The sequence below is a fragment of the Psychrobacter sp. H29 genome, assembly GCF_059073055.1.
In genome coordinates, this window is the sequence record NZ_JCACRY010000001.1 from 1211102 (window position 1) to 1441787 (window position 230686).

Consider the following 230686-nt stretch of genomic DNA (forward strand, 5'->3'; position numbering starts at 1 on the left):
GAAGTTGAGACTATCGACTTTCACAAGTGGTAAGAAAATAGAATAACGTTCCGTTCTTAGGCAGCTATTCTAATTTAAAACTTACCCCTTGTCCAAAGAAACCGTGAATTGATAGTCGCAAATGTTTCAGCTCAGGAGAAATGAGCATGGAAAAATATCGTGATATCGGTGGTAACTCTGGTATAAGCGCATACGAGATCGGTGACGACTTTATAACTGTGCGCTTTACGAAGGGTGGTATGTATCTGTACAACTATTCCATAACTGGTTCTAATCATGTCAAAAAAATGATTGAGCTAGCTAGAATGGGGAATGGACTTAACAGATATATAAACTTAAATACTAAGTACGCTTATGCTAGGAAAATAGCATAGGTTATTAGTCTAACCTCAATGGTTTAGTGTTGGGGCGTTTTCGCGCCTTGACACTATTAAGTATAAGTTGGCGAGAGGAGTAAAAATTTGAATACTTCAGTTAGTAAAAAGCCTTTTGCAAGAATTACTACTTGGGATGATATTTTTAAAATGAGTGGATATACCGACTCATTAGATCCTAAGAAGGAAAAATTAAAGCAAGTTATTAATAAATATGAACTTCCAAATAAGGGAAGATGCGGTTTATCAAATTGTCGCACACCTCATTATATTGGATGTATTGTTGAAACTGAATCTGGTAGGTTGACTAATTTAGGGAATGACTGTGGCAAAAAGTATTTTGGAGAAAACTTTACGTCCTTGAGTAACAAACTTAGCAAAGAGATTGATTACTCAAACAAAATCGAGAATATAAAATTAGCTAAATTGAATATTGCTGAAAATCATAGAAAGTTAAATGAAATAGAAGCTGATTGGAAGAAGATTGAAAGCGTTTATAGAGCTATAAAATCTGAAGGTCTTGATGAGCTATACGACAAGCTAGAACAAATGCAACATAGTAAGAGTTCCATTATTGCAATACAGCGTAGAGCTACAAAATCTGAGATTGAGCTTGAAGAGGTTAGAACAGGAAAATACGTTCAAAATCCTTTCTATATTTCTGATAACTTAGGTGATTTGAAAGGTTTAAACTATCTTACTGATAGAATCAAAATTAAAGCCATCATTCTAAATAGCAAAATAACTCTTGATCGTTTAAATGATTTTGATGAGGACAAGACAACTCTCAAAGAACTTAGCAAAATGATCAAAGAGAATGAAAAATTAGATGATAGTGTTCGTGAAGCTCATAGTATTATTGCGGATGGCTTTAAGTTGTTTAGTGCAGATAATATGAGACAATTTACTCCTTTAATAAGTAGTAAAAGGCATAGGAAGTTAAGAAGGTTTTTAAATTGTTGTTTTGAAAGCTCATAAGCCTAGATCAAGCGAATCTTTCTTAGTTGTAGAGTGCGCCTAGCGCACCGATGATATGGAAATTTAGCACGTAGGTTGGGTTGACGAAGGAAACCCAACGGTTTGAGTTTTTGTTGGGTCTCGTGCCTCGGCACCAACCTACTCAAATGCATAGGAAGCGGATATTTTGTAGGGTGCACGAAGCACACCCTACAAATTACGCCCAAACGAAAAAGTCGTTAAGGGCAAAGAAAGACGCCCTAGCAAGGCTTTTTAGCCCCGACTATAGTGGTATCCTGCTGACGACGATGGTGATGCAGTCGGTGGCTGAACGTAGTATCGAGACAACAGGAATGCGGTCAGACACGATAGACTGCACGCCAGCGGCAAGGCAGATACAAGCGGTAGGCGGGATTGTCTACTGTTATAATTAAAAAATACAGATAGAACTAAAACGACGGAGGTCATGTGCAATATACCGCAATCATCAAAGACGGTGGTTTGTTTATCCCAAACGTATTTTCAGACCTAAACGATGGTAGCTCGCATATCGTACAAGTCGAGGTTGATATTGCAGCGGTGCGTCAGCAGTTAGGTGTGGATGAAGCACCAAAGGCAACTGTCACCAAAAAAACCGTGGCAAAAGCAGCCAAAAAGCCAGTATCGAGAGCGGCTAAAAAAGACTTAAAAACAGCAGCAGAAGAGTCGGATGTGAGCATCCTACGCAAAAGCGCGCTTGATGAATTAGAAGCACTCGATGATAGTGAACTGAGCGAGATATTCAAAGCCTATATGAACGATGGGCAAGAGTCGTCACAGATATCACTAGAGAACCTCTAAGCTAAGACGCTATAATCCAAAAACGTGTCATAACATCAGATCAAAACCAGTCAAACCCCTATAAATTAATAACCGTATCAATTATAAAGGCAGTCCCATGACTTACTCGATTTTTTCGCAAACGCCAAACAATGCGCTAACAGAGCCGATGTTCTTTGGTCAGCCCGTCAACGTAGCGCGCTATGACCAACAAAAGCACCCTATCTTTGAGCAATTGATTGAAAAGCAGCTATCGTTCTTTTGGCGTCCAGAAGAAGTCGATGTGTCACGCGATCGTATCGACTTTAGCAATCTATCCTCACATGAGCAGCACATATTTTTGAGTAACCTCAAATACCAGACCCTACTCGACTCTATCCAAGGCCGTAGTCCAAACGTGGTGCTACTGCCGCTGGTGTCTATCCCTGAGCTTGAGACGTGGATTGAGACATGGTCGTTCTCTGAGACCATTCACTCACGCAGCTATACGCATATCATTCGTAATATCGTCAATGATCCAAATATTATCTTTGATGACATCATGCAAAACGAGCACATCTTAGGCCGTGCCTCTGATATCGCCCAGTACTATGATGAGCTGTATCGCAACTCACAGCTATATAGCTTGTACGGTCCAGGTACGCACAATATCAATGGCGAGCAAGTCACGGTTGATTTAAGATCACTGAAGAAGCAGATGTACCTATGCATTATGGCGGTCAATGTGTTGGAGGCCATTCGTTTTTATGTATCATTTGCATGCTCGTTTGCCTTTGCTGAGCGCAAATTAATGGAAGGCAATGCCAAAATCATCAAGCTCATCGCTCGTGATGAAGCGCTGCATTTGACGGGTACGCAGCACATGCTGAACCTGATGCGCAATGGTCGTGACGATCCTGAGATGGTTGAGATTGCCGCAGAGTGTTATGAAGAAAGCATCGAGATCTTCCGCAAGGCTGCTGAGCAAGAAAAAGAATGGGCAGGCTATCTGTTCAAAGACGGCTCAATGATTGGTCTAAACAAAGACATCCTTTGCCAATATATCGAATACATCACCAACTTGCGTATGGAGACCGTCGGCTTGCCAGCGGCGTTCCCGAATTCAAAATCAAACCCAATCCCGTGGATCAATACGTGGTTGTCGTCTGACAATGTGCAAGTAGCGCCGCAAGAGACCGAGATTAGCTCGTACTTGGTTGGTCAGATCGACTCTGACTTATCAGACAGTGATTTTGATGACTTTGAGCTATAAAGGTTCCGAATTATAAGAGCTGAGTTGTGAGCGCTTTGAGCTATAAGGGTTTTAAATCATAAAGGCTTGGGCTGTAATCACTTTATCGATTAATAGTAGGGATAGTAATAGCACAGATATATCCCAATAGGATCAGCGATGACTTGGGTAATGACCAGTAAAAAGCAGTTCTATCTACATGATGACGAGAGTCTGCTAGATGGACTGCTACGCACCGGACATGAGGTTAACTATCAATGCCGCGAAGGCTACTGTGGTAGTTGCCGAGTCAAACGTATTACTAGCTCGCATACGGTCGATTATCCGTTTGACCCGCTTGCGATGATTGAGGACGATGAGATCCTGCCCTGCTGCTGCCGCGTGCAAGGGGTTATTCATATCAATCATGACCCCATTGAAAAGTCATAATACAATGGTAAACGCAAAACCCTAAGCTTACGACAGTCAGCGTTGCTAAAGGTTCAAACCTTCAAACAAAAAGCGCGCTCCTTATCTAAAGGAACGCGCTTTTTTATGCGACTAGCTAAATCAATACACCTTACTGTGCCGCCGTATCTTGTTCAAACAGTTTCATCAACTCTTCGCGCATACGATCACGCTCGGCTTTTGACATCATTGGCGTTTCTTCATCACTTTGGATACTTGGCTCTGCTTCCATACCGCCCATACTCTCTCCTTGCAGTACCACAGGACGCTCGATAGGCTCTTGGACAGGACGTTCCTCTAGCATAATTTTTACTTGTGCATTTTTGCCTTGGCGTAGTATCTGCGCATCCAGCTCAGTATTTGGCGGCTTACGAGCAACATACTGAATCAAGGTATTGGCATCGGTCATCTCTACACCATCGATAGTTAGGATGATATCACCAACACGCAGTCCGCTCTTGGCAGCAGGACCACCTTGAATGACATTTAGCACTTCCACACCAGTTGAGGTTTCGAGCTGCGTTGGGTCACGTAGTTGTGACTGAATCTCGATACCGAGCCAGCCACGGCTGACGCGGCCATCTTTGATGAGCGCATTCATCACTTGCTCAACGAGCGCCGTAGGAATCGCAAAACCAATCCCCATCGAGCCACCAGAGCGTGAGAATATTACGGTGTTAATACCGACCAGCTCACCGCGCGCATCGACTAGCGCACCACCTGAGTTACCTGGGTTGATTGCCGCATCGGTTTGGATAAAGTCTTCGAATTTATTGACACCCAGTCCCGTACGACCAGTTGCTGAGATAATCCCTTGTGTTACCGTCTGACCGACACCGAATGGATTGCCAATAGCTAGGGCCAAATCGCCAACACGAATAGGATCTTCACGGAAGCCAAGTGGCGTCAGTCCTGTCATATCGACTTTGATCACTGCCAAGTCACTGTCTGGATCAGTACCGATGACTCTAGCACGGCTCTTGCGACCATCGTTGAATGCGACTGTAATCTCATCGGCTTTTTCGATCACGTGAGCATTAGTCACGATATAGCCGTCTTCTGATACGATGACCCCTGAGCCTAGATTGGTCGACCCTTGATCTTGTGACGGTCCACTATAATTTTCAAAAAAACGACGTAGGACAGGATCATCCATATAAGGATGCTCCATCATCGCTTGGGTCGTATAGATATTGACCACCGACTGTGATGCGCGAGCCACTGCGTTATGATAAGAAGATATCGGCGCTGGCGTGTCTGCCACTGGTGCTGAGGCTTGCTGCTCAGCTGGCGTGGTTCTTGGTGGTTCCCATGTCGCCTCTGATGTCGACTTCATACTCATAAACAACCAGATAAACGCTGCTAACACTAGCAACAATAAAACCCAAGGCAACCATTTTAATAGGGATGCCTTGTTATGGGTGTTCTGGGATGACGACATATAGAACCTCTATAAATGTAATGCAAACAAACAGTGAAAAATAAAGTTATAAGAGATAAAGTAAGTTGGTTGCGACTGATCGCATCTCATTGCCTGGCTAAGCAATGAAACGGTCTGGCTAGGCAACGGATGCACAGATAGGCAGACTTACATGTATAAATTATAACCGCAATGCCGTGAAATAGTAACGTATCGTGTACCGTTTCAGTTATCCATCTTGTCTACTCTTTTGCAGCGTCATGTTAAAATAAAAACCATGTAAAATACTTGCCACAGAGACCGATACGATAAGAATAAGGAAACCCAATGACCCAAAACACGACTAAATCTTTGACCAGTAGTATCAGTGCACAAGAACTGACGCAGTTCTGTGATGAGTATCTATCTACCAGTGCATTTAAAGACTACGCGCCAAACGGGCTACAAGTAGATGGTGGACGACCGATACAACGCATCGTGACAGGGGTGACAGCATGTGAAGCCTTAATTGACGCTGCTATCGCTGATAATGCTGATGCCATTATGGTGCATCATGGTTACTTTTGGAAAGGCGAACCTGCCCCGCTCACAGGCATGAAGGGTCGACGTGTCCGTAAACTCATGCAGCACGGTATCTCTATGATTGGCTATCACTTGCCGCTTGACGCGCATCCTGTGGTTGGCAACAATGCCCAGTTGATCGATGTCTTAGGTATGACGATGACTGGTGCGCTCTACCCTTCCGAGTCGCACCCTGTTGGCAATATTGCCACTTGTACACCGCAAACTACTGATGATCTTATCACCACAATTACTCAAGTATTAGGGCGCGTACCGCTTCATATCTCAGCCAATTATGAAAATAACGCAGATGCTCACTCACAGAACAGATTGATCAGACGAGTGGGTATTTGTACCGGTGGTGCCCAAGATATGATTGACCAAGCGGCTGCTATGGGCTGTGATGCCTTTATATCAGGAGAGATATCTGAGCGTACCACGCATAGTGCGCGAGAGTTGGGTATCGACTATTTTGCCTGTGGTCATCATGCAACCGAGCGTGGCGGTATCCAAGCATTGGGCGATATCGTTGCCAAAAAATTCGAGTTACCAGTGACGTTTATTGATATCAATAACCCTGCCTAAGAAATCAGCATAGCGTGTATGGACAGTTACATGGTAGAAAAACAGATTGAAAATTGATAGTTTCAGGCTTTTTTAAATTCACTGTCTATTTGTTTTCAGCCATTATTAGTCTTTTTGTGAATAACAGAAAGTTAATATATGGAAATTTAACCGTTTATGTCTCTATTGTTAAGTTTTATCGCTTTTTTCTTAACTCTACTTGAATAATACAATCGGTAACCGCATATTACTACCTGTAAGAAAGAACGTTTTGTCATGAAACTTCCCATTATTACAGCTTCCGGTTATGGCACTAGAGTGATATTGGCAGTAATCTAAGATTTTATTACACATGATAAGTAATGATATTTTAGAATGCTGGCTACTGAGACACGATGTATGCACTATATTTTGGCAACATCGTGTTTTTAACTTTAGTGTCGCGATGACAATAAAACGTGGCTTATTTTTATTCGATAGCTACTGTACTTACTCTCATCGCTGGACAAGAAACTTTGTAGCAAGCCACCTTATTACTAATAACACAAGGTGTCGCCAGTTTTCAAAGTTGCATAGTAAAGGCAAATGAAGATATTTATTTTAATCTTAAAATATCTCAATGCTGCTTAGCGCTATGTCATTGTCCCAATGACTTACTCATGACCTTACCTATGTTTGATATATAGTTGTTTGACCATTAGCCACATCGAAACATTGATGAAGGAATCATCTGATCTATATCCTTCCTATAGTCGTGCGTCTAGATTTTGAGACGACTGTTGTGATGATATAGAGGATACCTGAATCGCCGGTTAATGATCGCTCACATTGCTAACTCTTAGAGAGAGTATGCTAGTGGCACTGTATTCAAGCAAGATGATATGTACTTGTTTTATTCAAAAGTACCTTATCGTCTGAGACGCTGTATCGATAAGTGCAAAATGACGTGCATTTGTCTTTATGTGTTTTTGTGGTAAGAAGGATGGCTAAAATCAGGAGACATCAATGCAACGTATTACTTATCGTGTAAAAGTATCTGCGCAAGGGGCCAAACGCCGTATTTCTTATTTACTGCGTCCATCTAAACGCCTGCTTAACACCAAAAGTAACATCGTTTCATCCGTTACCCCTACCGCGTCAGGGCGTTTTGCCAGAACCAAGAAGCTGGCACAAGTATCCAGCATAGCGCTACTCTCTCTGCCAGCAGAAAGTCTGACCACTATGAGCGCGCCTGTGCCAGCTTATGCCAACGTCATGCTAGAGAACACCTTAACCATTGCCGCAGTACCAGGCGATAGTACCTATTTTGCGACTGATGGCTTCCAACATGGCTTTGGATTTGATTTGGTGCGCACTTACGCTGATGAGCTGGGTGTTGATATCGACCTAAAAGCTTATGCTAATGAAGAAGCTGCGCTAAAAGCTATCAGATCAGGTGATGCTGATATGGCGCTGACTACTGCCAGCACCAAGCTAAAAAGCCAGCTTAATCTGTCCTCTATAAATGTCAGCTGTGGTTATGATGCCAGTTTGACTAAAAATGGCTTACATCCAAAAGTCAGCTGGACGTTCAGTTCACCTAATGACCCACTATCCAAAAAAGCCAGTTACTTCTTGTGCGATAGCATCAAGCTACAAAACACACAAAAGCTAGCAGCATTCTACAATCAGAACTTGCTAAAAGATGCATATAGTCAGGATCATTTCCAAAAAACACTGACAGAAAAACTGCCTGATTATCAATCATCGTTTGAAGAGCAAGCGCGCAATTATAATCATGATTGGGAATTGCTAGTGGCTATGGGTTATCAAGAATCTCATCTGGATGCTGATGCGGTGTCACCGACTGGCGTACGTGGTCTTATGATGCTGACCAATAACACCGCAAAAGCGATGGGCGTCTCAGACCGTGTTGATCCTTACCAAAGCATTGGTGGCGGTGCACGCTACCTAGAGCAAGTCAAAGACGACTTCTCTGATGTACCCAAAACAGACCGTATTTGGTTTGCCCTTGCAGGCTATAACATGGGTCCCAATGCAGTCAAAAGAATTCAGCGTGAACTACGTGCTCAAGGTATTGATGATAAGAGCTGGGCGAACGTCTATGCTTATTTAGCAGATAACAAAGCTTCCAACAGTCGCTACGGGCAAGCAATGCATTATGTCAGTAACATCAGAAGCTACCTTGAGACCATCAAAACTCAAACTGTCTAGTCGATAGATCTCTATTGGATAGAAACTTGTAAAACTAAATATCCAAAAAAAAGCTGCTCTTATTAAGAGCAGCTTTTTTGTTATACGGTCAATCAAAACGATATCTAGATACCGTATCTAAGGTCTCATTAACGGTTGGGTACTGTCAGACGCTGACCACGCTGCAACATAGTGTCAGCAGCGATATTATTCATGTCAGCCAGCTCTTGTGTCGATACGCCATACTTACGAGCTAGACCGATCAAGCTATCGCCTGAACCAACGGTATAGCTTACAGTTACTTTTGGTACTTTAAGGGTTTGACCACGCTGTAACTGTGCGTTAGTTGCCAGATTATTCGTCGCTGCTAAATCCTCAACAGAAACTCCAAACTGACGTGCCAAAGCAATTAAACCATCACCTGATTGGACTTTGTAGTTTTCAGTGTTACTCAGTTTTGTTCCGCTACTCGCAGAGCTGCTGCTGTTACCACTAGTAGAACTACTGCTTTGACTACTGCTAGAGGCACTTGCAACACTGCCACCAGCAGGAATCGTAATCGTACGACCCAGTATCAAATTAGAAGTGGTCGTTAAGTTATTCGCTGATGCCAAATCGCTCAAGCCGATGTTATAGCGTCTCGCCACACCAGTTAGCGTATCACCTGATTTTACTTTATAGCTAACCGCTTTATCATTGAGCTGACGATCAACCAATTCTTTAGACACAGGTACTTTGATCGTTTGACCACGTTGGAGACGTGCTCTTGCATCAAAGTTGCTGTTAACAGCAGCAATCTCTGCGGCACTAACACCCACACTATTGGCAATGCCAATCAAGGTGTCACCTGATTGTACCTTGTAACTGGTGGTCGCTACTGAGCTTGCGCTATTGGCACTACTAGAGCTTGACGTACTTGCTGTATCAAAATTAACACTAGCTGGTACTTTTAATATCTGACCAACGTATAGTGAGCTGTTGGTATTGATATCATTTAGGCTGGCTAATGTGTCTGTTGATACATTGAACTGACGCGCTAGAGCAATCAGACCGTCTCCTGATTTTACTTTATAACTCTTGGTTGCGGCGCTTGACTTGTTCGACCGAGTAGAAGGTGCCGCAGGTGTTGTCGCCGGTGCAGTCACTTTGCCCGGTATCAACCACAACTTTTGTCCTCTAAGCAGATCTGCACGACTACTAAGATTGTTGTAGCTGGCAAGCTGAGTAACTGACAAACCAAAGCGATTTGCCGTACCGATGAGCGTGTCTCCGCCTTGTACAATATAGCTATCAGGCTGACTGGCTGCAGTATTATTGGCAGCAGCCAATGGCTCGATAGACTTAGCATTGTATAAATATAACGTACTACCAGACAATAAGTTGGCACTGGCGTCTATCTGGTTCCACTCTGCGATATCACGCCAGTTCACCCCAGCACGGCTCGCAATATTCGATAGGGTGTCGCCACGCTTGACTGTATAAGTACTGCGCGTGCCTTGCGGTTTTGGCTTGCTGTCCGATGACTTTGCAAAGCTAAGTTTTTTCTCTGCACCACTTGCTTCTAGGATAGACTGCTGCGTTTGAACGGCTGATAGGTTAATATTACCATCAGCATTAATTACGTTAGTTTCAGAGGTGCTTCTACGAATTTGATTGGCAATGAAATCACGCTCTTCTTTGCTCAGTGGTGGCTCTTGGACAATCGTATTATTCTGAGTGATTTGAGCTGAAGTGGTCGGTAGACTGTTACTACTCTTAAGCTCAGCATTGATTTTTTTGGTCTCAGCGTTGGTCAATGGTGGCTCAGTACGAACTGAAGCACTACCGCTATAAACAGAGCTGCTCGTCGTTTGAGCCGATGGTGAGATATAGCTTGTCGTTTGCTGAGGGACGCTAGCGATAGCAGCATAATCGGCCAGAGCGCTGCTGCTAGATGGTAGTGATGATGAGGTATATGGCTTGTTATTATAGCTTGGTGTCGTTGACGCCGGTGTGCTTGTATTACCAGATGCCAATACGTTACCTGTACCATTGCCGCGCAATAGGCTCAGTTTGGCATCAGCATTTAGGCTAACATCGTTAGGAATAATGACACGCTGCGGACCTGAAGAATCAACACGACCTGAGGTCAATGCCGTGTTGAGTCGTTCGAGCTCATCATAAGTCACACCTGTGAGCTGTGATACCTCAGACAAGCTCACACCATAGTTGACTGGCACACTACGGAAATGCTGACGATTGGCAATAGCTGGTAGGTATACGCCATACTGCTCAGGTTTGGCAACGATCTCGGCAACTGCCAAAAAGCGTGGCACGTAGTTCATAGTCTCTGTAGGCAGCTGCAGTGACCAATAATCGGTTGGCAAGCCGCGTGCAGCGTTCGCATCAATGGCTTTTTGTACACGACCAGGACCTGCATTATAAGCCGCCAGCGCAAGCTCCCAACTACCAAATTGGTTGTGCAGTGCGGTCAAGAAGTCATAAGCGGCACGGGTCGACTCAATCACGTCACGGCGACCATCATAAGTACTGCTTTGGTTCAAACCATAAATACGGCCCGTACTTGGAATAAACTGCCATAGCCCTGCAGCGGCTGCACTACTGGTGCCGCTTGGATCATACGAGCTCTCAATAACGGGTAGCAAAGCCAGCTCTGTCGGGATATTACGTCGCTCAGCTTCTCGTACCGTATGATAAATATAACGGCTGGCACGCGCTGTTAAACGGTTTAGGTAGTCTTGTCTGCTAGTAAACCAGCTTTTTTGTCCTTCGATACGCTGATTATAAATCGGCTTACCACCGTTCATACGGTAACCGGCACGCAGGCGATTCCACAAATCACCATACTGTTGAATGGCAAGCTGGTTGCCCTCCACCATTGTCATGTCAGTTGCTTCTAACAAATCTGCCAACTCATCTAAACTCTCTGCATCTAAAAATGCAGTAGAATAGTCTGTACTATTCGTCGCCACTTGAGTAGCAGGACGTTTAGTAACAACAGATGAGCTATTAGTCGCACCTGTGTTTTTTACTGCTGAGGTGTTGCTACACGCACTGATGAGTAACGTTGATACTGCAAGCGTCAAGGGTAACGCGACAAACGAGCGAGATTTTGATAGCACAGTAGACATGGTATTGGAGGTTTCCTAACGACAGAAAGTGATAAGATAAAGTTGATAGATAGTATAGTATGCAACGTAAAGCAAAAACCAGCCTAATATAAAAGATAGTAATGATCGTTTAAAGAATCGTTTAAAGCTGGTACCTTTCAAAGACTTTTAATGTCAGACTTTTAATGTCAAAATCCTTAGTCATAGGTTTTGACATCGACAATCAGACTGACTACTTTTTCAAACAAATAACCGTTTTTTGCTTTGTCTGACGGACATGCTTGGCTACCCACTCTTTTTGTTAACAGGTAATAGGCAGCAGCTAACTACGCTTGTTCTGAGTCAGACTTAGTTAATAGCTACTTGCGATACTGCGCGCAGTAGTATGGCATTACCAGTAGATACCGTCAGCGTCACGCGAGAGGTAGTAACAAACGATACTGGCTGACCGTTTTTGATCCAGCTTTCGTTTGTTGTGACATTGGCTTTGGCCTGATCACCTGTGATGACCACATTATCTACTGATATGTCATAGCGATAATTCGACGTATCGTTCCAGCTATTCTGCAATAGTCTCAAGTAGGCGTCTTTATCTAGGCTAGTCGACTTACCCTTTCTAGATAAAGAAATCAGCGCATCATCAGATACAAGACGCGCCACTTGATTGATGCTTTGGTTATTTGCAGAGGACTTCATTGCTGATGCATAATTTTGCACCAAAGCTTCTGTCATCGTGGCAGCTTGTGCACTGATGCTAATGGTGCTGGCTACTGCTACTATCGCAGTGATGCTGGCGCCTTTTACCAAGAGAGCTAATAGCCCATTACCCAATAGTTTTTTCATGATAATCCTTAGCGATATTTTTCGTTAGCGTCATATAGTGACGATCAACGCTCTTTATCATTTATTTTGGCAGTACGTTTTTATAGATATATCTATATGATTATACTTATATAATATGCCGAGCCTATCATCGAATTCTCACAGCCATGTGACACCCTGTGTAATTATTGCGACTAACAAAACGCAGAAGTCTCACATTCGCGGCTATGACACCGCACGTCATTAAAACGGTTATTTTTATGACGTTTGGTACCATAACATTTGATCTCAAGGGCTCTTATAGTGGCTCTTAATACTACATCAGCTCTCAATACTAGAATTTGGCGTCGCTATTGCTATCGTCATCTTGCTCGTCGTCACTGAGCTTCATACCCAAACGTTCTACACGTCTGTCCATCATTTGTCGAGCTAAGGCCTGCATATCTTCTACGCGATCTATCTCATCAACAATCTCAAGCCCTAGCAGGGTCTCAAAGACATCTTCTAACGTGACCAAGCCTTTTACTTCGCCATATTCACCGACAGTAATCGCAATATGAATACGGTTTTTTAGCATAAGCTCTAGTAGATCGAATAGCTTCATTTTAGAGAATACGAAAGTAATGTCTCTTTTGAACTGGGTCAACGGTTTGTGCATAGCATGATTGACCTTAGCCAGTAGCATGTCAGTCTTTAAGACAAAACCCGTAATATTATCTAAGTCACCATCATAAATAGGCAGTCGAGAAAAAGTCAGTTTTGGGCGATCAACCAATAACTCAGCCACTGTTTTGTTTTCTTCAAATGCGAGCATCACTGAGCGCGGCGTCATGATGTCTTCGACCTTAATAGCACCAAACGCCAGTAGATTACGAATAATACGTGACTCTAATGGATCGATCTGACCTGACTCTTCACCAATGCTAGCAAGTGCGGCAAACTCGCGACGGCTAAACGTTTGCGTCTCTTTACCGCGTACTAGTAGCTTAGTCAAGCGTTCTGACACCCAAATAAGTGGGTACAAAATCATGATAATACCGCGGACAAAGTATGCCACCATGCCACTCAGCTGACGCCAGTAGACCGTACCCAGTGTTTTTGGAATAATTTCAGATAAAAACAAAATGGCAAGCGTCATAATGGCAGAGAATAAGCCGAACCAAGCGCTACCAAATACGATCGTCGCCTGCGCACCAGCCCCAATAGAGCCAAGCGTATGCGCGACCGTATTTAGGGTCAAGATAGCGGCCAATGACTGGTCGATATTGTCAACTTTAAGGCTCTTTAGCATGGCTGCTTTTTTGGGGCTTGTTTCTTGCACATCGGCAATAAACGATGGCGTCATGCTAAGCAGAACAGATTCTGCAAGCGAACAAACAAAAGAGACGCCAATAGCAAGCAAGACAAAAAATATCAAGAGAGAAACGCTAAGCGCAGTTGGTGCAGCAGCAGCGGTTGTTGTGGCTACAGCACCAGCTGCCCATACAGACTGCGGTAGCATCAATAACGCTAACGCAGAAAAAAATGTATAACCAATTTGAGAACTATGCTTCATTCTCGGGGGAGGTTCTGCAGATGCGTCTTCACGATGAGCGCGCGGACGACATAAACGAGGTACAAACATAAAAGTGGTGAACAAGTTAGGTAACCTAAAAAGAGAAAAGGGAATATGACATAAAGAGCAAAAGATGTCGGTTAGTAGCGTACTACAAGATACCTAGAGATCATTATAATGTTGATTATATATAGATCAGATACGATGTCAGGCTCGTTCAGTCTACTCTGTAGTACTTTTACTCACCATCTACGTCACTACACTGCTACGAACCGATACCACTGCTCAAAGCTGACTTAGCACTGCTCCAAAGCTATATTTCGCTTCAATAGACAGCAGACTAAATGCAGGCAATCATTGCCATTTGATAGTAGCATTGATAATAGCATTTCACAATAAGTCGCTATTTTTAAGTTTTTATTTTTTGGTCACTTTTATTGTTCATTATTGCCTCAATATTACTGAGCGAGTCACTGCTGTTTGTGGCTCCTTATAATGCTATTTGTGGCTTCGTATTTGCGTATCCTATACTTGGAATAGTAAAACGTTGTTGTGACACCTGTGTGCTGCTAGTATGCCGCTACGCTAACAAAAACACGCTCAGCCTATGATTAACAGTTACCAAGTCGGGTATTTTTTGTTACTATGCGTCTAATTTTATTGTTATCTATGACTTACTGAGAGATATTATGAGCCTATTTATCCAAGCTGCCCATGCTGCCCCAGAGACTGCAGGTGCTGCAGGTTTATTCGGTCAGATTTTACTACCTGTTGCCTTTTTTGCCATTTTTTACTTTTTGGTTATTCGCCCGCAGTCTAAGCGTACCAAAGAGCACCGTGCAATGGTTAACGCTTTGAGCGTTGGTAATGAAATCATTTTTGCTGGTGGCTTAATGGGCCGTATCAAAGCGATCGAAGGCGATTATGCCGTCGTAAGCCTAAACAACAATACTGACGTAAAAGTACAACGTGCTTCTGTTATTTCAGTATTGCCTACTGGCACGATCGAAGGCGTATAGTCTCTACTGTTTCTTACTAGTAATGATTTGATGGTCATCTCACCACTGGGTGTCATGACAAAACAATGACCGTATATCATTTACGGTCATTTTTCGCTATTAAGGCAGTAAAGTATAGTTGCCATATAGGCTGAGTTTTTGTCTATATATATTGGCTCTTGAGACACATTGGTTTTATCTATTTGCTTGGTGATATTTTTGGTGACTAGATAAAGATACCGCTGTATTATTTGCTTTATTGTTTTATGCTTTACTATCACCGCGGATGATCGCAATGAAGCCTGCCAAATAGACAGTCAATCATTGCTGTCGCTAACTTCCCATCTGCTAACTTGTGGCTCACATCGCCAGTCGTTTATCAACCTAAAGAAGTGATTATGCAATATCCCGCTTGGAAATACTTAATTATTGCCGTCGTGCTACTCGTGGCCGGTCTATATGCTGCCCCTAACCTCTACCCTGACGAGCCTGCAGTGCAGATCACCAGTGCTGCAGCTGGCACGCAATTGTCTGAAGGCATTTTGACCGAGTCTCAAAGCTTGCTCGAAGAGGCAGGATTAGACAATCATGATGGTACGTTTGAGGGAAACAGTGCGCTGGTACGCCTCAACAACCCAGTTGACCAGCTAAAAGCGCAGGAAGTACTCCGTCAAAACTTGGGTGAGGACTATGTAGTCGCTCTCAACCTAGCACAGACGACCCCGCAGTGGCTGCGCGATATCGGTGCAAAACCGATGAAGCTCGGTCTTGATTTGCGCGGTGGTGTTCGTTTTGTACTAGAAGTTGATATGGACAAGGCACTTGAGCAGCGTTTGACCAGTGCCAGTCGCGATATGCGACGCGAGCTACGTGCTGAGCGAGTGGCGATCAAAGGTATAAAAACTGAAGAGCGCGGTGTTGTGTTGCATTTTGCTGACACTGATACGCGTAATCGTGCACAGAATGTGTTGCAAGGCTCGATGAGCAATACGTTTAATCTGCAATCTTCTATTGATGATCAAGGGCCTGCGTTAGTGTTGTCGTATAATGATGCAACGCTTGATGAGATCAATAGCTACGCGGTCAATCAGAACTTAACTACCCTACGTAACCGTATTGCTGAGCTAGGTGTTACTGAAGCCTTGGTACAGTCTCAAGGTGCTAGCCGTATTGTGGTCGAGCTGCCAGGTGTACAGGATACCGCTGAAGCAAAACGTGTCCTTGGCCGTACCGCAAACCTTGAGTTTCGTATGGTGGCAGACGACGCCGATACCTATACAGGCGGCATACCTCCTGCAGGCACAGAGGCATTCCCGTTTGAGACACTAGATGGTCCACCAGTATTACTAGATCGCCAAGCAATCGTCACAGGTGATAAAGTAACCAACGCACAAACTGGCGTAGATGAAAGCGGCTTACCTGAAGTAAGTATTACTTTGGATAGTGCTGGCGGCAAGCTCATGCAGAACGCCACTCGTACCGCTGTTGGTCAACAAATGGCTGTATTGTTTATTGAAAATAAGCAAAGAATTACTTACGAAGAAGATCCAGAGACTGGTGAGACGACTGAAGTTCGTACGCCTTATGCTGAAACTAAAGTTATCAACCGCGCTAACATTCAAGCGGTACTGGGTTCATCATTCCGTATCACTGGTTTAGACAGCACTGCTGAAGCAGCTGAGCTTGCTCTATTGCTACGTTCAGGCGCACTTGCAGCTCCGATGTATTTTGTAGAAGAGCGCACCATTGGTCCATCATTGGGTCAAGAAAACATTGATAAAGGCTTGTTCTCTACGCAGGTTGGCTATCTTCTAGTCTTTGCGTTTATGATTGTCTTCTATCGTCTGTTTGGGGTGATTGCCAACGTAGCACTCGCCGTGAACGTTATTATTATCATTGCTATCATGTCAATTTTGGGATCGTCTCTTACTCTACCTGGTATTGCTGGTATCGTTTTGACCATTGGTATGGCCGTTGATGCCAACGTACTGATTTTTGAGCGGATACGAGAAGAGATCGCGAATGGCGTACGGCCAAAGTCCGCTATCGTGGCAGGTTTTGACCGCGCATTTAGTAGTATTTTTGATGCCAACATCACAACCTTATTGGTCGCGTTTATCCTATTTGCGATTGGTACAGGTCCGATTAAAGGCTTTGCGATTACGCTAGCTATTGGTATTGTCAGCTCACTATTCACCGCTATTTTGGTGACACGTGCACTGGTACAAATTGCTTACGGTAAGCGTAAATCCATCAAAAGTCTGAGCATCGGTTAGGAGAATACTATGGCGATCGATAATAACAACCCTTTAGAACAGCAGAACAACCCTGATCGAAATGGCTCGACTGGTGAGGCGACTAATGCAAATACGCGACGCCGCAAAAAACCGCGTCGTGATGGTAAAGGTAGCAACACTAAAACCAATAATCCAACTGCCACAAAATCTGGCAAAAGCAGTCGTAGCGGCGGCAAAGATAACAAAGACAGTCAGGCATTATCTACTGCGACTGATCCCAATCTAGTATCAGGTGACGCCGCTGATGATGCTGCAGCCGTAGCTGAAGGTGGTATCAAAGCGGTTGGTAATCAGCGTATTATTCCTTTTATGAAGATAGAAAAGCCAATGGCGCTATTGTCTTTATTTATGGTTATCGCTAGTATCATTGCTATCGCTGTCAATGGCTTGAATTTAGGTCTTGATTTTACTGGTGGTGTCTCAGCAGACGTGCGTTATGAGCAACCTGTCGAGCAGGTAGCCGTGGTACAGGCGCTGGCAGACAGTGGGTTTGATGATGCTGTCGTACAGTATCTAGGCACTCGCGAGGAGCTACTGGTACGTCTGCCGCCTCAGTCCGACAACGTCGATGGACTAAGTGCAGATCTCACTCAAGCATTGGCATTACCTAATAATACTGCTGATATTAGCAACGTCAATATCATTGGTAGCCAAGTGGGTAATGAGGTTTACTTAAACTCAGTTATGGCGCTAGCACTAGCACTGGCCTGTATGCTGGGCTATGTTGCCCTACGCTTTCAGTTCAAGCTCTCTTTGGGCGCTGTACTGTCTCTTTTTCATGATGCCGTCGTAACTATTGGTGTGTTTGCGTTATTTGGCTTTCCGTTCGATTTGACAGTATTGGCTGCTATCTTGGCTTTGATTGGTTATTCATTGAACGATACGATTGTTGTCTATGACCGTATCCGCGAGAACTTCCGCCGTGTTCGAGGTATATCGCCCAGTCAAACTGTCGATTTATCTTTGACTGAAACCTTACGCCGCACGATTATGACCATTTCGACCGTCTTGTTGGTCGTATTGGCCATGTTATTCTTGGGCGGCGATGGTCTATACTGGTTCTCAGTGGCGCTATTTATCGGCTTGCTTGCCGGTACATACTCGTCGACTTATATCGCAAGCTCGATTCCATTACGTATGGGTCTATCGCGCGATGACTTTATTGTGAAAGTAAAACCAGAGTTCGAAGAAGAGATTGTTACTTTTAATGATCCAAAGATGTTTGAACAGGACAATGTCTAATAAGCCATATTAGCTGTCTAGCAAATTGGTTGAGCTAAGACGCGAACATAGCGTATTATTGGTCTTTATATTATCGCTACTCAAATAGTCATAATAACAGTCACAATCTTTAAAAGCGTCTAAATAAGAGCACCTGACTCATGAATGATGAGTCTAGGTGCTTTTGTCTTTATAGCTATTTTGTCTCACTTCTCATAGGTATAGCACTGCTGTTTTGCTACAGATTAAATAACATATTACTCTCTTTATCACCTCAGTATAAACGAGCTACCAATGTCAGCCAACGCTTCAACATCTAATGCCATGCCGCCTATTGATACCAGCTATAAGCGTATCATCGCGATTGCCCTGCCTGTACTATTGGCCAATCTGGCTATGCCACTGCAAAGTGTTATCGATACAGCAATCGTAGGCAATATGAATGAGACTGCCAAACTGGCTGGTATGGGTCTGGCAATACAGCTGTTGTCCTTATTGCTGGTCAGTTTTAACTTTTTGCAATACGCCTCATCGGGACTTTCCGCACAGGCATTAGGACAGTTGGCTAATAGTACTGATCGTATTACAGCAACCTCTGCCACCCCTCTGCTGTCTATCTTACAACGTGCGCTGTTGTTAGCCTTTATTATTGGCACAATACTGCTACTCGCAAAACCATGGCTGATTGATTATGGTTTACAAGCACTGTCAGCCAACCCGGAGAGCGGTCGCGCGGCAAAAACCTATCTAGATGTACGCTTTTGGGGCGTGATAGCGGAACTCATGAACTTTGCATTTATTGGATGGTTTGCAGGACAAGGTAAGACACGATATATGCTCTACCAACAGGGTTTTATCGCCATAATCAATATCGTACTGACCTTATTTTTTGTGTTTGTAATGCAGATGGGTTTGGCTGGTGTTGCTCTAGGGACGACTATCGCATTTTGGTTAGGCGTCGTAATAGCATTGTGGTTAAGTCGTCATCACCTAACGATATCTTGGAGCGCTCTATTTAGGGCTGATAGCCAACATTTCATCAAAGAAAAGATGCTTAGGCTATTTTCTTTAAACAAAGATATTTTTGTACGTACACTTATTTTGACGCTAAGCTTTGCTTGGATCACTCGCTTATCTGCTCAAAGTGGCGACGTCATACTGGCAGCCAATGCTATTTTGTTACAAGTATTAAGTATCTCAGCCTTTGCGCTTGACGGCGTTGCTGTCTCTGCCGAAACCTTGAGTGGACAGGCCGCTGGTCGACGTGACTGGCCACGTTTTCGTCTGATCGTCAAACGCACAGGTGTGGTTAGCTATGCTCTCGCTATCATGTTGAGTGCCATTTGGTGGCTTGCAATGCCCACATACTTAGACTTTATGACCAATATTGAGCCAGTATTTACCCTCGCTTATGAGTACCATTGGTATGCTGTGCTATTACCTCTTGTCGGCGTGGGTGCCTACTGGTTGGATGGTATATTTTTTGGTTTGACCGCGGGTAATGTCATTCGAAATGCGGCCATGATACTGGCTGTTGTTTTCTTTCCATTGAGTTGGTTACTTTATCACCAATGGGATATGACTGGTATTTGGCTCAGCGTGTGGTGTTTGTTGCTATTGAGATTGATCATTTTAAGTGGGTTTTTATACCGTGCGCATCAGTCAGGTAGTTATGAGATGCTACAGCCTGAATCATAATGGTTATCGACTAAATGCCTGCTTGGTTAGCCATTTTATGCGATGAGTGGTTTATCCTTAGAACGTATAAATCTATAAAAAATTAGCGAGACAAATTTAGGATATCATGTGAGTACTCATTCAAATGAATTAAGCCAGCAACACAGCAGTCACTACGACTGGGCTGAGGGGTTCAAAAAGAGCTTACCCGTTGCTATGGGGTATCTGCCTGCAGGTATTGCCTTTGGTGTGCTGACACAAGTTGCTGATATTCCCATATGGGCAACTATCATGCTCAGCATTGTGTTGTATGCCGGTGCTGCACAATACGCTTGTCTACCCATGCTAAGCGCAGGCTTACCAATCGGTAATATCGCAACCAATATCGCAGCGATCAATTTACGTCACGTATTTTACGGTATGCCATTATTACAGTATTTACCTCAACACAAACTCGCCAAAACGTATTGTTTGTTCGCCCTAACTGATGAGACATTTTCGGTGATGACCAGTCTACCCCATGAGTCACGACGAGCATTGATACTGCCTATTAGCTTATTCAATCAAAGCTGGTGGGTACTCGCGAGTGCTATTGGCGTGGTCATTGGTAGCACCCTCAGTGATTTAGTACCGCATTTAGATTTCGCGTTGGTTTGTCTGTTTGCAATTTTGGCCTATGAGCAGTTTCAAAGTATCAAGCGTTACTTTCCAATTGGTATTGCAGTGATTGGCCTAATTATCGCCTCGCTATTTACGAGTGATTGGTTGCTATTAGTAGCCATTACTATCTGTATGATCATGATTTTAATACGTGGATTTTGGATACAACGTCAAGAAATAGGAGCGCCTCATGACCAGTAGTTATCTTATTTTTGCAACACTTGCCATGGCCGCTGTCACCTTCATCACTCGTGCATTGCCAGCGCTAATACCTAGAAAAATTTTAGACACGCCTTGGCTACATCGATTGAATGAGAGCTTGCCGCTGTCTGTCATGGTCTTACTTATATTAACCAGTCTGTCTTATCAGAATTTACCAGCAGATATCACGATCAACAACTCTGAGCTCCATTTATTGATGGCTCAAGTTGGTGCGCTTATTTTGGTACTATTTGTTTATCATATTAGCCGTCAACTTTTGGTAAGTATGATCGTTGGTATTGCTGCAATCAATGGTTTGTTTTGGATACTTAGTCGATTTTTTAGCTGACTATATGACGTACGCTTGTACTACTTTCAGTATTTCTGGTTGTGCTTTACATACAAAAAAGCTGAATTCTACTCAGAACCCAGCTTTTTTTACAACATCATTCTTCAGCGGTATACGACTTATAACTCTTCAACACCCATCATATCTACTGGGGTATCGGCCACTATTTGCACACCCTTTTTACCCGTTTTAGCGGTGTCATTACGCTGTTCTTGCAAGTGATCAAGATACGCTTCATTGATCTGACCTGTGATATAACAGCCATTGAATACCGCACAATCAAAACCTTCAACGCGGCTATGCTTGGTGTCTTTTACCGCATCGATCAAATCATCCAAATCTTGGAAAATCAAACGATCAGCACCGATGATATCACGCACCTCTTCGACACTATTACCTGAAGCGATCAGCTCGTTACGCACTGGCATATCAATACCATACACGTTTGGAAACTTAACAGGTGGCGCAGCACTCGCAAAAAACACCTTATTTGCACCGGCATCTCGTGCCATTTGAATGATTTCATGACAGGTCGTACCACGAACGATAGAGTCATCAACCAATAGTACGTTTTTACCTTTGAACTCTAATGGGACAGCGCTAAGCTTTTGACGCACTGATTTTTTGCGCTGCTGCTGACCTGGCATGATAAAAGTACGACCGATATAGCGGTTTTTCATAAACCCTTCACGATATTTGACGTTCATTTTGAGCGCCAACTCCATGGCTGACGTACGTGACGTGTCTGGAATGGGGATAACCACATCGATATCATGTCCGTCACCCCATTCAGCAAGAATCTTATCTGCCAGTTTTTCACCCATGCGTAAACGTGACTTGTAAACTGAGATATTGTCCATGATTGAATCTGGGCGAGCAAAGTACACATACTCAAAGATACAAGGCGTATATTCTTTTTGCTCTACGCACTGATGCGTATGCAATTTATGGTTCAAGTCGATAAAAATCGCTTCGCCTGGTTTTACATCACGAACGATAGTGAATCCTGACCCTGTTAGCGCTACTGACTCTGAGGCGACCATATACTCGGTACCGCCGTTCTGTGCCATGCGTTTACCAAAGATAAGCGGACGGATACCGTTTGGATCACGGAATGCCAGCAGACCATGACCAGTAATCAAAGCCACAACGCCATAAGCACCCTCACAGCGTTTATAAACCGCTTTTACTGCTTCAAAGATATCATCAGCCGTTGGATGAGTCTTGCCAAGATTTTGCATCTCGTGCGCCAGTACATTTAGTAGCACTTCTGAATCTGAGTCAGTATTTAGATGACGACGATCTTCGATATATAGCGATTTGGCCAAACTCTCAGCATTGGTCAAGTTGCCATTATGTGCAAGCGTAATACCATAGGGTGAGTTGACATAAAATGGTTGGGCTTCAGCGCTGCTAGAGGTGCCAGCGGTTGGGTAACGAACGTGACCAATACCAAATTTACCAACCAGTTTCATCATATGACGATTCATAAATACGTCACGTACCATGCCATTCTCTTTACGTAGATAGAGTCGCCCATCTTGCAAAGTGACAATACCTGCTGCATCTTGCCCGCGATGCTGTAGCATCGTCAAGCCGTCATAAAGTATCTGATTGACTGGCTCATGAGCTGCAACTCCAATGACTCCACACATAATAGCTATATCCTATTTTGACCCACACATTAGTATGACAATAACGGCAAATGCAACGACAGCATGTTGCTAAAATCACTCACTGTCGTCCACCGCTAACCTGATGATTTTGTAAGACACTTAACGATAGTTTCTGGTAACTTGTTTTTGATGATCCGCGACACGCACAAACATTTAGAAGTATAAAAAGAATGAAAACTTTAGAAAATTACGATTGATTGACTTGATCCCAAGCCATGCCCAACACATCTGAAACCAAAGCTTTGCCCATGGGTGCATAAGGCATGAGTTCAGGGGCAAGTACTGAGGTCTGCCATTGCGGCATCTGCACCAATAGTGGTGCACTGACACTCAAAATGACCAATACCATCAAGACGTTTTTGGCAGCACCAAGTACCCCACCAGCCATTTTATCAACCACACCTAAGCGTAGGGTTTTGAGTACGCCTGAGAACACAAAAGCCACCAAGTGCATGATAGCCAATATTGCAATCACTACCAACAAAAAAGCCAACGCCATTTGTAACACAGGGCTTTGTACGATACCAGACAGTTGAGGCGATACTACGCCTGCTAGGCGAGTTGCGGCAATAAGCGCAATGAACCAACCTACCAAGCCTACTGCTGTTTTGATCAGTCCGACTTGAAAGCCACGCCACAAGCCAATCAATACAACGATAGCAATCACAATATCTAGACCGCTCATACTTTGCGCCTCACTACCTGCTTCATGTGATTAGCCTTCCATGGCATCATAATACCCACCAATTGCTTGAATACACGACTGTACCAGTCCAGGACCTCTATAGATCAGTCCTGTATAGAGCTGCACCATGTCTGCACCCGCTTCGATTTTTTTGACGGCCTTGGCACCACTATCGATACCGCCGACACCGATCAAAGCCACTTTATCATCCAGCTGATCGGAGAACTGCTGCAAAATCTGAGTGCTAATATGGCTGACTGGTCGACCTGAAAGACCGCCCATTTGATCGCCATCACGCAAGTCTTCGACACCCACACGACTCAATGTTGTATTGGTCGCGATCAGACCATCGATTTCAAAATCTAACAACTGCTGTGAGATATAGTCGACTTGTAGAGGCTCTAGATCAGGGGCAACCTTTAATACTAACGGCACATAAAAACCATATTCAGTGGCTAACTGACTGTGACGGTTCTTAATCGTATCCATCAGCTGGGTCAACGCTTCTCCACTTTGCAAATCACGTAAGTTCTTGGTATTTGGCGATGAGATATTGACCGTAATATATGACGCATGAGGATAAACACGCTCTAGACAATAGACATAATCATCTGCTGCTTGCTCTACTGGCGTATCAGCATTCTTGCCGATATTGATACCGATATTGCCTTTATACTTGCAGCGTTTGACGTTATCAATCAGATAATCAACGCCTTCATTATTAAAACCCATACGGTTGATAATAGCGTCTGCTTGTTTGATTCGAAACAGTCTGGGTTTATCATTACCCACTTGTGGTCTTGGGGTGACGGTACCTACTTCTATAAAGCCAAATCCAAGCTCAGCTAAGGCATCAATATAGTCACCATTTTTGTCCAGACCTGCGGCAAGACCAACTGGATTAGAGAATTGCAATCCCATACAGTCTGTGGGCTGCATCGACTGACCATATGCCAGACCTAAGACGCGCGCCTTATGTGCCTTGTCCAATAAAGACAAAGTCATCTCATGGGCGTGTTCAGGATCCATATTAAACAAAAAAGGACGAAGTAAGGCATAAGACATAATGACGACAGACCCTGCTCAAAAGCAATAGTGAATAAAGAATATGAATAAAATCAAGCGCAGCGATTATATCAGCTTAACAGAAACAAGGGCAAAGTTTCATACGGTAAATTTCCACCCCAAAGTAACTCTTAGCACTCCTAAGCATTCAGTAAATGACGATAATAAGTCACTGCCTGTTCAGTGCATCAACATCAAAAAACACTCAAACCATATTAAAGCACTAAGGTACTGGGCGACCATCAGTTAGGGCAATCCAACCACGAACGATACGATATAGATGCCAGATAAAGGTAAAGGTCATAATCAATAGACCAAATCCAGCCAATAATATGGAACCAATGGCAATATTACCGCTATCGGCCAACACACTAACCCCAAATCCGCCCAGTGCAAAGGTGATGATAACAACGCCAATGACAAACCAGACAATACTGTACCAGAAGGTTTTGATTTGCCAATCAAAATGCGTGGCTAACCATGACCCATTTGTATCATGGCGCTTGGCATAGTTCATCACAATCGGCACAATCCATAATAAACCAGCAGTAAAGTAACTGATCACATATAAGAAATAAGTAATGTGGTTGTAAGTCACCAAAGAACGGTGCTTGTCTTTGCTCATACTGTCACTCATCGTAGGCAATCTTCCTTACTGAGTTGGCTATCTAGATATTTTTTTATGATACGTATTTGTAGGTAGCAGTGACTAATAAATAGTTAATGGTGCCAGTAAATGGCGTTTCAATGACATTCAAGCTAAAATAATACTCAAGCTAAAATGGCACCTAATCTAAGATGTTGGACCCAGCACGCCGTCTTAAGCACTGGCCATCGCTCATCTTAACTGATATATCACGTTTAGCACACCACACTATGAAGTGATAGTGGCTTGCACTTCAATGGATTTGTCCGTTAGGTTTTGCTGCATAGATAACTGCATGAACTGCCAACCTTGCTGCTCAAGCTTACCAAGTGCAGTACTGACAACAGCTTGACTAGGATGCACAAACCTCAACTGCACCGAATCGCCAGCAGAAACGACTTGAGCGTCCGTAATACCTGAATTATTGAGTAGCGCACTGATGCGATTGGCAGGTGGCATGTCAGCCACGCCGTTAGTAGTATTATTAATATTCAATGCATTATTATCAATATTACCTGCTTGCGCACGCAACCAAAAATAATCAGATACTTGCTCTTGATAGTTACTTTTGCTGGCTTTTGCGGCTTGATGAATACTATAACCGCCATAGCCACCGATAAATAACAGCAGAAACACGGACAATACAGCTAATGCCAGCTGGTCACGTGGTGGTAGAGCTTGCCAGCGCGTTGCCAGCATGTTTTGATAACTGCCAATCTGAGCTGAGAGTGCATGCGTTGTAGTATTGGATGCAGAGCCAGCTGCACTACGTTTGGTACGGCGCTGTAATCGTTTCATATTTTAACCTTTATTACCGATACCTAGATGAGTTATGACGCTGCCACATTGTCTGTTGCACCACTCCCTTCCACCACATTCACAGTGATCTGACCACTGAACTGACCTTGCTCATTACTATTCACTTGTGCAAGCTTAGCACTCAATCCCTGTGCAACCAGTGTGCTCGTAAACTGATCTAGACTGCCGCGATCAGGTGCAATGAGCGTAAAACTGAGTGTTGATGGTTGCATGACTAATGATTGCGCGCGTAGCGAGGACTGTTTGATCAAAGGTGATATCTTTGATAGTGCGGCTATATGCGACTCGGGTGCTTGGCTGTCGCTCATCAGCTTGGGTTGCAGTTGTACTTGGAGTTTGGTACGTGTACTGAGTGGCTCATCAGCGAACCAAGATTGATACTGCGCCGCGATTTCAGTCTTGGTTGCAGCAGTGGCCTCGTTGTATTTGTACCACTGTACGCCATCGGTTGCCATCTGTAGCACCAAGGCCGCTAGCGCAACCATCATTGCCACTCGCAGATAAGGTGATAGCTGCGAGTCAGTTGATTTAATAAAAAAGTTAAGAGCATGACGTTCAGGACCGTCAATGGGTTTCGGTATACTCGGTAGCGTCGTCAATAACAATTGAGAATCAGCGATAAGCGCTGTTGTTTGTGCGATGGCGCTGGTTATCGCTAGCGTCATCTGGGTATCTTTTGTACCCGCAACGTCAGCCTTGTTAGGTTCTATAGCCGCGTTTAGACCATCATCTATCAACTGACTGTCTACAAGACTCGAAGCCTCAATGGACGATAGCATCATCACTTCACTTAAGTGTGGCAGACGCTCCAATATCAGTGGCAAATAGCTGACAGCCATACCTTGGCGCACTGACTGACGCAATAGCATGGTCTGCTCATCTTGGTACAGTGTCACTTGCTGACCTGCTCCCTCCTCTGGTGGCGGCAACAATAAAAAATCAGGAAGTAAGGCAACGATATTCATGCCAATAAGCTGAGCACTTTGCTGCCAGGACTCAATATCGCTTTGCGCCAGTGCGTACAGCTGCGTAGTATCAGCATGACCTAACTGGCGAATAGCCAATTGCTCAACAGGTGTGAGCGAGGTCTCTTCAAACAGATACTGCTTACCGCTGTTGCCTAGCTGCTTGAGCTGAGTAGCACTAAGCTCGGTATCTACCTGCAGTGCATAGCTTGAGGGAAAATATAGGCAAAGTGACTTTTGGCTATTGGATTTATAATGGCTATAGACAGTTTGCAGCTGCTGCCAGCTGTCAACCATTTGCCACTGCTGTACCTCTTCATGCCAGACAGCTAACGGACTATGCTGCGCTCGTAACCAAACGTGTAACACTAAACGTGTCCTCAATTATTGATGCAATTGTAACCATACGTTCATGAGGCAGAACCCCAAAGGCATCTGCTGAATGTCCAAATTTTTTAGTATGGCTGATCAGGCACAAACCGATCCACTTCTGTTGCCATACCTGTCATCACAAACTCCATCTCAAACACTCTAGCTTCTGCCAAAGAGAATGACTCAGGAGACTCACCGGTAAGCAGCCCCGCTATATAAGCAACAATCGACATATGGCAAACCACTACCAGACACTCCGCGTCAATATTAGCGATATCTATTAGCGCCTGACGAGCATTATCAGAAGGCGTGATGTTGGGTTGGATAGATGATGGTGTTTTTGGCGCGCGCGACTGGAATGCAGACAGTGTCTGTTGCGCGCGTTCATAAGGACTGACTATGAAACGATCTGGGCTATAATGAGTGGTCACGTACTCCGCCGTTTGCACTGCTTGCTGCTGACCAAAATCAGTCAACTGGCGCGCACTATCTGGACGCGTCTCATCTTCTGCTTGACCATGACGTACTAATATAATTTTCATAACCTTCCTTGGTGCATGTGGCGGCAGTGTATTTTGCCTAATAGTACTTTGCCTAAATGATAGGCCTTACTTGCTATCAGCATCATTGGCATTGTCTGTAGCACTGTTTTTCATATGAGCGGTCAGCGCGGCATTGCTATGGTCATGAGCCATCACAAACTCAACATCACTACGGAATCCTGCTTCCATCAAATGTAGTGCCACGCCTAGTGCTGCCTTATCTTCATAAATCACGGCATAGAGTGCATGGGTAATGGGCATATAAATGCCCGCTTTAGTGGCTTTTTCGTGAACCTGCTGAATCGTATTGACCCCTTCAGCAGTTTGACCGAGCTTTTTGACAGCGGCGTCGATACTCATGCCACGACCGAGCATATTGCCGATACGGTAGTTGCGACTCAATTCTGAGCTGCAAGTAGCGTATAAATCCCCGACTCCCGACAGACCTAAGAAGGTGAGCGGATTTGCCCCTTCTTCTACACCGAAACGACTCATTTCTGCCAGCGCACGGGTCAGTATCATTGCCTTGGTATTCTCGCCCACTTCATAGGCAGCTGCCATACCCATAGCAATGGCGTAGATATTTTTGAGTGCGCCTCCAAGCTCAACGCCGCGTATATCATCGCTAGCAAACACTCTAAAAAACGCACTATGCAGCGCAGCTTGTACGGCATGGCGTAATGGTTCCGACTCACTTGCTATGACTGTAGCAGATGGCATGTTTTTCATAATTTCGATAGCCAGATTTGGCCCTGACATAACACCAAAGTTTACCTCAGGCAGCACTTCTTTGATGATGTCGCTCATCATCGCAAAAGTATCTTTCTCCATGCCTTTTGTCAATGAGACAATAGACTGTCCGCTGATAAATGGCGCGATACTCTTGAGGGTCTCGCGAAAGGCCAAGCCCGGTACAGCAATAAAGATGATATCTTTGTCTCTGACGCTTGCCGCCAAATCATGGCTGTATTTTAGACGATCATCAAGCTTGTAGCCCGGTAGATATTTTTTGTTGGTCTGGGTTTTTGCCATCGCTTTGACAGAACGTTTATTACGTACCCATAGCGTGGTATCACAGCCATTACGTGCGGCCAAATTTGCCATTGCCGTACCAAAGCTACCACCACCCAAAAATGCCAAACGCAGTTTGGTAGGATTACTATGAATATCTGCCATATCCTTTGCAACTGCAGACGCCACTGGACTCGGTATTGATTTCTTACGACCGATGCCTGACTTACTTGCACGCTCTAAGATACCTGCCAGCATACCGTTTTGTTTGTCAGACATATTGTTGCTCGTCTCATCACTAGCGCTGCTATTGTCTTTGTTGCTATTGTTAGGGCTTGTCATGTTCTTTTATCCGTGTTGACTGACTTATTATCAATAGAATCTATCTTACCCCTGATATCTTAGATACACAGGTTGACTGTCTATTTTGGCAATACTATTACCAAGAAATCCTATAGGGTCAAATCATGACTCGAAGCGTACTAACGGTTCGATATCGATAGGTTTGCGGGCAGACTCATCTTTGGGGCTTGTGCCAGTATAAACAAAAGCGGTCACATAATCATCTGGCCCTACGCCAAAATAGGCTTTTACTGCCGGCTCGTTACATAGTAGTCCAGTACGCCACACCGTACTAAACCCTTGGGCTTTTAGCGCCAATATAAGGTTTTGCACCGCAGCGCCAGCACTAAGCATTTGCTCAAATGGTGGGACTTTTTTATGCGCTTGCATTTGAGTAACCACAGTTATAATCACTGGTGCACGAAGTGGCATAGTGTGGGTTTTTTTGATGGTCTTCTCAGACACCTCTTCACCATCTTGTAATGCCTTTGCTTTGACGGCTTCAACCAGAGCACTGCCAAGCTCATGTCGCGCGTCACCTTGCGTCACAATAAATCGCCATGGGCGCAATTTTTTGTGATCTGGTGCTGTTGCTGCGCACTCAATAGCAGACTCAATCTGGTCACGCGTCGGTGCTGGTGTATCTAGATTACCCATACTGCGTCTTGAATTAATCCAACCTATTAACTCATCACTGGTAGATGACATATCGCTTCCTGATACATTTTTCACGGACAGCTTATTGTCTAGCGTTTCTTCATTTGTCGTAGTCATTTTTTTATCCTTATTTATTATTATCTATTTTTACTGATTGTTTGTAATATTTATCACTGACTGCCTAATTCTTATTACTCAGCAGTTCTAAAGAATAAATCTTTGACAGTACTTTTAGAAGCAATGAGCATAGAGCATCAGCAATACAGCTTTAAGGAGAACTACGCGGCATCCTCGACACGGTGCTCCATACGTAGGTAGTCTTCTGATTGCATCTCAAGCAAGCGCGAGCGAGTACGCTCAATCTCAAACGCCAGCTTTTCTCCCTGATATAAGTCCAAAATCGATTGTTCTGCTCGTACCAAGAGTTTTACACGGCGGTCGTAAAACTCGTCAACAAGGTAGATAAAGCGGCGCGTTGGATCACGCAGATCATCATCCAAGGCAGGAACTGAATCGACCAATACCGTACTGAACTGTTTGGCAAGCTCAATAAAATCAGATGCTGAGCGCGGTGCCATGCACAGATGGCGGAAATCACAAAATAGAATATCGTCAGTACGCGCATTGACTTTTACTTCGCGACCATTAATAGTAATAGGATCATTACTGATTTTTTGGTTATCAGACAGACTGGCAAAACGGTTGGCTAACCAGTGATGGTTGGCCTTGGTCATTGGCGACTCATATAGCTCCGCTTGCTGAAGCACTCGCAGACGGTAATCAATACCAGAGTCAATATTCATCACTTTTGTATGGCTTTCAACTTCTGCAATGGCTGGCAAGAAGCGGTCACGGTGCAGGCCATCTTTGTATAGTCCAGCGGGTTCAATGTTTGATGTGGCGACCAAGGTAATGCCGCGATTAAACAGCATAGTGAACAAATCACCTAAAATCATAGCATCGGAGACGTTAGACACAAAAAACTCATCGAAACAGATGATGACCGCTTCTTCATAAATAATATCGGCGACCTTTTCGAGTGGATTGCTTTCACCTTGGAGTTTGTTCAACTCTTGATGGACGCGCTGCATAAAATGATGAAAATGCAGGCGCATTTTGCGCTCAATGGTCAATGAATCATAGAACATGTCCATCATCCACGTTTTACCGCGTCCCACACCGCCCCACATATATAGCCCAGTTGGTGCGACCGGTTTAGACTTCAAAAACCCAAAAAAACCTTTCTTTTGCGGCGCACTATTGATGAGCTGATGGTATATCTCATCAAGGGAACTCATGGCCTGAAACTGCTGCTCATCACGGGTAAACTCATCTGTACTGACGGCTTTCTCGTAACGTTGCAATGGAGATAAACTCATAATACGACTCATCGTTGGATTCAATAAATATCAAAATTAAATAACAAAACAGTGGGATAGCCAAGTATCTGACAAGAAACACTACCCGTCAACACACTTCACACCAAGGTACTTTATTCAAAAACATGGGCTGTGAGATGTACTACAAAAAGCCTCTTCAAAGACAAAGCTGTGAAATAACGGCCTTTGAAGAACAATTATAAAGCCAAAGCTAGCCGTCATGCCCAAAGCTATGGGCTTCTAATAATTTTTTGAGCTCTGACAAGCGTCCATGGAAAAAGTGTCCAGCACCATCGACGACGCTAACCTCAAGCCCTAGACGATCTGCAAACGCTTGCATATTGTCAGGTTCAATCACTTCATCAGCATTGCCATAAATCTCAAAGGTTTTGTCAGCCGGTAGATCAATGTCACTACTGTCGTTTTTTTCGACTGATGGTGCAATAAGGGCAATTTTTGAAACTTCAAAATCACCCACTCCCCATATATGCGGGGCTTCAAGCACTTGTTCAGCCACGCGGGCTGTGACATATCCACCAAAAGAAAAACCACCAAGCCATAGTTTACGGGCATTGGTTTGTTCGGTGATCCATTGTAGCACGGTCATTGCATCGACGACTTCACCTTCCGCGTAATCGTGCTCACCTGTCGACTGTCCTACCCCGCGAAAATTAAAGCGCACCACATGCATGCCATTATCACGAGCAAAGCGATACATAGTCGTGACTACTTTGTTATTCATCGTACCGTCAAACAGGGGATTAGGATGACACAATAGCGCCACGGTATCGGTGTTTGGATCATTCGGATTGTCTTGTTGCCATAGTGCGTCGACCTCGAGCACACCAGCAGGAGCAGGAATCAATTGCATAGTATTACTTTTTAATAAAAAATGAATGGCTCAATTATGCTAGATATGATTTATATTTCAAGTAATTTGCTGTGTACGGCTGTGTCTTGTTTTGTTTTAAACGAATGAAAGTTATTTTTAGCCTTGGGATTTAGGCTTTATACCTCACTCATTTCACTAAACCCACTTATGGCAGTGTCTCGTCGCAATATCGCTGCAATACAACACACCATAAGCATCTAGACATTTAATATATCGTTAGGTTACATTCATAAAGCTTTACTTATAACCATGATGTTTTGTTCGTAACCTCAGGAATCATTTATGAATACTTTTAATAAAACCGCCAGTCTAGGTGCGTGTTTCGCGGCTATACTGACATTGAGTGCGTGTCAAAGCACACCATCATCGCCTGTGATTCAACGTGCCAATTCCATTTATGAGACTACTGGTATCAGCGATACTAAAGTAAAGGCGCAACAGAATGCCATAGATAGTGCGCAAAAAACCTGTCGTAGCAAGCAAGTGATTATCGTAGAAGACAGCGTGCAATATAACGGTATCTTGAATGAGCGTACTGGTCGCATGGTTGGACAAATGGGTGCAGTCGTTGGCTCTATCTTTGGTACAGGCACACCTAACTTGTCGCGTGATGATGACTATGAATATACTATTAGTTTTCGTTGCCAATAAGCCAACAACCTACTTTATACGATAGCCACCTTACGGATGGTAAATTTACGAGTCATCTGCTGATATCACAGACAATCTGATGCCAATCAAATAGCCAACAAGCTTCGATGTCGATAATATATCGCTCAAAGCGTGTTGGCTTCGCTTTTTGTACACGCCCTTTTGGGTTAAACTGTTCATATTCTACTTATCACTACCTCATCAGTCTTTGTATTTCAATCATCTTCGGTCTCATATCATGCGCAAACCCAATCTTTCAAATATCAAACCCGCCAAAGTATTAGCGCCTGCTAAAGATTTGGCAACATTGGAAGCAGAACTCGCTGAGCAAGAAGACCATTTAGAAGATACCGTCCTACGCCTGAGCGACTATTTATCGGCGGTTGAAATGGTCATCAAGCAAACCTTTGATCACCGTGTCTGGGTCAAGGCGGAAATCCGCAATTTATCAAGTAAGGGCGGTCACTATTACTTTGAGTTGGCAGAAAAAGACGACGATGGCAAAGTAGTTGCCAGTTGCCGCGGTAATCTTTGGCGTTTTAAAGCGTCTCGTGTGTTGGCTAAGTTTGAGCGCGCAACAGGCATGCCCCTTGAGCGTGACTTGACTGTCCTACTCAAAGTATCGGCAGGTTTCCATGCCCAATATGGTTTTTCTATCACTGTTGAAGATATTGATCCTAGCTATACACTAGGTGACTTAGCACGGCAATATGCGGAGATGGTCGATCGCTTGACAGGCGAAGGCCTACTGCATCTTAACCGACAGCTTTCGACTCCTTTTGATATCGAGCATGTACTGGTCATCGCACCCGAAAAGGCTGCTGGATTGGGTGACTTTCAAGCCGATGCAGATCGCTTAGCGAATACAGGCGCTTGTCAGTTCCACTATCATCATGCGACCTTTCAGGGCAATCACGCGCCTGCCGAGATACGACAAGCGATTGTTAGCGCCCAACAGGCGTTTTATGATACTTACCAGCACCTACCAGACCTGTTAGTCATTATTCGTGGCGGCGGTGCAGTTGGTGATTTGGCTTATCTGAATGATTATGAGTTGGCAGCGTTGGTTGCTGAGCTACCTATTCCTGTCTGGGTCGGTATCGGTCATGAGCGGGACCGCGTGATTTTAGATGAAGTTGCGCACACAAGCTTCGATACGCCTTCCAAAGTCATTGCTGCTATCCATAACCATTTAGCGCAGCTCGTCTCTCAGACGCTACAATATCAAGCGCAAATTAAGCAAGCCGCTCAGCGCCAATTGAATACTGCCGAGCAACAAACCACGCGCCAGTTGAGCCAAATACAGTCGCAAACTATCGGACAGCTCACCGCTCTACAAAAAGACAGTGATTATGCGTGGCGTAGTATTCAACAAAGTGCGCAGCGCCAAGTAAAGCAAGCCGCCAGATTAACGACTGAGCGGTATGTACAGACGCAAAACTTAGCGCATCAGCAGCTCATAAAGGCCACTACTCGTAGTAAAAATTACCAAGAGTCCATTATGCAAAACGCCCAACAACAAGTGATACAAGCGAAGCGCGATAGTGAACATCTGCGAGACATTGTACTATTACATCGACCCTCTCGCGTGCTCAAGCAAGGCTATACCATGCTTATGGATAAAAAAGGCAAACAAACACTCACCAGCAGCACCCAACTGCATCCTGAGCAAACGGTCAATATTATTCTAAAAGATGGTAGCGCAACAGCACAGATTATAGATATCACTATGGATAAAGAAGTAACAGAAACCTCAGGCACTTTGACTTAACAAAATAATAATATCTAAAGAACACTCGTCTACTTACCTTTAAACATTAGGAAATTTTATGACCACCCCTACTCGCAGACGCAAAAAAGCCGCCCCAAAAACTTTTAAGGCGGCCTACGATATTTTGAAAACCAATGCAGCCGAACTACAGCAACAAGACGAGCCTGACATTGACAACCTGATGACCACCGTTGAAGAGTCTATCGCCGCTTATCGCGTGTGCGAGACTCGCATCAATGCGGTTCAACAAGCATTGGATGCCGCCTTTGCTGAAGAAAATCCTACTAGCGACTCCAAGCATAATCAGGCTGATAGTTAGACAACAGAGTGTTTTTCTGGCTTACTCTGGTTCATCTACCTCAAACACTTGACGAAGATAGGCAAGATACGTGTCATTATTGATCATGGTCTTGCCTGGGCTATCAGATAGCTTGGCTACTGGCTGACCATTGCACTCTACCAGTTTTAGTACGATATTGATTGGTGTAATACCCATGTCATTGGTCAGGTTGGTGCCAATACCAAAGCTGGTTCTGATACGATGTTTAAAGTATTGATGCAGCTCCCACGCCTTCTCTAAGTTCAAGCCATCACTGAAAGTCAGAATCTTGGTCTTTGGGTCTATTTTTAGCTTTTCATAATGGGTAACTGCTTTATCACCCCAAATATAAGGGTCGCCACTATCGTGGCGTAGCCCATCAAAGAGCTTGGCAAAATATAAGTCAAAATCACGCAGGAACGCATCCATTCCGACTACGTCGGTTAAGGCAATACCTAAGTCGCCACGGTATTCATGTACCCATGCTTCAAGTGCGGCCTTTTGTGAGTCACGCAGACGCACATCCAATGCCTGAAATGCCTGCATGAACTCATGTGCCATCGTCCCTATTGGCGTCATTCCAAGCTGCTTTGCCAAATATACATTAGAGGTACCGCTCACGATCTTTGGTTCAGCGTTGTATAACGTCTCCACCACATGCGCTTGCCAGTGTTTACTAAAACGTCGACGCGTGCCAAAATCAGCAACGATAAACGGCGGTGTATCGACACCATTGTTTGCTTGCTCTACCGCATATTGGTGCAGTAGCGTGACCTTTTCATCGAGTCGGCGCTGTCCTTCTTCAATCACGCTATCATTCGATAGTGCATTAAAATATAGCTCATTGACGATAGCCAGCACAAATACTTCAAAGAACATCGCTTGAATCATCGGTCCTTCGATATCGATAGATAAGCGCCCTTTTGCATCGGTACTGACAGTAATAAAACGGCGCTTTAGCTTAAATAACTCAAGATAATCGACGAAGTCTGAACGCATAAAGCGCAAACTGCGCAGGTAATCCAACTCATCTGGTAAAAAACGCAGCTCACACAAGCTGTCTAGTTGCTGCTCTAAGTCTTTTTGGATGTCAGCCAATGGATAGGCCGTGTCTTTGTTATTGCGGCAGCGAAAACGATAAACACCATGTGTCTGAGGGAACTGATGCAGCATGGCTTGTAGCATGGTAAATTTGTACAAGTCATTATCAAGCAGTGAGGTAATGATCGGGGTATAGGTAGCAGTCATGCTATGGCCTTAGAAGTGCAAAATGAGAAACAAGCGTCACTGAATAGACCAAGCGACATTGCAACATTGTATTTGAGATATAAACTGTACTTAAAATATAGGCTGTATTTGAACTATAAATAGTATCTAAATATTAAACGACAAACCTTTATCAAGCGCGGGTTATCAAAAAGCCATTAAGTATAACGAAGTTTGGTGTTTATTTCAGAGTTCACTATAGATTGCAGCAAAATTAGTACAACCTTCAAATTAGTGAGCTGGCATGTTGAGCATATGACACAGAAAACGCTAAGGCTTAGCTTAGCGTTTTTTATTTATTTTAGATCAGAGTTTTCTTAGTATTTATCAAGTCTTATTAAGTATTAAGATCTATCAAGCTTTTGCACTCATGAACTGCTCGACATAGTCATCAACAGGATTATGCCGTAACTCACTTGAGGTGCCAGTCTGTATCAATCGTCCACCATTTAAAATACTGATGCGCTGACCGACTTTGATAGCTTCATCAATATCATGAGTGATAAAAACAATGGTTTTGTTGAGTCTGTCTTGCAGTGCAAGCAGCTGATCTTGCAGCTGGGCGCGAATAAGTGGATCAAGCGCAGAGAATGCCTCATCCATCAACAAAATCGGATTGTCGGTTGCTAATGCTCGAGCCAGCCCGACACGCTGCTGCATACCGCCTGACAGCTCGTCTGGGTAACTGTGCTCTACATTGGTAAGTCCCACTTCATTTAGCCAGTGCCGTGCACTCTCATTGCGTTCATTCACACTCATTTTGCGGACACGTAGCCCGTAAGCGACATTTTGCATCACTGTCATGTGCGGCACCAAACCAAAATGCTGAAATACCATACTAACCGTCTGCTGCCGATAGTGCTGCAATTGCTTATCATTAAGCGACAAAATATTGGTGGCGGTTTCTGAGAGTTCCTCTGCTGCTGGGTCGAGCGTTTCTATTCTTCCTGCACGGCTTTTAGTATTTGTCACTGCCTGAGTAATACGATCTGCATTAAGCGCAGTATCCACCCATATCTCACCACTAGTAGGATCGATCAAGCGATTAAGATGACGTATCAACGTAGACTTACCAGAACCTGATAGTCCCATGATGCAATGTAGCTCGCCTGCTTTGATATTCAAATTAATATCGTAAAGACCCACCGAGTAGCCAGTTTGTTCTTTGACAGCAGTACTGTCCATACCCTCAGCCAGTAATGCCAATGCAGATTGTGCTTGTGTGCTATTGGCATTATAAATTTTGCTGATATTTTTTAGTTGGATATGATTCATCATTGCTCTCACTATTGCCTGATTTTTTATTATTGCTTTAGTCACTAACGATTGGATAAACAACTATCCAATGGAACGCCTACCTGCCTTAATCGTTTTTTGGCGTGCACGCTTGCCTTGACCAAACGCTTGAGTAATACGGTCAATGATAATGGCAACGATAACGATAGCCGTCCCTGCTTGTAGTCCTTGCCCGATATTGAGGGTTTGGATAGATTGCAATACATCCTCACCAAGCCCTGGGGCACCAATCATCGACGCCAGTACTACCATCGCAAGCGACATCATCACCGCTTGGTTGATACCTGCCATGATACTAGGCAACGCCTGTGGCAGTTTGATCCAAATAAGTAGCTGCAAATGCGTACTACCAAAAGAGCGTCCTGCTTCGACCATTTCGTGATTAACTTGCGTAATCCCTAGTATCGTCAGACGAATCAGTGGTGGCAGTGCATAGATAACCGTTGCAAACAATGCAGGCACTTTACCAATGCCAAATAGCATCAGCACTGGAATCAAGTACACAAAGCTTGGCATGGTCTGCATCACATCGAGTACTGGCGTCACAATCTTACGCAGTAGCTTACTGCCTGACATCGCAATGCCGATAGGAATGCCAATCACTACGGTGACCAATACTGATACGATAAGTAACGCCAAGGTATCAATTAATGCGCCCCATAATCCAAAGGCACCAATCAAAAACAGCCCCGCGCCGCATGCCAACGCAAACCAAATCTTGCGAACACCAAACCATGCCAGCACAGCCACCAAAGCGATAATCAGCCAAGGCGGAATGATGGTCAGCAATCGCTCGATAGGTAAAAGTAAATACGTAAGCGCGGCTGTGCTAAGAGTGCGAAATACGTCTCCATAATTTTGAACCACACTGGCCAAAGCGTTATTGAGCGGCGTCTCAAGTGACCATGAAGGGAATATTGATGCTTGGGCTGACCTATCGATGCTAGTGGTAGCAGTACTCTCAGTAATAGCACCATCTAAGCCGATACCTAAGTTTGAGGCGAGGTTGTTACTGGCCTCTTCAGACAACCACTCACGCCAAACGTCTGGGTTCTCACGCAAAAACACCAGCGCCTGCTCCTCTCCACTACGCTTCGTTTCGCTCATCTCTAAGATCGCACCATTGAGTTCATCAGGCGTAAACTGTACCTGCTCGAACACCTCTGCCAGCTCAGGATTAGATTTAATAAATGGCGTAGATACTGCGATGCCTAAAGGCGATACAGGAAAGCCTGATACACAGTCAGACGTACCGTCAGCAAGCAATAGATCTTGCCAGCAGGCATCTTTATGAGCAGGAAATTCCAACGCGGCAAAATCATACTTTGCCATGAGACCCGTGGGCTGCCAGTAATAGAATAATAGCGGCTTATGCTGCTCAAAAGCGGAGGCGATTTCGGCATCGAGCGCCGCGCCAGTACCAGGATGAGCATTATTAAAAATACTGTCTAGACCGGTGTTTTTTAGCAACCGTGTATTGAATATCTCGCATGTCCAACCGGAGGGACAGTTCATAAAGCGCGATTTATTTGGGTCTTCGGGATCTATAAATAGGTCAGCATATTTAGGCAAATCTTGATAACTGCGCAGTCCTGGGTTTTCTTCTAAGACGTATTTTGGGACGTACCAGCCTTGGGTCGCACCGCCTTTTAGCGTATCACCAATGACAGCGACTTTGTTTTGTGCAATAGCGTCCTCCATAATTGGTGAACGACCAATCCATTGCTCACCAATGATTTGGATATCGTTCTGCGACAGTGCCGTCTCTAGCGCAGGGCCTGCGCCTGGCACTTCCTCAACTGTACAATCATAGCCATCTTCTGCGATGTACTTGAGTACACCAGAGATAAATTGACCGCTCTCCCAAGTAAGTGCTCCAAACTTGATGGGTGATTCACAAGCTGCAGATGCTGATACGGGTAGCAACAGCGCGCTCATACACAGTAAACTTAACGCGATCCATTGACGCATGCTTTGTCCTATTTTTTTTGTATTAGCATGAAGTAAGCATCGAATCAGCAAAGCCTTATGATGGCATTTTGTGGTGACATATCGATCAATGACATTTATGAATCATGCAAATATTATCTACTGTTGTTTAGACTTACTACAAAGTGTATCGATTTATGTGAGTGATGACAAATGCTTATTTATCGATAGATGTCGTGGTTGCGATGATTAAATTTGATATCACAGAGGCAGATATCTTGGTACTAAACACTCTTTTTCTGATTGCGTTGATTAATTTTTGAACAAAAAAAACAGCACCTATCTAAATAGGTACTGTAAGTTGTAAAATATGAATTATAAAATCGTCTAACTAAGATATTTTTGAACCGTCTATTTTAGAACAAATATTTCAAAGGTATTTCTTTTAAAAAACAACCCTCTAGAAAAGATTATTTCAAAATTTGTCATTTTAGAAACTATCATTTTAGAAACAGCGCCATCGCCTTTTTAAACAGTCCACCATAAGGCGGCAGCAAGAAATTTAGACCATTAAGCTTGGTTTGTACAAAGACAGGCTTCATATGGCTTAAACGCTCAAAACCTGCTTTGCCGTGATATGCGCCTGTACCAGAGTCACCAACCCCGCCAAATGGCAAGTCGTGCTGGGCAACATGAATAATCACCTCATTAATACATAGACCACCAGAGACTGTATTATTACGCACATTCTCCACACTACTGTAGTTATCACTAAAGACATACAACGCCAATGGCCGTGGACGTGAGTTGACAAAATAAATCGCATCATCAAGGGTTTCGTAATGCACCAATGGTAAAATTGGGGCAAATATTTCGTTCTGCATGATATCGCTATCAGGTGCAGGCTCACTCACGATGACTGGCGGCATCAGACGTGTTTCTATATTAGGCTCCGCAGTGGTAAGGGCATGTATCTCATCACCAGTTAGTGCATCTAAATAGCCTTTGACCCGTTTGAACTGCTCACCATTGATGATACGCGAATAGTCCGGATTTTCTTCGATATTAGGATAGTGTTTTGCCATCCACTCTTTTGCTAAATGGATGAACTGGTCATGATGTTGACGCGGAATCAACACGTAATCTGGAGCAATACAGGTTTGACCGGCATTTAATGTTTTGCCCATCATCACGCGATTGACCACAGACTCTAAGTTGGCATCATCCAATACAATCACTGGTGATTTGCCACCGAGCTCAAGCGTCACTGGCGTTAAATTAGGTGCAGCAGCAGCCATTACCTTTTTGCCTACAGCAGTCGATCCTGTATAGAGCAGATGATCAAATGGCAACTCGCTGAAGGCTGCAGCAATATCAACCTCACCCAGTACCACACAGATCATATCTGGTGAAAAATAACGAGCAATAGCATCCGCGAACGCCTGAGCAAACTGCGGCGCCGCTTCGCTCATCTTGACCATGATTCTGTTGCCCGCAGTGAGCGCATCGATCATTGGGCCAATGGCTAGGTATAGTGGATAGTTCCAAGGCACCATAATACCAATCACACCCAACGGCTGCGGCTGGATCTCATTGTGTGCTGGCATATATAGGGCTGAGATAGGCGCGCGATGCGTCTTCATCCATTTTTTGCCGTGTTTTTTGGCATGACTAATACCCGTAAAGCTAGGGAACAGCTCAGCAAACTGGGTCTCTGATTGGCTGCGATAACCAAAGTCAGCACTGATCGCCTTTGCAAAGCTCTCTTGATTATCACTCAGCATCACTTCTAAATTATCCAGATGAGTCTCACGCTCTCTCCAGTCATTGATTGGCTGCGTACGACTCAACATCTGCAAGCGTGAAAACTGTGCTTTCATCTCATCGATAGTAGTAGCAGTGCTCAGTGCTTCGGGCATACGCTGTAGCACAGTTCGGGCATCAGCTGATGTCTGCTCAGGGGTGTGTTGATTGTTATCTGTCATTTTTCTTCCTTGTCGTAGTCGTTTATGCTCATATCATTTATGTTCATATATTATAATGCAGTCACGGTGCTATATTGGGTTATAGGTACGGTCTTACTAGGCAGACCTTTTTATTTTGTATTCAGGTCTATTTTATGATCAGCTCTATATAGTCCTATGTACTTTTGACTGTCTTACTTTTGAATGTCCTGCTGTTTACTATACTGCTTTGACTGTAGATTCTATCAAGTTCCATTTGTGCTACTTTAATGTAGCGCATCGACTGCGCAATGAACAGCATCTTTGATTGACTACAGGGTTTGTATCAATACTGTTTTTTGACCTTTAACGCAATGATATACAAATATTTTTAGCGCCTTCTCGCACTGCTTTTTTATGAGCGTCGACCACCTTTGTAGGCAGCGTGATAGCATATAATTTTGAGCGATAGTCGCCAAAACTGCTACACTGCCTATCTATACACTATACCTTTACGCCAAACCGTTATGCGCCTTTACACCAGACAATAATAAGACACTCTCATGCCAAACGACACGCAACAACTCAATGACACACTGATCAGTAAATCTCTATCAGCAGCCGACTACGTCTCTACGCTTAATGCGATGCTATCACGCACACTTGCTCGTATCGATTTAAAAAAACAACAAGAACAGCGTACCCCTGATGAGTTGTGGATCGTGGATCATAACGACGTCTATACACTCGGACAAGCTGGTAAAGAAGAGCACATATTACAGCGTACCGATACGCCCATTATAAAGACCGATCGCGGTGGTCAGGTGACATGGCACGGTCATGGACAATTAGTAATTTACTGGTTGTTTGACTTGGATAGCCTCAAATGGAGCGTACGTCATCTGGTCTCTCACGCAGAGCAGGCGATCGAAGATGTCGTCAACGACTGTTTGCATAGCTCAGCATCATCTAGTGATGACCACATCAGCGCTCATGCCCGACGTGATGCCCCTGGTGTTTATCTTTACGCTGACCCTACCGATACATCAACCAACAGCACCTCGTTTGATGACACACCTCTTGATCATAAAATTATGCTGGGCAAAATAGCCTCATTAGGTTTCAAGATTAAGCATGGCTTTAGCTATCACGGTATTGCGATTAACATCAATTGCGATTTATCAGCATTTAATGCGATCAACCCATGCGGGTATGCAGGTATGCAAATGCTACGCCTATCGGATTTTGTAGATATGCAAAAAGAGACACAAAACCGAACGGCTCAACAAGCAAGTGAGGCACTGAGCTATGACGTCGTTACTCAAAAACTCATCGACAATATTGCAAAACGCCATGCTGGTTTGATTAAATTACGAGCGATTGCACCTAAATAAACGCTTTGAGTCCATTTTTGCATAATCTTTTTTTGCATAATGTCTTGCACGCTTAGACTTACGCATTGTGAGAAAACTTGATTCAAACTTGCTATAATCGCATGCAGCATAAATCGGATGCCCCAATATGACGTTGTGGCACTCCAAGCTCAACCCCTTATTCAAACTTCTAAAACAAAAGCAAATTGGAGTATTTTATGGCAGATTTTAACAAAATCTTGGACGCAGGCGATGTAGACGGCGGCATTATTAACGCCGTTGTCGAGATTCCAACTGGTAGCAACCACAAAATCGAATGGAACCGCGAATTGGCGGTATTTGAGCTTGATCGTGTTGATCCACGAATTTTTGCAAAGCCTTGCAACTATGGTTTTATCCCGCAAACTCTTGACGAAGATGGCGATGAACTGGACTTGTTGATTCTAACCGAAGAGCCATTGACCACAGGTGTTTTCTTAAAAGCCAAAGTAATTGGTGTGATGAAATTTGTTGATGATGGCGAAGTTGATGACAAGATTGTTGTTGTTCCTGCCGATGACCGCAACAACAGCAACGCCTACAACAGCTTGGATGACCTACCAAAGCAAATCATCAATCAGCTAGAGTATCATTTCAACCACTACAAAGACCTGAAAAAACCAGGAACCACTGTGGTCGAATCATGGGGCGATGTCAGCGAGGCCAAAAAAGTCATCCATGAAGCCATTCAACGCTGGAAAGATCTATAATTTATCAAAAATTGGCATCAATGCTGACACAAGATAAATAATGAAATACCGCAATCATAATGTGATCGCGGTATTTTTTTGCTTGAATATTGTTTGTGTAACATGGTTATAATAAACCGACGATACTCTCCTACTCTATGTGGCATCTATTTGACACTAAGGACAACCATGTTTAATCCCGACCCTATCACAAAGCCCGTCAATACAAAGCTGCCCAAAGCAATCATTACAATGATCGAAAAAAACAACTTGGTCATGGCGATCAAAACATTGGCAGCTGATGAAAACATCAGTATGGACGAGGCCAAGGTACGGATTGATGCTTATGAGACCAAGCTAAAAATAGAGCAGCAGCAAAAGCTAAGTACCATTGCCAATAAACAAGGCATCCCCAATCAAGCCATCAGCTTCGATAGAGAACAAGACGTCGAAGAGGACTCTGGACCGCTAGTAAAAAATCGGGTCAAATCGACTAAATCAGAGCAAGGATTTAAAAGTCTACAAGCGGGTGTAGACAGTCAATTGAATGATTTGGGTTACAAAAAACCGTTACTCCCCTACTGGCTAAAACGCGTGCTCGTTATCGCTATCATAATGCTGGGTGTGTTTTGGATATTATGGCGGGTTTTTGGTTAAAAATTATATTGAATAAGCGCTTAACTTAACGGGCTTCATGTTTTCTATATCGTTCTTTGAACTAGAGCCTGTACCACTCTTCAATCGCTTGGTGCCCAGCATCCAGCCCGACATCATAGCTATAGCGAATTTTAGCTTTGTTCTTAGACAACCGGCTCGCCATATTTTTTAAGTCAGGTGGACAAATCTCTAAAAGCTTCTGTGTTGGCGATGTGTGCAAAAATTGCACAGCATTATTATAGCGTTGGGTTCGCGTCAATAAGCTTTGAGCAAAACCTTGGCGCTGCTTAGCATAGTATTTTGCCAGCAGCTTATCGCCTTTGAGACTCGCTTTATAGTAGTTTTTGGGGCGAGTACGTACAACCATCATCTTAGCGACGCGATCCTGATTGGCAGCCCAATGTACGGGTAAAGCGTCAGCCACACCACCATCAAAATAAGGCTCACCAAATATCTCAACGGCTTGTCTGGTCAGCACCGGGATAGAGCTTGATGCTCTTAATCCCTCCAGAATATTTTTTCTGCAAGCTTTGATGTAGGTTGCCTCTCCTGAAATAGCATGCGTCAATACCATATAAAATTCAGCATGATTGGCAAATAATTGTTCCTGATTTAGCGGGTATTCCTGTTCGACAACGTCCCACATCCACTTCAAATCTAATAAGTCACCGCCTCTAAAAAAACGACCATAACGAATAAATTCAGATCGAAGAGAGTGATCTAAGTAAATATGCAAGGTACGACCTTCTTGTGCAGCCAAATAGTTAGCGACGTTGGTTGAACCTGAGGAAACGCCCACACAAAGGTCAAAAGGATTGAACTGTTGCTGTAAAAAAGCATCTAAAACGCCACTGGTAAATGCGCCGCGCATTCCGCCACCTTCAACGACTAATGCCTGTCGATGTTGTTTGATCATTAAAAACCTCTGATAACTCACGCAGCGCACACTTACCAGCACACTAGATGAGAAAATATATACAAATAATTTTGAGTTTAGGGTCGGGCTCTCAAGTCATTATTATCGCCATAAGATACTTTGTAGTAAATAGTCATGGGTACATTCTGACTGATATGAATAACTGAACGTTATAGGTATCTAGGTACAGGAACCTACTATCACCTATTTATATTATCTGAGCATAAATAACAAAGCCAAACAGATAGATATTAGTTTGCTCAATCAATACTTTTGGTAACAAATACCAACTTTACAAAAATAATCCTAATACAAACAAACAGTCATAAAATGGACTTTTTTTTACCGTTTATCGGATAATCAACGATATAAGCCAGAAATACAAAAAAATACCGTCTTTATAATTGGCATTTGTTTATAAATAATATATATTCTATGTTGTTTTGGTTTTGGGGAGATACACTTGTGATAGTTTCTGGTGACAAACTTATATGCATCATTGGCAATCCTTTTTTTGAAGAAGGATCTATATATACGGTTGGCGATGTCGTGACCAAGGATTTATTTGAAATAAAAATAGGGCTCGACGAATACTGGTATGCCAAAAAATGCAACGAAAGGATATGTGTCCATTTTAACTCGAACGAAACGGCGATCAACGATGCATGGTTCCAGCAAGTCAAATAGGCGTTAAGTAGACTGACTGTAGACACCATTTTATAGCTCATAACCTAAAAACCGTCTGTAAATTACGGACTCCTTTGCTGACCCTCGAAGTTTTTATAGATAGCCATCGATAGTCTCCGATCACTCTCAAATAAATATTCTTAAAATCAAAAACAAATCGAAATATCATCTAAATATCTCTCTCACGGCAACCGAATAATCAAATAAGCTAATCATTAGATCACTCAAAAAGTCAGAAGCATAAAAAAGGATAACATCGTATCCTTTTTTTGTTTGCTTAAAAACTCAAAAAGTTTCTACTCTAGTGATATTCACCAGGCAAAATCTTAGCAAAAGCGCGTTGAGCAAGGTTTGGCTTGCTGTCTTTGGTCTGTGCTGCAGTAGAGCTTGGGAAGATACGATAACCAATCGACTGAATGCCGACGTTGAATGCTGGTACTAACGAATAGGTCGCTGATGCAAATTTACCCATATTACTAGCGATACTATTTGGCTTATCAACGATGGCTCTCGCGACCATCAATGCAGCTTCGTCTGGCATAAGCGCAGGCATATAACGATATAGCTTAGTTGGGGCAATCATAGGCGTACGTACCAATGGCATAAAGATATTGGTGACTTTAATGTTATCCCCTTTCACTTCTGCTGCTAGGCAACGACTAAAGGCATCCAATGCGGATTTTGATGCCACATATGCAGAGAAGCGAGGACTATTTGCCAATACACCAATTGACGATATATTGACAATCTGTCCAGTACGGCGGCCAATCATCGTGGGCAAAAACCCAAGAATAATCTTGACGGCACCGAAATAGTTAATTTCCATCGTACGTTCAAAGTCATGAAAACGGTTGACAGACTCATGCACCGAACGACGAATCGAGCGACCAGCATTGTTTATGAGGACATCGACATGTTTAAAATCAGTCAGAATTTTATCACTGGTTTTTTCGATCTCATCCATGTTGGTGAGGTCACATGGATAATAACTGGCTCTACCACCAAGTATTTCAATATTTTCTTTTACTGTTCTAAGCTTGTCTTCAGTACGTGCAAGCAAAATAACGTGGGCACCGCACTCACTTAATAAAAAAGCGGTACGCTCGCCAATACCACTTGACGCGCCTGTAATGATAATATTTTTACCTTTCACTGCTTTGGTTATTGCTTTTTTCGAGGGATTAGCCATAAAAAGTCCTTTTTGTCTGTCCTATGCCAATAAATATTCGTTTATAGCATAGCAAAAAAATATCGTATAAAGTGAACAAAACACCAGTAACTGACCGTTAGTACGATGATTATGCAAGTATGCAGTGGTATATAGTCATACAATAGCGGTAAGACTTAGCATTCTGCTATGTACTAATTGAGTTTGAGGAGGATATATTTTGATAGAAACGTTAACCCACTATATCGATCTAATTGCCAAAATAGTCGAAGTCATTGGAGTTCTTATAATGTTTTTTGGCATATTTTTTGCGTTTTATAGAGCATTTCGACTGCCAGGAGGCTTCAACCATAATACGTATGTCGATATCAGGCAGACTGTTGGTAAATCTATCCTATTAGGCCTAGAGGTACTGATCGCTGCTGATATCGTCGCTACTGTGGTCACAGAGCCATCGTTACGTAGCGTAATAGTATTGGGTATTATCGTACTTATTAGAACATTTTTGAGCTTATCACTACAGGTAGAGCTAGAAGGTCGGTTCCCTTGGCAAAAAGAAAAACCGTTGCCGAAAGAAAACCTCGCCACTACCCCTGCTGAGAATACGACACCTATCGATAAAGCATAGGAAACGATAAAGATACGCGTATGCAGTATCTGCTATACAAGTGTGATGATAGATACTAGATGAGCATAATAGCATCATTGTCTTCTACTACTCATGCGCCTGCAAAAAAGTCTCAACCACTCGAAATTGTCCAGCGGTGCTCTCTTCGCCATACATTGCTTGCCGAAAGGCGTTAGAGTTCGGAATACCTGTCGTATACCAAGCGATGTGCTTACGGGCTATACGGCAGCCAGAGTACTCACCATAAAATTCATAGAGCTCTTGTAGATGCGCCAGTACAATCTCTTTTATCTCACTGATACTTGGGGCATCCAGACGTTCGCCCGTACGCAAGAAATGCTCAATATCACGAAATATCCATGGCTGCCCTTGCGCCGCACGACCAATCATCACCGCATCACAGCCCGTCATCTCATAGACATGCTGGGCTTTTTGCGCGCTATCGATATCGCCATTAGCGATAACCGGAATACTGATGCTGTCTTTGACTTCTCGTATGAGCTCATAACGCGCTTCACCCGTATACATATCCTCACGCGTGCGCCCATGAATGGCAATCGCCGCAATACCAGCTTGTTCAGCACGCTTCGCTACTCGCAAAATATTCTCGCGACCATTCTCAAATCCCAATCTTGTCTTTAGCGTGACAGGGGCATCCACCGCATTGACTGCGGCATCTAATAGACGCGCGACCAAATCCTCATCTTGTAGCAGCGCTGAACCTGCCAGCCTACGGCAGACTTTTTTGGCAGGACAGCCCATATTAATATCAATGATCTGTGCACCGTTATCGATTTGATAACGAGCCGCTTCAGCCAATTTGTCAGGCTCCGCACCTGCTATCTGTGCAGAGATAGGGGCAATCTCATTATTAAAATTGGCACGATATAGCGATTTTTTGCGTGCATAGAGTGCCGTATCTGCGATAATCATCTCACTGACCGCATGACCTGCACCGAATGATTTGCACAGACGGCGAAAAGGGTTATCCGTCACCCCTGCCATCGGGGCAACCATCAGACGGTTTTCGATAGTCAGACCACCGATGACTAATGGCTGCAATAACGGATGGTCAGACACTGGGGCGGACGAGGATAAAACTGAAGAATCAATAGACATAAAAAAACGGCTTGATTTGTAAGGAAAACAAGCCGTTATTCTAAGGAATCTTATATTTATTGCAAGCTATTACGGTAAATAGCTTGCCTGATTTATAATTACTATTGACGCATTCATTCTGTTATTTATCGAGCACACTGCCCTGCTCTAGGGTGATATCCTCATCATGCACTTGCATACGCCATGGGAGACTATCAGGCGATACATTGAGGAAATGCAGGTACTTTTCGAACTGATCGATGATGTCGTTAATCACTGACTCAGACTGGTAGCCGTATAGATCATACGTTTGACCACCGCGGCGTAGATAGACCTCAGCACGGTGATGATACTCTTGCGGCAAGGTGTCTGCGGTGCCCTCAGTATAATAATCAGGCGCATCATGTTCAGATAAGCGCACTTCATACCAAAACTCAACATCATCGCCACGCTGCAACTCAAGTACCGCACGGTTATTGACTGCATCGTAATTGACTTCAGTCGTCCAACCTGTCTCTGCAAACTTAGATGACACTTCCATCATGGATGGCATAATCACTTCTTTGATATAACTCAAGACCTTATCGCGCGTTGGCTTGTCGGTCATGTAGTCAATACGCTCGCGCCATGCTGATGGTTTGAGTAGATGCGGTGGCAGTTTATTATTTTGACCGAGGCTTTGATTACGGTGACCTTCGATACGTAGGGCACGCCACATACCAAACATTGAGATTAGAATAATAATGGCAAACGGTAGCGCACTGACGATAGCTGCTGTTTGCAGTGCTGTTAGACCACCTGCGATCAAGAGTACCGCTGCTACGGCCCCTTCAGTCACTACCCAAAAGCTGCGCTGCCACCACGGCGTATCACTACGACCACCAGCCGCTAGTGAATCAATCACTAATGAACCTGAATCTGACGACGTCACAAAAAAGGTAATAATTAATAGAATAGTCAATGACGATACAAACTCAGTGAATGGTAGGTTTTCTAATAGTTTAAATAAAGCAATCGCTTGGTTGTCCTGTACATCACCAATGAGCGAGTTATAGCCATCGACCATAATCATATGTAGTGCGGTATCACCGAACACAGCAAACCAAAAGAACGTAAAGAACGTAGGTACCAGCATCACGCCCAATACAAACTCGCGAATGGTACGACCACGGCTAATCTTGGCTATAAATAGACCCACAAAAGGCGCCCATGCGATTGTCCACGCAAAAATAAACAGCGTCCAGCTACCGATCCAGTCGCTGTTCTCATAGGCCTGTAAGCTAAAAGTACGCTCAACGATATTGCCCAAGTAGCTTCCTGTATTTTCCATAAAGGCATTCAAGATAAAAATGGTCGGACCGACAATAAACACAAAAATCATCAGTGCTGTCGCTAGCACCATATTTAAAATAGACAAGCGTTTGACACCCTTGTCCATGCCTGCAAGCACAGACAACAGAGCCGCTGACGTCACTAATGCAATAGCAATCACCTGCACAGTGGTGTTCACTGGAATGAGATCTGGCAACAGGTAGTTGAGTCCCGCGTTGATCTGCGATACTGACAAACCGAGACTGGTCGCAATACCAAACATCGTGCCCAATATCGCAAATACATCGACCGTGTGACCGATAGGACCATGAATCTTGTCACCGATGATTGGATACAACGTTGAGCGTATCGATAATGGTAGACCGTGGCGAAATGCAAAATACGCCAGTGACAACCCCACTACCCCATAAATCGCCCAAATATGAAATCCCCAGTGAAAATAGGCAATTTGCATCGCTTCTTTTGCCGCCGCAATCGTTTGTGGCTCCGAGAGTGGCGGACTGGCAAAATGCATCACTGGTTCTGCTACCCCAAAGAACAGGAGCGCGATACCATAGCCTGCCGAAAAGAGCATAGCAAACCATTCAAGAAACTTGTATTCCGCTTCAGCATGGTCAGGCCCCAGCTTGATACTGCCATAGGACGAAAATGCTAATACGATAATAAACATCAAGAACAACGCCACTGCCAACATATAAAACCAACCGAACGTCTCAGTCGTAAAGGCAAGTACATCGTTGAATAAAGCACCTGCTGCTTCAGGATTGATCGCTGTACCAATGACCAGTAGCAGCATAATGATGGCAGCGGGTACAAAGACTGGTAATAAAATAGTAGAACGAGGTAATTTACTCATGAAAAGCGATTTCCCAAAAGTTGATTTTGCCTTTTTTATAGTTATTCATTGGTAAGGACAAAGGTGAATGTAAGATAGCTAATAGATAGTTTATGGTTGTGCGTTAAATCTAAATTAGTTAGTAATAAGTCGATTAACGATAAGTTAGTAAACACGCATCATATCTATCACATTCTTTTCAAAAACCCTAGACGACCAGCTGACTCGTAACATGACCTTAACGCTCGTTACATGACTATTACTAAGCAACAAAAAAGACAGCTTGCGAGCTGTCTTCTTATCTTGTACACCACTTATGTTAATGCGCTATGACTTAGACCTACCTATCGCTATAGATATTAAGGTCATAAAGCATGGTATTTATATCACAAAACATGGTACTGCGATTAAGCATCATTGATTGCTGCAGCAAGTTGCTTTGCAATATTGGCAAGTTCACTTTGATCCGCCTGTGTCACTGCATGGCGACCCAGCTCATGAATACTCGAGGGGATCAGATGTATGTGATAATGAAAAACCGTTTGACCTGATTGCGCACCATTCAACTGCATTTGGATGATACCTTCACGCTCGAACACTTGGCGCTGGGCTTGCATGACTTTCTTAGACGTCATCAAAACAGCCGAGGCATACTCTGGCTCAAGATTAGCCAAATCAGCTGTTTTTTGCTTAGGTATGACCAATACATGACCTTTTGCTTGCGGCATAATATCCATAAAGGCAAGGGTTTTATCGTCTTCATAAACCTTGTGGTATGGAATATCCCCGTCCAGCATTTTGGCAAAAATATTATTGTCGTCATAAGCAGTCTTTTGATTTACTTCAGTCATTATTTTTTCCTTTAAAAGTTTTATTATTAGTTAATTAATAGCTTAATAGCTATCAAAAATAGATAAAAGCGTCTGTCATATAGTGGACGAAATATGACTTTAGTACAAGTCAGCAATGTGAGTTCAAAGCGAACGAACCTCTAATAACTGAATTTTTTTACACACTTAAAAAAAATATTTTTCCAAAAAACGAACCAGCCATAAAAAAATCGGATACCAAAAACGATAAACAGATATAAACCGTTGATATATAAATTCTCGAACCATGCTTCTTGATCTATCAGACCTAATGTGAACCAGTTTGCATTGGTTAAAAAACCTAACATACCAATGGTCATAAAAAATCCAAAGATAAGTGACCAAGCGCAGCTACGTAAAAAAGACATGACGCTATGAATATTTCTGGGGTCAATTTGCTGCATTCCCATAAACTTTAGCGGCTTCCACAATACAATCGACAATGCCGCTAAGATAGGAACAAACATGACCACTCGAATAAAGTGGTAAAACATTGCCGCATCTCCAAATGGGGAAGCCAAAAACGCCCATTCGTCGCCAAACTGTTGCTTCAGTTTGGTATCTGCACTATTACCACTAAAATACAGATTAAAGAATTTTCTATTCTCACTAGTCGGAGGCAGCGCCAAATTATTATGTATCCAACCAATGCACATATTGACCCAGTCAGGCTGCCACACTAGGCTCAGATCTCTTATCCAGCAGCGGGTATACAATATATCGAAGAGTATGAATACAAATAAAAATGCCAGTGATAGTGTTTCTAATCGGTTAGGTGGCAACTTGCCATTGCTAGTAATCTGCTTATGTACCTGCTCTCTTTGCTCAATATCCTCTATGCTGTCTAGCGTTTCATACACTTTGGCAGTGGCTTGAAACAGGTACGCATTTTTGCCTTTTATCAGCCGATACCAAAATTTAGGAACGCTTAATGCGACACACAGGATTAAAAACCATACCGTATTAAATGCTAAATTCTGCAAATCATTGAATACAGGTATGCGTATACCGATAGAAAACAAACCAACGAAAAACCAAAATAGGCAGATGAGTAAGTAGTAGAAGAGGTATTCTTCATAGAGACGATTTGATGTTATCCACTCTTGAATAGATTCGTTATCGGAAGGGGTTTTCATTAATTACTCTATCTATATACTTATCTAAAAATTCGGTTATATTCTACATTCTTTTAACAAACAAAATACGACTAGTTCATAATTGACTATTTACCCAATGATATTCTTTTATTAGCATAAATCACTTCCTCAGATCACCAATTTATTGGCTAGTCATGCCTTTTAAATGTTATATTAACCCTCTATTTTAACAACGCTATGTTTATGGATTTGCCTACTTTGCCGACCAATACATCAGACAACTCAGATAGCCTAGATAACGGCGACCCTTCTTCAATACTCAATGATAATGCCCAAACGTCTGGGGCAAATATCCCTATATCTGACAGCATTGCTTCAGAACAACCCAATGCTGAATCTGAAAATATGACTCAGACCATCGACCCAAACGCCATCATCTTGGCAGAAGCGTTGACAGACAAAGCCATCAGCTGGCAAATACATAACTGTAAAATCATAAAAAAGACGGTCACTCAAGACTTACCACTACCTTTTCTATATCACTATGATAGCTTAGACGATACCATCAAACAGGCGCACCCCCTTACGCCTGAACTTCTGACTCAATTCAATACGCCTATGTCAGCTCAAGAGGCTGCTAACTTAATTGGTATTAATCAAGAGTTATTGACCAGTCCTTGGCATGTAAAGGTAATTGGCTCATTAGTCGTGTTTAGTGAAGCATTGCAGTTAGCCGTACGGCTACATTGGACCAATACGGGCAAAGAGACGCAGCAGGTATATACCAAAGATGCCACAGATGCGATTACCGCAGCTTTTAAAGACTGGCAATTTTTTGGTCGCGTAGATGTCCTTTATAAGAATAACAAGCAGACATTGATCAGTATTGATGAGCAAAATCCCAGTACCCCAGCATTACCTACCGAATCACTGCTAACGATTGGCGCAAGTAGCGACTATCAAAAGCTTTTAGCCACTCATGCACTGGCAGCTATTGTCAAACTAGAAGCTGACAAAGCTGATTTACCTTGGTTTGACACAGCCATATTGGCGCGTCTTGAATAATCTTTTTTACTCACCTTTAGCGGTTCTGGAACCATTATTATTAGCATATTATTTTAAGTTATTCATATCTAATGGTATGGTAACGACTTAGTATTATTCACTAGTCCTCACTCTCTATAAAAAGCACACTATCCCTATTAAAACTGAGGGTGCAAATTTTAACAACTCCGCCTATTTGTAAGGAATATCACATGGATTATCGTTCAAAAACCTCTACCGGCGGTCGTAATATGGCAGGTGCGCGTGCATTATGGCGTGCAACTGGTATGACTGACGGCGACTTTGGCAAACCAATCATTGCGATTGCTAACTCTTTCACCCAGTTTGTACCTGGTCATGTGCATCTAAAAGATTTGGGACAACTGGTCGCACGTGAGATTGAACAAGCAGGCGGCGTGGCAAAAGAATTCAACACCATTGCCGTTGATGATGGCATTGCGATGGGTCATAGCGGCATGTTGTATTCACTGCCAAGTCGTGATTTGATTGCTGATTCGGTCGAGTATATGGTCAATGCTCACTGTGCTGACGCGCTCGTTTGTATCTCAAACTGCGATAAGATCACTCCAGGTATGCTGATGGCTGCCATGCGCCTGAATATTCCAGTAGTATTCATTTCAGGTGGACCAATGGAAGCAGGCAAAATCCTAGCCAGCACCGTCGGTAAGAGCCACAATACTGATAGTAATGACAGCAGTGCTGTTCGTAAACTCGATCTGGTCGATGCTATGATGGACGCTGCTGATGACAGCATTAGTGATGAAGATGTGGCCGCTATCGAAGCCTCAGCCTGTCCGACATGTGGTTCGTGCTCTGGGATGTTCACTGCCAACTCTATGAACTGTCTTACGGAAGCCTTAGGATTGGCACTACCAGGTAATGGCTCACTGCTAGCGACCCACTCACTGCGCCGTGAGCTGTTCTTAGAAGCAGGACGTACTATTGTCTCACTTGCCAAACGTCGCTACGAGCAAGATGATGACTCAGTCTTACCTCGCTCAATCGCTAGCAAAGCCGCCTTTGAAAACGCGATGACATTAGATATCGCGATGGGCGGCTCGACCAATACTATCTTGCACTTATTAGCCGCAGCGAACGAAGCAGAAGTTGACTTTAAGATGTCAGATATTGACCGCCTAAGCCGCGGTGTGCCCTGTCTGGCAAAAGTCGCCCCTGCCTCACAAAAGTACCATATGGAAGATGTGCATCGTGCTGGCGGCGTGTTTGCGCTATTGGCCGAGCTTGACCGTGCAGGATTAATGAATACGGACGTTCCGACCATTCATAGCCCAACGATGAAAGCGGCGATTGATAAATGGGATATCATGAATACGGACAACCAAGAGGCACGCGCACGCTATCTAGCCGCGCCTGGTGGCGTACGTACTACTGAGGCGTTTTCACAATCAAAAGAATGGTCAAACCTCGATGTCAATCGTGAGTCTGGCTGTATCCGCAGTGCCAAACATGCTTACTCGCAAGATGGTGGCCTAGCTGTACTGTATGGCAACATTGCCGAGCGTGGCTGCGTGGTCAAAACCGCAGGGGTTGATGAAAGCATCTTAGTATTTACTGGGCGTGCACGTTTATTTGAGTCTCAAGATGATGCGGTTGCCGCGGTATTGGATGACAAAATCGTTGCCGGTGATGTGGTCATTATCCGCTATGAAGGCCCTAAAGGCGGTCCTGGTATGCAAGAGATGCTTTATCCAACCACGTACTTGAAGTCAAAAGGACTGGGTAAAGAATGCGCCCTACTCACCGATGGTCGTTTCTCTGGTGGTACATCAGGTCTCTCAATCGGTCATGCCAGCCCAGAAGCTGCTGAAGGCGGGGCGATTGGTCTGGTTGAAGAAGGCGATACTATCCATATTGACATCCCTAATCGTACTATCAACATGCAGGTTAGCGATGCTGATTTGGCAACTCGCCGTGAAGCCATGGAAGCTCGTGGACGCGATGCGTGGAAGCCTGTCAGTCGTGAACGATACGTGACCCCTGCACTACGTGCTTATGCCGCCATGACTACGAGTGCCGATACTGGTGCCATACGCGACGTGAGCCAAGTTGAGCGCTAAGCCCTGCTTGTGCCGTTAACATTAAAAAGCTACTTGTATCATTTATTAAGCCTGCGCTATGCAGGCTTTTTTTTCACCAAAAAACAACGCAGTAATCGTTTTGATAACTATTTCTTTCGGTAATAATCGTTTTTTATCGGCATGATAAGTCTTACCGTTAGACAAAGTTTTTATTGATATAGACTTTCATCAGCTTCAAAAAGCTGTATTCAAAACAACACCCTAGAACTGGCATTTAAAACCTAACAACGTGCGCAAACCTTATGATTGAAAAATATAACTTATTCTTATTGATTTGCGGTATCGCCTTTTTATTAGGGGCATTATTTCCTGTCATCTTTAAGCGTAACTTTATCTCCTTACCCATGCTACAAGTTAGCTTTGGTTTGATGATGGGCTATTGGTGGACCTCTCTTTCCTTTTTGGACCCTATAGACAATGGCATGCTCATCGAAAAGCTAACTGAGATCGTGGTATTGGTTTCGTTGGTTGGTGCGGGTATCAAGATTGATACCGAGCTCTCTTGGCAGTTATGGCGACCTACTGTCAGGCTACTGCTGATCACCATGCCCATTGGTATCTTTGCAATGGCAGTGTTAGGTTACTACGCGTTTGGTTTAAGCCTAGGCGCTGCTATATTGTTAGGGGCAGTATTGGCACCTACCGACCCTGTCTTGGCATCGAGCATTCAGGTTGGACCGCCTAATACTGGTGGAGAAGACACACCGCGCTTTACGTTAACGTCAGAGGCAGGATTAAACGATGGGCTTGCTTTTCCCTTCGTCTATTTGGCCATCAAAATTGCAGAAGCCTTTAGTGAAGGACAGGCCTTTACCTACGATATGCTATGGTCGTGGTTCACTCATGATGTCTTGTGGAAGATTGGCGCAGGCGTCGTTGTTGGTGTCTTGGTCGGCAAAGCGATGGCCAAAGTCGTGTTTTCTAAACATACTCGTGACACGACTATCTCACAGGGGTATGTTGTTATTGCACTCACCTTAGTCGCCTATGGTGTCGCAGAATACGTACACAGTTATGGGTTTATCGCAGTTTTCGTTGCAGCTTTCGCCTTTCGTCGTTCAGAGTGTGAGCATAGCTATCATCAAAAACTTCACGACTTTGCTGAGCAGTCAGAAGGCTTGCTGATGTCGCTGGTGCTGGTGATTTTCGGTATGTTCTTGGGCCAAGGGTTACAGTCTGGGATTGAGCTGACATGGCGTGTCTATATCGTCAGCTTTACTTTTCTATTACTCATACGTCCGATTGGGGGGTTCATCGCCTTATCGGGACTTAACTTACCGCATACCGAAAAATACGCAATCTCAGCACTGGGCATTCGTGGTATTGGTACGCTGTACTATCTGTCTTATGCACTCAATCAAGATTTTTTTGCTGATGAAGATGCACTCAAACTATGGATTGTCTGCTCAATTGTGATTTTGGCCTCTATCTTTATCCATGGTTTAAGTGCTGCTAGGCTCCTAAAACTAACCCCTCAAAAGTCCAGTTGATTATTCATACTGGATTTATTTTTAATAAAGCTGTTTGGGCAAAATCAGTTTGACTACAGCAACTGTTTAAGAGCACGTTAATTTGAGAGCGCACTAACTAATGTAGCTCATTGATCCAGTCTAAAACCGCCTCTGTAAGCGCAAACTGACGGATGTCGTTGAGCATCGTGGTGTCAAAATTATGAATAAAGGTAAATGACAATTGCTGCGCAGGATCACACCACGCCACTGAGCCATTGTACCCCATATGCCCAAACCCTGATGTGACAGGCGTTACGCTACTATCGGTGGCTCTCTCGTTGTTGCCTATACTAAATAGCTTATGGTACCCCAAGCGCCATTGCATGGCCGCTGGCATTACTGCATCTAGACCGGTGACTTGCGGCGTAGACAGTTGCTCAAAAGTAGCACTATCGATCAGCGTCTGCCCTTGCCATACGCCGCCATTGGCTAGCATGGCGTAGATAGTGGCTAATGCATCAGCTGAGGCGACACCGTTCGCAGCGGGAATGATGGCCTCTAACGTTTTGCGATTATGGTAGTCAAGTGCGTGTTTACCAGCAGGAATGAGCGCCGCTTTATAGTTCTTTAGATTGAGCTGACTGGTATCAAAGTACAAACGGCTAATATAAGCTGTATCCATGAGTGGCAAATCATTTTGCTCATTACCTTTATCTTGCTCATTAGCTATAGCTGGATTGGGTGTCTGGTCATTGATTAAGCCCTGCTGCTGCCAGTATGTATAGCTGGGTAAACTGGCATAGGTACGCAATGTGTCTTGTGAGTCGGATTTCAACGTTGGTTTATTGCGTTTGTTACGTAGCAGTACGCTATCTTCGCCTGAAGCTTCAAAGTCTTTTACCAGTTTTGCTACTTGATCAACCTTATCTTTTGGCACACCAAAATAACAACTGCCCGAAATACCTAAAGGGTCAGTGAGATACTGGCGTAGTGCTTCAGCTAGTGATATCTGCGTCACTGCTTCTATCACACCGCCCAGCACCCAGCCATATATCAACGCACTGTACGCGCTATCATATTTTGCTGCATCTTCAGGTGCGGTGACAGGCATACCCTCAACATGTCTCAGCATCGCGTCCCAATCGAGCACAGTGTCGCTATCAACATCGATACTGGTGATCGAAAACAGATCAGCCTGATGTGACATGACTTGTCTCAAGGTGATGTTGTCTTTACCGTTTGCAGCAAACTTTGGCCAATACTTAGCGATAGGCACGTCATAAGTGAGCAGCTGCTCAGAGACCAGCACATGTACGAGCGTCGCTAAAATGCCTTTACCCGTAGAAAAGTTAATCGCTAGCGTGCTAGGCTGCCACGGCTCATCAGGACGCGCCATTCCTATACTTGCTTGCGCGATGCACTCACCTGCCTGATATACCACTACCGCACCACCTGCTGGTGCATCATCAAGCTGTAATACAGTTAGTAGCTGCTGCAAACGTTGCTGCAAGTCCATTCTTGTTAGAACATGAGAGTGTTCTTTATTATGTTCCGTCATTATTGTCTGGCTCCAGTGCTATAAATTATTGTCATTTTGGAATTACATAAACACGCTATCATAAGGTCTGAACTAGTATAAATGAATGTGCAATCAATAAAAAAGGCCACCTACTGGTCGCCTTTGATTATTCAATAATAATATTTTAGGGTGTTACTAAGACTATGTGTCACGCTAGTATTTATTGAGTCATTTCACCCAGCTTAATTATCTAGTCTAGCGAGGCACTAACAAACGATTATGAACTTCTTGTTCAAGCTTGGTTAGACCATGACTACGGCCGCGTTCCATGGCAGTATCCATTTTGCGTCCACGGAGCCAACCTGCTCGTAGTGCAATCGCTGCACCAACTCTATTACCGGATCCACAATGCATGGCAATTTTTTTGCCATGATGCTGGCGAAGTATGTTATCGAATGCCAGTATTTTGAGCTGCTTTAGCTCGGCAGCCCCATTGATAGGCAGATGCTCATAGCTCATTCCTGCCTGCTCAACCGCTACTGCTTCATCAAAAGTAAGCTCATCATCTGGCTGTAAATTGATGACCAATTCTACACCAGATTTTGCCAAAACAGTGACTTTTTCGTCATCCAATGCCCCGCACACAATAGTCTTGTCATCCGGACGGAAGTAAGGCTCAAAGACAGCAGCTAAGTCGATACCGTTGTCACTATCTAAGTCAGTATCTAAAGCCTCAGTGATTGATTTGTCATTAGCAGCGACTGTGTCAGTAGCTGCTAAACTATCAGCGTGGTTGGTGCTTGTCGCATTGCTTTGTGGGTTTGTATTTTGTGACGTCATAATGATAAATATATTCGTTAAATATGGCTATTAAAATAAAAGCTACGCTATACAATATGTGCTATTTGCTGTCGCTATTTAAGGTCATAACACCAGCCAAATGCGGCTTGCTGTTTTTAGAGCTATATAGGCCAAACTCACAAGTATCACCTGTGTTTTCTAGCTGTGCTACTGGCTCAGCGATGAGCTCTACTTCAGCTGGCAAAAAGATAGGCAGCTTGAATGAAACCTCGATAGTATAAGCGTCAGGTAGCTCATCCATTAAAGCAAGACACTTGGCTTTTGACCACATACCATGTGCAATCGCTTTTGGAAAACCAAAGGCACGAGCTGATAACGGATGCAAGTGAATCAAATTGAAGTCACCTGAAACGAATGCATAACGGCGACCGATATCTTCTGGCACTTCAAAAATACTATGGACATCTTTCTCACCGACTTCTGGTTTGACGGCAACTGGACGCGGTGCGCTTTTCTTGTCTTTACTACTGCTAGATTTTTTGCTGCGTGACAGATAAGTTGACGTCCCTTCCCAAATAACTTCGTCTTCTGATTTGACTGTTGTTACAAAGTCAAACTGCTGACCTTGGGCATGATCGCGCAAGTTACTAAATGTGACGGCCATTGCGACCGTTTCGCGCTCACCGATAGGGCGATACTGTGTGACGCTGTTGTCGATATGCACCAGACCTAACATAGCAAATGGGAATGGCTCTTTTACCATCATGTTCATCTGCAACGTTTGCGACAATACTGAAAAATAAGTCGCTGGAACTTTTCCATCATCAGCGAATCCGCAAATTTTACGATAGTCATTTAGATTATCTTGATCGATATGCAAGTCATCGACGTAATAAGTCGCTTGTGGTAATTGATCTTTGCTGATTTTTTCGCTGCTGCCAATAGGCAATAAACTTTTGACGATATTGGCGTAGGTAGTGTGCGCTTTTGGCAACGCATCATAATGTGTGTCTGACATAAGTAAATCCTAAATGTGGCTTGAACAAGTTTTAACGTATCTAAAGACATTCTGCAGTCGTTGATTAGAACCTATTATTAAATCATTTAATAAGCGCCATATTCAATCAATCTTATGAGTATCTCTAATAGCAAAAAATAGTTTGGCTAATGGGTCTTGTGTTTTTATCATAAAAAAGCCACCCGTGGGCAGCTTTATTACAATTTATCAGCAATTATTCGTAAGCATATGTGAAACCAATCAAAATTGAGAGGAAGTGCTATGCAGCTTCCCGCCTATTCATTACCACAAATACTCTCAAATAAATTCGTATTATGCACCAAGTAAGCTTTGACCACAGACACGGACAGTGTTGCCGTTCAGACCGCCAGAAGCCGGTGAAGCAAACCATGCAATAGTCTCAGCCACATCTACTGGCAAACCACCTTGGCTCATTGAGTTCATACGGCGACCCGCTTCACGAATAGCAAAAGGAATGGCTTCAGTCATTTGCGTTTCGATGAATCCTGGTGCCACTGCATTGATGGTCATGCCTTTAGCATTGTCTTCTAGCTGCTTGGCAGTTGCGTTGACCAAACCGATCACACCCGCTTTAGAAGTCGCGTAGTTAGTCTGACCCATGTTACCAGCGATACCTGAGATTGATGACACACAGACGATACGAGCGTTTGCTTTTAGTACGTCATTATCAAGTAGATAGCGGTTCAATTTAGCAATGCTGCCTAGGTTAATATCGATAACCATATCCCACTTTTTCTCATCCATTCTAGCTAGCGTCTTATCACGTGTTACGCCAGCATTATGAATGATTGAGTCTAAACCCCCACGCTTTTGCGCCGCATCTGCAATTTCTGCACCAGCATCATCACTTGTGATGTCTACCGTCAATGCAGAGCCACTGATTTCACTTGCCACTTTTTGTAAGTCTGCTTGCTGCTGTGGTACATCTAAACAGATCACATGCGCGCCTTCGCGAGCCAAGACACGAGCAATTGCTTCACCGATACCGCGGCTGGCACCAGTCACTAGCATGGTTTTGCCACCTAAAGGTTGATTCCAATCGACATCGACCGACTCGCCTTTGCTCACACGTACCACTTGTCCTGAAACGTACGCTGAACGTGCTGAAGTGAAAAAGCGCAAGGTTGAATCTAGGTTCTGCTCGGCACCTGCTTCTACATAAATAAGCTGCGCCGTAACGCCGCGCTTGAATTCCTTACCGACTGATTTTACAAAACCTTCGAGTGCGCGCTGTGCCATTGCCGTTTCGATATCAGTGATACTCTCTGGCGTACGACCCACAATGATGACTCGGCCTGATTTTTCTACGCGGCGGGCAACGGTATGAAAAAAGTCATACACTTCTTTTAGTTGATCGGCGTTGCTGATGTTGCTGGCATCAAAAAGTAAAACCTTGAATTGATCATCGCCACCTGTGTTTGCTTTTGCCTCAATACCTGCATCAGCCAATGCGTCTTTGATATCATCGCTGCTGTTTACATAAACCTCAGCATGAACATCTGACAAAATACGCGCAACTGATTCGCCAACGCTCTTGTCGTCCCCATTCGCACGGCCAACCAACACACTACCGCGAACCAAACGCTCACCGCTCTCAAAACGATCAAGCGTGGTTGGCATCGGCAAACCTAAGTTTTTTGCTACTTTTTTGCCAAGAGAAGATTGAACAAAATCACCATAACGGTCTGACATAATATATTCCCTATAAATAATAAATGGTTAGAAGAATAGTAAACACAAGAGGTAATGCACCTATTATATAGGCTCATCGACATTGTAATTATTGATATTTGGTAAATCATTTTAAAACCAGCCTAACTATACACTGCCCTTGTAAACAAGTCCAAAAACAGACAATGTCTACAACAATCTGTAAACAACTCAGTATACAAGCCAGCAACTTTTTGTCGCCTTAATCGCCACCATATCATGCTAGAATCCGACCTATAAGTTATGGCAAGTTTAATTATCGATAACAATATATTATCAAACGAACCATTATGCAATGCTAATATCTAATGTTGGTTGGGCGATTAACGTCTTACCCATTATTACTAAGACTGATGATAACGCTTGTATAAGCGTCACATCGTTTGCTAAAGATATACATTAAACGAGTAAAAACGCCTTATCATACACAGCTATACGATGTAATAAATGATAATATTTGCTTCTTGCTTAAAATAACATTACCTATTCTTTACCCTCCATTTCTTCTACCCATACTTTTTAAGGATAATATTATGAGTAACAAAAATAACCACCCTGATAGCCCAGTTGTCGAAAGTACTGTCGTTAAAGCAAATGATGCAAAACCACAAGAAACAGCAGCAAGCAGTGAGCCTACTGCAGATGTCAAAGACGTGGCAAAAAAAGCGGTCGATACTAGCAGTACAAAAGATACCAACAATACAAAAACAGATAGCTCAAAAAAAGACGTGTCTGCAAAAGACACCAAAACTGAAGCACCTAAAAAGCCTGACACTAAAGATGCGGCTACTGATACAGCTACTAAAGAAACCGCTACTAAAGATACTGCAAAAAAAGCAGATGACGAAAAGGCAGCAACCCCTGCTGCTAAAAAGCCAGCGGCCACTGCCAAAAAGACGAGCAAAGCCAAGCCTGCCTCAAACCAAAACCGTGTCGCTATCCTAGGTGGCAACCGTATCCCATTCGCACGTTCGAACGGCTCATATGCTGACGTTAGCAATACAGATATGCTGACTGCTGCCCTAGACGGTTTGGTTGAGCGTTACAACCTACAAGGTGAGGTACTAGGCGAAGTGGTATCTGGCGCTGTCATGAAGCTAAGCCGTGACATCAACTTAACTCGTGAAGCGACGCTAAACACAGCGCTAAACCCGCACACACCAACTTATGATATCTCACAAGCGTGTGGTACTGGCTTGCAAGCGACGTTTGCATCTGCCAACAAAATCGCCTTGGGTCTAATCGACTCTGCCATCACTGGCGGCGTAGACACAACCTCAGATGCGCCTATCGCTATTGGTGATGGCTTGCGCAAGGTACTTATCAAGCTGGGTGCAGCAAGAGACAACAAACAACGTCTAAAAGCATTGATGGGTCTAAATCCAAAAGATCTAATCGACTCTCCACAAAACGGTGAGCCACGCACAGGTCTATCAATGGGCGAGCATCAAGCAATCACCACACTTGAGTGGAATATCAGCCGCGAAGCTCAGGATGAGTTGGCATTTAACAGCCATCAAAACCTAGCGCGTGCTTATGACGAAGGTTTCTTTGATGATTTAATCACACCATACAAAGGTCTGACTCGTGACAATAACTTGCGTCCAGATACCACACTAGAAAAACTGGGCAAGCTAAAGCCAGTCTTTGGTAAAAAGAGTGCTAACCCAACGATGACTGCTGCTAACTCTACGCCACTGACTGATGGTGCGTCTTGTGTGTTACTAGGTACTGATGAATGGGCAAAAGAGCATGGTCTAAAGCCACTGGCTTATATCGCTCATCAAGAAACCGCAGCGGTAGATTTCATTGGTAAATCTGGTACCACAGAAGGTCTACTAATGGCACCAGCATACGCGGTACCGCGTATGCTCGAGCGTGCTGGTCTAACCTTGCAAGATTTTGATTTCTATGAGATTCATGAAGCCTTTGCCTCGCAAGTGCTATCAACCCTTGCCTCTTGGGAAGATGAGAAGTTCTGTGAAGAGCGCTTAGGTCTTGATGCGCCTCTAGGATCTATCGATCGTAGCAAGCTAAACGTAAACGGCTCGTCATTGGCAGCAGGTCATCCATTTGCTGCAACTGGTGCTCGTATCCTAGCGACTGCCGCAAAACTACTGGATCAAAAAGGTTCAGGTCGTGCGCTTATCTCTATCTGTGCGGCTGGTGGTCAAGGTGTGACTTGCATCTTAGAAAAATAAGACTTAACGCCAATATAGTTTGCTAGTTAAGCGTCATTAATACAGATGACGCTGTCAAAAAATAAATGCCCTCTAATTCAATTAGAGGGCATTTTATTTGCCTTTATTTTGTTATCATAAATTTGCTCTATGACGATAGCCTTTTACAAACGCAAGCTTATCAAACAAAGGTAATATTTATGAGTACGATGAAATACTTGTTAAAAAAGCTCAGGCAAGTGATTTTTGATGAGCATCAAACTGTCCAACATGATAAAAAAAAGCCCTCAACGGTGACCGAATTTAAACCTATCTCATCTCATACCTACGACAATGCCAATAAGAGCCGATACGAGCGTGAGCAGACCACTTTGTCAAAGCGCATCGAAAAAGAAGTCGACTATGATGAGTTACGTCGAAAAATGCACCAAGACCTGATCGATAGCCATGACGAAGAGTTAGAGAACGAAATAGACGATTATATGCGTAACTTTTATTTTGACGGATGTCAGTTAACTACCCAAGAGAAGCTCGACCGCCGCACTTATTTTCAAGAGTTGGTTCGTTTACAACGTGAACTCATCAAATTACAAGACTGGGTCGTTGAGAATGGCGAACGTATCGTTGTGATATTTGAAGGGCGTGATTCTGCAGGTAAAGGTGGGGCTATCAAGCGCATCACCCAGCGGTTGAACCCCCGAGTCTGTAGGGTTGCCGCATTGCCTGCGCCGACTGAGCGTGAGCAAACGCAGTGGTATTTTCAGCGCTACGTTGCACATCTACCAGCAGCAGGCGAGATTGTATTGTTTGATCGCAGCTGGTACAACCGCGGCGGTGTTGAGCGGGTGATGGGGTTTTGTACTGATGAGCAGTACGAGGAGTTTTTTCAGTCCGTACCAGATTTTGAGCGTATGTTGGTCCGTTCGGGCATACGCTTGGTAAAATACTGGTTTTCTATTACCGATGATGAGCAACATTCGCGCTTTATGAGCCGTATCCATGACCCCTTAAAACAGTGGAAGCTCTCGCCAATGGACTTAGAGTCACGTAGACGTTGGGAAGACTATACCAAAGCAAAAGAGACCATGTTTGAGCGTACTCATATCCCTGAAGCGCCATGGTGGGTGGTTGAAGGCAATAGCAAAAAGCGCGCAAGGCTCAATTGTATTGCTCACCTGCTCGAACAAATCCCTTATAAAGAAGTCCCTCGTGATGAGATCGAACTGCCTGATCGTAAGCGCGACGATGAGTACTACCGCGAACCCATACCTGATGACATGTATGTACCGCCCCGCTACTAGCCTGTATTTATATACAATCAAAGAGACTTTAATTGCTATAAGCAGCCTTTAGTTAATAGGCTGCTTTTTCGTATACGCCTTTAAAAACATTACATCGTATATGTGGATTGTAAGCTATCGATTTTACCAGCCAGCAGGCGCTCAACTTCGTTTTTGATACGCTGTCCAGAAATATCACTACCAATTTGCACTGCAAAACCTGCCGGACGACCACCTTGGGTTTTAGAATTAATCCAAACGACCTTACCGTTCATCGGTAAGCGTTCGCTAGAGTTTGGTAAGGTGATAGCAATAAACACTTCATTACCTAACTGCTGCGGCTGATCAGAGGGCACAAACAGTGCGCCATTACTCACAAAGGATAAATAGCTGGCATACAATGTCTCGATACTTTCAATGTGGCAGGTTAAGATCCCGCCGCGGCCTGGCATTGCCATAGTCAGCTTCCTTTATCGAATGAGTTAAATATATTTTATGAGCGTATTGTACATATATAAATAAAAGCAATTGTGAGTTAGCAATCCCTTATAAGACGCTACAGCACTGCCTTACAAGTATGCCAATTCTTGCATTAGCTTATCATAGGCAAATTTTTCTTGCACATTTTGTTGTAGAGCAACTTTGGTCTGCTGCAAGCTCATAGCTACGGTTTCTAGTCCGCTACCAGTGGGTTGGTACGATGCCAATGCTGATGAGAGATTAATGTCTTTTTGTAGTTCGCTAAGTCCCAAACAAACACGGCGTATATCAAGAAGCATCAACTCAGACAACTGAATAAATTCTTTAATACTCAGCTGACTTTGCCAATAATCACTTGCTGCCACACTACTACGCTTGCCGCTACGCAGTGCCTGCCATGTGGTCAACCACAGCGCGCGCTTGCTGTACCACGTTGCCTGCGCTAAGTCTATAGCAGCGAGCGGAGCACCATTTGCCAGCTGTATGAGCTGCTCGATGGCTGTTTGACCCACTGCCTCACGGTTGATCGTATGGCCTAGCACTTGGGTCACATAGTCGATGGCAACGGCAGGCTCTATCGTCTGTAGCGCTAACTGCTGTACTCGGCTCTTGATGGTTGGAAGTAGCTGAGCGGGTGTATCACTAATCAAAAACAAATGAACCTGCGCTTGCGGCTCTTCTAAAGTTTTAAGTAAAGCATTGGCAGCAGCAACGGTCATTTGCTCAGCATGATCTAACACGCAAATACGCATTCCCTGTCCGCCTTGATATATAAAAGGCTGGAGCGCTCGAATGTCATCAACTTTAATTTTAAGAGTGCTATTACTTGTGCTCTTGGTATTTTTCTTGTCTTTTTTATTGCTTGATTTTTCTTTTGTAGGCTCATTGTCTGCCTCGACGGGCATACTGACTAGCGGTAAGACGTGCAAGCTTGGGTGAGTGCCCGACTTTAACCATTGACAGCTTTCACATACGCCGCAGGCTCCTGATGGATGTGTACTACGCTTGCGGCACAATAACCAAGCAGCCAATCGCCACACAAAGGCCCGTTTACCCATACCCTGCATGCCAGCAGCAAGTAGTGCATGCGGCAATGACTGCTGCATCAATACTCGCTGCGTCAATTGCGTCCACAGCGTCTGCTGCCATGGCAACAATGGTGCAAAATAGATACTGCCTGACGCCTCCAGTGTACCTACATTCCCTGTCATATCATTCATAGTTATAGCTCTATTGGCTCTATCACGTTTTTGGGTACTTGGGCTTGAGAGGCAGCATGCGACCACTGCTCTAAAAATATGTGGTTAGATTACTGCGCAATGGGGCTTTGAGTAATGCCATTTTGGGTAGCAAGGTTTTGAGCAGCAGGACTCTGAAAGTCAGCTAAGCTCATCGCATTTAAACGCTCTAGATCTTCCTGTGTATCCACACCAGCAGGTAATTGGCAGGCAGCTTCGGCAATGGCAATATGCTCACCGTTTTCTAGCACACGTAGCTGCTCTAGACTTTCGAGTAACTCGAGCGGCGTCTGTGGCCAATGTACAAACTGCTGTAATAGACTGACGCGATACGCGTATAAACCCAAATGGCGATACGCATTTTTTGGTGGTTGACTTTGATTGTCATCTGCCAGAGCAACGTCGCGATCACAAGGGATCGGCGCGCGACTAAAATAAAGGGCGCGCTGTAGATTGTTCGCCTGTTGACTGACGACTTTTACCACAGATGGTCGCTGAAACGTATCGTAATCATCGATAGGTTCACAGAGTGTCGCCATGACGCTAGCCTCATCCGCGACCAAAAGCGCTTGTACCTGCTCGAGCAGCAATGGCGGTACAAGTGGCTCATCCCCTTGCATATTGACCACGATGTCATGGTCAGCCCAGCCTTTGATAGCAGCCACTTCTGCCAAGCGATCAGTCCCCGAAGCATGTTCGCTGCTGGTCATAACGACATCGAAACCTGCATCGGTGCAAACCTTTGCAATACTCTCATCATCAGTCGCGATACACATATCATCTGCAAAGGTAGCTGCCTGTGCTTTTTCAGCCACCCACAGTATCATCGGCTTGCCATGAATGCTTAGCAATGGCTTACCAGGTAGCCGAGTGCTCTTAAAGCGAGCAGGAATTACGATATGGGTTTTAGTAGAGGGAGCGACAAGCGACATGGTTGATTCCTATAAAATTATGGTGCAGTTTGGTGTCTTAACCAGTGTCTATGATGAGACGCTTATACTAGCATCTTGATTAGCGTTAACACCTAAAGCTTTTAATTGCTGATTGAGATTATCGTAGCAGTTATCGGATAAAACCGCTGTCACAGGCAATACCCATAATCTACTGATGAGCTCTGTGTACTCATCATTCAGCACTTGATCCGTTCTATAGTCTGACAATAACGCGCTTATTTTTACCGCATCTTTACTGGTCACCACGATTGGATAATCACTATATTGCAATAACTCAGCCAAACTAAAGTCATAATGATCAGGATAAGGGTGTCCTACGACATCAAAACCAAGAGATTTTAAGGTATTAAAAAAACGTTGTGGATAGCCGATGCCACTGACTGCATGTACTCTACTATTACTAACCGGTATTGCGTTATCGGCCTGAGGCGTATCCGACTGTGGATTCCATAGCCTTTGCAATGTATCCGCTTGCAAATGCATGGTTAAGCGCTCAGCACGTCGCGCTTTCTCACCACTTTTATTATCATAAGCCGAATCTATGACAGGCTTCTCGTGATAGATGACGTCAGCCCCTTGCAGTCGTGACATCGGCTCACGCAAAAACCCAGTCGGGAGCAACTGCTCATTGCCAAACCCTCGCGCGGCATCTACCACAATCCACTCTATATCGCGCTTGAGCGCATAATGCTGCAAACCATCATCAGCGATGATCAATTGTAGATCAGGCTGAGCATCCAGCAAAGCAGCAATCGCCTGCTGACGGTTGGGACATACTGCCATAGCAACGCCTGTCGTATGAACAATTAAACAAGGCTCATCACCTACCACGCTCGGCAAACTGGTAGCACTTACTACGGCTGGCATTTGACTGGTATCACCACCATAACCGCGGCTGATAACCCCGACCTTTATGCCTTGTCTTTGCAAATAACTAACTAAAGCAATGATAAGCGGCGTCTTACCACTACCCCCTACCGTAATATTGCCAATGACCATGACGGGTACAGATGCACGGTAACTCGATAGCAACCCAGATTTATAAGCATTGCGGCGAAGCATGGTAATCAACCCATAAAGCCAGCTAACAGGCAACAATAGCCAAAGCCAAAGGGCGCGGCGTTGCCATGCACGGGTGATTGTCGTCTCGATGCTCATTGATAATTGCCATTCATTCTATTGATGCATTGCATAGGTGCTAACGGTCGTTCCAGTTTTAAAGACTACCAGACTTACCATAAATCAAAGTACAGATATGTGATGCTACTCAAAATCTCGAGCATACATTTGCGCATAGTGACCCTGCAGCTGCATCAACTCGTCATGCGTTCCTAGCTCAACGATTTGTCCGCCATCCATCACAGCAATACGATCAGCGGACTCGATCGTCGTCAAACGATGCGCGATTACTAGTGTTGTGCGGTCTTTCATGACATTATCGAGCGCTTGTTGAATGTAGTATTCTGACTCATTATCAAGCGCACTAGTGGCCTCATCCAAAATTAAAATCGGCGCATCTTTTAACAGGGCACGAGCAATAGACAGTCGTTGACGCTGTCCACCCGACAGCTGTAGTCCTTCAGCACCGATTTCACTTTGGTAGCCGTTTGGCATCTTCATGATAAAGTCATGGGCAAACGCCGCTTTTGCGGCCTGCTCAACCTCAGCTTGGGTTTTATCAGCCAAGCCGCCATAAGCAATATTGTTCAATACTGTCGTGTTGAACAACACCACTTGCTGATTTACCATGGCGATTTGTGCACGCAAGCTTTCTAATTTTATATCTTCAATGGATATGTTATCCAGAGTAATCTGCCCTGAGGACGTCTCTAAAGTACGTGTTAGAAGATTCACTAAGGATGATTTACCCGCCCCGCTTCTTCCGACTAGTGCAACTGTCTCGCCTGCTTTTATATCTAAGGTAAAGTCGCGCAGAGCAACCGTTGAGTCTGGATATACCAAGCTGACATTGTCCAAAGACATTTGACCGGATAACGCCTTACTAATGGTACCTGTGTCTTCCTCTTCTGGTTCATCAAGTAACGCAAAAATCGACTCACCAGCGGCAATACCTTTTTGCAACTTTTGATTGATATCGGTCAGTGATCGGACAGGCTTACTGAGCAGACCAGCCGCCGCAATATAAGAGATAAACTCACCCGCTGAAATATTACTGATGACTGAAGGTCTAAGTGCAAGCCATACCACCACTGACATGGCTATCGCCATTAATAACTGTACCGCTGGGGTATTGATACTGTTTGTGACGACCACCTTCATGCCTTGGCGTAAATTCTTTTTTGAAGTCTTATCGAAACGCTCGGCTTCGTACGCTTGTCCACCGTAGTTCTTTACCACCTGATAGCCACCGATGACTTCATTGGTGATATGACTGACACTACCCATCGTTTTTTGGATACCTTTAGACAGCTTAAGGTAACGCTTAGAAGCGATACGGATAAGCCATAAAATAGGTGGTAATACGACAAACAAAATGAGCGTCAAGCGCCAGTTGCTATACAACAAAAAGCCTATCAATGCCACAACCGTCAAACCATCACGTAGCAAAGTCTTCATTGAGTCGGTACTGGCAGCAGTGACTTGCTCTACATCAAATATCAGTTTTGATGAAATTGTACCAGCAGGGTTGGCCAAATAGAATGAACTTGGTAGACGTAGTAGTTTATTAAATACCTCTACACGCAGCTCATAGACCAGATTACGTGACACCAAAGCCGAATAATAATTACCCAAAAAGCTACCCACACCGCGTACAAAAAACAAGGCAATGATCAATAAAGGGAATAAAGCTTGTTTGCTTCGGTCACTTTGATTGATGGCATCAGTGATGTATTGCAATAGCTTGGCAATCCAAATCTCGGTTCCTGCATTGATAGCAAAACCCACAACCGTTAGGAGCAAGGCCCACCAATACGGCTTTAGATATCTCAGTAGGCGCAATAAGGTCTTACTTTTGGGCGGACTAGAAGGTGCTGCTGAAGGTTTTTTAGCAGAAGGTTTTGTAGAGTCAGATGTATAAGCTTGGCTCATAAAAGCCTCAATGTAGGTGTCATAACATGAATGGGCTGTGCTTGATACACAGTTTATAGTAATGATGCGGCAAATGTTATTGCGGCAAAGTTTGACCAAGTGGGACAACGGTGCTGATATTCAGGTTCAAAAAGCCAAGTTTGCCAGCGACATCCATTACTCGTACGACAGACTGATGGGTAGCGTTGGCATCCGCTGCAATCACAAAGAGCATATCGCGATTGCTTCCTGCTTCTTGCTGCAACATGCTGGTCAGTTCGGCTTCGTTGCTACTGGCGAGCGTAATACCATTGACCAAGTAACTGCCGTCTTCTTGCACAGCCACTTCAATGCTATTTTGTGGTTCTGTCTGTGCCACACCTTCTGCTTCAGGAAGGATAATGTTCAAGCGACTAAAGTGGTTAAAGGAGGTAGCCAGTAGCAAAAAGACAATCAAAAATAATAAGCAGTCGATCATCGGTGTGAGATTAATCTCAAGCGGCTCAACCGTCGGTTTTCTAAAGCGCATATGAATCTCTTCAAATTATCTAGTGCGCATGGGCATACTTTTCGTATGAAAACCATCGCTATTATATAGAATCAAAACTATGACCGTTATGGTGTCGCCATGTTGACCTTGTCTGTATCTAAGCCTGCATCTAACTGACTTCTAGCATGCTCATCCATAGCTACTGTACTATTGGCAGATGCCGACGTGCGAGTGTTTTCGAGCAATTGGTAGTCATATAGCTCTTGAATCATAAGCCCTGCTTGCGTCTCGAACTGCGCATTGATATCAATGATACGGCGTTGAAAGTATCGATACGCCACCAGTGCTGGGATAGCCACGATCATGCCAGCAGCCGTCGTGATTAGTGCTTGTGACACACCAGCAGCAAGCATAGTTGGATCTTGCATCGCACCATCAGTGATGGCTAAGAATGAAGAGATAATACCCAGCACTGTACCCAATAGCCCAAGCAATGGCGCAATAGCACCAATCGTACCCAGCATATTGATATTTTTTTCTAATTGATGAACTTGTACGCTGGCACGGTTTTGCATGTGCATGGTCATAGACTCTAAGCCATACTGACGATAGAACAGACCTGTTGCCAAAATATCACCAAGCGCGGTCTTTTCTTTGACATTCATCAGCTGCGTACGACCAATATCACCATTTTCACGTAAGCGAGTGATGAGCTGCTCTCGTAGTCTAGTGGGCACAATTTTGTTAAATTGTAGCGTATGGCTACGCTCAATGATGATAACCAGTGCTAATATAGAACAGACGACGATAGGTGTCATTAGCCAGCCACCTGCCTTTACTAACTCCCACATACTTACTTTCTTCCATGTTCTCAAAACAGTTATGACGTAGACAGATTCATGCGTAAACAATTGCTACTAATAAATCAGTCCTACTAATTCGCGTGTTGTCCTAAGCCTGCGCTTCTATATGCTTAATCAAAGCGGCCAGTTGATCTTGATTATGGAAGAATATCTCAACGCTACCCTGTCCATCTTTTTTATGCTTGAGTTTAACTTCGGCGCCTAGCATATCCGTCAGTCTTTGAGTGAGACGCTCAGCGTCACGAGATTGCGCTTGTTCGATACGATTGGCTTTGGGAGCCGGCTGCAAGATAGATTTGACCAGTTTTTCCGCTTCTCGCACCGTCATGCCGCCATCGATGATTTTTTGCGCGATAATAGGCTGCTGCTCAGAAGACAATGCCAATAGCGTACGGGCATGACCCATATCTAGCGCGCTGGTTGCCAAATGGTCTTTTACCGTATCATGTAATTGATTCAACCGCAGTAGATTCGATACCGTTGTACGTGCCTTGCCAACGACTTCAGCAATCATGGCATGACTCATACCGAACTCAGTATGAAAGCGCTGCAATGCTGCTGCTTGCTCAATGACGGATAAGTCTTCACGCTGGATGTTTTCGATCAATGCGAGTGCAATGGCGAGCTCGTCAGATAGCGCACGTTCAATAGCTGGAATAACCGACTTTCCTGCCATTTTTGCCGCGCGCCAGCGACGTTCACCGGCGATAATTTCGTGAGTAACGAAATCTTCACTTTTATCTTCATTGGCTAGCAAAGGACGAATCACAATAGGCTGCATCACGCCATGCTGCTCAATAGAAGACGCCAACTCTGCAAGCGCCGTTTCACTCATATCACGACGTGGCTGATATTTGCCCGCTTGTAAAAGGGTGACATCGATTTGTACGAGGCTGATTTGATCTTCTTGCGTACTTGCCTCTGTGCTGCTATTGCGTGATTTAGCAGCAGTGGACTTACTCGCAGCTCGAGGGCCACGCGGTGCGCGAGTACCGTTGTCGCTATCAGTATCAGTCGATTTTTTGCTGGTTTTAATCGAAGTAGTATCAGCAGTCGCAGCTGCCGCGTTGGTATCGGCAGGCACTTTGGGATTCGGTGTTTCAGCTGGCGACGTGTTGTCACGTGCAGCCATATCGTCTTGCAAGGCAGAGGCGGTGATTTGCTTTTCTTTTTTGATTGATCCCAATAAGGCATCTAAGCCTCGATTGGCAGCCAACCCTCTTTTCTTCGCCATGATTACCTATCCTCTAACGCTAAAATAAAAGCCTATTGATTACTATTACGGCTTACTAGATACAATTTTCAGTGCTTTGTTGTCCAACTGATTGCTTACTGTCTTTACCAGTGACACTCGCTTATATAAACAACGCTTATATAAAAATCAACTGCTCTGCTTTATGACTTCAGCAGCCAGCTTTTGGTACGCGCGTGCGCCTTTTGACCATCTCTCATAAGCAATGACGGGCAAACCATGTGCAGGCGCTTCTGCTAGGCGAATATTTCTTGGAATATGTGTCTTGTACATGATATCGCCGAAGTGTGCTTCTAATTCAGCAGACACATCACGAGCAAGCGTATTACGTGCATCAAACAGCGTTCTCACGACTCCGCGTATGTATAGCTTAGGATTTAACTCTGTTAGACGCTCAATCGTTTGGGATAAATCAGCCAACCCTTCTAATGCATAATACTCACACTGCATCGGAATAATGACGCTATCAGTTGCGACCAGAGCATTAATGGTCAATAGATTCAAACTAGGCGCACAATCTATAATCACATAATCATATGACTGCTTTTTATTAGCGACTTGATCATTAACCAAATCTGCCATGGCAGTTTTGAACAATTCATGGCTATCAGTCTTACTCATTAACGTGATATCCATACCTGCCAAATCGCGGTTGGCACCGATAACATCGAATCCAGCAGGGCTAGTGACAATAGTTTCAGTCAGTGATACCCCATCAAGCAAAACATCTGCTATGGTAAGCGTTAGCTCATTTTTATCAACACCAGTCCCGCTGGTTGCATTACCCTGTGGGTCTAAGTCAATCAGCAGTACATGCTTGCGCTTAGCAGCTAAACTGGCGGTCAAATTTACCGCCGTTGTGGTTTTGCCCACACCGCCCTTTTGATTCGCAATTGCTATGATTTCCATACACTCACTCAATATTATTAAAATCTATTACTTGATTTTTCTTTTACTGTATTTGATGCAGTTGGTAACGCTCATACTGGTAAATTCGCACTACACCAGCACTCTTAATCCGCAGCCGTTTTAGATATCAACTGCTCAATTTCCGCTTACGTAGTTTTAGTGCTTTTAAATACTATGTCATTTGAGTACAAACGTAAACTATGTTTCACAAAAAATGATAGCTGTTTCATGACTGAGAAGTGTTTGTCATTTTGATGTTTTATTAGACATCTCAATCAAATGACGGCTGTCATGCAGACGTGGTACTGATAACTTGATCGTTTTGATGTACCACTCACTATCGAGCGCTTGCAGCTCTTCATCGCTCGGTGCTTTGCCTTTCATGGCACAAAGATAGCCACCCTCTACTAGTCTTGGCTGCGCTACCTCAACAAAATCTATCAAACTGGCAAATGCTCTAGAAGTCACTACGTCGTAACTGGCTTCGTGTGCTTCGATACGTGAAGCGATTGGCTGCATATTACCCAAGCCAAGCTCGCTGCTGATTTGCTTTATAAAGCGAATTTTTTTCTGATTGCTATCAAGTGCTGTACATTGACGCTCAGGCTGACAAATCGCAATAATCACTGCAGGCAATCCTGCTCCTGTGCCAATATCAAGCAATGAACCCGCTGGTAAATGCGTGATAATAGACAAACAATCAATCACATGTTTGATCAACGCTTCTTCTGGATCAGTGATAGCGGTCAGATTATACGCTTTATTCCATAACAAAAGCTGGTCTAAGTACAATAATAACGTGCGCTGCTGTTTCTCACTTAGAGATAAACCGAGCTCGGCTATTGCTTGTGCTAAGATATTAGCAAGCGTTGGCAGCTGTGCCCCAAGTTTGACAAAGCCAGTCGGATCAATACGGATGTTACCCGTGTTAGCAGACAATGAAGAGGTTTTAGCGGAAGCTGACATACAACGAGTTATCCAGTTTTGACATGTGAACCGCCTATTTTATCATGTGACCCGCTCATTGAATAGTTGCAGATTGCGCCAATGTGGGACATCTTATACTATCTACGCTTGTTGTGAGGCGTTATTGTGCTGTAATAGCATGCCATGAGCCATTTATTGTTTTTTTATTCATTATTCTATATAAGTTATCTGCATATGATACAAAACTGCGCTCAATGACTTCGCTAACATGCGGCTACATCTTGTAAGATGTCTTTATTGAAAGTGATAGTTTTAGAACAAACAAGCCTCGTATAAAATACCGTACCCCAATCTATACCTTTAAGATGATGTTTTAATATCCTATGACTGAGCAACTCCGCACCCCTATATCTCAAATATCAAAAGACGCTAACAATATGGTACTACCTACCGCTGACTCAAAAAATAATCAGCAAGACACACCTAATACGCCCAATCCTATTTTTATAGAGGTTCAGCAAAATTGCCGCATATCAGCTGAGCAACTAAAGCGCTATAGTGACCCTGATGAGCTGCCTACAGACACCCGCACGGCACCGGACTTGGATGTTGGTTTTGGTCAGCAGCGCGCACTCAAAGCATTGCATACGGCTCTAGATATCAAGGCTAGTGGCTACCATGTATTTGCTGCTGGTGAGAACGGCTTGGGCAAACGCACGGTTATTAGTCGCCTGCTTACCCGCATCGCCGCTGATGCACCGACGCCTGACGATTGGGTCTATGTGCATAATTTTACTGATCCCCGTACGCCGCTCGCGCTGCGTCTACCTGCAGGTCAAGCATTACAACTACAGCAGCACGTCAATAGCTTGTGGCAACAAGCCAAAAAGCGACTGAGCCAACGGTTTCGTAGTGACCAATACCAAAGTAAAATCGAAGCAATAAAGAACAATACACATCAAAAAGAAAGTTATGCCTATGATGCGCTAAACGCTGAAGGCAAACAATATGACTTAGCTTTGACGTTTCGCTCGTTTGATAATAAAGCAGTTTTTGTTCATCCCAGTCAACTGACGACAGACAATAGCAGCGACCACTCAAAGGATTCAAAATCACCTAGCAATGATGAATACTCATCGCCGATAAATGATAACCAAAAAGCCAATATACCGGGTAACGATAAAGCCAATACTGATAAAGATCAAAATAATACCCAAAATTCTGAGTATGGCAATAGTGAGTACGAAGCGGAGTTAAATAACTTTGTACAGAAGAACCATATGCAAAAACGGCTCAGCCAACTGACCATCGCTTTAGAGCAGTTAGAAGATGAAGCCAACGATGCAATCGAGTCATTGCATCGCAGTATCGCGTACCGTGCGCTACAACCTTTGTTTGCCCCTATTTATGAGCAGTTTGCCACGCACCCGCTTGTTGTTGATTACCTCAAAACTGTGTTTGCTGATATGGTTGCTCATGTAGAGCGCATCGTTAACGGTGATGATGAAGAATTTGTGTCGGCAGTATTAACCACGACACCCAGCCGTTATGCGGTCAATATTATTGTGAGCCATCTGCCAGACAGTGGTGCACCTGTTGTCTTTGAAGACTTGCCGACTCACCTTAATCTGTTGGGTCACGTTGAGCAAATCACTCAATTGGGTACCGTAACGACTGACGTCAGTATGATTCGTGCGGGCGCCCTGCACCGTGCCAATGGTGGTTACTTGCTCCTAGAAGCCAGCCATTTACTTGAGCACCCTTATGCATGGCAAGGTCTAAAGCGCGCATTACAGTCTCGCAAAATTAAACTCTCAAGTCTTGAGCAGATGCTGACCCTAACAGGTAGCTTGTCCTTATCACCTGCGCCCATTGATCTTGATATCAAAGTGATCTTATTAGGCGAAGCAGACTTATATTATGAGCTGTTAGAGCTTGAGCCTGAGTTCGATGCGGTGTTTAAAGTTCGTGCGGACTTTCATGATGATGTGACTCGCACCAGTGAGCATGAACTGGCACTGGTAGCAAAAATGGCAGACATCATTGACTATGCCGATCTGTATCCGTTCGATAGTAGCGCCCAAGCCACCTTACTTGAGCATTTAAGCTTGCAAGCTGAAGAACAAGACCGCCTAAGCTTACATAGTGACTTGCTCATCAAACTGCTACATGAATCAAACCGTCACGCTCGTTTAAATGATGAGATTATGGTTACTGCTGACCATGTCGTTCAAGCCATCGACGATATGGATGAGCGCTCAGGATATTTGCGTGACCTATATTGGGATGAGCTCAAAAACGGGCAGCAACTGATTCAAACCCAAGGCAGTGCGGTTGGACAGGTCAATGCCCTAACTGTCGTCAGTTACGCTGATAGTGAGTTTGGTATGCCTGCGCGTCTCACTGCGGTTATTCAACCCAATATTGGCGCAGGCGAAATACTTGATATTGAGCGTGATGTAGATTTGGGTGGTAGCTTGCATGCTAAGGGCATGCTGATTATGACCAGCTATTTACGAGCGCTGTTTAGCCAGCACCATGCCCTAAATTTTAGTGCCTCGCTCGCATTTGAACAAAGCTACGCTCATATCGATGGCGATAGCGCCACTGTCAGCGAAGGCTGCGCCCTACTATCCGCCTTAGCCAATGTCCCCATTGATCAATCATTTGCCATCACCGGTTCCATGAATCAGCTGGGTGAAGTACAAGCTGTTGGCGGCATTAATGCCAAAATCGCTGGATTTTTTGATGCCTGCCGCGAGCAAGAACTGACAGGTCAGCAAGGCGTGGTTATTCCGATGGCCAATGTCAAACAATTGATGTTACGTGACGATATTATTTCTGCCGTAAGAGACGGCAACTTTCATATCTATGGTGTTTATACGTTGAGTGAAGCTTTGACCCTGATGACAGGTCTACCCATCGACACCATGAACAAGAAAGGTCGATATCGCAAAAATACGCTATTCGGTAAAGTTCTGGATCGTCTAATGCTGTGGGATGAAAACCAAGATGGTGATGATGAGGTCGATGATAAAAAGTCAAAAAAGAAAGAGAAAAAAAAGCGTAAAGCAAAACGTCAGAAAAAAGAGGATAAGAAAAAGGAAGAAAATCGTAAAGACGAAAATGGTGAGACTGAAGTCATTTATGATGAATCGCTTTAGTACCTACTAGCTTTAGTACCTACTAGCTTTAGTATCTACCATATTGGTCTTCATTATTAAATACAGAGCGTTCGATATGGCGTTGACATGTACGAACGTCCCTAGACGCCACGATGCTTTTCTGCGATGATAAACGGCTGCTAACTGGTTAAAACCTATAAAATATTAACCTTTAAAGCATTAATCTTGAAAATATTGACCTATGACTTCATAAAGGGTATCTCTTAATGACTGTACGTCCTACCACTGCCAATGACATCCACGCTCAAGCCAACGCTACTGAGCAAGAGAATATGCTGGTGGCTACAGACAGCAACGCGCTAAAAGAGAGCAATGACAACCGTCATGGGGCGGCGACGACTGCTCGTCAATGGCAGGTGTTGTCACAGCTACAGCGCAATCGCTGGGTAGGCACCACCCATATTTACGAACAGCTCATGATGGCCGGTTTTGACATCAGCCTACGTACTGTACAGCGTGATTTGAATGCGCTGGCCAAACGCTTTCCTATCGAAAAAAACAATGCCAATCCTCAAGGCTGGCGCTGGAAAGAAGATGCCCCGCTACAAAGCTTACCGCATATGAACTTATCGCAAGCCGTTGCCTTCAATATGGTTGAGGCCAATCTGACTCAGCTATTGCCACCTGTCATTTTAGATGAGCTGTTCCCTTGGTTTGACTTGGCAAGGCGACAACTCAAAAATAGCAAAGTGACACATTCCTGGATAGACCGTGTCCGTATTGAACCTGCGACTCAGCCACTCATTGCGCCACACATAGACTTAGACAGCAAAGACAACATCTATCATGCTCTATTTTATCAGTTACAAATCAATGCCTGCTATACTCGCAGCAATAAGTCAAAAGCCAGCGAGTATACGCTAAACCCTATTGCTATCATTCAGCGCGGTGTGATTATCTATCTACTGGCCACTCGTACCGATGATCCTGACGTCATCATTCGTACCTTTGCACTACACCGATTTGATAGTGTGGAGATTTTAGAAAGTACTGCGCAAACACCAGAAAACTTTCAACTTGATACGTATTTGGACGAAGGCAGTATGGGATTTAGTCACCCGTTTTTCGGTGAACTGGCTGAGCGTGGTAAAAACACCACCATTGAGCTACAATTTACGCAGCAAGCAGGTAGAAGCCTCACCGAGAGTAAATTGAGTGACGATCAGGTTGTCATAGCAAATGATGACGGAACCTTAACGATAAAAGCGACGGTTAATCTGACCTCACAACTGGTTTGGTGGCTACGTGGTTTTGGCAATGGGTTGTTAGGTGCTAAGCCTGAGTTGTTATACCAAGCGGTATTAGACAAACCTCGAGCGACAACGAATACTGATAGTGATGTCTAAGCTGAGTAATACTTAGACCACAATATGCGCTAATAACCAAGAACCAAGAACCAAGAACCAAGAACCAAGAACCAAGAACCAAGAATTAACCACTAAGAATTGAAAAAAGGAATGTTATGCCGACCACTGCCCCATCACCACTGCTTTCCGACAGTTTAAGAGGACTGGGCTTGGATACGGGAACCTTATTTTTTGCGCTCAATTATGAATTTACCAAGATTGAGCCAAAAGGCTTATTTAAGCGTTTTAAAAAGAACAAAAGCGCGGTCGATATCGACTTAGCGTGCGTCTTATATGATGACAACTGCATCATTAGTGACATTGTCTGGTTCAAACAATTGCGTGATAGAGCCGAATCAGTCAAGCATCAAGGAGACAGTCTAAACGGCAAGGATCGCGGTGAGCAAGCCATGTATCTTGCGCCACTTGACCAAGAGCAAATTAGATTGGAGTTAGAAGAAGTTCCAGAACATATCACCCATATTGCGTTGCTTGCCAACTCATACCATGGTCACGCGTTTTCAAGAGTTAAGAAAGGCGAGATTCATCTGAGCGATGACGAGGGCAACCGCTGTTTTGAAGTCAACCTAAAACAGCTGCCACGTGATTGTAAAACCCTTTGGGTTGCTCATTTGCGTCGTTCTGTCGATGACTGGCATCTGACGCTGCAAAACCTACCACTAGATGCAGAAGATCTATCAAGTGCAGCACAGCAAGTGGCCCATGAGTTGGCACGTGCGATGCCTATTCCTCAGGGTGTATAGTCCTAGATATATATTATCAACAAATAGTAAAATATAAAAATGGTCCTGTGTTTTGATCACACAGCACCATTTTTTTATCGCCCACACCGTTATCTGGTGACTGTTTAGATTACTATTTGAATGGCTACTTCGATAGCTCCTTCAATAGTTACCTTAGTAGCTCCTTTAAAAAACACCTACTCCTATCTAATTTTTATCTATAAGACCTCACCACAATGTGGACAAAAATTCTTTTGACGGTTCTCTACTTCTTTTTCGCGGCGCTCCAACTCTTGTTCACGCAGCACTTGTAATACGATATTTTGTGCCTGCTCTTTGTCCAGTCCTAGCTCGCGGCGAATCTTATCAATCATCATCTGATTTTGTACCAAATCAAAGTCACTATCGATCAGCTGCTCTCGGAAATGCTGCTCCAGCTCTTCACGCCGCTGCGCAAGCTCATTTGCAAGACCCGTCGCCAGAATACCTGCAGGCAGGGCCGCAAGACCCACACCCAATATGGTAATGATTGCCCCCAATATCTTGCCAGCATTGGTGATTGGGGTTACATCGCCGTAGCCCACAGTAGTAAGCGTAACTACAGCCCACCACATCGCTTTGGGTATCGACTCAAACTCTTCTGGTTGGGCATGGTTTTCAACCAAATAAATACCGCTCGATGCCGTCACAATCATGATAATTAATATAAAGATAACAGCTTGAAACGAGCCTCGCTCTTTACTGATAACCACTAGTAGAATACGCATGGACGCAAAATAGCGAGTCAGCTTTAGGATACGGAACAGACGCAAAATCCGTAGGAAACGCAAATCAATCGTGACAAAGAAGTTTAGGAACGCTGGGACAATCGCTACCAAATCAATGAGTGCTGACGGGCTTCTGATCCAATCCCAACGCTGCTTCCACGTTGTATTGTCAGGTTTGGCTTCAGCGACGCTCCATAATCGCAACAAATACTCGATAGAAAATATCACAATAGAGAAGTTCTCAAACCACGTAAAATATTCCTGATACGGGTAATACCAACTATCTACTGACTCCGCTATCACGGCTGCCACATTGGTCATAATCAAGAATATAAGAAAATAATCGAGATAACGACTAAATAACGTGTCGTGCGCTTCGTTTTGCAAAACATCATAAACAAAATGACGCAAGCGCCGTATAGATTGGAATAGCATGCCGTCCCTATGCGGTGAAACACCGGTATTATATTAGTAGAATAAAACAGTGATCATAGAATATGACTACCTATATGTTCAAAAAGACAGATGGTCAAAAAAATAGCTCATTTGATGGAGCGCCTGACAGCTTATGACAGCTCCTGACTTGAAGCCACCCGTATTACTCATGGTTTTATCATACTTGACCATAAAGGGTTACGTAAATTTTGAATAATAGATATAGACAGATATGAGCAGCATCAGTGCGGTTGATAAAATAGAGAGTCTCAAAAACTGCTCATCAGCAATGAGCTGTTGGCTTATATCTTGAGCAGGCACCAAAAACAAATTGCATTCAGGGCAACAAGAGTCTACCTGATTCAATATCTTTGTAGAGCGTGCATTCTCACAGCGTAGAGGAGAATTACTACAATAACCGAGCATAATATATTACGCCTCTTGTCATATCATCAATATCAATTCCATAAGCCATTATCAATCGTTAATAATTTGACGCTCATCAACTCTTCGATTCAGATAACCATTATTATCTCAGTTTTTTGAACCAGTTATATCAGAGTATCACAATGCGGTTATACCCTATCCCACAATAATTAGTTTTTTAACAGTCAAAAGCTGTCAAACAATTCCTTCTATCGTTAGTGACTAAATAAAAGCACTTAAATCTCAAATTAAAACCTTACAATAAATGTGGTTTTAAACTATAATGATGCCATGATGTTACAGATTAATTATCTATTATAACATTATGTATCAGTGTACAATGCCATCCCTCATTTCACTGACCCTTTTCACATTTTAGGAACCAACCAATGAAACTACAATCCCTAGTTTTGGTAGCTGCTGCACTTACGATGACCACTGCTTTCGCTGTCCCTGCTGGCACATGGTCCGTTGCCGCTGGCGCCCATATGGTCGACCCAAAAAGCGACAACGGTACATTAGTCGACGGTACACTAGCAGTAAAAGTGGATGATGATATCCGTCCAACTATCAGCGGCGAATACTTTATCGCTAATAATGTTGGTGTCGAATTACTTGCAGCCATCCCATTTCATCATGACTTTGACCTGAACAACGCTGATGGCAATGAATTTTTGACAGGTAGTACCCAACATTTACCACCTACGCTTTCTGTACAGTATCACTTCGATAATGACAGTATGCCAATGAATATCAAGCCTTTTATCGGTGTTGGTGTGAACTACACGACATTTTTTAAAGAAAGAATCTCTAGTGGTGGTGATTTAGATCTTGATGATAGCGTTGGCGTAGCTGGTCACGTAGGTCTTGATATTCCTTTTGCCCCTACTGAGGCATTCCGAATTGATGCACGCTACATGGACATCAAAACCGATGCCACTTTAGACGGTAGCGATATCGGTGAAATTGATATCAGCCCTTGGGTATATGGCGTTGCCTTTGTCAAACAGTTCTAAGCCAGTCAAGTATCATGACTCAAAAGAGCCAGCTTATTAGCTGGCTTTTTTATACTTACTAATTACTGTTTATCACTTGCTACTCACTATGACTACCATCTACATCTAGCCTAATCATTAAATAGCTGTTTTTAGAATAGCTGTTTTTAGAATAGTGGTTTCTAGAAACGAAAAGCAAGCCATAAAAAAGACCATCCGTAGACAGTCTTTTTTTGTTTATCAGTGAGTGTTAGATCAAGATACGACGTGGATCTGCAAGCAAGGTCGCAACATAGCGGGTAAACACTGCGGCATCGGCACCATTGATAACACGGTGATCATAAGATAATGATAATGGCAGCATCAGGCGCGGCTCGAAAGTCTGCTTAGCATCATTCCAGACAGGCTGCATAGTGGCTTCTGAAGCTCCCAAGATACCTACTTGTGGCCAGTTAACCAGTGGCGTAAATGCTGTACCACCTAGGATGCCTTGGCTTGAGATAGTAAAGCTTGCACCTTGTAGATCTTTGGTACTGAGCTTCTTATCGCGAGCCTTGACAGCAAGCTCACCAATCTCAATTGCGATTTGCTTGATACCTTTATCTTGCGCATCCTTAATAACAGGTACAATCAGACCATCATCAGTTGCTACTGCGATACCCATATTGACACTCTTACGCAAAATGATTTGCGTATTGTCATCGCTTAAATGACTATTAAAGCGTGGATGCTGCGTGAGCGCGTATGCGGTCGCTTTAACGATAAAGGCCAAGATAGTCAGTCCAATTCCTTCAGCTTTCATACCGCCTTTTAACTCACCACGTAGTTTTTCAGTCTCGGTAATATCAGACAAATCAAACTGTGTCACTTGTGGCAGCAAGGTATTGTAGTTCAGCTGCGGTATTGATACTTTTTGCAGACGGCTGAGGTCTTGGGTTTCTGTCTCACCCCAAACCTCTGTATTACTCATGTCAGGCAGTTTCGGTAGACCTGAGCTTACGGCACTGCTGCTCGCAGGCGCTGCTTTTTGCTTGGTTAGGCTGTCTTTAACATGAGCAAACAGATCTTCTTTTAGGATACGATCATTTAATGCTGAGCCAGACACTTGCGTGATATCAACACCTAACTGACGCGCAAGCTTACGCACAGCAGGACCTGCATACACATCAACTAGTTTTTCATTGACCTGTGCTTCAGTGAGTTTACCCTTTGGTTTGCTAGCAGCTGTGTCAGTACTGCTCGGTTTGGCAGTTTGTTTTGGCTCACCAGTGGTTTTAGGATCTGTTTTATCTTCTGCTTTAGCGGGTGCAGACTCTTGTGGTTTAGAAGCTTCAGGCTCACTATCACTCGCATTGTCTGTACCGCTTTCTATAATAACGATAAAGTCCTGACCGTTGGCAACCATATCACCTGCTTCGACCAAGATTTTTTCGATCTTACCGGCAACGGGTGCTGGCACTTCAACTGAAGCTTTATCAGATTCGATCAATAAAATCGACTGTTCAGCGCTCACCGTATCACCGACGCTTACCATGATTTCAGAAACCTGTGCTTCATCAACACCTAGGTCAGGCAACGCATGAGTCGTTGCTTGACCAGCACCAGTGGCTGGCTTAGCAGTAGACTCTGATCGCTCTGGTTCAGTAGTGTCAGGCTCAGATTTTTCTTCTGTTTCAGCAGATGTGTCCTTTGCAGTGTTCTCATCTTGTTTGTCATCAGCAGCGCTATCGCTGTCATTGCTATCATCTACACTTTCAAGCTCAATCAGCACCATACCTTCACTGACTTGATCACCAATAGTAATGCTAATTTTAGTAACTTTACCAGCAGCGGAGCTTGGTACTTCGACTGATGCTTTGTCAGACTCTAATAGCACAATGTTGTCATCCTTTGCGATGACATCACCAATTTCTACCATAATCTCGCTGACTTCGGCGCTATCCACACCTAAATCGGGGGCTTTAATGTCCATGATTTATTTCCTCGTCTTATGGTTATTATTCTTTGACATCACTATCATCGAGTACATTTGCATCTGCTTGGTCTTCAGCGCGTCCCTCATCACTGATTTCATCATCATCTTCTTCAACAAACTCAGGAACAGGTTTTGGATTGACATTACCTGGTGCTGGTGCATCTGGAGACTGATCATAATAAGACTGCTGTTGCCATGCAGGCGGGTGATCCACATCGATACCTAAGCTTGAAATCGCGTCTTTGACCAAACGCATTTCAACTTCACCCTCATCGGCTAGGCGCTTCAGCGTTGCCACAACGATATGGGCGGCATCAACGTTAAAGAAACTGCGTAGGTTTTCACGCGTGTCAGAGCGGCCATAACCATCCGTACCCAAAGTCGTATAAGGACGGTTGTCTGGCAACCAAGCACGAATCTGCTCTGAGTAGTTACGCATATAATCTGTCGCAGCAACCACGATACCTTCGTGCGGTGCCAACTGTTCAGTAACCCAAGGCACTTTTTCTTCATCCATTGGGTGCAAGCGGTTGTAGTCGTCGCAATCCATACCATCACGAGTCAGTTCATTAAAGCTGGTAACGCTCCAGACGTTAGATGTGATATTGAACTCATCTTTTAGTATCTGTGATGCTTTTTGTACTTCGCGTAAGATCACACCAGACCCTAACAGCTGTACTTGTGCTGAGCCATTGTCTTCTAATAAGTACATACCGCGCTTGATACCTTCTTCGCTTCCTTCTGGCATTTCAGGTTGTTCGTAGTTTTCATTCATCAGCGTCAAGTAATAATAGACGCGCTCGCCTTCACCATACATACGGCGCAGGCCATCATGCATCACTACCGCCAGCTCATAACCGAAACAAGGGTCATAGGTGACGCAGTTCGGTACGGTATTGAATAGTATCTGTGAATGACCATCCTGATGCTGCAAGCCTTCGCCGTTGAGCGTTGTACGACCAGCTGTTGCACCTAGTAAGAAACCTTGTGCCTGACAATCGCCTGCAGCCCAAGCCAAATCACCCACACGCTGGAAACCAAACATTGAGTAATAGATATACATCGGAATCATTGGCAGGGCGTTCACAGAGTAGCTGGTTGCCAAGGCAATCCACGTACTCATTGCGCCCGCTTCGTTGATACCTTCTTCTAGCATGTGACCATCGATGGCTTCTTTATAACCCATCAACGCTTCACTATCTTCTGGCGTATACTTTTGACCGACCGCTGAATAGATACCCAATTGACGGAACATGCCCTCTAGACCAAATGTGCGTGCTTCATCAGGTACGATTGGTACAACGCGATCTTGGATGTCTTTGTTTTTGAGCATCGCAGATAGCAAACGTACAAAGACCATCGTGGTAGATTGCTCTTTGCCATTGCTACCTTTTAATACGCGATCAAACATCGATAGCTCAGGAATATTAAGCGGGATGTGACCACTACGGCGGTTGGGCAGATGACCCCCTAACGACTCGCGGCGCCCTTTGAGATATTTCATCTCCGCCGAACCTTCTTCAGGGCGATAGAATGGTAGGGTCTCTAGTTGCTCATCAGTAAACGGTAAATCAAAACGATCACGGAAATACATTAAGGCTTCTTGATCTAGTTTTTTGATCTGATGTGACTTGTTAACGGCTTGCGTTTGAGTAGATAAGCCGTAGCCTTTGACAGTTTTGACCAAAATAACGGTTGGCTGACCTTTTGTCTTCATTGCTTCACTAAAAGCAGCATAAACTTTCACTGGATCGTGGCCACCACGGTTCAGACGTGCAATCTCTTCGTCTGTCAGCGCATCTGCCATCTCTTCTAACTCTGGGTATTTACCAAAAAACTCTTTTCGGGTAAATTCAGGCGTACGTGCTTCATATAATTGGTACTCACCATCGACCACTTCTTCCATACGATGTTTAAGCACGCCGGTATGATCTTTACTAAGTAGTGAATCCCAGTTGCCACCCCAGATAACTTTGATGACGCGCCAGCCTGCACCGCGGAACACAGACTCTAGCTCTTGAATGATCTTGCCATTACCACGTACAGGACCATCAAGGCGCTGTAAGTTACAATTGACTACCCATATCAAGTTATCTAGCTTCTCACGACCAGCAAGAGAGATTGCACCTAAGCTTTCTGGCTCATCTGTTTCACCATCACCCAAGAACGTCCAGATTTTACGACCTTCTTTTTCTAGTAATTCGCGGTTTTCCATATAGCGATGTACATGGGCATGGTAAATCGACATGATTGGCCCAAGTCCCATTGATACCGTTGGGAACTGCCAATAATCAGGCATCAGGTATGGATGTGGATAGCTTGATAGACCTTTACCACCCACTTCACGGCGGAAGTTATCAAGCTGATCTTCGGTCAAACGACCTTCTAAATAAGAGCGAGCATAGATACCTGGTGCTGAGTGACCTTGGTAATAAATCATATCGCCACCGAAATGATCGCTGGCTGCTCGGAAGAAATGGTTAAAACCAGTCTCATAAAGCGTTGCACTAGAGGCGAATGTCGCTAAGTGACCACCCAAGTCATCATCGTTTTTGTTGGCACGCATAACCATAGCAAGTGCGTTATAGCGAATCAAAGCACGTATTTTACGCTCCATGCCTAGATCGCCTGGGTACATTGGCTCATCTTCTGCAGCGATACTATTGACGTAAGCGGTATCTAGTCTATTAAAAGGCAGGCCTTCTTGAACTGCCATGTTGTACAACGCCTTTAGTAGAAACTGGGCACGGTCCTTATCTGCGTGTTTAACCACAGATTCAAAGGCTGCCAGCCACTCTTGGGTTTCGGTGCTATCAGCATCCTTATAATAATTCATTGGTGTTAATCCTTTTATATCAGTCGTACCTGCCTATATGGCAGGGCTTTGTTAAATACTGGTGAGTGATGGGATATCGACTTACTGATGGCTTCCTTGCTATCTTCAATCATTCCATTGTTTTGTGCGGTGGTATAGAACATGATGGTAAAAAATACTACTACGGTGAGCTGACTTGTACATCAAATAGATGCCATGACAAAACAGCTCATACTGTTATCCCTGTATATCCTGTCATAGATGATTTTGACAGTCCATTATAGGCGTTTGCGAGGGAATTGTTTATGGCTGTAAAGAAATGGATAAATAACAAGTATTTTTTAAATAAATAACGATTAGTTTTTTTAAAAATGATTACTGATGATTCATTGAGAGAGATATAATTTTGTTGAATGTGCAAAAACAAGTATAGCCTTTGCAGTAGGGGTTCAGCTCTCTAAATATATTATCTGGAAAAGCTTTCTGCTATTCATACCCTATAAATAGACTTTCGTCTCATTTTTGTATATTAATTGTCACTTAAATATTATTCTTATAACAAAATTATATCTACATTCCATCCTTGCTCTCGGAGCTATTATGAATTCGTCTGTTGAACTATCAGCTCTTAAGTCGAGAGTAACGCGTTGGATAGCTTTGCCATCTTTGTTGATACTATTGCCCAACTATCTGGCTTTAGCGGCAATTACAACTTGCCCTGCTAACTTTGTGTCTGATGAGTTTGCAAGCACTGATTACAGTAACTTAGGATCGACAGCATCGCCACCTATCCTTGGTGTAAACCAACTTTTAAACGGTCTCAGAAGTGAAAGTTACACTATTGCTTCTAACAGTTTAGTGACTACTGGCAGTTTAGATGCTGGCGGCTCAAATTTTTATAGACCTAAGACGCTAGCAGGCAACCTTCAATCGTTTGAATTTTTTCAGGATTTTACTAATAAGGGATCGTCTCGTGCGGTCTCATACACTTTTAAAAACAGTTTCACCAACGAATCTCAAGCCCTTACCAATGTCAGCTTAAGTATTTATGATATAGATGTGAACTATTTAGGTACAGGGACAGGAAACGGAGGAACAACAGCAGGTACTAGGTATTTCGAGTTTTCCGACCAAGTAACAATCACTGGTTTTACTAGTGCGGGTGCTAGTGTGACGCCAACTTTGACATATAGAGGCACCGGAATAACGACTACTGCACCCTATCGTCAAACAACTACTACCGGTAGCGTTTTATGTAGTACAGATTCTGTAGACGAGAGATGTAAAGTATCCGTTGCTTTTAATCAACCTATCGTTAGAGTAGATGTGTCTTATGGCAATAACCCTAACCTAGAATACTACGATAATACTACTGGCACTGTGGGTAACCCTGGCGATCAGCTGATCAACATTGTATTTGATGGTTACTGCTACCTACCACAGCCGCGCCTAACATATACTAAAGTTCTCTCTTCTTCTCGTAAAACAAATACCGATCAATTCACTGTTCAAATAAAGGACAATGCAGATAACTCAGTTGTTACCAACGGCATCAGCTCGGTCACTACGTCGGGTTCAGGTAATACTGTCACTACGGGCACAGGCACTACAGGAACCTTTAAGGTGAACCCTACCAAGACCTATACACTGACAGAAGCCGTCTCAGGAACGACCAACCTAGTAGATTATACTGCGTTATATGCATGTAGAAGATCGGATAGTACAACCGTTACCACTTTAGATCCAAAAAATCTAAAGCTTACGTACGGAGATAATTGGGCATGTACAATCACAAATGACAGATCCAATTATGTCTTTTCAGGTATTGTATTTAACGATAACGGTCAAATTACATCTCCAGCCAAAGATGATGTCTCTACTAAATATCTAAATAATAGTCTTTATTTTAATGGTAGATATGACTCACCAACTGAATCTGGAATCCCTTTTACCACTGGTCACACCATTACTTTGAATAAATGTGCTGGTGATAGTGGGACGTTTTCGCCTCAAACAGTGAATATCAATAGTGACGGTACCTACAGCTTCAATTTGACATCTGCACAAGTTGGCAGTTACACAAGACTCTGTGTCACTCAGAATGAACCTAGCAATTATGCATATTCTGTAGACACGACAAGCGATATGCGACAAATAAACATTATTAATAGTCAGTACAACTATCCTAGCAATGATTTCGGTGATGTTATCCAAGAAAATGCTGCATTAGTATTAATCAAAAGTCAGTATGTTCATGACTGTAGTCTAAATAACCTTGCTACAATTGGTGTCAATTATGAAGGTAGTGCTAACAGCGCGTATAGTATAAAACCAATATCTGGCATTGTGCCAGGACAATGTATCGCTTATAGAATTGAAGCCATCAACCGGGGCAACGTTTCTCTGACAGATATTGTTATCAAGGATACGCTACAGAGTAAAAATGACTCTAATAATTCGCTGATTACCTCTACCTTAGTTAATCCAACACCTATTGGTGAAAATAGCGGCACTCCATCATTTGCAACAAACTCGGTATCTATTGGTAACAACGGTACAGTGACTACCAATACTTTTTCTTTAGGTGCTACTACAGCCACTCGCCGTCAGGCCATTCGTTTTAATACTAAATATGGTACTACCATTAGTAACTAAACACCTGTGTATCAAATTACTGAATACTCAATCAAGCCCTATCTTCCTAGATAGGGCTTTTACCGTTTGGTCATCTCGAAATACCATTTGTCGTCTTTATAATGAAAGTTTGTATTGGTTACGTGACAATAGCTTAAAGGGAGATGTGTGCTTTTTACAGACGAGCCTGATATCGAGTTATAGACAGCCTCACTGGAGCCCAAAGCATCAATATCCCAATGATAGCAACGGTATAAGAAAGGATTTTATATGAAACGTTTCAAGATTCTACGCAATGTTCTATTAGCAACGGTTGCTTCTACTTGCATGTTAGGCCTCGCGCATGCTGAAGATGCTCTAAAGATGGAACTGACTGCCAATCAAGTCATCAAAAATGCTGACGGTAAGACAGTCTATACGGCAGTACGTACCGCACCAGCAGGTACTGTCATCCAATACAAGGCAACTTATACCAATACCATTAATAAAGATATTAATGATCTAATGGTGACTCTACCTATTCCTGCCAACATGACCTTTACTGGTGATGCGATGCCTGCAAGCGCACAAGCTAGCACTGATGGCAAGAACTATGCTGATATGCCGCTAATGCGGAAAGTCGATGGCAAAATGGTTAAAGTGCCCTACTCTGAATACCGTACGCTACGCTGGAACATCAAATTACTACCCGCAAAAAAGGCAGCATCTGTTGCCCTCAATACTGTCGTTAACAAATAACCCTTCATCCTTACTGATTTAATCTTTCGGAGATTTACTGCATGAAACCAAATTCTTTTAAATATTCAGTATTAGCCGTAGGTGTTGTGGCTGCAATGGGTATCTCTACTGCCGCTAATGCAGCTACTCCTAATACTACTGGTGGTATTAGTGCAGGAGCAGCACCGATTACCAACGTCGCAACCGCAAACTATAGCGTTGCTGGCATTGCTCAGCCAAACGTTACTTCTAACACAGTGACTGTGAGCGTTAGCGAAACAGCTAACTTTGCACTCGTATCGACTATTGATGATGGTAGCATCGGTGACGATATTGCTATCAATCAGACTGCTACGCCAGGTGGTACGACTACCTTTACTCATGCTTTAACCAATACGGGTAACGTAACGGATACTTATACCGTTAATACCACAGGTAATGACTCAGCACTAGTAACAGCTACGCCAGACTATGCTTTAGGTACTGCGCCTGTCACGTTTACGATTGTACAAGCAGATGGCACTGCTTTAACTCCTGCTCAAGTCACCGCTTTGAATGGTCAGGCACAGACAGGTACCCTAGCCAACGGTGGTACTATTAGACTACAACCAGGTACCAGAGCTAACTTAAGCTACGAAGCAGCTACACCAGCCGCTCGTAACGGTAATGACAAAGGTGTAGGCACATTAACAGCAACCAGTAGTTTCTTTACTGCTAATCTTCCAGCAAATGCGACATTGGTGAACGAAAACCAAACTATCGTGAGACTGCCTACCTTCAAAATAGCAAAAACAGCAACCAGTACTGTCGATTTGACAGTCGCTAACCCACAGATCGCTTATAGTATCGTAGTCACTAACGTGGATACTGACTATAGTACTGCTGCGACTGATATTGTCATCCGAGATGTCCTTCCTGCAGGTTTGAGTTTGCCTAATGGCACAGCCTCAGACGTGACCGTAACTGGTGCTGGCACTGCTACGATTTCTACTGTTGGTACTCGACAAGCTATTAATGTTGCTGTAGCGAACTTAGCCGTTGGCGCAAGTCGCACAATTACTTTCACAGTTAATGTCGATAGAGATCAGTATACAGCTGCTAATAGTTCAGTAACTAACAATGCAGAAGTCTACGATAAGTTCGTCGGTGCGGTTAGTCCGTTAATTGCTGCTCCTGTACTTGGTACTGACTATGACATTTTGGATAGTACAAATAACAATTTAGATATGACTAGAGTACCTGCTGCTGCGGATCAAGCTAACGGCGCTGGTATAGATACTGCTGGTGTGACTAACTTTACCAGACGAGCGGTTGTAGTGAGCAATCCAACAACTAGAGAAGTTCCCCCTGCCTCAGGTACTGCTAGTCAAGCGACTCATTCAACTCTCATTACTAACAGTGGTCAAGATGCTGAAGGTACTAATACTAACCCATTGACCTTTACTATTGCTGATGGTGGCAATAATGGGGCTGTTAGACCTGTTACTGGTCCTGTTAGTGTTACTTACACGCCGCCTGGTAATGGCGCCCCGGTTACTATATCGCTGCAACCTACCGTTGCTGGTGGTAATACGTACACCCTTAATAGCACTACACTACCAACCGCTCAATTTCCAAATGGTATTGCACCTGGTGGCACACTAGCAATCAACTACAATGTGTCGTCGGGCAATGTGGATGCTCCTGCAACTGTTGCTGATGCTGCAGCTGTTGGTAGCACTGAAACTTCTGTCGTAACGCTAACGCCTGCCGGTATTAATCCACCTGCTGTTACTTCAGTGACTGATACGACTAACGTTAGAGGCTTAACGTTGGTGAAGTCTCAATCACTAGATGCTGCTTGTGAAGCTACCGTTGCTACAAGTACCTTTGTTCAGACTACACTCAATGCGGCACCTGATCAATGTGTTATCTATCGTATTCAGGCAACTAACACTTCTTCAACAGCATTAGGTTTTAATCTTAACGCATTAACTATCTCAGATTTGTTGTCTAACTTCTCAGCTGGTGCGGATTTAGTAGCTGGTTCACCTGCTACTTCGGCGACTGCTTCATCTACTGCAGGCACGCCTAGTGCGACTAGTACTGCAGTTCTTGGTACTAACTTTACTATAGTTCCTCAGGGCGTTGGCACCTTGACTTTCAAAATCAAAATCAAAAACGATCGTTAATTTATATTTAATATTTCAAAGTCTATAAGCGTCACAAGACGTTTATAGACTAACGCTCCAGTTTGACCTGATCGTTTTTGGTTAGCCAAGCTGGAGGGTTACTACCCTACTCTTCTATGTTTTATTGGATAAGCGACATATGACTACATACTCAACGTCTAATCGTATTACGTTGCATACAGCGAAGATCTCTGCGCTGACAGCTGCAATGTTGCTTATGCAATCAAATGTGGCGCTTGCTGCGCCTAGCACGCTCGTACAGACTATCAACAACATTGCTAATGCGACTTATGATGTCGATTCTATTGAACAAAGCGGCATTTCAAACCAAGTTCAAGTCAAAACCTCTGCCCTACCTGAATATGGTATTAATTTAACTCAGCAACCTCTGCGTACTGTCGCACCCAACACATTAGTGAATTGGGTCAATGTTCTTAGTAATACTGGCTATAGTAGTCAGACTGTTGAGCTGACGCTTGATGTATCGCCAACTCTATCTAATTTAAAAGTTTATCAAGACCTGAATAACAATGGTATTGTCGACAGTGGCGATAGACAACTTATTCTTGATAACATGAGTGCTCAAATCAAGCTTGGTCAGAGTGAAAACATTCAGCTTATTGTACAAGCGCTATCAGATGTTGATGGTCAGGATGGGGATGCTGCTGATATTAAGATTGGTGCAGTTGTGTTAGCAGATTCGTCAGTAGCCAGCGTGAGTGCGACCGATAGCTTGGTCATTATCGAATCTGGTATCAAATTCACCACTCCTAAATTTGATGAAAGTAAAACTGTTTCACAAATTAATGATGATGTTTATGTCAGTGCCAGCTATGCGCAATGTAACGTACAAACTGACAAGCCTGATCAAGTATGGGTAACCATCAAGTCGCCGATAACTGGAGATAGCTATTCACTTAAAGCTATAGAAACTGGTAATAACACGGGTAAATATCAGCTATCAGCGGCCACTCAAAATAACGCCAACGCTATTAATGATAAGCTCATCCAGACGTTGAACAATGACACATTGACTGTCAGCTTAGACGCCTGTATCGCCCCTTCGGTTGGCATTGGTGCTGATGAATTGCCGAACGCGTCTGACTTCACCGTGCGTATCAGTGATCTGAGCTCACAAATTAATATCGTCGATGACAACCCAGCTTTAGTTGTCACAAAGGAAAGTGACGTAAAAAGTGCTGAGCTCGGTGATTACGTCAGCTACACCATCAATATCACGAACAATGGTAACGCTACTGCTTACGATGTGCAGCTAAAAGACGCATTACCACGCGGTTTTGATTATGTCGATAGCAGTGTGCGTGTGAGCCCAGCGACTGATATCGATATCAATCAGACACAAACTACTGAGTTTAAGTCTGACGGTAAATACCAGGTATTGAACTTAGGCAATATGGCAAATGGCGAAAGTAAAAAAATTACTTATCGTGTGCTTGTTGGTGCTTCATCACTAGGTGGTGATGGTATCAACCGCGCAATCGCAGTTGCTAACAACGAGCAAGGCCAAAGCTTAGTATCAAGAGAAGCACAGTGGAAAATCGACGTAGAACGTGGCGTCATGAACACTGACGGCATCATCATCGGTAAGGTCTATCACGACATCAACCGCGATGGTATTCAGCAAAAAGAAGACGGTGAGATTGGTGTTGCTGGTGTACGTATCTACATGGAGAACGGTAACTTCATCGTTACTGATCCTGAAGGTAAATACAACTTTTATGGCATCAGTGCCAAAACGCATGTACTGAAAGTAGACCGCACGACGATCCCTAGAGAAACAGAACTGGTCACCCAAAGCAACCGTAATGCTGGTGATGCTGGCAGCCGTTTTGTTGACTTAAAATACGGCGAGTTACATCGTGCAGATTTTGCAATAGTCGCTGGTATGGCGGATAGCACTGAGCGTCTGAACGCTGAGCTAATCGCTCGTAGTAAATCAGTGAGCGCTAAAAACGATACGCTAGAACAAGCGGTAAAAACAGCGCTAACACTAGAGCCAGACTACGATACCGACACGACTGATAATATCGATGCAAGTGGCTGTAATATCAATGGTGACTTAGACCTTGGTAACAACTGTGATTCTGCTATTGTCAACGATATGGTTGGGCAAGCGACCAATCGTGTCGATATGGCCGTGACAACGATTGCCCCTCCAGTAGAAAAAGAGCTCGAAGAATACTTAAAAGAAGTGGCTAACAACAATGTCGCCTTTATTAATCTAGGTGAAGGTCAACAGCTTAGCACTTACAAGCAGATGGTACAGGTGCAAGCCCCTCTTGGCTCAATATTTACTTTATACGCCAATGGCAAAGCGGTATCAGAGCAAAATATCGGTAAAACTGCTAAGCAAGAAAAGCAAAATGTGACGGCTTTTGACTATTATGCGGTTGACCTACAACGTGGAAGTAATACCCTGCGCGGTGTGGCCACTGATATCAACGGCAAAATCATCTCTGAGCAGACGATTAAAGTATTGACACCTGATAGCTTACAATCTATCGATTATCGCACTCAGACTCAGCTAGTAGCTGCAGATGGCATTAGCGAATACCAGATAGTCGTTAGTCTAAAAGATCGTGACAATCGCCCCTATATTGGTACTACTTCTCTTACACTTGATACTAATATCGGTCGTATCAATTTGGAAGACAGCAGCAAAGATCAAGCCGGCACCCAAGTTACTGTGTCAGGTGGTGAGCTACTCATACCAGTCATCGCGTCAAGCGTACCCGGTAAGGGCGAGCTCGTCATTGACACGGGTAGCAGTAAACAAGTCATTCCATTACAGTTCACTGCTCAATTGCGTCCGCTGATTGCCGTTGGTATCGTAGAAGGGGCTATTTCGCTCAAAGATTTCGACGGTGGCAGCATTACTGATGCTCAAGGTGCATTTGAACAAGAGCTCAATGATTTTGCGGGTAACGACGATTACACAGCCTCTGGTCGTGCAGCGATGTTCCTCAAAGGTAAAGTGCGCGGCGATTATCTACTTACGCTCGCTTATGATAGTGATAAAAAAGGTGAGCGACTCTTCCGTGATATCGAGCCAGGCGAATACTACCCTGTGTATGGCGACTCATCAGCTAAAGGCTTTGATGCGCAGTCTACAAGCAAGCTCTATGTGCGCTTGGATAAAGGTCGCTCGTTCGCGATGTATGGTGACCTAAAGACCCAGATTGATAATGATGAAGGTATCAAGCTGGGTCAATATAACCGTACCCTAACTGGTCTAAAAGCTCAGTTTGAGGACAGCAATACTCGTGTCACGGCATTTTTGGCAGAGACCAGTACCAGCCAGCGTGTTAATGAGACTCGTGGCCTAGGTATTTCAGGTCCGTATCCATTGGCTGAGAACTTTGATGCGGTATTAGAAAACTCTGAAACGATCGAAGTGATCACTCGTGATGCCAATAATCCTGGTCTTATCATCAGCCGTGAAACGCTGACGCGTTTTGCTGATTACGAGATAGACCCGATTAGCCGCAGCTTATTCTTGAAATCACCGATTGCCAGTCAAGACATCGAAGGCAATCCTGTCTATATTCGTGTCACGGTAGAAGTAGATGAAGGTGGTGAAGATTATCTGGTTGGTGGTATCGCTGCTAAGCAACAACTAACAAACAAAGTATCTATCGGTGGTAGCTATATCAATAGCGACGATCCATTGAACAAAGAAGAGCTTGCAAGTCTCAACAGCGTTATCAAATTCAACGACAAGTTAAAGCTAGTCGCTGAATACGCCATGAATAAAGCTGAGAATCCAAATTTTCAAGCCAGCAATCAAATCAATACCACAGAACTCGATGATAGTGATGTCGAGGGCAATGCGCTTCGTCTTGAGATCGACTTTGATAATAAGAAAAACACCCGTGCCAAAGCGTACTACAATGATGCTGATGAAGGTTTTGTCACTGGTGCCTCACCGCTTACGGCGGGACGTACCGAGTCTGGTGTAGAAGTCGTTCACACGATAAACAACAAAAAAACAGCATTAAAGCTAGAAGGTGTACGTACCGAAGACCATACTACCGAGGCGAGCGTCGAAGGTATCCAGGCTAGCATAGAGCAGCGTTTGAGTGAGAATGTGGTCGGTGAGATTGGCGTACGCTACTATAAGCAAGATGCCACTGCTGCTTCACGCAATACCCAAGCGGCGACAGACGTTTTGGATATTACAGACGATACGCTATTTAATGATGACATCATCAATCAATCAGCGTTAAGTAGCGTTAGTAATGCTGATGAAGACATCGAAGGTACAACCGTTCGTGCTCGTATTACCTCTCGCCTGCCTAAATTGAATAATAGCTTGGTATTTGCAGAGTATGAGCAAGATATCGACAATAGCTCACGTAATGCCACTTCTATTGGCGGCGAGACCCCTCTTGGTAGCTTGGGACGACTGTACGCGCGTCACGATTTGATCAACAGCTTATCGGGTACTTATGGTCTTGATGATACTGATGAGCGTCAACGTACTGTTTTTGGTTTCGATGCCACTTATATGAAAGATGGTAAAGTGTATAGCGAATACCGTATGAGTGACGCTATTAGTGCACGCGAGGCCGAAGCCGCTATCGGTCTAAAAAACAAATGGTATGTCCAAGAAGGTCTAACTCTAAATACCTTGTTTGAGCGTGTTGAGTCGCTTGAAGGTGAAGAAGACAACACGGCAACCGCAGCAGGTATTGGTGTTGAGTATCTTGCCAAACAAAACTACAAAGCATCGGGGCGTTTTGAAAAACGCTGGGGCGAAACAAGTGATACATTACTAGGTAGTGCTGGTATTGCCTATCGCTATACTGATGAGATCACCCTACTTGCCAAAGATATCTACTCACGCACTGATTACACTGATGGCGACCGTACTATTAATCGCTTTCAGCTAGGCGCAGCTTATCGTGATTATGATAGCAACCAGTTAGATATGCTGGCAAAGCTTGAGTATCGCTTGGATGATAACAACACTGGTGATGACACTTATCGAAAAGACACGACCATCTGGTCATGGAATGGTAACTACCATCCGACGCGTCCACTAACCTTATCTGGACGTTATGCTGGTAAATACACAGAGTACAAAGCAGATGCATTGACCAGTGACAATACGGCACATGCTGTCTATGGTCGCGGGCTTTATGACCTCAGTGAGCGCTGGGATATTGGCTTACAAGCAGGCACTTACTGGAACGATCAAGCAAACGACTTGGCTTATATGCTTGGTGCAGAGGTTGGCTATAGTCCAATGACCAATCTGTGGTTGTCACTTGGATACAACTTTATGGGCTTTGAAGATGAAGACATCGCCTATGATGACAGTACCCAAGAAGGGGCTTATTTCAGACTGCGCTTCAAATTCGACGAAGATCTATTCAAACGTGAAGATCCACGAAAAAACCAGCGTTTAATGAGCAGCTCTACTACCATCAGCGATGATACGTTGTAATCCGATAACATAATCTAATGGTATTGCTTCAGTACCGCCTTACGACAATGCCGTAATGACTATATTACGATTTACTAAGCTATGAGTAGCACTAGCCCTAATAATGGTAAATAACACCCCTTATTACCTTCATACAAGGTTTGCATTATGTTCAAAGCTGTCATGAAAACCATACCTGATAAGCAACCGATATCTACTGCCTTATCGGCAATACTGCTGCTGACGGTAGTCTCACCTGCTTTAGCTAACAGTGACATCACTAGTGCCTCAGCCCAAATCACTAACACGAACAATATTACTGACTGCCGTGATGATTTGCAAAACCGTTTGCAGAATCAAGCGCCTTCTTATAAGTATCAAAGCCAACAACAGCGTGTATTGAACTGTATGGTAGCGCAATTAGAGCCCTATCAGAAAAAAAACAAAACCGCTCATGAGCAGTATCTCGCCTATAAAGCACAAGCATGGCTTACTTATGCTATCAACAAAGACAGTATGAACAGCCGCTCATCTACAGGCTCAGTTGCGGTAGAAATGGCAGAGACTATTCTGCAAGCACTAAAAAACAATACTGCACAAGACATAAGTATATATCAGGACATTCCTACTACCTCTGCGCTAATGCGACCTAACCTATGGGCAACGCTGAGTGCACTCAAAGATGGTAATGGTATAGCGTCAGCACCTCGTGAGATGGCATTTGGTGAAGTGGCTCTAATATGGGCCGCCACCAACCAATGCGAACGAGGCTGGCGAGAGTCCGGTATACATTTTCGTATGGCAGATCGATGGCTTGAGCAAGCACGTGAAGCTTATATCAACGCTCATGACTCACAGACTAATGTAGCGTTAGAAACATCAATAGGCAGCTACTATCAGCAATATGCCCCTTTAGATGCTGTCGATGATGTCTGCCGTGGACAAGACTTAACGCCCAATAGTTGAGAGACAGCTCCTTATTGACAAATACTATTGATCATTATTGCTATTGCCATATGACATCCTGATGAACGATAACGATGTTTGTGATGGTCATGTGTGTTTAAGAAATTGTAGTAAATACAAAACATAAAAAAGCCGACAGAGATGTCGGCTTTTTATATGTGGTATGGAAAATTAAACGCTTTTGCGTCTTAGCTTCTCTGGCAGATAGCAGCGTAGATACGCGATAAATGCTGTATTTGCTTCTTGGATATAGTCCTCAGTGATGCTCTGATGACGACGATAAGACAAGGTGAAGATAGCATTGACAATACTATAAGCAATCAACAGGGTATTTTGGATGTCATCAAAGTTTGGCATCTCATAACGCTCTGATAAGCGCTTATATACCAAGTCAACGATTTGATGGTCCATATCTTCACCAAAGCTGTCGCCTTCAAAGTCAGGCGTATTGGTATCGTAAATTAGCTTGGCTTTGGTCTCATCACTATGGAAGATCATCACGCACTGATCAATAAGTGCCGTCAAATATCCTTGCCATCTATCGTAATTACCGATATCAACTGTTTCTACCATCTCCAGTATTTCGATTGCGTTCAAGAAACGCAATGCTAAAAATATTGCTTCAATATTAGGAAAGAAGTGATAAGCAGAGGCTCTTGGTATGCCTGCTTCTTCGCATACGGCAGCCAAGGTAATATCATTAATTGCTTGTGTTTCACTCAGTTTTTTGGCACCAGCCAAAAGTTTTTGGCGGCGTACACGGCCTTGTTGGCTGGTAAATTTAAACTTGTTTGGTACAAGCTTTTTTGCCAATTCTGAGTCTACCAACACATCTTCAATTTTGTCGTCTTTGTTATCACTCATTATAAATCTCTTTATGTTACGCCCTATTGTATAGATATAATCTTCATCAGACAGTATTCATCCAAAATTAACGGATTACTGACTATCGGCTAAAATATAGCGCCAATATTATCGTTACCACACTCGATGAGGAGGCATCATAAACGCTTGTACACTATCAAGCAAGGGACATGAATGGGTTAGAAGTTCATGTATCGATTAATACTCTACTAGAGTTAACTGTTTAATTTTAAAAAGTTAATCATTAAGTTTGATTTTCGCTCTTATAATACCATGATCAGTGACTCTGTCTGCATAATCCCATTTAAGGTGATCATTGAAATAATCAACGCGTTCAACCTGACCAAGCGAAAACTTACTATCAGGTAAAAACTCCTCTGAGACAAACAGCTGATCGATTACTTCTGGCATGCCTTGGTGTATATGGGTGTAGGCAACATCTTTCATCCAGCCATAACGAGCCTGGATACGAGCGGCATCAAAAAGTGCGACGTCGCGCATACTTTTATCGTAATTGACCTCACCAGTTTCGGTCATCAACTGAGTGGTGACACTACCTGTCACATCATTCATGTCACCCAGCAGTATCAATGGCTCACGTGTGTGGTGCAAACGCTCCATAATCGCCATTCGAATTGATGCAGCTTCTGCAGCACGCATGCACAAACTGCGTAGCTTGGCACGAATACGAATATTGGGATCATCCATATCTTCTAGTAGATTGCCGTTCTTATCACGTAAGAAAAAAGCACGTTTACTTTTTAAATGCGCAGTAATAATCGTTATCGGTTGACCATATGCATCGACACGCAATACGAGCGGTGGACGATTAAAGCGCTCATAAGGTCCTATATCTGGAATATCGATAACAGCCTTTGGTGCAATATCTTCTAATAGACTGGTTTCTAACTGCTCAAATCGACTGATAATACCAACAGCTGGTGTGCCTTGTGCCCCCATACCTTGAGTATATGGACTGGCACTATCATTACTTGCTAATGGAATCACAGCATGCTCTGGTCTGAACCCTAACGAGACAGATAGCGCCTCTAGTGCCTCACTGTCCCATACTTCCTGCACGGCAATAATATCAGCATTCGCCTTAGACAATAGATCTGTAAGACCGCGTAGCTTATGCTCATAGGATTGCTTATCATAAGCCGGTGCATTGTCGTAATAAATCCGATCAGGGTTGGCGAAATTCAATAAATTGGCTGTGGCAACATAAAACTGCTTATTATTATCAGCGTGATTACTCATATATTCCCTATTGTTTTCATCATTATAATACATAATATTCATTTATGTGTATAAACAGCAAATTTTATGCCTAAAAAAACCTCCAAGGTCAACCTTGGAAGTTTTAAAATAGCATAAATTTGATAGTTAAAGCCACTCGTAGAGCTAGTTATACAATTAGTCTATTTTTAGCAATGAATCAACAATATTTCAGATTATCCGTTTACTTGATAATTTTATGAATCAATGCTGCTTCAAGATGTAACCTGACAAACCCTGACTAATTCAGTAGCTAAAAGGCAGCTACATGGCTTTTTGTATTGTATGTGTTACGAAACGCGGTGCCATGCATCACGTGACGCTAGACGTGCCTCATCCCATGCCAGACGAGACTCACCTTTTACTTCGTGCCATGAACGCTCTAAATCTGCTTCGTGATCTTCAAAACGAGCATCTGCTGGATAACGAGCACGGTTTGCATATCCTACTGCATAGGCTGGATGCAGATCGCGATCAAAATCATGTCCTTCTTTATAATAGTCAGCGTTTGCATATTCTGCACGCCAGTACGCTTCTTCGTGTGTTGGATTTATCGCTTCACCTGCTGCATGACCTGCACCGCCACCAACAACTGCACCAATAGCACCACCGATCAATGTACCTAGTGGACCTGCCATCGAACCGATTGCTGCGCCTGCTGCTGCACCGCCCACACCGCCGATACCAGTACCCACTGGATGTGAACCTGGTTCACCTGTGATCATATCAGCGTTCAAATCGTCTTTTGTCTCATCAGACATATGTTTCACTTCGCTACGGTCGATGGCATCATGGTCACGGTTGTAGTCGTCTGTTACATTTGTACGTGTAGTACCATCTGCATTAATTTTTGTTTTATTTAGTTCGTCATGGTTATTCATAATAAATATATCCTTAATTAGTTATTGATTTCCGTTTGTTCTTCTAGGTCTTGTCAAAATCATTGTTTGACTAGCATTCGAAGTATAGGAATAATCGCTACCCTACGATATACAGGTTATGTAAGCTATGTCGATATCTTTGTAGGCTTGCGTTACAGCCTGTATCTTTATCACGTTTGTGTACGATTGATCTATACTTTGAGTAATTATAAAAACGCGTTGACACTCAATTTGCCAAGTAGAACAAGCTCATAGCTGCATCAACGATCTCTCGATAGCACGCTGCCATTTGTCAAGATGTTGTTCGCGAGCATCAGTAGACATACTTGGCTCAAAGATACGATCTACCTGCCATGATGCTTTCATTGTTGACTCATCGTATAGCCCAGTTTTTAGACCTGCGAGTAACGCCGCGCCTTTTGCGGTAATTTCTGTGTCTCTTGGACGCAGTACAGGAACATCTAACAAATCCGCCTGAAACTGCATCAGCAAATCGTTGTTTGCTGCGCCGCCATCTACTCTCAGCTCGGTCAATGGATGGGGACTGTCTTTTTGCATAGCGATAAGTACATCGTATGTCTGATAGGCTACCGCCTCTAATGCTGCACGAGCAATGTGCGCTTTAGTTGTACCGCGGCTCATCCCTGTGATACTAGCACTGATATCAGAACGCCAATAAGGTGCCCCAAGCCCAGTAAACGCTGGTAGTAGCACCACATCTTCACTACTATCCACTTGGCGCGCTAGGTCCTCAACATCACTACTTTGTTGAATCATACCTAAGTTGTCACGCAACCACTGGACGATAGCGCCCGCCATAAAGACACTCCCTTCTAACGCATAAGTGACTTCCTTTTTGGGCGGTTGTAGCATACGCTTTCCTGACTGTACAATCTGATCAAACGATAAATTGTCTGGACGGGTTGGCGATGTTTTTCGTTGCCACGCGATAGTTGTCAGTAGCTTATGGTCGCTCAACTTTGGTTGCTGACCGATATTCATCAGCATAAAACACCCTGTACCATAGGTGTTCTTTGCCATACCTGCATCAAGACAGCCTTGCCCAAAGAGCGCTGCTTGCTGATCACCAAGTACTGCTTGAATGGGTATTTGTTTGGCAAACAAGCCTTTTTTAGTTTTACCAAAATCACCGTCTGAGGTCAGCACTTTGGGTAATATGTTCATAGGAATGGCAAAGCGATCACAAAGTGTCTCTGACCACGCCAGTTTATGGATGTCAAATAACAAAGTGCGAGAGGCGTTAGTCACATCGATAACGTGCTCTCCACCTGTTAGCTTGTATATCAGCCAACTGTCGATAGTACCGACAGCTATCTCACCTTTACTGGCTCGCACGCTAAGCTTTGGATTATTTTCGAGCAACCACGCAATCTTGCTGGCACTAAAATAAGGGTCTAACCGCAGGCCTGTAATACGCTGTACCTCATGCGCCATATTATTTTGATGATTTTCAGACGTGTTCGTATGAGAGCTGTTTTTATAGCCGCTATCATCCATACTATTGGTAGCGCTTTCAGCAGCAAGCGTCTTACAGTAGTTTGCCGTCCGTCTGTCCTGCCAGATGATAGCAGGTGCCAATGGTTTACCCGTTTGTTTGTCCCACATCACGATAGATTCGCGCTGATTGGTAATGGCAATGCTGGTGACGTCCGTTGCAAGCAAACCTGCCCGATTGATAACATCGTGCGCACAGCTGATCTGGGTTTGCCAAATCTGCTGTGCATCTTGCTCTACAAATCCAGCACTTGGCGTTTGGAGGGTCGTTGGTTGTTGTACCATTTTTATAGGGCGTGCATGATCGTCATAGAGGATCGCTCGACTCGATGTTGTTCCCTGATCCAGCGCCAAAATATATCCTGCCATTACGCACATCCTCTACTAAGGTTATTTATTTTATTTGACAAAAATTCGTAATAAGTGACTACTTACTCTTCATTGATTAACGCTCATTGATTGCTGTTTTTTTATGAATGACTGATTAATTATTTTAATAGTAAAACTAAAAACAAAGTTTATTTGAAGACAAATAGAATCATCTCAAAATACCTCCTAAGCTATGTTGTTAGTTATAAAGAGATATTTAAATATAGAGTTGAGCTTCTATCATACCGCTACTGCCCATACAATAGAAAACCAAAAAATACTGAGCATTGACCCGTCACCATTGTGGCTCTACAGTGTACGCCTTAATTCAAATGATGTTTTAAATGATAGACTGTCAGCGACGCTATGATAAGACCCTTTTTATTTAAAAGCCCTGACCTATTTGACAATAAATGTTTTGTATCGGCATCATTTACTCGATGACTGGTAGACGCGGTCACTCATAGATAGTCTATAATAATTTGATCAGTTAATATCTGAGCAATACGGTCTATCAATGATAACCGTTGTCTTATAATACCTTACCTCTCAATTAATGGTTTATGTGACTTATGAAATTCGCTTTATCAGCGCTACCGTCCGCTATGATGACTGTTACACTCATAAGTGTTGCGCCTGTGACTTACGCAAGTACTGATGCCGATCGTATCGAATCAACTGGTATGGCATCTGGCCCTGTAACACAAATCGTGGAGGCTAACGATCCGAGCAATCATAAGACCACTGAAACACCTAATAACACATCGATAAATACTTATGATGGGCAACCTTCACTGGCTACCCTTGTCGATCCCATCTCACACAAAACGATTGATAATAGCTATCCGTTAGAGGTCTCCAGCTTTTTGAGCTTAGCGCAAGCACAAAAACTTTTAGTCCAAGTATCGCCCAAGATAGCGGCCAATCAAGCAGCCATTGCTGCCAGCGAATACCAAACTGATGCTCTAAGAACCATCGATAACCCGCTCGTATTTGCTCGCGTATCTGCCAGTGCTTACCATCTAGACCAAGATATAGATTTATCCACTCTTAAAAACGGCATCATAGATGGGGTGAATAATCGTGTCGATAGTGTCATTCCTCCTATTGCAAGCTTGCCAGACTTACCCAACTTTGGCGAATTGGTTGGTGAGCGGATTCCAGACTCGTATGACCTCAAACGCTCAGGCTCCACAACTGGAGCAGGTGTTGGTGTGGTCTGGCCTATTTATACTGCTGGACGTACAGATGCCTTGACTGGCGCCTCCGATGCACGCACCCAAGAAGCGCTAGCAGATAGTATTCTTGATAAAAACGAGCTGTATAATACGTTGATTGAGCGCTACTTTAAGGCGCAGCTAGCGATCATTGCCGCTTACTTACGTGAAGACGCTTACGATACACTGCAACAAACTGACCATATGGCAGAGCGTCTATTTGAAGAAGGCTTTATCTCACGGGTCGAGAGATTAGAGGCGCAATCTGCGCTTGCCGACGCCAAAAGCGAGTCTGTTAATGCCAATAACGATGCACGCTTGGCTATGATTGCATTACAGCGGTTACTACGTACCAACTACCGTATTAAGCCAACGACGCCTTTATTCGTATCTAGTCGCCCGCTACCAGATGTCAGTTATTTTCAAGATCTGGCTCTGAGTCATCACCCAGGATTACAGAAAGTTGCCGCCAAACGTGCGCAGGCACAGCAGCTGCATGCGTTATCTGATACTGGTTATAAACCGACCGTTTTGCTGTATGGCTATGGTCAGGTAGAGAAGGATCCAAGCTGGGTTGCTGGTATATCTGCCAGTTGGAAACTCTGGGGTGGACTTGATAAAACAGCCTCATTGGCATCAAGTAGCGCGCAAATCCGTCAAGCCGATCTCTCTGAAATTGAAGTCAGTGACAACCTGCTGCTGCTCGTAGAAAAAAACTGGCATGATGTCAATAATGCCCAGTCACGCTATCAGGCACTTCAGAGTAATGTTGATTTGGCGGCAGAAGTGTTGCGACTGCGCCGCCTGGGCTTACAAGAAGGCGTGAATACCACCGTCGATGTGGTACAAGCGCAAACTCAGTCACTCAAAGCCCGCACCGAGCAAGCACAAGCTGCCAATAGCTATGTACAATCATTGGCTGCACTCATGCAAAGCTGTGGCACCCCGCTTGCTTTCAATGCTTATCTGAATGCCGCTGACATTCGACTACCAACTTTGTATACTGAACAATAATGAACATAAAAAACCATAAGTCGTATGGATCAGCGCTTGTACAGTCGATCTAGCCTTTCGTTATAACGATGTCCTTAATAACGATGTCTTTGAGCGGTACGGTATATCGAGCGGTACGATACATCGACTTCCTCAAGTGAGTGAGGTGCAATCATACCTTTGTAATGCACTGAATACGAGGCTATCACAACACTGACAACATCCATACTGTTACTCATTCTATTGTGAATAATTGTTTTATGAAAAAATCTACTTCTAAATCGATAAGTCATTGGCTACAGCCTTTACTCAAAACATGGCAGCTTGCAAACACTTCTAACGTTTGGGCACACTGTGCAAGCGTGGGTTTTTTTGGTTTTTTGTCAATATTCCCCGTGATGGCTGTGTTTGTACTCATTTATGGCCTCGTGTTTTCACCCGTCCAGATGCAAGAACAGATCTCAATTTTGAGTCCATACATACCCGATACCGTATATGAAGTCCTCAACTCACGCCTGAACGACCTAGTCTCTACTACCACGTCTAAGTTAACTTTTAGCCTTATTTTATCGTCACTACTCGCCCTCTATGCTGGCTCTAAAGGCATTAAGTCTTTAATTATCCTTATCAACCTCGCCTTTCATATCACTCATGAGCGTGGGTTCATTCAAGGTACTATTCGAGCCGTTGGACTGACCTTTGGCGCAGTAGTTGTCTTGATTATAGCAGTCTCCTCTATCGCCATTATTCCTGTGGGAGCGGCTTTTTTCCCGTTTCCTCAGATAGCTGAAACGATTGCGCTTTGGAGCAGATGGCCAATATTGGCTGGTATTATATTTCTGAGCTTTTTGGGGCTCTACCGCTTAGCACCCAATCGCGATGCTGTCGCGCTAAAAAGGCTAGTGCCAGGTGCCGCACTAGCAACCATTATGTGGATTGTATTGTCTGTGCTGTTCTCCATCTATGTGCAAAATTTCAATAACTATAGTGCTGAGTTTGGTGCGCTTTCAGCTGCTGTGGTAATTATGCTGTGGCTGTATTATTCGGCATTTATTGTCGCTTTTGGTGCTATTTTCAACTCTGAAGCGTTAGACAGTGCTAAGCCTTACGCTGTTCGAATGTATTAATCATAACCCCTTACTCTCAACTTTGCTGCTTTAGGAATCCCGCTGTCATGTCTGAATTGCCAAATGAATCAAACAACTCAAATCAATCTGATGATTCAACCGAGTCAATGACCTCTCAAGACAGTCAATACTCAACTAAACCAGCAGAAAACACGCCTGACGCTGAGCCGGTGCAGCCTACGCCACCGTACAATCGCGGTAATGCTAACCCTGATAAATCTGCTCGTACAAAAAAAGCGCTCCTTGTAGGGCTTATATTGATTGTTTTTGCTGTGATTGCCTATGGTCTATATAAGAGCAATCAACAGAGCAAACCTGAAATCATTACGCTTCAGGGGCAAATGCAAATGCAGCAAACCTCTATCGCTGCAAAAGTACCTGGCCGCATTGCACGTATTATGGTGACAGAAGGTGATGCTGTCACAGCAGGTCAACAGCTGGTTGAAATGGATTCACCCGAAATTAATGCCAAAATCGATCAAGCGCGGGCTGGCAAGCAAATCGCACAGAGCCAGTTGGACAAAGCCGAAAATGGCGCACGCCCACAAGAAATCGCTCAGGCCAAAGCGGCTTGGCAAGCCAATAAAGCAGCCTCTGATCTGGCAAAGAACACTTACCAGCGCGTTAATCGTCTCTATGAAGAAGGGTTGATGGCGCGGCAAAAGCGCGATGAGGCGTATGCACAGTACCTTGCTACCGAAGATCAGACTGAAGCGGCACGCCTGCAATATGATTTGGCGTTAGAGGGCGCGCGTAGTGAAGATAAGTCAGCCGCTACCGCCCAAGTCGCACAGGTCGATGCCCAACTGGACGAGGCACTGGTCGCAAAGGAAGAAGCCAATCTAAAAAGCCCTATCGCAGGTATCGTTGATAATGTCATTGTCAGTGCTGGCGAAGTCATCGGTCAAGGCGTTCCGTTGCTCACTTTGGTAGATACCAATGACCAATGGGTGGTACTCAACGTCACTGAATCTTATCTGAATCAATTTGCTATCGGTCAAACGTTTACAGGGACTATCCCAGCTCTATCATCAGCAGACAAACCTTATAGCAAACAGTTCACTGTTTATGCGACGTCGACCCTATCTGATTTTGCAACTTGGCGACCGACTAACAACGACGATGGGTTTGATGTGCGTACCTTTGAGGTAAAAGCTCGACCATCAACGCCAGATACTCGTATTCGCTCGGGTATGAGCGTGGTTGTGCGTATCAATCCTGCGCCTATTAACCAGAACCAAGAGTAAACCATGCGCTTAATTGAGGCGTTTTTGCGCAGTGCCGCCTATGAGCGGCGATTTTTGACCAAAAACCAGTGGGACCTTAGCATGGTGTTATGGATACCGCTGGCAACCGTCCTACTTATTTGGTGGATATTTTCACAGACTCAGATTACTGATTTGCCTATAGGCGTTATCGATCAAGACAATAGTGCGATGGCCAATACTGCCGTACGCTACTTAGAAGCCAGTCCTACGCTCACAGTCAGGCAGTTGTATTATTCTCAAGCAGAGGCCGAGGCTGCGATATTGCAACGCGATATTTACGCAGTCGTGACGATTCCTGAAGACTTCTCTCGCCATATTCTATCGAATATACCTGCGCCACTCACACTACAAGTAAACGCACAGTATGGTACTCACTCTGGTATTATTCAAACGAGTGTTCAAGCAGTTGCAAGTACACTGTCCGCAGGCGTCGAAATACAGCGATTGGTCAAGCAAGGCGTAGCACCATCACAAACCGCGACTGCTTACGCGCCTATCAGTATTCAGCGTATCAGTCTGTTCAATGCAGCGACCAATTATCAGCAATTTTTGGCCTCAACCGTGATACCTGCCCTACTACATATACTGGCAATGGTTGTTGGCGCAACGACCATCGGACGTGAGCTACGTGATAAAAATATTGGTCGCTGGTACCGTTTTATTGTTACCAAAAATCCTGAACGAACTTCACCTCAATATTCGAAACCACCAACCGCGCCTCTCACCAAGCAAGATAGTGTCAATAATAGCAGCGATAATGCTACGGTAGCATCAACCTTACAAACGCCACAGGCAGTCAGCATGTCAGTATTGTTGTTTGGTTTATTAGGTAAATATTTTTGGCCAATGCTGGCCTACAGTGTATGGTCGGCTATGATCCTGTGGTTGGCAACTTCGAACCAAGCTATAAGCATAGCTTCTCTTGCTGTGGTCTATGCAGGTTTGTTATGCCTAATGACACTCTCGTTTTGGCTGGGTGCGATCTTTACGTTGAATGCCTTTTCTCTACGTATGGGGCTGTCCGCTACTGGTTTTATCTCAGCGCCTTCTTATGCCTTTGCTGGTGTGACCTTTCCTTATATTGCAATTAGTGATAGCGCGCAGTATTGGTCAAACATCCTACCACTGACGCATTATCTGAAACTTCATGTTGCACAATTGCAGATGCAAGCGCCCATTGCTATATCTCTGCCTGGTGTCTACGGTCTCACTATCGCTATGATCATAGCATTGCTATTAGCCGCATTATTAACCAAACGTGCATTGGCACATCCTGAACGTTGGGGAGCACGCTAATGTCAATACGATCAAACCCCAATCACAAAAAATCTGAATCAACGAAGTCGTTGTCATCACCGTCGTTCTGGAAAAGCTTCGTCCAAACGCTTAAAGATATTTTTGGGGATAAAGGCATCTTGCTGATGTTGATCATCGCCCCTATTATTTATGGCTTCTTTTATCCGTGGCCTTATTCTACTGAGGTGGTCAATCATGTACCGGTAGGTATCATCGATTATGACAATAGCAACTTATCGCGTACGCTCGCTCGTTACTCAAGCTCGAGCCCTTATTTAGATACCGAGCGTTTTGTCAATGAGCAAGCCGCCAAAGAAGCCATGTGGTCCAATAAAATTGCAGGTTATATGGTGATTCCTAGTGGGCTTGAAGCGCAAGTACTATCAGGTCAACAAGCCCATGTCAGTGTTTTGGGTAATGGTGGCTATTTTATCCTCAATAAAAATGTTCAATTGGGCTTCTCTCAAGCAGTGGGTACGGTATCAGCAGGCATAAAGGTAAAGAAGGCCGTTGCAAAAGGGGCTTATGCACCCACTGCCGCACAGAGCACACAGGCCGTACCACTACGGATCATACCGCTGTATAATCAAACTGAAGGCTATGGTGCTTATGTCGTGCCGGCGGTCTCTGTCATTATCTTGCAACAAACACTACTGATGGCGACAGCGATGCTGATTGGCACATGGTATGAGCAACGCCGCCATGCGACGAGTATACGTGGCTGGCTAGGACGCATCGGCGCGCTAAGCTCGCTGAGCTTTATCGTCGGCTGTTTTTATTATGGCTGGGCGTTTGAGCTTCATCATTATCCACGTGGTCAAAACATGCTTGGTACGTTGTTGTTTTTGGCGTTATTCTGCCCGACGGTCGCCACGCTCGGCTGCGTGCTTGGGCTATGGTTCCGGCAGCGAGAACGCAGCATGCAAATCTTAATCTTTGTCTCGCTACCGATATTTTTCTTGAGTGGCTACCCATGGCCAGCAGACCAGTTGCCTCAAGTATTGCAAGTCATACGCTGGATCGTGCCCACAACCCCTGCCATCAATACCTCTGTACAGTTGAACCAAATGGGTGCCAGCGTGTCGCAAGTCGCTATTGGATTTTATGCACTGGCAAGCTTATGGCTATTTTACTTTGCTTTGCTACTGTTTTTACGCAAACGTATACCGCAAAGACAATCCGCTTATAGCGCTTGATAGTAACTGAGCTCAACACCCTGACAAAGAAGCGCCTGCTATTATTAGCAGGCGCTTTTTATGGAAAGGACTTTATACTTCCAAGCTTGTTACTTCTAAACGTTGTAATTCCGAACCTTGTACTTCCAAACGTTGAAGCATTCTCAGTAGCTAAAGGTAATCGTTAAAACACTCGGTTCAAACCATTGAGCGCTGCAACACGATACGCCTCTGCCATTGTTGGATAGTTAAAGGTGGTATTAACGAAGTACTCAAGCGTATTGTTACACTTCATAACCGCTTGTCCGATATGGATAATCTCTGATGCATGGTTACCGTAGCAATGAATACCCAGAATCTCTAGCGTCTCACGATGGAATAGTATCTTTAGTACGCCTGTACGCTCACCAATGATTTGTGCGCGAGCCAGATGCTTAAAGAAAGCTTGACCGACTTCGTAAGGTACTTTCTCATCTGTCAGCTCTTGCTCGGTTTTGCCAATACAAGAAATCTCAGGGATCGTATAGATACCCGTTGGTACGCTAGATACAGGTTCAGCATCACTATCACCTACGATAAATGCAGCCGCACAGCGTCCTTGGTCATATGCCGCTGACGCTAACGATGGCCAACCGATCACATCGCCTGCTGCATAGATATTATCAACATCAGTGCGATAAGTATCATCAACTTTTAGCTGACCACGGCTGTTCGCTTTTAGCCCGATAGCTTCTAGGTTTAGACCTTCAGTGTTACCTGAGCGTCCATTTGACCACAGAATGGCATCTGATTTGATTTTCTTACCGCTTTTGAGATGTAGGATTACGCAGTCATCATGGGTCTCAAGATGATCAATCTCTTCGTTACTGCGAATGAGCACACCGAACTGTCTAAAATCGTGCGCGATGGCATCGCTAATCTCGCTATCGAGGTAGTTGAGCAACTGATCTTGGTTATTAATCAGATCAACTTTATAGCCAAGACCAGTAAAGATGGAAGCGTATTCACAGCCAATCACGCCAGCACCATAAATGATGATTTTCTTGACGATATAATCCATCTGTAGGATCTTGTCAGAATCAAAAACGCGCGGATGGTTGAAGTCTAAGATATCAGGACGATATGGACGACTACCGACCGTTACGATGGCTTTGTTAAAAGTAATGGTTTCAAACACATTGTCATCAGTTTCAACACGCAGAGTATGTTTGTCAACAAAGCTGCCCCACCCTTGGATGACTTCAATACGGTTGCGCTCATAAAAACCCGTATGCGTGTTCACTTGACGGCGTATCACTTGACGAGCGTTGGCAAGCACTTTATTCAGCGGAACTTGCTTATACTCCATCGCTTTGGTGAACATTGGATCACGGCGAAAGTTAATCAAGTTAAATACCGATTGGCGCAGTGCTTTACTCGGGATCGTACCTACATGAGTCGAGTTACCACCCACCTGATCACGCGGATCGACCACCACCACTCTCTTACCAGATTTGGTAAGCTTCATGGCAGCAGCCTCTCCAGCTGGTCCTGCACCCAATACCACAACATCGTATTCATAGTCGTGATTGTCGCTTTTTAGGCGACGAGAGTCTTTGGCAAAACCCGATTGAATATCGATACGGGTGTCATCGAGCGGGTTGATAAGGTCTGGATGGTGCATGACATCATCAGTAACTTGCTCGTGGGTTTGTTCAATTTTTTGTTTTTTGTCTTTACCTTCGGTATGTTCAGGGTTGGGCGTGCGACCGTTCTCTTTATTAGATACTTCGGTATGAATATCTTTACCAGTATCATTGGTCGCGTCGCTTGCACTTTTACTTACCATGATGTCCTCTTTATTTATTGATTATATGAATAGGTTTGTATGGGAGTGAGTTTTTACGATCTACATAGGTTGATAAAATTAGGTTAGTAAAATCATGCCACCATAAAGTATGGATTTCGTTTTTGCAATCTTGATACGTATTGCGCACTACAAAGTAATAATTTATCAGCCAATACGGCGCTTAAGACCAGTCATTTGCAAGATACGGGTGGCAATCTCTTCAACAGACATCTCCGATACGTCCAAGCTTGGAATACCATGAGTGATATAGATACCTTGTATCGCACGCTGCTCTTGCTGACATTGTTGGTAGCTGGAATAACGACTGCCCGCACGGCGCTCTTGGCGGATTTTTACTAAGCGATCGGTATCAATGAGCAAGCCAAACAATTTGTCTTTGTGCTCACGTAATGCTTTTGGCAACTGATTGTCGTACAAGTCATCTTCGGTCAAAGGATAGTTTGCCGCTCGAATACCAAACTGTAATGCCAAGTATAGCGATGTCGGTGTCTTACCAGAACGCGACACCCCCACTAAGATAATATCTGCTGCATTATAGTGGCGAGTACGCGCTCCATCGTCATTGTCCAAAGCAAAATGAACCGCATCGATACGCTCTTTGTAGGTTTCAGAGTCAACGTCGTCGTGCGCATGACCAGAGTGACCATCTGGCTCAACGCCGGTTTCTTCTGCAACGCGTCCTATTAATCCCTCATACATATCCAAGTTACAGCTGTGGGCTGAGTTAATCTTTTCGCGGATCTCTGAATTAACGATAGTATCGAACACCAGCGGCAGTGAGCCATCGCGCTGATAGGCCATATTGATTTGCTCGACTGCGTCTTCAGCACGCTCTAGGCTGTCAACGTATGGCAAAACACGCGTCTCAAAAGGCACTGAAGCAAACTGACTTAAAATAGCGCGACCCAATGTCTCAGCAGTAATCGCTGTGCCATCTGAGATAAAAAATGCCGTTCTGATGGCTTGTGAGCTGTCCAAGTTGAGTGCGTGATGGTTTTGGATAGTGGACTTAACTTGTTCAGATGGATTGCTTGAGTACATGACGTTGGCACCTTGGTTGAAAACTCAATAATGATCTTCATTTAGCTTCTAGTGATGATTTGATAGCGTTTATCTAAATTTGGCGGCTTAATTGAGTTACCTGATTAGCTATTTAAGTACTCAATGAGTGCTCTCAAACAAGATACACAGCGGCATCTGTATCGTACATTGATAGAACCATGCACATCACCTATCTATGCGCTACATTATACGCATATTAAGCCCTTAATAGAAATCAATGTTACAGGCGCACACTTAGAACCAACACGGTTTTTCACGCAATCATTACCTTCAACTGACTACTCATTAAATGTTTTTATTACTGAACCTTTTATGTAGAAATAGAAGTTGTGAGAATACTTGAATACCGTCGCTCGAATGCACTCATCTTCAAATTTCTTGACAATTATAAGCACTCAACAAGCACATACCATTACTAATACTGTTGATATTTTTTGTGCTTTCAGACAAAAAAATCTCAGCCACTTACCAAACTTTATGTGGCAATTCCTACAATTTGTGTATTTTTAACAAGTTTTTTGGTCAAACCCCTCGAAATCCTCATAATATGGCGGTATAATTCACCGTTATAATCTTTACTAAATAACCTTATTTTCTGGAGTTATCATGGCAGCGCAATCTACAGCACTTGTAATCAATCTTGATCAGCTAGGAAAAGACGATATCGAAATGGTTGGCGGCAAGAATGCCTCTCTTGGTGAAATGATCAGCCATCTTTCTGATTTAGGCGTTAGTGTTCCAGGCGGTTTTGCCACCACTTCAAATGCGTTCAATCGCTTTTTGACAGAAACGGGCTTGCTGGACAAAATCAACAATGAGCTAAAAACACTAGATGTTGATGATGTCAAAAAACTTGCAGAAACAGGTAAAAAGATCCGTACTTGGATCATTGAACAAGAGCTGCCAAAAGATCTTGAGCAAGAAGTACGTCAATCATTTGAAACCATGAGTGGCGGCGAAGACATCGCGGTTGCTGTCCGTTCTTCTGCGACTGCTGAAGATTTGCCAGATGCCTCATTTGCCGGTCAGCAAGAAACCTTCTTGAACATTCGTGGTATTGATAACGTTCTAATCGCTATTAAAGAAGTATTTGCCTCTTTATATAACGACCGTGCCATCTCTTATCGTGTACACAAAGGTTTTGAGCATGAAGGCGTTGCCTTGTCTGCGGCTGTACAGCGTATGGTGCGTTCAGAAACTGGCGCTGCTGGTGTTATGTTTACGCTAGATACCGAAAGTGGTTTTGATCAAGTGGTATTCATCACCTCAAGCTACGGTCTAGGTGAGATGGTTGTACAGGGCGCGGTTAACCCAGATGAGTTCTATATCTCAAAACGTCTGCTAGCTGATGGTAAGCCGTCAGTGATTCGCCGTAATCTAGGTAGCAAGCATAAGAAAATGGTTTATGGTGATGAAGGCAGCACGGCTAAATCAGTGAAAACTGTCGATGTTGAAAAGCAAGAGCGTATGCAGTTCTCTTTATCTACTGAAGAGCTGACCTCACTTGCCAAGCAAGCGGTAACCATTGAACAGCATTATGGTCATGCAATGGACATCGAATGGGCAAAAGACGGCGATAGTGGTGAGATCTTTATCGTTCAAGCACGTCCTGAGACTGTTAAGAGCCGTCAAGACAGTAACGTTATGGAGCGTTATGTCATCGATACGACTGGCGCAAAAGTATTGTGTGAAGGTCGTTCAATCGGTCAACGTATCGGTTCAGGTAAAGTGCGTATCGTTAGCAACTTAAACGAGATGGACAAAGTAGAAGAAGGCGACGTACTCGTATCAGACATGACTGATCCGGATTGGGAGCCAGTTATGAAGCGCGCTTCTGCTATCATCACTAACCGTGGTGGTCGTACGTGTCACGCTGCTATTATCGCGCGTGAGCTAGGTGTGCCAGCTATCGTTGGTTGTGGTAACGCCACTGAGCTATTGGTTGATGGTCAAGACGTGACTGCGTCTTGTGCTGAAGGTGACACTGGTTTCATTTATGAGAGCCAAATCGACTTTGAAGTACAGACCAACTCTGTTGAGTCTATGCCAGAGCTAGCATTTAAAGTGATGATGAACGTTGGTAACCCAGATCGCGCGTTCTCATTCACCCAAATGCCAAACGAAGGTATTGGTCTTGCGCGTCTAGAGTTCATCATCAACCGTATGATTGGTGTGCATCCAAAAGCACTACTAAACATGAACAGCTTGCCACGTGAAATTTCACAAGCAATCCAAGAGCGTATTGCAGGCTATGCCTCACCTGTTGATTTCTACGTTGATAAATTGGTTGAAGGTATCTCAACCCTAGCCGTTGCCTTTATGGATCAGCCAGTTATCGTTCGTATGTCAGATTTCAAATCAAACGAATACGCTAACCTACTAGGTGGTAAGTTATACGAGCCATCAGAAGAAAACCCAATGCTTGGTTTCCGCGGTGCTAGCCGTTATGTCTCTGACAACTTCCGTGATTGCTTTGAGCTTGAGTGTAAAGCACTGAAACGTGTTCGTGATGAGATGGGTCTGACCAATGTTGAGATCATGATCCCATTTGTGCGTACCACTGACGAAGCAGCCCAAGTCATTGAGCTACTTGAAAAGAATGGTCTAAAACGCGGCGAAAACGGTCTACGCGTCATCATGATGTGTGAGCTACCAACCAACGCTCTGTTGGCTGAAGAGTTCCTAGAGCACTTCGATGGTTTCTCAATCGGTTCTAACGATTTGACTCAGCTAACGCTTGGTCTTGATCGTGACTCAGGCATCGTCTCACATCTATTTGATGAGCGTGACCCTGCAGTTAAGAAACTATTGACGATGGCTATTGACGCTTGCCGTAAACAGAACAAATATGTTGGTATCTGTGGTCAAGGTCCATCAGATCATCCAGATCTAGCATTCTGGCTTATGGAGCAAGGCATCAGCTCAGTATCATTGAACCCAGATTCGGTACTAGATACTTGGTTCTTCTTAGCTGGTGAAGAAGCACAGTAAGTCACTGTGTTGAGTGACTATTGTGTTAAGTAACTATATTGACTCACTATGCTAAGTCACAGTATTAAGTTACTGGGGTAATTCACACAGTCATAAAAGATACTACTATTAGGGTCTATTTGATTTTTTCAAATAGACCCTAATATAATGTGTTAAGACATGACTAACTATGCAGGCAATTATGCAGATTTTCCTTGCTCGAAATAACGTACAAGCTGGCCCATATGATTTGGAGCAGCTGAATATCATGCTCGCCTCTGGTGAAGTACTGCTAGATGATTTGATGTGGCATGAAGGCTTGAGCCAATGGCAACGTGTAGGCAATCTCACCAATAACCAAGCGGCTTATAGACCTACTACTAGTGGTCGTTCTGAAAGCAACGATTCCATTATCAACAATGTGACTGTGTTTCCTGAAGACAATGCTAACAGCGCTAGTGGTCAAGAAGACAAATCTGTCTCACTAGATAGGTTGTACGGCAAGCCTGAACGTCCCAAAAGCGTCAAGGCAGACATGACGACCAATCGTCATCAAACGCCGCATAACAATGTATCGTTGAACAAGTCCAATCTCAAAAAGACGGCCACAGACAAAACCGTGGGCAACGTCGTGCTCGCGCCTATTATGTCGCGTGTATTGGCAACGGCGCTCAATGGTTTACTTTATGTCTTAGCCATTTTGCCATTGGTCATGGCATTGACTAAATTAGATGTAGATTATACCAAGTTTCAAAATATCCAAGATATGGACGCCGCTTATCAGTATTCAATGTCGCTAATGGAGAGCCTTCCTAGTAGCACGCTCATGATGTCACAAGTGATGGTGTTTGGACTATTTGCTTTGCAATTGTTATTTATTGCCATGCGCGGCCAATCACTAGGCAAACTGATTACTGGTATTCGAGTGGTGGATCAGACCACGCATCGACTGCCTTCATTCATAAAGCTTATCGGTACGCGTACATTATTACTGTTCATCATTTACAACTTGCTGTTTTCATTTACCAGCTTTTTAGGTTTTGTGATCATTGCCATTCATTACTATATGGCATCAAGAAACCCTCAAAATATCGGCTGGCATGACAAACTTGCCAAAACCTTAGTCGTCAAAGCTGACAGTAGCCAGTTAGAAAAGAAGTCTAAAACGAAGTAAATCTTTTTATACTCGATTATCAATACTGTCTCTACTTTTTCTTGTGGTTACTATAAAAAAGCTGCGTATCATCGCGGCTTTTTTATTTGGCAGAGATTATTTATCTTCTTTTTATATCTTATTGGCAGTACTCGGTGATTAACCTTTGTGTTAATCACCGAGTACTGTTATAATACGGCGCTTTATAAACTAAGCTTTTTTCTTATTATATTTTTAGGAATTAGGGCTTACCTTATAAATCTCCTTGCTATTAACATAGGGTTAATAGCTACTAATCCGTAAGGAGTCATAATGCGACATTACGAACTGGTGTTACTTGTACACCCAGACCAAAGCGACCAAGTGGTCGGCATGGTTGAGCGCTACATCAAGTTAGTTCAAGACAACAACGGTGTTATCCACCGTCTAGAAGATTGGGGCCGTCGTCAACTGGCTTACCCAATCAACAAGATTCACAAAGCTCATTACGTTCTTTTCAACATTGAAACTGACGGCGAGACTTTAGCTGAACTTGAAGAATTATTCCGCTATAACGACGCGATCATTCGTAGTCTAGTTATGCGCCGTGACGAAGCTGTCACTGAAGAGTCGCAGTTAGCCAAGAATGCCGATGAAAAACGCGCACGCAAAGCAACTACTCGTCGTCCAGACAATCGTGAAAACGATAATGACGACAACGACAACAGTGAAGACTAATTAAAGGAGAATACTCATGGCACGTTTCTATCGCCGTCGCAAATTCTGCCGTTTCACTGCTGAAGGCATCACTCACATCGACTATAAAGATGTTGAATTGCTAAAACAGTATATTAGTGATAATGGTAAAATCGTACCTAGCCGTATTACTGGTACATCTACTAAATATCAGCGTCAACTAGCGACTGCTATCAAGCAAGCTCGTTATTTATCGCTACTTCCATACACTGATAACCATCAAGGTTAACCGCTAACTAGGAATGACTCATGCAAATTATTTTGTTACAGCGTATCGTCAACCTTGGTAAACTCGGTGAAACTGTCGATGTAAAACCAGGTTACGGACGTAACTTTCTTATCCCTCAGGGCCGCGCTCTACCTGCTACTAAAGCTAACATTGAAAAGTTCGAAGCACGTCGTGCTGAGCTTGAAGCTGAAGAAGCAAAAGAGATCGCTGTTGCTCAAGAGCGTGCTGATGCACTAACCGACGTTAATGTTATCATGCGTGCTAAATCAGGTGACGAAGGCAAGCTATTTGGCTCTATCGGTACTCGCGATATCGCTGAAGCATTGACTAACTCAGGTCTAGAAGTTGACCGTGCTGAAATCAAGCTACCTGAAGGCACTCTACGTCAAATTGGCGAATACAATGTTGATATTCAGCTACACCATGACGTTACTGCTAGCATCTTAGTTACTATTCTTTCTGAAGATGGTAACAACGAAGATTCAGCTGATGAAGAAGCATCTGAAGAAGACTACTCTGAAGAGTAATTCTTTAGACAGTTAGATTTATTCAAAAAAACCAGCAGCCTTGTGTTGCTGGTTTTTTTATTGTGTACGGTTCTTGATTAATTGTAGACTAGTTTACTGTCGTCTTGCGCAGCGCTATTCTGATAGCTTAAAATTCAATTCAATATTAGTCGGCTAAATATTAGTCGTTTATAAGTTACTTAAAAAAATACTGTCCTAACGGCGATGTTACCTATGTAATGATATAGCAACTATTTGCTACAACTACCTTAAAAATGGTATACCAAACAATAAGATAGTGCCTATATAATCGTCTTTATTATCAACAGCAGGATTGATATTCTGCTGTTTTATTTACAACAGGGCGCACAAGTATGAAAGACAATGAAATATACACTGATGATAAGCTTCTATGTATTCAAGGCAATGATATTTACCTAGAAGGTGAAATTTATACAGTAGGCAGAATCGTCAATGACAAGTACTTCCAACTATTGACGAGTGATAATGACGATCATTGGTATGCCACTCACGACGAACAAGGTATTCATGTGAGTTTTGATACAACGATATCAACCACGCCAAACAAAGCGTTTTTCGATAAAATCGCGTAGTCATGTATAGTTGTTCATTGGCTCAATACCATATCGTATAAATACCGCTTACTCATACCTTGTTTTGGGCTAAAACTTTGATATGAGCATTGCGTTAGACATTATCTCTTATCAGTACAAACTGGTCACTACATGTGGCCAGTTTTTTTGTGCCCTATCCATATAACCTATTCTAATAAAATAGACCTCAATAGTTTCGATGCAATGAAACACTTTGAACAAACGTTGATTTTCTTTTAGAATGGCTTTAATAAACAGTAGTCCGATACAGCCATATTATTTTTCAATATGGCATGGATAGAAATAGCACTATATTTCTGCTGAATATATTTCCTAGTAGCAGCCATTTGCTATAGAATATGCCCCTTCAAAATTTCGTATCGTTATTCATGTTTATAATCAGTTCAAGATGACTCATATAAAAACCTGTGCAAATAAGATTCCTGCCACTATGACATATAGTCTGAGCAGCGCTGATGCCGTATATGATTTATATAAAATTGACTGTATTTGTATTAATAATCCATTAAGTTCTAAACCATATTGAGACAGTGATGATTGTATTTTGGCTTGTACTGACCATTCTTTTTATTATTTTCGCTACTGCAAAACTGAAGTGGCATCCTTTTTTAGTATTGATTCTATCTGCTTTTTTGGTCGCGCTATTTTATCAAGTACCGCTCAATACAGTCGCAAAAACAATCTCTGATGGTTTCGGTGGGATTTTAGGATACATCGGTCTAGTTATTGTGTTTGGTACGATTATTGGTTTAATCCTTGAAAAGACAGGCGCTGCTATCGTAATGGCAGAGTCAGTGATCAAAGTATTGGGACCGCGCTTCCCTACTTTGACCATGTCTATTGTTGGTGCGGTGGTATCAATACCTGTGTTTTGTGACTCCGGCTATATCATCTTGAACTCTCTAAAAGAATCTCTAGCTGAGCGCTTGAACGTCTCAAGTGTGGCGATGAGTATTGCTTTAGCCACTGGTCTATATGCTACCCACACCTTTGTACCACCTACTCCAGGTCCAATCGCGGCGGCGGGCAATTTAGGACTAGAGTCTAACTTGGGTTTGGTCATCATGGTCGGTGTGGTCGTGACTGCCGTGGCGGTACTGGCTGGCTGGTGGTGGTCTAACCGTTTTCTCAATACAGCACCTGACAACATAAACGAGGCTGACGCGCCGGCAGCAGCAATGCCTGAAGGCATGAAAACTCGTGATGATTATAGTCACCTACCGTCAGCGACAATGGCGTTTTTACCTATTATTGTTCCTATTATCCTGATTTGCTTATCTTCTGTTGCTAATTTCCCAAGCGCACCATTTGGCAGTAGCATGGTAGCTGAGATTTTAATATTTATTGGTAACCCATTGACTGCGTTACTTATCGGTTTGTTCTTATCATTCTTCTTAATCAAATCAAGCCAAAAAACGCAAGAAATTAGCGATAGCATCTCACAAGGTTTAGTTGTTGCTGCCCCTATTCTATTGATCACTGGTGCTGGTGGCGCATTTGGTGCCATGTTAAAAGTGACACCAATTGGCGATTATTTGGGTTCAACGCTATCTGCTTTGGGTTTAGGTATCTTCATGCCATTTATCGTTTCTGCTGCGCTAAAAACCGCACAAGGCTCAACCACAGTCGCATTGGTTACGACTTCTGCAATGGTCGCACCTCTTCTAAACCAAATCGGTCTAGACAGTGAGCTTGGTCGGGTATTCTGTGTGATGGCAATTGGTGCCGGTGCCATGACCATCTCACATGCCAATGACAGCTTCTTTTGGATTGTGAGCCAGTTCAGTCGAATGAGCGTGGCACAAGCGTACAAAGCTCATTCAATGGCTACTGGTATCCAAGGTGTGACTAGCATCGTATTTATCTGGTTATTGACGCTAGTATTTATCTAATTCTAAGATTAGCTGTTTTTACAGACGTTTATTTGGCTGTTACTAAGTAAACGTTTTAAAACATGACACCATCGCAATGATCGTGTCATTAAGATATTCAAAGAGAGCCGTATGAAAATTTTGATCGCCCCTGACTCGTTTAAAGAAAGTCTAGAAGCCCTCGATGTCTGCCGTGCCATTCAGTCTGGCTTTAGCCAAGTGTTTCCAGATGCTGATTACAAGCTACTGCCAATGGCAGATGGCGGCGAAGGCACATCAGCAGTGTTGTCTTATGTATTAGGAGGTCACTGGAAAGAAGTCAAAGTACATGATCCATTGATGAGACCTATTACGGCAAAGTACTTACTGTTGCCTGACGCGACTGCGGTAATCGAAGTGGCTCAAGCGTGCGGATTGCATCTACTGACAGCTGATGAGCGTAATCCTGTGATTGCGAGTAGTTATGGTGTGGGTGAGCTGATCGAAGATGCGTTAGCAGAAGGGGCCAAGCGCATCATTATCGGTCTCGGTGGTAGCGCAACCAACGATGCAGGCCTTGGCATACTAATGGCATTAGGTGTGACATTTCATGACATCAATGATAGCTTGCTCACTCATGGTGGCGGTGCACTTGCCAGCCTACATCATATAGACAGCACCAACCTCAATGCCAAGATATTGAATACTGTATTTGAGGTCGCTTGTGATGTGACCAATCCACTCTGTGGTCTGCTGGGTGCAAGCGCAGTATTTGGCCCGCAAAAAGGCGCTAACCCAGAGCAAGTCAATACATTAGATAAAGCACTGAATCACTTTGCAACAATGTGCAACCAGCATGGCTATGAAGACTGTCAACACGTTGAAGGTGCTGGGGCTGCTGGCGGTCTTGGCTATGCGATGATGACATTCTTTGACGCTCAGTTGAAGTCAGGCTTTGATACGGTTTCCGAAGTGGCTCATCTGTCAGAGCATATCGCAGAGGCTGATCTTGTCATCACTGGCGAAGGTAAGCTCGATGCGCAAACCGCCATGGGTAAAGTGGCAGGCGGTATCAGCCAAATCGCTAAGGCTAGCCGTACACCTGTTATCGCTATCTGCGGCAGCGTAGACGGATTAAAGCCTGCGCAGACCAGTCAGTTCGATGTGGTCATGCCGAGTATCCAAAAAGTAGATACGATCGATAATGTGTTAGGCTCTGCTTACAACAATATTGAGACTACTGCTGCTAATATTGCTGCAAGTATTAAGCTGGGCCAAAGCCTAAAGTAGCGCAACGCCCACAAATTCATAGTCTTCTCTAAATATAAAAACGTTAAATGCACCGCTCCTATATACCTGCTAGCGGTGCATTTATTGTTTTCAAAATATCTATAGCCATTTTTTGATATCATCAATGACCGTATGCATTCTATTAGAGAGTACCTGCTGTCGTCTGACTGCCAGATATAGCGTTTCGCTAACGGCAACTGGTAAAGCATGGCTGTTGATGAGCTCAGGCTTTGAGTAAGCAGCTACTGCATGTGCAGGTAAAACCGTAAAGCCTATTCCTCTGCTGACAGGCTCTAAAATCAGACCAATCTGATTCGAAAAGCCCTTTTTCTTAAAATCATTGATATGCTGAAATTGTTCATAGTTGGCAGTCAGTAGCATGCCTGCATGATGGGCACCATCCGGATGATCAATAAATCCAAGCTGGGTAAGCTGCTCCCAGCTCGGCTCGATTGTCGTGGCAGGTGTCACCAGTATCAATGCTTCTTGCGCCATAGGCTTACAGCTAACCGTTTCATTCTCTGAGATATTCGTCATAAAACCAATATCAATCTCATGGTTGGCAAGTGCTTGCTCGATATTTGAGTTGGGTGCAAAACGATAATCAATCACCAGCTGTGGGTGTCGCTGCTGTAGATTTAGAAGCTTTGGATATAGCTTAAGCCCTACACTACCCGGTGACATTAGCCGTACCAACCCTTCATAAGGCGGGTCTTCACCGATACGTTGCTCTAAATTTGATAGACGCTGCAATATCTCGCCTGCTTCTTTATAAAGCTGTTCACCTGCATTGGTCAGTGAGAACTGCTTACCTTGTCGAATCAACAAGTCCGTATCCAACTGCTCTTCTAACTTACGTATGTGCTGACTCACGCCCGACTGCGTCATGTATAAGCGCTCAGCAGTACGCGTAAAATGCCCGACCTCAGCAAGCGTGCAAAAAGTACGTAGCCATGTGATGTTTATCATTACGTTTTATACTTATTTATATAATATTTGATAATTTTACATAATTAACCTGTATTTGTATACTGGCTCCACGTTAAAGAAAACGCACATTAAACAGGAGCACAAACTATGAATAACGTCTATCCAAGAAGCTTTTCGCACATTGGTCTATCAGTCCCAGACCTAGATGCTGCCGTAAAATTTTATACCGAAGTGATGGGTTGGTACACCATCATGGAACCCACTGAGATTGTCGAAGATGACAGTCCAATTGGTGAGATGTGCACTGAAGTATTTGGGGCCGGTTGGGGCAGCTTTCGTATCGCTCACTTGTCTACTGGTGACCGTATCGGTGTTGAGATTTTTGAATTCAAAAATCAAGAGAACCCTGAAAATAACTTTGAATACTGGAAAACAGGCATTTTTCACTTCTGCGTTCAAGATCCAAATGTTGAAGAGTTGGCTGAGCGTATGGTTGCCGCAGGTGGTAAAAAGCGTATGGAAAAACCGCGCTACTACTACCCTAGTGAAAAACCGTATCGCATGATCTATATGGAAGATCCGTTTGGCAACATCGTCGAGATATATAGCCATAGCTACGAGCTTATCTATAGCGAAGGCGCATACTAAATTCAATATGGCTTAATCCTAGTATAAATTTAGCTTATATCTGACTGAAAAACCAATAGCGTACTCATTATCTGAGTGCGTTATTTTTTTGTGGGCTTTCTATGTGCTCCATCTATTATATAGAATATAAGCCATGCTACTATTTGGTTAGCTATATATAAAATTATCAAACCAACCCATTATCAAGGATGATATATGACTCAATTAGGCACCACTCTAGACACGGATAACCTTTTGGTTGTTAGAGAAGACCATAAAGAAACCGATGTGGTCACTCTCACCTTAAACCAACCCAAACAATTCAATACCCTATCCGTAGAAGTGCTGTCTACCATGCAAATAGAGCTAGACAGTATCGCATCAGATGACACGATTAGAATTGTCGTCATTCAAGCGACAGGTAAGGCATTCTGTGCGGGTCATAATCTAAAACAAATGCGAGCACACGACGATGAAGCATTCCATCGTGCCCTATTTCAACAATGCAGCCAGATGATGCTTACCATCAACCGTATGCCGCAAGTCGTTATCGCAAAAGTACAAGGTATTGCCACTGCGGCAGGATGTCAGCTGGTTGCAGCTTGTGACTTGGCCGTTGCCGCTGATGATGCGAAGTTTGCTACATCTGGCATCAACGTAGGGCTTTTCTGCTCTACGCCTGCCGTTGCCGTCAGTCGCAACCTACCTCGCAAGCAAGCGTTTGAGATGCTCATCACGGGAGAATTTATCGATGCGCATACCGCCCTACAATATGGATTGATCAATCGAGTCGCACCAGTAGAGCAACTCGATCAAGCGCTACAGTCATTAATATCAGCGATTACTACAAAATCTTCAGTCGCAGTAAGAACGGGCAAAGATATGTTTTATAAGCAGCTGGGCATGACCCTCAAAGACGCTTATGATTATGCCAGTGACGTGATGACTTGTAATATGATGGCGGGCGATGTGGGCGAAGGCATTGATGCTTTTATTGAAAAGCGCCGAGCGGTATGGAAAGGGTGCTAATAGTCATATAAATAATTAAACTAATTTATTATAAAGCATAAAAAAGCCACGATATTGCTATCATGGCTTTTTTTACTGCTTGGCTAAAGGTGCTGCAAGCAGTCTTTACTCAGCAGCGATGGCAATCATCTCAACCAATAACTCAGGACGTGCCAGTGCTGATTCGCCGCAAGCGCGCGCTGGTGGCTCGATACCTTCAAACCACTCGTCATAAACTTCATTCATAGCTGCAAAATCAGCCATGTCTTTGATCCAAACCGTCACTGAAAGCAGTTTTGATTTGTCGCTGCCCACTTCTTCTAATAACGTTTGGATTTTTTCTAGACATGTCAATGTTTGCGCTTTGATATCGTCTTCTGCATTACCGACCTGACCACATAAGTAAACGGTCTGGTTGTGGACGACGATTCTGCTCATGCGCGGGGTGCTATGTAATTTCTTTATCATGTGATCTACCTTTAATTTATTAATTTAAAATGGTGCTAAATTTGCTAGACGCGCTTTTAATTAGAAAAACGCTGTGCACTAAATGGTGCCAAATCTACCAATGCCGGCTTGTCATGAATCATCTCTTCGACGAGACGCCCTGTCATTGGCCCTAAGGTAAAGCCTTGATGACTGTGACCAAACGCAAACCATAGTTTGTCATGCTTGTCAGCAGGTCCGATGACGGGCTTCATATCTGGCATACAAGGACGTGATCCAGCCCATGCTTCACTTTCAACGGCATCTTCTAATGGCAAGATTTTCTTAGCAAGTTTCAATACGGTTTTTAACTGACCAAAGTTCTTTGGCGCATTCATGGTCGTCATCTCAGCACCAGTCGTGATACGGATACCCTGCTGCATTGGACCCATGACAAAGCCTTTGTCCATATCAAACATACTATGATTGATGGTGTTCTTGTCTGTTACTTTGAAATGCTGATGGTAGCCGCGCATTGGGAATAACGGTAGGTTATATCCCAGTGGTCTGATCAAATCATTGGACCATGGACCTGCTGCAATGACCAATTTATCACTGTAGTAGGTGTCTTTATCAGTAATGACTTTCCAGCCGTCTGCGTCTTTGACGATTTCTTTTACGTCATTCTCTTTGATCGTACCCTGCATGTCTTGGAAGTTTTTTGCATAGGCTTTTACGAGCGAGCTTGGGTTTGACACTTGCCAAGAGTTTTTCCAATGAATCGCACCAACGAACCCTTCAAAATTAGCACTAGGCTCCATGGCTTTGAGTTCTTCAAGGTTCAGTACGTTATGCTCAACACCTTGGTTGCGCGCATCGATGGCTGATACTTGGGCTTCTTTGAACGTCTCTTCCGAGCGATGTAATTGCAACCAACCATCACGAGTAATGAGCTCATCAGCACCAGAGGCGCTGATCATGGTTTGGTGCTCACTGGTACAATGCTCGATCAACGTCTGCCATTCAGATTCAATTTTTTTGACGGATGCTGGCGTAGAGTATTTCCAGTACTGTAATAGCGCTTGGTGATAACGCAAAATAGCTGGTATACGGTAGCGAATATCAGTACCTTGGTTCGGCAACACCCTGATCATCTCTGTCAGCTGACGCGGAAAAGGATGCGTATGAATCGCTTCGCGCTGAATCAATCCTGCATTGCCATACGAGGTCTCTGAACCTGGCAATTTCTTATCTAAGAGTAATACATTTGAGTTATTTTTTTGTAGATGCCACGCGATTGACGTGCCAACCATACCTGCACCGATAACGATCACTTCGTAGCGCATAACCTATCCTTTTCTTAGGGTGTTAATACAGAGTATCAAATATAAGGGTCGAACCGAATTAGGTGCTAATAGTAACGCATTGGGCTAAATATGAAACCCTTATCTGAAAAATATTTTCGCCATTAAATACTTTTGGTTATGCCTTTATTGGTAGAGTATTTTCAAAAGGAATAACTGAGGTATGGTATGGTTATCTGGTTATAAAAATGGGAGGAAATAAGCTAAAAATCAGCACGAATTTCTACTGTAGATCTCATGTGATATAAAAATACGCTCTCCTCCTTTGTCTTATAAAAATAACTTAATTACGCAGTCTCATCAACAGTTACCACCACATTGGATCATCATTATCCATGATAGGCGGTTTTACCGTTTCTACTGTTACCTCGTCGGCAGATAACTCCGCGATGAAGCGTGATGCCATATCAAAGTATCCAGAGTAGCTAGAAAAATAATTCGGCGCGGTCAGATATAACTGTGTCTTTGCACGACTACAGGCCACATAAAACAGTTTACGCTCTTCTTCTAATGCTTCAAAGTCATCCAGCGAGCGGTGATGCGGCGTGATGCCATCTACCAATGAGTTAACAAATACCACTGGCCACTCTAGCCCTTTGGCACTATGAATGGTTGAGATAGTAACTTTGTCATTACTCTGCTCACCATCAGATCGCCCCATGACCGCGACCGAATCATTCGGTGGGTCGAGCGCAAGATTTTCTAAAAAACTATCGAGGCTGGTATGCTCTGTCGCTAAGTTCTTTAACACCCGAAAGTCCTCAGTACGCTCACGCCAGTTGTCTTCAATCAGCTTTAACACAGGAATATAAAAATCAAGAATACGCTCAATGGCTATTTCAACCGATTCCGCTTTCTGGGCGCTGACAAGTGTATGGTACAGCGGTTGTAGCTGTTCACTTTTCTTGGCAAACGGCGCTGCCAATAACGGCTCAAACGCATTGTTGTCAGCAGTGATGGCTTGTGTGAGACGAGTTGCGGTAACTGCGCCTACCCCTTTAAACAAGGTCAATATACGGTGCCACGCAATCGTATCATTCGGGTTGTAAAGTATTTTAACGAACGCCAGCACATCTTTGATATGGCGCCTTTCGATGAATTTGATACCGCCCACCACGATAAAGGGAATATTGCGCGCCATAAACTCCAACTGTACATAATTGGACTGAAAAGACGTACGGCACAACACAGCAAAATCGTTATAGTCAAACTCTGGCTTGAGCGCGATAATTTTATTAGTAATATAACTCGCTTCTTTCGTCTCATCGCTGAGTCGTCGAAATATTGGCTTGTCGCCTGCTACGGGTGCGTCAGAGTGCAACTGCTTTTGATAGCCCAAGGTAATTTGCGCTGACAATGCATTGATGTAGTTTAAAACTGATGGCGTGCTGCGATAATTTTGTTCAAGCTTGATAAGTTTGGCGGCAGGATATGTCTCACCGAACAGCAAAATGTTTTCATAATTGGCACCGCGAAAGGCGTAGATGCTTTGATTGTCATCACCAACGACCATTAGTGACACCGAGTCAGGCTCACAGATCAAATCGATCAGCTGCTTTTGCGGGATATTGGTGTCTTGGTATTCATCAACCATGACATAACCGTACGTGCTTTGGAGACGCTTTCGAAAAGTGTCGTTGGTTTTTAGATGACGCACCACTTGACTAATGATGTCGTCAAAATCATATAAGTGATTGGCGCGTTTATACTCATGGAAGTCGACTGCCAACTGCTCGATGATAGGAATGTGTACCGCGATATCAGGGTAATTACTTTCTATTAAGTCGCGAATATGAATACGCCTGTTTCTAGACGTTGATATGATATTTTGCAGTGTTTTTTTGCGCGGAAAGGCTTGGGTTTTGGTTTGCGCGGGATATTTTTTTTCTTTATGCACCAAATCAATCGCATCTTCGCTATCACTGGTATCCAAAATAGTAAATCGTGGATTGATACCAAGCAGCCCAGAATACTGACGTAGCAGCATATTGCAAAACGAATGGAACGTGCCACTCGTGATGCTGTTTAATGCCTTGTCTGTTGGTAATTTATCTTCAGCTAGCTCTTCGTTTGTTAGCCTACTTGCCAGCAAAGACTTAGCGCGATCTTTGATTTCATTCGCGGCTTTACGAGTGAATGTCAGTAGTAATATCTCTTTGGGCGATACCCCGTTTTCGAGCAAGTAACTGGTACGATAGGTCAAGGTTTTGGTTTTGCCAGAGCCTGCGCCCGCAATGACCAACACTTTACCTTCGGTGGTAGTGGCTGCCATAAGCTGATCGGGATTTAACTCGCTGGCATAGTCAACCGTTAATCCTAAATGACTATCTAACCGTTGAGCGAGAAGCTTGGTATTTTTGACATCACTGGTATGAATTAAATTTGCCTCTAGCTTTTTTATGGCCTGCTCAAGTCGAGCAAGCTTAGACTTCATCTCAAGGAAGTTTTGCGGATATTTATAGCGCTGTGTATCAAAGATCGAGATTGTCATCGTCAGATATTGCCTTACGTCTTATTTTGGTGCGAACTGATTGTTTTTTGGTCAGCTTTTTATCGCTGTGATATCAGGCTATAGAATCAGTATTAGTTGTTAAGTCAAACACCACACAAGTGCTTCATCGTCTTGTGCTTTAGGGTAATGTTTGTATCAGATAGCTTACCATACTAAAAAGTCTTGAATAACCGCGCAAAAGTAATGCTTACCACTCATATAAGCTGCCCGACTCGTTTATGGACGCTCTATGTATACGAACCTAGCCATCGAGCAAGCTGTCATTGGCAGGCAAAAACCTTAGCATATAAAGTAACAACCTCACCCCTATTCAGGTAAATTTGCTACAATGTGCCCAATTTTGATTGACTATCTGACTGCTGTTCTAAATGCCTATTTTAAACGCGCTTCGTTTCGTACAGGTGAGGTTTTAGGCTTACGCCATAATCAGTCTGATAGTCACTACATACCAACTATTTTTATTAATACATTGAGAGAATGTTATGGGTTTTAATTGCGGCATCGTCGGCCTACCAAACGTGGGTAAATCCACCTTATTTAATGCATTAACCAAAGCGGGTATTGCCGCGGAAAACTTTCCATTTTGTACCAAAGATCCCAATACTGGTATCGTACCAGTACCTGACCCACGCCTAAAGCAACTGGCTGATATCGTCAATCCTGAGCGCGTGATGCCTACGACGATGGAGTTTGTCGATATTGCAGGGCTGGTCGCAGGCGCCTCAAAAGGTGAAGGTATGGGCAACCAGTTCCTAGCCAATATCCGTGAGACTGATGCGATTGCTCACGTCGTTCGCTGTTTTGACGATGACAACGTGGTACACGTTGATGGTCGCGTCAGCCCGATTGATGATATTGAAACCATCAATACTGAGCTGGCTTTAGCCGACTTAGAAGCCGTTGAACGCGCTATCCTTAACTTGACCAAGAAAGCCAAGGGCGGTGACAAAGACGCCAGTGCCATGCTTGATGTGTTCAAAAAGATTGAGCCATTATTAGCAGAAGGTAAAGCGGCACGTGCGGCTACTCTAGATGCTGATGAGAAAAAACTGATCAGAAGCTACGGTTTAATCACCCTAAAGCCTACCATGTATATCGCGAACGTTGCTGAAGATGGTTTTGAAAACAACCCATACCTCGATGCGGTGCGCGACTATGCCACTGGTGAAGACTCTATCGTCATTGCCCTATGCAACCAAATCGAAGCTGAAATTGCTCAGCTGGACGAAGAAGATAAGAAAGACTTCTTAGCTGAGATGGATATGGAAGAGGCCGGTCTTGACCAAGTCATCCGCGGTGGTTACGACTTACTTGATATGCAGACCTACTTCACAGCTGGCGTAAAAGAAGTGCGCGCATGGACAGTAGCCATTGGCGCAACCGCACCGCAAGCAGCAGGCGTGATCCACACTGATTTTGAGCGTGGTTTTATTCGTGCCGAAGTCATTGCCTATGATGATTTCATCGAACATAATGGTGAGAAAGGCGCTGCCGCTGCTGGTAAATCACGTCTAGAAGGCAAAACTTATATCGTGCAAGATGGCGATGTCATGCACTTTAGATTTAACGTGTAGCTGTAGATAGTCACTACTGTTTAGTCGCTAACAAGCCGATGCTGGATATTTTCCAGCATCGGCTTTATTTTATTACTTAATTGTTATAATATAACATATCTTTTTTGTCTTACTCTAGGATTATATTGTGATCAATTCTTTTACTTTTTCCAAATTCGCAAGCGCTGCTCTAGTAAGCAGTGTTATGACAGTTTCACTGTTAGGTTGCCAGCCCAAAACAGACAGTGAACCAGTAGCATCTGAAGATGTAACAACCACAGACAGTCATGCAGGACACGATGAACATGCTCATGAAGAGCATGACCACGAAGCACATGATGATATGGAACACGATCATGAAGGACATGACCATGAAAGCCATAGTGACATGGATGTTCACGAAGGACATGAGCATGCAGGTCACGACCATTCTGAGCACGCCAGCAACAGCATAACGTTCACCTGTGAGCCAGCTGCTACTATCGGTGTCTCTTATCATAATGATGTTACGCCGCAGACAGCACATCTGCTTATCGATGGTATTGAGTACGATTTGTCAGCGGCTTCTGATAGCAATGTGAATACGGATAAAGCTACCTACACCAGTGATATTGGCTTAGATAACGATCATGGTATTATCTGGCAAGTAAATGGTGACAGTGCGACATTGCTAAACAAAACATTAGACAGTAACGTGGCTATCGAAGAGGAAGACGTACTTTTTGACTGTCAGAAGTTTTAATATAGTCCGTTCAATATCTATTAGTTATAAAGGCGGCGAGTGACAGTGCTATTATGAGTCAGTTAAAATAAGTCAGCTAGGCGAAACTGAGACTCTATCCACTGTATAAATAATGGACTATAGCTGTACCAAGAGCGCTATTTTGCTATGCTAGAGGCTCCCTTGGTTTCGGATGTTTTAGTATGCTAAGTACCTCTCCCTCTTTGCTGTCTTCTACCACGCAATGGTCTCATCTTCTCAACTCGCAACGTCTTGGCGCTGCCAAAAAGCCTAACGCAAATACCAGTACACGCTCTCAGTTCCATAAAGACTACGATAGGTTGGTATTTTCTCACTCATTTCGTCAGTTAAACCAAAAAACCCAAGTCCATCCTTTGACCAATCAACTGGGCATTCATACCCGCCTCACCCATTCACTTGAGGTCTCCTCTATTGGGCGCTCCTTGGGCATGATGGCAGCAGAAAAACTCCATGATAAGTTGGGCAGTGGTCTACCAGCAGGCGTCTCACCATATGATGTTGGGGTGATAGTACAGGCCGCCTGTCTCGCTCATGATATTGGCAACCCGCCCTTTGGCCATGCTGGAGAGTACGCCATTCGTGATTGGTTTAGGCAGCCTGAACCGCAAGCGATTTTGCAAAATTTAAGCAGCAACGAGCGATTGGACTTACTGGCCTACGAAGGCAATGCTCAAGGGTTTCGACTTTTAGTACGTAATGAGCATCATCCTGATAAAGGCGGTATGCGTCTCACCTGCGCAACGCTAGGCGCTTTTATGAAGTATCCTTGGCTCGCCACTCACAGCAATGAAACTAATGATAAAAACCACAATATACAGAAGTTCGGCTGCTTTTATAGTGAGGCTGCTCAGTTAGAGGAGCTGGCAGCATGTTTACAGCTGCCGCGTGCCACACAACACGATGGGTTTACTCGTCATCCTTTAGCCTACTTATTAGAAGCGGCAGACGACATCTGCTATGCCCTAATTGATTTAGAAGATGGCATTAATCTCAATATGCTCACGTATCATGAGGTTGCCACGATATTTTATGAATTGATTGGTGAGCGTCCTGATAGCGTCAGCCTGCCCGCGCACATGTCTGTTAGGCAGAGCCTCGCATCATTGCGATCACGCGCTATGATGCGTTTGGTTAATACAGTCACCGATGCTTTTGTCGCCAACAGTGCAGCGTTGCTGGCTGGTACACTGCAAGGCAGCTTGTTTGCTCACTGTGATACTAGCGTACAAAACGGTATCTTGCAGGCCAAGCAATTAGCGCGTGAAAAGATATTCAATCACCCAAGCAAAGTCAGAATGGAGCTGATGGCCAATCAATGTCTGCATCGCCTGATGGATGCTTTTGTGCCATTGGCTTGGACAGGCTCTCAAGTAGACAGCTTATCATCGATGTCTTTTGAGCAGCAGCGTCTACTGAGCTTGCTACGGCCACATTTTGACGAACATCGCCGCGTGTTATCAGACGATATTTATGACAATATATTGAATATTTTAGATTTTATTACAGGTATGAATGACCACGAGGCTTATCGATTGGCGCAAGAACTGCAGGGCCATTGGGGTACCGTGGTTTAAAAAACTAGGTACAGGTCTAGTAAATTCACACGAATTGCGCATTTTGGTCGTATTTATGCGTTGAAATGAGTATGATAAACACTTATCGGACAATTTTGAAATATTATGAGCAGTCGCGAACAAAAGAAACTTCAAACTCGGCACGCTTTTTTTAACGCCGTACTCGATCTATGTATGACAGGGCAATCTTTTAGCTCTATTAGCCTCAGGCAAGTCACCCGCGAGGTTGGCGTAGTGCCGACTGCGTTTTATCGTCATTTTGATGATATGGAGTCACTAGGGCGCGCCTTAGTCATCGAGGAGCTGGGCGGTACACTAGCCGCGCTTAGCGATAGTCTACAAATCGGACGCAAACGTAGTTTTGATCGTCAAATAGCCAAGAGCATTCAGCTGTTTTTGTATATGGTCAGCGACCAGCCTTATTACTGGCAGTTTTTGGTCAGTGAGCGTTATGGCGGTTCAGAAGCGGTACGCAAAGCTATTAATGAGTTAGTAAAAAAGCATGCCCAAAGCTTAGCAGATGATTTGGCGTTACAGCCAGCGTTTACGCATATCAATGCTTATGACCGCCGTTTGCTGGCTGAGGCTGGCGTAAATATGTTCTTTTCTTGGATTATCGACTGGTTGGAGTTGACCTATACTGAAGACCACGATGACGAGATCGATCTAAATGAAATCGAAGAGAATAAGCAGTTGATGCTCCATAATTGTACTCGTCAAGCACAGATGTTGTTTTATGGTGCTTATAATTGGAAATCGAGTGAAGAGACTCGCCTGCGAGATTGATGAGTCACTCACGATGATTCACTAAAAACTCGGACGAAAAGCCCATAGTCGCTGTCCAACCACTTTGATTTCTTTGGGCGTGTCGCTATTGGTATTACTACCATCAGTACCGTTTGGGGTTTGGTTATTATTTGACCGCTGGCTGTCGTTCACTGCGGTCTTACTGATTAAAACGGTAGCAAAGCGCTGTCTACCCCGTCCATTATCAGTAACAACATTGTCACTTGCTGTGATAAGCGCCATAAAAGCCTGACTGTCAACTGCTAGCAACGGGGCTATCGCTTGACGCTGTGTATCATCTACGTCGCTCAGATTTGTCAGCTGCCATATCTCATCGATAGAGGTCAATGCTTGTCTTGCGCGCGCGTCGACCAATCCTTGCATCTGCTGGCTGGTTGCACCATCAATCAGTGCTGCTAACAATACTGGGCTGGCAGCATTGATGTTGATAGGCACGTAATAAGGAACCGCAGTCAGATAAGGTCGCATGGTCGCTAATGCCTCAGCACTTACCCCTTGCACTTCTTGTAACTGATCAATACTGACAAAAGGTTGATTAGGTAAAGCGCCATTTGCAGTGCCGCTTGGCTGCTGGGCGTATACTGTGCTTTCATCACCACCATCTTGATAGACATCGCTGTCCGCGTCTTGCCAATCAAGTACCGCAATAGCAATATCTGTCTCTAGGTTTAGTTCAGTCAATAATCGTTGAAAGACTGCCAGTGCAGCCGTATTAACCGCACCGCCTTGATACAAATTATTGATATTAAAACGACCCGCCTCATCGCGTAACTCAATGCTGACACTATGGTTCGCCAATGTGTAAGGCGGAATTGGCTGTGCCCAAATGTCTCGCTCACTATCGGTATCGTTAAGCTGACTATCCGCGCGAATCATCGTCACTGCCAACTGTTGACCAGCATCGATATCTTGCAATAGCTGATTTTGATCAAACAATAAGCCGCTACGCCTAATAGCGACCTTTTGACTGGCCAGCATCGCTCCTGCAACCACGGTAATACTCACGACCAATAGCAAGATCGTGAGCAGCGCCACACCGCGCTGAGCGTTCACTGTTATTGACATATATAGCCTTTATTGCTCGGCAAGTGATGCCTATTATATACCACCCTCTCAATTACCATTTTCTATACTGCCATTATCTGTATTGCTGCTACCATTACTATCACTACCACTATCGTTATTATTACCCTCAGGATTGTTAGTCACGCTTGGCGTACTTTGTGGTATCGGCTGCGGAGTAAGCGCCCACTGCCACGTGATTGGCATATCTTGATACGTAAAATTAATAGAAACACCTTTTGGGAGCAGAATAGCATCGGGCTCACTACTCTCGGTATTTGCTGTCTGTCCCAAGGCGGTATTGATAGTAGTGCTACTACTATTGATATCATCACTTGGAAATTTAGGGCTTAGCTCTGGTAGATAGGCTTGCCAACGTCCTGCGCTAATATCCTCTAATAGCACGCTGTCTAAGCTAACGCTATTGCTTCCATTTTCTAGACTAGTGTACTGCCGACGTATTAAGCGCCCATCTGCAAATACATACTCGATATGCTGGATACTCGTGCTGCTTTGATAGCGTGGGTCAGGATCAGCAAAACGTACAAAGCTGATGTGCTCACTATCTACCTTCATAAAAGGCTCAGGTACTGTTTCGCTGGTTTGCTCGCCTGCTGGACTGGTACTATCTGTACGGTTATTTGTAGGCACAGCAACACTGACGTTTGGATCGCTAAGCGCTTGATAAGGGACTACTTGTGCCATATCTTGTTGCAGCTGTAAATAAGCATACTGTAGTACAGCCAAGTTATCCGCATGGGTTTGGGCGCGTTCACGAGCGCGGTTGACACTATCAAATACTTGCCAGCCTGCGACTGCTAGCATCGCGAATATCGCCATAGCAACCATCAGCTCGAGCAGTGTAAATCCACGCTGTCGCTTCACAGGCCATCTCCTGCTTGCCGGGTATTATCACCACCCACGTTATTAAAGTCTAAGCTTGCCGTATTTTGCTCAGCATTACTTAGCATGACACTAATATCAGTGACCGAGGTACGCGTTTGTCCATCTATGATAGGTGCCACCGATATATTAACTTCTTTTAGAGCAGGTGTGATGGCATCGCCAACTGTCATCACTATTTGCCAGTCACGACCTTGAGCATTCACGGTTTGAGTACGATTGGCGGTCAGCCATGTCTCTTGGATTCGTAAGTCAGCAGCGGCATTTTGCGCCACAAAATGAGCAAGCGTACGGGTACGCAATATATCAACCGATCTTAAATACGCACTGCTGGCACGGCTGGCTGCTACTGCTACTACTGCCAAGATAGCTAAAGCAACCATAACTTCGATTAACGTAAAGCCACTCTCACGTTTAGCATTAATTGCTCTCGGCTTATTCATCGTTTTGGGACTGTTAGATCGTTTGCTCACTATAGCCCCTGCCCTATCATCATACTACCATCAGGCATAATGGTAATCACCTCCCCTACTAGTCGCGAGTCATGGATGACTTCAATGGTAACTGGTGTCGCCTGTCCCGTACCAAACCATAATATCTGCGGTACGGTTTGATCACTAAACCAAGGTTGTAGCGACTGCGTCTGTCCTGTATTTGCCAGATTGATAGCGTCCAAACTTTGGACTCTGATACTGACACCAGCAGGCAGTTCAGGCAAGCTCACTTCTGACTCAAGATCCCAGCTCGGTGTTGGCTGCTGCTCTCCAATGAAGCCTGACATACCGCCCAGATCTGCAGACAGCTCCATCGAATTTTTGGACTGGCTGTCGAAATTACCTGATAGGTTGCCTGATACGCTATCAGCAGTTTGATAAGCGATATAGGGATTTGACAAGGTAACGATGACGGGCTCTATTTGACCTTGATTATCTGCTTGTAGACGTAAACCCATTGGCTGCATACGCTCAGCTGATAGTAGACGAACGTAGCTCAAGGAGTCGGTAAGGTGCTCATAAAAGGCGCGGTTTTTTCGGGATTCGCTACTCCCAACAGACAGACTCATCATGCCAGCAAATATAGACAAAATAACCACCACTACTACGATTTCAACCAGCGTAAAGCCAGTCTGCGTGGTCTTATATATCGATAAAGGAGATAATGAGTCACAAACAGCTGTAGGAGCACCGCTGTAGTTAGGGTTGGTAGCTATCGTACCGAAGTGGGTTAAACGTGAGGTTTGACTGATTAAGGCTAAAGGGCGAGTGGCCACTGAGCTGGACTGAGTCTTGACAGTGACCGGCATATCGCACCTATAGAGCCTATAATTCATTTATATATGTAGGGTAATAGATTTTGCTTTTATAAACGCTAAAAAGAGACATTTTAATGTGTTGCCATATCGGGTATGGCAACACAGAAATGACGTCATTAATGGTAGCCAAAATAATAAATCATAGACCGTTTAATAATTGGTATTGCGATGCTCTTCTGACTCAGTGTCGATCTGCTCTACTAGCTCTTGCATGTCTTCATCCATCACCTCATCATCCTCAGCGGGATAATGACTAGGCAACTCTAGCATTTGTTGAACAAAAGCGTAACGCAAGGTATCACGGCGACCTAAATAACGCTGATAAAAACTTGAATTTAGCAGCCCTGCACCGCCTTGACCCATTGCCCAAATAGACGACAAATAGTCACGTGTGCTCAAACTACTGTGTTCGTCTTTTAAGTAAGCACTAATAATATCAATCAAGCGCTTCATACGTTGGCGGCGAATATCATATAACTCACCAAACAAGCGATTGAGACCAGTAACTGATGCAGCAAGACGCTCTTCGATTTGATTCAGTAGCATGGCTTTTTGTGGATTAAATAACTGCTGAAAAATCATGCGGGCAACACCTGCTGATGGGCAGTCATCGATACGGTTGATATCGAACAGCTGCTCTTCATAACGAATAATAATACGTAGGTAGAGCTCATCTTTACTAGAAAAATGCTTATATAGCGTGCCTTTGGCCAAGTCTAGCTGATCTGCCAAACTGTCCAACGTAATATCACCATCGCCTGACTCAAGTAGCAATTGCTCTGCCATCGCTAAGATATTCTCTTCTCGTGCCTTGAACTGATGCTGACGACTCATAATCTCTCCTAAAACATGACAAGATTAAGCATACAACCATCATTCACAGCAGTATAGGTAGTAAGCGTTTAATGCTATACCAAAACTGCTAAAGCTCTACAACGGGGAATATGCTTATGTTTGCTGACATAGTTATCGGTAGTCATGTGATTATATTTATTGTGATAAATACTTAGGGGGATTGAACCACAAGACTATCGAATAAATGACTGATTGGTCATAGCATAACCATTTTAGTGGTACTGTGCCAGTAAATTTTCAAAGTTTTTTGCCGTCAATGCACCTACTTCTTCTGCACTACAACCATACATGTCTGCGATGCAGCTCGCCACGTAGGGCACATACGCAGGCTCATTGGGTCTACCGCGTTTGGGGACTGGCGCCAAGTACGGACTATCAGTTTCGATTAATATTCTATCTCTTGGCATTTGTTTAGCAGCATCCTTGATATCTTGCGCGCTCTTAAAACTCACGATACCTGAGAATGAGATATAAAAACCCAGATCCAACGCACGCTTTGCGGTCTCCCAGTCTTCAGTAAAACAATGAATGATGCCATGCTCAGCGCCCTCACTTTTTAGGATATCTATCGTATCCTCTTTTGCATCGCGCATATGGATCACAAGCGGTTTTTTTAACTGTTGACTGGCATGAACATGGCGCGCAAGGCTGGCTTGCTGCTCTTTTTTATTTTCTGTTGACCAATAGTAGTCAAGACCCGTTTCTCCTATTGCCCATACGTGATCAGCCTTTGCAGTTTCTATTAGACGCTCGACTGTCGCTGATTGCAAGACACCAATATCTTCACAGGGATGAATACCCACACTCATCCCTAAATTGAGTGTCTCATCGCCATAGGTACTAACAATATTTGCAATCTCATCATATTCCGCAAAATCACACATAATTGCCATCGCACGCGTCACATTGGCAGCTTTCATGGCATCAATTGCGCCTGTCAGTTGACCATCATACTTGGTTAGATCTAAGCGGTTTAGGTGGCAATGTGTATCTGTAAACATAAATAATCTCGTTATTGGAAGCGTATCGGTGAAAACTATGCAATAAAAACTATGCAAATTAAAAATTCGTTAGTATCTTAATTGTTCTATCAATGATGGTTTTCAAGTAGTGGATGATTTTCGAGCGGCGTAAGTTCAAGCCAAGCAGCGTAAGTGCAGCTACGTGCAACGGAAAATAGACTTACGCGCGGCTGGGTATTTAATGAGCGTATTTTCAATTAACGTATGGTGCCTACCGTTAATGCAGCGGCACCACCCGCATGACTTCTTCTATCGTTGTCACCCCTTCGCTAATGCGTTTAGCACCTGAGAGACGCAGTGGCTGCACACCTTCACGGTACGCTTGCTGTTTGAGCACATCCAAGTTTGCATCAGCGGCGACCAATTTTTTCAATTCATTAGATAATGGCATAATCTCGTAGAGGCCAACTCGGCCCTGATAGCCTGTATGGCGGCAGTGCTCACAGCCCTGCGCCATATAAATCTGCGCAGGTACTGCTGCACGCCATGGTTGGACCAACTCTTGCCATTGAATGGCGATTTCGCTATCTGGTGTCACGTCTACTGCTTGCTTGCAATGCGAGCATAGCGTACGTAGCAATCGCTGTGCCATAACCCCTAGTATCGTCGCTGACGTCAAAAACGGCTGGATACCGAGATCATGCAGACGAGTGAGTGAGCTTGGTGCATCGTTGGTGTGAAGCGTCGAGAGTACCAAATGCCCTGTTAGTGAAGCCTGCACGGCCATATTTGCCGTTTCGGCATCCCGAATCTCTCCCACCATAATAATGTCAGGATCCTGACGCATCAACGAGCGAATACCATCAGCAAAGTACAGATCAACTCCTGGATTGACCTGCATTTGGTTAAATGCAGGCTCTATCATCTCAATCGGATCTTCAATCGTACAGACATTGACTTGCTCAGTGGCCAGTTGCTTGAGCGTGCTATAAAGAGTCGTGGTCTTACCTGAGCCTGTCGGGCCCGTGACTAGAATAATACCATTAGGGTTCGCAGTCAGCTGATGCCAAGTCTCAAGCTGCTTGCCTGAGAGACCGAGCTGAGCAAATGAGCGTACGAGTACTTCAGGATCAAATACCCGCATGACCAGCTTTTCACCAAAAGCAGTGGGCATGGTTGAGAGACGTAACTCAGTCTCCAATCCTTTTGGTGTACGGGTTTTTAAGCGACCATCTTGGGGTTTGCGTTTTTCTGCGACGTTGAGACGCCCCAAAATTTTGATACGTGCTGTCACTGCCACGATGATCGCAAGCGGCATCTCATACACAGTATGCAGCACGCCATCGATACGGAACCGCACTTTTCCCGTTTCACGGCGTGGCTCTAAATGGATGTCACTGGCGCGCTGCTCAAAGGCATATTGCAACAGCCAATCAACGACTCTGACAATATGCTGATCATTGGCATCAGGATTGGTATTGTCACCCAACTGCAATAACGCTTCGACGTTAGTGACATCAGCCGCGGCGCGTTTGTGAACACTGTTTGCCCCAGCGATCGCTTGCGTGACTTGATAGAACTCCTGACGGTAGCGATTGATTTGGTCAGGACTAATATAAACCGTGCGATAGTTCTTTAATTTAATCAGCTTTTCAATACTGGAGTGCCAATCGGTATAAAAAGGCTGGTCGGTACCGATGACTACCTCATCTAGAGTAACCTCTATCGGCAAAATATGCTGTGAGCGCGCGTACTCAAATGACATCAGCTGCGTGACGGCAGGCACATCAATCTTGAGCGGGTCGATACGGACCAGTGGCACGCCCGCTTTTGATGCTAGCCACTGATTTAACCATGCCAGCGTCAGTTTACTTTCAGCGCTAGTGTCTGCTGCATGACCATTCGGCAACCCAAACTCACTAATCGTCAGCAGTGGATGCTGCGTTTTATCACGGCGACTGGTAATCACTAGATTGTAGCTGCGCTGATCAATGACTTTATCTGCCAATAATTCATCTAGGCACCAACGCAAATCAATCACTATCGAATAATTTTGAGCAGACATATTTTTCTTCTTCTATTATGGTTAAATGGTCTCTTATCAGACAAGGCATCAACTCATACGAGCGCTATTGCCACCACTGATGTTATTTGTAGCTGCCCTGACGCTATTAGCCTAAAGCCCACATCAACAGACTTATAACGCATCACAAATGATGCATCCACCTCTTGACGACGATAAGCTGGACGCGGGTCTTGAGCGATTAGCGCTTTGATAGCATCGATATCAGAGACTACCAGCTGGCTTTGTATCTGACGAAGTGTTGCAGCTACTGTAGCATTTCTGGATGCACTTTTTATATGGCTACTTATGTGGTTACTTATATGAGTACTGCCCTCGTCACTATCGTTGATACCAGCTGGCTCTTTAGTGCTCACTAGCAGCATAAATTGCTCGTAAGCATGCTCGGTCATAATCACGTCTAGCAGCGTTGGCGCAGCGGGTGCAAATCCGCTTTGTGCCTGTATGAGTGCATCGCTATAGGACACATACGGCTTTATATCAATAATTGGGGTACCGTCTATCATATCAGCACCTTTAATGATAAGTAGTATACGACCTTGTATCACCTCTACACGCTCAAATTTAACGACAGATAACCCCAATGTTGATGGTCGATACATACTACGACTGGCAAACACCCCTATCTTTTGGTTACCACCCAATCTTGGAGGGCGCACTTGTGCTCGAAAGTTACTATCCGCTTGATGGTTGTCATTATATCCAAAATTTTTGTATCGATAATTATGATGAAACTGCCAACTGATCCATATATGACTAAAAGCATCTAAACCCTCAAACGCGGCTGGCGTATCATAAGGCGCGACCATTTCAATAGCGCTGGTCAGCGCGACCAAATTTGGCTGGCGCGGTGCCCCAAACTTTTGTGAAAGCGGTGCGCGGTGGTAGCCAATGATAGGCGATTGATGATAACCAACTAAAGGCATATTGCCATCAGACATAAGCCTGCTCCATAATAGCTGACTGTCTTTTTAGACAGTTCTATCAAATGATACAAAATTACTCACTAACGATATTCCATTTTATCATGCTAGAAGGTAACGGCTAGACGGATTTTTATTTTAAAGTTTGGTATTATGAGCAATCATTTTGATGAGAGTCTTTTTCATTTGTACTCTCTGATACTTATTTGTAAAGGCTATTGGCATTAATTGTGAATGGGTATACGAAATACAATATAGGCTACCTTCTCTTTTATAGAGACTGATAGGCCAGATTTATTATTAAACCTTCGTTACTTACGTTTTAATAATCAGTATTTTCGATAACTATTAGAATACTGGTAGGTTTTTATATTTTTTAATCTATCATTGAAAATTTTGATTTAATACGTATTTAAACGTGACGACACCGACAGCAACTTATTAATTAACGAGGACTTTATGTCAAAACTTCGCACCGAAACGGTCACAGAGGTTCATCACTGGAATGACTCTCTATTTAGCATCAAAACCACTCGTGACGATGGCTTACGCTTTCGTAATGGCGAATTTGCGATGATTGGACTTGTTGTCGATGGTAAACCATTGCTACGTGCTTACTCGATTGCCAGTCCTAACTACGAAGACCAACTAGAGTTCTTTTCTATCAAAGTTCAAGACGGTCCATTGACGTCACGCTTACAGCATATCAAAGTGGGCGATGAGTTATTGGTCAGCAAAAAACCCACCGGCACATTGGTACTAGATGACCTATTGCCTGGCAAGCATCTATATATGCTATCGACAGGTACTGGGCTTGCACCATTCTTAGCGTTAGCACGTGATCCTGAAGTTTATGAACGCTTTGATAAAATCATCTTAGTACATGGCGTCCGTCATGCTCATGACTTGGCTTATCGTGATATGTTCGAAAACGAGCTGCCTAATGATGAGATATTTGGTGAATGGTACCGCGAAAAATTCATCTACTACCCGACTGTTACTCGTGAAGAGTTTAAGAATCAGGGACGTGTCACAGACTTAATGAAGTCAGGTAAACTGTTTGAAGATATTGGCTTGCCACCGATGAATAAAGACGATGACCGTGTCATGTTATGTGGTAGCATGCCGTTCAATGCTGAGGTTTCAGAGATTCTAGATGGCTTTGGTCTTACTGTTTCACCACGTATGGGTGTACAGGCTGACTATGCCGTTGAGCGTGCCTTTGTCGGTTAGATTGAGAGTAATTCAGGGAATAGAAAATTATCTAAAATAATTCTTGACGCCTGCAAATAGGCTGCTATAATACGCAGCCTATACAGTCAACACTGTAGCCAAATTCGATAATAGTTGTAATAAACATTATCTCCTAACATGCCAGTGTGATGGAATTGGTAGACATGACGGATTCAAAATCCGTTGCCTTTAAAAGCGTGTCGGTTCGAGTCCGACCACTGGTACCAATATATAGTTCTATAGCTACTTATAGAGCCGTCAAAGCCCCTGATATCAGGGGCTTTGTTGTATCTGGCGTTCCATACCGTCCCATGAATCTATCCTAATCCATGCATCTGATGTACACTACTATGTACACTGGTTTTTTAAATGTACATTGGGGTGTTAGTCATGGAAGCACGCAAGCCAATCAGCTCTGATCGAAGCATAAGTAGTCATAAAGCCGATGACAAGGAATACCTAGTCTCTGTAAAAAATCATCCTATGCTTTATCTCATGGTCAGACCTAATGGCACTAAGTCTTGGGTTTACCGCTATCTGTCCCCTACTCATTCAAAAAACAAACGTATATCGCTTGGTGTATATCCAAACGTATCGTTTTCACGTGCCTGTGAAATTTGGCGTGACTATGAAGAGCTACTAAGCCGTAGCATTGACCCCAAAAGCCATCGTGAAGAATTAAAGAAAAGTCTTATTAGTAAAACTAAAAACTCCTTTAATCATTTTGCTTGGGAGTATTTTGAAGGACTAGAGCAGACTCAAAAAGGTAATACGTTAATTCGTAAGAAAGGTCGTTTAAAGCTTATATGCTCCTATATTGGTAATGAACCTATTAGTGACATTGGTTCACCTAGAATGCTCGAAGTATTACTAGACATCCAAGCTAACTCATTAAATAAAGCTGGCAAGCCCACAGATAAGGCTGAACGCTGTGCAAGCATCGCTAGCGATGTATTCATCTATGCGGGAGCTCGTGGATTCTGTAGCAGCAATCCTGCGGCACTTATTAAAAGTCAATTAGCTAAGTCTAGCTATGGTCATCGTCCTGCCATTACTAAGCCTAAAGATTTGGCTAAACTGTTGCGAGCTGTTGAAACAATAGAAGGCGATCCAAACACAATTAACTCCCTTAGGCTATTGGCATTACTATTCGTACGTAACGGTGATCTACGCCGTATGAGGTGGGTCGATATTGATCTAGAGGCTGGTAGATGGCAATTAAAGCCATTAAAAGGCCAAGGCAAAGTTAACATGGTTAAAGATATGGTGGTTCCCCTACCTGATCAAGCCTTATCTATATTGCGTGAGCAGCATAAGATAAATGGACATACTGAATATGTCTTCTTTAGTCAGACGGCAAAAAAGCACCAGATCATCTCTGAAAATACAGCAAACAAACGCCTCAAGGATTTAGGCTATCAAAACATACATTGTGCTCATGGCTTTAGAGCGACAGCAAAGACACTCTTACAAGAGCAGCTAAAATACCCTCTTGTGCTTGTAGAGATGGCATTGGGTCATACCACTAAAGATCCTAATGGAAGCGCTTACGGTCGATTTGAGTACATTGATGATCGTAGCGATATGATGCAGAAGTGGGCTGACTATTTAGATGCTTTACGAGAAGGTAGAGATACAGCAGAGTTTAGAGCGGATGCGCAAACCAAAGCTGACCACGCTACTCAGTTGCAGGCTTTGATTGATCAGTTAGGAGAAGATAAGGTTTTAGAGCTTCTCAAAAATAAAGCTTAAATCGATACTTACTACAATACTAAATTAAAGTGAAAAATATACTATGTTAGAAAAAGGCCTTTTTAGGCCTTTTTTCTTTTTTGCATCATTGACATGACTCAAATTAAAGATTATAGTTGCTTCATATCTTTTATTGCATCATTCTCATGCACTAAATTTTTAGCTATATTTTTTTAGTGTGTATAGCAAGTTTGCTATACACACTCTTAACTACTGGATACTGTCTAATGATTAAAACTATCAAAAAAATGCTCAAACGTAATAAGCTTGATCAGGACCATTGGCGCTCTATCACTAGATATGAAGTAAATGTAAATATCAGTATCTTAGACGATATCAAATTTCCTGAAGATATTTACGATATCGCTTTATTGCAGAAAGGTAATGACGTGCCTAATGAAGTATTAAATTACCTCTTAACAAACAATGAGCAGTATAAGCATTTTTTTAATCGTACAAGCAACAAGAAGGCTATTGTAATAGACGCCTACCCAGAAGAGCTAGAAAACAAAAACGTTGTCTACTTCAAGATGAGCTTAACACATGAAGTTAACTTGAAAGCAGACAACAAAGATAACGCTCGATTGCAGGCATTTAATGACTATAAAGACCATGATATATATCAAAGCATACAGTTAGTCAAAAGGCCAGGTACCAATGTAGATATAAGCATCGAATTTGAAAGTGAAAAAGCTGACAAGATATTCTGTGGTGAAGTGGGTTATTAACCACCACTTTTCAGCTTGCAAGAGAACCTAACTAACTGGACTAACATAATGAAAATAAAAAAATTGAGCGACTTTGTGGAGCTTCACCGAGGATTTCCTTTTAGAGGTAAAATTGAATCAAATGAAGATGGTGATACGCACGTAGTTCAACTGCGCGATGCTCATCCTAGTGGCTACATTATTTCCGACGAGATTATAAAGACTACTCTTTCAGGCAGAAAAAAACCTGATTGGTTACAGGCAGGTGATGTTTTATTCGCGGCAAAAGGAGCTAATTTCTTCGCTGTCCTGGTTGAAGATCTACCTGAAGAAACAGTATGTGCACCCCAGTTCTATCTACTAAAGATAAAAGATGAATTTAAGAATAAAGTCATACCAGCTTTTATAGGCTGGCAATTGAATCAAGCACCAGCACAACGGCATTTTGAGAAGACGGCTGAAGGGTCTATGTATTTAAGTATTCGAAAAGAAGTTCTAGAAAGCACACCAATCACTTTATTATCATTAGAAGAACAGCAAGAAATAGCATCTTTATATCAAGCTTCTTTAAAAGAAGAAAGAGTTTTGCAACAGATGATAGATAACAGGAAGCAACAACTCAAAGCACTTGCTTTCAAGTTCTTAGATCAAGAAACCACATTACAAAATATTTAAGTAAATATCATTTCTTAAAAGGCGAATCAAAATGTCAACTCATCAAAACGATCAGCTTAAGCAAAGTGCAGTTAATAATATTTTATTACATACTTGTGATCTACTTCGTGGAACTGTTCGACCAGATAGGTATAAAGACTATATTTTGCCAATGCTATTCTTAAAGTCCTTGTCTGATACATATAAAGATGAAAATGATAAATTATTGCTAGGTAAATATTCAAATAACCCTAAAAACATGAGCTTTTGGAGTTTATACAAACTTCGTAACACTCCTGGTAATGGTAAGCGTATTGATCAAGCTCTAAGTGCTATCGAGGAAGATAGTTATTTTAAATTCGGAAGTATCTTTCAAAACATATCTTTTGATACTGATCAGCTAGGATCAGAGAAAAAGAGAGATAAGCTGTTGTGTAATTTATTGGAAATTTTTGGTAGCAATGCTTTAGATCTAAGCATTTCGGAAAATAGTGAGACAAACCTAGCTGGCAATGCTTTTGAGTACTTGTTAAATTTTTTCTCTACCACTGATAGTAAGATGAATGGAGAGTATTATACGCCGAGTGAAATATCAACTTTACTAGCTGCTCTATTAGAACCTGTAGAAGGCAATAACATATATGATCCTTCATGTGGTTCAGGCTCTCTATTAATAGAATGTGGGGCACTGGTACATAAAAAATCATCTTCCAAAACTTATACTCTCTACGGACAAGAAATTAATAGCTCAATATTATCATTGGCTAAAATGAATATGTTTCTACATGGAGAGGATAACCACATTCTAAAATGGGGTGACACATTACGTAATCCAATGCTGACAGATAATAACGAAAACCTACTGCGCTTCGATGTAGTTGTGTCTAACCCTCCATTTTCGCTAAAAAATTGGGGATATGAAGAGTTATATCATGATCCTTACAATCGTTTTCACCGAGGTATGCCACCTAAAGCTTCAAGTGATTATGCATTTATTAGTCATATGGTTGAAGCTTTAGAACCAAATACAGGTCGTATGGCAGTAATAGTACCACATGGCGTTCTATTTCGAGGCGCTAGTGAGGGTGAAATTCGTCGACACTTGATAGAGGAAAACCTACTTGATGCAGTTATTGGTTTACCTAATAATCTGCTCTTTAACACAAGTATTGCTATAGCTATTTTAATATTCAAAAAGAACAAAACTGATGAAAAAATACTGTTTATTGACGCCAGTAATGATTATCAATCTAGCCGAAACCAAAACGTATTGCTCAAAGAGAGTATCGATAAAATCGTACAGACATATAAAAATCGACAATCAGATGATAAATACGCTTACTTAGCAACTTTTGATGAAGTCAAAGATAATAATTTTAATCTAAATATTCCACGTTATGTAGATACCACTGAACAGGAAGAAAGAATTGATTTACTTACCGTGCGTACTGAACATTTGATGTTAAAATCCAAGCTCGATCAGTTAGGTGCTGAAATAGATAGCCACTTTGAAAACTTAGGCTTTAATATCTAACGATATGTACTAGATCGTTATTAGGATACTTAATGACGATCAACTGTCGCACACCATATCAAACCATTAAAAAATAATATTCATTCTCAATAAAGGCCATCTACTACATGTCCCTAATTAAACTCAAAGATCTTGAAACTCATCTTTGGCACGCAGCACACATTATCACTGGGCCTATCGATGCATCCGACTACAAAACATACATTTTCCCGATCCTATTCTTCAAACGCATTTGCGATGTATACGATGAAGAGTTCCAGGAGGCAATGGAGCAGGTCAATGATGAAGAACTAGCAAAGTCTGATATGTTTCACCGCATTCAAATACCTGAGGGTTGTCACTGGCAGGATGTATTTGCTGAAACTAAAAATGTAGGACAAGCTCTAAAGGACGCTTTCCGAGGTATCGAGTTAGCTAATCCTTTATTACATGGCATTTTTGGCGATGCTAGTTGGACCAATAAAGAGCGCTTACCTGATGAGCTCCTGACTACTCTGTTAAATCACTTTAACAAGGTAAACCTAGGTGTATCTAATGTCCGTGATGACGATATGGGCCGAGCTTACGAATACTTGATTAAGCGCTTTGCCGATAAAGCTAATAAAAAAGCTGGGGAATTCTACACACCTCGAACGATAGTGCGTTTACTAGTAAATATTCTTGACCCTAAAGCGGGAGAAAGTGTTTACGATCCAGCCTGTGGTACAGGTGGCATGCTACTAGAAACTATTCACCATGTTAAAGAAAACGGTGGAGATCCGCGTTTACTGAAAATTAAAGGCCAAGAAAAGAATCTAACTACTGAAGCTATTGCTCGTATGAACCTGTTCCTACATGGTCAGGAAGATTTCAGCATCGTACGTGGTGATACGCTACGTGATCCTAAGTTTATCGTTGACGATAAGCTAGAGACCTTTGATTGCGTGATAGCCAACCCACCATTTAGCCTTAAGGAATGGGGTCACGAATTATGGTCAGCTGATCCTTATGGCCGTATGCAATATGGACTAGCACCTAAGACTAACGGTGATTTTGCCTGGGTACAGCATATGCTTATCTCATTAAATAATACAGGACGTATGGCCGTGGTTTTGCCACATGGTATTCTTTTTAGAGATGGAGTAGAGAGTAATATTCGCGCTAAATTACTTAAAGATAATTTAATTGAAGCAATTATAGGCTTTGCAGATAACCTTTTCTATGGGACAAATATTCCTGCGTGTATTTTAGTTATTAGAAAAAAACGTCCAGACAGTCATCTAAATCATGTACTGTTTATCAATGCTGAGGACATTTACAATAAAGGTCGTAACCAAAATATACTTACTTCAGAACAGTCTGATAGAATCTTCGAGATCTATAAAACTATGATTAAAAAAGGTTTGTCTGCTAATGAAATAGAAGGTGTAGCTCGTTGGGTGTCGTTAGAAAAATTAAAGAGCAATAAATTTAACCTTAATATTGCTCGCTATGTACAAAGGATATTAGACGAAGACACTATAACAGTGGAAGAAGCGTTAAAAGATTTTCAACAAAGGTTAACTGAACTAAATCAAGCTGAACAAGAGTTAGAAGAATTGCTTATGAAAGAGGGTTTTGAGCTATGAGTACATTAAGCAAAAAAAAGCTAGAAGATTTACTTTGGGGCGCTGCTGAACTTTTACGTGGACAGATTGATGCTTCTGACTATAAACAATATATTTTTCCACTTTTGTTCTATAAACGTCTTTCCGATGTGTATTTAGAAGAGTATCAAGAAGCGTTAGAGCTACAGCAAAATGAACTTGGATTTGAGACGATGACCATGTTTCATCGATTTATGATTCCGGAAGAAGCCCAATGGGATAATGTACGTAACACTAATAAAAATATTGGTGAAGCCATACAAAACGCACTTCGTATTATTGAAAAAAACAATGAACGTTTACACGGGGTATTTGGTGATGCGCAATGGACCAATAAAGAGCGGCTACCAGATAATTTGCTTAGCGATTTGATTGAACATTTTAGCACTATTCCATTAGGTATCAAGTCAGTGGATCAGGATGATCTAGGCGAAGCCTACGAGTATCTAATTAAGAAATTCGCTGATGATTCAGGCCATACCGCTGCTGAATTTTATACTAATCGTACAGTAGTACATCTAATGACGCGTATTATGGATCTCAAACCTGGTGAAAGTGCATATGACCCAACTTGCGGGACTGGTGGTATGTTGCTTAATGCCGTTATGGATTTACGTACTGACGGACAAGAATGGCGTAGCGTAAAGCTCTACGGACAAGAAGTTAACCTATTAACTTCTGCTATCGCCCGTATGAATATGTTCTTACATGATATCGAGGAATTCAAAGTACTACGTGGCGATACGTTAAGCGATCCAAAATTCATTGAACAAGATCAGCTTAAACAATTTGACGTTATTTTGGCAAACCCACCCTACTCTATCAAGAAATGGAATCGAAAGTTATTTGCTGCTGATCCTTATGGGCGCAACCTTTATGGCATCCCCCCACAAGGTTGTGCTGACTATGCTTTTTACACGCATATTATTAAAAGCTTAAAACCTGATACTGGACGTGCTGCAATGCTTTGGCCCCATGGCATACTGTTTCGAGACTCAGAGCAAAGCATTCGCAAGCAGATCATTGAGTCAGATATTATTGAAGCAATTATCGGTCTTGGGCCAAATTTATTTTACAACTCTATAATGGAATCTTGTATCGTAATACTAAATAAAAATAAGCCAAAATCAAAGACAAATAAAATTCAGTTTATTAATGCCTTCGATTTTGTAACTAAGGAAAGAGCTTTTAGTAAACTAGATGATTCAGATATCGATAATATTTTAAATTTATTCAAGAATTTTCATATTCAAACAGATAAATCTAAAGTTGTTACTATTGAAAATATAGAAAAAAATGAATTCAATCTATCTATTCCACTGTATTTAGAAGTAAAACACTCTAACTATAGATTTGATACGGTTGGCGCCTTTAGTGATTGGCAATCAAATATAGAAGACATTAATTCAAGTTATAAAAAATTATCAATAATGTTGGGAAATAAATGAAAACAGCAAACGAATTTTCGATTTTTTCTTTTGGAAGTCTATGTAGTGAGAGAAAAGAGTCAACTCAGGATCCTCTTAAAGAAGGTCTTTCAAGATATATTGGGTTAGAGCATATAGATTCTGATGAAATAATAATTAGCCGCTGGGGTTCAATAGCTGAAGACTCTCCTAGTTTCACAAAAATATTTAGAGATGGCGATATACTACTTTGTAAACGACGCCCTTACTTAAGGAAAGCTTCAGTTGTTAATTTTGAAGGGATTTGTTCCAGTGACATTATTGTTTTAACTACAAAGGAATCACAAATATTACCAGAAATTTTTCCACATTTAATACATACAGCAAATTTCTGGAACCATGCTGTAAAAACATCTTCAGGTTCTCTTTCTCCTAGGACAAAGTTCGCATTATTAAAAGATTTTAACTTCGCAATTCCAAACAGAGAAAACCAATTAAAGATACTGCATAGTTTAGAAAAATCAATGTATATCGAGGAAAAGTCTAAGATAGCTTTAAAGCAACTAGATATACTAATGAGAGCATACAAAACTGCTGAAATGCCTTTACGTCCCAAGGGATCAGTAACACGCTTGAAATGTTTTGCTAAGGAGAGTCGTGTTGAAGGTTCAAATGGAAAACTTGCAAAAAAGATAACAGTTAAACTATATGGTAAAGGTATTTTTGCTAAAAATGATATAGTTGGTAGTGAGAATACTAACTACTTTATTCGCTCAGCTGGACAGTTTATTTATTCAAAACTAGATTTCCTTAATGGAGCATTTGCAGTAGTCCCTAACGAATTAGATGGCTATGAATCTACTCTAGATTTACCTGCTTTTGATATAAGCGAGGGATTAAGTGCTCAATGGCTTTTCCATTATGTTAGTCGTCCTGAATTCTATGAGCTATTTTCTCATAGTGCTAGAGGTGGTAGAAAGGCAAAACGTATTTCTCCCAAAGATTTTCTTAATACAGAAATTCCACTTTTCACTGAAGAAAAACAGATTGAGCAAGTTAAAATACTAGAAGAGCTGGAAACACAAAAATCATTGTTGCATGATAAAATTTTATGTATGCGTAAAATACGAGAAAAAATAATATTTGGAGCTTAGATGTTTAATGAACTAAGTGTCACGGAAAATGGAATAGTCGACTGCTTAAAAACTTTAAGCAGAGATAAATGGATTTATTGCCATGGTAATAACTTACCAAAAAAAGCGTCGGATATTTTGATAGATGAATGGCTTAAGGACGCACTATGTTCGTTAAACCCAGATATTGCCAAGCAGCCTGACTATGCTGATGAAGTAATTTATAAACTACGTGGTATATTTTTAGATGCTAGACACACAGGCTTAGTTAAAGCTAACGAAGATTTTTATGCATGGTTAATGGCGGAGAAGTCCTTGCCGTTTGGTGAAGACGGTGACCATATCACTATCAATCTAATAGACTTCGACAATATTAGTAATAATCACTTTGTCGTGTCGCAGCAAGTGAACTACATTGCGACGACTAAAGCATATTTTGATATCGTCCTTTATGTAAATGGTATTCCCTTAGTGGTGGGTGAAGTCAAAACTGCTACGCGACCTAGCATAAGCTGGCAAGACGGCGCTGCTGATTTTATGGGTGGCAAGAAACATTACTGGAAAAACGTAGCGCCTTTCTTCGTACCTAACCTACTCTGCTTTGCTAGTGAAGGTAAAACCTTTGCTTATGGTGCTGTTAACGCACGTGTGAAAGACTGGGGGCCATGGCATAAAACCACGCAGGATGAAGAGATTATCCCTAGTCTAGCTACCGTGCTAGATAGCGTCGAAAACTTACTGAATCCTAAAATATTATTACAGTTACTGGAAGCGTTCTCGCTTTTCTCTACAGTTACGACTGGACAAGGTATTCCTTCTAAACGTATTAAAATCTTACCTCGATATCCACAATTTGAAGCAGCTCAACAGATAGTTGATCGTGTCAGAAATGGCTATCCCAAAAAAGGGCTGATTTGGCACTTTCAAGGCTCAGGTAAATCACTATTAATGCTTTATGCGGCTAAGCTATTACGTATTGACCGCGATTTAAAGAATCCAACCGTTTTGGTTGTGGTAGACAGACGCGATCTTGATAGTCAGATTAGTGAGACTTTTGGTGGAGCCGATGTTAAAAACTTGATCCAAGTTGAAAGCTGTAAAAACTTGAGCAAATATATCGAACAAGATAGTCGCGGAATTTTGATCACCACTATTTTTAAGTTTCAAGAAATTGTCATAGATGACAATAATACTAATGGTCTAAACAGTCGCGACAATATTATCGTATTAGTTGATGAAGCACACCGTACTCAAGAAGGCGGCTTAGGCGATAAGATGCGTTGGGCTCTACCCAATGCACATTTTTATGGCTTAACAGGTACTCCGATCTCTGGTATTGATCGCAACACATTTAAACTATTCGGTGCTGAAGAAGACACTGGTCGCTACATGAACCGCTATAGCTATAAACAGTCTATACGCGATGGTGCCACCAACCCGGTTAAATTCGAGCCCCGCTTAGTTGAACTGCGCGTAGATAGAAACGCTATCAATGAAGAGTTTGAAAAGATTGCCAAAGACAATGATTTAGATCCTGAAGAAAAAGCAGCACTATCCCAACGTGCTGGCAAGTTATCCATCATGCTTAAGGCGCCAAACCGAATGCGGGCCGTTAGTGCTGATATCGCTGAACACTTCACCACTCATGTCAAGCCTAAAAAAATGAAGGGTATGGTCGTCGTCTATGATCGTGATGCCTGTGTACAGATGTATTACTTACTTGGTGAAAAGCTTGGATTTGATGCCATAGATATCGTAATGAACGTTAATCAAGCTTCGATTGAGGACAGTAACGGCAAGCTAAATAGTGACTGGCGTAAATGGAAAGAGGATTTAGATCTACCTATTAAAGAAGCAGATTTTGAGCATTGGCAGACTACTGATAGCAATGATCAAAAGCAGAAAGAACTCATTGAAAATTATAAAGATCCCAATCATCCATTACAGCTTATTATCGTCACTGCAAAATTACTGACTGGGTTTGATGCACCTATTTGTTACTGCATGTACTTAGATAAGCCTCTACGTGATCATACCCTATTACAGGCTATGTGTCGGACCAACCGTCTGTATGAGACTGAAGACGTACGTAAAGACATGGGTTTAATCATCGACTATCTGGGTGTTTTTGAAAACTTACGTACTGCTCTAGCATTTGATTCTGAAGAGATTGAGGGTGTCGTTGAAGGCATCGAAGCTTTTAAAGAATTGCTACCTACTCAGCTAGATAGATGCCTGAACTTCTTTCCAAATATAGATCGAACCGTAGAAGGTTTCGATGGAATTTTAGCGGCTCAAGAATGCATTCCTACCAATAAAAAGCGTGATGATTTTGCTGCGGCTTTCGGTGTACTGGCAAAGCTTTGGTCAGCAATCAATCCTGATTCTTTTCTAACTCCTTATCGTCAAGATTACAAATGGTTAGCGCAGATATATGAGAGTGTAAGACCAGTCGGTCAGACAGGGTCTTTAGTTTGGGCAGCTCTTGGTCCAGAAACTATCAAGATGATTCATGAGCATACTGACATCAATAATATTCGTGACGATATTGATGAACTTGTTATGGATGAACACGCCCTCTTTACTTTGACTGAAAAAGAACAGGAGAAGCGCGCTCTTCAATTAGAGATAGATCTAATGGGTCGTCTGCGCGGCCATGGCGATCCTAACTTTGTAGCTCTAGGCGAACGCTTAGAAAAACTACGTGAGCAATATGAGGCTGGTGTCATCAAGGCTATCGAGTGGCTTAAAGGCTTGCTTGAAGAGGCAAAGAATACAGTACATACGGAACGAGAGACAGGTGAGCAAGTAGTCACAGAACAAGATAATAAACAGGCGTTAACCAAGCTTTTCTTGGCCACTAGACCTGATAGCACACCAAAGATGATTGGTGATGTCGTTGAGCAAATTGATAAAATTGTGAGAGCAACCCGGTTTGAAGGCTGGCAGAACTCTAACAGTGGTCCTAGAGAGATTCAGAAGGCACTGTTATTAACGCTTGCACAGTTTGGTCTAGGTAGAGATAAAGATTTGTTTGATAAAGCTTATGGTTATATAGAAGAGCATTATTAATCACTGAATCGACTTTAGAAATCTATATAAAATTAAGGAAAGTATTAATGTCAGATTTTGTTTTATGTTCGGCTACTGAATTTATTGCTAAAAGCAACCAAATCATCAATGCTCCGTTTGAGTATGGATATTCTTCTATATCTGCAACGTACTACAAGCAAGCAAATCTAGAACGAGAACAAGGTAACGAGCCTTTAGCTAACGCGTTACAACTTGCCTCAACAGTCTGTTCAATGAAGCTTAATCCGGGTAGTCTCAACAATCCTTTTGTGGCTGGGGCATCTTATAGTGACTTAACAGAAAGTTGGCGCTCAACAATCCCAGACGACCTAACTGATGAGCAGCTAAACTTTGTAGCAGATGTTTATACTGAAATAGCAGATCCCATGGTTAGAGCTCGTTTTGCTGATTTACTTTGGTTATGCGTTAACCCAAAGAAAATTGCTTATGCACAAACTGCTATTCAAAGCTATATGCTTCTTCAGATTGATCCTATCACTTGGCATCATGATGTAGGCTATTGTTGGGAGAGATGCATTAAGTTAGCTAGGCAAACTAATAATACCCATTCCATTCAAGCAATAGAGGAATTACTGGAAAATGCTTTTAAAAAAAATTATCCAGACAGTGCTTTTATGAACCTTTGGCTTGCTGAGATGATTCAACGTCATCATTTGCTTGATAGTCAGTTGCTACAAATCGCAGAGGAATTACTAGGACATGCCATACTCTTCTACTCTTCATGTGACTACTACCAAGCTAGACAATACTTATCTTTGGCTGAGCAAATTTTTAAAAAAGGGAATCAAAGTAACGGGTGGCTGAATTGCTTAGTTCTTATCGCTGAGTGTTTTGAATTAGAGGGTAATTCTTTACTTGAAGGAATCTCTCAAAGTAGTATATCTGCTAATTCTAATTATGAAAGTGCTTTACATGCATATAGACAAATACCCAACTCTCATAGAGAAGAACTCGGTATTGCAGAGAAAATATCTCAAATAAAAGAAAAAATTACTGACACTGGTCATCAAGTACTAAGTGAGATGAGATTTTTCGAACTACCTGGTATTGATATTTCTGAAGTAAGAAAGGCATCTATAAATCACGTTAAAGGTAAGCAAGATCTGAATCATTCCATTTTGTATTTTACTGGCTTTCCTTCTCCCATATATAAAGACTTACGTTCTGCAACTATGTACAACCTACAAGAACATCCTTTAGCAAGCATGTTTGGCAGTGTTCACTACTCCGAAGGTGGCCGAGTGGTTGCTAAAATTCCAGCAGTAGGTCTTGGTAGCGAACTAGAAAATGAGCTAGTTATATATAATAAAACTATTCAAAGCTTCAACCAGATAGGTTTACAGTTAATCGTGGAAGCAAATATAGTTCCAGCACTAAATCAAATACTGTCAGAGTTTAGAGTAACCAAAGAACATCTAATGCAAATATGCTACAGCTCACCTATAGTTCCTGAAGGCAGAGAATACTTAATGGCCAGTGCTTTATGGAGCGGTTTTGAACATGACTTTAGAAATAGTATCCACTTACTTGCTCCTCAAGTTGAACACTTAATTAGAACACGCTTTAAAGATAATGGTGTTAATACATCTACTATTGGCATAGACGGCATTGACAATGAAAATGGTTTATCAACATTACTGAGACATGAGCGGTCTGAAGATATATTAGGTGAGGACCTACTATTCGAGCTGAAAGCTGTCTTTACCGAATCAATTGGTGCTAACTTACGTAACGGAGTTGCTCATGGATTGCTGAATGACCAAAGTTCTGGATCTCATGCATCGGTTTATGCATGGTGGATGATTTTGAGATTGATTGTTAGGTCACTTTATGAATTTGAGACTACAGAGAGTAAAGAGTAGTTGAAACACTAATTGTTATCATAATTCAAAAATATAATATCTCACCAACGCTAGTTATTTTTAGCTACAACCATATAAAAAAGTAATCATACCCATCTTAGACTAAATGTTAACAATATAAAAATAGAGAGCGCTCATGCAATATTTTTTCGTAAATCATAGTCAGACTCATAAAGAAGAACTAGGTGATGGCTATCTATGGTCACCAAAAACTAAAAGTGATGGAAAGCCTAACTGGTCTTACAATAATATGAAAAAAGTGAAGCCTGGTGATATTGTTTTCTCATTTGCCGAGACCGAAGTAAAAGCTATAGGATGTGCTACCTCGGAAGCCTACACTGCTCCAAAGCCTATTGGCTTTTCAGAAACCTGGAATCAATCTGGATGGAAAATTGACATCGATTTCGAGAAAATAAAAGATCCATTTCGTCTTAAAGAACGCTTAAATGAGTTTGAACACATGCTGCCTGATAAGTACTCACCTATTAATCCTAACAATGGTAATGGCAATCAAGGTTGCTACTTAGCTCATATACCTTCTAGCTTTGCAGACTACTTAATAGAAGCTTCCAACATCATTTTTGAGCTCGAATCTGTTAAGACTAATAATTTTCCGATTGGAAATAAGGTTACAGAAAGATTAGGTACAGTGAGGCAAAGAATCGGCCAGTCAGAATTTAGAAAACGCTTATTGGATATGCATGATGGCCACTGTCAACTTACCGGCATTCAAATACCAGAGCTTCTACGAGCGAGCCATATAAAACCTTGGGGAGAATCTAATAATCATGAGCGACTAGACCCTCATAACGGTTTACTCCTTGCAAGTCATATCGATGTGCTTTTCGATAGAGGGCTGATCACATTTACGAAAGAGGGAACTATATTATTTTTCAGATCTGACATTGAAGGATTTTTTGACTCTAATCAAATACCCAAAAAGCTAAACAATTTTTCTGTTCAATCACAAAAATATATGGAGTATCATATTGAACATATATTTCAAAAATTTGTAGCAAACAAAAAAACTGGTATTTTCAAACTAAATTAGCCATCATCGGCATAGCATCTGGCATTTTATAGAATCTTGTAAAACCTTCTACCTTATTCAAGTTAACATTATTTGGCAGCGTAGTCCCTACTTTTTAGTCTGTATATATAAGAACACAGGAGACCATCCCAAGTTCTGTGTAACTGCTTAACGACATAACTTCTCAGCGGTTTTTTTGCCTGAGTCACCTTCGGAATTCAGCACATCTGTAATCTTACAACTATCACTACTGCATTTTAGCGAAAAGTCTTTTAGGCCAGTATATTCGCTAGTGTACTTAACACTAGCTCTAACTCGCCCATTACTTAACACTTTATAATCTACATTTTGAGCTTCATCGATAGAGAAGCCATTACTTGGATTAATAATGAGTGTTTCGTAAGCACTATGGCACTCAGTCAGCTCCATACCGTCATCACTCATGCGGCTGATCCTAGATAACGCTACAGCGTTTTGTAGACCTTTATCTGAATACTTAAAGAGGCTATCTAACGTATCAATATCCTGACCAGTACGGCTTGCTTTGGCTGCGGTATTGTACATATTTTTTACAGTTTTTATCTTCAAAGCATTATTGTCCGCGAAGGCAGGCATCATACCGATAATTATTAAAGGTAATATGTAGATAAATCTTTTCATTCGTAGAGTCCTTATAAGCTTACCGTTAGGAGTAGGTCACACTATTCATGCAAATAAGTTTAGGCTTGCTTCAGATAAATACCATGAGTCTCTAAATCATTTAGTACATGGTTAATCGCTTTAACTTGTCCATTTGTTGGATTATTTCTAGATCTACCTTGTAGTAGATTTGGAATAATAGACACGATATCTTCATCTTTAGCACTTAGTAAATCTTGTTCTTTCGCTTTTTTTATTAACGTTGTCCAGTTACTCACTGGCATAGCGCACAGCTCGTTTAATGAATTAACAGTTTGTACTGCCTTTTTTGCCACATCTTTCTGTTTTTCCTTGATAACGCTATCTGGTACCAGCTGACTTTTGAAGTATATATCGAGCTCAAAGTACTTTTTACTATCCATGATTTTTTGAAACACTGTTAAAGTATCTTTAGCCTTTGCCATGGATAGCACGGCTTTCCCAGACTCTTCACTAAGCTGATTAAGTAACGCATTCACTTTAGTAGACGTTTGGATAAATTGATTATGATAATGGGCATTGACTGACTGGTTGTTCCATATTTTAGGATAGTTAAAATCAAGCGACTCTCTATCCATTAAAGATTTAATCACATAGATGCTATAAGCGGTGATTGTCGCCTTGGTATTACCCACAAATTTTTCTTGACTATAAACAGACTTCTTACAAGCATTCCAAATAATAAATTTAGCAACGACTTCTTGAAAAAAATAATCATTGATTTGCTCGGGTGAGTGCTCCCATATTTTCTCTATAGATTGAGCAAACCCTCTAAATGCCATCTGCGCCCCTTTGATCGAATCATGCGGCTTTTTATCAAAAATCAGATATATCTTAGCCAAATCTGTTTTAACAATAAGCTGTGATTTTGGATGCTCGGATTTAAATGCTTTTTTGCCTGCGATGGTCAGTTTACTTTGAGCATTGAGATACGAACCACGCGCGCGCTCATAGTACCAGCGTGTCTGCTTGATATTATCATCCGATGGCGGTGCCCATACTCGGCGTGAGATCTCCTCAAGGCGTCGATGAAACGGATGGTTAGAGAAAAAGTCAGAGTCTTTAACCGCGTTTTGAGAGTTGGCATATCTTGAAATATTGCTAATTAGCTCATCAGACTTCGAAGCACTGACGACGTTTAGTTTCACTTGTACGTGAATATCCTTTAAATTGGCTCTGTCTTTTTTACGTGTTAATAGTAAGGATGCTGTGGTTTGACCACCGTTCACAATCTGTAAGTTATTCAGCTTAGTAATAGCACGCTTATCAGCGTCATACTCTACCTCTGACGCTGTCGCTGTTATGCCGTTGTTATAACTGAAAAATAGTGATGGCTCTGTATTGATTGTTTTTCTGATCCCTTTATTAATCTTGCCACGAAACTCTAAGAAACTACGTACGTTTGCTTCTAATAATCTAGCGCCATATTCATCATATAAGTTTGCTAAAGTTTCGCCATTGATGACGCATAAATAGCTTGTCAGCTCTTCAGACTCAGTTGCGACTAGCGTAGGAATAGCACCACCCCACTCCATCAAATCAATCTCGATTGCTTCAGATTGAGATTGACTGCTCTCTAAATCATACAGACGCTTCACATCCCAAATATCAACGCGCAAAGGCAAATTGATATCATCCTCAGTATCCCTCTGATTGGCAACACGTTTACTTAACTGAGCATTGGTTAAAATAATCAGCTTTATCGACTCAATACGTGTATATTTTTGGAATATTTCTTTGGCAGCGATGTAGCCAGAAGAGCTTTCTTCTAAGCTTTCGATAAAACTGCTGTCTAAAGCATTATTAAAAAATCGAGTTGCAGACTTTTTCAACTGATCAATACGGCTGTTCGTTAGGGTCTGTAAACTATCTTCGTGATTAAAATCATTAATCAGAATAACCAGCTCAAGCGGATCTGAATCAGGGCTATCATAATCTCCATTAAATCCTAATCCATCAATTCGGCCATAACGTGGACGGTGAAAATGATGTAAGTCCATATCGTTAACAACGCCCTGCTCTTGCAGATAAGGCAAGGTTCGCTCTATATATAGTATCTCCTTATATTCACCTTGAGATGATGAGTTGTGATCTAGCTCATTCATCAAGTCATCATAATAACTTTCTAGATCCGTTTGATTGTTCATCATCACTCTCCTAATTCATCATCAGCTTCTTCCATACTGCCGATATAGCCCTCTACATATACTTTGTTGACAATGTAGCTTACGGGCTGATGATTTTCAGATTTCGGAAAGCTAATGGCAAATGCAGGTACATGACTTAAATTAGATTCATCCTTATTCGCATCCTCATGACTCTTTTGCTTTTTCTTTAAGTCTAATGATTTGAGTACTAATAAAGGTTTATCTCTATTTTTCCGATAAAATTGAGCTGTTTGGTCGATATCTGCAATGATTCTTTGTTGCTCTGCTTTGTTATATTGATCTTCAGTTAGACCAAAAGCCTCTTCCCAAGGGCGTAAGATACGACCACCACCATCAGCGGTTTTAACATGATCTTGGTGGTAGCAAGACTTAGCAAAGGTACGCAGCTGTGATGGTGCTTGTATACCTAAAAAGCTTTTGTGAATGACGACATCCCATGCTGCCATCTCCTCTTTTCTTTCTAAAATATAAGTATATAGCGCCTCTTTACGATCAAGATCATCTACTGAATACTCATAATTAGAAAGCAATGCGATAATATCATTCACAGTGACATCATTTGCTGAGAGAAATAACTCATGGTCTTTTTCTTTATCATGACTGTAAGCGCCATGGAGTCCGTACTGATCATTAATAACAGATCCAAAAGTAGTAAACTTACGTCGCTGCTGGTCTAAGTCATTCAGCACAATACCTCTGAGGGTAAAGCTACTTTCAGAAAAGCTTTCGGATAACGTCACTGACTCTGCATGGCGCATTTTATTTTTTGCTGTAATAAGTAAGCCAGTGTTGCTATTTCTAACCTTTAAGCCATATTCAGATGGCGTTAAGTTATTCTGCTCCATAATGATAAATTCTTTGCGTAGCTCTTCGATAGATTGGGCAATAAAGGCATACCACTCAAATGAAGCGTCAGGAATATAGAGTTTGCAAAGGTCACGATAACGATCACGATAGCCAAACCAACGTCCCATCTGTAACAAAGTATCAGCCATAGCAGTATTACGAATTAAATAGCTAATAGTGAGACCTTCTAAAGTAAAGCCCCTAGACAGACTATACCCACCAATAGCGATGACGTTTAAGCCATCTGCATAATTGTCATAATCTAGCTTGTCATCACTTGCACTATTAATAATTTTGACTTTAATAGTCTCAATAACATTTTGTAGCTTCTCAAAAAATTCATCCACATGACATTCATCGCTATATGCCAAATACTTACGATAAAGGGCGGCTAAGTGATGGTTTTCTATACGTTCATTTTGATCTTTAGCACCCGAGTATTTTACAGCTCGTCTAATCTCTTCATACTCTTGGCTTACCAGTCCAAACACATCTTTTTGTTCTTGTGTCTTGTGGGACACGTTGATAAGCATAGATGTATGTCGATTTCCAACCGATCGCACATCTTTAATAACAATGCTCACTAGGTATTCATAGAGGGCATCTATCAGGCTCTTTGGTAGTTCTGTAATCTCAAAGTCTTTTGGTTTTTTTAATGGGATTGTATCTTCATTATCATCGATAAATTCGATATAAGGAGAATCATAATTAGGGTCGCCATTATCATTCAAGAAAAACTCTTTTGCACCCAGATAGTTAGAAGGCGCTTCAAGGGTGAAAATAAAGTCTTTTGGGAAAAGGTCATCTGCTAGCGCTTGATCGTAATCGTTGGGATCAATAAAAATGTTGGCAAACGGTGTCGCTGTATAACCGATGTAGGAGCCTTGACTAAATAAGTTAAACATCTCTCTTATCTGACCATTAATGCGAGTGGTCTCATTTGGGTTTTTGCTGGTATTGATTGAGGCATTATCTGCCTCATCATCAATGATAAGCGCAGGCGTATTAATAAAGCGCTGGCCATCATCTTTATTACGTAACCATTCAATGATATTGCCTAAAGTATGGTAGTTTTTCTTGACGACCATGATGACAGGGTTTTTGGCATTTTCTGGTCTAACAGCAGTTGATGCACGTGTTCTGCCACTAAAGTCATCAGTTACTGTGGTAAAACAATGTGGCTGATTCGCTTTAATCAAAGCTATAGTATCTGGGTCGTTGCTTTTTCCTACACCAACATACTCTTGCTTCTCACTGTCATAACCAATAAAACCATCATTTACTCGTTTTTGAGTTTGCGATCTTAGATTGTTATGAATGCCTGTGATCAAAATGATTAGCTTGTAACCATAATCTGCGGCAAGGTTGATCAAAGACAAATAGTTAGCCGTTTTTCCAGACTGAACATTACCGACTACCAAGCCTTGACGTTTAAACGGAGTGTCAGTATTTGGATTCCCTAAACGCTCTAACGTCTCTCTATTAGTAGATTTCATAACACTGATTACTTTACTAGGCAGCTGGCCCTCAGTACGCAGATGCTCATAGTAACGATCACTATAATACTCATTACTTGATACAGATTGTAGCCACGGTATCTTTTCTTGATCATCTAAAATATGTGCTTGTTGCTGCTCAGTACTAAAGTAAGTTTCTATCTTATGCTTGAGCAATTCAAAGGCATCTTGTTGATCCTCTACCTTTAGACCATGCATTATCATCATTCCTGTAATTGCCTCAGAAGATGATAAATTACTGTTACTGGACATAGCAGCTATGCATGCTTCATAAATTCTGCTAATGGTTTGATCACTCATACTTTAATATCCTTTATTATTCAAAAATAACTGCCAATCTCCTTGGTAGTTACAATAAGGTTCACTCGTTTCTAAAAAACTCTTTATGAGACTGATGTCCAAATTCATATCAGCAAAATTTTTTAAATAATTTATAGCCAGTGTCTCTATTTCTTGGTCTGTTAATTTAGTCTTAAAATCTTTTGGTGCAGCGGCATATTCTGAATAAAACTGATCCACAGGAAAACTTTTCTCAATAAGTGCTATCACATCTTTTAACTGACTAGATTGAGATGGTTTTAACTCAGTAATTAGCCTTTGGATTAGTGGATGCTCTTTATTAACCTGATAAGACTTCAAACCCTTGTTGGTATATTGATGCCAGACTGGATTGGTGACAGATTTTTTGCGATAGCCTTTAGAGTTATAAACGCGCTTAGAGCCAGAAACATAGGTATCTATGTAATGCTTTAACTGATCACGAATCTGGTCAGGTGGTTTGGCATGGGATTTTTTGATATCGATGTGCCATTCACTATCGAAATTATTAGGCAAATCAATCTCGATACGTGTTAGCGCTGTCAAATCAGATTTACTAGTCAATCGAAACCAGTCCCCTAAGATCAATAACCGATTGGCTCGATAAACATAAAACCCTTGATTATCTCGGTAGCTGCCTAGTGCGTATTTCTCATACTCTGTTTGGGTACATTTTGAATGATGCGGTAGCGTATAGCCTTGAATACTAATATAGGTACTCTTATATCTAATGCTTTCTTTATTATGAAACTGAGTGGCAAGAGAAGAGCGAAAAAATGGATCTACAAAACCAATAGCTCTACCATTGATCCTAATCTGTAAGTTGTCGGCATGTCGATAAGATGTGTCCAAGAATCGATGGAAAATCAGTCTCAAATGTGATTCTGCTTCTTCAAATTTTTGCAGTAAGTGCGTTTCACTGCCTAGCTTGTGATCGTTATTTAAACGATCGCACTGCTCCCATACAACCAATGTACCTGTATCTATTTCTTTTAAGCGCCGTACTTGATAAGTGGTATCAATAGCATCTGTACTTAGCTGAATTAATTTCCAGCTATTACTCTGTGATACCTGATCAAGATCCCAACACATACCGTAAATTTTATCGAACTGCTTCGTTATCACAGTTAAACGTTTGCACTGAGAAAATGACGCTGTTTTCAAACCTAGACCAAACCTTCCTAGATCTTTATTATCACGCTCAATTAAAGGGTTTTTTGAGCCAATGGTCATCGCCTTAATAAGCTCATCACGACTCATTCCATCACCATTATCGATAATTGCAACTTTGGTTTCTGGTTTTATATCAAACACGATATCAACAAGACTTGCACTCGCTGTAATACTGTTATCAATCAAGTCAGCTAGTGCTGTGTCTAACTCATATCCAATATCTCTCAGAGATTGCATCAATGCAGCAGCATTTGGCGGGCTGTCTATCATGTTTAATATTGTCATATCTGCTATTACTTACATCCGTTTATACTAGTTTAATTAGCAACCGATTTACTGGCGCCTCATCCTTTACGAAACTATTTTTTTCGATTTTTTAGCAAACTATATTTCATATACTTATAACCCCTTACCACAGGCTGGAGCACTTATACTGCATAATTCAATTGAATATATGTTTGCCCTTTAGTTACTCTTTTTTGTAATACTTCAGTTCCATCACAAACTAAATAGTTTACTTAATTCGAATGCTTAAAACTATCATAGTTATGACTATCAAGGTCTAGAAATAATACATTTCTCTTGCAATATTTTGTATTATGCTATATCCATATACAATCCACTTCGTTTAATCATCCACAAATTTTTATTATTATTATTATTGAGTGTTACTGCTAGCTACAAGCTAAACTATTTATCATTAGCTATATAAAGGTCATAAAAGCTAACAGCTGTTCTAAAAATTATAATACCCTTTAATCATTATCAACAGATAACTCAATCTATTCAAAAGGCATTTTTATGACTATAAAATCTTCAATGCTAGTTGCTTCGCTCTTTAGTACGACATTGATATTGATAGGCTGCGCTCAAACCAATGCGATTACGCAAGCTGTGAGCACCGCTGCTACCGAAACTGTCGGAGGCTTTAAAACTGCTTTTGAAGATTATGATAAAGCCAATAAGCTAAATAAACAGGGAGATGTAGCAAATGCATATTACTTATTCGGTTGGATGGAAGATGCTTGTATTGGGAATAGCTCTGCTGAATATCAGAAAATTGCTCTGCTTAACTCACAATTTATTGAAAACATTAAAGCAGTTCGAGATGTTCCAATCGTGGATCCTGTTATAGATAATGGTTATGAGTATTATGTAAGACCGAAGTCACAATGGCATCCTGGTTTTGCTCGTATAATTGATAATGTCAATATAGATGTTAATTATGAATATACTGAGTATCATTTTAAGTTCAAAGATAATGTTTTCTACCGCGGTCAACCTTTGGCAGAATATCATTATAAATTTAGACCTGAGTCTGAAGGTGGTCAGGAAGTTCTAAAATTTGCAAGAAATGCTGATGTAAATAGTATTTGGCCTAATTTCAAAGGTCGTCAAGTTGAAGATCCGATGGATGGTAGCTCGTATGAGTCTAAGGCTGAGTACGACAGACAGAACAAGACACTCACTTGTCATTTTGATTAGATAAAGAATCCGTTAACTACCTATAGATAAGCCAAGGGAACATAATGAATTACAAAACCATTGCTATGGCTTTTGCTGCTTTAAGCCTACCTCTGCTCTCGTATGCTCACTCGTCTCCTGATCAAGTTAAAGTTTGTTATAGCTTCGCTGGCGATACTTTAGAACAGACACAGTCATGTATCGTCTCATCAGGTGGTGGTGCTGGCGGAGTTTATAAAAATATAAAAATTGGTAATAAGTATCATTTATTTGAAGGGGCATGCGGTATGGATGGCGAATGCGATTACTCTTATTACCCAGGTGGTTCAGATAGCAATATAAAACCTAAGCAAACTATTTCTTACCTAAGAGATGGCACATTCCATACGAAGGTAAAGCCATCAGAAGCTGCCAATGCCAACCACCTACTTTACTGTTACAAAACTAAGAACGGCTCTTTAGATATTTGTACTAATTAATTCATAAGGATTTGTAATGAAAAAAACATTCATTGGACTAGCGGTAATGTTTATCAGTGTTTCTAGCTTTGCTGGTCTACCTGAAATGATGAAAATATATAAGAATCCTAAATCAGCACCGAAAATATCAGCTTGTAAAGGCGATACTTATTGCAATGGGTTTATAGCTCTATCAAAACAGTGGAAAGATATTCCTAATTCTTATCGCTATAAAGGCGAGTACGACATTAAAGCTTATGCTAAAAATGGTGTGACTTACGATAGTCAAGGTCGAAACCGAGGTTTACAAAGTGGCTTTTACTGGTCTACCGATAAATCGCATAGCTTTATAAACAGTCTTGATAAGTACATTGAAATAACAGGAGGCATGCCTGATAGTTATGAAGGTGGCTTAGCAGTTCTTTTATATATTGAGGACAAAAATGGCTGGGTAGAAAATTTCTGATAGCTATTATCGAAGTCTAAAAATATTAACTTTCAAGACTTTTTTAAAATGCGAATAGTTTTATTTTACTTATTTATCTCTAGAAACATGTTCCAGTGAAACTGTTTGTATTAAAACACTGCTCCGACTACGTTTACTCAAGCTTATAAATGGTTTTTAATAAAAAATAAACCGCCCTACTCTTAGTGGTAAGGCGGTTCAGTAAACCTAGGCTAATCGCTCAGCTATCTTAGTTTCAATCCATTCTGCAATCTCACTAGCTACCCACACTACCCTAACCTGTGTAAGCTGTATTTTTTTAGGAAATGTTGAGTCATAGCGCTTGGATTTTTTATTGTTAAGCTCGTATATTGTGGAACGACTAAGACCTGTGTAATGACTAACATCCTTGATGCTTAGTAGCTGTGGGATGTGATTACATTGTTTGATTACAGGCTGTGTTGCATTAAAATTTTCCATGAATATCTCCTTTGTAAGTTAATGAGAATCTTTCTTCTCATACAGTTACGGAGTCCCATATTTTTTTACGGCATCCCATGTAGTCCAATGATTGGCCAGATATACAACATAAAAAGGAGCTGAATAATCAACTCCTTTCTTATGCCGTCTATCCTTACCACTGTTTTAACTTATAGCTGTCACACTCTCCCTTAGACTTCTTTCAATATTACCGACATTGTAGGGAGCAACAATATTTTTCGACCCTCCTTGATGATTACTATCAGCCTCATCTATCTCTACTGGATAAAACTCTTCAGCTACATCTATCAGACCATCGCTATCAATCTCAAAGCAGGAATTTACATAACCTTGTTTAGCAGCTTCCTCTAATGCCGCTTGATCAAAGCCGTGTTCGCTAAGCTCTTGATCAATTGCCTGTGCATCTTGCACCGCTTGCTTTAGTGTCACGTCATCACGTAACGTCAAATCCACGAAGTAGATTGGCGTACGATAGCTTTGGGTTGTGCTTTTGCCTCGTAAGGTGAGTTGCAGGGGCAAACATGAAAGCTTGTTGCCGGATACCGCCGCAAAGTAGCTAAGCCTTGCTGCAAGCGTTCGAATACTATTAAAGCCAGTCGTCCGAAAGATAAACGTACCCAGCTCATCGTCTTCACTAAGATTCACATAGAGCCTGCCATATGGCTTACAAGCACCGCCTTGTGCTAGTGGACAGCGATCAGGTGATGGGCAAGGAAGCTGCTCGACACCATTATTGGTTCTGCGCTGACATTGCTCACCGTCACCCACACATAATGGACGACCTGTCTGTCTATCGAACAGCGTGTACTCAGCACGAAGGTTTAGCTCAGGATCGTTAAACAACATACGTACGGGAATCTGTCTGAGCTTACCGTCGTTATTTGCACGCAGCTTTGCATCGAGTGGATGATTGATCCAGCCATCCTTGTTTTGAACTTGACTGGTAATGGTGAATTGATCGTCTTTGGCAGGCAGACTTTTGCCATCTTTTTCAATGACACGGCCAATGCTGATGCGACCGAGTACGGGTGGGGTAATCGTGAGACCTTTAATCATGGTGATATTCCTTATGTGTTTTGATGAGCCATAAAAAAGCCCACCTATCTCAGGTGGGCTTTATGCGCTTGCTTGATTCGCTTTAACTGGTTGATTGCTGCGTTGATGATTAAGTGACTGATGGCTTAGTCATTAAGAATGACAAAGCGTCTGTTACCTTGCTTGGTTTTACCAAACTGCGCGAGCAATTCAGGATGCGCCTTGATGACAGCCTTGCTATCAAGACCGACACTGTCTTTCGAGCGCTTCCATGAGATCGCACCTTTATCAAAGACAGCGACTTCATTATCGGCAATTAGCGTTTGTAGCTGATGCTTGACTTGATCATGATGCTGCTCGATGTCTTCTATAGATGCGCGGTAGCTTAAGAGTTGCTCAAACAACTTGTTAGCCCCGTCATCGCCTCGTAGATCAACCTTGCTTAATGGCTTAGGCTTTGGATAAAGCAGTTTTAGTGCTCGTGCTGCGGATTCAGAATGATCCGGAGTGGGCGGTGTATCGTTTTCTACGTATTGCCAGAACAAACGTTCATGTTCGATGATCGATTCAATCAAACGTTCGTCACGCTCAACCTTATAAATCTTCGCTTCGTGTCCGCATAGCAACACACAGATATGTGCAGCAGTTTTACCCGTGACCGCTAACTGATGCTGCACTTGGCAAGTCACATACAAAGGCACGCCATGTTTCCAGAGCTTGGCACCATGTTCACCAGCGGTTTTACACTCTAGAATCTGTACTTCATCATTGCCAGTAATGGCATAGTCTAAATTTGCCAGCATAAAGGCTTTGTCAGGATCAGGATGCTGTAAGACAGCATTGACACGCCTAACCTTATTGCCTGTATGCTCTTGGTAGTATTTCGCCACCATGGGCTCTAAGGTATTGCCCCAGTACAGCGGCGAATACCCATCAATACCGTTATTACTACTGGCATCCATGTCTGAGCTTATGCGTCCTGTTTTAATCATCCATAGCTCAAGCATCGATAAATATGGATGGATACCACAAGCGGCAGCAGCATCGGAGCTGCCAATACCCTGTCTGCGTACTTGTAGCCAATCTTCACGGCTTAAGTCTTTGGTATTGACCAAACGCTTAGCGGTGGTTGATGTCTTTGCTTGAACCGGTTTATCAACCGTTTTATTTTGCTTTAGCATGACTTCTACTGAATTGTCCTTGGTTTTAGACTTAGCAGTTCGAGACGCTTTAGCTGTCATGACTGAACGTTTGAGTTTTAACTGAGTCGTGGTTATGTTATTTAATGCGATCAGGTTCATGGTGAACTCCTTTAATAGATTTATTCTTAGTGAGATGCGCATATGCCTTGCTTAATTAATGGCATAAAAAAACCACGCGCAAAGGCGTGGTTGATTTAAGAGATAAGTAGAGTGGCTAAGCGATTAGGCAATCAAGCGTAGTGCTTCGTCGAGGCTTCTATCTTTAAGTTTAGCCCCAGCCCCAAACCATGCTGAGTCAAGGCGATGGTCTTGCGACATCGCACGGCGTTCATGATCAACAAATTCTGTCATCGCATTTAACAACCCATAAGCCGTATCTTTTGCTGATGCCAGATCCGCACCGCGACCTTGACCGTTAAACATACTCATCACCTGATTCATGGCTTTTGCATTTGGAACCGCATCTTTTTCTTTCTTAGCCGTATTAAACAGAATCAGGCCATCATCTTTAACATCATTAAACACACGATTTAGGTAGTTGGCTGCTTCTGCTTGAGTGACGCGTCTATTAGTTAATTGCTTCATCTCATAGTTAAACGCATCCCATTGGCTGACGGAGACGCCCAATTGCTGCTTGACCTTTTCGGCATCAAAGGTCGTGCTATGCGGTACTTTCACCACGCCGCCATTGTCGTTCGCAAGGCTGATCGCTAAGGTGTTATTACACACAACGCGAATATTGGTGAACTGTGCTGTAGTAGCAAGCGTGCCATCACAAGCGGTTGCTAGCAGCAGATAGCCATGACTGACATCACCGCCACGTAGCGTTGCTGATTGACCTGTACGTGCGAGTGCCCAGAACTTACGTCCTTCTTTAAGTACCCCTGCGGTCTCTAGCTCAAAGTCAGCTTGCTCTGTCAGATCCCGATAAAACTCTAAAATCTCACTTGGTTGTACTTCTTGGTAGCGCTGACTCACCACTGATAAGGGCTCAAGCGTGTCTGAGCGATACAGCACCTTGTTATTGTCATAAGGCATGATCAAGTTTTGCCCTTTATCATTGGTTGCCATGTAGCTCACGTCTGAGGATTCGATACGCCAATCCATCCCAGCCTCACGTGCCCAGACCTCAATCGGCTGTTTGGGGGATAGCTCGTTGCCAAGACCATGCCATGGCGTTTCGCCAACGTATGCCATGCTTTCGATTAAATGTGCCATGATTAATTTCCTTTTACTGTTGAATAAATAAGTGGTTTGACTGATTCAATGCTTTGATGCATGAATCATTGAGTGGTTAAACAAATGAGAATGTTAGAGGCTAAAGCTATGCTGACAGGTACTGCATAGATAACGCGGCATAATAGCTGCTCTGAGTAATGGCGGCTGCATCAGCCGTTGTTGTGCCAGATTAATTACGGTGGCAATGGCACTGCCTGCAACCATCCCGATCATGGGGTTGATCTTGTAGTACTTGCAGACGCTAGTACCAAGACTGACTAAGAGCTTGGCTGAACACAGATGCTCTAACAGGCTTTGCATACTGGTATCCGTATTTTCTATAACGTGTGCTGAATGGCAGTTGGGACAGATAGGTTTCATAGTAACTCCTTGATAGTGGCGCATAAAAAAGGCCTGCTATAAAGCAGACCTTGATTAGACGTTGAGGGATAGATGGATAAGACAGCGATGGCTACTTATCTCATCTCATGGTGATACTGTATATCTGAAATTATTTTGCTATTAAGGGATATCTATGCTGGGGCTTTGTTAAACACCCCTCTTACCGAGCTAGTGAGTCATGCTTTGTCCAAACGTATTCATGTTAGGTAAAGCCACCTTAAGACGTTGATAACTTTTATTACGCTTATCAGGACGAGTTAAATACAAGGCGGCATCAACCGCATTCTCGACTTCTTGTAAATCATTGCGATGAATCATGCCAATACCAAGTCTACCGCCAGCTGCTAGCGCATCTTTATGCTCTTTGTTATTTACGATAAAGCAGTATCCAACGCCTTCAGTTATCTCTCGCCATTTTTGTCCAACTTGATCAGCTAAGTAGCTGTCCTTGTAATGCTTTGAGCCATCAAAAATCAATAGCAAATGACAGTGAAAGCCACCATTTTCCTCACCCTGTTCTAACGACCAAGCATGGCTAAGTAAATGCTTAAAACAAGTATCGCCATTATGAATGAAATCTCTTAACTTTTTCATATGGAAGTCAAAATCACGAATGGTAATATGATGACTGAGGTCTGGTATGTATTTTAAATCCACTCGGACAAACAATAATCTTGGGTAATTTGAGATTAGGGTTCGAATATTATTCTCTAAACGCTTACCGTTTTGATGACTCTGATAACGCCAGGCACTATAGTCTTTTTTTATTGCCATCTCATAACCTGATAGCAGCTTAATAAAATGCATCGTCTTTTCATCATCCCAAAATACGTTATAAGCATAAGCGTCACCAATAATCGCATTGGTACTTTCTATAAATGCCTGAATTGGTTTTGAGTATCTGTCTTCAGAATTAAGGCTAATCATGAACGAGTAATAGAACTCGTTCAGTTGACTTTTGATTTGTTGAAAACTGATCGTACCGAACAGTACATCTCTAACCAGTCTGTCGACTTTAGAGATAAGTTGTGAGTGATTAACAGGTGAGTAGATCATGGCTTGATTTCCTATAAATATAAAGTTGAAGAGGTGTTACATATATTTATAGGGTTATGTATTTTTTTACGGTGAAGTGCGGATAGGATCCGCCTTAGTCATGCAGTACTTAATGTAAGTTATATTATCGTACCGTCTCTTCATGAGTATCCAAAGGCAGGATTTTTGTAAGCCAGCATTGGGTTTATGAAAATCACAACACAGTAATTCGCTGTGTTTTAGGGAAGAAGGTGAAGATAGAGTTAGCTGATCGTCATTGATGTTACTTTATAATAATCTATTAGCTAAAGCATATATAATTCCTACAACATGCTAAAGTTATACCGACGTTTTAATGACGTTTTAATGACGTTTTTCTGACGAAAAAATTGATAATCTGACTATGAGCAATCAGCAAAAAATGATTTATCTTTAGTTATTATATGGAGACAAATAATGAGAAATACGCGTAGAAATAGTAGCGAGATTTTGATAAAGGAAGAAGAGTATATTGAAAAAAAGGTAAATACTCTTAGCATCTACAATGTGTATTGGTGCCTTTATGAATTGAGAAGGCGAGGTAAATTACTCGAAGGTAAAGTGTTGAAAAACGACTCATTTTGTAAATTACAGTTAATAAGTCTTTTAAAAAAGCATAAATACAATGTCATAACACTAAATAATTTTTTGGAAGCCAGTGCAGAAAACAGCATTCCGTTATCATCTATCAAGTGGTTTTACGACGATACAAGAGCCGCACTATGGTTAAAGATGGTTTTAAAAAACACTATCAACTCAAGTGAATCAATCATCACTGAATCTGATATATCGATTTTTATTCATGATGTTATTTTTAATAAAAAACTGTTAGTCTTGAATAGAAAAATTGTTGAGATAAATAGCGATTCACAAGTTGAATTCAAAAAGATAACTTTAGAATTACTAAAAGACGCTTACCTTCTCAGCCAAGTAAATTCGAAAGATATTAAATGGCTGACTAGTAAGAGCAACAGTAGCGTTAAAACAAACCATATATATCAATATATGAATAAACTGCATGATCTTAATAATCTGAGAATAAACAAAGAGAGTAAAAAAAAGAACGGAGGACGAAAGATACACATTAATAAGGCTGGGTGCCAACAGGCTTTAATTTGTTCTGGCACTATTAAATTTAAAGAAACAGATACAGCTATGCGGCTTTGTCACATACTGGCATCACTTGATTATTGGATGTTCGATACCTATTGGCTTTACAAAGATGGTGACGTTGTAGACAGAGAAACGGCTGATAATAGAGGCCTCTTTATTAGTAATATGGAAGACGTTTGGAATTCGAAGCAAAGGCGTGATCGCAATAAAATCAAGAAAAATCAGGGTATAGATCTCACAAGCGATAATAAGAAAAACCTAAAGTATCTTGCTAAGGCTTGTGGTAAGACACAGCGTGAAGTGTTAAATGACTTAGTTGAATCTGCTTATAGTCAAATGAGAGGTCAGGACATTCAGCTAGACCCACCTTTTCCTAATCAATATGCTTCTTTTGATAAGATACCTCTAGAGCAGCCCTGTAATTCGCAAAGCGAAGATAATGAGGAGAAGTCCACTCTTAAAGAAACCTCACGTACTGACAATAAAGAAGATCGGAGTCGCTCGTATGATACAGATTCCGCTATTTCATCAATATACGATAATGAAAAGCTACCAACTGGCACCCCTCCACCCAAACAGGAAGCTAGTTCACTACAAACATTTCTTCCTGAAGAAAATTATGGAAAACAAATTAGAGATGCAGGTAATGTCAATACAGATAACTATCATAAGTTATAACTCAAGACAGGTATAAATTTTTTAGCTTGCGTAAAATTAAGGTACAATACACTTATTAAACATTCATCTTTGATCCAAAATTTTGAAATCAATATTCCATGTACACTGTGGTGTACACAAAAACTTATTAAGAATATTTTTTTATTTAATATCAATAACTTAAATAATATGTATCGTTCCGACCACTGGTACCAATATGTAGTGCAATTCAACCTCCCCCTTCGGAGGTTTTTTTGTGCCTGTAACTTTATGACTATTACGTTACGCTTGTCACTTTTTACTGGTCTTGCCACTTCTTACTGGCAATATTTGTTTGTACTTATACCGCTACTTCGTATTGCGTAACCGCACTTATCTTAATCGGTACGGCATAGCTCCATGGCATGCCCGCACTGCAGTAAAAAAATCCATCACGGAATGATACGATATAGGCGGTAAAATCATTGCCACAATGATCCATCATTGCTTGCTCATCGCTGTCATCACAAACCGCACACCATATTCGCTTGGTACCGCGTGCTAGCATTGCCCGTGTTAGGTCACTCCCCTTCAGTTCGTTATTCATCATCGGCTCCTTGACATCCTGCACTCTCTCACAATACCTACCTTTCAAGAGTTGATTTATCCGTACCCAATTCGTAAATTTGGCATTAACGACAAACAATGTTTTTTTATAAAAAAGCATGTTAGGCGTTATTTATTTTTTACCGCGCTTATTACTATTGAGTATCTACTAGTGTAAAACTTTAATGGACTTACTGTAATAGATAGCCATCAGATTAGCGATGAATGGCAAAACTACTAAGACAAACGGCTTAGTTGAATAAAAACACTTAACAAACTTTTTAATAAAACTGGGCAAAAAGAAACAACTGTTCACTAACGTTGCAAAAGCGTGAAATTTCCTATCTATCTAGAACAGTGGTGCGCCACTTATATTATATTTACTTTATGATATATATCAAAATATGGATATTAATGCAACTTTGTTTGTCAGTTTTTATTGGCTCCTATCAAATCTAACAATTGATAATAGAAAAAGTCAGCAAGTCAGGTAAAATATCGACTATGAACATTTCTGAAGAATCCAGTCCTCGCAAAATCATTCATATTGATATGGATGCTTTTTATGCCAGTGTTGAGCAGCGCGACTTTCCCGAGCTTCGAGGCAAGCCATTGGTAGTTGGCGGCGATCCTAACGGTCGCGGCGTGGTTGCCGCTGCCAGTTACGAGGTACGTCAATTTGGCGTACGTTCAGCAATGTCCTGCTATGAGGCACGTAGACGCTGTCCAGAGGTGGTATTTGTCAGACCGCGTTTTGAGGTTTATCGAGCGGTCAGTAGTGACATTCGCCGTATTATGCATAGTTTGACGCCTCATGTTGAACCATTATCACTAGATGAAGCCTATTTGGACGTTACTGGGCTTAGCGCGCACAAAGGCTCAGCAACGCTAATGGCCAACTGGTTGAGGGCACAAATTCTAGAGCAGACAGGGTTGACTGCTTCTGCTGGCGTCTCATTTAATAAAATGCTGGCTAAAATTGCTTCCGATATCAACAAGCCCAATGGCACTGCTATCATCACACCAAAAGATGCTGATGCGTTTATTAGTACGCTACCTATTGAACGCTTTCACGGTATAGGGAAAGCAACAGCAAAGCGATTGCATGCGATGGGTGTGAGCAATGGCGCAGATCTCCGGCGTGTGCCAGCAGCTACTATGGTTGAGGAGTTCGGTAAACGTGGTCAGTTTTATTACGATATCGCTCATGGCCGTGATGAGCGACCAGTCAAGTCTGAGCGTACTCACAAATCAGTTGGTTCAGAGACGACTTTTAGAGATAACTTGAGTGATAATGACGAGCTGCGTATACAGATTTATGAGCAGAATGCTGATGCTTTTAGCCAGCTGCACAAAAAAAACCTCGTTGCCCATACCATCACGCTCAAAATAAAATACTCGGACTTCACTCAAATTACGCGCTCGCATACTTTATCTACCACTTTTGATAGCGCCGAGTCTGCACATTATTGGTTAGACAAGCTATTTGCAGATATTCCACGCGAGCTGCCCATTCGGCTGGTAGGTGTGACCTTTTCTTCTTTATTACCTTCTACGCAGTTATTGCCTCAATTAACTTTATTTGAATAACCTAATCGCTGACTGATGGTTATTTTTAATAAAAGCAATCAGTTTCGTATTTCCGCTTAGGCTATTACTCTGTTCTAACAGTCATATCATACGCTGCTATCATCGGGTAAAGTATCCTTTCATAAAAGCATTTCTGCTACAATTATGCCAAAATCTCTATTGAACTAAAGACTGATTATGACTGACTCTCACACTGCATTTACTGATACAAACACATCGCTTGATACCATCGCCAATAACGATACCTCAAACTATTTGAGCGTTGAGGACTATGATTATGAGCTGCCAGATAGCTTGATTGCCCGCTATCCTCTAGCACAGCGTTCTGCTTCAAAATTGCTATACTTGCCTGCTAACTCTCAGACAAACACTACTCGAATAGAAGACTGTTTGTTTTCTGCATTGCCCGACTTATTGGATGCAGGCGATCTGATTGTCTTTAATGATACAAAGGTAATGAAGGCGCGTCTGTTCGGCCAAAAAGATACTGGCGGCAAACTTGAAGTCCTGATTGAACGCTTAGTTAATCTTGATGATTTAGATACTGCAGCCCTGCATCTAAAAGACATGAGTGATGAGCCAGTCAATCAAGAACACATTGCGCTTTGTCATGTAAAAGCAAGCAAAGCACTTAAGCTGGGTCAGCGCTTGCAACTTGCTGACGGTCATATGAGTGCTGCAATGATTGGACGTCAAGATAACTTATTTATCTTGGCATTTGATGCGCCGATTTTACCGCAGTTAGAGCTCTATGGTGAACTTCCTATTCCACCTTATTTTGAGCGTCATGCCGATGAGACTGACAACACTCGTTATCAAACCGTTTTTCATGATCCTACTAAGCTTGCTAGCGTAGCGGCTCCTACAGCGAGTTTGCACTTCGATGAAGCGGTACTGAGCAAGCTTGCAGAAAAAGGCATCAATACTGCTTTTGTCACATTACACGTTGGTGCTGGTACCTTTGCGCCAGTCAAAACAGACAACCTACTCAATCACACCATGCATAGCGAATATGCACACCTACCGCAAACGACGGCCGAGCTAATCAATCAGACTCATGCAAATGGGAACAAAGTTATCGCTATCGGTACAACAGTAACTCGTGTCCTAGAGACGGCTTATCAAAAGACAGCTATGGACGGGCAAAAGCTCTCTAGCTGGTCAGGTGATACCGATATTTTTATCTACCCAGGATTTAAGTTTGGCGTTATCGATCGATTGTTAACGAACTTTCACTTACCTAAATCAACACTGCTGATGCTAGTGTCGGCATTTGCAGGCAAATCATCTATTGAGCACGCCTATCAACATGCTATTGACAAACAGTATCGGTTTTTCAGCTATGGTGATGCCATGCTGTTAGATAGAAAAGTTGACTAAACATGACATAAACATTTTGTGCATTGCACACAACAGTTGTGAAATAAACTGGTAAACTAAACCGTATTTTGTTATAACAGCAAAGATAACTTATATCCTAAAGGACTACTCATGTCTTGTCATCTATCTCGTCGCTTGACTCCTGTACATCGCGCGGTATCGATGGCAATGCTTTGCTCTATAGGTTGGGCGGTCCTAGTATCAAGCGCACAGGCAGCAACTATCGGTAAAACGGTAGTTACCTCAGCTCAGCATGAGCCACTAGCCGCTAGTATCGCTGTTAGCAATATAGAAGCAGCGGACTTTTCAGCCAGTTTGGCAAACTCTACTATCTACCAGCAAATGGGACTCTCCCCTACTGACTCTATGATGGTACGATTTCAACCGACCTCGGCGACCAGTGGCCAGTTGCTTATCACCACCTCACAGCCTGTATCCAAGCCGTTTGCTGATGTTGTTTTGGCGATAAACGACAATGGACAGCGCAATATGTTGCCAAAAACATTACTGATGCCTTTGAAAGAAACCCTGCCTATCAATACCAGTAACACTATGGCGACAGCAGCAAAGAAACCAAATCTACCTAGCGTCTCTGCAAGTACTGCCATGCCTTTGACAGTCCGCAGAGGTGCTCCGCCACCGCTGATTTCGGTACCTGCAATATCCTCGCCTAAATTATCGACGCCCCAGTTATCAACACCAAAAGCACCAACAGACGCCTTATTGGCGACCACGTTAGCGGCGCCTAACGTACAAGCGCCCACTGTGACCGTTACCTCACAGGTCAACCGTCTCGCTTATGCACCTAGTCGCCTTGATAATGGACGTTTAAAGCGTATCTCTGATACAGATAATAATTCTAGCCCTACTGATAACCGCGGTAACTTAACAAACTCTCTGAGCAATAGCCTTTTGAGTACCGCAAGTAGCAATAGTGGCACGGCGACAACTGACAATAGTGCTATAAATGAACGCCCTAACAAAAACAGCATAAATACAGTGGTAGCAGATAAACCAAGAACCAATCAGCAGCTCGATATTCTCAATATACAAGTGACACGTCAAATACAGCCAAGCAGCAAAGCAGATGCTATAGCAAGCTCACCTCTCGTACCAACGAGCAAGCCCATAAGCGTATCAACAATCGCGCAAGATGCGAGTGATACTCCTACGGCGGCCTCTCAAGACCCCAAGACCGCGGATAGCACAGCACTATCTGTACCATCGCCTAATGATTCGATGACAGCCAGTAATAAAGTTGTGAGTAGCGCTACTACTCAGTATCAGGTACAGCGCAACGATAGCTTGTGGGTGATTGCTCAGCAGATTGCAGAAGAAAACAATCTAGATACGCCAACAGTAATGAAGCAGATTCAATCACAAAACCCTGATGCCTTTATCAATAAAGATGCCGATCAGTTAAAAGCAGATGCGAAGCTGAGCCTGCCCAGTTACGATATCATACCGTCGCAGCAGAGTTTGGAAGCTGCTATTAGCGCCCAAAGACAGTATAACCGTAGAGCAAATACACCTGTAATCAAAAAGGCTGCACCATCACCAACCAAAAAATCATCTGAAACGGCGCAAGTAGCCAAGCGTCCTGAAAAACCCACAACGACTAAAACAAAGATACTGCCGCAAGCGCAGTTTTCTGTGCTTGCCCCTGGTAGTGACGGCAATGCAGATGGAACACAAGCAAAATCTGCAGCGGATACTGGTAATGGTCTAAGCACTGATATTTTAGCAACGCTCAAATCGTCAAGACAAGGAACAGCCTCACAGGCGAAGCGTTTGTCAAAGACAAGCAGCGCACTCAATAGCTATACTAAAAAGCTCCAACTACAAAATCAAAAACTGGCTGAGCTACAAGCTCGTCTTAAAAAACTACGCAATCAATAATTGCCTAACTGATCAACGCAAGACGCTATGATCATAGGCGTAGGAGTAACAATGGACAATATGCTATATATTATCGCCGGATTGGTGCTTATTCTGTTAGTTGCAGGCTTGTTATTGCGCAAAAACAAAGCACAAAAACAGAGTGTTCAACCCCCTGTCAACTCGCTAAGAAACTCTACTACTCGGGCACCGCAAACGGATTATGGCACTACTGCCCAAAGCAATGAACACGAAAACAATAAGTTTGATCACATTACCATTGCTCAGCGCTTCATAGATCAACAGCGCTATGACAAAGCGATCGAAACAATCAATCGTGGTTTAAGTGAAAAACCTAATGATGGTCAATTATCTATCAAGTTACTCAGTATATACGCCACTATTGATCAGCCAGAAAACTTTGATAACGTCTATAACACCATCAAACTTAATAACGATGGCAAGACCCTTACGCTCGCTGACGAACTCAAAGATCTGTATGTTGGCGAGCCACGTCCAGTCGCTACACAAGAACTAGCAACTGAGGATGCTGTTGATAATAACTTTGACGGTCTAGATTTTGATTTACCAACCAGCCAAGTCAATGACACAGATACAGTCTCTGATCAGCCAGTCATTGAAGACAACAAAGATATTGTGATAGACGAGCCTATTGCTCAGCCAGTACTTTCCGATGAACTCAATGATACCAGTCCAACTACTGAAAATGCGGCAGATAGCTTTGACCTGACGCTTAGTGACTTAGAAAGCGACTCATTAGAAAGCGACTTAGAAAGTGATTTTGACGAGCCTCATACTACTGCTGACAATCCTGTTGCACCATTATCTATTGCAGATGATGACGCCTCCGCTACATCTACTGATGAAAGTACTGAAGTTATTGAAGACAATGACTTTAGTGACTTTGAGTTTGATTTTGACTCGGCGACTGACGATACGTCGACTGACAACGCTATTATCTCAGATACCGTAGACGACCAAAACGAAGAGTTAGCGTTAGAAGATGACGATTTTGTCTTAGATTTTGATGACTTAGCTGCGGATACAGATACAGCAATAACTAACGATGTAACTGATAACTTAGTAGGCACCTCTACTGATGCTATTCAAAGCAGTGAAGATGACTTTTCTTTATCTCTAGATAGTTTAGATACGCCAGATAACGTTGATGCTGTCTCTAATGTCGATACCGGTTTTGATAACGAATTATCTACTACCGAAGAAAGTAATGACCTCGATAGCTTTATTTTAGAAAACACTGACTTTGAAGAAGTTGCTGCTGAAGACAATACGTTAGAAAACAGCACATTTGAAGATGATAGTTTTGTAGATCTTAATCTTGAAGAACAACTACTCGCTGATGATATTGAAGATAGTCCTGTTGAAGCGTCGGATGATTCATCACCTGCACCGCTGAGATTTGATGACAATACAAGCATAGATGATGATTTTGGTATTGATGATGCCGACTCTTTATTAGAAGCTCCCGCTTCTACAACCGCACCAGTAGAGATCGAAACTGATAACACCACTGAAGCTGTTGAATCAGTAGAAGACTTTTCATCACGCTTTGCCGCTGATTTCGATTTTGTGAAGTCTCTAGATAGCAATCAGGTAACATTGGACTTAGCAGGTCAGTATCTACAGCTGGGTGAGTATGATAGTGCAAAACGTTTATTGAATGAAGTGATTGCTCAAGGTAATAGCGAGCAAAAACAACAAGCACAAGTGCTGCTTGAACGTACTGCGTAATCAACAAACAAAGTAGTCATCAGCAAGCACGCCTTAATCAGCAAATATTCTCTGATTAAGGCGTGCTTGCTGATTTTTTGCATCTGACTCTGATACCATCTATTATTAAATGCTATCACTGCTACTAAACTCTATAGCACCTCTTTTCTTTCATACTTTTTACTGTGTTGATATTATGCCATCTTCTGCTACATCCAAAAACCTGTCCGATCCTATTCAACTGATTTATGCTGGTGGTACCTTTGGTAGCTATGGCCGCCCTTTGGCCCCTTTATCAGCAGAAATCTTTTTGCCCACACTAAAAAAACTATTGTCTGAACAAGATAACGCCGTTACTTCACCAGCCATTTCATGGCTGGACAACACGCTAATCAAAGACAGCAGCCAGCTTACCCCCAGCGATTTTGTACATTTTTATCAGTTACTACTCAATGCTTACACGCAAGGTGAGAGACGCTTTGTACTGATTAGTGGCACCGACACATTGAGTTACTTAGGTGCATTTTTAGCAGAGGCTTTTGCCGGTAGCGATATTTGTATCGTAGTGACTGGAAGCATGCGGCCATTGCTAAACAGTGAGGTAATACAGTCCTATGAGATTGACGACCATAGCGATGCTTGGGGCAATCTTAACGACTCATTAAAGTTAGCTGCTGCTGGTGAGTCAGGCGTCAAAATTAGCTTTGGCGGTGAATCATGGCCTGCACAAACCGTGCAAAAGATTCACAGTCATGATCTTATGGCATTTACGGGTCATTCACGTGCGGCATATCCGGCCAACAGTTATATCAGAAACCTCCCAGATACTCGCAGACAGCATTGGCTTGATGATCAGCAAGTCTTGCTGCCCGATATCACAGCACGCGCTGAGCAGTCCAAGATTCATGCCTTATACTGCTTGCCCAATGATGCGTCTGTAATAAACAATCAATTACAAAGTTTATTATCTCAGCCGCCATGTGGCATTATCCTGCTAGGGTTTGGCGCTGGTAATATTCCTTATTCAGATACGCTAGCAGATACGCTCAATCTTGCTCATGAGCAGGGACACATCGTGATATGCGCCAGCCAATGTCCGTTTGGCGGTGTAAGCGACAGCTATGCCGCTGGTAGTTGGCAATACGACTATCATGTAATTGCTGGTGGTCGTTTAACTATCCCTGCTATTTATGCACGGTTGCTATGGTTGCTACTGCGCTATGACAGTCCAGCAAGACGTCGACAGCGTTGGTTGAACAATGTCAGCCAAGCAGGTACAAGCATCAAAAAAAGATAAGCAACTCTGCATCCATTCCAAATTTATAAGCTTAGAAACCACAATGTCTGATACTAAAATCATCGATCATGAACAATCGCCACTATATACTTTAGCGATTGCCATCGAATTCTTGGGTACACACTATCATGGCTGGCAGCGACAACGAGAGGTGCTGGGTGTCCAAGAAGCGTTAGAGAATGCCATTAGCAAGGTCGCCAACGAATCAGTTGAAGTCATTGCTGCTGGACGTACTGACGCCAGTGTCCATGCCAGTAACATGATTGCTCATTTCACCACCCATGCGTATCGCCCTACTCATAACTGGTTACGCGGCGTAAACAGCCTCTTGCCTGATGATATTGCGCTACGCTGGGTTCAGCCAATGCCCGCTGATTTCCATGCGCGCTTTGGCGCGATTGCCCGGCGTTATCGCTATATCACGCTCAATCAAACACAGAGACCTGCGATACTGAATCATCAAGTGACTCACATCTATGAGCCTCTTGATCTCACCGCTATGCAACAGGCGGCGTCCGATATTGTTGGCACGCACGACTTTAGCAGCTACCGTGCTGCGGCTTGCCAGTCCAATCAGCCAGTCCGTACCATCAGTCATGCTCATCTTTTTGCTCATGGACAGTTTATTGTATTCGACATACAGGCAGATGGTTTTTTGCATCATATGGTTCGTAATCTAATGGGTACGCTATACGCTATCGGTAGAAATGAGCTAAAACCAGCAGATTTTTTGAACATTTTGAATAAAAAAGATCGAACCATTGCGCCGCCCACGGCGTCAGGCGACGGTCTGTATTTTATCAATGCCTACTACCCTGAACGCTTTCAGTCCTTATTACCAGATGTACCATTAACGCCTGTCTGGCTAAATCTACCTGATTGATTCAATACAACCTGATATACATATCACTTACAGGCTGTCAAGTCAAAACCAGGTTCTGTATTGCTTTAATCTACTAACTTACGTATAATATGGGCTTATTTTTAATTGATTGATACAAATTATGGCAAAAGACGATATTATCGAATTTGAAGGCGAAGTCATTGATACCCTTCCTAACACCTTGTTCAAAGTTCGTTTAGAAAACGGACACGAAATCATTGCACACATCTCAGGTAAGATGCGTAAGCATTATATTCGTATTTTGACAGGTGATAAAGTTAAGGTCGAGATGACCCCTTATGACCTATCTAAGGGTCGTATCACGTACCGTGGTAAGAACTAAATACATACCAACCAAATAGTTATAGATGTATTTGTAAAAATACAGCCAACAACCAAATAGCTACTTTATCGCTGATAGCTGATATAGACGCTTGGGTGGTTTAACTGATAATAATAATGAAAATGCTGACCTACTCATTATTGCCTATCACAGTTTTAGTTATTTAGTATTCGCTGTTTATTTTTACCAAAAAATACCGCTCAATATTAGCGGTATTTTTTTGTCTGCGTTTTATGAACTGCTTGAATTATAGATTAATTAAACTCGACAGTTGCATCGCTCTTGATAACTCCTAATAGACTAAGTGCATCCCAGTTGGTGAGGCGAACACAGCCTGCTGATGCTTGACGGCTGATACGCTCAGGATCTGGTGAACCATGAATGCCATAAGAGGGCTTACTCAACCCAATCCACACTGATCCGACTGGATTATTAGGGCCTGGAGGTATAATCGACTTTTTACCATCATCACTCGTATAGGTGTAATTGGGCTCATGAATTTTTACTTTGACCTGATGCGTACCTGTTGGTGAAGGTGTTGCTGTACTGCCTACTGTCGTCGGGTAACTGGCTACCAAATTATTACTATCGTCATAAGCATATAGCGTTTGTGTGTCTTTATCAGCGACCACACGACTTACTGGTGTGGTGTTAGGATTGCCTGGATTATAAACGATAATAGTTTCACCACTTTCGAAGCTAGCATTAGGATTGAGTGACTTAAGATAGTCACGACTGATATGGAATTTTTCACCTAAAGATTCTAGAATGCTTTCGTAATACATACCATCTAGCTTCGCTTTGGCTTCTGCGCTAGCCGGAATCTGAGTTGTCTTGACGTTTACATCAGCGTCGGTTAACTGATAGCTGACCAATACGGGTTGTGAAGTAAGCGTACTATTTTGAGTTAATGCTTGCCACGTTGTTTCGTCCAGCGATTCTGTTACTGGTAGGCCTTGTGCTTTTTGGAACGCTTGCATGGCTTTACGTGTATTCTTTCCCCAGTAGCCATCCACTGCCCCAACACCACTATGATTCCAGTTCAATAGTGCTTGTACTTTAGTACCGATATTTCGATCTATTTTACTGTCAGCTGTCCATGTGGCGTCATTTACTTTTTTGGCAGTTTCCGATAATTCTGTTGTGCTATATTTAATTTTAGGAAGTAGTTTATTCAACGAGTTGGCAGTGTTGCTATCACCTTCTATTTGCTGACTGACACCATTGGTGACGGGACTGGTATCGTTGCCACCCATCATCATGCTGTCTGTTGCCCCAGTATTGGTACTGTCACTATTTTGATTGCTCATAGCGCTCATGTCAGTGTCTGTATTTGCAGTCATACTACTATCTGTTGTAGGAGCTTCTGCACTCGTCTCCATATCTGCCGCGTCATTAGTCGTTTGTACGCTGTTTTCAGTGGTATTAGCGTTACTGCAACCCACTGATAATAATGATGCTGTCCCTATAGCAACGACAACGCCGCCAACCTTGAGTAGTTGAGACATAAAACCTCCTAAATAATTACTATATATCGAAAAAAGTATCGAAAGAATGTCAAAAAATTTATTGTAGGAATATATTGCCACAGCGCTACCACTATCCTCTAACAGCTTTATGTTAATAACTGACTATTCCTACTATGCATTTGTTAATAGAGCGCATAAACATACTGGTTTGTTTACAATAAAGGACGATTCTATGCCTATAGTATAAAAAACCCATAAGTTATTAAGTAACTTATGGGTTCAAAAAACATAAATAAGACTGTCAAAGAAATCTACATGATATCAGCAAACTTACAATAATTTAGCTAGAACAGCTTGCCCCATCTCTTGGCACCCTACTTGTTTTAAGCCAGCTTCGCTACTGTCTAGAATATCAAGCGTACGCAAACCATCATCGAGAACCTCGCTAACTGCTTGCTCGATCGCTTGTGCTGCTGCTTCTTGCTTAAAGGTGTAACGCAGCATCATAGCAACAGACAAAATAGTCGCCAGTGGATTGGCTTTATCCTGCCCGGCGATATCTGGTGCTGAACCATGGCATGGCTCATACATACCTTTGCCAGCTTCATCTAAGCTTGCTGATGGCAACATACCAATGGAGCCTGTCAACATTGCTGCTTCATCAGATAAGATATCACCGAACATATTGCCCGTCACCATGACATCAAACTGCTTAGGATCTTTGATCAACTGCATGCACGCATTGTCCGCATACATGTGCGACAGCGCCACATCGCTATAATTAGCTTGTTGCATCTGAGTTATCGTCTGCTTCCACAGCTCAGTCACTTCTAGGACATTGGCTTTATCTACTGAGCATACTTTGGCAGCTCTACCTGCGGCTTCGGCACGTGTTTTTGCCAGATCAAAAGCAACTTTACCAATACGCTCAATCTCGCTGGTGCTATACACCATTGTGTTATAGCCTTGCTGCTCACCGTTATCTAGTGTACGGATACCACGTGGCTCACCAAAATAGATACCACCTGTCAGCTCACGAACGATAAGCAAATCTAAACCAGATATGATCTCAGGTTTGATGCTTGACGCATTGGCTAGCTGCGGATAAAGTTTTGCTACACGTAAGTTAGCAAATAGACCAAGCTCGCCGCGAATTTTTAGCAAACCGCGCTCAGGGCGTTTGCTGCGTTCAATTGTATCCCACTTAGGTCCACCGACTGCACCTAATAATACAGCATCTGCTGCGCGCGCACGCGCTAACGTCTCATCAGGTAAGGGCTCACCTGTTGCATCAATGGCTACGCCGCCAATCAATCCAGACTCTAATGTTAAATCTAGCGAAAACTTATCATTGACTGCTTTGAGCACATCAATAGCTTGAGTCATGATTTCAGGGCCAATACCATCGCCCGCTAATGTTAAAATCGTTGCCATACTAATCCTTTTGGATATATTTTTATTGGTAAATTAATTTTATTACGCTTTGATCTTTTTGGCTTTGGATGATGATACAGTTTTTATGATGTCAGTTTCTACAAACTCACCTTGATGCTCAGCCCCCAGTTGCTTACAGAAGCGGCGCTGAACCTCATTACCTTGCAATAGCTCAATACACAAAGGCTCAGGTGATGCTGTTTCTAGTAGGCTACCAGGCTTTTTGCTCATGTTTTTTTGATAAGCACGTAACTGATAAGTACCTGCTACAGCAAAATCATGAATCATCGCAAAACGCTCAATATAGCCCATATTGTTTTCTGGATAAAAATTAACATGGACTTCGTGTTTTGCAGGCAGTACTCGAGCATAGTAATTGGTCAACCCAGGCATACTAGACGCTGCTAATGGCACTATCTTTATAGCATTTTTATTGATAAGAGGCGTCATATCCATACTTGCAGGGGCGTTTATCGCACCTTGGTAACTCGGCATATCTACTACAATCTGAGGATTGACTGGTTTGTGACTGTCAGGCGCGATGATGAGCGTCTTGTCTATTTGCACAATTTCACAGTGATAAGTGCCCACACATGCGATGTTCACTTCCCCATCGATAGGTTGAATTTTACCTACCCACGCTTGCGCACTTTTTGCCTCGTCTATTTTTTGGTAACCCGTCAGCAGCTGACAGCCTGACAAAAATAAGCTTGCAGTAACAATGGTGCTTGTCCATAGAGCATAATGTTTTTTATTCATAATGGCGGCTACTATTTGTAAGAGAGATAATAAAATATTGTAAAAACCACCTTTCATTTTAGCCAGTTCACCGCCATAACTCAACGCTGCGTTACGCCTGTCCGGTAGTTTTGTAAGCAATAACGCATAAACTCATCGTCGACCCACCAGCTAAGCGCGTACGCTATTGAATATCCATGGCGTTTTTTGCATCATTTTATGCTCATAGTCTTTGATAGCATCACTTTGCTGCAATGTTAAGCCAATATCATCAAGTCCATTGAGTAAGCAATGTTTGCGAAAAGCATCGACATCAAAGGCGTACTCTTCGCCTGTTGGCGTGATAACCACCTGACGCTCTAAATCAGCGGTAAGCTCATAGCCTTCATTGGCAATCGTGGCTTTCATTAGAGTATCTACAATAGCTTCGTCTAAAACAATCGGGAGCATACCGTTTTTGAAGCAGTTATTATAAAAAATATCTGCAAAGCTTGGCGCAATGACGGTGCGAAAGCCATACTCTGAAAGCGCCCAAGGGGCATGTTCACGACTAGAGCCACAGCCAAAGTTTCTGCGTGCCAGCAATATGGTAGCACCTTGATAACGCGGTTTATTCAATACGAAGTCTGGATTAATGACGCGTGTACTATTGTCCTGACCTGGATAGCCTTCATCCAGATAGCGCCAATCGTCAAATAGATTTACGCCGAAGCCTGTACGTTTAATAGATTTCAAAAACTGTTTTGCGATAATTTGATCGGTATCGACATTTGCGCGATCAAGTGGGCAAACGATGCCGGTTTGGGTGTTATAAGCTTGCATAAAATTTCCTATCAATTGTATTTTTGCTGGCGGAAAACTTTGATGAGTCAGTAAAACGGCAATCAATCTCTCACTGATTCAAACAATATACTGGCATAAGTCATAACTATATATACCAGTTTTCAACTCATCTTCATCGGACCTAAAACGTACGAACATCCACAAAATGACCGGCCAATGCTGCAGCGGCTGCCATTGCTGGACTCACCAAATGCGTACGTCCACCGTTACCTTGACGACCTTCAAAATTACGGTTAGAGGTTGAAGCGCAGTGCTCTTGTGGCTCAAGTTTGTCTGCATTCATCGCAAGACACATTGAACAACCCGGTTCGCGCCACTCAAAGCCCGCTTCAGTAAACAAAGCATCCAAACCCTCTGCTTCTGCTTGCAATTTTACTTGTCCAGAGCCTGCAACGACGATAGCTTCTTTGACGTTATCAGCAACTTTACGGCCTTTAATTACCGCTGCTGCATCACGCAGATCTTCAATACGAGAGTTGGTACATGAGCCAATAAAAATACGATCAAGCTGGATATCTGTTATTTTCTGACCTGCCTCTAGCCCCATATAGGTATAAGCGCGTAACCAGCCCTCTTCTTGCGCTTCATCAATAGCTTGATCAGGCGTTGGTACAGATTGCGTGATATCTACCACCATCTCAGGTGAGGTACCCCAAGACACCTGAGGCGCTATTTGACTACCATCGATTTCAACCACAGTATCAAATACCGCATCATTGTCTGAATATAGTGTGCGCCAGTAAGCTTCCGCTTGTGGCCACTGTGATTCATCAGGCGCATACGGACGACCTTTGACATAATTTATCGTCGTATCATCAACTGCTACCATACCTACGCGGGCACCGGCTTCGATGGCCATATTACAGACGGTCATACGACCTTCCATACTCATGTCTTCAAATACTTGACCTGCAAACTCAATCGCATGTCCTGTGCCACCCGCCGTACCGATCTTAGCGATAATAGCCAATACGACATCTTTTGATGTCACACCAGTACCCAGTTGACCAGTAACACGGATCTGCATGTTTTTTGATTTCTTTTGAATCAAACACTGCGTTGCCAATACATGCTCAACTTCAGAGGTACCGATACCATGAGCCAAACAACCAAGCGCCCCGTGGGTGGCTGTGTGCGAATCGCCGCAGACAACGGTCATACCAGGTAGTACTAAGCCTTGCTCAGGACCAACGACGTGCAAAATGCCTTGACGCGCATCATTAATGGTAAACTCAGCAATATCAAACTTGGTACAGTTCTCGTCTAAAGTGACAACTTGCAAGCGTGACACTTTGTCTTTAATACCAGGCACACCTTCTGAGCGCTCTTTGGTGACAGTCGGTACATTATGGTCAGGACTTGCGATATTGGCAGATAGGCGCCATGGTGCTCTATTGGCAAGCTCTAACCCTTCAAAGGCTTGTGGACTGGTTACTTCATGTAAAAGATGACGATCGATATAGATTAAGCTCGAACCATCATCGCGCTTGGTGACTTCGTGAGCGTTCCAAAGTTTGTCATATAATGTTTGACCGGCCATGATGCTATCCTTTATTGATGACTAATGACTTAATTTTCGCAGACTTACTCAATGGCAAGCTGGGATTTTATCTATTTGAATGGTTGTTTAAATATTATGCTGGTCTATAACGTTGTCTCTACAAGCGTGATAATTATCTATGCTGTTTAGGTTATACCCTTTAAATTATATTCTTTAGGCTATGGTTTTTAAGGCCAAAAGTAAGACTGCTAATTTTTCAATCGCTATTTTTAGACCCGTAGTCAAACCAGTAATACAGATTGCTTACCTATAACTTGCACTCTATGACAATTATCAGTGCTCAAAGCATGTCTTTGTGTCGTAAATAATCAGGTTTGTAGAATAAATATGTGACAATACGTCTTGATGTCTTGTGATTATAGCAGGCAAATCCTATAATAATAATTGATGATTTTTAACCAGATGCAAACTTTTATTTCTAATACGTTATAATTAGATACGCCAACTTTTATTTATAGCTCATAAAGTAGCTAAGGACACCCGCTTGAACACTACAAACTTGACGACATTCGTTACCGTTATGCACACCGGCAGTATATCAGGTGCAGCAGAAAAGCTGTTTATTACTCAGCCGGCCGTCAGCAAGCGCATCAAAAACCTAGAAGATGAATTTAACATTACTCTGTTCGATACTGTAGGGCGCGGGATTGTACCTACTCAAGCAGCCAGCGAGATGTTACCACATGCCAAGCGCTGGTTAGAAGATTATGAGAATTTTAAGATTAATCTACAGCACTCTCAGCATATTGTATCTGGAAAGCTTGTGATTGGTACGAGCCATCATATTGGCTTACATCATCTAGCACCAGTACTGAAGCATTTTATCCAGACTTATCCAGCAGTCCAGTTAGAAGTGCATTTTGTTGATTCAGAAAAAGCGCACAAAGCGGTATTGGATGGTGATCTGTCATTGGCATTTGTGACACTACCGCCTGTATATGATAAGCGTTTAACGTATCACACGCTATGGTCAGACCCGCTCTACTTTATGACCGGTACGTTATCACCTTTGGCTACCAAATCGAATGTCACACTAGAGCAGCTAGCGCGTTACCCTGCCATTTTACCCTCTGCCAATACTTTTACCAGTCAGATCACCTTGGCTGAATTTGCTAAGCATAACCTAAAGCCATATGCCACGATGAGCACCAACCCTCTTGAGTCCATTCGTATGTTGGTCTCTGTTGGACTTGGCTGGTCCGTGTTGCCACAAACAATGGTCAGTCAAGATTTAGAACGTATCGATATGGCTGACAATATCGAATTACAACGCTATTTAGGTGTGGTTATCAATCCAAAGTTAACCCAATCTAGTAGCGTGACTGCATTATTAGACCTGCTTGCACCTATCGAGTAAAAACCGTTTGCTATAACAATTTATCAGATTAAGCTATTCGCATTTGTGACTGCCATGCGTTATAATGCGCTTGACGTTGCTTTAATAACAAAAACTTACCACAGGGACACTGATAGTCATATATCGAATACTTCTAGTAAGATATGATGGTTAACAGTAAGTTTAATGGTTTCATCTGATTGATTATGTAGGTTGCTAATACTCATATATAAATAGCAGATGCGAGCAATAATAAATAAGCGGAATGCGACATTCCCGTTGTTCTCTATCTCTATATGAGTGCTAGCCATAGAGCCATCTCAATCATATAAAACTACATTAGATACTGAAAAAAGCCATTATGTCTCACATTAATGGCTTTTTTTGTCTTTAGATATTGTTTTGAACATCGCCTTGTAGGATGAAGACTTTTATAGTTAAAAAATAATTACAGCCAACCATGTTGGTTAAGGATAATTTATATGAACGGAGTTTCTAGTGGCGTGCTGATATCGCTTGGCGCCTATTTTTTAGTGATGATAGGGATTGGCGTCTATGCTTACTTTAAGCAAGCCAATGATACTGAAGGCTACATGCTTGGGGGTCGTAACTTGGGCCCAGCGGTAACTGCACTATCAGCAGGCGCCTCAGATATGTCAGGTTGGTTATTACTTGGTCTTCCAGGCTATATGTATGCTGACGGTGTCGTCAGTGTATGGATTGCACTTGGTTTGACCCTTGGTGCCCTTCTAAACTACATTATTGTAGCGCCTCGCCTTCGTGTTTATACCGAAGTAGCTGACAACGCTATCACCTTACCAGATTACTTTGCCAACCGCTTTGAAGATAAGTCGCATATGCTACGCGTCATCTCTGCAGTGGTTATCATCTTATTCTTTACCGTTTACACCGCTGCAAGTTTAGTAGGTGGCGGTAAGCTTTTCGAAAGCTCACTTAACCTATCCTATAGTACTGGTCTGTGGGTTACTGCTGGTGTCGTTGTTGCTTACACGTTATTCGGCGGCTTCCTAGCGGTATCAATGACGGATTTTGTGCAGGGTGTTATCATGCTTTTTGCAATGGTAATCGTACCTGTCGTTGCCTTTACTGATCTTGGTGGTATTTCTGCCACAAGTGAAGCAGTTAGAAACATTGATCCAAGCCTATTAAATGTGACTAGCGGTATGAGTGTCATCGGTATTATCTCACTCATGGCATGGGGTCTTGGTTACTTCGGTCAGCCGCATATCATCGTACGTTTTATGGCTATTCGCTCGGTTAGAGATGTACCGACAGCACGTAATATCGGTATGAGCTGGATGGTTGTTAGTCTTATCGGTTCATTGATGACTGGTTTTGCGGGTCGCGCATATGTACAAAAAACAGCGATGACGCTTGATGATCCTGAGACGATTTTCTTAGTATTTACTCAGTTCTTGTTTCATCCATTGGTTTCAGGTTTCTTGTTAGCTGCGATTTTAGCTGCCATCATGAGCACAATTTCATCACAGCTGTTGGTGGTATCAAGCTCTCTAACCAAAGATGTTTACAAGCTATTCTTTGATAAAGACGCGCCAGAAGCTCGTCAGGTATTGGTTGGTCGTATCTCAGTGATAGTCGTTGCTATTGTCGCTATTATGTTAGCCTCTAACCCAGATAGCTCAGTGTTGAACTTGGTTTCTAATGCATGGGCAGGATTTGGTGCAGCCTTCGGTCCGTTGGTTATCTTTAGCTTAACATGGCGTGGTATGAACCGTAACGGTGCTGTCGCTGGTATGGTTGTTGGTGCGTTGACAGTTATACTATGGATCTATGGTCCGTTCCAAGTCGATGGTATGGCGCTTAACAGCTGGTTATATGCTATCGTTCCAGGCTTTATCTTAAGCACTATCGCTATCTTTGCCGTTAGTATTATGACTGGTGGTCCAAGACCTTCAGTATCTGCTAAGTATAAAGAGATGGAGCTTAACTTAAATAAATAAGTTGATACACTCGCTTTATTTTATGATTAAAAAACCTCGCCATTAGTGGCGAGGTTTTTTTGACTTTGCTTATCAGTATCTTTTAACTACAAGCTAAACAGTCGCGATAAGTGAAGCAATTGAGATAAGTGGAGCAAGGCGTTGAAGCACTATACAGGTATCTGTCCTTGCTTGGCTAACGATCCAGCTATCATAGCACTAGACGTATACCTTGCTAAAGCATCGATAGTAGAGTGGCTGTATCCCGTCATTGGTGACTCACGAAGATGACTTGAAAATTCATCGAGCACCTACAACGTATCTTTTATAGATATAAAGTTAGCATCAACGTATAGATAAACAATAGATAGTAGCTACAAAGCTAAACGCTGTTATTGTAATAGCACTCGTCCCCCCCCCAACTGACTATGATCACATAACCACCTATACTCAAAACCTTATATAACAATCACAATATTACAGTCCACAAAAAAGCGACCTATTGTAGGTCGCTTTTTCATTATCTAACAGTTACATCAAGAAACTATTTTCCCTGATAAGACAGTTTTACACCAGCGATGAAGCCATCATTGTCTTCAAAATCAGCAACGATTTTATCGCTAGGTAGCTGACCTTGAGCATCACCGAACCATAAGTATTTACCGCCAGCTGATACTGCCCAGTTTTCAGTTACGTTGTACTTGGCACCAAGACCGACACTATAGTAGCCTTCAACAGGACCTAATGATGTTGTTGGATCGCCAGCACCACTATCCCAACCAACCGTACCACTAACAGCTAACGCTGGTGCAATACGCTTGGCAAGACCTAGCTCTACTTGCCATTGGTCATCATCATACTCAACCAAGTTTAATCCATCAGGGCCATAGCTGATTTTACTAGTATCATTATAAAGTGGTGGTGTGATAACGAAATCACTCCATGGCACCCAGCGCACTTTTGCCGTAGCTAAAGTCGTTGGGTTAATACCTGTTTGGAAATCAAAGTTGACTGATTTAGGAGTAGAAATCTCATAATTACTCACTCTGTTTGACAGCGCTGCTGCCTGTTCTGGCGTAGCTCCTGCTGATATAGCTCTAATCGCTACCAAAGGATAAGACTCAGATATTTCTACATCATGATCAATTTCAGAACGGTAGGTCAAAGCAGCTTTCAAAGCAATTTCAGGCTTACTAAAAGATACACCTGCGATATAACCATAATCCATATCAGGATTGCTATTTGAGGTATAACCAGAAGCAGGACCGTAAGCTAAGCCGCGCAGTTTTGTTTCTGCTTGAATACGCTGTGCTACTGGACCACCATAAATTTGAAAGTTTTTATTCGCACCAAACTTCATCCCAAGAATACCTGTTAAGCTCTGGCTACGAACTTCAACATTAGTATTTTCACCAGCACCAGTAGCTTCTGCTGTTGCTACTGCTACTGCTCCACGCAATCCATCCAAACTTGCTTGTTGTTCATCGGTCAACAAACCAGCAGTTTCTCCTGGTTCAAGTTGAGATATACCAAATTGTGCTGCTGCAAGGCTCGGAGCAGCACCATCAGTAATAGACGCGATGGAAGCATCAATGTCTCCTTGCCCTACAAAATTACCTTGCGTGTATTCAGCTGCTGCGCCAAAAGGCTCATCGTATAAAACACCAATACTGAAAGTATCGTTGATATCAGTTTTTACACCATAACGGAAGAAATCGTAAGACTCGGCAATATCACCCGTTGCATTACCACGTTCATAATCGTTTTGAGATGGGTTAGTATTAGCACTATCTCTACCACTGACATCAGCATCGATGTAAGTATAGACAGCTTCAGCATAGGTACCATCTTGAAAAAAGGCGGTGACATCTTGACCTGAACGATCAAGACCAGCAGCGTTGGTTACGCTAGCGAAAGAAAGAGCGGCAATTGCTACTGCAAGGGTTTTCAAGTGAAAGGTAGTGCGCATTATGTATCTCCAACGGTCCTTGTTGTATTACTACTTTAATAATCAGTATTTAGCATGAATTTACTAAACATTGAAACTATCAAAGTCGTGTCCTAAGTTGAATACTAATGCCTTTTTGACACTAAAACAACAATTAAAGTGCTTTATTTCTCAATTATGACTGAACAGTACAAATAAGATATTAGTGAAACATTGTTTTTTAGTTTTTATTTCATCCTGATATTTACATTGCCGAGTAATATCAACAATCTAAATATGTTGGTTCACAATATTTCAAACCAAACGTGTCGAGAAGTATGGCATAAAAAAAGCGACCCTTAATAGAGTCGCTTCTTTTATTACTAGACGATAAAAATTATTTTATAGTGAAACTATGATTTATTGAGCTTGGTAAGAAACCTTTACACCCAATACAAAACCGTCATTGCTTTCAAAATCACTAACGATGGTTTTACTTGGGATTTGACCTTCGGCATCACCGAACCATAAGTACTTACCACCAGCAGATACTGCCCAGTTTTCGGTCACGTTGTATTTGGCACCAAGGCCAGCGCTATAGTAGCCTTCGATAGGTCCTAGTGAAGTTACAGGGTTACCTGCTCCGCTATCCCAACCTACAGTACCACTAACAGCCAATGCTGGTGCGACACGCTTGGCTAGACCCAACTCCACTTGCCACTGATCGTCGTCATAACTGACTAAGTCTAAACCATCTAAAGGTATACCAGCACCAGCAGGTGTTGTTGCAAGTACTTGGCTGACACCATTATATAGCGATGGGGTAATTGCAAAATCGCTCCATGGCACCCAACGCACCTTTGCAGTCGCTAGCGTTGTAGGGTTGATACCTGTTTGGAAATCAAAGTTTATTGACTCAGGAGTAGTAACCTCAATAGTATTGGTACTATCTGTTGATAACCCTACTCTTGGAGCAAAAGGATAAATTTCAGCCGCTTGCGTGTTATGTTCGATTTCTGAACGGTACGTTAATGCTGCTTTTAATGCAATTTCAGGCTTACTATACGCCACACCGGCGATATAACCGTAATCTTGATCAGCACTAATATGTGTTGTATAGCCATTTGCAGCACTATAAGCAGGTCCACGTAACTTTACATCTGCCTCTACGCGCTGAGCAACTGGGCCACCGTATACTTGGAAGTTTTTGTTTTGACCAATTTTTGCACCAAGGATACCAGTAATACTTTCTGTACGTACTTCTACATTCGTACCTTCACCTGTTGCATCTACAAAGTTGCTATCGCCTACATAATCAGCCGCTGCACCGAAAGGCTCATCATATAAAACACCAATGCTAAAGGTTTCGTTGATGTCTGCTTTTACACCATAACGGAAAAAGTCATAAGACTCTGCAATGTCATCGATCTTATTGTCTGAAGAGTCTTCACCTGTCACATCAGCGTCAATATAGGTATAGACAGCTTCAGCATAGGTACCATCTTGTAGGAATGCGGTGACATCTTGACCTGAACGATCAAGACCGGCAGCACTAGCAACGCTAGCAACAGAAAGAGCAGCGATAGCTACTGCAAGAGTTTTTAAATGAAAAGTGGCGCGCATTTTATATCTCCAAACATCCGCATTGTTTTACCGCTATATCTGATTTTTCTAGATAAGCAGTATCCGAGGTCGAAGATAGTAAAGATTTTTTAACACTAAAACAACTGCAAAAACACATTATTTCCGAATTATGACTTCATAGTCACCAGACGTTACTATTATTCAAAAATGCTCATATAGTATTGATTAATTACCAGCTGTATGTCTTATTTACGTCTGTTTTTGCACTTGTTAGTAATGTGGTGGGCGGTCTGCAATGACATCGAATGGTGCAATACCATTATCTGTATCCTGTCCCTCAATTTGTTTGTAAATCAGCTGAAGTTGACGCTGTAGGGTCTGAATGTCCTTATCTTGACGTGCAATAACCTCATCGAGTCGCTCTACTGTGACCTCAAGATGCGTCAAGCTCATTTGTAGGTCAATCACTTGGTTTTGCAGGTCATCTTGCATATTATAAGCCTCGTTTTTGTTATCAGATTGGTTCATATGGTTCTCTACAGTATAGTGAGTATAGATCGGAGGGCGAGTAGTAAAGTGGTTGATAAATACTGGACACCAGCGGTAAGCCTATGATGACAATCACAGAATGTCAGTTGTTGATCATCGCCATAAATAGTACTGATAAAACCATTTACTCGCACTACAGTTAGGCGGTGGCATGTTATACTGCTGGCAATTTTGCAACAACCCCTACCTCACTATTATATAAGCTTAAGATACTCTATGGCACTGATACATTTAAAAGACATTCACTTAGCCTTTGGCGTCGCACCTGTTCTTGATGGTATTGATTTTTCTATCAACTCAGGTGAGCGTGTTTGTTTGATTGGCCGTAATGGCGAAGGCAAGTCTACTCTATTCAAACTTATCAATGGCTCATTGCAGCCTGATAGCGGTGAGATTATCACTAATAGCAGCATGCGTGTCGCTATGCTAGAACAGGATGTCCCTGAGTCTAGTGGTCGTATATTAGACATCGTCATGGGCGGTAGTCGCCGTACAGCTGACTTGCTCATTAACTATAACAAGCAAGTCGATATGTGTGCCAATGGCGATATGGATGCTTGCGAGCATATGGCGACATTGCAACATGATATCGATGCGGTACATGGCTGGGATTTAGAACGCGATGCTAGGCGTCTTATCACCACCATGGGACTTGATCCAGACGATGATTTGTCATCACTCTCGGGTGGCCGTAAGCGTCGCGTGTTACTTGCGCGCTCACTTGTGACTAAGCCTGATGTACTCTTACTTGATGAGCCAACCAACCATTTGGACGTTGAAAGTATCGAATGGCTTGAGCGCTTCTTGCTTGACTGGCAAGGTCTTACCTTATTGTTTGTGACCCATGATAGAGCATTTGTAAATAAGCTATCGACTCGCATTATTGAGCTTGATCGCGGCCAACTGACTAGCTACGACGTGACACAAGGCGAAGGGGGCTATGCACGCTACCAAGAGCTAAAAGAACTACAGTTACAGGCTGAAGAAAAGAACAACGCTAACTTTGATAAAAAACTGGCGCAAGAAGAAGTATGGATTCGCCAAGGTATCAAAGCACGTCGTACCCGCAATGAAGGCCGCGTCCGTGAGCTAAAAGCCCTACGTGAAGAGCGCAGTGAACGCCGTGAGCAAGTGGGCAACGTAAACATCACCATGGGTCAAGGCGAGAAAAGCGGCAAGCTTGTCTGTAAAGTTAAAAACTTACATCTTGAATACGATGGTAATGTACTGGTAGATGATTTTACGACCACTATTATGCGTGGCGATAAGATTGGTATTGTCGGCCCTAACGGTGCGGGTAAAACTACGCTTATTAAAGCCCTACTTGATATGTCTGATGCCGAAGTTACCAAGTCTGGTAGTGTAGAGTTAGGTACTAATCTGAAAATCGCATTCTTCGATCAGCTGCGTGATCAATTGGATCTTGAAGCAAGCGTTGCACAAAACGTTTCGGAAGGTTCTGACTTTGTCGAAGTTGGCGGTCGCAAGACACACATCATGAGCTATCTGCAAGACTTCTTGTTTGCACCAGAGCGTGCGCGTACCCCTGTCAAAGCACTGTCAGGTGGTGAGCGTAACCGTGTTTTACTTGCCAAGCAGTTGCTAAAGCCTGCCAATATCTTGGTGCTCGATGAGCCAACCAATGATTTAGATATGGCAACGCTTGAGCTGCTAGAAGAGTCTGTAGCCAGCTTTGGCGGTACGATATTGCTGATCAGTCATGATCGCTCATTCATGGACAACGTCGTTACCTCTACATGGGTGTTTGGCGAAGATGGAGACGGTAAAGGTGTGGTCAATGAGTATGTTGGTGGCTACCAAGAGTATTTGGTGCAAAAAAACCGCGAAGAAGCCGCGCGTGCGGCAAAAGCACCAACCAATAATGTCACTAGCAAAAAAACAGCAAACAAATCTGGCACAGATACCAAGCCAAATAAAGCTACTAAGAAGCTAAATTTTAATGAACAGCGCGAGCTGGATAACTTACCAAAAGAAATCGCGGCGCTCGAGACTGAACAAGCTCAGTTGCAAGAAAAATTGGCTGATGGGTCTTGGTTCAATACCGACGTAGATGCTGCGACTGCCGCAAGTGAGCGTTTATTAACGATCGAAGATGAGATGATGGTTAAACTTGAACGCTGGAGCGAACTAGAAGGTTAGCAACTCGCTATCTGTCTTTGTTTAGGTATGCCTTATCTATTGCAGCAGGTTATAATCAATAGCCTGCTGCAATAGATAGATAGGTATTTATATCTAGACAAAAATGATGACTGTCATGATAAAAACATCACCACTTCATTATATGTAGTGGTGATGTCTATTTTATAGTGATTTACAAAACAGTTAGGTAGTGAAAGTTAGTGAACATTGCCTTGATTTCAAGTATCATTCGCTGTTGCTAAAAATCCTTATTAATTATAAGGTCATCGCACTCACAATCCTGATCAAAACAGAGTCGACGTTACACATTGATAATCCAGCTGTTTTGGTTTGATTGTCATATTCAACCTTATAATATGTCCTATCAAGGTTGCTTTATTTTTAACGCAATAATTTATTTTATCACCGAAATAGCTTAGAATAGCAACAATTAGCAAAATTAGGCACAGCTAAAGTGGCTTGATATTGTATATTTTCTAAGCCACAAACCCAGTGTGGGATAATCCCATTTCATTCACCTGGAGGAAGTATTAATGAGCCAAGCCGAAGGCGTTAATGTACAACGCCGTAGAGTTCTTATTGCCTCAACTGCCGCAATTGGTGCAGCTGGGGTAGCTGCCGTGGCGACACCTTTTGTCCGTTCTTGGTACCCAAGCGCTAAAGCTGAGGCTGCAGGGGCTGCAGTAACCCAAGATATTGGTTCTATCGAAGATGGACAAATGATCGTTGTCAAATATCGTGGTAAACCTATTTATGTGGTTAAACGCACAGAAGACATGGTCGCAGGACTAGAATCAGTCAAACCTTTATTATCTGATCCTGAGTCTGATGCGTCTCTACAGCCAGAATATTGCAAAAACCCTACTCGCTCTTTAGAACCAACCGTATTGGTTGTGGAAGGCGTTTGTACCCATTTAGGCTGTGCACCAAACTACCGTCCTGATGTGGGCGCGGTTGATTTAGGTGGTAATGATTGGTATGGCGGATTTTTCTGTCCGTGCCACGGGTCAAAATATGACTTAGCAGGCCGCGTATACAGTGGCGTTCCTGCACCGCTTAATTTACCCGTTCCAGAATATGGTATGGATGGTACCATTTTGACGGTTGGGGAGGCTTAACATGAGTATAGGTAAAAAGTTAATGCACTGGGTGGACGCGCGTTTTCCGGCGACTGAAACCTATGAATACCATATGTCGAAGTACTACGCACCAAAGAACTTCAATTTCTGGTACTTCTTTGGCGTGCTATCGATGATTGTACTGGTCAACCAATTGGTGACTGGTATATGGCTGACGATGATGTACAACCCAAGTGCCGAAGGGGCATTTGCGTCTGTTGAATACATCATGCGTGACGTAAAAGGCGGTTGGCTCATTCGCTATATGCACTCAACTGGCGCCTCTGCGTTTTTCGTGGTTGTGTACCTGCATATGTTTAGAGCCTTGCTGTACGGTTCATACCAAAAACCTCGTGAGCTTATCTGGCTTATCGGTATGGGTATTTACCTAGCATTGATGGCTGAAGGTTTCTTCGGTTACCTACTACCGTGGGGCAACATGTCATTCTGGGGTGCACAGGTTATCTTGAACCTACCTGCAGCGCTACCAGTCATTGGTGACGGTCTTGCTGAATGGGTACGTGGTGACTATATCATCTCTGGTATCACCCTAAACCGCTTCTTTGCTCTACATGTTGTTGCTATTCCGCTAGTCCTAGTAGGTTTAGTATTTATGCACATTGTAGCGCTACACCATGTGGGTTCAAACAACCCCGATGGTATCGATATCAAGAAACTAAAAGACAAAAACGGTGTGCCACTGGACGGTATCGAATTCCATCCTTACTACACTGTGCATGACATGGTTGGTATCGTTGTATTCTTTATCTGCTTCTTTGCAGTGGTGTTCTTCTTCCCAGAAGGCGGCGGCTTCTTCCTTGAGCCACCAAACTTTGAGACGGCAAACTCACTGAAAACGCCAGCGCACATTGCACCAGTATGGTACTACACACCATTTTATGCCATCTTGCGTGCGGTTCCAGATAAGCTTGGCGGTGTGATTGCGATGGGTGCGGCTATTGCGGTATTGTTCTTAATGCCTTGGCTAGATAGATCTCCTGTTCGCTCAATGCGCTACAAAGGTATCTTGTCTAAGATTGCCCTGACTATCTTTGCTATTAGCTTTGTTGTATTGGGTTACTTGGGTGCGACACCTGCAACGCCAACAGCAACGTTGATGTCTCGTATATTCACGGTTCTATATTTCTTGTTTTTCTTACTGATGCCGTTCTACACTGCTATCGAGAAGTGTAAACAGCCACCAGAACGCGTCACCGGAGGTCACTAATGAACACGCTAATTAAATCCCTAGCTGGTCTAGGCTTAGGCGCGGCATTGACCTTAACTGCTGGTACTGCCCAAGCAGCTGGTGGTGGATGTGGTACGTTCACCAATGCTGAAGGTGTTGACGAGCAATTGGCCTGTAGCACTGCCCCTATTGATTTTACTAATAAGGGCTCGTTACAGAACGGTGCAAAGATCTTTATGAACTACTGCGCTGGGTGTCACTCAGCAAAGTATGTTCGTCATTCGCGCATTGCCAAAGATTTAGAGATACCACCTGAGTTGGTCGAAAAATATCTGATGGTTACCACTGATCAAATCGGTGACCATATCGATGCTGAGATCGATCCTGAAGTTCAAGCGTCTTGGTTTGGTGCTGCACCTCCCGATCTGTCACTTGAGACGCGCTTGCGCGGTGATGACTGGGTATACACATACCTACTATCGTTCTATGAAGATCCAAGTCGTCCTTGGGGCGCTAATAACTTAGTACTGGCAAATGCTGCTATGCCTCATGTATTGCACAATATGCAAGAAGAGCTAAGCCAAGAAGAGTTTGAATCTGAAGTTGGTGACTTGGTCAACTTTATGGCATGGATGGGTGAGCCTGCTCGTCATGATCGTCAAGTCATCGGTTTCTTTGTGATTTTATTCTTATTAGTGTTGCTCATCCCAGTATACTTATTGAATAAAGAATTCTGGAAAGACGTCAAATAAGTCATTATTGATAGATATTTCTTAGAAATGAAAAAGGCACTACTTCGGTAGTGCTTTTTTATGCTTTGGTATTAAGTCCAAATGCCAGATAAGCTGAAAAACAAGCCTCTCAGGGGCAATGTTTACGTACACTACCTTGATAAACAGAGCGAGTTTGTTTACGATGACAGCCTTCACTCTTAACATTAGGCTTTCATGATTGATGCGAATGACATTCCAAGTAGTCAGCTAATTCTGTATGCTGATGACGGCTACGACAGTCATGTGGTACGCCTGTTACTTGAAGAAAAAAAGCTCGCTTATTACTTGTCTCGTCTGCATTCTGAGCGCCCTGAAGATTTGACTGAGCTTAACCCTTATCATACCTTGCCTGTATTACAGCAGCGTGAGATCGCTCTTTATGAAACCAACGTGATCTTTGAATATCTTGAAGAGCGTTATCATACTAATAAACTGCTCCCTGACACGCCGCAAGAGCGTGCACAGTTTCGTCAGCTGGCTTGGCGCATTCAACGTGATTGGCTAGTACTTGGCAAGCGCTTATTGACACATCCAGATAGCTTTAATAAAGCGCAAGCTGGTGCTGCCAAAAAGCAACTGAGCGATTCTTTGATTACTTTATCGCCTTTGTTTGCTCATAAGCCTTATTTTATGGCTGATGAGTTTGGCTGGTGTGATGTACTGTTGGCACCGTTGTTATGGCGATTGGATGAGATGGGTATCGAGTTGCCGCGTGCGATCAGCCGTCCATTGTTCGAGTACCAAACGAGAGTCTTTGAACGTAGTAGCTTTCAGAAAAGTGTTAAATAGCATTTGTCATTTGATACATGACGAAAAAACATATTTTTCAATTCTTAAAAATCATTAGTATAGGAAATCATTAGATGAGCGAAACCACCTCTATCACACCGACCCGTCCTTATATGGTACGCGCATTGTATCAATGGATAGAAGACAACGCTTTGACGCCTTATTTGATGGTAGATGCCACTGCCGATAATGTTCAGATACCCACAGAGCATGTACAGGACGGTCGCATCGTACTCAACATTGCCAGTCGTGCGACAGGTAATATGAGTATGGAAAATGATTACATACACTTTAGCGCCCGTTTTGGCGGCGTTTCGCAAGAGATTTGGGTACCACTCACTGCAGTAATGGGTATATACGCCAAAGAAAACTCACAGGGAATGTTTTTTGATCCTAAAGAGTATGATGACTATGTACCAGAAGATGACTCAATGCCAAAAGCCAGCCAAAGCCCTACAAAAGCACCAAAACCAAAGCGTGATAATAAAGCAGGTCTAAAAGTATTGAAGTAGTTGGAACACCATATCTATTCTTTTTGACATAAAAAAAGCCAGCCATAATTAATATGACTGGCTTTTTTGTTACCTATTTAAAGGCTTAGGCTCTTAATATGATGAATAGAAGCTGACTGTCTAGGTTCTTGGCAGTGTCACGCCACGCTGACCTTGGTATTTACCGCCACGGTCTTTATAGCTGGTTTCGCAGACGTCATCAGCATCGCTTTGGAAGAACAGCATCTGCGCCACCCCTTCACCGGCATAAATGCGGGCTGGAAGGTTGGTCGTATTACTAAATTCTAGCGTTACATGTCCTTCCCATTCAGGCTCAAGCGGCGTTACATTGACGATAATACCGCAGCGTGCATACGTTGATTTACCAAGGCAGATAGTCAGTACATCACGCGGAATACGGAAATATTCCATCGTGCGCGCTAACGCAAATGAGTTTGGTGGAATGATACACTCGTCACCAACGATATCGATAAAGCTTTTATCATCGAAGTTTTTAGGATCAACGACCACTGAATGCACGTTGGTAAAAACTTTGAACTCAGGAGCACAGCGCACATCATAACCGTAGCTTGAGGTGCCGTAGCTAACCAAACGCTCGCCTGCATCATTAAAGCGCACTTGACCTGGCTCGTACGGTTCAATCATGCCGTGCTCTTCGGCCATTTTACGAATCCAGCGGTCAGACTTGATAGACATTGTTGTTCCTTAGCAAATATTTAATAGCGACGATTATACGGAATTGACAGCTAGATTTATAGCGTGATGGCTGCTTTATCCTATATTGGTTTTAAACTGACTAAGTAACCAACACCCTATCTTATTATTACCTACTAGAAAATTCGCTTATCATCGACAGGTTTTGCAAATTTATTGATATTGGTTTCGATGTTTTTGGCGATGTTCAAATAATAAGTCGCAAACTCATCATTAGCCAATACGCTTGGCTCGCCTTTATCTACTTGTGCACGGATACCACTGGCAAGCGGTAATTGACCCAATAATGGCACATGGTACTGCTCAGCGATAAACTCACCGCCGCCAATACCAAAGATCGCTTCGGTATGATTGCAATTACTACAGGTATGTAGTGCCATGTTCTCAACCACTCCTAGCACAGGTATGTTGGTTTTGTTAAACATCTCCACACCTTTTTGTGCATCTAGTAATGCAACATGCTGCGGTGTTGTCACAATCACTGCTCCCGTGACTGGGATACGCTGTGCCAATGTCAGCTGTATATCGCCTGTACCTGGTGGCATGTCAATCACCAAGTAATCTAGCTGTGGCCAGTTGGTTTGATTATACAGCTGCATCAGTGCGCCTGTGGCTTTTGGTCCACGCCATGCAACAGGCGTGCTGTCTCCATCGAGCAGACTGCCAATAGAAAGCATAGCCATGCCATGCGCATCGACTGGCACAAATTGCTCGTTCTCTAGCTGCGGCTTTACATCAGCGACGCCCAGCATCGTTGGCATACTAGGGCCATAAATATCCGCATCGAGCACACCCACGCGATTGCCGAGCTTTTGTAGTGCTAGTGCGATATTGACCGTTGTCGTTGATTTACCAACGCCGCCCTTACCTGATGCCACAACGATAATATGGCGAATACGAGGGTGCGCGGCCAATGAGGCTTGGGTAGGTGCAGCCTTAGTGATCGGCGGCTCAGCATTGTTAGCATTACTATTAGCATTAGACGTCGGCTTGGACTGTGATTCCATCGCGTTCGTTGTCTTCGGCATTTGCTTTGGCAAGCTTGAGCCTGCCCCTTTTTCTGGCGCGGGTAGACGCACATTCATATGAATCGTAGTAATACCGTGCGGATGTAACAGTTGTCCAAGCTCCTGCTGAATAGCTTCAGGGTTGCTGTCTTGCGGTAGACGCAAGTCTAAGGTGAGTGCTTCGCCATCACGCTCAAGCCCTGTAACCATCGTTGCGATACTGACGGTGCCTATCTCATATCCTAGTAGGACTTTGTCAACGGCGCTATCACGCTCTGCCTGCTGCTCAGGCGTTTCAGTTTTTGTGGGTTTTTTCTTCATAAAATTAAACATAGCTATTATTGTTGCCTATAAAAGTGGGTGGGCTTAGTGAACGGCTTATCTTATATCTTAGCGCATCTGTTGATGCGATAGCGTCGATGAGCATTTCACCAAACCTTTTACCGTGACAGTGTAGCTGAATTGGACGCATAAAAAAACCACAACGCCAGTAGGTCTGACGCTGTGGTATACAAGAGTCATATTGCTACAACTCGATATCAATCCTAGTTCATAAACCAGCCATGGCTGGCAACGATAGACTGCCCTGTAAATACATTGGTTGGGAAAGCCGCTAAAAACAGCGCCAGCTGAGCAATATCTTCGACTGTCGTGAACTCTTTATCGACGGTATTCACCAGCATGATATCGTTGATGACCGACTCTTCACTGATGCCCTTTTCGGCAGCCTGCTCTGGAATTTGTTTTTCGACCAAAGGTGTTTTAACGAACCCTGGGCAAATCACATGCGAGCGTACTTTGTGCGTGGCGCCTTCTTTAGCCAAAACGCGGCACAGACCCAGCAGTCCGTGTTTGGCAGTCACGTAAGGGGCTTTATATAATGAAGCCTCATGCGAATGAGCAGAGCCCATATAAATGACGGTGCCCCCTTTATCAGCTTTATACATATGCTGAATTGCGGCTTTGGTGGTCAAAAATGCGCCATCTAAATGAATATCGAGCATTTTTTTCCAATCGCTAAATGCCATTTTATCGATAGGATCAATAATCTGAATACCAGCATTAGAGACCAAGATATCAATACCACCAAAAGCATCGACCAGCTTTTGTACACCGTCGTTTACTGCCTGCTCTGACGTCACATCCATAGCAATCGCAAGCGCGCGGCCACCAGTAGCTTCGATAGCATCAACGGTTTTTTGTGCTGCTTCAAGATTGATATCGGCAATACCAACAGCTGCACCTGCCTGAGCATAAGTCTCAGCGATATCACGGCCGATACCACTTGCAGAGCCTGTGACTAACGCTACTTTACCTGTCAAATCTTGTTGTAATTGGGTCGCCATATATATTCCTTATCATGGTCTAACATATTATTTGAATACTATAAAAACAGAGCTGAATAAATACGCCACTATAATCATAGTGGCGTATTTATTTAGTAGTAAAGCTCATTTATTTAAAACAGTTGCATTGCTATAAAGAGCTTACCGTGCAATGCTTACTGGATAATGTTTACTGGCGTTTTTTCTTGTAATTCCTCAAAGCTCACACCGTCTGCCAACTCTACCAGCTTCAGCCCGCTATCCGTGACATCTAATACGGCAAGCTCAGTAATGATGCGATCAACCACGCCTTTACCGGTTAATGGTAGTTCACAGTTGGCTAAAATTTTAGGGTCACCGTGCTTGTTGACTTGCTCCATCAATACGATGACACGCTGTACGCCTGCGACCAAATCCATCGCCCCGCCCATACCTTTGACCATTTTTTTGGGGATCATCCAGTTGGCAAGATCGCCTTTTTCTGAGACTTCCATAGCGCCCAATATAGCCAAATTGACATGACCACCACGAATCATTGAAAAAGACTCTGAACTACTAAAATAACTGGCACCTGCTTCTGCGGTGACCGTTTGCTTACCGGCGTTAATCAAGTCCGCATCGACGTTTTGTTCTGTAGGGAACTCACCAATACCTAATAAGCCATTCTCTGACTGTAGCCACACATCAACGCCTTCAGGGATATAGTTGGCAACTAACGTTGGTAGACCAATTCCCAAGTTCACATAGTAGCCATCTTGTAGCTCTTGTGAAGCGCGCTGCGCCATTTGTTCTCTTGTCCATGCCATGTCGATTTCCTTATTTTTGCAATATTCGATTGTTATTATTTAGACAGCCAGTTATTTAATCGATAAGCTGTATGAACTATGATTCATTTAAAACTGACTATCAATGTTATATACGATTAAGCTTCGATCGTTTTTCTATCTACGCACCTTCTACCGCTTTAGTCGTGGTTTTTTCGATACGTTTTTCAGGATTAGCATTCAGCACAATACGCTGAACGAAAATACCTGGCAGATGCACTTCATCTGGATCAAATGTACCTGTTTCGACGATTTCTTCTACTTCGACGATGGTGACTTTGCCAGCCATCGCACAGTCTGGGTTGAAGTTACGAGCGGTTTTGTTAAATATCAAATTACCCGCTTTATCAGCTTTTTGCGCTTTTATAAGTGCAACATCAGCGCGTAAGGTATGCTCGAGCACGTAAGTGCGACCATCAAAATCGCGCGTCTCTTTGCCTTCAGCAACTAGTGTGCCTACGCCAGTTGCAGTATAAAAAGCAGGAATGCCAGCACCACCTGAACGCAGCTTTTCAGCCAATGTGCCTTGCGGCGTTAGCTCAACTTCTAACTCGCCTGCTAAGTACTGACGCTCAAACTCTTTGTTTTCACCCACATATGATGAGATCATTTTTTTGATTTGACGCGTTTGTAGCAGCAGACCAAGACCGAAGTCATCGACACCAGCGTTATTACTGATACAGGTCAGTTCTTTAACTTTGCTATCACGTAATGCTTCGATTAATGCCTCTGGAATACCGCAAAGACCAAAACCGCCGATAGCAAGCGTTTGTCCGTCACTGACGACATCTTTTAGCGCCTCTTCAGCACTGCTATATACTTTTGATTGACTCATGCTAGTCTCCTATAATTGTCGTTTATATTTTTAATTCTTGCGCAAACTAATGCTGAATTAAGTGTTTCAATTATCCATTTGAATGATGCTTTTGGCACAAACCAACAGCCAAAATGGATCATGCTTGTTTTTCTTTTGAGCGTTATAACGTTATACAGTCGATTCCATTTAAAAATAGTATAAGCGAGGTTAACGCCGTATTACTTTTATAGTGGAGTGGCTATACCACTAGCCAAAACACACCCATAATAATGGCTCCAGATACGGCAAGTACGATCAGGCAATAGCCCATAATGGCTCGCGCATCCAGACCTGCAATACCCAGTAACGGTAAGGCCCAAAAAGGTTGAATCATATTGGTCCATGCATCACCCCATGCTACTGCCATTGCTGTAACGGCTGGACTCACACCCAGCTCAATACCGGCAGGTATCATGACAGGTCCCTGTACCGCAAACTGCCCACCACCCGATGGTACAAAGACGTTGACCAATCCAGCACTCAAAAATGCAAAAATCGGAAAACTGTCTGCAGAGGCAGAATTAACAAAAAACTGGGTCACTTGGGTACTAATAGAGATGCCATCAGCGTTTGCGCCAGTCATAATGCCCATGATACCGCCATAAAACGGGAACAATAACACAATACCGGTGATACCACCTATCCCTGAATTGACGGCACGATAATACCGCTCTAGTGTCCCATGCGACAGCAGACCTATGAACAAGAATAGACCGATGACAATGTTTAATCCTAGATTAAAACCATTGGTACCAAACTCGCTAATGTAATACATCAATGCCAAGGCTAGCAATACCACCGCGATAATACGGCTATCATCTAGCTTTTGCGCAGGCGTGTCTCTTTGCGGCGCGACATACACTTCTTCCTTGATGAGCTTAGGATCAATAACCGTAGGATTCTTTGGATGCATAAAGCGGTTTAGAATTGGCAGAATAACGATAAGCAGACCCACGATCAGCAAGTTATAGCCAGCAAAAACAGTCTCCGATAATGGTACTGCCTCCGTCATAGTATTGCCTGACAATGTCAGCAATGTATCGCCGCCAGAGCTAAGCGTTAGAGGTATCGACCCTGAAAAACCCCCATGCCAAATCACAAATCCTGAGTAGGCAGCAGCGACGAGCAAAGGATAGTCAACGTTGGCGACTTTTTTTGCCAGTGCTTTGGCAAAGATAGCACCAATGATTAGACCAAACCCCCAGTTTATCCATGAACCTACCAACCCTACCAAGGTCGATACCATAATAGCAGTCGTAGGAGAATGGACTTTGCTGGCTAGATTATCCAGTAAACGCTGAATAAATGGCGCACTGGCAAATGCATAACCTGTCACTAGAATAAGTGCCATTTGCATCGCAAAACTATGTAATGACCAAAGCCCATTGCCCCAATGTCCTGCCATCGCGATCATGTCTTGACCAGTAATCGCAAGACCAACAGCAAAGGCAATGAGTGTCAACACAATAGAGAAGACAAATGGAGATGGCAGGTAGCGATTGACTAACTGCACGCTCATATTGGTAATGGCACTAAACATATTCACATTCCTTGTAAATTTGATGTTTGGTTCTGAGGATGACTACTGCTTATTTTTAACGCTTACTTTGCGTAACTATCAGACTCAAGCTCACTTACTGCGCTCTGCATCTGATAAGTAGCAAACATTATATATTATCGTATTTTTTATAATAATACATTCTATATCGCTATATCATGCATGAAACAGTTGTGCTAACTTAACATATTATTTTCGTAGCGACTAGAAAATAACACCAAAAGCACGCGAGTCAATGCAATGCGCTGTATAGATCGACAAAATAGCTGTTATTAATTAGATGATAATCTGGATTTATGTTTGATAAAACAGACGAAATAGGCTTATTTTGATTAATTTTATTGACCTATATCGATAAGCACGGCATACTCGCTGCCTTATTTTTTTGCCAATTTTGCCAAGGAGGGCCAGTCATGTTTAGTACGCTTGCTATTGTCATTACCCTATTATTACTCATGTTTTTTGCATATCGCGGTTATTCAGTGCTTATCCTCGCACCGATTATGGCGACACTAGCAGTCTTACTATCAGGTGATTTCTTAAGTACCATCCCCGCCTATACCGACATCTTTATGGGCGCACTCAGTGGATTCTTACTCAAATTCTTCCCTATATTTCTGCTGGGCGCACTGTTTGGGCGTTTGATGGCAGACTCTGGTGCAGCAACCGCCATTGCCAATACGGTTGTCGAAAAGCTCGGTGCAAGTAAAGCCATACTCGCTGTGATTTTGGTCTGTGCGATTTTAACTTATGGCGGTGTATCGCTATTCGTTGTGGCTTTTGCTATTTATCCCATTGCAAAAGACCTGTTCAAGGCCGCAGACATTCCTAAGCGTTTGATTCCAGCAGCCATCGCTCTAGGGTCATTTACCTTTACGATGACTGCACTGCCAGGCACACCAGCGATTCAGAATGCTATTCCTATCCCTTACTACAATACCAACGTCTTTGCTGCCCCTATTTTAGGTATTATTGGTGGTACGATCATGTTCATCGGTGGGTGGATGTGGCTACAAACGCGCGCCAAAAAAGCCAATGCAGCAGGCGAAGGTTATGGTCAGCATGATGAAGAGGATGTAGGCGGTATAGGTGCCGCTGAGAAAGAAGCTGAAGTATTAAACACTCATCAAACCTCATTTACTGTTGCTATGATTCCGCTCGTATTGGTTATTGGCTTGAACGCTTTATTGACCTATGTGATCTTTCCAACGATAGATTTTGGCAGTCTGCAAACTCAGTTTCCAGACTTGAATGTCGCAGGATCGCTGGGGCTATGGTCAATTATCATCTCGTTGGTTGTGGCTTGTGTGGTATTAATCCTACTTCGTATCGGGCATTGGAATAACCTACAAAAAACCATTAACCGCGGTACTTATGATTCTATGCTACCTATTTTTAACACCGCATCAGAAGTCGGTTATGGGGCAGTTATCGCGTCACTAGCAGGCTTTCTTCTTATCCGTGATAGCATTCTGAACTTAAACCCTGATAACCCTCTGATCTCAGAAGCGGTGGCGATGACCACGCTCGCTGGTATCACAGGGTCATCATCTGGTGGCTTGAGCATTGCGCTGTCTACCTTGGGCGAAGACTATCTCAGAATGGCAGTCAATGCCGGTATCGACCCTGAACTTATGCACCGTGTCGCCGTCATGGCGGCGGGTGGTCTTGATACACTGCCGCACAGTGGTGCTGTCATTACGCTATTGGCTATCTGTGGTCTCACCCACAAGCAGTCTTATCTAAACTTGGCAATGGTCACCATGGTCATTCCATTGGTCGCTGTGGTGGCTGTGATCACGCTAGGTACAATGTTTGGTTCATTCTAAGTTTGGTTTATTCTAGGACAGTCTAGTTGCAAGTTGATATGTGCTCCTAGTGTTCAAGCGCATCGCATCACAAATAAAACCCACTTAGCTCAATGCTTGGTGGGTTTTTTGTGGCAGCACACCGTCTATAAACACAGTGAAAATCGACTGTCTACAACTCGTAAATAGCTGGTAAATGAGAAGTAATTACTAAGGAATATCACAAAATTATCTGAATTACGGTATCATAGGCACACTTTTTTAATTTTTATTATTTTTAGAAGTTTTTAGTATGAATAACATCGCATCGATGAGTGATGAGTCGCTTGAGATGTTCGATAACCAATCCGTTTATATAAAAGTATAGGTGACAAAAGTGCGTGAGATTCTAGTAACCAGTGCGCTGCCCTACGCCAATGGCTATATCCATTTGGGGCATCTTGTAGAATATATTCAGACTGACATTTGGGTGCGTGCGATGAAAGCGCAAGGCCATCAGGTTACCTATGTCTGCGCGGATGATGCACACGGTACGGCAATCATGCTAAAGGCAGAAGCCAATGGCGTAACGGCCGAGGCGCAAATTGCCTCAGTAAAAGCCTCACATGAAGCAGATTTTTCAAAGTTTCTAATCGATTTTGACAACTATCACACCACCCACTCAGACGAAAACAAAGAATTCTCTGAGCTGATTTATCGTCGCCTCAATGACGCAGGTCATATCAGTACCAAAGATGTCGAGCAGCTGTTTGATCCTGAAAAGCAATTGTTTCTAGCGGATCGCTTTGTCAAAGGTATTTGTCCTGAGTGCGACTCACCAGATCAGTATGGCGATAACTGCGAAGTCTGCGGTACGACTTATGATGCTACTGAGCTAAAAGATCCCTACTCAACCTTGTCTGATGCAACGCCTGTCCTCAAAACCTCCAAGCACTACTTCTTTGATTTGCCAGAATTTGAGCAGTTCTTGCAGGACTGGACACGCAGTGACAATCGCCTGCAAACCTCAGTCGCTAACAAACTCCAAGAATGGTTTGATGCCGGACTTGCCAGCTGGGACATCTCACGTGATGCGCCCTATTTTGGTTTTCAAATTCCAGATACGCCAAGCGATGAGCCAGACAAATACTTTTATGTATGGCTAGATGCGCCAGTTGGCTACATGGCAAGCTTCAAGAACTTGTGTGACAAGCGCGCAGGCACGGACCAAGCGCTTGATTTTGACCGTTACTGGGCACAAGAAAACGAGCACAAAACCGAAGTCTATCACTTCATTGGTAAAGACATCGTTTACTTCCATGCTCTGTTTTGGCCAGCGATGCTAGCGGGTAGCGAATTGCGTACACCAACTGGTGTCTTTGCCCATGGCTTCTTGATGGTCAATGGCGAAAAAATGAGTAAGTCACGCGGTACTTTTATTAAGGCCGAAACTTATGCTGAGCACTTACATCCTGAATATCTGCGTTATTATTTCGCCAGCAAACTGTCTGACAAAGTTGAAGATATCAACTTAGATCTAGAAGACTTTATGCAAAAGGTCAACTCTGACTTGGTGGGTAAAGTCGTCAATATCGCCAGTCGTAGCGCCGGGTTCTTGGTTAAAAAATACGATGGTATGCTGTCAGAGGTTTGCGTCGAGTCAGCGCTATTAGAAGACATCACCAAAACAGGCGATGAAATTGCCGCTGCTTACGAGAATCGTGAATTCTCACGTGCAATGCGTCTCATCATGCAATGTGCGGACAAAGCTAACGAATATATCGATGCCAAAAAACCATGGTCGCTAGCGAAGCAGGAAGGTACTGAACAAGAAGTTCAAGATGTGTGCTCGGTTGCTATTAATATCTTCCGTCAATTGATGGTCTATCTGGCGCCAGTATTGCCTGAGCTGACTAATAATGCTAAAGAGTTTTTGAACATTGATGATTTAAGCTTTGCCAGTCGTAATGAATGGTTATTAGGTCATAAAATCAATAAGTTCAAACCATTGATGCAGCGTATCGAAGAAAAAGATATCGAAGCCATGGTAGAAGACTCCAAAGCATCGTTAACTCAAGCCGACGCACCTGCCGCAACTGAAAGTAGCAAGTCTGCCGCAAAAGATAAAGCATCTGCAACAGATGCTGATGCTGAGCAAACGGACTACATTGGCATCGAAGACTTCGCCAAAGTCGAGATGAAAGTAGCACACGTCTTAGAGTGCAGTCATGTAGAAGGCGCAGACAAGTTACTACAGTTCACGCTAGACGTCGGTGAAGACAAGCCACGTAACGTATTCAGTGGTATTCGCAAGTTTTATGAGCCTGAGCAATTGACGGGTAAGAAAGTCATTTGCGTGACCAACCTTGCCCCGCGTAAAATGAAATTTGGCATATCAGAAGGCATGGTGCTATCAACTGGTAATCCAAAAACCCAGCTAACGGTCGTTACGCTACCTGATAACTGTGTCATTGGTGATGTCCTCGCATAAAAATGTTGGCTTCACTAATGATGTAAGTAATCATTAAAGAACAAAAAAAACGGTCTATTTAGACCGTTTTTTTGTGGCTTACTTAAAAAGACTAGAGATTGTTGTTATCTATGTAAGATACTATCTACTTGAAATCTTATCTACTTAAAATATCGATGATCTGCAACGTGTCATTGATTACGGTCACAATATTATTATCTGGCGTACGGATACGAACGTAGCGATCATCATAACGATCTAAAATGACAGAACGATCATAATCTCTTCTATCAATCTTGCCGACTACTCTATAACCGTACTTATCAAGATCACGCTTGAACGAAGCGTTTGGGCTCGCATTACGATAAGCGTTAATATTAGGCTGGGCATTACCGTTTTGTTTATAACCTTTACTACTATAAGTAGATTTGCCTTTGGCATTACCGTTACCATTGCCATTGTTATCTTTTGCCATAGCAGGTAGGCAAACTAAAGAAGTGGCCGTAATACCAGCGATAGTTAATAGCTTGAGATTAGCGATATTCATCATGTCATCCTTAAAATAGTTATTTGAAAAATTAGTAGGTAAGCAGTAGAGCGCATCACATATCTATTATTTCATTACAATGATGATTTGAATGTTATATGCATTAGCGCATTAGCATTACCGTATTAAAATGAGCTTACATTAACAATGAAGCGGGTACGTGATAGATAGGTTGCGCGCATGTAAGTTTTTTATTATCATTTTTTTGAGTATAAAGTTCAGTCAAAAGGTATTACTTTATGATGACCTCTCTAAAATAAGCCTTTACGCTGCTCGTCAACGTGTTTACCTATTACTCCTATGACGAATGCGCTTTAATTTTTTATTGCGATAACTTACATTGCTGTCATAATATAAACATAATAATCGATGGAACGATTACTGTATTTAATGGTTAGCCGGCTATCTTGTTATCGACGTAGCATTGACTCGACTAATCTGCATTCTCCAATATCCTTTTTCAACAATCAAAAAAAGAGCCTGACAGATGGTTTGAGCACTACTACAAGTAGTCACGACCACTCTGATAGCACTCATTTGACTTTTGTGATTGATATAACCTATGAGTTAATCTAATAATGACTATTGCTTCTACTCTACGCTTGAGCCTATATGGCGTTGCTCTTAGTGCTGTTAGCACACTTAGCCTCATCGGCTGCTCAAACTCCTCTACTGATACTGCAGCGACAACTGAAAATAGTAGCGCTACAGACAAACCCGCCAAATCCATTGCCATTACCCAAATTGTTGAGCACCCCTCATTAGATGATATGCGCCGCGGTATTATTGATGAATTGGCAGATAATGGTTATGTCGAAGGTCAAAACCTAACGGTTAATTTTCAAAGTGCGCAAGGTAATACAGCGACAGCCGGACAGATTGCCAAGCAGTTTGCAGGAGACAATCCAGATGCCATCGTGGCAATCTCTACACCATCAGCTCAGTCGATTGTAGCGGCGACCACCACGATTCCTATTATCTATACCGCGGTATCAGACCCACTAGGTGCCAAGCTCATCACCGAAGATGGCAAGCCTTTTCAAAGCAATTTGACCGGACTATCAAGTCAGCTCCCGCTAGAGCCGCAGTTAGATTTGTTGCAGCAGATAAAGCCTGACCTAAAAACGATAGGCTATGTCTACAGTCCAGGCGAAGCCAATTCAGTATCATTGCGAGAGAGTCTCAAACAAGCCTTGCCAGCACGAGGTCTGTCGTTATTAGATATTCCTGCCAACCGCCCAACCGATATCGGTATGGCAACACGTAGTTTGCAGGGACGTGCAGATATTATTTATACCTCATTTGACAACAACGTTGCATCTGCCTTTGAAGCAATGACGCAAGCAGCAAATGAGCTAAAGCTACCGATTATCGCATCTGATGAATTCAGTGTGAAACGCGGCGCCACCGCTGCTTTGGGTGTCAACGATTATGACTTTGGACGTACCACAGGCAAAATGGTATATCGTGTATTAAACGGTGAAGCCGTCAATACTATCGAACCTGAAGTCATGAACGATCTGACCTTGTATGTCAGTCCTAAGCACGCTAAAACACAAGGTGCCAACTTGCCGGCAGACTTGTTAAAAAATGCCATCAATGTTGATACTGATACCAAATAAAAAGTATTCAGCTATCCATTAGCACATTCATTATTTATATAGTGTATGGACACACTATTATTTTAGGAGTAAAACCCATGTTGTCTCAAAATCGTTTTGGTCGTTTTAATTTTGGCAAAGCTATCTTATTAGGCGGCGTCTGCACCGCTATCTTGACAGGCTGTAATCAGTCACCCACAGATGATCCAGATACTATTGATGGTGCAGTAGGCGGTGATACGGTAGCGATGAAGACAGTCGCTATCACTGCTATCGTCGAACACCCAGCGCTTGATGATGTGCGTAAAGGGGTCATTGATGAACTGAACGAAGCAGGATTCAAGGACGGCGAAAACCTAACGGTTAACTTCCAAAGCGCGCAGGGTAATACGGCGACTGCAGGACAGATTGCCAAGCAATTCGTCGCTGATGCACCAGATGTTATCGTTGCCATCGCCACACCATCTGCACAGTCTGTTGCCGCTTCTACTAGCAGCATTCCACTAGTATTCTCTGCTGTGACTGACCCAGTAGCGGCCAAGCTCGTACCTACTCTAGATGGTTCTGGTACCAATGTCACAGGCGCATCAGACGCCCTACCATATGAGCCACAAATCGAGTTAATGCGTCAAATCATTCCAGAGTTAAAGAACGTCGGTTATGTCTATAGCCCAGGCGAGGTCAACTCGACTATTATCCTAAAGAACCTAAAAGAGAAACTAACGCCGCTAGGTATCAATGTACTCGAAGCGCCAGCACAGCGTAGTAATGATATTGCGATGGCAGCCCGTAGTCTTGAAGGCAAGGTCGATATGATCTATACGTCGACTGATAACAATGTGGTGTCCGCGTACGAGTCACTCTATCAAATCGCAAGAGAAAGCAAAATCCCACTTATCGCATCGGATACCAGCTCAGTTGAGCGCGGTGCGGTTGCGGCATTAGGCGTAGATTACTATGAGCTTGGCCGTGAAACGGGCAAAATCGTTGTGCGTATCTTAAACGGTGAAAAAGCAGGCGCTATCCCTGTTTATACCCCGCAAGCGCTTAATCTATATGTCAGCCCAAAACATGCCAAAGAAGAAGGCATTACTTTGTCACAAGCGGTTATCGATAAAGCAAAAGAAGTGGTAGAATAACGCACCTTTATATTTGGCTCAGAGCAGCAGCCGTTATAAGATAGCCGTAACGCTCATTAATTGATCGTCTATCTTATGCTTCGATGTTAAATGTTAGACAAGAAACCCAGCTATGAATCAGTAGGCTGGGCTTCTTGTTTCAGTAACGCCTATTTCAATGAGCTTGTTTCGTATATTGCGGTATTTAGCTTGTGGCTTATCTGGTACTTGTTGCGTAAAATACACTTTACCGCATCGAATATTGCTGTCGCTTGAATCAGAGCTTTAAACCAAGGTAACTTATGATCGTTGTTAATCGTGACCTGTTTTGGTTTACCCTAACCGCAGATTGCTTAATCTGTTAAATTCACCGCTTAGCTGTTTAGCATGTAGAGGGTTTTGGCCATTGCCACTTACCTATCTTGATACCATACGCTAGACACTTGGTTATGACTTACTGATCTCTTATGTCTTTAATTGCTTTTTTTGGTGCGCTTGAAAGTGGTCTGATTTATGGCCTAGTCGCACTCGGTGTGCTGATTTCATTTCGTACGCTCGACTTTCCTGATTTGACCGCTGACGGTAGTTTTCCGTTAGGCGGCGCCGTCGCTGGCATCTCTATCGTCGCTGGTATCAACCCGTGGATCGCCTGTGCTTTTGGTATGTTAGCAGGGTCAGTCGCTGGTATCGTCACCGCATGGCTGCACGTCAAGCTCGGTATCCTGCAACTGCTCGCTAGTATCTTGGTGATGGTCGCTCTATATTCTGTCAACCTACGTATTATGGGTGCGCCAAACCTACCCTTGCTTGGTGAGACGACGGTATTTAGTAGCTTGGTGACTGATGGCAATGGTTATTGGATGCGCTGTCTGATTATCGGTGTCGTCGTGGCGCTCGCGATGTTATTTTTAAACTGGTTTTATAGCACCGAAACTGGGTTATCGATGCGCGCTACTGGCTCAAACTTAAGAATGGCACAGGCGCAAGGCATCAATACCTCATGGATGACCATCATCGGTATGGCAATTTCTAACGGTTTGATTGCCCTAGCAGGTGCACTGTTTGTCCAGACTCAGGGTGGTGCAGATATCTCAATTGGTATCGGTACCATCGTTATCGGTCTAGCAGCGGTCATCATTGGTGAGACCATCATTCCTGCCAAGCGTATTTGGCTGATTACCTTTGCCGTTGTGGTCGGTGCGGTATTGTACAAGCTGTTCATTCAGGTGGCGCTATCGAGCGATACCTTACGTAGTATCGGTTTTGGTCCGCAGGATTTGAACTTGATTACTGCACTACTCGTGGTACTAGCCTTGGTATTGCCAAAAGCGAAAACGAAGTTTTTATCACGAAAGGTTCGCGCCTAATGACAGTTAAAGCAAGTATTAACAGCACTTGCAATGCTTGAAGAGACAATAAGGAATAACGATTATGATGCAAGCCACCGATTTACAGCTGACCTTTAATCCAGGCACACCTATCGAAAACCCTGCCCTACGTGGTATCAGTTTGAATATCGCTGATGGTGAGTTCGTCACTGTCATTGGTACCAATGGCGCAGGTAAATCTACCTTTTTGAACGCAGTAAGCGGTACAACGCGCGTCGATAGTGGCTCAATCTTGCTCAATGGCATTGATGTTACCAAAAAATCCGCCCATCAACGCGCGCACTGGGTTGCACGTGTTTTTCAGGATCCGATGGCTGGTACTTGTGAAGCTCTGACCATTGAAGAAAACATGGCATTGGCTTATAAGCGCGGCGGCAAACGCGGTTTAAAGTTTGCACTTAACCAAGACAACCGTGACTTGTTCCGAGAAAAGTTATCAGTATTGAAATTAGGTCTAGAGAATCGTCTGACAGACCGCATGGGACTGCTCTCTGGTGGTCAACGTCAAGCCGTAAGTTTGCTTATGGCATCATTGCAGCCCTCTAAGATTTTATTGCTTGATGAGCATACAGCAGCCCTCGATCCAAAAACCGCCGCTTTTGTTTTAGAATTGACAGATAAAATCGTCACCGACAACAAACTCACCACCATGATGGTGACGCATTCTATGCAGCAAGCCTTGGCACATGGAACACGCACCGTGATGCTGCACCAAGGGCAAGTGGTCTTAGATGTGTCTGGAGATATTCGTAAAGGTATGACCGTACACGACCTACTAGATATGTTTGAGCAAACACGCGGCGAAAAGGTCGAAGACGACAGTCTGATTTTAAGCTAAAACTTCTCAACTTATAAATTTTAAGTAACGGATATAACTGTTTTAACGCTTCCTGAAACCTTCAAGAGAATTGATTTTTCTTGAAGGTTTTTTGTTATCTATAGTTAATACTCATATGAAGTTTCTATTGACCATTATATAGTTGTTGTCTATCCATGCTTCGCTATTGTCATCTATCTATGAGGTCTGTCATGCGCAAAATTCCTATTTATTCCCACCCTGCTGCTGGTTGGCCTGCGCTGATCTCATCGACTCAAAAACTGATGGACTATCAGACGTTTTTGCGAGGCGGTCTTAGCGTACTCAAAAGCAACCAACCTCAAGGCGGGTTTGACTGTCCAGGCTGTGCATGGCCTGATCATAAATCGCATAAAGCCATCGATGTTTGTGAAAACGGTATCAAGGTCATTGCTAGTGAGACCATGACGCACAAAGCAGACTCAGAGTTTTTTGCGAAGCATACCGTCACTGAGTTACAGGGATGGTCTGGCTACGAGCTTGAGCATAGTGGTCGTTTATCAGAGCCTGTCTATTATGATACCGCGCAAGATCGCTACGTCCCTATTCCTTGGGAAACGGCTTATAGCTTGATCGCTGAACAACTAGGACAGCTTGATTCACCCGATGAAGCCCTATTTTACACATCAGGGCGCGTGACCAACGAGCCAGCCTTTTTATATCAGTTATTTGTACGCTGTTTTGGTACCAATAATTTACCTGATTGCTCCAATATGTGTCATGAGCCCACATCGGTCATGCTCAGCAAACAGTTAGGTATTGGTAAAGCGACGGTCATGCTAGAAGACTTTGAGCAAGCCAAGCTTATTTTGATGTTTGGGCAAAACCCAGCAACAAACCATCCACGTATGCTGGAGATGCTTGCATACGCACATGAGCAAGGGTGCCGAATCATCTCAATCAATCCGATGCGTGAGCAAGGTTTAAATAAATTTAGAAATCCGCAAAAACCAACGCATATGGCAGCTGGTCAAAGTGCTGACATGGTTGATGATGTCATTCAGATTCAAATCGGCGGGGATGCCGCGCTATTGACGGGCATTGCCAAATGGCTGATTGAAAACGATAGAATCAACCATGACTTTATCACCACTCATACCTCAGGTTTTGAACCGCTAAAACAATGGCTAACAGCGCAAACTTGGGAAGATATCACGCTTGGATGCGGTATCACTCAAACAGATATTGTTAATCTCGCTAAGTTGGTTGCTGATAGCCCAGCGACAATTTGTACTTGGGGCATGGGCATCACCCAGCATGTGCAAGGCGATGACAATGTCGCAATGATTACCAATTTGCTGCTACTGATGGGTATGATCGGTATTGATGGTGCAGGCGCCTCTCCCGTTCGTGGTCACTCCAACGTACAGGGCGATCGCACCATGGGTATCCACGAGCGCCCTAGCAAGAGCCTACTGGACAATCTTGAACGTGTCTTTGAGCGCCCTATGCCGCAAGAGCATGGCTACGACGTCGTCACAGGTGCCAAAGCGCTTATCGCGGGTCAATTAAAAGTCTTTATGGGTATGGGCGGTAATTACGCGGTAGCAGCCCCTGATACGAGCGCTATAGAACAAGCATTAACCACTACTCAGCTCAATATATTTGTCGGCACTAAGCTTAATGAGACGATGTTATATCCAGGTGCAAATAATATAATTTTGCCGTGCCTAGGTCGTACTGAGCGCATTACGACGACAAAAGGTGAGCAGTTTGCCACGATCGAAGACTCAATGTGCCAAATCGTTCCAACTCAAGGCAAGCTAAAACCCGTGAGCGACACTTTAAAATCTGAAGCACAAATTGTGGCAGATATGGCGGTACATGTGCTCGGTGCTGACTCGTCTATTCCTTGGCTTGCGATGAGTGAAGATTTTAACCTTATTCGCGACTATATTGCCCAAGCTATTAACGGTTTTGAAAACTTCAACCAGCGCATTCGCCATTCGGAACGCGGTTTTCATTTGTATCATGCGGCGCGTCACCGCGTATGGAATACTGAGAGCGGCAAAGCGCAGTTTGAAGTACCACAATACCCTATTACGTATGTTGCAGCCCAAATGGAAGATGCGCAAAGCATTGATGAAGATAATACAATACAAAAGGTGACGCAAAAGGTTTGGCAATTGACCAGTGTCCGTAGTCATGACCAATTTAATACTATGATATTCGGTTTTAAAGACCGCTATCGCCAAACCAATCGCCGCGATGTACTGTTTATGCATCCAGATGAGATAAGCCGCTTAGGTTGGCAAAAAGGTGACCATATTATGGTGACTCGCCAACGTGCTAAAGACAGTTCAGGACAACCACGCATACTAGGTCCACTGATATTAACGGAGATGGATATTGCCTCCAACGCCGTTGCCGCTTACTATCCTGAATGCAACGATCTGTTTGATTTGGACACACATGCGCCAGACTCTCATATTCCAGCGTACAAGTCGACGACCGTTATTTTGGAGCGCGTCAATGCAGGTGCTGGAATAGCTGAGCCTGCGTAAATGACTATGATAACTGAAGATAGCGTTGAGCAAAATGAGTTACCTAGCACCACCGATATGATGAATGATACAGCTGGAACTAATGTGGTTACGACAGATTTATCTGAAGATACTGCAGCGTCTGAGATGCTGCTTGCTCGCAACCATGTAGCGCATAAGCATTATTACTCATCAGATAATGACGGACTTAATAGTGAGGACCATACTGCTCAAGCTTATATCGAATCTCAGACCACCAGTTTGGCCATAGAAGCAGCGGTTTCAATTATTATCAATGGGATTCATTATGCGGTACTGATGGCTAGCCCTTATCAGCTAGAGTACCTGGCTGTTGGCTTCTTATTTAGTGAAGGATTGATCCAGCACAGTCACGAGTTACTCGACTGGGAAGTAACTCATCTTATGGATATTGATAGCTACCAAAAGTTTGCTCAGGCTTCAAGAGATGAGAATTTCGAACAATCATCATTGGAGCAAAGCTTACAACAATTTCAAGATTATGATATCTATGTCGTAGAGCTGGTCTTAAGCCAGCGTTGCCATCAACGTATCCAAGCTCAGAAGCGGCAATTAGCAGGGCGTACAGGCTGCGGTATGTGCGGTATCACTGGCCTGATACAGGCATTACCCGACTTGAGCCACTACTCACAAGCAAACATACATGGCTCTAAGGCAGCTGTGCCAAGCCTTGACTATCTATTAGGACTACGTCAGCAAGTGGATGCCGCACAGCACACACATCAACTAACAGGCGCTGTGCACGCAGCAGCAACGATATACAATGGGCAGTTATACTTGTTTGAGGATGTGGGACGCCACAATGCGCTCGACAAATTAATCGGTTGGCAATTGCGACAAAAAGTAGCGGTTGATTGCGTACTCATGACCTCACGCCTATCGATTGAATTGGTGCAAAAATCTATTCGAAGCCACATACCTTGGCTCATTGGCATGTCAGCACCGACCAGTACCGCCGTACGTGTCGCTGAACGTTATGGTCTTGGGTTAGCGGGATTTTTGCGTAACAACCGAGTCACTTACTACTCACGGGTCTGATCACCCACAGATACAAGCAACACCAAAAAGACCACAAGTAATGATAAAGAGATCGCTCATCAGGTTAAGATTTGATGTTTAACACTCCTTTGTCCTTTTATTATTTAATCACAACTAAATCAATAGCAACTCAACCAATTGAAAATAAAGGGTAAATCCATATTAATCAAAAATAACCTTTGTTTGCATGAAAAATGACTTGTAATTTGGCATATTTTTGCTAATATAGTCCACCTTGATTGGCTGGATGGCAGAGTGGTCATGCAGCGGACTGCAACTCCGTTAACGCCGGTTCGATTCCGACTCCAGCCTCCAATTATTTATTAACTTTACGTTAATTTTGGCTTGCATTATTATCCCAACCGATTATAATAGCGACCACTTATCTAGTAACCAGATGGTCTATCAGCTGGTTTACATATTAGATAACACAAGTTTTGCCCGGGTGGTGAAATTGGTAGACACAAGGGATTTAAAATCCCTCGCTAGCAATAGCGTGCCGGTTCAAGTCCGGCTCCGGGTACCATTACATAGTCCTATACTATCTTATAGAACAGCTAAAGCCCCTGATATCAGGGGCTTTGTTGTATCTGGCGTTCTATACTGTCCTGATATATAGAACTTTATTTAAAAGCTCTATATATCAATACTCCACGTGCAATTGCCATAATAACTAGAGTCGTGGCACAAGCCAAGATATTCAAAAAGCGTTTTAAATATTTTCACTTGCACCACTACGCTCAGCAAAACCTATGTCATGTCATACTTGAGACTTTTAAAGTTATACTGATATCATGGTATAAGAGACCACTATCACATCTCTAGTAGTGCATCACCATAGTCGTCACGTAAGTCTTTTTTCACCATTTTTCCAGCGCCATTGAGCAAAATACTTTCTGTAAAAATAACTTTGTCAGGTATTTGCCAGCTAGCAATCTTGTCTTCATAAAAACTCAGCACTTGTGCCTCTTCGAGTTCTGCACTTTCTTCTTTGACCACAATTAATACTGGACGCTCGCCCCATTTTTTGTGTTTTGCAGCAATTGCGGCTGCCATTTTTATCTGTGGATGTGCCACTGCAATGTTTTCAAGTTCTACTGAAGATATCCATTCTCCGCCAGATTTGATCAAGTCTTTTGATCGGTCACGAATATTCATATAGCCGTCAGCATCAATGGTTGCAATATCACCAGTGTCAAACCAGCCATCTTCCGTTATCGCATCAGGGTTTTCCGTATAGTAGTCGTTGATGATCCAGTGACCTTTGATTTGTAGGCGACCTTGAGAGACACCATCTTCTTTAACTCTTTTGAGCGGCTCATCAGTATCTATGAGGCGTAACTGTACGCCATAGGGTGGACGACCTTGAGAATTACGTAATTCGTTAATCTCATCCTTACTCAGCGATTTATGCTTAGCTTTGATTTGATTCATTGTTCCGAGTGGACTTGTTTCCGTCATACCCCAGCCATGTACCGCATCGCAGTTAAAATCCTCTCTAAAGGTTTTGATTACTGATGGTGGACAGGCAGCGCCGCCAACGATAGTACGTGTCATGCTGTCTAGCTTACTTTCTCTGGCTTTAGCAGCGGTCAATAGACTTTGCCAAATTGTTGGGACGCCCAAAGCGACAGTCACGTGATAATCGTCAATGAGAGAAACTAGGCTGTCGCCATCAAGATTGGGACCTGGAAGCATCAAGGAACAACCAGTTAATGCAGCAGCATAAGGAGTGCCCCACGCATTGACATGGAACATAGGTACTACAGGTAGCAAGACATCTTGAGCAGATAGCGCTGAGACATCAGGCATACACAGCGCCATCGCATGAAGTACGGACGATCGATGGGTATACAATATCCCTTTAGGGTTGCCTGTCGTACCTGAGGTGTAGCACAACGAGCTGGCAGTAGACTCATCGAACTGAGGCCACTCAAAGTCAGGAGAGTGATCTGCTAATAACTCATCAAAGAATAATACATTCGGTAGCTTTGCGACAACATCATCATCTCGATCACTCAGACAAATAAAGTGTTCAATACCTTTGATATCCTCTTTAATTGCCATAATGAGTGGCAAAAAGGTAACATCAAAGAAAAGTACACGGTCATCAGCATCATTGATAATGTAGCTTAGCTGCTCAGGGAATAAGCGTGGATTGATGGTATGACAAACCATCCCACTGCCTGAAATGGCATACCACGCCTCTAGATGACGATGGTTATTCCACGCTAGTGTGGCAAGGCGCTCTGAAGACTTGAGTCCAAGGGCAGATAAGGCATTAGCCAGTCGTTTTGAGTTATCCGAAATACTCTGCCAATTGGTATGAGTCATCTGACCATCTACTTCTTTGGACAAAACCGCCGTATCGCCATGGTAGCGCGCGGCGTGTTCGATAAGACCGCTGATCAGCAATGGCTGATACATCATTTTTCCTAACATAGTACATTCCCTGTAGTTGTTTTAATGTCACCTTACTCTTATGAGTACATCTTCTGATGCTAAAATTAGGCCACAACTAAGAATAATCAGAATTATGGATGATGACAAGCGAATATTATGAGCTGATTAGATAACAAAAGCCTACTACCAAGCATCTAGTGCTCAATTGTTAGGATCATGTCTTTTACTTCTGACTTCTCTAACAGAGATTTATAAGCCCCCCTGCTGTTAACGCTTTCAACAAGTAATAGTAAAACAAAAAATCCGACCACCTTAAGTGATCGGATTTTTGATATTTAGTAGTCATTAGCAAAGACAGTAAATGAGTGCTCAACTTATAATGCCATCAAAATTAAGTATGGTGCGACATACTTTTGAGCCGGGCGCTATAGCTATTTTTTTAATTACAAAGGTAACAGACGATGCCGAAATGTGTTTGCGTTATTAGCCATTACATACTCTCTTCGACTGGCTAATTTTGCCATTCTTACACACGAACTTGCCACCTTCGCAATGAGACACACCGCCCATTTTACCAGAGCATGGCTTATTCTGAGCATTCGCCTGCATGGCGGGTGCCATGAGTAATAACGATACAATAAACGCTGACCACAATTTCATCATAACACCCTCAATAGTTGCGCAATATAATCGAAAAATATATCACTACAAACGACTCTCATCAACAACTATCTGACTTATGTCTATTACTCAGAAACCAGCTTCATCTTGTGTCAGTTCACTTATCTCGATTGGCACAGCATAAAGCCACGTCCTATCAGCATTACAATAAAACTGTCCCTCTTCAAAATTTACAATACAAGCTGTAAAATCGTTATCCGCTTGGTCATCTAACGCATCTTCATCGCTTATGTCGCTCACTGCACACCATACTTCTTGGTGACCATTCTTAAGCATTGAACGGGTCAACTCGCTTCCTACAACTCCCCTATCCATAATGATGACTCCTACGATGAATATGATTGTTCAGTTAAACAATTGGGATAATAGGAGCAGCCACCTGAATATATCTTAGAGTTCCGATATCCTAACTGTTTCATGCGTGCCATTGTTATTCTACATAAACATCATGACGTCTAGTTAACCGCTAAAGAAGCGACTATAGTAGTCCAAGCGCATCGTTGAATAACTATAAATGCTGATGCTCAGACCCATAAGATCCAACTGTCTTAGACAATAACTGCTTACAGTCCTACTTCATCCTGAGTAAGCTCAACTTTTTTAATCGGTACAGCATAGCGCCATAAATTGCCTTGATCGCAGACAAACTTATCTTGTTCAAAAGATACGATAGTGACCAATAATTCGTAATACCCATTATCGATAGTTGCCATCGCATGATCGTCATTAACATTGCTCACAGCACACCATACGCCAGTATCGCTGCGTTCTAGGATCGCTTGTGTCAACCTACTTCCTTGTAGTTCGATAATCATCTCTAATCCTTAAAATATGACCCGTTGAGTCTCTACTTTACCTATAAATTCACTTTCTGCAATATATTTTTTAGACTCAGAAGTTTTGAATGGCCGTATTAGAGCGCAAATCTCATTACTTAAGATAGAGATTTCGTTGATTAAAATGGTACAACTGACAGGATTTATTAGACCAGAAACTATGCGATTTGATGACTGGATGGCGTGGGAGGGTCGAACTATTTTTGTTAATATTGAGCAGATTTATAATATCCTGTACTACTAGTAAGACCAACATTCTATATAGAGCATCATAGGACGAGATAGAAATTAAAACCTAAA

The 230686-nt window shown here is 43.0% G+C and carries 180 protein-coding genes and 3 tRNA genes; 93 read left to right on the top strand and 90 right to left on the bottom strand.

The features are described 5' to 3' along the window. Positions 1-461 precede the first annotated feature (461 nt). The 4 genes from AC5JP1_RS04735 (at position 462) to yfaE (ending at position 3810) form a co-directional block, all read left to right on the top strand. Complete coding sequence (locus tag AC5JP1_RS04735) at positions 462-1352, top strand: hypothetical protein (protein WP_493843340.1); 891 nt, start codon at positions 462-464, stop codon at positions 1350-1352. 447 nt (positions 1353-1799) lie between these two features. After that, on the top strand, positions 1800-2171 hold the full coding sequence (locus AC5JP1_RS04740) for a hypothetical protein (protein ID WP_493843341.1): 372 nt from the start codon (positions 1800-1802) through the stop codon (positions 2169-2171). A gap of 97 nt (positions 2172-2268) precedes the next feature. Then, positions 2269-3402, top strand: a complete 1134-nt coding sequence (nrdB, locus tag AC5JP1_RS04745) for a class Ia ribonucleoside-diphosphate reductase subunit beta (protein ID WP_290176118.1) — start codon at positions 2269-2271, stop codon at positions 3400-3402. Between the two features lie 138 nt (positions 3403-3540). Then, positions 3541-3810 carry a class I ribonucleotide reductase maintenance protein YfaE gene (gene yfaE, locus AC5JP1_RS04750; protein ID WP_493843342.1) on the top strand — a complete coding sequence of 90 codons (270 nt, stop codon included), beginning with the start codon at positions 3541-3543 and terminating at the stop codon, positions 3808-3810. A gap of 130 nt (positions 3811-3940) precedes the next feature. Here yfaE and AC5JP1_RS04755 read toward each other — a convergent pair whose 3' ends face one another. Next, complete coding sequence (locus AC5JP1_RS04755) at positions 3941-5269, bottom strand: S1C family serine protease (RefSeq protein ID WP_493843343.1); 1329 nt, start codon at positions 5267-5269, stop codon at positions 3941-3943. Between the two features lie 306 nt (positions 5270-5575). Here AC5JP1_RS04755 and AC5JP1_RS04760 point away from each other — a divergent pair, with 306 nt between their 5' ends. Further along, entirely contained in the window at positions 5576-6394 is an 819-nt protein-coding gene (locus tag AC5JP1_RS04760; RefSeq protein WP_493843344.1) for a Nif3-like dinuclear metal center hexameric protein, read from the top strand. Positions 6395-7378: 984 nt separating this feature from the next. Further along, on the top strand, positions 7379-8587 hold the full coding sequence (locus AC5JP1_RS04765) for a transglycosylase SLT domain-containing protein (protein WP_493843345.1): 1209 nt from the start codon (positions 7379-7381) through the stop codon (positions 8585-8587). A 128-nt stretch (positions 8588-8715) separates the two neighbouring features. Here the strand turns inward: AC5JP1_RS04765 and AC5JP1_RS04770 are convergent, their stop codons facing one another. The 3 genes from AC5JP1_RS04770 to AC5JP1_RS04780 form a co-directional block, all read right to left on the bottom strand. Beyond that, the gene (locus tag AC5JP1_RS04770) at positions 8716-11697 is read right to left on the bottom strand and encodes a LysM peptidoglycan-binding domain-containing protein (RefSeq protein ID WP_493843346.1); all 2982 of its coding nucleotides are present in this window, start codon (positions 11695-11697) and stop codon (positions 8716-8718) included. A 327-nt stretch (positions 11698-12024) separates the two neighbouring features. Beyond that, positions 12025-12519: a hypothetical protein gene (locus tag AC5JP1_RS04775; RefSeq protein ID WP_493843347.1), complete on the bottom strand. Its 495-nt coding sequence runs from the start codon at positions 12517-12519 to the stop codon at positions 12025-12027. A gap of 313 nt (positions 12520-12832) precedes the next feature. Further along, entirely contained in the window at positions 12833-14122 is a 1290-nt protein-coding gene (locus tag AC5JP1_RS04780; protein WP_493844435.1) for a CNNM domain-containing protein, read from the bottom strand. Positions 14123-14742: 620 nt separating this feature from the next. Between AC5JP1_RS04780 and yajC the strand changes: the two genes are divergently transcribed. The 6 genes from yajC to AC5JP1_RS04810 all read left to right on the top strand — a co-directional run bounded on the left by yajC (position 14743) and on the right by AC5JP1_RS04810 (position 21456). Further along, on the top strand, positions 14743-15072 hold the full coding sequence (gene yajC / locus AC5JP1_RS04785; RefSeq protein ID WP_319050287.1) for a preprotein translocase subunit YajC: 330 nt from the start codon (positions 14743-14745) through the stop codon (positions 15070-15072). 377 nt (positions 15073-15449) lie between these two features. Continuing rightward, the gene (gene secD / locus AC5JP1_RS04790; protein ID WP_493843348.1) at positions 15450-17327 is read left to right on the top strand and encodes a protein translocase subunit SecD; all 1878 of its coding nucleotides are present in this window, start codon (positions 15450-15452) and stop codon (positions 17325-17327) included. A gap of 9 nt (positions 17328-17336) precedes the next feature. After that, entirely contained in the window at positions 17337-18590 is a 1254-nt protein-coding gene (gene secF / locus AC5JP1_RS04795; RefSeq protein ID WP_493843349.1) for a protein translocase subunit SecF, read from the top strand. Between the two features lie 273 nt (positions 18591-18863). Then, a complete protein-coding gene (locus AC5JP1_RS04800) occupies positions 18864-20267 on the top strand; it encodes an MATE family efflux transporter (RefSeq protein ID WP_493843350.1) in 1404 nt (467 codons plus the stop codon). A 108-nt stretch (positions 20268-20375) separates the two neighbouring features. Continuing rightward, a complete protein-coding gene (locus AC5JP1_RS04805; protein WP_493843351.1) occupies positions 20376-21107 on the top strand; it encodes an AzlC family ABC transporter permease in 732 nt (243 codons plus the stop codon). Then, the gene (locus AC5JP1_RS04810; protein WP_493843352.1) at positions 21097-21456 is read left to right on the top strand and encodes an AzlD domain-containing protein; all 360 of its coding nucleotides are present in this window, start codon (positions 21097-21099) and stop codon (positions 21454-21456) included. Before AC5JP1_RS04805 ends, AC5JP1_RS04810 begins: the two co-directional genes overlap by 11 nt. A 119-nt stretch (positions 21457-21575) precedes the next feature. Here the strand turns inward: AC5JP1_RS04810 and purF are convergent, their stop codons facing one another. The 11 genes from purF to AC5JP1_RS04865 all read right to left on the bottom strand — a co-directional run bounded on the left by purF (position 21576) and on the right by AC5JP1_RS04865 (position 32486). After that, positions 21576-23111, bottom strand: a complete 1536-nt coding sequence (purF, locus tag AC5JP1_RS04815) for an amidophosphoribosyltransferase (RefSeq protein WP_493843353.1) — start codon at positions 23109-23111, stop codon at positions 21576-21578. 208 nt (positions 23112-23319) lie between these two features. After that, positions 23320-23817, bottom strand: a complete 498-nt coding sequence (locus AC5JP1_RS04820; RefSeq protein WP_319050280.1) for a CvpA family protein — start codon at positions 23815-23817, stop codon at positions 23320-23322. Positions 23818-23847: 30 nt separating this feature from the next. Next, positions 23848-24882: a quinone-dependent dihydroorotate dehydrogenase gene (locus tag AC5JP1_RS04825; RefSeq protein WP_493843354.1), complete on the bottom strand. Its 1035-nt coding sequence runs from the start codon at positions 24880-24882 to the stop codon at positions 23848-23850. Between the two features lie 223 nt (positions 24883-25105). Next, positions 25106-25519 carry a DUF4870 family protein gene (locus AC5JP1_RS04830; protein WP_493843355.1) on the bottom strand — a complete coding sequence of 138 codons (414 nt, stop codon included), beginning with the start codon at positions 25517-25519 and terminating at the stop codon, positions 25106-25108. Between the two features lie 237 nt (positions 25520-25756). Continuing rightward, complete coding sequence (locus tag AC5JP1_RS04835; protein ID WP_493843356.1) at positions 25757-26326, bottom strand: type II secretion system protein M; 570 nt, start codon at positions 26324-26326, stop codon at positions 25757-25759. A gap of 32 nt (positions 26327-26358) precedes the next feature. Then, positions 26359-27681, bottom strand: a complete 1323-nt coding sequence (gene gspL, locus AC5JP1_RS04840; RefSeq protein ID WP_493843357.1) for a type II secretion system protein GspL — start codon at positions 27679-27681, stop codon at positions 26359-26361. Positions 27682-27767: 86 nt separating this feature from the next. After that, positions 27768-28226, bottom strand: coding sequence for a SixA phosphatase family protein (locus AC5JP1_RS04845; RefSeq protein ID WP_493843358.1), 459 nt, complete (start codon positions 28224-28226; stop codon positions 27768-27770). Positions 28227-28292: 66 nt separating this feature from the next. Next, positions 28293-29579 (bottom strand): NAD(P)H-dependent glycerol-3-phosphate dehydrogenase, encoded by a 1287-nt coding sequence (locus tag AC5JP1_RS04850; protein WP_493843359.1) that lies wholly within the window; start codon positions 29577-29579, stop codon positions 28293-28295. 123 nt (positions 29580-29702) lie between these two features. Continuing rightward, positions 29703-30287: a nitroreductase family protein gene (locus AC5JP1_RS04855; RefSeq protein WP_493844436.1), complete on the bottom strand. Its 585-nt coding sequence runs from the start codon at positions 30285-30287 to the stop codon at positions 29703-29705. 227 nt (positions 30288-30514) lie between these two features. Then, positions 30515-31615, bottom strand: coding sequence for a cell division protein ZapE (gene zapE / locus AC5JP1_RS04860; RefSeq protein ID WP_319050273.1), 1101 nt, complete (start codon positions 31613-31615; stop codon positions 30515-30517). Between the two features lie 211 nt (positions 31616-31826). Further along, entirely contained in the window at positions 31827-32486 is a 660-nt protein-coding gene (locus tag AC5JP1_RS04865; protein WP_493843360.1) for an alpha/beta hydrolase, read from the bottom strand. A 303-nt stretch (positions 32487-32789) separates the two neighbouring features. Between AC5JP1_RS04865 and AC5JP1_RS04870 the strand changes: the two genes are divergently transcribed. From AC5JP1_RS04870 to xseB, 3 genes are all read left to right on the top strand, one after another. Beyond that, the gene (locus AC5JP1_RS04870; RefSeq protein ID WP_319050271.1) at positions 32790-33158 is read left to right on the top strand and encodes a hypothetical protein; all 369 of its coding nucleotides are present in this window, start codon (positions 32790-32792) and stop codon (positions 33156-33158) included. Positions 33159-33396: 238 nt separating this feature from the next. Next, positions 33397-34929: an exodeoxyribonuclease VII large subunit gene (gene xseA, locus AC5JP1_RS04875; RefSeq protein ID WP_493843361.1), complete on the top strand. Its 1533-nt coding sequence runs from the start codon at positions 33397-33399 to the stop codon at positions 34927-34929. A 58-nt stretch (positions 34930-34987) separates the two neighbouring features. Beyond that, a complete protein-coding gene (xseB, locus tag AC5JP1_RS04880) occupies positions 34988-35248 on the top strand; it encodes an exodeoxyribonuclease VII small subunit (protein WP_493843362.1) in 261 nt (86 codons plus the stop codon). 21 nt (positions 35249-35269) lie between these two features. Here xseB and pncB read toward each other — a convergent pair whose 3' ends face one another. The 4 genes from pncB to AC5JP1_RS04900 all read right to left on the bottom strand — a co-directional run bounded on the left by pncB (position 35270) and on the right by AC5JP1_RS04900 (position 41724). Next, positions 35270-36496, bottom strand: a complete 1227-nt coding sequence (pncB, locus tag AC5JP1_RS04885) for a nicotinate phosphoribosyltransferase (protein WP_493843363.1) — start codon at positions 36494-36496, stop codon at positions 35270-35272. Positions 36497-36868: 372 nt separating this feature from the next. Continuing rightward, complete coding sequence (locus AC5JP1_RS04890; RefSeq protein WP_493844437.1) at positions 36869-37789, bottom strand: ATP-binding cassette domain-containing protein; 921 nt, start codon at positions 37787-37789, stop codon at positions 36869-36871. A gap of 63 nt (positions 37790-37852) precedes the next feature. Then, positions 37853-39781, bottom strand: a complete 1929-nt coding sequence (locus AC5JP1_RS04895; protein ID WP_493843364.1) for a glycine betaine ABC transporter substrate-binding protein — start codon at positions 39779-39781, stop codon at positions 37853-37855. Positions 39782-40239: 458 nt separating this feature from the next. Beyond that, on the bottom strand, positions 40240-41724 hold the full coding sequence (locus AC5JP1_RS04900) for a coniferyl aldehyde dehydrogenase (protein ID WP_493843365.1): 1485 nt from the start codon (positions 41722-41724) through the stop codon (positions 40240-40242). A gap of 521 nt (positions 41725-42245) precedes the next feature. Between AC5JP1_RS04900 and lipB the strand changes: the two genes are divergently transcribed. The 3 genes from lipB (at position 42246) to AC5JP1_RS04915 (ending at position 44440) form a co-directional block, all read left to right on the top strand. Beyond that, entirely contained in the window at positions 42246-43076 is an 831-nt protein-coding gene (gene lipB / locus AC5JP1_RS04905; protein WP_493843366.1) for a lipoyl(octanoyl) transferase LipB, read from the top strand. 197 nt (positions 43077-43273) lie between these two features. Then, a complete protein-coding gene (locus AC5JP1_RS04910) occupies positions 43274-43804 on the top strand; it encodes an inorganic diphosphatase (protein ID WP_443524214.1) in 531 nt (176 codons plus the stop codon). A 168-nt stretch (positions 43805-43972) separates the two neighbouring features. After that, positions 43973-44440, top strand: coding sequence for a hypothetical protein (locus AC5JP1_RS04915; RefSeq protein ID WP_493843367.1), 468 nt, complete (start codon positions 43973-43975; stop codon positions 44438-44440). A gap of 61 nt (positions 44441-44501) precedes the next feature. On the opposite strand, the gene AC5JP1_RS04920 is transcribed toward AC5JP1_RS04915, so the two are convergent. Both AC5JP1_RS04920 and AC5JP1_RS04925 read right to left on the bottom strand, forming a co-directional pair. Beyond that, positions 44502-45356, bottom strand: a complete 855-nt coding sequence (locus AC5JP1_RS04920; RefSeq protein ID WP_493843368.1) for a patatin-like phospholipase family protein — start codon at positions 45354-45356, stop codon at positions 44502-44504. A gap of 988 nt (positions 45357-46344) precedes the next feature. Further along, on the bottom strand, positions 46345-47232 hold the full coding sequence (locus AC5JP1_RS04925; protein ID WP_493843369.1) for an SDR family NAD(P)-dependent oxidoreductase: 888 nt from the start codon (positions 47230-47232) through the stop codon (positions 46345-46347). 268 nt (positions 47233-47500) lie between these two features. Between AC5JP1_RS04925 and AC5JP1_RS04930 the strand changes: the two genes are divergently transcribed. Continuing rightward, the gene (locus AC5JP1_RS04930; protein ID WP_493843370.1) at positions 47501-47839 is read left to right on the top strand and encodes a DUF1622 domain-containing protein; all 339 of its coding nucleotides are present in this window, start codon (positions 47501-47503) and stop codon (positions 47837-47839) included. 87 nt (positions 47840-47926) lie between these two features. On the opposite strand, the gene dusB is transcribed toward AC5JP1_RS04930, so the two are convergent. The 4 genes from dusB to AC5JP1_RS04950 form a co-directional block, all read right to left on the bottom strand. Further along, a complete protein-coding gene (dusB, locus tag AC5JP1_RS04935) occupies positions 47927-48958 on the bottom strand; it encodes a tRNA dihydrouridine synthase DusB (RefSeq protein ID WP_493843371.1) in 1032 nt (343 codons plus the stop codon). Positions 48959-49079: 121 nt separating this feature from the next. Continuing rightward, positions 49080-51125 carry a BCCT family transporter gene (locus tag AC5JP1_RS04940; protein WP_493843372.1) on the bottom strand — a complete coding sequence of 682 codons (2046 nt, stop codon included), beginning with the start codon at positions 51123-51125 and terminating at the stop codon, positions 49080-49082. A gap of 386 nt (positions 51126-51511) precedes the next feature. Beyond that, the gene (locus AC5JP1_RS04945; protein WP_493843373.1) at positions 51512-51955 is read right to left on the bottom strand and encodes an HIT family protein; all 444 of its coding nucleotides are present in this window, start codon (positions 51953-51955) and stop codon (positions 51512-51514) included. Positions 51956-52095: 140 nt separating this feature from the next. Further along, a complete protein-coding gene (locus tag AC5JP1_RS04950; RefSeq protein WP_493843374.1) occupies positions 52096-53109 on the bottom strand; it encodes a hypothetical protein in 1014 nt (337 codons plus the stop codon). Positions 53110-53313: 204 nt separating this feature from the next. Here AC5JP1_RS04950 and AC5JP1_RS04955 point away from each other — a divergent pair, with 204 nt between their 5' ends. The 3 genes from AC5JP1_RS04955 to AC5JP1_RS04965 all read left to right on the top strand — a co-directional run bounded on the left by AC5JP1_RS04955 (position 53314) and on the right by AC5JP1_RS04965 (position 57724). Then, entirely contained in the window at positions 53314-54135 is an 822-nt protein-coding gene (locus tag AC5JP1_RS04955; RefSeq protein ID WP_493843375.1) for a hypothetical protein, read from the top strand. A 191-nt stretch (positions 54136-54326) separates the two neighbouring features. Then, positions 54327-56213, top strand: coding sequence for a dihydroxy-acid dehydratase (ilvD, locus tag AC5JP1_RS04960; protein ID WP_493843376.1), 1887 nt, complete (start codon positions 54327-54329; stop codon positions 56211-56213). Positions 56214-56476: 263 nt separating this feature from the next. Beyond that, complete coding sequence (locus AC5JP1_RS04965; protein ID WP_493843377.1) at positions 56477-57724, top strand: cation:proton antiporter; 1248 nt, start codon at positions 56477-56479, stop codon at positions 57722-57724. 97 nt (positions 57725-57821) lie between these two features. Here AC5JP1_RS04965 and AC5JP1_RS04970 read toward each other — a convergent pair whose 3' ends face one another. The 4 genes from AC5JP1_RS04970 to AC5JP1_RS04985 all read right to left on the bottom strand — a co-directional run bounded on the left by AC5JP1_RS04970 (position 57822) and on the right by AC5JP1_RS04985 (position 62736). Next, positions 57822-59243 carry a serine hydrolase domain-containing protein gene (locus AC5JP1_RS04970; RefSeq protein ID WP_493843378.1) on the bottom strand — a complete coding sequence of 474 codons (1422 nt, stop codon included), beginning with the start codon at positions 59241-59243 and terminating at the stop codon, positions 57822-57824. Positions 59244-59459: 216 nt separating this feature from the next. Next, positions 59460-60044 carry a protein tyrosine phosphatase family protein gene (locus AC5JP1_RS04975; RefSeq protein ID WP_493843379.1) on the bottom strand — a complete coding sequence of 195 codons (585 nt, stop codon included), beginning with the start codon at positions 60042-60044 and terminating at the stop codon, positions 59460-59462. A gap of 61 nt (positions 60045-60105) precedes the next feature. Next, positions 60106-61023, bottom strand: a complete 918-nt coding sequence (locus tag AC5JP1_RS04980) for a MaoC family dehydratase (RefSeq protein ID WP_493843380.1) — start codon at positions 61021-61023, stop codon at positions 60106-60108. Positions 61024-61335: 312 nt separating this feature from the next. After that, complete coding sequence (locus tag AC5JP1_RS04985) at positions 61336-62736, bottom strand: 3-oxoacyl-ACP reductase (RefSeq protein ID WP_443524233.1); 1401 nt, start codon at positions 62734-62736, stop codon at positions 61336-61338. A gap of 551 nt (positions 62737-63287) precedes the next feature. Between AC5JP1_RS04985 and AC5JP1_RS04990 the strand changes: the two genes are divergently transcribed. Next, a complete protein-coding gene (locus AC5JP1_RS04990; protein ID WP_493843381.1) occupies positions 63288-64955 on the top strand; it encodes an acetyl-CoA C-acetyltransferase in 1668 nt (555 codons plus the stop codon). A 179-nt stretch (positions 64956-65134) separates the two neighbouring features. After that, on the top strand, positions 65135-66235 hold the full coding sequence (gene ppk2, locus AC5JP1_RS04995; RefSeq protein ID WP_443524235.1) for a polyphosphate kinase 2: 1101 nt from the start codon (positions 65135-65137) through the stop codon (positions 66233-66235). An 89-nt stretch (positions 66236-66324) separates the two neighbouring features. Here the strand turns inward: ppk2 and AC5JP1_RS05000 are convergent, their stop codons facing one another. The 10 genes from AC5JP1_RS05000 to rsmG all read right to left on the bottom strand — a co-directional run bounded on the left by AC5JP1_RS05000 (position 66325) and on the right by rsmG (position 76395). Further along, positions 66325-66672 carry a PilZ domain-containing protein gene (locus AC5JP1_RS05000; protein ID WP_319050244.1) on the bottom strand — a complete coding sequence of 116 codons (348 nt, stop codon included), beginning with the start codon at positions 66670-66672 and terminating at the stop codon, positions 66325-66327. Between the two features lie 111 nt (positions 66673-66783). Continuing rightward, positions 66784-67914, bottom strand: a complete 1131-nt coding sequence (locus tag AC5JP1_RS05005) for a DNA polymerase III subunit (RefSeq protein WP_493843382.1) — start codon at positions 67912-67914, stop codon at positions 66784-66786. Positions 67915-68003: 89 nt separating this feature from the next. Continuing rightward, positions 68004-68864: a 3-deoxy-manno-octulosonate cytidylyltransferase gene (gene kdsB / locus AC5JP1_RS05010; RefSeq protein ID WP_493843383.1), complete on the bottom strand. Its 861-nt coding sequence runs from the start codon at positions 68862-68864 to the stop codon at positions 68004-68006. Positions 68865-68912: 48 nt separating this feature from the next. Then, a complete protein-coding gene (gene lpxK / locus AC5JP1_RS05015; protein ID WP_493843384.1) occupies positions 68913-70043 on the bottom strand; it encodes a tetraacyldisaccharide 4'-kinase in 1131 nt (376 codons plus the stop codon). A 105-nt stretch (positions 70044-70148) separates the two neighbouring features. Next, positions 70149-71936, bottom strand: coding sequence for a lipid A export permease/ATP-binding protein MsbA (gene msbA, locus AC5JP1_RS05020; RefSeq protein ID WP_493843385.1), 1788 nt, complete (start codon positions 71934-71936; stop codon positions 70149-70151). Positions 71937-72012: 76 nt separating this feature from the next. Further along, the gene (locus AC5JP1_RS05025; protein WP_493843386.1) at positions 72013-72444 is read right to left on the bottom strand and encodes an ExbD/TolR family protein; all 432 of its coding nucleotides are present in this window, start codon (positions 72442-72444) and stop codon (positions 72013-72015) included. Positions 72445-72530: 86 nt separating this feature from the next. After that, the gene (locus AC5JP1_RS05030; RefSeq protein WP_493843387.1) at positions 72531-73256 is read right to left on the bottom strand and encodes a MotA/TolQ/ExbB proton channel family protein; all 726 of its coding nucleotides are present in this window, start codon (positions 73254-73256) and stop codon (positions 72531-72533) included. Between the two features lie 100 nt (positions 73257-73356). Continuing rightward, positions 73357-74502: a ParB/RepB/Spo0J family partition protein gene (locus tag AC5JP1_RS05035; protein WP_493843388.1), complete on the bottom strand. Its 1146-nt coding sequence runs from the start codon at positions 74500-74502 to the stop codon at positions 73357-73359. A 147-nt stretch (positions 74503-74649) separates the two neighbouring features. Further along, the gene (locus AC5JP1_RS05040; RefSeq protein WP_319050236.1) at positions 74650-75429 is read right to left on the bottom strand and encodes a ParA family protein; all 780 of its coding nucleotides are present in this window, start codon (positions 75427-75429) and stop codon (positions 74650-74652) included. Between the two features lie 246 nt (positions 75430-75675). Continuing rightward, positions 75676-76395: a 16S rRNA (guanine(527)-N(7))-methyltransferase RsmG gene (gene rsmG, locus AC5JP1_RS05045; RefSeq protein ID WP_493843389.1), complete on the bottom strand. Its 720-nt coding sequence runs from the start codon at positions 76393-76395 to the stop codon at positions 75676-75678. A 398-nt stretch (positions 76396-76793) separates the two neighbouring features. Here rsmG and AC5JP1_RS05050 point away from each other — a divergent pair, with 398 nt between their 5' ends. From AC5JP1_RS05050 to AC5JP1_RS05060, 3 genes are all read left to right on the top strand, one after another. Further along, positions 76794-79520 (top strand): AAA family ATPase, encoded by a 2727-nt coding sequence (locus AC5JP1_RS05050; protein WP_493843390.1) that lies wholly within the window; start codon positions 76794-76796, stop codon positions 79518-79520. A 227-nt stretch (positions 79521-79747) separates the two neighbouring features. Next, the gene (locus AC5JP1_RS05055) at positions 79748-80887 is read left to right on the top strand and encodes a helix-turn-helix transcriptional regulator (protein WP_493843391.1); all 1140 of its coding nucleotides are present in this window, start codon (positions 79748-79750) and stop codon (positions 80885-80887) included. Positions 80888-81003: 116 nt separating this feature from the next. Continuing rightward, on the top strand, positions 81004-81651 hold the full coding sequence (locus AC5JP1_RS05060) for a TerD family protein (protein WP_493843392.1): 648 nt from the start codon (positions 81004-81006) through the stop codon (positions 81649-81651). A gap of 197 nt (positions 81652-81848) precedes the next feature. Here the strand turns inward: AC5JP1_RS05060 and AC5JP1_RS05065 are convergent, their stop codons facing one another. Then, positions 81849-82832 (bottom strand): ion transporter, encoded by a 984-nt coding sequence (locus AC5JP1_RS05065; protein WP_443524254.1) that lies wholly within the window; start codon positions 82830-82832, stop codon positions 81849-81851. Positions 82833-83647: 815 nt separating this feature from the next. On the opposite strand from AC5JP1_RS05065, the gene AC5JP1_RS05070 reads away from it, so the two are divergent. Further along, positions 83648-84274, top strand: coding sequence for an OmpW/AlkL family protein (locus AC5JP1_RS05070; RefSeq protein WP_493843393.1), 627 nt, complete (start codon positions 83648-83650; stop codon positions 84272-84274). A 229-nt stretch (positions 84275-84503) separates the two neighbouring features. Here the strand turns inward: AC5JP1_RS05070 and AC5JP1_RS05075 are convergent, their stop codons facing one another. Both AC5JP1_RS05075 and aceE read right to left on the bottom strand, forming a co-directional pair. Continuing rightward, positions 84504-86225 (bottom strand): 2-oxo acid dehydrogenase subunit E2, encoded by a 1722-nt coding sequence (locus tag AC5JP1_RS05075; RefSeq protein WP_493843394.1) that lies wholly within the window; start codon positions 86223-86225, stop codon positions 84504-84506. Positions 86226-86250: 25 nt separating this feature from the next. Beyond that, complete coding sequence (gene aceE / locus AC5JP1_RS05080) at positions 86251-89064, bottom strand: pyruvate dehydrogenase (acetyl-transferring), homodimeric type (RefSeq protein WP_443524259.1); 2814 nt, start codon at positions 89062-89064, stop codon at positions 86251-86253. Positions 89065-89643: 579 nt separating this feature from the next. Here aceE and AC5JP1_RS05085 point away from each other — a divergent pair. The 5 genes from AC5JP1_RS05085 to AC5JP1_RS05105 all read left to right on the top strand — a co-directional run bounded on the left by AC5JP1_RS05085 (position 89644) and on the right by AC5JP1_RS05105 (position 100980). Further along, positions 89644-91698, top strand: coding sequence for a hypothetical protein (locus AC5JP1_RS05085; RefSeq protein WP_493843395.1), 2055 nt, complete (start codon positions 89644-89646; stop codon positions 91696-91698). 249 nt (positions 91699-91947) lie between these two features. After that, positions 91948-92415, top strand: a complete 468-nt coding sequence (locus tag AC5JP1_RS05090) for a hypothetical protein (protein ID WP_493843396.1) — start codon at positions 91948-91950, stop codon at positions 92413-92415. A gap of 41 nt (positions 92416-92456) precedes the next feature. Then, on the top strand, positions 92457-94565 hold the full coding sequence (locus AC5JP1_RS05095) for a beta strand repeat-containing protein (protein ID WP_493843397.1): 2109 nt from the start codon (positions 92457-92459) through the stop codon (positions 94563-94565). A 139-nt stretch (positions 94566-94704) separates the two neighbouring features. Continuing rightward, on the top strand, positions 94705-100035 hold the full coding sequence (locus AC5JP1_RS05100) for an SdrD B-like domain-containing protein (protein ID WP_493843398.1): 5331 nt from the start codon (positions 94705-94707) through the stop codon (positions 100033-100035). A gap of 147 nt (positions 100036-100182) precedes the next feature. Beyond that, the gene (locus AC5JP1_RS05105) at positions 100183-100980 is read left to right on the top strand and encodes a hypothetical protein (protein ID WP_493843399.1); all 798 of its coding nucleotides are present in this window, start codon (positions 100183-100185) and stop codon (positions 100978-100980) included. Positions 100981-101151: 171 nt separating this feature from the next. Here the strand turns inward: AC5JP1_RS05105 and AC5JP1_RS05110 are convergent, their stop codons facing one another. The 4 genes from AC5JP1_RS05110 to glpK form a co-directional block, all read right to left on the bottom strand. Next, the gene (locus tag AC5JP1_RS05110; RefSeq protein ID WP_319050221.1) at positions 101152-101844 is read right to left on the bottom strand and encodes a TetR/AcrR family transcriptional regulator; all 693 of its coding nucleotides are present in this window, start codon (positions 101842-101844) and stop codon (positions 101152-101154) included. Between the two features lie 237 nt (positions 101845-102081). Then, positions 102082-103104 carry an endonuclease/exonuclease/phosphatase family protein gene (locus AC5JP1_RS05115; RefSeq protein ID WP_493843400.1) on the bottom strand — a complete coding sequence of 341 codons (1023 nt, stop codon included), beginning with the start codon at positions 103102-103104 and terminating at the stop codon, positions 102082-102084. A gap of 308 nt (positions 103105-103412) precedes the next feature. Next, positions 103413-103883, bottom strand: a complete 471-nt coding sequence (locus AC5JP1_RS05120; RefSeq protein WP_319050431.1) for a hypothetical protein — start codon at positions 103881-103883, stop codon at positions 103413-103415. Positions 103884-104252: 369 nt separating this feature from the next. Beyond that, a complete protein-coding gene (gene glpK, locus AC5JP1_RS05125; RefSeq protein WP_493843401.1) occupies positions 104253-105887 on the bottom strand; it encodes a glycerol kinase GlpK in 1635 nt (544 codons plus the stop codon). 572 nt (positions 105888-106459) lie between these two features. On the opposite strand from glpK, the gene AC5JP1_RS05130 reads away from it, so the two are divergent. The 5 genes from AC5JP1_RS05130 to AC5JP1_RS05150 all read left to right on the top strand — a co-directional run bounded on the left by AC5JP1_RS05130 (position 106460) and on the right by AC5JP1_RS05150 (position 112984). Next, entirely contained in the window at positions 106460-108118 is a 1659-nt protein-coding gene (locus AC5JP1_RS05130) for a TolC family protein (RefSeq protein ID WP_493843402.1), read from the top strand. Between the two features lie 239 nt (positions 108119-108357). Next, positions 108358-109224 carry a YihY/virulence factor BrkB family protein gene (locus AC5JP1_RS05135; RefSeq protein WP_493843403.1) on the top strand — a complete coding sequence of 289 codons (867 nt, stop codon included), beginning with the start codon at positions 108358-108360 and terminating at the stop codon, positions 109222-109224. A gap of 47 nt (positions 109225-109271) precedes the next feature. Next, on the top strand, positions 109272-110471 hold the full coding sequence (locus AC5JP1_RS05140) for an HlyD family secretion protein (protein ID WP_493843404.1): 1200 nt from the start codon (positions 109272-109274) through the stop codon (positions 110469-110471). A gap of 3 nt (positions 110472-110474) precedes the next feature. After that, positions 110475-111788 carry an ABC transporter permease gene (locus AC5JP1_RS05145; protein ID WP_493843405.1) on the top strand — a complete coding sequence of 438 codons (1314 nt, stop codon included), beginning with the start codon at positions 110475-110477 and terminating at the stop codon, positions 111786-111788. Continuing rightward, complete coding sequence (locus tag AC5JP1_RS05150) at positions 111788-112984, top strand: ABC transporter permease (RefSeq protein WP_493843406.1); 1197 nt, start codon at positions 111788-111790, stop codon at positions 112982-112984. The genes AC5JP1_RS05145 and AC5JP1_RS05150 overlap by 1 nt, the downstream gene beginning before the upstream one ends. 163 nt (positions 112985-113147) lie before the next feature. Here AC5JP1_RS05150 and sthA read toward each other — a convergent pair whose 3' ends face one another. After that, positions 113148-114791 (bottom strand): Si-specific NAD(P)(+) transhydrogenase, encoded by a 1644-nt coding sequence (gene sthA, locus AC5JP1_RS05155; RefSeq protein ID WP_493843407.1) that lies wholly within the window; start codon positions 114789-114791, stop codon positions 113148-113150. Between the two features lie 165 nt (positions 114792-114956). After that, positions 114957-115853, bottom strand: a complete 897-nt coding sequence (gene ppsR, locus AC5JP1_RS05160) for a posphoenolpyruvate synthetase regulatory kinase/phosphorylase PpsR (protein WP_443524279.1) — start codon at positions 115851-115853, stop codon at positions 114957-114959. Positions 115854-116480: 627 nt separating this feature from the next. Between ppsR and ppsA the strand changes: the two genes are divergently transcribed. From ppsA to AC5JP1_RS05200, 8 genes are all read left to right on the top strand, one after another. Beyond that, a complete protein-coding gene (gene ppsA / locus AC5JP1_RS05165; RefSeq protein WP_443524281.1) occupies positions 116481-118865 on the top strand; it encodes a phosphoenolpyruvate synthase in 2385 nt (794 codons plus the stop codon). A 169-nt stretch (positions 118866-119034) separates the two neighbouring features. After that, entirely contained in the window at positions 119035-120018 is a 984-nt protein-coding gene (locus AC5JP1_RS05170; protein WP_493843408.1) for an RDD family protein, read from the top strand. 291 nt (positions 120019-120309) lie between these two features. Continuing rightward, positions 120310-120714 carry a 30S ribosomal protein S6 gene (rpsF, locus tag AC5JP1_RS05175; RefSeq protein WP_101205443.1) on the top strand — a complete coding sequence of 135 codons (405 nt, stop codon included), beginning with the start codon at positions 120310-120312 and terminating at the stop codon, positions 120712-120714. Positions 120715-120730: 16 nt separating this feature from the next. Beyond that, the gene (gene rpsR / locus AC5JP1_RS05180) at positions 120731-120961 is read left to right on the top strand and encodes a 30S ribosomal protein S18 (RefSeq protein WP_010198808.1); all 231 of its coding nucleotides are present in this window, start codon (positions 120731-120733) and stop codon (positions 120959-120961) included. Positions 120962-120981: 20 nt separating this feature from the next. After that, positions 120982-121488 (top strand): 50S ribosomal protein L9, encoded by a 507-nt coding sequence (rplI, locus tag AC5JP1_RS05185; RefSeq protein ID WP_319050205.1) that lies wholly within the window; start codon positions 120982-120984, stop codon positions 121486-121488. 353 nt (positions 121489-121841) lie between these two features. Beyond that, positions 121842-122081 carry a hypothetical protein gene (locus AC5JP1_RS05190; RefSeq protein WP_493843409.1) on the top strand — a complete coding sequence of 80 codons (240 nt, stop codon included), beginning with the start codon at positions 121842-121844 and terminating at the stop codon, positions 122079-122081. Between the two features lie 554 nt (positions 122082-122635). Further along, entirely contained in the window at positions 122636-123994 is a 1359-nt protein-coding gene (locus AC5JP1_RS05195) for a GntP family permease (protein ID WP_493843410.1), read from the top strand. Positions 123995-124105: 111 nt separating this feature from the next. Then, a complete protein-coding gene (locus AC5JP1_RS05200) occupies positions 124106-125242 on the top strand; it encodes a glycerate kinase (RefSeq protein WP_493843411.1) in 1137 nt (378 codons plus the stop codon). Between the two features lie 99 nt (positions 125243-125341). Here the strand turns inward: AC5JP1_RS05200 and AC5JP1_RS05205 are convergent, their stop codons facing one another. Next, complete coding sequence (locus tag AC5JP1_RS05205; protein ID WP_493843412.1) at positions 125342-126211, bottom strand: LysR family transcriptional regulator; 870 nt, start codon at positions 126209-126211, stop codon at positions 125342-125344. A 108-nt stretch (positions 126212-126319) separates the two neighbouring features. On the opposite strand from AC5JP1_RS05205, the gene AC5JP1_RS05210 reads away from it, so the two are divergent. Continuing rightward, entirely contained in the window at positions 126320-126820 is a 501-nt protein-coding gene (locus AC5JP1_RS05210; RefSeq protein WP_427566806.1) for a lactoylglutathione lyase family protein, read from the top strand. Between the two features lie 195 nt (positions 126821-127015). Then, entirely contained in the window at positions 127016-127828 is an 813-nt protein-coding gene (locus AC5JP1_RS05215) for an enoyl-CoA hydratase (protein ID WP_493843413.1), read from the top strand. 105 nt (positions 127829-127933) lie between these two features. On the opposite strand, the gene AC5JP1_RS05220 is transcribed toward AC5JP1_RS05215, so the two are convergent. The 3 genes from AC5JP1_RS05220 to AC5JP1_RS05230 all read right to left on the bottom strand — a co-directional run bounded on the left by AC5JP1_RS05220 (position 127934) and on the right by AC5JP1_RS05230 (position 132088). After that, positions 127934-128272: a RidA family protein gene (locus AC5JP1_RS05220; RefSeq protein WP_319050428.1), complete on the bottom strand. Its 339-nt coding sequence runs from the start codon at positions 128270-128272 to the stop codon at positions 127934-127936. Positions 128273-128331: 59 nt separating this feature from the next. Beyond that, complete coding sequence (locus AC5JP1_RS05225) at positions 128332-129579, bottom strand: NAD(P)/FAD-dependent oxidoreductase (RefSeq protein ID WP_493843414.1); 1248 nt, start codon at positions 129577-129579, stop codon at positions 128332-128334. A 325-nt stretch (positions 129580-129904) separates the two neighbouring features. After that, positions 129905-132088 (bottom strand): ATP-dependent helicase, encoded by a 2184-nt coding sequence (locus AC5JP1_RS05230; RefSeq protein ID WP_493843415.1) that lies wholly within the window; start codon positions 132086-132088, stop codon positions 129905-129907. Between the two features lie 503 nt (positions 132089-132591). On the opposite strand from AC5JP1_RS05230, the gene ychF reads away from it, so the two are divergent. From ychF to AC5JP1_RS05250, 4 genes are all read left to right on the top strand, one after another. Next, positions 132592-133683 (top strand): redox-regulated ATPase YchF, encoded by a 1092-nt coding sequence (gene ychF, locus AC5JP1_RS05235; RefSeq protein ID WP_443524295.1) that lies wholly within the window; start codon positions 132592-132594, stop codon positions 133681-133683. Positions 133684-133867: 184 nt separating this feature from the next. After that, on the top strand, positions 133868-134404 hold the full coding sequence (locus AC5JP1_RS05240; RefSeq protein WP_493843416.1) for a hypothetical protein: 537 nt from the start codon (positions 133868-133870) through the stop codon (positions 134402-134404). Between the two features lie 182 nt (positions 134405-134586). Next, entirely contained in the window at positions 134587-135999 is a 1413-nt protein-coding gene (locus AC5JP1_RS05245; protein WP_493843417.1) for a deoxyguanosinetriphosphate triphosphohydrolase, read from the top strand. 105 nt (positions 136000-136104) lie between these two features. After that, positions 136105-136785: a TetR family transcriptional regulator gene (locus AC5JP1_RS05250; RefSeq protein WP_319050194.1), complete on the top strand. Its 681-nt coding sequence runs from the start codon at positions 136105-136107 to the stop codon at positions 136783-136785. Positions 136786-136806: 21 nt separating this feature from the next. Here AC5JP1_RS05250 and gspK read toward each other — a convergent pair whose 3' ends face one another. The 8 genes from gspK to tsaA all read right to left on the bottom strand — a co-directional run bounded on the left by gspK (position 136807) and on the right by tsaA (position 144924). After that, positions 136807-137871 carry a type II secretion system minor pseudopilin GspK gene (gspK, locus tag AC5JP1_RS05255; RefSeq protein WP_493843418.1) on the bottom strand — a complete coding sequence of 355 codons (1065 nt, stop codon included), beginning with the start codon at positions 137869-137871 and terminating at the stop codon, positions 136807-136809. Positions 137872-137919: 48 nt separating this feature from the next. Further along, complete coding sequence (gene gspJ, locus AC5JP1_RS05260; protein WP_493843419.1) at positions 137920-138753, bottom strand: type II secretion system minor pseudopilin GspJ; 834 nt, start codon at positions 138751-138753, stop codon at positions 137920-137922. After that, entirely contained in the window at positions 138750-139244 is a 495-nt protein-coding gene (gspI, locus tag AC5JP1_RS05265) for a type II secretion system minor pseudopilin GspI (RefSeq protein ID WP_493843420.1), read from the bottom strand. The genes gspJ and gspI overlap by 4 nt, the downstream gene beginning before the upstream one ends. Further along, positions 139244-140074, bottom strand: coding sequence for a prepilin-type N-terminal cleavage/methylation domain-containing protein (locus AC5JP1_RS05270; protein ID WP_493843421.1), 831 nt, complete (start codon positions 140072-140074; stop codon positions 139244-139246). Before AC5JP1_RS05270 ends, gspI begins: the two co-directional genes overlap by 1 nt. 159 nt (positions 140075-140233) lie before the next feature. Next, on the bottom strand, positions 140234-140917 hold the full coding sequence (locus AC5JP1_RS05275; protein WP_319050189.1) for a TetR/AcrR family transcriptional regulator: 684 nt from the start codon (positions 140915-140917) through the stop codon (positions 140234-140236). Positions 140918-141150: 233 nt separating this feature from the next. After that, positions 141151-141939 carry a TatD family hydrolase gene (locus AC5JP1_RS05280; RefSeq protein ID WP_493843422.1) on the bottom strand — a complete coding sequence of 263 codons (789 nt, stop codon included), beginning with the start codon at positions 141937-141939 and terminating at the stop codon, positions 141151-141153. A gap of 238 nt (positions 141940-142177) precedes the next feature. After that, complete coding sequence (tfpB, locus tag AC5JP1_RS05285) at positions 142178-143965, bottom strand: type IV pilus assembly ATPase TfpB (RefSeq protein WP_493843423.1); 1788 nt, start codon at positions 143963-143965, stop codon at positions 142178-142180. 53 nt (positions 143966-144018) lie between these two features. Further along, on the bottom strand, positions 144019-144924 hold the full coding sequence (tsaA, locus tag AC5JP1_RS05290; RefSeq protein ID WP_493843424.1) for a tRNA (N6-threonylcarbamoyladenosine(37)-N6)-methyltransferase TrmO: 906 nt from the start codon (positions 144922-144924) through the stop codon (positions 144019-144021). 441 nt (positions 144925-145365) lie between these two features. On the opposite strand from tsaA, the gene AC5JP1_RS05295 reads away from it, so the two are divergent. The 12 genes from AC5JP1_RS05295 (at position 145366) to AC5JP1_RS05350 (ending at position 160956) form a co-directional block, all read left to right on the top strand. Further along, positions 145366-146139: a ferredoxin--NADP reductase gene (locus AC5JP1_RS05295; protein WP_319050186.1), complete on the top strand. Its 774-nt coding sequence runs from the start codon at positions 145366-145368 to the stop codon at positions 146137-146139. A 140-nt stretch (positions 146140-146279) separates the two neighbouring features. Further along, positions 146280-146366 (top strand) — tRNA-Leu (locus AC5JP1_RS05300). 163 nt (positions 146367-146529) lie between these two features. Further along, positions 146530-147891 carry a tyrosine-type recombinase/integrase gene (locus AC5JP1_RS05305; protein ID WP_493843425.1) on the top strand — a complete coding sequence of 454 codons (1362 nt, stop codon included), beginning with the start codon at positions 146530-146532 and terminating at the stop codon, positions 147889-147891. 227 nt (positions 147892-148118) lie between these two features. After that, positions 148119-148619, top strand: a complete 501-nt coding sequence (locus tag AC5JP1_RS05310) for a hypothetical protein (protein ID WP_493843426.1) — start codon at positions 148119-148121, stop codon at positions 148617-148619. A gap of 48 nt (positions 148620-148667) precedes the next feature. Continuing rightward, positions 148668-149273: a restriction endonuclease subunit S gene (locus tag AC5JP1_RS05315; protein ID WP_493843427.1), complete on the top strand. Its 606-nt coding sequence runs from the start codon at positions 148668-148670 to the stop codon at positions 149271-149273. A gap of 31 nt (positions 149274-149304) precedes the next feature. Then, positions 149305-150786 (top strand): type I restriction-modification system subunit M, encoded by a 1482-nt coding sequence (locus tag AC5JP1_RS05320; protein ID WP_493843428.1) that lies wholly within the window; start codon positions 149305-149307, stop codon positions 150784-150786. 107 nt (positions 150787-150893) lie between these two features. Next, positions 150894-152393: a type I restriction-modification system subunit M gene (locus tag AC5JP1_RS05325; protein ID WP_493843429.1), complete on the top strand. Its 1500-nt coding sequence runs from the start codon at positions 150894-150896 to the stop codon at positions 152391-152393. Beyond that, positions 152390-153859: a type I restriction-modification system subunit M gene (locus tag AC5JP1_RS05330; protein ID WP_493843430.1), complete on the top strand. Its 1470-nt coding sequence runs from the start codon at positions 152390-152392 to the stop codon at positions 153857-153859. The genes AC5JP1_RS05325 and AC5JP1_RS05330 overlap by 4 nt, the downstream gene beginning before the upstream one ends. After that, a complete protein-coding gene (locus tag AC5JP1_RS05335; protein WP_493843431.1) occupies positions 153856-154971 on the top strand; it encodes a restriction endonuclease subunit S domain-containing protein in 1116 nt (371 codons plus the stop codon). Before AC5JP1_RS05330 ends, AC5JP1_RS05335 begins: the two co-directional genes overlap by 4 nt. Next, positions 154972-158022, top strand: coding sequence for a type I restriction endonuclease subunit R (locus AC5JP1_RS05340; RefSeq protein WP_493843432.1), 3051 nt, complete (start codon positions 154972-154974; stop codon positions 158020-158022). Positions 158023-158069: 47 nt separating this feature from the next. Then, complete coding sequence (locus tag AC5JP1_RS05345) at positions 158070-159905, top strand: DUF7380 domain-containing protein (protein WP_493843433.1); 1836 nt, start codon at positions 158070-158072, stop codon at positions 159903-159905. A gap of 136 nt (positions 159906-160041) precedes the next feature. After that, positions 160042-160956, top strand: coding sequence for an HNH endonuclease (locus tag AC5JP1_RS05350; protein WP_493843434.1), 915 nt, complete (start codon positions 160042-160044; stop codon positions 160954-160956). Positions 160957-161103: 147 nt separating this feature from the next. Here the strand turns inward: AC5JP1_RS05350 and AC5JP1_RS05355 are convergent, their stop codons facing one another. The 4 genes from AC5JP1_RS05355 to AC5JP1_RS05370 are packed head-to-tail and all read right to left on the bottom strand — an operon-like array spanning position 161104 to position 167920. Next, entirely contained in the window at positions 161104-161595 is a 492-nt protein-coding gene (locus AC5JP1_RS05355; protein WP_493843435.1) for a hypothetical protein, read from the bottom strand. Between the two features lie 59 nt (positions 161596-161654). After that, positions 161655-163760, bottom strand: coding sequence for an AIPR family protein (locus AC5JP1_RS05360; RefSeq protein ID WP_493843436.1), 2106 nt, complete (start codon positions 163758-163760; stop codon positions 161655-161657). A 2-nt stretch (positions 163761-163762) separates the two neighbouring features. After that, complete coding sequence (locus AC5JP1_RS05365) at positions 163763-166444, bottom strand: Z1 domain-containing protein (protein WP_493843437.1); 2682 nt, start codon at positions 166442-166444, stop codon at positions 163763-163765. A 3-nt stretch (positions 166445-166447) separates the two neighbouring features. Then, entirely contained in the window at positions 166448-167920 is a 1473-nt protein-coding gene (locus tag AC5JP1_RS05370; RefSeq protein ID WP_493843438.1) for an ATP-binding protein, read from the bottom strand. 516 nt (positions 167921-168436) lie between these two features. Here AC5JP1_RS05370 and AC5JP1_RS05375 point away from each other — a divergent pair. The 3 genes from AC5JP1_RS05375 to AC5JP1_RS05385 are packed head-to-tail and all read left to right on the top strand — an operon-like array spanning position 168437 to position 170023. Beyond that, positions 168437-169120, top strand: a complete 684-nt coding sequence (locus AC5JP1_RS05375; RefSeq protein WP_493843439.1) for a hypothetical protein — start codon at positions 168437-168439, stop codon at positions 169118-169120. Positions 169121-169164: 44 nt separating this feature from the next. Next, positions 169165-169578, top strand: coding sequence for a hypothetical protein (locus tag AC5JP1_RS05380; RefSeq protein WP_493843440.1), 414 nt, complete (start codon positions 169165-169167; stop codon positions 169576-169578). A gap of 16 nt (positions 169579-169594) precedes the next feature. Continuing rightward, complete coding sequence (locus AC5JP1_RS05385; protein WP_493843441.1) at positions 169595-170023, top strand: hypothetical protein; 429 nt, start codon at positions 169595-169597, stop codon at positions 170021-170023. A gap of 207 nt (positions 170024-170230) precedes the next feature. On the opposite strand, the gene AC5JP1_RS05390 is transcribed toward AC5JP1_RS05385, so the two are convergent. The 6 genes from AC5JP1_RS05390 to AC5JP1_RS05415 all read right to left on the bottom strand — a co-directional run bounded on the left by AC5JP1_RS05390 (position 170231) and on the right by AC5JP1_RS05415 (position 175416). Beyond that, on the bottom strand, positions 170231-170482 hold the full coding sequence (locus tag AC5JP1_RS05390) for a helix-turn-helix transcriptional regulator (protein WP_493843442.1): 252 nt from the start codon (positions 170480-170482) through the stop codon (positions 170231-170233). A gap of 165 nt (positions 170483-170647) precedes the next feature. Next, a complete protein-coding gene (locus AC5JP1_RS05395; protein ID WP_493843443.1) occupies positions 170648-171559 on the bottom strand; it encodes a recombination directionality factor in 912 nt (303 codons plus the stop codon). Between the two features lie 125 nt (positions 171560-171684). Further along, a complete protein-coding gene (locus tag AC5JP1_RS05400) occupies positions 171685-172719 on the bottom strand; it encodes a YqaJ viral recombinase family nuclease (RefSeq protein ID WP_493844438.1) in 1035 nt (344 codons plus the stop codon). A 243-nt stretch (positions 172720-172962) separates the two neighbouring features. Then, positions 172963-173958 (bottom strand): DUF932 domain-containing protein, encoded by a 996-nt coding sequence (locus AC5JP1_RS05405; protein WP_493843444.1) that lies wholly within the window; start codon positions 173956-173958, stop codon positions 172963-172965. A 93-nt stretch (positions 173959-174051) separates the two neighbouring features. Beyond that, on the bottom strand, positions 174052-174339 hold the full coding sequence (locus AC5JP1_RS05410; RefSeq protein ID WP_493843445.1) for a hypothetical protein: 288 nt from the start codon (positions 174337-174339) through the stop codon (positions 174052-174054). Between the two features lie 189 nt (positions 174340-174528). Beyond that, a complete protein-coding gene (locus tag AC5JP1_RS05415) occupies positions 174529-175416 on the bottom strand; it encodes a YagK/YfjJ domain-containing protein (protein WP_493843446.1) in 888 nt (295 codons plus the stop codon). A gap of 435 nt (positions 175417-175851) precedes the next feature. Between AC5JP1_RS05415 and AC5JP1_RS05420 the strand changes: the two genes are divergently transcribed. After that, positions 175852-177225, top strand: coding sequence for a hypothetical protein (locus tag AC5JP1_RS05420; RefSeq protein WP_493843447.1), 1374 nt, complete (start codon positions 175852-175854; stop codon positions 177223-177225). Positions 177226-177544: 319 nt separating this feature from the next. On the opposite strand, the gene AC5JP1_RS05425 is transcribed toward AC5JP1_RS05420, so the two are convergent. After that, a complete protein-coding gene (locus AC5JP1_RS05425; RefSeq protein WP_319050185.1) occupies positions 177545-177790 on the bottom strand; it encodes a hypothetical protein in 246 nt (81 codons plus the stop codon). A 503-nt stretch (positions 177791-178293) separates the two neighbouring features. Here AC5JP1_RS05425 and dinB point away from each other — a divergent pair. The 7 genes from dinB to infA all read left to right on the top strand — a co-directional run bounded on the left by dinB (position 178294) and on the right by infA (position 186912). Beyond that, a complete protein-coding gene (gene dinB, locus AC5JP1_RS05430) occupies positions 178294-179379 on the top strand; it encodes a DNA polymerase IV (protein WP_493843448.1) in 1086 nt (361 codons plus the stop codon). A gap of 177 nt (positions 179380-179556) precedes the next feature. Continuing rightward, positions 179557-180759, top strand: a complete 1203-nt coding sequence (gene queA / locus AC5JP1_RS05435; RefSeq protein ID WP_443524411.1) for a tRNA preQ1(34) S-adenosylmethionine ribosyltransferase-isomerase QueA — start codon at positions 179557-179559, stop codon at positions 180757-180759. Between the two features lie 111 nt (positions 180760-180870). Then, entirely contained in the window at positions 180871-182658 is a 1788-nt protein-coding gene (locus AC5JP1_RS05440; protein WP_493843449.1) for a type IV pilus assembly protein FimV, read from the top strand. 51 nt (positions 182659-182709) lie between these two features. After that, positions 182710-184410, top strand: coding sequence for a FimV C-terminal domain-containing protein (locus tag AC5JP1_RS05445; RefSeq protein WP_493843450.1), 1701 nt, complete (start codon positions 182710-182712; stop codon positions 184408-184410). 175 nt (positions 184411-184585) lie between these two features. Further along, a complete protein-coding gene (locus AC5JP1_RS05450) occupies positions 184586-185686 on the top strand; it encodes an asparaginase (RefSeq protein WP_493843451.1) in 1101 nt (366 codons plus the stop codon). Positions 185687-185729: 43 nt separating this feature from the next. Further along, positions 185730-186569: a tRNA pseudouridine(38-40) synthase TruA gene (gene truA / locus AC5JP1_RS05455; RefSeq protein ID WP_493843452.1), complete on the top strand. Its 840-nt coding sequence runs from the start codon at positions 185730-185732 to the stop codon at positions 186567-186569. Positions 186570-186690: 121 nt separating this feature from the next. Next, positions 186691-186912: a translation initiation factor IF-1 gene (gene infA, locus AC5JP1_RS05460; RefSeq protein WP_021814850.1), complete on the top strand. Its 222-nt coding sequence runs from the start codon at positions 186691-186693 to the stop codon at positions 186910-186912. Between the two features lie 254 nt (positions 186913-187166). On the opposite strand, the gene AC5JP1_RS05465 is transcribed toward infA, so the two are convergent. The 5 genes from AC5JP1_RS05465 to leuC form a co-directional block, all read right to left on the bottom strand. Next, complete coding sequence (locus tag AC5JP1_RS05465; RefSeq protein WP_493843453.1) at positions 187167-188420, bottom strand: L,D-transpeptidase family protein; 1254 nt, start codon at positions 188418-188420, stop codon at positions 187167-187169. A gap of 291 nt (positions 188421-188711) precedes the next feature. After that, positions 188712-189815, bottom strand: coding sequence for a 3-isopropylmalate dehydrogenase (gene leuB, locus AC5JP1_RS05470; RefSeq protein WP_493843454.1), 1104 nt, complete (start codon positions 189813-189815; stop codon positions 188712-188714). Positions 189816-189857: 42 nt separating this feature from the next. After that, positions 189858-190574, bottom strand: a complete 717-nt coding sequence (locus AC5JP1_RS05475) for a hypothetical protein (protein ID WP_493843455.1) — start codon at positions 190572-190574, stop codon at positions 189858-189860. A 150-nt stretch (positions 190575-190724) separates the two neighbouring features. Continuing rightward, positions 190725-191375, bottom strand: coding sequence for a 3-isopropylmalate dehydratase small subunit (leuD, locus tag AC5JP1_RS05480; RefSeq protein WP_319050174.1), 651 nt, complete (start codon positions 191373-191375; stop codon positions 190725-190727). A gap of 142 nt (positions 191376-191517) precedes the next feature. Then, positions 191518-192936 carry a 3-isopropylmalate dehydratase large subunit gene (gene leuC, locus AC5JP1_RS05485; RefSeq protein ID WP_493843456.1) on the bottom strand — a complete coding sequence of 473 codons (1419 nt, stop codon included), beginning with the start codon at positions 192934-192936 and terminating at the stop codon, positions 191518-191520. Between the two features lie 505 nt (positions 192937-193441). Between leuC and AC5JP1_RS05490 the strand changes: the two genes are divergently transcribed. Continuing rightward, entirely contained in the window at positions 193442-194314 is an 873-nt protein-coding gene (locus AC5JP1_RS05490) for a LysR family transcriptional regulator (protein WP_058023799.1), read from the top strand. A gap of 461 nt (positions 194315-194775) precedes the next feature. Continuing rightward, positions 194776-196275, top strand: a complete 1500-nt coding sequence (gene putP / locus AC5JP1_RS05495) for a sodium/proline symporter PutP (protein ID WP_493843457.1) — start codon at positions 194776-194778, stop codon at positions 196273-196275. Between the two features lie 523 nt (positions 196276-196798). Here putP and AC5JP1_RS05500 read toward each other — a convergent pair. The 3 genes from AC5JP1_RS05500 to AC5JP1_RS05510 all read right to left on the bottom strand — a co-directional run bounded on the left by AC5JP1_RS05500 (position 196799) and on the right by AC5JP1_RS05510 (position 200293). Then, positions 196799-198223: an outer membrane protein transport protein gene (locus AC5JP1_RS05500; protein WP_319050171.1), complete on the bottom strand. Its 1425-nt coding sequence runs from the start codon at positions 198221-198223 to the stop codon at positions 196799-196801. A 378-nt stretch (positions 198224-198601) separates the two neighbouring features. Beyond that, positions 198602-199804: an OmpP1/FadL family transporter gene (locus AC5JP1_RS05505; protein WP_493843458.1), complete on the bottom strand. Its 1203-nt coding sequence runs from the start codon at positions 199802-199804 to the stop codon at positions 198602-198604. A 231-nt stretch (positions 199805-200035) separates the two neighbouring features. Continuing rightward, positions 200036-200293: a SlyX family protein gene (locus AC5JP1_RS05510; RefSeq protein WP_493843459.1), complete on the bottom strand. Its 258-nt coding sequence runs from the start codon at positions 200291-200293 to the stop codon at positions 200036-200038. A 237-nt stretch (positions 200294-200530) separates the two neighbouring features. Here AC5JP1_RS05510 and AC5JP1_RS05515 point away from each other — a divergent pair, with 237 nt between their 5' ends. The 6 genes from AC5JP1_RS05515 to AC5JP1_RS05540 all read left to right on the top strand — a co-directional run bounded on the left by AC5JP1_RS05515 (position 200531) and on the right by AC5JP1_RS05540 (position 206855). Next, positions 200531-202474: an ATP-binding cassette domain-containing protein gene (locus AC5JP1_RS05515; RefSeq protein ID WP_493843460.1), complete on the top strand. Its 1944-nt coding sequence runs from the start codon at positions 200531-200533 to the stop codon at positions 202472-202474. 533 nt (positions 202475-203007) lie between these two features. Then, a complete protein-coding gene (petA, locus tag AC5JP1_RS05520) occupies positions 203008-203592 on the top strand; it encodes a ubiquinol-cytochrome c reductase iron-sulfur subunit (RefSeq protein ID WP_319050167.1) in 585 nt (194 codons plus the stop codon). Between the two features lie 22 nt (positions 203593-203614). Further along, complete coding sequence (locus AC5JP1_RS05525; RefSeq protein ID WP_319050424.1) at positions 203615-204820, top strand: cytochrome b; 1206 nt, start codon at positions 203615-203617, stop codon at positions 204818-204820. Further along, positions 204820-205533, top strand: a complete 714-nt coding sequence (locus AC5JP1_RS05530; protein ID WP_493843461.1) for a cytochrome c1 — start codon at positions 204820-204822, stop codon at positions 205531-205533. Before AC5JP1_RS05525 ends, AC5JP1_RS05530 begins: the two co-directional genes overlap by 1 nt. 195 nt (positions 205534-205728) lie before the next feature. Then, a complete protein-coding gene (locus tag AC5JP1_RS05535; protein WP_319050165.1) occupies positions 205729-206343 on the top strand; it encodes a glutathione S-transferase N-terminal domain-containing protein in 615 nt (204 codons plus the stop codon). A 74-nt stretch (positions 206344-206417) separates the two neighbouring features. Beyond that, on the top strand, positions 206418-206855 hold the full coding sequence (locus AC5JP1_RS05540; RefSeq protein WP_493843462.1) for a ClpXP protease specificity-enhancing factor: 438 nt from the start codon (positions 206418-206420) through the stop codon (positions 206853-206855). 120 nt (positions 206856-206975) lie between these two features. On the opposite strand, the gene dcd is transcribed toward AC5JP1_RS05540, so the two are convergent. The 6 genes from dcd to AC5JP1_RS05570 all read right to left on the bottom strand — a co-directional run bounded on the left by dcd (position 206976) and on the right by AC5JP1_RS05570 (position 213121). Next, entirely contained in the window at positions 206976-207551 is a 576-nt protein-coding gene (gene dcd, locus AC5JP1_RS05545) for a dCTP deaminase (protein ID WP_058024138.1), read from the bottom strand. A 134-nt stretch (positions 207552-207685) separates the two neighbouring features. Further along, positions 207686-208909 carry an iron-sulfur cluster carrier protein ApbC gene (gene apbC, locus AC5JP1_RS05550; protein WP_493843463.1) on the bottom strand — a complete coding sequence of 408 codons (1224 nt, stop codon included), beginning with the start codon at positions 208907-208909 and terminating at the stop codon, positions 207686-207688. 212 nt (positions 208910-209121) lie between these two features. Then, positions 209122-209922, bottom strand: a complete 801-nt coding sequence (locus AC5JP1_RS05555) for a 3-hydroxybutyrate dehydrogenase (protein WP_493843464.1) — start codon at positions 209920-209922, stop codon at positions 209122-209124. 155 nt (positions 209923-210077) lie between these two features. Next, positions 210078-210707 carry a 3-oxoacid CoA-transferase subunit B gene (locus AC5JP1_RS05560; protein ID WP_493843465.1) on the bottom strand — a complete coding sequence of 210 codons (630 nt, stop codon included), beginning with the start codon at positions 210705-210707 and terminating at the stop codon, positions 210078-210080. Between the two features lie 139 nt (positions 210708-210846). Then, positions 210847-211560 (bottom strand): CoA transferase subunit A, encoded by a 714-nt coding sequence (locus AC5JP1_RS05565; protein WP_319050161.1) that lies wholly within the window; start codon positions 211558-211560, stop codon positions 210847-210849. Between the two features lie 220 nt (positions 211561-211780). Beyond that, positions 211781-213121: a short-chain fatty acid transporter gene (locus AC5JP1_RS05570; protein WP_493843466.1), complete on the bottom strand. Its 1341-nt coding sequence runs from the start codon at positions 213119-213121 to the stop codon at positions 211781-211783. Positions 213122-213552: 431 nt separating this feature from the next. Here AC5JP1_RS05570 and AC5JP1_RS05575 point away from each other — a divergent pair, with 431 nt between their 5' ends. Both AC5JP1_RS05575 and metG read left to right on the top strand, forming a co-directional pair. Then, entirely contained in the window at positions 213553-214968 is a 1416-nt protein-coding gene (locus AC5JP1_RS05575; protein WP_493843467.1) for a GntP family permease, read from the top strand. 346 nt (positions 214969-215314) lie between these two features. Next, positions 215315-217417, top strand: a complete 2103-nt coding sequence (metG, locus tag AC5JP1_RS05580; protein ID WP_493843468.1) for a methionine--tRNA ligase — start codon at positions 215315-215317, stop codon at positions 217415-217417. Positions 217418-217553: 136 nt separating this feature from the next. Here the strand turns inward: metG and AC5JP1_RS05585 are convergent, their stop codons facing one another. Beyond that, positions 217554-217943: a hypothetical protein gene (locus tag AC5JP1_RS05585; protein WP_493843469.1), complete on the bottom strand. Its 390-nt coding sequence runs from the start codon at positions 217941-217943 to the stop codon at positions 217554-217556. A gap of 578 nt (positions 217944-218521) precedes the next feature. Between AC5JP1_RS05585 and AC5JP1_RS05590 the strand changes: the two genes are divergently transcribed. The 8 genes from AC5JP1_RS05590 to AC5JP1_RS05625 all read left to right on the top strand — a co-directional run bounded on the left by AC5JP1_RS05590 (position 218522) and on the right by AC5JP1_RS05625 (position 226992). Next, positions 218522-219565 (top strand): ABC transporter substrate-binding protein, encoded by a 1044-nt coding sequence (locus tag AC5JP1_RS05590; RefSeq protein ID WP_319050156.1) that lies wholly within the window; start codon positions 218522-218524, stop codon positions 219563-219565. A gap of 77 nt (positions 219566-219642) precedes the next feature. After that, positions 219643-220683 carry an ABC transporter substrate-binding protein gene (locus AC5JP1_RS05595; RefSeq protein WP_493843470.1) on the top strand — a complete coding sequence of 347 codons (1041 nt, stop codon included), beginning with the start codon at positions 219643-219645 and terminating at the stop codon, positions 220681-220683. A 446-nt stretch (positions 220684-221129) separates the two neighbouring features. Beyond that, complete coding sequence (locus AC5JP1_RS05600) at positions 221130-222029, top strand: ABC transporter permease (RefSeq protein WP_102094941.1); 900 nt, start codon at positions 221130-221132, stop codon at positions 222027-222029. A gap of 64 nt (positions 222030-222093) precedes the next feature. Then, on the top strand, positions 222094-222888 hold the full coding sequence (locus AC5JP1_RS05605) for an ABC transporter ATP-binding protein (RefSeq protein WP_443524455.1): 795 nt from the start codon (positions 222094-222096) through the stop codon (positions 222886-222888). Positions 222889-223079: 191 nt separating this feature from the next. Next, a complete protein-coding gene (locus tag AC5JP1_RS05610; protein WP_493843471.1) occupies positions 223080-225410 on the top strand; it encodes an FdhF/YdeP family oxidoreductase in 2331 nt (776 codons plus the stop codon). Positions 225411-225536: 126 nt separating this feature from the next. Further along, complete coding sequence (locus tag AC5JP1_RS05615; protein ID WP_493844439.1) at positions 225537-226466, top strand: formate dehydrogenase accessory sulfurtransferase FdhD; 930 nt, start codon at positions 225537-225539, stop codon at positions 226464-226466. A 241-nt stretch (positions 226467-226707) separates the two neighbouring features. Next, positions 226708-226781, top strand: a tRNA-Cys gene (locus AC5JP1_RS05620). 124 nt (positions 226782-226905) lie between these two features. Beyond that, a tRNA-Leu gene (locus AC5JP1_RS05625) sits at positions 226906-226992 on the top strand. 287 nt (positions 226993-227279) lie between these two features. Here the strand turns inward: AC5JP1_RS05625 and AC5JP1_RS05630 are convergent. From AC5JP1_RS05630 to AC5JP1_RS05645, 4 genes are all read right to left on the bottom strand, one after another. Further along, entirely contained in the window at positions 227280-228908 is a 1629-nt protein-coding gene (locus tag AC5JP1_RS05630) for a long-chain-fatty-acid--CoA ligase (RefSeq protein WP_493843472.1), read from the bottom strand. Positions 228909-229352: 444 nt separating this feature from the next. Beyond that, on the bottom strand, positions 229353-229529 hold the full coding sequence (locus tag AC5JP1_RS05635) for a YdcA family protein (RefSeq protein WP_493843473.1): 177 nt from the start codon (positions 229527-229529) through the stop codon (positions 229353-229355). A gap of 90 nt (positions 229530-229619) precedes the next feature. Continuing rightward, a complete protein-coding gene (locus AC5JP1_RS05640) occupies positions 229620-229865 on the bottom strand; it encodes a hypothetical protein (RefSeq protein ID WP_443524460.1) in 246 nt (81 codons plus the stop codon). A 248-nt stretch (positions 229866-230113) separates the two neighbouring features. Beyond that, positions 230114-230365 (bottom strand): hypothetical protein, encoded by a 252-nt coding sequence (locus AC5JP1_RS05645; protein WP_443524461.1) that lies wholly within the window; start codon positions 230363-230365, stop codon positions 230114-230116. Positions 230366-230686: the final 321 nt, after the last annotated feature.

Coding starts and splice junctions, on each gene's coding strand:
- AC5JP1_RS05525 (WP_319050424.1), top strand. CDS start 203,615: ATGCACTGGGTGGACGCGCGTTTTCCGGCGACTGAAACCTATGAATAC.
- tsaA (WP_493843424.1), bottom strand. CDS start 144,924: ATGTCTGATGGCAATATGCCTTTAGTTGGTTATCATCAATCGCCTATC.
- putP (WP_493843457.1), top strand. CDS start 194,776: ATGAACGGAGTTTCTAGTGGCGTGCTGATATCGCTTGGCGCCTATTTT.
- AC5JP1_RS05440 (WP_493843449.1), top strand. CDS start 180,871: ATGTCTTGTCATCTATCTCGTCGCTTGACTCCTGTACATCGCGCGGTA.
- tfpB (WP_493843423.1), bottom strand. CDS start 143,965: ATGTCTGCTCAAAATTATTCGATAGTGATTGATTTGCGTTGGTGCCTA.
- AC5JP1_RS04955 (WP_493843375.1), top strand. CDS start 53,314: ATGGATTTGCCTACTTTGCCGACCAATACATCAGACAACTCAGATAGC.
- AC5JP1_RS05090 (WP_493843396.1), top strand. CDS start 91,948: ATGAAACGTTTCAAGATTCTACGCAATGTTCTATTAGCAACGGTTGCT.
- AC5JP1_RS05205 (WP_493843412.1), bottom strand. CDS start 126,211: ATGATAAACATCACATGGCTACGTACTTTTTGCACGCTTGCTGAGGTC.
- AC5JP1_RS05270 (WP_493843421.1), bottom strand. CDS start 140,074: ATGCCGGTCACTGTCAAGACTCAGTCCAGCTCAGTGGCCACTCGCCCT.
- AC5JP1_RS04895 (WP_493843364.1), bottom strand. CDS start 39,781: ATGCGTCAATGGATCGCGTTAAGTTTACTGTGTATGAGCGCGCTGTTG.
- ychF (WP_443524295.1), top strand. CDS start 132,592: ATGGGTTTTAATTGCGGCATCGTCGGCCTACCAAACGTGGGTAAATCC.
- AC5JP1_RS05065 (WP_443524254.1), bottom strand. CDS start 82,832: ATGCTATTCCAATCTATACGGCGCTTGCGTCATTTTGTTTATGATGTT.
- AC5JP1_RS05310 (WP_493843426.1), top strand. CDS start 148,119: ATGATTAAAACTATCAAAAAAATGCTCAAACGTAATAAGCTTGATCAG.
- AC5JP1_RS05040 (WP_319050236.1), bottom strand. CDS start 75,429: ATGGAAATCATAGCAATTGCGAATCAAAAGGGCGGTGTGGGCAAAACC.
- AC5JP1_RS04765 (WP_493843345.1), top strand. CDS start 7,379: ATGCAACGTATTACTTATCGTGTAAAAGTATCTGCGCAAGGGGCCAAA.
- leuC (WP_493843456.1), bottom strand. CDS start 192,936: ATGGCCGGTCAAACATTATATGACAAACTTTGGAACGCTCACGAAGTC.
- AC5JP1_RS04930 (WP_493843370.1), top strand. CDS start 47,501: ATGTTTTTTGGCATATTTTTTGCGTTTTATAGAGCATTTCGACTGCCA.
- AC5JP1_RS05305 (WP_493843425.1), top strand. CDS start 146,530: ATGGAAGCACGCAAGCCAATCAGCTCTGATCGAAGCATAAGTAGTCAT.
- xseA (WP_493843361.1), top strand. CDS start 33,397: ATGCGCAAACCCAATCTTTCAAATATCAAACCCGCCAAAGTATTAGCG.
- AC5JP1_RS05340 (WP_493843432.1), top strand. CDS start 154,972: ATGTTTAATGAACTAAGTGTCACGGAAAATGGAATAGTCGACTGCTTA.
- AC5JP1_RS05530 (WP_493843461.1), top strand. CDS start 204,820: ATGAACACGCTAATTAAATCCCTAGCTGGTCTAGGCTTAGGCGCGGCA.
- AC5JP1_RS05105 (WP_493843399.1), top strand. CDS start 100,183: ATGTTCAAAGCTGTCATGAAAACCATACCTGATAAGCAACCGATATCT.
- AC5JP1_RS05190 (WP_493843409.1), top strand. CDS start 121,842: ATGAAAGACAATGAAATATACACTGATGATAAGCTTCTATGTATTCAA.
- AC5JP1_RS05540 (WP_493843462.1), top strand. CDS start 206,418: ATGAGCGAAACCACCTCTATCACACCGACCCGTCCTTATATGGTACGC.
- ppsR (WP_443524279.1), bottom strand. CDS start 115,853: ATGTACTCAAGCAATCCATCTGAACAAGTTAAGTCCACTATCCAAAAC.
- AC5JP1_RS05365 (WP_493843437.1), bottom strand. CDS start 166,444: ATGAGTGATCAAACCATTAGCAGAATTTATGAAGCATGCATAGCTGCT.
- AC5JP1_RS05570 (WP_493843466.1), bottom strand. CDS start 213,121: ATGTTTAGTGCCATTACCAATATGAGCGTGCAGTTAGTCAATCGCTAC.
- lpxK (WP_493843384.1), bottom strand. CDS start 70,043: ATGAGCATCGAGACGACAATCACCCGTGCATGGCAACGCCGCGCCCTT.
- AC5JP1_RS05600 (WP_102094941.1), top strand. CDS start 221,130: ATGTCTTTAATTGCTTTTTTTGGTGCGCTTGAAAGTGGTCTGATTTAT.
- AC5JP1_RS04910 (WP_443524214.1), top strand. CDS start 43,274: ATGGCAGATTTTAACAAAATCTTGGACGCAGGCGATGTAGACGGCGGC.
- AC5JP1_RS05505 (WP_493843458.1), bottom strand. CDS start 199,804: ATGCGCGCCACTTTTCATTTAAAAACTCTTGCAGTAGCTATCGCTGCT.
- AC5JP1_RS05055 (WP_493843391.1), top strand. CDS start 79,748: ATGACTGTACGTCCTACCACTGCCAATGACATCCACGCTCAAGCCAAC.
- AC5JP1_RS04915 (WP_493843367.1), top strand. CDS start 43,973: ATGTTTAATCCCGACCCTATCACAAAGCCCGTCAATACAAAGCTGCCC.
- AC5JP1_RS05295 (WP_319050186.1), top strand. CDS start 145,366: ATGTCAAAACTTCGCACCGAAACGGTCACAGAGGTTCATCACTGGAAT.
- AC5JP1_RS05390 (WP_493843442.1), bottom strand. CDS start 170,482: ATGGAAAATTTTAATGCAACACAGCCTGTAATCAAACAATGTAATCAC.
- AC5JP1_RS05000 (WP_319050244.1), bottom strand. CDS start 66,672: ATGGCAATGCCAGGCCGCGGCGGGATCTTAACCTGCCACATTGAAAGT.
- leuB (WP_493843454.1), bottom strand. CDS start 189,815: ATGGCAACGATTTTAACATTAGCGGGCGATGGTATTGGCCCTGAAATC.
- rpsR (WP_010198808.1), top strand. CDS start 120,731: ATGGCACGTTTCTATCGCCGTCGCAAATTCTGCCGTTTCACTGCTGAA.
- AC5JP1_RS05230 (WP_493843415.1), bottom strand. CDS start 132,088: ATGACAATCTCGATCTTTGATACACAGCGCTATAAATATCCGCAAAAC.
- AC5JP1_RS05215 (WP_493843413.1), top strand. CDS start 127,016: ATGACTCAATTAGGCACCACTCTAGACACGGATAACCTTTTGGTTGTT.
- AC5JP1_RS04945 (WP_493843373.1), bottom strand. CDS start 51,955: ATGACTGAAGTAAATCAAAAGACTGCTTATGACGACAATAATATTTTT.
- AC5JP1_RS05345 (WP_493843433.1), top strand. CDS start 158,070: ATGTCAGATTTTGTTTTATGTTCGGCTACTGAATTTATTGCTAAAAGC.
- AC5JP1_RS05445 (WP_493843450.1), top strand. CDS start 182,710: ATGGACAATATGCTATATATTATCGCCGGATTGGTGCTTATTCTGTTA.
- dusB (WP_493843371.1), bottom strand. CDS start 48,958: ATGTCTATTGATTCTTCAGTTTTATCCTCGTCCGCCCCAGTGTCTGAC.
- ppk2 (WP_443524235.1), top strand. CDS start 65,135: ATGAGTACGATGAAATACTTGTTAAAAAAGCTCAGGCAAGTGATTTTT.
- AC5JP1_RS04770 (WP_493843346.1), bottom strand. CDS start 11,697: ATGTCTACTGTGCTATCAAAATCTCGCTCGTTTGTCGCGTTACCCTTG.
- AC5JP1_RS05450 (WP_493843451.1), top strand. CDS start 184,586: ATGCCATCTTCTGCTACATCCAAAAACCTGTCCGATCCTATTCAACTG.
- AC5JP1_RS05415 (WP_493843446.1), bottom strand. CDS start 175,416: ATGATCTACTCACCTGTTAATCACTCACAACTTATCTCTAAAGTCGAC.
- AC5JP1_RS05555 (WP_493843464.1), bottom strand. CDS start 209,922: ATGGCGACCCAATTACAACAAGATTTGACAGGTAAAGTAGCGTTAGTC.
- AC5JP1_RS05200 (WP_493843411.1), top strand. CDS start 124,106: ATGAAAATTTTGATCGCCCCTGACTCGTTTAAAGAAAGTCTAGAAGCC.
- infA (WP_021814850.1), top strand. CDS start 186,691: ATGGCAAAAGACGATATTATCGAATTTGAAGGCGAAGTCATTGATACC.
- AC5JP1_RS04800 (WP_493843350.1), top strand. CDS start 18,864: ATGTCAGCCAACGCTTCAACATCTAATGCCATGCCGCCTATTGATACC.
- AC5JP1_RS05400 (WP_493844438.1), bottom strand. CDS start 172,719: ATGCTAAAGCAAAATAAAACGGTTGATAAACCGGTTCAAGCAAAGACA.
- dcd (WP_058024138.1), bottom strand. CDS start 207,551: ATGTCTATCAAGTCTGACCGCTGGATTCGTAAAATGGCCGAAGAGCAC.
- AC5JP1_RS04870 (WP_319050271.1), top strand. CDS start 32,790: ATGAATACTTTTAATAAAACCGCCAGTCTAGGTGCGTGTTTCGCGGCT.
- AC5JP1_RS05035 (WP_493843388.1), bottom strand. CDS start 74,502: ATGGCGAAGAAAAGAGGGTTGGCTGCCAATCGAGGCTTAGATGCCTTA.
- AC5JP1_RS05410 (WP_493843445.1), bottom strand. CDS start 174,339: ATGAAACCTATCTGTCCCAACTGCCATTCAGCACACGTTATAGAAAAT.
- AC5JP1_RS04920 (WP_493843368.1), bottom strand. CDS start 45,356: ATGATCAAACAACATCGACAGGCATTAGTCGTTGAAGGTGGCGGAATG.
- glpK (WP_493843401.1), bottom strand. CDS start 105,887: ATGGCAGGATATATTTTGGCGCTGGATCAGGGAACAACATCGAGTCGA.
- rpsF (WP_101205443.1), top strand. CDS start 120,310: ATGCGACATTACGAACTGGTGTTACTTGTACACCCAGACCAAAGCGAC.
- AC5JP1_RS04775 (WP_493843347.1), bottom strand. CDS start 12,519: ATGAAAAAACTATTGGGTAATGGGCTATTAGCTCTCTTGGTAAAAGGC.
- AC5JP1_RS05130 (WP_493843402.1), top strand. CDS start 106,460: ATGAAATTCGCTTTATCAGCGCTACCGTCCGCTATGATGACTGTTACA.
- AC5JP1_RS05060 (WP_493843392.1), top strand. CDS start 81,004: ATGCCGACCACTGCCCCATCACCACTGCTTTCCGACAGTTTAAGAGGA.
- AC5JP1_RS05425 (WP_319050185.1), bottom strand. CDS start 177,790: ATGAATAACGAACTGAAGGGGAGTGACCTAACACGGGCAATGCTAGCA.
- AC5JP1_RS05370 (WP_493843438.1), bottom strand. CDS start 167,920: ATGACAATATTAAACATGATAGACAGCCCGCCAAATGCTGCTGCATTG.
- AC5JP1_RS05605 (WP_443524455.1), top strand. CDS start 222,094: ATGATGCAAGCCACCGATTTACAGCTGACCTTTAATCCAGGCACACCT.
- AC5JP1_RS05195 (WP_493843410.1), top strand. CDS start 122,636: ATGATTGTATTTTGGCTTGTACTGACCATTCTTTTTATTATTTTCGCT.
- AC5JP1_RS05475 (WP_493843455.1), bottom strand. CDS start 190,574: ATGAATAAAAAACATTATGCTCTATGGACAAGCACCATTGTTACTGCA.
- AC5JP1_RS05120 (WP_319050431.1), bottom strand. CDS start 103,883: ATGTCTGATGAGACAAAAGACGATTTGAACGCTGATATGATCACAGGT.
- yfaE (WP_493843342.1), top strand. CDS start 3,541: ATGACTTGGGTAATGACCAGTAAAAAGCAGTTCTATCTACATGATGAC.
- AC5JP1_RS05355 (WP_493843435.1), bottom strand. CDS start 161,595: ATGAAAAGATTTATCTACATATTACCTTTAATAATTATCGGTATGATG.
- AC5JP1_RS05315 (WP_493843427.1), top strand. CDS start 148,668: ATGAAAATAAAAAAATTGAGCGACTTTGTGGAGCTTCACCGAGGATTT.
- AC5JP1_RS04990 (WP_493843381.1), top strand. CDS start 63,288: ATGAGTAACAAAAATAACCACCCTGATAGCCCAGTTGTCGAAAGTACT.
- AC5JP1_RS05240 (WP_493843416.1), top strand. CDS start 133,868: ATGACAGTTTCACTGTTAGGTTGCCAGCCCAAAACAGACAGTGAACCA.
- AC5JP1_RS05280 (WP_493843422.1), bottom strand. CDS start 141,939: ATGTTTACAGATACACATTGCCACCTAAACCGCTTAGATCTAACCAAG.
- AC5JP1_RS05140 (WP_493843404.1), top strand. CDS start 109,272: ATGTCTGAATTGCCAAATGAATCAAACAACTCAAATCAATCTGATGAT.
- AC5JP1_RS05320 (WP_493843428.1), top strand. CDS start 149,305: ATGTCAACTCATCAAAACGATCAGCTTAAGCAAAGTGCAGTTAATAAT.
- pncB (WP_493843363.1), bottom strand. CDS start 36,496: ATGACTGCTACCTATACCCCGATCATTACCTCACTGCTTGATAATGAC.
- AC5JP1_RS05420 (WP_493843447.1), top strand. CDS start 175,852: ATGAGAAATACGCGTAGAAATAGTAGCGAGATTTTGATAAAGGAAGAA.
- AC5JP1_RS05590 (WP_319050156.1), top strand. CDS start 218,522: ATGACTATTGCTTCTACTCTACGCTTGAGCCTATATGGCGTTGCTCTT.
- AC5JP1_RS04965 (WP_493843377.1), top strand. CDS start 56,477: ATGATTGAAAAATATAACTTATTCTTATTGATTTGCGGTATCGCCTTT.
- zapE (WP_319050273.1), bottom strand. CDS start 31,615: ATGAGTTTATCTCCATTGCAACGTTACGAGAAAGCCGTCAGTACAGAT.
- AC5JP1_RS04780 (WP_493844435.1), bottom strand. CDS start 14,122: ATGTTTGTACCTCGTTTATGTCGTCCGCGCGCTCATCGTGAAGACGCA.
- AC5JP1_RS04830 (WP_493843355.1), bottom strand. CDS start 25,519: ATGAGTGACAGTATGAGCAAAGACAAGCACCGTTCTTTGGTGACTTAC.
- AC5JP1_RS04760 (WP_493843344.1), top strand. CDS start 5,576: ATGACCCAAAACACGACTAAATCTTTGACCAGTAGTATCAGTGCACAA.
- AC5JP1_RS05630 (WP_493843472.1), bottom strand. CDS start 228,908: ATGTTAGGAAAAATGATGTATCAGCCATTGCTGATCAGCGGTCTTATC.
- AC5JP1_RS05500 (WP_319050171.1), bottom strand. CDS start 198,223: ATGCGCACTACCTTTCACTTGAAAACCCTTGCAGTAGCAATTGCCGCT.
- AC5JP1_RS05515 (WP_493843460.1), top strand. CDS start 200,531: ATGGCACTGATACATTTAAAAGACATTCACTTAGCCTTTGGCGTCGCA.
- AC5JP1_RS05575 (WP_493843467.1), top strand. CDS start 213,553: ATGTTTAGTACGCTTGCTATTGTCATTACCCTATTATTACTCATGTTT.
- ppsA (WP_443524281.1), top strand. CDS start 116,481: ATGGCAGCGCAATCTACAGCACTTGTAATCAATCTTGATCAGCTAGGA.
- AC5JP1_RS05005 (WP_493843382.1), bottom strand. CDS start 67,914: ATGAATGATATGACAGGGAATGTAGGTACACTGGAGGCGTCAGGCAGT.
- AC5JP1_RS05560 (WP_493843465.1), bottom strand. CDS start 210,707: ATGGCATGGACAAGAGAACAAATGGCGCAGCGCGCTTCACAAGAGCTA.
- AC5JP1_RS05375 (WP_493843439.1), top strand. CDS start 168,437: ATGACTATAAAATCTTCAATGCTAGTTGCTTCGCTCTTTAGTACGACA.
- purF (WP_493843353.1), bottom strand. CDS start 23,111: ATGTGTGGAGTCATTGGAGTTGCAGCTCATGAGCCAGTCAATCAGATA.
- AC5JP1_RS04980 (WP_493843380.1), bottom strand. CDS start 61,023: ATGTCAGACACACATTATGATGCGTTGCCAAAAGCGCACACTACCTAC.
- xseB (WP_493843362.1), top strand. CDS start 34,988: ATGACCACCCCTACTCGCAGACGCAAAAAAGCCGCCCCAAAAACTTTT.
- AC5JP1_RS04890 (WP_493844437.1), bottom strand. CDS start 37,789: ATGAATCATATCCAACTAAAAAATATCAGCAAAATTTATAATGCCAAT.
- AC5JP1_RS04825 (WP_493843354.1), bottom strand. CDS start 24,882: ATGTCTTATGCCTTACTTCGTCCTTTTTTGTTTAATATGGATCCTGAA.
- AC5JP1_RS05115 (WP_493843400.1), bottom strand. CDS start 103,104: ATGAGTAATCACGCTGATAATAATAAGCAGTTTTATGTTGCCACAGCC.
- AC5JP1_RS05395 (WP_493843443.1), bottom strand. CDS start 171,559: ATGATTAAAGGTCTCACGATTACCCCACCCGTACTCGGTCGCATCAGC.
- AC5JP1_RS05145 (WP_493843405.1), top strand. CDS start 110,475: ATGCGCTTAATTGAGGCGTTTTTGCGCAGTGCCGCCTATGAGCGGCGA.
- AC5JP1_RS04970 (WP_493843378.1), bottom strand. CDS start 59,243: ATGACGGAACATAATAAAGAACACTCTCATGTTCTAACAAGAATGGAC.
- AC5JP1_RS05025 (WP_493843386.1), bottom strand. CDS start 72,444: ATGCGCTTTAGAAAACCGACGGTTGAGCCGCTTGAGATTAATCTCACA.
- AC5JP1_RS05535 (WP_319050165.1), top strand. CDS start 205,729: ATGATTGATGCGAATGACATTCCAAGTAGTCAGCTAATTCTGTATGCT.
- AC5JP1_RS05225 (WP_493843414.1), bottom strand. CDS start 129,579: ATGCGCTACGAAGTGATCGTTATCGGTGCAGGTATGGTTGGCACGTCA.
- AC5JP1_RS05325 (WP_493843429.1), top strand. CDS start 150,894: ATGTCCCTAATTAAACTCAAAGATCTTGAAACTCATCTTTGGCACGCA.
- AC5JP1_RS05610 (WP_493843471.1), top strand. CDS start 223,080: ATGCGCAAAATTCCTATTTATTCCCACCCTGCTGCTGGTTGGCCTGCG.
- AC5JP1_RS05150 (WP_493843406.1), top strand. CDS start 111,788: ATGTCAATACGATCAAACCCCAATCACAAAAAATCTGAATCAACGAAG.
- leuD (WP_319050174.1), bottom strand. CDS start 191,375: ATGCAAGCTTATAACACCCAAACCGGCATCGTTTGCCCACTTGATCGC.
- AC5JP1_RS05385 (WP_493843441.1), top strand. CDS start 169,595: ATGAAAAAAACATTCATTGGACTAGCGGTAATGTTTATCAGTGTTTCT.
- AC5JP1_RS04835 (WP_493843356.1), bottom strand. CDS start 26,326: ATGAAACGATTACAGCGCCGTACCAAACGTAGTGCAGCTGGCTCTGCA.
- queA (WP_443524411.1), top strand. CDS start 179,557: ATGACTGACTCTCACACTGCATTTACTGATACAAACACATCGCTTGAT.
- AC5JP1_RS05030 (WP_493843387.1), bottom strand. CDS start 73,256: ATGTGGGAGTTAGTAAAGGCAGGTGGCTGGCTAATGACACCTATCGTC.
- AC5JP1_RS04925 (WP_493843369.1), bottom strand. CDS start 47,232: ATGGCTAATCCCTCGAAAAAAGCAATAACCAAAGCAGTGAAAGGTAAA.
- kdsB (WP_493843383.1), bottom strand. CDS start 68,864: ATGTCGCTTGTCGCTCCCTCTACTAAAACCCATATCGTAATTCCTGCT.
- secF (WP_493843349.1), top strand. CDS start 17,337: ATGGCGATCGATAATAACAACCCTTTAGAACAGCAGAACAACCCTGAT.
- secD (WP_493843348.1), top strand. CDS start 15,450: ATGCAATATCCCGCTTGGAAATACTTAATTATTGCCGTCGTGCTACTC.
- AC5JP1_RS05360 (WP_493843436.1), bottom strand. CDS start 163,760: ATGAACAATCAAACGGATCTAGAAAGTTATTATGATGACTTGATGAAT.
- AC5JP1_RS04855 (WP_493844436.1), bottom strand. CDS start 30,287: ATGTCATCTACCAGTGATGAGTTAATAGGTTGGATTAATTCAAGACGC.
- AC5JP1_RS05100 (WP_493843398.1), top strand. CDS start 94,705: ATGACTACATACTCAACGTCTAATCGTATTACGTTGCATACAGCGAAG.
- rsmG (WP_493843389.1), bottom strand. CDS start 76,395: ATGTCAGCTTCCGCTAAAACCTCTTCATTGTCTGCTAACACGGGTAAC.
- AC5JP1_RS05465 (WP_493843453.1), bottom strand. CDS start 188,420: ATGTCTCAACTACTCAAGGTTGGCGGCGTTGTCGTTGCTATAGGGACA.
- AC5JP1_RS05380 (WP_493843440.1), top strand. CDS start 169,165: ATGAATTACAAAACCATTGCTATGGCTTTTGCTGCTTTAAGCCTACCT.
- aceE (WP_443524259.1), bottom strand. CDS start 89,064: ATGAATTATTATAAGGATGCTGATAGCACCGAAACCCAAGAGTGGCTG.
- truA (WP_493843452.1), top strand. CDS start 185,730: ATGTCTGATACTAAAATCATCGATCATGAACAATCGCCACTATATACT.
- sthA (WP_493843407.1), bottom strand. CDS start 114,791: ATGGTAAGTAAAAGTGCAAGCGACGCGACCAATGATACTGGTAAAGAT.
- AC5JP1_RS04820 (WP_319050280.1), bottom strand. CDS start 23,817: ATGAGCGGTCTAGATATTGTGATTGCTATCGTTGTATTGATTGGCTTG.
- AC5JP1_RS04985 (WP_443524233.1), bottom strand. CDS start 62,736: ATGTCAGACCGTTATGGTGATTTTGTTCAATCTTCTCTTGGCAAAAAA.
- AC5JP1_RS05405 (WP_493843444.1), bottom strand. CDS start 173,958: ATGGCACATTTAATCGAAAGCATGGCATACGTTGGCGAAACGCCATGG.
- dinB (WP_493843448.1), top strand. CDS start 178,294: ATGAACATTTCTGAAGAATCCAGTCCTCGCAAAATCATTCATATTGAT.
- AC5JP1_RS04900 (WP_493843365.1), bottom strand. CDS start 41,724: ATGACAGATAACAATCAACACACCCCTGAGCAGACATCAGCTGATGCC.
- AC5JP1_RS04940 (WP_493843372.1), bottom strand. CDS start 51,125: ATGAGTAAATTACCTCGTTCTACTATTTTATTACCAGTCTTTGTACCC.
- AC5JP1_RS04865 (WP_493843360.1), bottom strand. CDS start 32,486: ATGCAATTGATTCCTGCTCCTGCTGGTGTGCTCGAGGTCGACGCACTA.
- AC5JP1_RS05050 (WP_493843390.1), top strand. CDS start 76,794: ATGGTACTACCTACCGCTGACTCAAAAAATAATCAGCAAGACACACCT.
- AC5JP1_RS05245 (WP_493843417.1), top strand. CDS start 134,587: ATGCTAAGTACCTCTCCCTCTTTGCTGTCTTCTACCACGCAATGGTCT.
- apbC (WP_493843463.1), bottom strand. CDS start 208,909: ATGTTTAATTTTATGAAGAAAAAACCCACAAAAACTGAAACGCCTGAG.
- AC5JP1_RS04950 (WP_493843374.1), bottom strand. CDS start 53,109: ATGAAAACCCCTTCCGATAACGAATCTATTCAAGAGTGGATAACATCA.
- AC5JP1_RS05635 (WP_493843473.1), bottom strand. CDS start 229,529: ATGAAATTGTGGTCAGCGTTTATTGTATCGTTATTACTCATGGCACCC.
- AC5JP1_RS05350 (WP_493843434.1), top strand. CDS start 160,042: ATGCAATATTTTTTCGTAAATCATAGTCAGACTCATAAAGAAGAACTA.
- AC5JP1_RS05615 (WP_493844439.1), top strand. CDS start 225,537: ATGCTGCTTGCTCGCAACCATGTAGCGCATAAGCATTATTACTCATCA.
- AC5JP1_RS05210 (WP_427566806.1), top strand. CDS start 126,320: ATGAATAACGTCTATCCAAGAAGCTTTTCGCACATTGGTCTATCAGTC.
- AC5JP1_RS05075 (WP_493843394.1), bottom strand. CDS start 86,225: ATGGACATTAAAGCCCCCGATTTAGGTGTGGATAGCGCCGAAGTCAGC.
- petA (WP_319050167.1), top strand. CDS start 203,008: ATGAGCCAAGCCGAAGGCGTTAATGTACAACGCCGTAGAGTTCTTATT.
- rplI (WP_319050205.1), top strand. CDS start 120,982: ATGCAAATTATTTTGTTACAGCGTATCGTCAACCTTGGTAAACTCGGT.
- yajC (WP_319050287.1), top strand. CDS start 14,743: ATGAGCCTATTTATCCAAGCTGCCCATGCTGCCCCAGAGACTGCAGGT.
- AC5JP1_RS05645 (WP_443524461.1), bottom strand. CDS start 230,365: ATGATTATCGAACTACAAGGAAGTAGGTTGACACAAGCGATCCTAGAA.
- AC5JP1_RS04845 (WP_493843358.1), bottom strand. CDS start 28,226: ATGAAAATTATATTAGTACGTCATGGTCAAGCAGAAGATGAGACGCGT.
- AC5JP1_RS05085 (WP_493843395.1), top strand. CDS start 89,644: ATGAATTCGTCTGTTGAACTATCAGCTCTTAAGTCGAGAGTAACGCGT.
- nrdB (WP_290176118.1), top strand. CDS start 2,269: ATGACTTACTCGATTTTTTCGCAAACGCCAAACAATGCGCTAACAGAG.
- AC5JP1_RS04755 (WP_493843343.1), bottom strand. CDS start 5,269: ATGTCGTCATCCCAGAACACCCATAACAAGGCATCCCTATTAAAATGG.
- AC5JP1_RS05170 (WP_493843408.1), top strand. CDS start 119,035: ATGCAGGCAATTATGCAGATTTTCCTTGCTCGAAATAACGTACAAGCT.
- AC5JP1_RS04975 (WP_493843379.1), bottom strand. CDS start 60,044: ATGACGTCACAAAATACAAACCCACAAAGCAATGCGACAAGCACCAAC.
- AC5JP1_RS05585 (WP_493843469.1), bottom strand. CDS start 217,943: ATGAATATCGCTAATCTCAAGCTATTAACTATCGCTGGTATTACGGCC.
- AC5JP1_RS05510 (WP_493843459.1), bottom strand. CDS start 200,293: ATGAACCAATCTGATAACAAAAACGAGGCTTATAATATGCAAGATGAC.
- AC5JP1_RS05135 (WP_493843403.1), top strand. CDS start 108,358: ATGAAAAAATCTACTTCTAAATCGATAAGTCATTGGCTACAGCCTTTA.
- ilvD (WP_493843376.1), top strand. CDS start 54,327: ATGGATTATCGTTCAAAAACCTCTACCGGCGGTCGTAATATGGCAGGT.
- msbA (WP_493843385.1), bottom strand. CDS start 71,936: ATGAGCCAAGCTTATACATCTGACTCTACAAAACCTTCTGCTAAAAAA.
- lipB (WP_493843366.1), top strand. CDS start 42,246: ATGCCAAACGACACGCAACAACTCAATGACACACTGATCAGTAAATCT.
- AC5JP1_RS05250 (WP_319050194.1), top strand. CDS start 136,105: ATGAGCAGTCGCGAACAAAAGAAACTTCAAACTCGGCACGCTTTTTTT.
- AC5JP1_RS05275 (WP_319050189.1), bottom strand. CDS start 140,917: ATGAGTCGTCAGCATCAGTTCAAGGCACGAGAAGAGAATATCTTAGCG.
- AC5JP1_RS05335 (WP_493843431.1), top strand. CDS start 153,856: ATGAAAACAGCAAACGAATTTTCGATTTTTTCTTTTGGAAGTCTATGT.
- AC5JP1_RS04810 (WP_493843352.1), top strand. CDS start 21,097: ATGACCAGTAGTTATCTTATTTTTGCAACACTTGCCATGGCCGCTGTC.
- AC5JP1_RS05330 (WP_493843430.1), top strand. CDS start 152,390: ATGAGTACATTAAGCAAAAAAAAGCTAGAAGATTTACTTTGGGGCGCT.
- gspK (WP_493843418.1), bottom strand. CDS start 137,871: ATGTCAATAACAGTGAACGCTCAGCGCGGTGTGGCGCTGCTCACGATC.
- AC5JP1_RS05565 (WP_319050161.1), bottom strand. CDS start 211,560: ATGAGTCAATCAAAAGTATATAGCAGTGCTGAAGAGGCGCTAAAAGAT.
- AC5JP1_RS05595 (WP_493843470.1), top strand. CDS start 219,643: ATGTTGTCTCAAAATCGTTTTGGTCGTTTTAATTTTGGCAAAGCTATC.
- AC5JP1_RS04850 (WP_493843359.1), bottom strand. CDS start 29,579: ATGACAAGCCCTAACAATAGCAACAAAGACAATAGCAGCGCTAGTGAT.
- AC5JP1_RS05110 (WP_319050221.1), bottom strand. CDS start 101,844: ATGAGTGATAACAAAGACGACAAAATTGAAGATGTGTTGGTAGACTCA.
- AC5JP1_RS05070 (WP_493843393.1), top strand. CDS start 83,648: ATGAAACTACAATCCCTAGTTTTGGTAGCTGCTGCACTTACGATGACC.
- AC5JP1_RS05095 (WP_493843397.1), top strand. CDS start 92,457: ATGAAACCAAATTCTTTTAAATATTCAGTATTAGCCGTAGGTGTTGTG.
- AC5JP1_RS05640 (WP_443524460.1), bottom strand. CDS start 229,865: ATGGATAGGGGAGTTGTAGGAAGCGAGTTGACCCGTTCAATGCTTAAG.